Origin of the sequence: Paenibacillus sp. FSL R7-0163, assembly GCF_037969975.1 — a bacterium.
Lineage (GTDB): Bacteria > Bacillota > Bacilli > Paenibacillales > Paenibacillaceae > Paenibacillus_AQ > Paenibacillus_AQ odorifer.
The window spans coordinates 6,228,514-6,459,199 of record NZ_CP150224.1; the positions used below are offsets into that span (position 1 = coordinate 6,228,514).

The following is a 230,686-nucleotide window of genomic DNA, read 5'->3' on the forward strand; positions in this document are numbered from 1 at the left end:
GGTTTGTTCCTGATTGGAACGAGCCGGATGACAGTTGAGCAAGCTCCCACTTTGGGAGAACCTAATTCGAATCACTTCCCAGAGATTACCTGGTTAGTTGAGAGATGGCGTACCAATTCGGAGGAAATAGTGGCCCTCCTGCCACTGACATACGAAGAGGTGAGCCAATATGTCTCCGATGCCTTGCATGAAAATTCTGCTCGTATTCGTCTTCTGGCCAGATCTGTCTATAATCAAAGCGGTGGTAACCCTCGGGCGATACGTCTGATACTAGAAGGCTGGCTGCAAGAGAAAAAACTCAGCTTTGACGATAATAGGCATCAGTGGTCATGGGATCCGGAAGTCATCCGGCAAATGGGCGATCCAGAAGCTCACCTCCGTCTGATGGAGGTGAGCTTCACTAAGCTATCGAACGATACAAAGCAGCTTCTAGCCATGGCTGCCGCGATTGGCTCTGCTTTCCGATTGTCGATTCTTGCCAAAGCATGCGACATGGTGCCGGATGCCGCTTTCCATGGGCTACAAGAGGTAGAGGCAGAAGGAATCATCTATCGTGAGGATGAGGATGAGCAGGGAGACAGACAGGATCGAATCTATTTGTTCGTCCATGAGTGCATTCACCGAATGGCATATGATTTCGATTCAGGACGCAACGCGGACAGGCACCGTAGGATCGGGCAGCTGCTGCAACGCAGCTTTCCCAAGTGGAGTGATAATACGACGCTGACGGCAATCGATCACTTGAACCTAGCCGCATCGGTTCTGTCAGGGCAAGAGGTTCGGCAACTGGTTGAGCATAATCTTCAAGCGGGAAAGAAGGCATTAGCTGATGGGCGCTATGTAAAAGGGAAAGAATATGCGGAGAATGGGATTCGCCTATTAACGGAATACAAAGAGCTCGAATCGGGCGAGCTCAATGTTCAACTGCAGTTGGTGTTAGCATGGACGGAGTATATGGGCGGGCAACCCGACCGGGCGAGAGTACTATTGTCGGATTTAAATAAGAACACCAAGGGGATGAGCCGATCGAAGCGTTCGTGCATATGGGTGCCCTTGATTCAATTTCACGCGTTTGTGGACAATGAGGCGGCAATTGCAATTGGAAAAGAAGCGTTGGAGGCTTATGGATGGAAGCTTCAGGAGAATAGCTCCTTGTTGTCCATCGCCAAGGAAGTGACTCGGACAGGGCTTATGTTGTATCGAAAACGCAATAAGTCTTATCTGTTGTCCGACGCTCTTGATGAAGAGTATACGGAGTTATGCCTGTTATTGGAGCAGCTATTTTTTCCTCTCTTTATGCATGACGCCAGAGCGTTGCTAGAATTCTATGCTCGGTTTATCCGTTACGGGCTTCAGAAAGGGTTAAACGAATCACTTGCCGTCATGATCGTAGGATACGAGTTGATCATACAGAGGGTGCTTCCAAACTATGTTCAAGCGCCTTCAATCGCCAAACGGGTATTTTCGGAAATGGTTAATTTGTCCAATTTTAATCAACATTCATTTAATTTTGCGAGTGGAATGTTTAAGCAAATGGATAAGCCCTCGGAGGCTTTCATCATGATGTATAAGTCGATGCGCCAAGGGTTAGAAAGTGGAGAAAGAGATTTCGCCAATCTGGCCCTGATTACCTGTCTCGTGACGTACAGCGGTGACCTGGATGCTTTAAAGGAGCTACTCCAGTATTATGAGGAGAATATGCGACAGTTCGCCAGCGACAAGACACAGGAAATAGTACGGATCGCAGAGAGTTACATGTTAGCACTACAGGACGAATCTAAGAGGGAAGACTTCATTTCCATTCCGCAGGTTCCGTCAAGCGGCGCTTCGAAGCAACAGGAAGAGGATAACTATGGTTGTGTCTGCAGGCTAGAAGTGGCTTACTTGTCGGGTAATTATGAGGAAGCCTTGTACTGGGCGAAGCAGGGAAGGCAGAACGAGCTGTCACTGGATTGGACAAGAATTCGCAAGCAACGCTTTTATGAGAGTTTGAGCTTAGCCGCTATATTTTTGGAGAAAAACGAGGAAGAACGCAAGCAGATACGGCAAGCTATACGTCGTCAATTGCGAAAAATGAAAAGCTGGCGAGGATTTCTAGGCAACAGGTCCTCCGCATATTTGCTAATGAAAGCGGAGGACGAACGAATGGCTGGAAATCCGATGGCTGCGGTACACGGATATATGGCTGCGATTGGGCAGGCGAGAGCTGAAAAATACGCTCTAATTGAAGGGATTGCCTGCGAACGGCTTGCAATCTGCTATAAAGATGACTTAATTAGCGGATCCGGTGCGATGATTAACATGATGGATGCCTGCGCCGCGTTCGCCGAATGGGGCATCACCTCCAAGGTGGCCCAAATCAAAGGCAGATATGCCGATCTGTTGGTTTACCCAGCTGCCAAGCAGCAGGAGGAGCAGATCTTGGAGCAGGAAGTGGAAAGCGACCGTAAGCGCATGGACATGCCACAGCTGAATACTTCAGTGGAAGGCAGGGAAGAGGCGAGGGAAGGCGAGTATGAGCTTGTGCGACAACTCATTGAGGGGGTTAGCAAGCTGAAGCAGGCTAGCTGGATGACAAGTCTGCTGGAAGCAGCGCTTCGCCAGTCTGGCGCCGATTGGGGTCTCTTGTTGAGCCGCCAAGGTGACGGGTTTGCTATCGAAGCAGGCGGATCAGATCGGTCGGATAAGCAAACGGCATCCGGATTGTATGCAGAGAGCGTCTTGAGTCATACTGCGTTGACAGGTAAGCCGCTACTTCTCCATGATGCGATTCGGAGTTTTTGGGTGAAGGATCATTATATTGAAGCACAGCAGCCCAGATCAATATTGTGCATACCGATCGCGGTTCCGGGAGATCGAGCTTCCTATTTACTCTACTTGGAAAATCGGAAATTACCAGGTGTGTTTACGGATCGGGACGTAAAGGTGTTAGAGCTTGTCGCGACGCGGATGATTTATGTCGAGCTGCTGGAAGGCGATGTTGGGGGTGCCGTAGAAAATATCTCGTTGCCGTTGCCTGTCCCAAGCCCCGATCAAACGGAGCTGAGTGAGCCACTGACCGACCGGGAGTACGAAATCTTAATGAATATTGCTGAAGGGCTATCGAACCGAGAGATTGCCGAGCGGCTCGGTATTGCCGAAACGACGGTCAAGACGCATGTATCGAGAGTCATCGGCAAGCTTGGCGTGAAGCGGCGGGGGCAAGCCGTTGTCCGTGCCAGGGAGCTGCAATTGATAGATTGACGAACGAGGAAGCGAGCCTTTAAGGGGCTCTTTTTTTCGTTTTTTTGAGGTGTACATCTTTAGGAGGGTAAGAAATTCTGCCTTATCCGAGGATATATCTCCACACTCTAGAAAAAGGACTTTCAGTTCTATCGGGGTCCGTCTATCTATAATTAGACAGTATATTGACTAATTAAAATAATCTGCTATGATGAATAAAGACAACATATTGTCTAACTGAGAAAAGGAGGACTCATGGATAATTACAGAGAGTTATTTTTGATGCAACAAATATATGCGACTTCATTCTCTCTTACCAATAAGATTCAGGGTAAAGGTGATAACTACATGGATCATTTTACATCCAGACAGTTTATGGTAATGATGGCCGTTGCTCATATATCCGAAGATGAATCGACGTTGAACAACATTGCAAGAAAGTTAGGTTCCACAAAACAGAGTGTGAAACAGATGATCATGATTTTGGAGAATAAGGGCTACATTAAGATTTCGCCTAGTAGTAAGGATAAACGGGCTGTCAATGTGACGATTACTGACTCTGGAAAACAAGCCCTATTGGAAGACGGCGAAAAAGCAACATTCTTCTTAGAAGAACTTTTTACGGAGTTTTCTACGGAGGAATTGGAAACAATGTGGGGTCTATTAAAGAAACTATACCGCTTTGACGGTGAGCAACAAGATGGATTTGAAGAAGATGGTAGTTTGGAATTCACGGAGAATCAAAACGACACCCAGATGAAGGTACTGAAGGAATTTGAAAAACGAAGAACCCATCGAGGAGTGGAGAATAGCCATGAAGAATAAGTCTGCAAGGCTAATTAATATTGAAGAATACGCACCAATCAATGGAATCAATCAATACTTGTATCACTTGGGAACTAACTATGATAACCCTGTGATGCTATTTTTGCATGGAGGACCCGGCTCAGCTGAATCTTTGTTTACGAGGGCGTTCCAAGAAAAATGGGAAGACATCTATACGGTGGTTCATTGGGACCAGCGCGGGACTGGGAAGACTTTAACCAGAAATCCAGATAAGCTTCCAACGATTGATCTGGTGCTGCAGGATTTGTTTGAAGTCATCCAATTCTTGAAGAAGAAATATAACAAGCAGAAGATCGTCCTGATCGGTCATTCTTGGGGAAGTGTATTGGGTTCTGTGTTTATTAAGAAGTATCCAGAAGAGGTAGCTTATTATATAGGCGCCTCACAGGTTATTGATATGTTGGAAAATGAGAGAGTCGGTTATAACAAAGTTAAAGAACTAATTGCGCAAGCCGGTGATACTAAATCAATGAGAAGGCTGGAGTCCGTTGGTGAATATCCGGGCAACCGAATTGTATTTAACAAACCATTTTTGAAGAAGGTTGATGTGGTAAGAAAGCTCCAAGGAAAATATGAAACAGGAATAAAGCTAGACCTTTCGACTTGGATAACGGTGTTCAAGAGCCCTATTTTCAAGTTTTCAGATATTATTGCGTTCATGAAGATTTTTCGGGTAAATGCTAAGCTGCATGAATTTCTAGGTGATTTCAATCTCCGTACTGAAACGGCAAAATATAAGGTTCCTATTTATTATATTTTGGGTGGGAATGATTGGCAGGCTCCTTATGTCATTGCCCAAAAGTATTTTGAAGAGATCGAAGCTCCGAATAAAGGAATATATATCATTCCTAATGCGGGACATATGACAATGATGGAACAGCCAGTTCTGTTCTTTGATGCTCTGTTGGAAATAAACAAGATTGAAGAAATGAATAAAACCAGTGAAACTACCTACAGCGAGAGCACGCCATTGCTGGCGTAGTAACTACATATAAATGAGATATACCCCTAAAGTAATGTTTACTGAAGGGGGTACCTGCAAGGGTGCCCCCTTCAATTCGCCGTTAGAGTGATACGGTGAACCTTATCATAAGTAGGGGGAAAAGTTTGACGTGAAGTCCTTGCTGGCAGTGGAACGAGAGGGCGTTCAGCTAACGAGAAAGTTCAAATAAAAATCTATATAAAAAGATGTGTCTGATACATCAGAAGCTTGCTTAATTTAGTTTGATCGGGATACCGAATTCCATTTCGCACTGTCCATCCGGATGGTGAAGGGAGTTGGGGAAGTAAATCTCCAGGGCCGGACGTGAAACATCCCATATATATGGGCTTAGGGGAAGCCACTCGATGGAGACCAGGTGCAGCAGATCTTTCACCATATCCAGTCTGTCTGTTATCCGCACAATGGCGTACTTGCCTCCAGGAATCGTCCGGATGCCCAGATCGCCAGTCGGCGTCATCTGTTGCTCCGTTGTAATGCAAGCATCATACCTGTGTCTGCCATCCGGCGTGATGAAAGGGTCGTCGAGGATGAGTCCGACCGTCAGACATCCTTTTTTCAGTGCTTCTCTCGCGTCCAACCACGAGGCTACCCGCTCAAAGAGCCCTGTAATGTCCGAATTGATTGTTCCTTCATTGATGGTTCCCCTATACCGCGCGTAGATAGCATTCATTGGAGCAAGGTTCCGAATCTCAATCGGGAGTTCCGCCAGCTTGCGGGACAGTTCGGTGGACTTTTCAAAGGTGAATCGGGCCCTGAACCGTTCCGCAATCGTCTGGAGAGGAAACCTGTCCCGGCATTCGGAAGCGCTCAGCCCGGTATGCTCACGGAACACTCTGCAAAAGTGGGCCGGGGTTTGCAGACCACAATCCAAGGCGATATCAGTTATGCTCCGGTTTGGGTGGAACAACAGTAGCTTGATTGCCTTCTCGATGCGGATCCGCCGGGTAAACCCGTGCACGTTCTCGCCCATCACCACTTTGAACACCCGATGGAAGTGAAAGGGGGAGAAGGCGGCCATGTCCGAGACTTCTTTAAGGGTTAATGGATTCGTAAGATGCTCCTCCATATAGTTGACGACATGGTTGACCCGGTATCGGTATTCCAATTCCAACGCTTTTGCTGCCACCATTCGTTTCACCGTCCCCCCTTATTTTCATTATTGATTCAATCCTATCTCTATTATAGCAAGAATTGTTAATCAGTTAGCAAGAAATTGGAAGATGATACGCGCCCATTACACTACCATAAGGGAAGAAAGAAGATAACCTTAAAGGATGTGTTCATGTATGACCGAAATATTCCGTTATGCCAAGCTGGCCATGTTGGCAGGGGCAGCTAGCCTGATCCTTACCATGTCCGCTTGCTCTTCCGAAAAGTCCTTAGCCCCTGTGGTGTCCCCCAGCAACTCTAAGGTGATCAACTTGCCCAACGGGGAGTGGCCGATCGGCACTCCAGAGCAGGTTAAGATGGATCCCAAGGAAGTCGAAGCAGTGATGCAATATGCCAAGGAATCGCCGGTTCTCTCCATGCTCGTTGTTAAGGACGGTACAATTGTCTCCGAGTATTACAAGGACGGCATGTCGGATTCCAAGCTGGCTATAAACTCGGTCACCAAGAGCGTGACATCGCTCTTGATCGGGATAGCTATCGACAAAGGTTATCTGAAAGGAATAAATGAGCCGATAGAGCCATTTTTCCCCGAATATAAGGAGTTGTTCAATTCAACCGATAAGAGATCCATTACATTAGAGCACTTGAGAGCACTTGCTCAGCATGACAAGTGGCTTGCATTTCCCGGAATGGACTGATTGGAATTATATGATCCAGCCTATGACGGAGACCAAGGACTGGAACCAATTTGTACTCAGCCAACCGATGGATTCTAGGCCAGGTGAAATATGGAACTACAATACAGGCGGTTCCCAACTAATGGCGGCAATTCTTAGGAAAACGACTGGGCAATCCGAACTCGATTTTGCCAAGGAGCATCTGTTGGGTCCTCTCGGAATTGATAGCATGAAGTGGCCCCGTTCACCGGACGATTCGAATTCAGGGGGCTTCGGCCTGAAGATGAAGCCAAGGGATCTGGCCAAGATTGGCCAATTGGTGCTTAACCGTGGCGTATGGGATGGCAAGCGCATCGTCTCGGAAGCATGGATCCGGGAATCGACCTCTCGGCATTCGGAGGGAAATGTGTTTTTCGGCGAATATGGCCACCATTGGTGGATGAATCAGTACGGCGGGCACAAGGCAGTTTTCGGTTTGGGTTATGCCGGCCAATATCTGACCATTGTTCCCGACCTGAATCTAGTGATCGTCGTGAACTCGGCTGCCACCGGGAATCCCCAGGATACCACCCTTCCTATCCAGTTTATCGAGAGCTTGGTTAAAGCGGTGAAGAACAAATAGAGGATATAGTCCTAGCCTACCGCTGTTTTATTGAACTCCAACCAACGTTGAAATTCGAATGTATACACAATTAAAGGGCACCCACACGAATGCCCTTTAAGGGGGAAACCTATGACAAGGATGCCTGGGGAGAATCCTCCCTCTGCCCGGTAAGAAAGAAAATGCCGCTTCAGCTATCGCGGTGAACCTTATCATAAGTATGGCGAAATAAATCCGTGGCAGGCGTTGTCCCCAGGTATCGTCATCCCAATCGAACCTAAAGAAGAAAATAGCGGCGTAGGGATCATCTCCCTTACGCCGCTACTATTCTAGTTTAATTCATTTTATTCCAACAAATCGTTAACGACAGCTTGGAGCTGATTGCTGTTAGTTAAAGAAAACGGCGGGTTATATTCGTATCTGTGATCATGGGCATACCCAATAGCTTCTATGACTTGGTCTAAGTTGTTAGTGGTTACTCCCGTTATCCCTGCAACGGCAAATGTCGTTGCGTCAGGCTTAGGGGCATATCCAGGATCCCAAAAGTAATTACTGATCTCTGTCAACGCTAGTCCAGCACGAACTTCATTAACTATCGCTTGGATTTCAGTTACGGTCCATGGAGATTTCGCGTCCGCGCTCAATGCATAATCAATATAGATTAAGTTCGACTGAGTGACACCTGTTACTCCAGCAATGTCAAATATGGATTCGTCAGGCGCATCGACATTTGGCTCTGGCTGGCCATAGTAAGCATTAATCGCTTCCAACGCGGCTTGTGCAGTCATTGGTGTTGGTGTTGGTGTTGGTGTTGGTGTTGGTGTTGGTGTTGGTGTTGGTGTTGGTGTTGGTGTTGGTGTTGGTGTTGGTGTTGGTGTTGGTGTTGGTGTTGGTGTTGGTGTTGGTGTTGGTGTTGGTGTTGGTGTTGGTGTTGGTGTTGGTGTTGCTGTTGGTGTTGGTGTTGGTGTTGGTACTGGTGTTGGTACTGGTGTTGGTACTGGTGTTGGTACCGGTGTTGGTACCGGTGTTGGTACCGGTGTTGGTACTGATGTTGGTACCGGTGTTGGTACCGGTGTTGGTACTGGTGTTGGTACTGGTATTGGTGCTGGTGTTGCTGCTGGTACTGGTGTTGGCGTCGCTGTTGGTACTGGTGTTGGCGTTGCTGTTGTTCCTGATGCTTCAGCTTTAGCTTTAGCTTTGTCTATAGCTTCTGTTACTGAATAAGATCCGACTACAAGATCGGCGCGAGTAGCAAGCTTGGCTCCATTGTTGCCTACATCAAACCCGCTCGCCTTGGCAACATCTAAGTAACCCTGGTACCATGGAGTCGTCGTTTGCACCTCGGATTTTTTACCAAACCCCTTAACTAGCATTGTAGCAAGCTGCCCAGTAGTTACGTTATCCTTTGGTGCAAATGTGTTGTCCGTCATGCCATCAATGATTCCAGCTTTTTTTGCCGCTTCAATAAACGGAATTGACCAACTCGAAGAAGCATCCGAACCATCTACATCTTTAAAGGACGAAGTGGCTTCTGTCCCGACGGTTAAGTTGAAAATTTTAGCTACAAGTTTAGCAGATTCCGCACGCGTCATGTTTCCAGTAATATCAAATTTATCGGTGCCATTACCTTCCATGTATCCCTTGGCTAGCAATGCATCAATTTTGGCAAGAAGAGCCGCATCCAGACCTGCTAAATCTGGGAAATCTTTAGAAGTCTTTGTAGGTGGTGAAGTAACTTCTGCTGCAGAAACCACACTTGGAATGAGTAAGCAAGCTACTAACGATAGAAGAATCCATTTTGAAACTTTCCTTTTCATAGAATACGCTCCTTAATTTATTTTTTTAGATGTAAATCTGACGTAAGGTTTATATCGGCATTTATTTCAATTTTAAATAGATTTTGAGGAAAATAATCTACACCCGGATATCAAGGCTGGCTTGGTCAGCAGATTTTTTGCAAAGCTCGGATTCAGCATAATCAACCATGCCGGGTTTCAAAAAATGATAATTGTCCTTGATTAAGAAGTAGCTTTCACCGATATTCATCTCATGGCATGCTACTCCTACGATATCGCCGTTTTCCTCCCAGCTGCCGATCCGGTGCGTTCACGAGTGATTGGAGTAAGGATGCGTGTGCCTTAATCATAAACGGTCGTCCATAGCCGTATCATAAATAGCGGCAAATTTTTTGGAAAATCGCGCTGCGGGCTTTTTGGAATTACAAAATAATGGAGGGGTATAAATGAAGTATTTTTACGGAGTATTATCTTTTTTGGGACTCGTCTTGCCCTATTCGCAATTCATCCCTTGGGTCGTGCGCAACGGCCTCGATTTGGGTCTCCTATTTGAAGCCATAATCAGTACGCGTATCGGAGCTTTTGCATGGATGGATGTTTTAGTTACCGCGATCGTGCTTATCGGATTCATTCTGTTAGAAGGTACCAGAAAGAGAATGAAATATTTATGGCTGCCGATTGCAGGTACGCTACTGGTAGGTCCTTCACTGGGTCTTCCCTTGTTTTTGTTTCTTCGACAATTACACATGGAGAAAAACATTTTAAAATAACATCATTCTGTTTTAGTATGAAGACTTGCCGTTCGTGACGCTAATGATGAGAAGATACGCGTGGCGAAAAATGTACTTAAAGAATTATTATGTGATACGTCCCTCATAGCAAATGAGGTCATTTAAAACAAGCGCACAAGCCATTGGCTTGTGCGTTTTGCTGCAGCTTAAGTATAGTTCTTATTTTATGATTAATGGTAATAGTCTGAAATTTGAGGCGTAACAAAAAATATCTTTAATAAAGAATTTCGCTTTAACTAGCGTACAATTTATGGGTCATAAGGAGGAAGAAATGACTGAATTACTAGCTCCAGCAGGAAATATGGAAGCTTTAAAAGCTGCAATTTCTAATGGTTGTGATGCAATATACTTAGGAATGCAAAAATTTGGTGCACGTGCATACTCGTCTAATTTTGATTTAGAAACGTTAAAAGAGGCGGTTACGTATGCGCACCTGAGGAACGTTAAAATCTATGTTGCTATGAATACCATCGTTTTCGAAAACGAAGTTGAAGAGATGAAAGTGCAGATACAGGAATTAAATGAAATCGGTGTTGATGGTATTATCGTCCAGGACCTGATTGCTTTTGATTATATCGTTAAAAACTTTGTTGATATGGAAGCACATTGTTCAACTCAAATGGGAATAGATGATCTAGACGGAACTTTATTATTTAAAGAACTTGGTGCGAAAAGAGTTGTTCTGTCCCGTGAGGTCAAGATTGAAAAAGTAAAAGAGATCAAAAGAATAGCTGAAATCCCTTTAGAAATTTTCGTTCACGGTGCTTTATGTGTATCTTATTCGGGAAATTGTCTAATGTCAGGATTGCTCGGCAATCGATGCGCAAATCGCGGAAGATGTGTGGGTTCATGCCGTAAGGAGTATGAACTAATCGATAAGACAACAGATACATCTTTAGGTAAAAGCTATATTCTATCTACTAAGGACTTAAACACCATCGATTATATCCATGATTTAAAAGAAATCGATTCTTTAAAAATAGAAGGCCGAATGAAGGCGCCTACGTATGTTGCTAATGTTGTATCCAAATATCGTAAGGCCTTAGATCATAAAATAACCGAAGAAGACAAAGAAAATCTGAAAAAAACATTCAATAGAACATTTACTAAAGGGTATTTGTTTCACGAAGACAGGAGAAATATTACAAATATCTTAAAACCTAATAACTTTGGTTATGAAATTGGAACAATCAGCAAGATTGTTAAAGATAGGTATGAAATAACACTTACACGTCCTTTAAATCAGAACGATACCATTCGAATAAGTCACAACAATGAAGATGTTAATTTAACGGTTGCAAAACTGTACGATAAAGAGGGCGAATTAATCAACAAAGCAGAGGATGTCTGCTATATCAAAATCAAAGAAAAGATGTCTACGGGAGATTTAGTATATAAAACGAAGGATTATTTCTATAACAAAGAATTAGAAGCATCACTGGAAAAAGAATTTAAGCGGTTTAACCTCGATATTAGAGTGTATGCACGTCCAGATTCAAAGCTTGTCATAGATGCGGAGGGCTTAGGCTGTCATTATTCATATGAAAGCGAGGAAATACTAGGCGAAGCCATTAATAATCCAACAACAAAAGACCAGGTAATCAAGCAATTTTCAAGATTAAATGATACGATATTCGAACTTAATCATGTGGATTTTGAGGAATGCAATGCTTTTATTCCAGCTAAACTGTTAAATGCAGCAAGAAGAGATATTGTACTGGGCTTATATGACTTAAGGCTTAACAGCCAGAAGAAAAGAACCAAGGCTTTGGAAGCAAAAGAAAAAATAAGCTTTGCCCCTGAAAAACCATACTTTACGGCCTCTGTAACGACTAAGGAGCAGTATGATGCTTGCGTGAGCTGTGGAATTAAGGAAATCTATTATAAAAACGTTGTTAGAAGAAATCAGGATGATTACAAGGAAAAAGAAGGGCAGCTACTAATCGGAGGATATGGCGGAATTTATCACTACAGAGAAACTAATCCGTTTGTTACGGACTATTCTCTAAATGTTGTTAATACTATTAGTTGCTATGAATTATATAAATTAGGTGCAAAACGAGTCACTTTATCTTATGAACTGAATAAGAGCCAAATTGAAGATTTAATGAATGCCTATGTTAAAGAAAATGACGGCTATCCTGCACTGGAAATGATTGTATATGGCAGGGCTCCTTTGATGTTTACGAAATATTGTCCGATGAAAAAAATGAATCAATGCAGAATTTGCAAAACGAAGAGCTATGAGTTAAAAGATGAGCACGGAACGTTCCCTATCATTTCCCATAATGATTGTACAACGACTATTCTTAATGGGAAGACGCTTAATCTTTTAGATGAGCTACACAACATCAAAGGAATCGAGGCGCTCAGATTAAACTTCACAGTTGAATCAAAAGGGCAGGTTGTGGAAGTCATTAATATGGCGTCAGGCAAATTAAATGGCTCTATGAATAATGCTGTCTTTAATCAGGAAACAGACACAAGAGGACATTTTAATAAAGAGATTGTGTAGGTAGCCAAAGGGATGACGCTGTCTTCCTTGCTAATCGTTCAGCTTAACATAAAAGAATCGAGTAGGAGGGGGCGGCGAGCCCCCGGCCTCTCACACCACCGTACGTACCGTTCGGTATACGGCGGTTCATGAAATATTCCGTAAGGAGTTGTATCTGTCCAATACACTCTTTAATCCATTGGATTCCCAATATTGGTTATTCAATGCACGTTGTAGAATTGGACTCCCCGCAATTCGCTACTAAGTTGCTGGCAGAGTTGGGTCTGGGCTCGAAGTTAAAAAGTCTTCCAGGGGAGCTGTCAGGTGGGGAGAAGCAGCGGACAGCGATCGCTCGTGCTTTAATTAATAACCCCAATGTCATCTTGGCGGATGAGCCGACAGCAAGTTTGGATACCAAGCGCGCCCATGAAGTAGTCAGTCTAATTGCGCAAGAGGTGAAGTCACGCCAGAAAGCGGCGATTATGGTTACCCACGATGAGCGTATGCTTGAATATTGCGACAAGGTATACCGGATGGAAGATGGGAAATTGTCGTTAGCTGAATCGTTAAGATCAGGGGTGTAACCAAGTTTCGTTCATAGATGTTGCGGTAACCTTATCATAAGTAACGACGAAAAAAGGGAGTATGCGCACACTCCCTTTGGAGCTAACATTGAATATTATCAAATGTCTACTTTAGATTAATCCAATAAGGCGAACCACTCAGACCACTTAATTTGCCGTCTTATTGATAAAATCAATCTCATTTCTGATCCCTTTATGGGCGTCATTCCACAGGCCCTTTGTCAGGCGAATGCGCAGCAGGCATGTGTTAGGATCTTCGTCGTTATTGGCTTCGTTATACCAATCGGCGAATATAGTGCGCAACTTAGTCATCATCTCGGCGTTATTCTCGTCACATACCCAGCCCAGGTTCTCACCGATACCATCGGCCGTAAAGTTTTCGACGATGATACAAACGGCGACTTCGGGGTTCTGGGCGATCTGCCGCATTTTGCCTGAGGTCGCATAAGTGACGGTGTAGAACGCGCCGTCCTCATAATAGGCGTCCACTATGCGGGCGGCGGGACGGCTTATACCATTGGTCCCGGGTTCCAGCGCGATGGTAGACAGAGTAATCAGGCCGTCCTTGTTACCCACTTGTTCTTCCAGCAGCTTCATGGCTTCGTCGTACTTGCTCATTATACTACCTCCTAAAATGTCATAAGGTATACATTGTTAAGCTTATCATTGTAAAATCTTAGTGCATGTGAAGAATAATACGATAAAAGATTAAATCGCCATCAATCCAAGCTTATACTCGATGGTCTTTTTTTTATGCCATTTAATCTCCAGTCTACAAATATATCTATTTTTTTTATGTAATAGACATTGTAAATTACCCTGGTCCTATTGTAGAATCAAGAAGTTGTCGAATAATGGTGTAAAATGCCATCCTTGGAACTCACTAGGACGACAGACTCATTGATATTTTTAGAGTAAGAAGGGGGAAGAAACAATGTTATTCCAAGCAGCACGCCGTAAACTCAGTCTGATGATTGTGTTTGCCCTATTAGTAAGCACTCTTACGCCACATATGGTGTTTGGTGAGGCCTCACAGTTCAAAGACATCACAGGCTCTTATGCGCAAAAGGAGATTCATTCATTAACTGAAGCAGGAATAATCTCAGGGTATGAAGATAACTCTTTTAAACCGAAAAAGGCTATGTCACGTGCCGAACTGGCGAAAATCATAGTCCTGTCGTTGGGTCTAGAAGCAAATGCTGATCAAGCCGCACCGTTTAAAGACGTTGCCGCGAACAGTTGGTATCGCGGTTATGTAGGTGCATTGGTAAAGGCAGGCATTACGGAGGGGACATCGGCGACCACCTTCAGTCCTAATGCAAATGTCACCCGTGAAGAGCTGGTCGTATTTTTCATCCGAGCTTTCGAATTGGATGAAACAGCGAAGAAGCTTCCGGTTGATAGCAAGCTGTCAGATATCTCAGAGGTGTCCGAATGGGCAAAAGCACAAGTATCCCTTGCCTTTAAAAATGGTTTCATCAACGGGGTCCAAGGCAGTGACGGCACCCTGAAATTCAAACCCAAAGAGCATGCGGAGCGCCAAGCTCTGGCTCGTCTGGCTTATGAGTTCAAAACCAATAAGTCAGTATATGTCGAGAAATCCAAACAGCTTCTGGCTGAAGAGGTTAATAAGGGCAAGAGTCCTGAGGTAACACCGACTGCCACCCCGGCAACAACTGACTACGGGACATCTGTGACAGCACCAGCGCCGGGAGCTTCAGGTCCGGGAACGCCAGCATCGGCAACCCCAGCACCGGCAACCCCAGCACCAGTGACACCAACACCAGTGACACCAACACCGACATCGACACCGACACCGGCAACCCCGGCACCGGCAAATGCTCTCCAGGTTGTGGTGAAGGGGGAGAGTTCAGATGCCATTTATGTGGAAGAGCCAACAGAAGTTATATTCCGCTCATCGATTAATGCGGCAGGAACGGTAATCGCTAGTGTCTATCAAGTAGATGACAGCGGCAAAGTGATTTCCCAAATCATTTCGTTGTACGATGACGGTTTGGAAGCCCATGGAGACAGTCTTGAGGCAGACGGGCTGTACAGTGGCAAAGCAGTATTGACTGAAAGTACGGAGGGTTACATAAATCTGCAGGCGTTTGTGGGAGATGTGCCAAGCAGCACAGTTTTTAAATTATCTGTAATGAAGCATCTTACGGATGAACAGCTTGCACAAACGGAAATCATTGAAAATAATACACAGAGTAAGCTTGATCAACTGGCTACTTCATATGGTAATTTGCAAAAAGCAAAGGAAGAAACTGTGGCTTGGCTCCAAACCCAAGCAGAAGTAGAGCATGCTGGAATTTCGGGTGAAGGAGGAAGCATCTGGTATTTGCTGGACAACGGGATTCTAGGGGGGATATCCGCAGCTCCTGAGAATACAAAAGGGTTAAGCAGCACCGTAGAAGAGGCTGCGTCCAGTACTGCATTGGCGGCTGAGGCGCTAACGCAAAATGTGGAACAAACTGTAGCCACCATAGGAAGCCAGCGGGTTGCTGTAATTTCTCCGTTCTCCGGCACACTTCCATCTTCGACTGTTTATGACGCTGTATATCACAGCTTTGACCAGTCGAGTTACCCTTTCCTTGTGGAAAGAGTAAAGGACACCGCAGCGGGCGTGAATTTCTTTAAAGGACTGAATCAGTATGGCGTCGTGGTCTTGGATACCCACGGAGATACTTATTATGATGAAATAGTGCTACAGAAGCTCCATAATAAATACGGCATTGATTTCAAATACGCTGGACCGCAAGTCATGTTCCTGACAGGAGAAAAGGCAACGACAGAGAGCAAAAAGACCTATGAGTTGGACTTGAAAAAGGGAAGATTGGCTATTATATCCGGTTATTATGCTATTACACCGTCTTTTATTACACGGTACAACGATATGCTTCCTGATACCATCGTATATAATGGCAGCTGCCGCAGCGCGTACAACGATTCCATGGCAGATGCCTTCATCAACAATGGTGCTGGCACTTATTATGGATATACCGATTATGTAAAGCTTGCATATGATCAAGCTATTGCTAAATCCGTATTTACCGCTTTAAACGATGAGAACATGACAACCGAAAAAGCCTTTCAAGCAGCAGTGGCTGCCCATGGAGCAAACGATGGGTTGGCGGCATTCTTCATGAAAGGAAGCAGCATTGGCACTAAGACCGAAGGGGTCATCAACGGAACCTTTGAAAACGGAACTTGGACCGGCTGGAATGGAAACGGCGATGTTCGGGTGATCTCCAAGCTGGGACCGCTTAAACCGACAGAGGGGAACTACATGGCTATTATCAGCACTGGCCTTGGGTATGAAAACAATGATCAAGGAGGATATGACTACAATTCAGATAGTTATATCGAGCAAAGTTTCATTGTTCCAGCGGGTGCAACAACCCTATCGTTTGATTACAATTTCATTTCTGAGGAGCCTAAGGAATTCGTTGGAAGCAAATTCAATGACACCTTCAGAGCAACGGTAACTTCCAGTGTATACATTAATACGGCTTCCCTCATTACTTCTCACATGAATGGCGGCAATACAGTGACGTCCAGTGTCTATGGCAATGATTCTGTTATTATCGGGGCTGAATCGATTAATGAATCCACGGCCTATTGGATTGAAGAGAACAAAGTAGCGATTGATTTCTACGGCGGGGATCATACAACATACATGACGAATTGGAAGCATGTACAATTTGATGTAAGCCAATTTGCCGGCAAGGGCTCCATTGTCCTTCGGTTCCATGTTTGGGATCAAGGAGATAGTATCTACGATACGGCAGTACTAATCGATAATGTAATATTAAAGTAATCAAAAAACGGCTGGATCAGGGGAACCTGACCAGCCGTTTCTTTTGGAAATAAGCTAATGGACTTGCGTTCGGATATGGATTCCAAATAAAATGTGCATATTGCACATAATTTGTGTTATGCTTTATTATGTGCAATATGCACATAATATGGGGTGGAAGAAGGGTGTAAATATGAAGGCAGCAATCGTAAAGGATAAGGGGACGATTCCCGTAATGGGTCATTGTGATTCCCCTGTTGGGACAGAGGGGCTAGTTATAATTAACGTTACGGCCACAGCCTTGAGTCGAGTTAGCAAGTTCCGTTCAATGGGTATGCACTACTCTTCTGAAGTTAACTTTCCAATTGTAGCCGGTATCGACGGTGTAGGAACTTTGAAAGATGGGTCTCGTGTTTACTTTGCGCTGCCTACTGCACCATATGGCAGTTTGGCTGAGCAAACAATCGTCAACGAAAAGCTGACTGTCCGTTTACCAGATGGTATTGATGATCTCACTGCTGCCGCTATCGCCAACCCTGCTATGTCGTCATGGGCTGCATTGGTATTTCGAGCTGGTTTTAAATCCGGTCAAACTGTATTGATTAATGGCGCTACTGGTGCATCCGGTAGTTTAGCAGTTCAGATTGCTAAGGGTCTGGGGGCCAAGAAGGTCATTGTAACAGGACGCAACGAATCGAAGTTGCAAGCACTTGAAGCTGATGAGGCTATTGCATTTGATATGACAGCCGACAACGGTCAAAAAATGTTTGAAAACGCCCTAATGCCAGTTATTGCTGAAGGTGTTGATGTTATATTGGATTATCTTTGGGGCGACAGCGCACTCGCTATCATGTCAGCTCTTGTTAAGGCGAAAACGGATCGTTCAACTCGTTTTGTAAGCATTGGAACTTCATCTGGCCAAGAAAGCATTCATTTACCTTCATCTCTTTTACGCTCATCAACAATCGAACTCGTAGGTAGCGGAGATAAGAGTGTTTCTAAAGCTGATATGCTATCTGCTGTTAGAGGTGTCTTTGAAATGGCTGCCGAGGGGAAGATAAAAATTACCACAAAAGAGTTCGCTCTAGAAGATATTGAAGAGGCTTGGAATGCCCCGCTAATGCCTCGTCCTGTTGTAAGGGTGAAATAAAATGGAAAACGATATTTTTAAAGCACTGATCGATTTAGTTTCCATTATCAATAGGCCAGACCGTGATAAGAAGATGATTGCTAATGCTGGCGTAAATTTGGAAGCAGCAACCTTTCGTGTCTTTGTGGGCATCGTGCATCTCCAACCGACTAGTGTTGGTGATTTGGCCGCCATGATGGGAAAAAACTATTCGAGTGTTAGCCGGCAAATTGATAAGTTAGAAAACGCGGGGTTGGTTCATACGTATCCATCAAGTGCAGATTCCCGCATTCGTGTGTCTGAATTGACGAAAAGCGGGGAGGAAATCAATGCAATGATTAGCCTCACCCGTGAACGCATTTTGCATGAAGCTTTGGATGACTGGACTCTAGAGGAAAAGAACAGCTTATTGAATAACTTAAGGCGTTTATTTGAATCGTTGCAAAGATTCGACTAGTTGCAGATTATGACTGTTCACACACAGCTCAATGTTTATTGCGATGGTGGATATTCGGGTAAAAGGAATTACGGATTCAATGGGGAACCATTCTGAAATCGGATTTACGAGGAAGCCGCAAAAATGCTAAAACGCTACTGACACAACGTTGTCAGTAGCGTTTTTGTATATTAGGGGTATAGCGAGTAGCGCAGTGTTTTGGAGATAGGGTGACCTTGCTCATAATCTTATTATAGAGGTGGAATTTATTCATGAGTAATATCAAATGGGAAGTGGATCCGGACCACAGCTCCGTCGAGTTTTCGGTGACGCATTTAATGATTAATAAAATCAAAGGAGTATTTGAGCGTTTCCAGGCTATCTTAAGTTTTGATCCCAACGAGTTAACAACTATGGGTATTCAGGCTTCCATAGACGCAAATAGTATCACAACTCGCCAAGCGCAGCGAGATGAACATTTGAGGGGCGACGACTTCCTTCATGCTGCCAAGTATCCAACCATTGCGTTTCAAAGCACCAACTGCGTCTTTGCTGGTGAGCGGCAATATGAACTTCCAGGCAATCTAACTCTGCATGGAGTAACCCAATCTGTTACTTTTCATACTGTATTTGAAGGACTAAACAAGGACCCACGCGGACGGGAACGTGTAGGATTTCATTCAACAGCCAGTATTGATCGTAATGAATTTGGTTTGAAATTCAACTCGCCTCTGGAAACGGGTGGAATTATAGTCGGAAATGAAGTGAGGATCGAGCTTTGTATTGAGGCAATTAAAATACTGTGAACCGTATCACAAATTAATGTATTTTTACACCAAACGTAGTTATGACAAGGTATAAAAAAATCCCTCTCTGCGTAATAGAGAGGGACAGTAACTATTTAAGTACCAATTCATTAGAGCCTTATTAGATCATAACTGGTTGGTCTGTAAGAGCTGCGTAGGTTTAGTAAGCAGAGCAGGCCTCGCCGCTATCCAAGCCACTGAGAGTGTGGTTATAACACATAGGCCAATCCCATAAATCACCCATTTAACATCAACCAGGACAGGTAACTTGAACATAAGTTTTAGAGCTACAGTCGTTAACAACAAAGCTATCCCTGTACCAGCAGTTCCTGAGACTAAAGATAAAACAAAGTTCTCTAACAAGATTGACCGTAATGTCTTACCATTGGATACTCCCACTGCTTTGATGATTGCAATTTCTCTGCGTTTTCTTAAAAGGCTTATCACAATTTGATTCCCGATGGTAAGTATCGCTGTAATGAAGGCAAATAAAGTCACTATAGAGAAGAATACACTTATCATACGTATCATTGAATTTAAGCTTTCGGAGGCTGTACTTGATACTGAATACGCCATAGCGGATGCTGGAAGTACACCGTTTAATTCAGAGAGTAAACCCGTAGTCAGGGTCCCTCCGTCAATAGAAAACATTACCCGGTTAGGCGCCCCATATTTAGACAATATATCTTTAGTTGTTCTCATACCTACTGTTTTTACGAACCCTGATTCAAAAAAGCCAACAATTTTGAAAGGAATCTTCTTTTCTCCCATTGTAACTTCAACTGTATCGCCTGTCTTAATTCCCAACTGTTGATAATCTTCCAATAATAATGCGGTCTTGTGCGATGAATCATCTTCTATAAGGTCACGTCCACCAATAATGGAATAGGACCTTGATGCAAGTGAAGGGTCAACACCTTCAATGCTCAATTTATTGGAAGCGAAGAACTTATTCCCGTCTGACTTTTGCTGAAAAAGAGAAGTTGCTTCACTTCCGTTAATTGAACTTAAAAGACCGTTCATCTGGACACCCTCTGTCCACTTTTTAATATCGAGAGATTGAAAAGCTTCCTTGACTGCTTCAGACTCTACTAAGGAGCTTGTGATGAGTAGATTTCCTTTGGCCTCGGTCTCTAACTGTTGACTGACAGACTGAGTTAAGTTATCAGCGAAAAGTTCGCTTGATACTGCTGATGCAACACCAACACTCAAGATAAGAGCCAATAGTCCGTATCGTTTTCTTCCAGATGATAAATTATGAAAAGGGATAAACCAACGAGGAGAGATGAGTTTCCTCATGCTTCCAACCACTCTGAAAATGAAAGAGAAAGCAGAAGAACATACCTTCACAAATATACTTACCAATATAATAATCAGTAGAATCCCTAAAAAAGATAGAACGACTCTAGAACTAATGGATTCGGTTGAACCCAGAAAAAGTGTTTTTTGTAAGTAGAATGCTACAACTAGCGAAATCAGTAATAATAAGAGTCCTCTTTTCCAAAAGCGTACCCGATAAGAAGGGATCTGATGGTTTCCTTCAAGCAATAGCTGCATAGGAGAGACGATGAGCATTCCTTTTAGAGGAATCCATGTTGATATCAGTGCCATTAGCATTCCTACTGCGAAGGTAACAATTGTGACTTTCCATGAAAACTCCCAAGACAACGGTATAGCTAACATTTTGCCTACGTAAGAAGTTAACCAAGTACTCACTAGAAGACCTGTTACTATTCCAGTAATAGTTCCTATCGTCCCGATAAGAATACCTTCTGTTAAAAAGGTACCGGCAACTGAGCGAGAGCGTACACCTATTGCCTTCATAACTGCAATATCGCGCATTCTAGTGCTCATTGCCTGCTTCATTGTATTTGAAACTGTCAAAGCGCTGATTCCCAGTGCAAGCAGACTGAACAATTGTAAAAGTAAAAGAAGGGTCTTGGCTTGAGCCAAGCTTTCGTCTGTCCGCTCTTTCGTGTCCGTTAGTGTAGCACTTGGCAGATGCTTCTCAAGTTCTGCTTGCCAAGAAGTCTTTGGTGTGCCCGCTTTCCAATGGATAAGAATTTCATTTGTGCTTCCGGCTGGAGCGTTTAGCAGATTAGCTGCTTCATTCAACGGAAGATAAGCAGCTCCAAAAATATCCGCATCTCCGTAAGACTCTTGAACATTAAGTACTAATCCTTTTACCTTGTACTCATGCAGACTTCCATCAGACGCGCTCGGCAACCAAATTTTTTCTCCAACCTTTACCTGTAGGCGATCTGCTGCATTATCAGCAAGAAGGACCTCATTTGCTTGAAGTGAACGGATGCCAGGATATTGATTTTCCCCATAATAAGGGTAAGTCTTCGTATCAATTCCCTTCAAGATCACGCTTGTTGTTTTATTTTTGGATTGCACCATGCTCTGTCCGACATATGAAGATGAATGGCTGTCGATTTCTCCCATGTCTTGGAATATATCATTCACTATATTGCTCTGTAGTGGCTTAAGGTAGGACTGGACTAATACATCCCCACCTAATAGCAGTTTGGCAGAATTCTCAATAGAACGTGGCGCCAATTCAGATAATAGGAACATACTAAAGAAACTTGCACTTCCAATAATGAGAGACAATATAGTGAAAATTGTTCTTAATTTGTTACGTAATAAACTTCTCCCGGCAGAGCTCAGCCATATCATCAGATATTCACCTTCCTTTACTCAGACAAGGATCCTCAGTTTCAACCCTTCCATCTCTAATGTAAATCACTCGGTCGGATTTTGAAGCAACCTCTGGATCATGGGTAGCAATAATGAAGGTCATTCTCATTTGCTGTTTTAAGCGGAAGATAAGGTCAAGAACTTTCTGTCCGGAATCACGATCTAAATTGCCGGTTGGCTCGTCAGCAATGACTAGAGAGGGCTTATTAATCAGAGCTCTTGCAATAGCGACACGTTGCTGTTGTCCGCCGGATAGTTGATTAGGCAGGTGCTTCATCCGATCGCCCATCCCCACAAGCTTCAACATTTCTTCTGCCTTTTTACGTATTTCACTATGTCGGGTGCCTTTGATGCAGAACATGGGAAGCATTACATTTTCAAGAGCGGTCATTGTAGAGATTAGATTGAAGGATTGAAAAACAAACCCAATTTTTTGTGCGCGATAATCAGAAAGTTTTTCTTCAGATAAAGATTCGATTGACTTACCTTCAAGTGCGATTTTCCCTGTACTAGGCTTATCTAGGGATCCCATAATCCCAAGCAGGGTTGATTTTCCGCTGCCGCTGGGTCCCATAATGCTTACAATCTCACTTTTGTAAAACTTCAGATTTATTCCCTTAAGAACAGATATTATGCCGGCTTCGGATTCGTACTCTTTGTTAAGATTTTGGATGGCCAGAATCGGTTGTTCTACAATCAACTGAATTTTCCTTCTTTCTGTTAATTTTTTTAATAAGTAATATGGTGAAATGAAGAATTAATATCACAATCACTATCAAAAGGCCTTTGAAGTTTGTCCAGTTCCAAGAATGAAAGAGGGAAGTAAATGAAAAAATAAAACGTAACATATACATTAAAGCAATGCTGAAAACAATTAAGTATAAAGAGGAATACGCTAAAAACACTTTCTTGTAAGTACTGCTCATATTGATAATATTTAATCTAAATTTCTCGCGGAAAAGTCGTTTCCTACATACATATCCCAATAATCCTTGTTTTACCAATGTAAAAGTTCTAGTATGCAGGTTGGGAATTCCGAGGATATCTGTAAGTACCCAGAAACCATCAAGACGTAATAATGGATTTAGATTGCTAATAATGGAAAGCAAAATAAAATGGTTGGCAGTAAATAGTATATTGCTCCCTGTTATTATAGATGATAATTCATATATAATAAATATCCATAATTGAAAATATATACCTCCAAGGTCGATCACTACTCGCTCTTTTCTACTTGCTTTCCAAGCATCACTCAAATCCACGAAAAGAACAGGGGCTAAAAAAAACAATCCGATCCCCATATCTCTTGGTTTAACATTATATTTAAAAGCCGCCACTGTATGCCCAAATTCATGGAATATAGCCGAAAACAAAATCATGAAAAAAGTAATAATCCAAAAAAGATAAGAACCTAAATCTGCTTTATTTGCAGAAAGACTTAAATTTATTATGTAGTTGTAGAGGGCAATACTCATAAGAACTCCAAAAATACAAATACCTTTTAAAGAAAAAAGATGCTGAAAGGGTTGGGAACAGCCTTCCAGTCGGCTTGCATTTAATAGTGGAGTACGAAAACGGATGGCCGAGGAATGTTCTGCTATTTTTTCGCTCCCTACAACGATACCCTTCTCAGTTAGAAGATGTTCTAATAAATATTGTAGCTCTTCTAAGCGTGGGGCAACTTCATATTTCTCTAATAATTGCTCAGAAATCTCTAAAAGCGACTTTTTTCCGTCCATACAGTTAAAAATGGTTAAAATCTTTTCTGTTACTTTCATTTGTAGACCATTGTCAAAGTGAACTAAATAGCGAGCCCCCTCTTCCCAAACATCCATTTCATGGATAATATAGGGTATCAATTGGGGATATTTTGTTGCTGCTATCGCATTCATAATTATCCCCCTCTTTCTTTAGACGGTACCCAATTCTTCGAAAAGGTGTTTATTATGTTTGATATAAACATCTATTGTTTCATTGGCATAATTACAATAGGGCTTTGTAATATCTCCATTCCTCATTAAATTGGCATAAGCACAACCACCACCACAAAAGAGAGAGATAGAGCATTCCGTGCATTCCTTGGAATCTGTAATTCCCCGGTCCCATTGCTGATGAGCTTCAGAATTCAGCTCATATTTTGGGAAAAATGATCCAACGGCGGTCTCTGCACGGCCTACAGAGTCGGGACAGGCATAGATAAGTCCTTCTGTCCCAAATGAATAGAAACGTTGTTCGCGCGCGCTGCATTCTTTAAAATGTGGAACACTAGTGACCCCCGAGGAAGTACAAGCATCCATATCGTCCATCCTGCTCCAATCAAAAGATCGGATCGTGTTTCTAATTCGTGAGGTGCGCATGTTTATCACTGATCCCAGTCTTGCGTTGTATTTATCAATAAAAGAATCCAAGTCGCCGAACATTTCATATAGGGCTATCAACAGTTCATGTTCAGGTAAGTGGTCGGGCATTGGTTCACTGAAGTGATTAGTAACAGGCGTGACTTGCCAACCAAAGTGGGGGAACTTATTCCAGCCCTTTTGTTCAATGAAATTAGCCAGTTCGACCAGATGACCCAGATTTTCTTTGTTAACATTTGTCCTAGTAGCAACGGCAAAGCCTCGTTCCAGGGCCATATCAATATTTTGGACTATACGATCAAATGTTCCTTGTCCACCAGCCATGATACGCCGTTTATCGTGAACAGCTTTGGGGCCGTCAAGTGAAATTTGAAAGAAATCCCATTGGTCACGGTAAGGTTGAAAAATATCTAAAAATTGATGCAAGAATGTCCCGTTAGTAATAGCGCACATACGGAAACCATATTCATTAACAGCACGTTCTACCACTTCTTTAACTGTATTTTTAGTCTGCGGAAGAAGTGGTTCTCCTCCATATAAAACCATACGATGTTGTGCTCCTATGAAGCGGCCACGATTTTCTTCCATTTTAATAATTTGAGTAATAGCTTCGAACATTTTGGTTATTTCATCTGAGTCTAATGCATGATTATGGTCATGAATTTGATGGCCTTGATAGCAATAGGGGCACCTTAGATTACAAGCATATGTTGTACAAACATTGAAGGTCATACCCCATTTACTCTTTGCCGTCATTTTTTCCATTGCATCTTTAACTTTAAAAAGTATTTGTTGTTCTTCTGCAAGGCTATGAAAGATATACCCTCTTTTTTTGAAAAAAGTAAGTAGTTCAACCTCATCTTGATTATCTCGTTGCAGATTAGTCTGTTCAATCCGATCTAGCCGTTCCTTTACTAGACCATCCACTACATCTACTGCTCCACTAAGAGAATTAATCAAGATATAATTCCCATTGTTAATAGGATGAATAGAATTATATGTGCTTTTGATCATGATTTAACCTCCTCGTATTGTGCAGCTTCCTCCTGCAATTCGTGTAGATATTGACCAAGCATGTTCTTTGCATCCGGACAACAAGGAAGGTCCAGATCTCCGTATGTTGATAAAGCTTGTGCAGCGCAGCCGCCGCCGCAAATCATTGCTGCAGAGCAGTCTTTGCATTTGGGTATTTGTAGAACATTAAAATTTCTCCATTGGTCAAAAACGGGTTCCTTCGTAAAAACAGGGGAGAACTGGCCGATGCGATATTCTGATTTTCCCACTAAATCCGGACATGCATACATATTATTATCAGGTCCAAAAGCATAGGTTTTTCCTTCAGTAGCCTCACAGTAGACAAGTTGTGGCGAAATAATCCCAACTCTATCTTGTAATTCAGGATCAAGTAACATGCCTGTCCGGAAGAAACGGAACATTTCAGGACTAAGGCCGATCTTCTTTTGTTTTTCAAGTTCTGTAAAGTTAGGGACGTGTCGGATTAAAGACTTTGCAATCTCATAACCTTTCATCAAAGTAGAACTCAGACCTAGACAAGTATGATCTGTTACAGGAGCAAAGGTTATTGAGAAGGAAGGATGCCCGAAGAAGCCGCATTGATGATAGTACTTTATTAACTCAGGTACAGTTTTAATATTAGTTTGATCTATATTAATCCGGATCATAACAGGGATGTTACGGTTTAATAATTCATTAACGCCTTGGTGTATCCGTTGAAATGTACCCTGTCCTCCAGATAAAAAGCGCCGACTATCATGTATTTCCTCAGGGCCATCGACAGAAACCATAACACTTAAACAATCGCGAAAGCGTTCTAAAATGTCGGCGTAAGCTTTCAAGTGATAACCATTTGTATTACAACCGATTATAAAATTTCGTTTTTCCGCTTCTTCGCAGATTTTTTCTACCATGTTCTTGGCGGGAGGTAAGAGGGGCTCACCTCCGAATAGGTTAATTAATCCTTTGTCCATTCCGCTTTCTTTATGCAGAATATCAATTGCGGAAAACGCATGCTCTATTTGTTCTTCGGTAATGAAGCGTGTACTCTCATGAAGCAAATGATCTTCAAAGCAATATGTACAACGAAAATTGCAGGCATAAGTCGGACAAATAATATAATGCATGAATTGATCATAATTCATGATTTGTGATGCTTGGTTTAATCGTCGCTCCTTATCTTCATTATTCTCAAAAATGTAGCCTCTCCTCAATAAGAACTCGATATCGTCTTCTTTAAGCTCAGGCGGGTAATTAGATAGTTCCCAACTCTCTGCTGAATCCAGTAAATCAAGCATTTCTGCAGTGAAAAAATCTACAGCGCCTGTCAAAGTATTGATAACAAGGTTTTTTTCATCAAACTCATATCTTAAATGGTATTTATTTACTATCATGATATTTTCACCTCTATACAATTTTGGAATTATTAAAAAATATTGTTTAATTGTATAATTTATTGTGAATCACTTATATTGGGTATTAAAGAATTATTCGTAAAAAAAAGCCGCAGAGAACGGCTTTTTTCATCGACTCAAATTTGGAAACAACAATTCCAGCAACAAAGATTAATGCAGGCCATTTCGTCACGATTTTCCAATGTTTCTACCTGATCAAATAATTCTGTCCATAGATCCTTGTCGTCGTTCACGGAGCGAGTTTTGAATTGATTTTCACTCGACATATGTAAACCTCCTTTATATTATTTTTATCTAGAAGAAAGATGCTTTTAGATAAAATTGTTAACCCAAACCTAATGACATCCATTGATTCTTTAGATACCCTAATAACCCATTTATTTACAATGTTATTCTATAATTTTAAATCTACTTATTATGTGAATTTAGTCACAAAATCAAAACTCTTCCAAAATTTTCGAAATAAATGTATTAAATCTCAGTGAGGAATTTAAGTTGAGGGAATTCCTGCTCACTAGAGATGCGGTAAACTAGATGCCTTGACTACTAATATTTGCATTAAATATTACCTAAATCGTATTTATCGAGGAGGAAATAACAGGAACAAAATTGAAAAAGTATACCCTATAGCAGCACTGACCGGGAGGATGGCATGCAATTTCAACCAATTTATTATAATGGGGAATTATTTCTACCGAAGATCGAATTAAATATGACACCGAACCAATCGGTTGGCATCATAACGGACTTGAAGCGAAAGCAGCTTTTAATGAATCAATTAGGGGATCATTCCCAATATTATTTATTTCGGGCTGGGCAAAACGAGTATATGCGTTTAACGGTGGAGGAACTAATCACTTTTCTAATCAGAGTAACAGAGAGGAATGAGCGTACCGCTTCGTTGATAGATTATTTTGCTTTAAAAGAAGAACGGAAGGTAAAGATCAAGGATCTAAGCTCATCGAAAAGGATGTATGTGACATTGCTGCGTGTCTTTTTTGCGCATCAGCCTACACTTGTACTGGAGGAACCCTATTTTTACTTGGAAGAGCAAGATTGTCGTCAACTCAAACGGATTCTGGATGATCTTTCTCAAGAAAAGCAGATTTTAATTTTAACTTCGAATTTAGAGGATGCCCTTATTTCCTGTGATGCCATTTATCGGTTGAACGAATCGGGATTTCATCCATTGGATATTCGGGACTTCGACGAGGATAAGCAGGAAGTACAGAAACAAGACGAGGCCAATATAACCTTGCAGAAGATCTCTACCAAAAGAAATGATAAAGTGATTTTATTTAATCCGCCTGAAATTGATTTTATAGAAAGTGTAGAGGGGTCAATCCTTGTTCATGTGGGCGGTGAAAATTATGACTGTGCGTTGACGCTGACCGAGCTCGAGCAGCGATTATTAAATTTCGGTTTTTTTAGGTGTCACCGATCTTACATTGTTAATCTGCAAAAAGTAAGAGAGATTATTACATGGACGAAAAATAGCTACAGCTTGCGATTAAATACAGGTCAAGATGCCGTGGTTCCGTTATCCCGTTCAAAATTGCCTGAATTAAAAGCACTTCTTAACATTTAAATGGTACCATTCAGGCGCTTACAGCTACATTTCGGCGCGTTTTGATGGCAGGAAGCATGTAATCTGTATATGTTTAAGCCATCAACACTAAGGATGTGGAGTTAATGAATGTTATCCGGGTAGAACGTATCCATAAGAGATTTGGAGAAAAGGATGCGTTAGCAGATGTTTCTTTTTCAATTCCTAAGGGTGAAATTTTTGGTTTCCTTGGCCCGAGTGGCTCAGGCAAAACAACATTAATTAAGATTCTAACGGCACAGTTAAATCCGACAAGTGGACAGGCAAGTGTATTTGACCAGCCGGCGGAGATGATGCAGCAGTCTGCTCAGAAGATGCGTTTTGGCATTTTGACGGATAACAGTGGTCTATATGAGAGGTTAAGTATTGAGGAAAATCTGGAGTTGTATCGTAAGTTATATGATCTTCCCAAATCTGCGGTCGACAAGGTGCTGCAGTTTGTAAACTTAAGCGGGGAGCGCAAAAAGAAAGCTAACCTCTTATCCAAAGGGATGCGTCAGCGTGTCATGCTGGCATGCGCGATTATCCATGAGCCGGAATTATTATTCCTGGATGAACCAACTTCGGCTCTAGATCCGGTAAACACAGCACATATCTATAAAGGCTTACGCTACTTAAATGAGAAAGGAACTACGATTTTTCTGACTACGCATGATATGTCTGAAGCAGAATTGATATGCAACCGTGTAGCGATTCTGTATCAGGGTCAAATCCAAACCATCGGTTCACCGAAGGAACTTAAACGGCAGCACCGGGAGAACGTAATTAGTGTGGACTTAATCAATGGGGAAACCTACGAGCTCCCGATCGATGAGGGGGCGGCTGACCAAATCGCGGATTGGATGAGGCGGGGGCTAATTGACCGGTTAGAAACGAAAGAGCCAAGTCTAGGTGATATTTTTATTAAAATGACAGGAAGTGAGCTACTATGAGTATCTCATACAAACGTGCCCGGGCGATATTTGTGAAGGATTACAAAGAGTTTTCACGTAACTACGCGCTGTCCATTATGCTGATTTTTCCTATTATTATCGCTCTGATTTTCAAGAGGGCAGGTGCGTCTTTACCTGGAGCCAGCGGTTTTCTTTTTAATAGTTCGTTTGTATTGCTAACATGTTTCGCACAAGCCTGCTTGATTGCGGAAGAGAAGGAACGTAACACTTTACGGTCATTAATGATGACACCGGCTACGACCATGGATGTACTAATCGGTAAAAGCAGTCTGGTCTTTGTCATGTCTGCTGTTGTTCTCGCTATTTCTACATTATTATTTGGCTATGAGCCAGCTAATATATGGGCATTTGTGGCAGTAATCATTCTTTCGATTATTCTGTACACTGCAGCCGGGACGATCTGCGGTTTATTCTCCAAGACGTTGCTTGAATCCTCATTATCTATACTCCCTGTGGCGTTCATATTTATGGGGGCACCGTGGGGAGAAGTACTAGTGAAGGATTATCCGGTCTTCAAAGTGCTGGATTACATGCCAAGCAGTCAGCTTGTGCATCTGCTGGGTCTAAGCAATACAGGTTATACGACGGGCGATGTAGTGAAACCACTCCTCATTAATTTGGCATGGACGGTTGTGCTAACAGTAGTGTCTGTCATTTTATATCAGCGGCGGTTGAAGGACGAGTAAGGGAGCTCTGAAGGGACTTTAGCCAGCCTTCGGTGGGTCTTTGGTAGGGTTGAAACAAGCGGCCGACTGAGACTATACGACGATTATTTTCCAATTGAGGCTGTGATGTTGTCATGACGGGGCCTGCCGGGTAATAAAGATGATTAGAACTTTCAAATTTGGCTGATTTTGGATTGGGAGCCAAGGAAACGGGGGAAAGATCATGGCGGCACAGACAGTATCAGGCATCAGCTCCGTACAGACCATTGCGGCCTACGGCGGTACACAGAGTGATGTCAGTTCTCTGGAGAAACAGCGAAACCGGCTGATGATGGAACTGGATAAAGTGAATGCGGCACAAGGAAGTGAGATGCAAACTCCTTATCGCAGGGAGCAGCTGCAGCGGCAAATCCGGCTGCTGGAGTCCCAACTGGTACAGAAAAGCGGGAGCAGTACCTCCGTAAATTTTGTGCCTGCTTCTCCGCTTCAAGATCACCTCCCCCTTTGGGGAAATGAAGGAAAGGGAGGCCTCAAGGGCATCGGCCTGACTGATCCCCGGACGGCGACGGTGGACGCGGAGGGTCATTTCGACGCGTTAATTTAGGCAAGCGAGCGAAGGTGCGGAAAGCGTCAGGTGATAAACTGACACTCCATAATCATGAGGCTAGCTAGCCGAGCTTCCCCCGAGAAGACCCGCAGCACGGTAAAAACAACAAAATAGGCGAGAGGGAAGCTTCAACACTTCCTCCTCGCCTATTTGTGTTCATGCAGTTGCTTAGGGTTCAACTATTTTATTCTGGTGTTCCTTGGGTTACCCCATGGATATACGAGAGCGTCGGGGAATCGACGGCCCCTTGTCCCGGATTATAGGTGAAGGAGTACTCGATGGTATCCCCGTGTTGCAGGTGATTTACAGGGTAGGTATAGCTACCGTTCCCTGCCGGGGTCATGGCTACGTTTAGCTGCCCACCGTTATTCAACTTATAGTGTAAGTCGGCAAAGGTTGCGCCGTTCACATAGAACAGCAGGTCGTCACCTATTTTCTTCAGGCCCCGCACCTCATCGCCGACAATGATAACACCGGATGATGCTGCCGGTACAACAGTGATGGTGGAGAGGGCTGTTTTATTACCGTCGGCTGTTGTAGCCGTTACGGTTGTTGTGCCTGGAGTGAGTCCCGTCACGAGACCGTTCGGATTCACGGAAGCGACGTTGGTACCTGATACGGTCCAAGTGACCTGCTTATTGGTTGCATTAGACGGGGCAACATTGGCGTTCAACTGCACAGTCTGTCCGACCTCCACCTGCGCAGTGGTTTGATTCAGAGAAATACCGGTAACCGGCACGTTTACCGGATTCTCGCTGTTGCCTTCTTTATAGACACGAACATAATCCACTTGCATTGTTGCAGGAATATCCGACGGATCTGGGGTATGACCGCTGTCGAAGTGACCGCCGATCGCCAGATTCATAATGATGTAGAAGGGTTGATCGAATGGGGCGTTCGGATTGTTAGGTGCAGCTACGGAATACCATTGATCTCTACTGACTTTAAAGAAGAACTTGCCGTCCACATACCATTTCATATTATCTTCTTCCCAGATCATGGAGTACACATGATAATCATTGGCGAAGGTCTGACCTTCAGGGAAGTGATATTCACCAGCAATATATCTGTTTACAGGCCATTGTCCGCCAAAGTGTATGGCCCCGCTGGTCGTGCCGGGCAAGCGTCCTTTGGCTTCCATAATATCAATTTCCCCGGATGCGGCCCACGCTCCATAAGCGGCATCTTCCGGAAGCATCCAAAGTGCTGGCCAAACGCCGTTACCTGTAGGCAGCTTAGCACGAATATCTACTCTGCCGTACTGGAAGGACAGCTGATCTTTGGTGTTAATCTTGCCGGATGAGTACTGGGCATACCGGCTTGGGTCCTGTGGAAAGGATTTTGAATCGTTCAAAGCTCTGATATTCAGCTTTCCGTCCTGTACAAATACATTTTGTGTACTGTCTGTATAGTGCTGCAGTTCCGCGTTGCCCCAGCCCCAGCTATTCGGATCGTCAGTAATATAATAACCTTGTTCGTAGCTCCATTTGCTCGTATCGAGTGCTGTTCCGTTAAATTCATCCTGCCAAATGAGATTCATGCCCTCTATCGCCGGGTCGTTTGGTGTTCCGATGGCAATGTCATCATGATCGGATACATCCGGACGTGGGGCATCTGGATTACCAATAAAGGTATAGTTGACGTAATTGTTGCCGACACTTCCGCCCGCCTGTCCATTTAATGGATAGCCAATACGGATTTGCACATCCTCTTGGACAGGCTGGAACCAAAGCCCATAGATGTAGTCAGCCCAATATCCCCACTGGTTGGCATCGGACATGTTGTTATAGCCATTGCCGGCGTATACAAATCCGCTCTGGCTGGAATCACTCATAGCAACCCATTGTCCGTTGATGTTAATTTGGTATACGTAATTTCCTAGTTCAGTGCCTATTGGAGCGCCCCCATCAATCTTAGGTAGCGGTACACCTATTACACCTTTTGCATCTGCGGTAAAGGTCGTTCCCTCATAAGGAGTTAAGACATATGAATTTCTTACAGGTTTATTAAAGGTGAGGGTATAAACGACGTTAGCCGTTGAGGTTTTCGATTCTAACTTGACGTTGATAGACTCTGTTACGGTGAACCAGTAGCCACCGCCGCCTTCGGTGAATTGTCCGAAGTTGTTATCATAGATCCAGCCGCTGGCTGCATTATTGTCAATATCAATCCATGTACTGCTGCTTACAGGTTTTACATATACCTTCAGATCTTCAGCTACGGCTTCATAGGTAACGGCCGGATCATTGTTGAAGGTAGGATAAGTAAAGCCTGCACTTCCTGTAAATCCTGCTGAAATCTGCGGCCCTTGTGTAGGGGCCATAGCAGTAATGGTCGTTTTGTTTATGTTTTGAAATACCAGGGTGTAATCAAGTGTAACTCCATTAGCCTTGGAGAACAGCTGAATCTCCGTTGTTGCGGAGAGAGTGAACCAATAGCCATTCAAGCCACCGTCGCTCCAGTGTCCCCAGTTTTGGTTGTAGGTATAGCCGCCTGCATGGTCAATATCCACCCAGTTTCCAGCAACTTTTACTTTTACACCGACGTCATCGGAAACATCATTCCAGGTGGCAGAGCCCCCATTGAATGTGGGCATGACGAAACCATAGCTAGCTTGCCCAACCCCTGATTTTGAGATGACAGGACCGTCTGCCGCTGAAAAGTAAGACATAGAGGTAACTGTGGTTCCTGCTGCCTGCACCTTAGAAGTCGGCAATAGACCAACCCCAGCCAACAGTACTACTGCTAAGAACAAACTAAATACCTTCTGCTTAAAACCACTTTCCGTATTGTAAAGTCGTTTCATACTTGCCCTCCTTTAATAAAATAATGAAGAAACGAAACCGCTTACATTTAGGGTCATCTCTATTCTATCGAATATAATAATCAGCTAAAAGGTACAATTATTTTTGTTATAACCCAATTTTTTGGCTTTTGATTATTTATAGCGCTGTGTCACGGAACTTTTCCTCGCTGTCGTGCTTCCGGCGCATCATTTGCCGGTATTCTGTGGGCTGCATGTCCATGACATCCCGAAATGATCGTGTAAAACTTTTGTAGCTTTCATACCCTACCATGGTGGCTACCTCTACAATTTTATGATCGGTTTCGGCCAGCAGCCGCCGGGCTTTATCCAGGCGCACATCGCGCAAGTATTCTGCAAAGCCTTTGCCGATATTTTTTTTGAACAGGTTAGAAAAATAGGCATAATTAAGCGACACGTGGTTCGATACCATCGCGAGATCCAGGGGTTTATGATAGCTTTCGTGTATAAAGCGTATGGCTTCATTCAAATCTTGCGAGTTGCGATAGCTGCACTTATATTCATAATAAAATTGGTTCAGCCGAAGCAGCTGTTGTTGCAGCGCCTGAATATAATCGCGAATACCCGGATAATCGAATAGATTACGTAAACATTCGCTGTCCAGCGCTTCTTCCCCCATGTACGGGCGGATTACACGCACAGATTCCTCCAGCATCTGTACAATGGCACGGCATAGCTGCTGTGTGTATTGGATGTGATAACGTTGCAATGTATCTTTGTGAAATATCATAGAAATGCCTTGGGTGATTGTACCGCTGTTTTTGGTGCCGATTAACTGGAACAGGGCATATAACTCCTCATAGGGAAGCTCCCACTGCTGCTCCAGTCGCTCAATATGTGTTGGCAAGATGCAGCTCTTCTCTGGAAACAGGTAACTGTGGCGATAGAGCTCTAGCGCTTGTGTATAGCTGCGGGGCAACTCCTTCAATCCTTGCTGCGGGCTGGTCATGGCAGTAATGGCATCTATCTGTCCTGCTTTGAGGGCGGCCGGGAAGGCTCCCGTATCTACGGCTGCATCAACCGCGAGAATCAGGTACGGGCGGTGTTGCAGGCATATACACCCTCGTCTGCCATACACACGGTAGGCAAGGGATTCCATACTGTGGCTACTGTCGGCCCCAGGTTGGTTAATCCATAATTCCTCCCGCAGCAGACACAGGCGGTAATTACTCCACAACTCTGGATTCTGTTGCTGGGTTTGGAGAACCCACGCTTCATCAATCATTGCACCCTGCATGAACATACTCAGTTCTTTGCGGTCTGTCTCCCGGGCGCGGCGGGAGATATGCTCCATATTACGCGAGAGCGCCTGCCGTGTTTTTATCTCATTTGCTACATGTTCTACTGCGGTTTGCAGATCTTCACGTTTCACAGGTTTGAGCAGGTAGCCTTTTGCTCCAAGTTCGATGGCTTTTTGAGCATAGGCAAAATCACTATAGCCGCTAATAATCAGGTAATCTACCTCAATATGCTCCTGTTTGCTCTTCGCCATCAGCGTCAGTCCATCCATATCGGGCATCCTGATATCAGTAATCACCAGTTGGATGTTGTGTTGACTCAATATATCTAAGGCCTCAATTCCGTTTACTGCACAGTAAATATTGTCCAGCTGCAGCGGAAATTGACGCAGCATCGCCTGCAGCCCATCACGAATGTGCTTTTGATCGTCCACAATTAGAATATTGATCATGCCCTACCATCCTCCAAGATTCACATTTTCCCAAGGCAAACGTATGGTTACACAAGTATAGGCACCCTGCACACTGTCAATCCAAAGACCGCAGTTCTTACCATAATGAAGCTGTATGCGCTTATGCACGTTCTCCAAGCCCAGTCCGTTTTTGCTGGTAACAATCGGTGAATCTGAGTCGCCCCGCAGCACAGCCTGCAGACTGGACAGCATTTCCGGGTCAACACCTGCGCCATCATCTCGTATCTCAATTAGCAGAAGGCTTTCATTTTCTACCGATACGGTAATATGGATACGTACGCTGCCGCCCGAGGGTGCTGCATGATGAACGGCATTTTCGACGATGGGCTGCATGCACATTTTAGGAATTGTATAACGCAGTACCTCCTGCGGGAGATCCGCCGTCAACTCAATGCTGCCACCCTCCATAAAGTTTATGAATCGGACATAGCTGTGTATGTTGGCAAGTTCTTCGCTAAGCGCAACCGTATCGCTGCGCCATTGCATGCTGTATCGCAGTTGTGAGCCTAAAGACACCAACGCTTCGGCGATAGCGGGCTGTCGCTGAACCTCCGCGAGCATACGGATGGATTCCAGCGCGTTATATAAAAAGTGTGAATTGATCTGCGAATGCAGCGAGTGCAGCTGTGCATTTTTGGCAATCAGCTGCTTATCTACCACTTGGGTCATCAAATGTTTGATTTCGTCCAACATATTATTGTAGCTGACGGCCACCTCGTCGATTTCGTCACCGGTTTCGTTTTTATCCAGGCCGGTATCAATTTTCGCATCCAGTTGGCCTTGCCGCACCTTGCGCATAGAAGCCAGCACCCTGTCGAGCCGGCGGAAAATGCGCCGAGTGGTATGTGAAACGAGCAGTAACATTAGCAGCAATACACACAATGTGATCGCTACTACGAGCAAATACCAGCTTCGTGGGCCTTTCATCAGCGCTTGATGAGAGGCAATATCCACTACATAGGCGTTCAGTGGGGCGATGTAGCGATACAACGCGTAGTAAGTATGGTCGCCTACCTTGACCTTAATGGGGCTACTCTGCTGCAGCACATCCAGCCGCTGGTGAATGCTACCTAGAATGTTATCCAATTCCTCACCGGCATTTTGTGAAAAGATATGCTCAGGATTGTATACAGATCGGGAAGAGTCGGCTCCATCCATCACTACAGAAAAGAAATCCCCCCCGCTATCCTCAAGCAGGTCACTGAAAAAGACGCTATGCTGGGCGCGGATTTCCATAATGGTAGGGAGTTTCTGCTGTTGCCCCTGAAGGCGTACCAGCCGGTAATAGGATAGCGTATGCTCTCCATCTTTAAAAGCAAATAAGCGGTATGCCGCACCGCCTTCCTCCCGAAGTGTCACCCAGTAGTCCTTCGGCCAGAACTTGTCATAATGGTAGATTTCAGGCCAAATCTCAAATAGGTTTGGATTATCGACATAGAAACTTAGCTCGCTGATCATCTCGTAGCTTTGAATGATATTATGCATTTGCTCAAATTGATTTTGTCTAAATTTTACGAGACGCAGGCCATCCCCGCGCATATTGGAGTGAATAAAATCTACAAATGCCTTTTGATTCAGCGCAGTAGAGGAAGCGTTCTCAATAATGCCCATTTTGCTGCGCAGTTGTTCGTTAATTCGTGAGACATGGCTGCTGCCGGTAGCCATAGCGTCCTTGTATAGCTGACTTTCCTGTGTGCGGATAAATAAAAAGGATACCACAATCGCAGGGATGGCAATCATCATGCTAAAAGCCAGAAACAACTTTTGGGAGATTCGGGAATTACGGTACAGCTTCCTCATTTTAGTCAGCAGATACTTCATTTAAGTAGCCTCCTACCCTTGTAATATACCATATATTACAAACTGCCCGGTAGGTAACTAGGCTGTTTTGTTAAATGGTTAAAGAAGCGAAAAAGGGAATACCGGCCACCCTTTCGGTGGCCGGCAGCAATCTTAATACGGGCATTATTACTCTGCCATTTTGGATTTTCGCACATCCAGTTCAGCCTGGCGGTATTCCATCACCTTGCCAAAGTTGTAATTCTCGCGGCGGTCAAGGAAATTGTCGAAGATTTTATCAAATTCAGCCTCATTTTTGGCCGTAATTAGCTCAGGGAGTACTTCCTCCCAATTTTGCGAAATACGGGACCAGGCTACCGACACATCAGAATCGCCCTGTGGATCTAAGCCCTTATAGATACCGCTATCAATATCGGCCTGCTTATTGGCGAAGTCTTCCATTTGCTTAATGACAGGAGATTTCTCCGGTCTCCACTGGTTGACGATTACAGGGTTTCGCATCATCCAATAGGTATCCATGATGCCGTATTCTTTCTCCAGCTTCTCAATATCAGTGTCGAGTAATTTTACCATTTCAGGCTTCAGTTGCGGCTTGCCATCTACCATCTCCCATGTTTCGCCTTCCTTGCCAAGGAATAAATCTCGCTGGCCTTCTTCGCTGGCCAGATAGGTCAAAAAGCGGATGGCTCGTTCAGGGTTTTCGGTTGATTTGCTAATCATCGTCACCATCCAGCCGTCCATGTTGCCAGGGAATAACTTAGGGTTATCGCCCTTGCTGTTCTTTGGCCCATCGACTGCGATGTAGTAAGAATCCGGGTTGCCGCTAGCAGCCAGCATAGGATTGACAGCCGACATACCGGTCCACTCGCGGACCATCATGAAATAGCGGGCGTTGTTTGTTTTTTCCTCTACCTGAGTATCGGAATCCACCAGGAAATCCACATTAATCAACCCGCGCTCGTAAGCCGTACGGAAGGTTTTTAGCCAGGCAATATAATCGGGATCGGTAATGCGGTCGTATACTTTTCCGTCTTTCTCATGCGGAACGGCCAGTAGGTTCTGCAGATATTCGGTCATCCCGTAAGGGACGTTCCCTTGTGCAAAAAAGGGACTGATGGGCTGGCCTTTATATTGGGAGTACTTATCCTTTACCAGTTGCAGTGCGTTCAGAAAGCCCTCTGGAGTGCTAAGGTCCGGGCTGCCCATCTCCTCATACAGATCTTTCCGCACCAGGAAAGTCTGGTTAGCCGCCGTCATGCCAGTTTCATGCATCAGGTTGGGGCTATATGAATCATTCGGAACGCCATAGGTATTGCCATTTTCTTGACGATACCACTTCAGTGTACCGTCCCCGGCCACCTTGAAGAAGTAAGGGTCATACTTGTCAGCTAATTCATTTAAGGCGTAGACATGATCGCCTTCCCACAGCTTTTTGACAGCGGTTTCCCACGAACCCATTGATATCAAGTCTGGCAGCTTGCCCGAGGTCATCATCAGGGTAATATGTTCATTGGCTTCACCGGAAGGTACTTCAAGCTTGATGTTTACGCCTGTTTTTTCCGTTACGTACTTGGAGGTCAAGCTGTCTCCCCAAGTGTGGGCATACCAGTTAGCACCTACGAACCAGGTTAAATCAACAGGGCTGGTATCCAGCTTCCATGCCGGATCATCGGGATTGAGCTTTGCTTCACTCGGCAGCGGCTGTGTACTATCTGTAGGCTGCGGTGTCGGCTTATTTTCACTATTCGCTGAATTAGAACACGCGGCTATGCCTAGCATCAGGCTTGCGGCCAGAATGAGGGTTAACCCCGGCTTAATGAGATTACGTTTCATGACATAATCATCCTTTCTTTGCTGCTTCTGAATTTTTGTATACCAGTTTCTAGACACTCACACTCTTATCCCTTAATGGCGCCAATCATCACGCCTTTGACCAGATAGCGTTGAATGAAAGGATAGACTATCAGAATAGGCAGTGTGGCCACCATCATGGATGCAAATTTAATAGAGTTGCCGGGAAGTCTTGCGCCGAATTGCGCCATAGCTTGCTGCTGCATGAAGGACATAGAGTTCTCCGCAATGATTTTGTACAGCATGGTCTGCAGTGGCAGTAATTCCTGCGAACGGATGTAGATGACACCTTGGTAATAATCATTCCAATGATAGACGGCTGAAAAAAGCGATATAGTCGCAATGACAGCCATGCTATTGGGCAATACGATTCTGAACAGGACACCATAGTCTGAAGCACCGTCTACCTTCGCAGATTCCTCCAGGCTATCGGGTATGGTGCGGAAGAAGCTCATAAAAATGACCATATTAAAAAAAGTGTACATAGAGGGAATGATGAATATCCAAAAATTATCATATAAGCCCAGCTTCGTCATCAGAATAAATGTAGGGATCAGCCCGCCTGAGAACAGCATCGTAACCAATGCGATTTTAAGATACAGCTTGCGTCCGATCAGATTAGACTTGCTCATTCCGTAAGCAATAATGGCGGTAAACAACACATGCGTTGCTGTCCCGATCACTGTGCGCAGAGTGGTAATGTAAAAACCGTTCATCATAGTCTTATCATTGAACACAACGCTATAGCTGGCCAGCGATAATTCTTTGGGAAACCAGTTGACGGTGCCCAGGGATGCCTGCTGCGGAGCATTAAGCGAGTTAATGAATACAAACCACATCGGGTACAGTGTTAAAAAGCAAACCGCCAGCATCAGCAGGGTGTTGCAGACCTCAAATACTCCAATTTGCCGAAATCTTTTGCGTCTTTCCATACCTCTGTCCTCTCCCTTCTAAAAAATGCTGTCGCCGGTTAGTTTTTTGGATGTGTGATTGGCCAAAAACAACAAACCTAGCGCCACAATAGAGCGGGCGAACAGGACGGCTGTTGAGAAGGAATGGCGCCCGGAGACCAACCCCATGTTGTAGATATACAAGTCTAGGCTTTCCGCCATCCTCATGTTCATATTGTTCTTCAACATAAAGATCTGCTCAAAGTTACTGCCGAGTATCCCGCTGACAGCGAGGATGAACAAAATAGCGATGGTGGGGCGTATGCTCTGAATGGTGATATGCCACATCCGCTGCCGCCGATTTGCGCCATCCAGCTCAGCCGCTTCGTACAGCCCCGGATCAATGCCGGATATTGCCGCTATGTAGATAATGGCGCTCCAGCCGGTTTCTTTTAACGTATCGGTGAAAAAGGTGATCCACCAAAAGTACTTAGGGTCGCTGTTAAACAGGATTTCGCGTTCCTGGAACCCGAACGCCATCATCAACTGATTGATCACACCGCCCTCGCCCAGCCAATTGAGCGCAATGCCGCCAAAAATCGTCCAGGCAATAAAGTGCGGCAGGTACGAAATGGTTTGTACCGTTCGCTTAAATCGAAGACTCCGTATTTCATTCAGCAGCAAGGCGAACAAGATAGGAATGGGAAAACCCAAGACCAGCTTGATGCTGCTCATTCCCAGAGTATTGCGAATCGAACGCCAAAAACGCTCATCCGTCAAAAAATCCTGAAAATGCTTCAGCCCGACAAACGGTGATTCTAGTAAGGGTTTGGCGATGCTGTAGTCCATAAATGCAATAATGAGCCAGAACATAGGGATATAACAAAAGATAAACATCCAGATGATTCCCGGGATAACCATGCTTTGCAATTGCCACTGCTTAAAAAGCGCTTTCATTTGTTCCGTTCTGTATTGGAACATTTTCCGTGCCCCCTTTCTATTTCATCGTATGAAAAAGCGTATAGGAAAAAAAGCCCATGATTATCGACCCTATCCCATTTTTTTAGATTTGTTTGACCAGCCGCAAAAATTAAGTATGCTGTGATTAAATGAAGGGAGTGTGCAAAGGATGAATAAACCTATATGGGAACAGAATTTCTTAGATAGAAATGCCGATTTAAAGCTATGGAATGTCCGCCTTGGCAACGACTTGTTAGATAATGAGGGTAATCCCATAGACCCAGGTTGGGGCAACGGAGAGCAGCAGTATTACACGGATCATTCCAGCAATCTGTATATCGATGAATTTGGCTTAAACCTGTGCGCGCGCAGCGAATCCATTGAAAAGGATGGGCGCAATTTTGCATATACCTCGGCTCGTTTGGATACAAAGGACCATTTTTCCTTTTGTTATGGCAAGTTGGTTGTGCGTGCAAAACTGCCGGTAGGGCAAGGGGTATGGCCTGCCATCTGGTTGCTTCCGCAGGAACAGGCTTACGGGCCTTGGCCAGCTTCCGGCGAGATTGATATCATGGAAGCCAAAGGCCGCTTGCCTCAGCAAATATCCGGAACACTGCACTACGGAAAGAATTGGGAACATCAAATCGTTGAGGAGTTCTCGCACCATTTTGAAAGCGGAACCATTAATGAATTCCATGATTATGCACTGGAATGGAATGCCAGTTCGATTCGATGGCTGGTAGACGGACATTGCTTTGCCGAGCGTTGCTTGGAGCCAGGCATTATGCCCTTTAACGAGTCATTTTATCTGGTGCTGAACCTTGCAGTGGGCGGCTGGTATGACAATGTAGCGGTTGACGAGACTGCACTGCCAGCGGTGATGACGGTTTCAGGGATATGGCTGTATCCATAATTAAAAATTTTGGAGATGCCCTCTTTTTCGATTTTCAATACCTACATCCCATCTGGTAGAATAGGGAAAACCATATTTCTCTATATTCTAGTAACTTAATTATAAGCTTGGGGAGGTAGACTATGGACAAAGAACTAGTGGCACAGCTGACACAGTGGCATGAAGATGATGAACACCAGAAGATTGTAGACACTCTGATGGAGATTCCTCCAGCGGACAGAGATTACGAGGTAGTCAGCAGTCTGGCAAGAGCGTATAACAATGTGGGATGTTATGAAGAAGCCCTTGAACACTTCGCGATGATTGCGGAACAAGGGCAGAATGATTATCTGTGGCATTTTCGTGTGGGATATTCCTACTATTATTTGAATCGATATGAGGAAGCGGTGAGAGTGCTGAGTATTGCCCATGACCTCGATCCGGATGATGAGAACACGGCCATGTTTTTGAAATTCAGCCAGCGCAAGCTTCGCAAAGAACAAGACGCCGCAGCCAGACGGGCAATCAGAGAACAGCATAATGATTCGGGGACGACTGCAGCTCCTTTTGACGGGATGGATCTCTCCGGCTTTTGGGACGATAGCGATTATGCGCTAAAAGAATATGTTTCTTCTCCGCCTACGGATGAGCTGATTGCTTCTGTAGAAGAAGAACTGGGTTACAAGCTTCCTGCCTCTTATATCAGTCTGATGAAGCAGCACAATGGGGGAGTGCCTTATAATACTTGTTTTCCGACCGAGGACGCGACCTCATGGGCTGAGGATCATATTGCGATTACGGGCATTATGGGCATCGGACGCGAGAAAAGCTATTCCATCTGCGGCGATCTCGGCAGCCCGTTCATGATTGAGGAGTGGGGGTATCCCGACATCGGCGTGGTAATTTGTGATTGCCCTTCGGCAGGCCATGATGTCGTGATGCTGGATTACCGCAATTGCGGGAGGGACGGCGAACCCGAGGTAATTCATGTGGATCAGGAAGATAATTATGAGATTACGTTTCTGGCCCAAGACTTCGAGACGTTTATACGCGGCCTGGTGAGTGATGAGGAATACGACACCTCTGAAGAAGATAAAGAGGAGGATTTGCGCAAAGTAGCCGTAGGCCAATTCTCACCTTTGCTTGCGAAGCTGTGCAGCGATGTGTCTGAGGTAGATCAGCTTGAGCAGAAGATCCGTAAAGTCTGTACCCGAATCGTTGAAGAGAAGGGACACTTCTCCTTTCATGCGGATGAGCTTTCTACTCTGATGTACGATGTGCAGTTCTGGCTGTACACAAGCTCTTATCCAAATACGAGCCGTCAACAATATCTGGATGTATATGAGAAAATGATCGCTTTTGGCGGCGAGTTCGGGCAAGGAGGATACGCTCCGGGATGGATCAGCGACTGGCTGGATGGGCGAATACGGGAAGAGCTAATCGTCCAGGAAAACGGGGTGCTTCGCTTCACAGATCAAGTCCGCTCTGAGGTCATTGCACGGCTGGAAGCGGAAGCTGCAAAATAGGAGACGTTGATTCGGGGGCTACTCTCCCGCACGGAGCTCGGTTGATCACAATCGTATTCAAGGGTCATCCCACAAAGGATGGCCCTTAAACTTGCCGTTTCAGACAGTGCACTCCGCATAATAAGCGAAAGAAAATTAAAGCGCTTACTCGTGAAGTATTTATATATAAATGTAATTATTAACATTTTTCGACAACATTCACCTTACTTTTACATGGTAGTTATGATATATTCTGGGCGAATATGGATAACAAAAAAGAAAGGGGAATGAGTATGGAAGCGTTGGTGTGGACATCTAATCATAAGCTGGAGCTTTGCGAATGGGAAGAGCCGCAGATTGCAGCACCGGATGAAGTCAAGATCCGGATTGAGATGACAGGTGTATGTGGAACAGATTTAGCAGTCATAACTGGGAAAGAGGAGGGGGTTCCAGGGGTCATTCGTGGTCATGAGGCAGTAGGGACTGTAATCCAAATCGGCAGCAACGTTGACCGTGTTAAGGTAGGCGACCGCGTAGTTATCGATCCGAATCAAAGCTGTGATGAATGCTATTTTTGCTTGAAGAAACAGCCGCACCTCTGTACGGGCATCGATGGAAATGGGATGCCTATTGCGGGTTTGAATCGAAATGGGACATTCACTTTTTTTTACTCAACTGCACAAACGTTTGCACACCGTCTTCCCGATCATATGAGCTGGGAGACGGGGGTTTTGATTGAGCCGCTTGCCTGTGTACTGCACAATTTCAAAGAAGCCAATGTCACAGCAGACGACAAGGTACTCATTCTTGGATCGGGTCCAATGGGACTGTTAAGCCAAATTGTGAGCAAGTCGAAATCTGCGCTCACGGTAGCGACTGAAGTTAATCCCTATCGGCTAGCTTTTGCCAGAGAGATCTCAGATTTTGCTTTAACCCCTGCCCAATTAAATCAAGCTACCGTAGACAAAATCTGTGCGGGACATAAGTTTGATGTGATTATCGATACGGTGGGCACTCAACTCGAAATGGCGGAAAAGTGGATTGAACGTGGAGGCCGCATCGTTCCTTTTGGTATTAATGCGAAGTATCGCTACACCTTTTCCCCTACTAAATTCGTGCAGCATGCAATAAAAATTATAGCAGCAGGTGAATACCGCTACATGTTCGAGGAAGCTTTGCGGTTTGCCGCTGAAACTCCTGAAATGGAGAAACTAGTGACTAGAAAAGTTAAGCTCAGTGAGCATGAAGCAGCGATAGACGAGTTGATCGGCTATGAATTGAACTCTTTGAAGGTGGTTGGGAGTGAAACCGTAAAGACGGTTTTTGTTCCCTAAACGTAAGACTACAATCAATGAGAGGTGGCACTGTTGATGAGCAATGATAGCAAATTCAGATTAATTAAAGATTACTTGTCTACACAAAAGGCTAAAGACATAGAGCCAATTTGGATACCCGCAGTGTGGAATGAGTGCCAATATGAGCGTGTTCTCTTAGAAAAAGAGGGTGAAATTTGTGTACACCCGTATGATTTTTTGACAGATCATTTGAATTATCTGGACAGGCTTTCGTGGAGATATCTGCTTAAGGAACGCACAAATCTGGACGATAGCGCGATCTATTCTTCGCTTATTCGCTATTCTACGGCTTGGGATTACAACCATGACGGAAAAATTGAATCGGGTACTTTTTTAAGATTCTTTATTCTTCTGCCTCTGCTAAAGAAAATGGGCATCAATATTCTGTACATGCTTCCAGTTAACCAGTACAGCAAGTTGAATCTGAAGGGGGATATTGGGTCCCCTTACGCAGTGCAATCGTTATTCCATTTGGACGAGAACCTGCACGATAGCCTATTGGATGATATGGAGGAGTTTACGATCCACGATGAGCTCAGCGCTTTGGTAGAGGCTTGTCATTTACTTGATATTAAGACTGTTGTTGACTTCATTCCCCGTGTGACGGCGAAAAACAGTGCGTTCATTACCGAGCATCCTGAATGGGTGTATTGGATCAAAATGGATGAATTAGAAGGCTTTGCGCCGCCCGCAATTCCCCAGCTTGGATTTTTTGAGGAGTGTACGCCGGACAAATTGGAGACGGTCTACCGCAGCCAGGAGACAGCAGTATTTCTGCGGAAGTTCACGCCACCGCCCAATGAACTCCATCCAATCCTTTGGCAGCACTTGAAAGAGAAAGCTGCTAAAACAGGAGAGGAGCTATTAACTTTGGTGGAGCAAGAGATGGGGATAACGACTGCTCCAGCGCATTCGGATTGGATAAATGATGTGCAGCCGATTTGGACAGACATTACGTTCTTACGCCTCTACCAGGATTTCTCTCCGCAAGTGAGACATCTTATAAGTCCGGATCAGGCGCCATATGTCCTTTTTGATACGATTAAATGCAATGACTACCCGGGAGAGGAGCCGAATCTGGAGCTGTGGGATGTTCTGGAGGAGGCAGTACGGGTTAATCTCGAAAAATATGGGATTGACGGCTTCCGCATCGACATCGGACACGTGCTTCCTATTCCGTTGTTGACTCGTATTTTTGACACGATTAAAGAGATGAATCCAAATGCGATCTTAATCAGCGAAGATTTGTTCAATCGCAACCACAAGAAGGCAGCAAACACCGGCTATAACATTATGCTTGGCAGTGGATGGAACGTCATGACACAAATTACTAAAGAGAATCTCATTTCATTCTTAGAAGAGCTGCCTGAGTTGAATATTCATATATTTGCCTGTGCAGAAACAGCAGATACTCCTCGGATCACCAGCCGTGGCGGTGTAGAGGTTGCTCGGATGATCGCGGTATTTAATCAATTTCTTCCGAACGCAATTCCATACGTGACGACGGGTTATGAAATGAATGAGGAGCAGCCGCTCAACTGTGGTCTTGGAGACAACACGAACGGAAAGGAGATTTCCCGAGCTTTTTTTAACGTTATGCAAATTAATTGGACCAATCCTACACCGATGCTGCCGCTGTTGGCGGAGCTAAGTGAACTCAAGAAAGATTGGCGCCACCTAGTGAAGCCGGAAAACTTTTTCGTGGCTCAATCCCCGGAAGGTATTGTTCTGTACGGGTATATGCAAGGGGATGAAACGCTGCTGTGCTGCTTTAACTTGAGTGCTGATGCTTTCTGCCAAGTTGATTTGAAGGTTGCCGTACCTGGCCGATGCCCAATGACGGTAACACTGGATAGTTCCTTAACGGGTAGCAGCGTAGGTCAGGCGTTCGATTGCTTGCTGCTTGCGCCTAATCAGGCTTTAGTGCTCGTAAACAATCATAGACAATTTAGGTAAGGGAGAGAGGCTGCAATGGAAAAGAACAATAAGGAAGTCGTGGTATGGCATGAGTTTGATGGTCCGGGAGATACCTCGATTGAGGTGCTGGAGGGAATTTGTAAGCTGTATACAGAGCGCTTCGGCGTACAAATTACACCACAAGTGATGAATATTACGGAGCTGACTGCGCGCCTGAACCAAATTAAGGACACCCAGCAAGGTCCGCATCTGGCGATGGTTCCTGCTGACATGTCCTCCTATGTGGAGAACGGTCTTTACTCCGAAGTACCGGGCGGGCTATTTGACGATACGCTGACTGAGGGAGCCCTTTCAACGATGCAAATGAATGGTGTTCAGTATGGTATCCCTGTATTGCGGGGTAATCATCTGGTTGTGTATTACAACCCGTTGATTTACTCTAGTGCGCCGACGACATGGGACGTGTTCGAAGAGGCAGCAGAAAAGTTATCCGCCCAAGGTATCATACCGATTGGAGCAGACTTACAGCAAGGCTATTGGTTTATTCCGTTCCTTACAGCTTTCGGCGGTTGGCCTGTACAGAATGGAAAGCCGAATATCGTCACCTCTGAAATGAAGCAGGCGCTTCAGTTTATTCGCGACAAGATGGATCAAGGCGTGCTCGTCAGTCTCGACGGCTCCACAGGACTGCTTGAGCAGTTCATTGACGGTAAGATCGGCGCCATTATTTGTGGCGAGTGGATTTATAACCATCTAGATAAACATATGAACAATAGGCTTGCGGTTTGCCAGCTTCCGAGCATCGAAGGGTGGCAATCATTATCCATGTCTTCTTCTATTGGCCTGATCTACCCTAATCATTCATTAACGTCCGAGGAGCGGGAAGATATTTTATCATTCACGCGCTTTATGCTGAGTGACGAATGCCAAACTATGTGGACGCTGGGTGTACAGCGGATTCCGGCTCAGGAAGAGGTGCTGAACCATCTAGCTGCCTCTGCTGCGCCTAACAAAAAGATGATTTTATCGCTTTTGGATCACTCACGGCCGATGCCGACTTATCCCTTCATGATCCATGTATGGGAGGCGTTAAATGCGGGTCTTATCGAGCTGCCCTTGAGCAATCCTGAACAAGCATTGAACAAAATAGAACAGACTATTCAAGCCTCTTGGGGCGCATTTAAAAGCTAATTAGAGATGGGGAGAGCCAAATGAAAACAACGATATTCAGCCAAATTTCTATTGATGGAAAGCTCACTATGGGCGCTGGTAATTCGAGTAAAGAGCTTTTTTCTTTATTTTCCAGTGAGGATATGGAATTTATTCATCTATTCCGGGGGAAGGTGCAGGGAATTATGGTCGGCAAAAATACAATTTTGACGGACAATCCCTTCCTTACTAATCGGTATGAGGAAAATAAAAATCCAATTCGTATCATTCCGACAACTACCTTGGATATTCCGCTAGATTGCAATGTACTCTCGGACCAAGGGAAGACGATTATTGTCACGACCGAGAAAGGACGGGATGAAGAAAAAATCAAACAGATCCGGCAAAGAGGAAAGGAGTGCCTTATCTGCGGCGAGGATAAAGTAGATTTTGTGGAGCTTGAACGTCAGTTGGAGGAGAACTATGGGATTACCAGTCTGATGGTCGAAGGCGGCGGATTCTTAAACTGGCATATTTTCAATCAGGATATCGTCGATGAGATTATTCTAATGCAGCTTCCAATCATCGTAGGCGGCTCCACAAACATTACTTTAGTGGATGGAGACGGGTATCAGCAATTGAACTTTGCGAAAAAGTTCAAGGTTGTAGAAATTCAACCAAAAGATAACTACACGCTCATGCGCTACAAAAAGGTGATCTAACCTCAAACTAAGTCATAGACTGCGAATGGCTATAAGTTCTGGAAAAATCGAGAATATGGGGGTTGTGAACGATACATGTCAGAGAAAGAAGATTTCTACAAAAGTGTGTATAAAATCGCTGTGCCCGTTACGCTTCAAAGCTTGCTGATGGCATTGCTTAATTTGACGGATCAATTGATGGTTGGGCAGCTGGGAGATGTGGCAATTGCCTCGGTGGGGATGTCGACCAAAATATACGGGATCATCGCGGTTGTCTTGGCCGGTTTATCGACGGGTGTATCCATATATGCAGCCCAGTTTTGGGGAAATAAAGATTCCAAAAGCGTCTCTCAAGTACTGGGTCTCGGACTGATCACTGGCTTTGCGTTCTCGTTCCTGTTCTCTGCGGCTGTCTTTATCGATTCGCCGCTCTTTCTGAGCCTATTCACTACAGACATGAATGTAATAGAAGAGGGTTATATCTTTCTCCAGATAATGTCGATCGGTTTTGTGCCTGTCATGCTCACGATGATGTATTCCGCGATTTTACGCAGTACTGGCCATGCCAAATGGCCGATGTATGTAAGTCTAATTGCAGTTGGCTTGAATATTATACTGAATTACGTACTTATTTACGGTCATTTCGGTGCTCCTGCGCTTGGTCTGAAGGGCGCTGCCATTGCTACTCTTATCTCTAGGGTCTTCGAATGCTTGTTGATCATTGGTGCCGTGTACCGGTATCGTTTACCGGGAGCTGTCGGGTTAAAGAACTTATTCATTGTTCCTAAACCGCTCATTCGCAAGTTTTTTGGAACGACCTATCCGCTGCTACTGACTGAATTAATCTGGGTATTGGGCGAAACAGCATATGCGATTATTTATAGCCGTATGGGGACGATGGAAATGACTGCGATGACCATTACCTTCCCACTTCAGGGTCTTTGCATTGGCCTATTATCGGGTCTGGCTAGTGCAGCAGGGGTAATGGTTGGCAACCGTTTGGGTGCGAATGAATCTGATATCGCACTCGATCATGCGAAAAGGTTCATTCGTCTAGGCATCATTATCTCTCTGATCGTCGGGGTTATCATTGCGGCAGGCTCGAAGCTGTATGTCTCTGCGTTCAATATCTCCGAGGACGCTAAACAAATGAGCATGTATATCGTTATCGTGTTTGCTGGATTTCTTTGGGTCAAAGTATCCAATATGATTATAGCCGGCGGTATACTAAACAGCGGAGGAGACAGCAAGTTCGTATTCGGCATGGAGTCTACCGCAACGTGGCTGATAGGAGTCCCATCCGGGCTGTTGCTGTCATACATTTGGAAGCAACCTGTCTACCTTGTGTATCTCGTCATCTCGCTGGAGGAGGTTGTCCGCTTTGGCTTCGGCTACGCCCGGATTTACTCCCGTAAGTGGATGAGAAATTTAGTTAGCGATCTGGCTGAAAAAGCTATGTAACATACGACCTGATTGAATTGATGCGGAGGATTAATCTCCCCCTAAATTGGATATCTCTTCACTTAACAATGCAAGAGGTACTGCCTCAAGGTAGTGCCTTTTGCATTGTTTTTTAAATATCCAGTTGTTAACTGCCAAATATCTTAACCACTACGTTTTAAAGCACTAGTTACTTTTTTTACTGGTCAACGGCAATATGAAGTTACGGGTAAACTGAAAATTTAGTAAATCTTTAAACGATCTTTAAAGGAACTTAGAAACTTACGTCTTCTGAGATATGCCCATATCAAAAATACCGCTACTAGAGCAATAATGGCGCTAATGGTGATAGACCTTGTTAGGTGATTATTATCGTCCGCATAATAAGCGGAAGCAAGGGTTCCCGACCCATCCTGCTCGTCATCGGAAGAGTCGTTCTGCATCGTCTGCAATACCTCTATTAAATGTTCTGGTGTATGAGGCTCCAAATTACTGGGTAACCCTTTTGATTCTGCAGCTGAGGCTTGTTGTGGAGCAATGATTAGTTCCTGATTGTCTTTCTTGAAGGCAGCTATATATTCATCCCGCTCACGGATAAGTGTAGGCTCACTCACTGCACCCTCAGCATGTAGAGATTGAATAACATAGGCCAGAGTATCAGGATTTCCTCCAAACTCAGTAACTTGATAGGGCCCGGTTGAATCCTTTTGAATGATCATTTTCGATTTGGGTACTCCGCTCGATAAAACAAGAAACTCCCAGATCTCTTGGGGGATGACCGTTTCAATCAGACTATTGGAAGCCTGCTTAAGCTTAGCGCCATCAATAAAATAAATTTGCATTCCTTCGCCTATAGTAATTTCACTAATCTCCGCATCATTGGCGTATCCGTATCCTTCAGGATCCTTGGACAACCCTTCTTTAATCAATGTTAATCCTTCTGTACTCGCAAAAGAAACAACATCTTCAGCTACGGCCTGAGCCCATGCAGGTGAGGAAATACTCAGAAATAATAAGAATGAAGCTACGGTTAACAGCAGCATTTTCTTAATGGGAAGCCCCCCTAAAAAATATTTCTAGTAGCTGAAAAATACCATATATTCACTTATATGTGAAGTTTCAATGTTTTCATAATCTACAAGTGTATAAACACAACCCCTACCTAAATCTCATTCCTTAGACCGAGAGAGTATCCATCTGAAGCCAGTTATCTAAAACTAGATACTTAAATAAAATGAATTTAACAATGGAATCACCCTTTATATCGTACAGGAGAGGATGGTTATAAGGTGGAAAAAATTATTGAAGTACGGGGTATTAGCAAAGTGTACGTGAAAAGAAAAACGAAGGAGAAGATCCATGCCGTTCGTGATGTTTCTTTTCATGTGAATCGTGGAGAGGTGCTCGGTTTATTAGGGCCTAATGGGGCTGGCAAAACTTCAACCATAAAAATGCTCTGTGGTTTGTTAGAATCGGATGCGGGTTCTATATCTATTAATGGCTTAGATATTTGCAAGAAGAGACTCAAAGCTTTAGAGCATATTAGTGCTGTATTAGAGGGGAATCGAAATTTATATTGGCGTCTTACCGTTCGGGAGAATCTAGAATATTTCGCGGGCAACCGGGGGTATTCTCGGAAGCATGTTTCCAATCAAACCGATAAATTATTAGAGCAATTCAACCTTAAAGAGAAGGAGCATGAGCTTGTCAATGGATTGTCCCGGGGCATGCAACAAAAGCTAGCCATCGCTGTAGCCCTTTTAGCTAATACGGATGTCATCTTGCTGGATGAGCCAACACTTGGTTTGGATGTTGAGGTAAGTTATGAACTGCGTAACATTCTAAAAACGATCGTTAGGGAAGAAAAACGCACGATCATTATTAGTTCACATGATATGCCCGTCGTTCAGGAGTTGTGTGACCGGGCCATTATTATTAATAAAGGTGAAGTTGTGATTGATGACAAGGTGGAGAATTTGCTTAAGTTATTTGAAACAAGGGCCTATTCCATTAAATTGGGTGAGAGATTAAGCCTAAAGCAGGAGAATAAACTGTTGAGTAGATTCCCTTTAAGCACTTATAAAGTAAGCTCCCATGAAAACATCGTAGAAGTGAATTTAGAGCAGGGTCAAGATATCTACGAGTTGTTCGATCTTTTGAAAGAGGAAGGAACCATGGTGGAGAGTATTGATCGTATAACTATTGATTTTGAACAAGTGTTTATTCAGATTGTAAAAGGGGGGGAAGACTCATGAAATGGCTCCATTTATTTAATGCTAACTTTCGTAAGGAATATATTGAAATGAAACGATATCTACCAAACACTATTGCGTTAGTAGCCACTTTTTATATTATATTTCTGGGGGCATTTTTTGGAATTATGTTCATAGGTGATCCGGCCAGTTTTGATATGAATGTTCAATATTCAATCGTAAGTGTGGTCTTTTGGAGCTTAACTATGATGACGATGAACTTTATTGGTTATTCGGTAATCACTGAAGCTACGCGTGGAACATTAGAACAGTTATATATGTCTCCCATGGGGGTTTGGAAAATCATGCTCACACGGATCATCAGTCAATTGGGCTTACAGTCTGTTGTTATGATCCTCTTACTCTTTGGTGCGATGTTAACCTCCGGACAGTGGTTGAGTCTTAACCCCATGACAACGATCCCGATTATTGTAGTTACTATGATAAGTATGGTAGGCGTTAGTTTTATGATTGCTGGTTTAGCTATTATCGTGAAACAAATACAAGCGTTTTTACAGATTTTTCAGTTTGTTTTGATGGGACTAGTGTTTGTTCCGTTAACTGTAGCACCGTTTCTAGCTTTTGCTCCTTTCGTCAAAGGAGTGAATATGGTAAGAACAGTGATGCTAGAGAATCTGACGTTAACACAATTGCCTTTATCAGATTATGGCGTACTATTTTTAAATTCGCTGGTATATTTGATTTTAGGGCTCGTTGTGTTTGATCGCTGCGAGAAAATAGCCATCAAAAAAGGTCTTTTAGGGCAATACTAGCGATACAAAGGCTTGCGGAGATGATTTTATAGGATCAGCTCCGCAAGACGATGAATGCCCTGCTCGATCGCTGCCTCATTTACTTTTGCAAACCCTAATACCCATCCTTTTCTTTTGCTATCCAAACAATAGGGCCCAAGAGGGTACACACGTATTCCATGTTGTAGGGCTAACTTTGTCACAGCTTCTTCGTCGAATGTTTCCTCAGCTTCTAATAACATATGTAATCCAGTTTCTACTCCACTGAGCGTGAAGCGCTCCCCTAAACCGCTAGCCATAATAGCTTTTGCCATGACCTCGTGTCTTCGACGGTACACATTTCTGACTCTTCGCATATGGCGCATAAAATGACCATTTTTAATGAAGTGGGTTAGTGTTAGCTGATCCATAATCGGAAGATGACGGTAAGTCAGCTCCTGCACCTTCGCTAGCTGAGCAATCGCCTCGACTGATCCAACAATAGCCGAAATACGAATGCCTGGTGCAATCATTTTAGAGAAACTCATGAGGTACAAAGTATTATTAGATGCCTGACTAAACAGCGTTGGCAGCGGCTCCCCGCGATATCGAAATTCACTATCATAATCGTCTTCAATGATCCAAAACCGTTCTTGAACGGCCTTATGCAGCAATTGTTGCCGGCGGGGCTCCGACATAACGACCCCTACTGCGCACTGGTGGGAAGGGGTGGCAAAGACCAGCTTGGATTGCGGGTGAATATGCTCAACCACTAGACCATACTCATCAACGGGAATGGGTACCACATTCATACGGCGGTATCTCATTGCCATCCAAGCAGCTGGGAAACCTGGATCTTCTACTGAGACAGTGTTCCCATCAGCTAAAAGTGACTGTGCGATTAAGTCAATACTATGCTGAGCTCCTGAGGTCAACAGAATCTGATTTGTTTGGACATGTATGCCCCGTTCAAGTGATAAATAACGCTGTATTTGCTCGCGTAATGGTGTGTACCCGTAGCAGTTACCGTAAGCCCAGCTTGATAAATCCATTTCAGCGGATGCCTGGAGCAGCGATTGCCGCCAGTTTTTTTGAAATTGTTCATCCAAATAGGGTTCATGGGGACTGAAATCAATATCCACTTCTAGCTGTTCTTTACCTCTGAACCAGTCATGTAATTGATCAACAGCTGAGTCTAGCAAGGAGAGTGACGGAGGTGTGGGGCCCTCTGTTTCTATTTCCTTCGTGGACATAGTGACTTGCTTCCACGTACTAACTCGCGTCCCTCCCCGGCGGGAGGTAACTGTATAACCTCGACTTAACAATTCCTCATAGACGATCTGTATAGTTGAGCGGGAGACACCTACGATGTGCGCAAGTTCGCGGGTAGGAATCAGTAATTCTCCTGGTGCCCAGACTCCGCTAGTAATATTATGAATCGCTTGATCAAGCAATTGCTGCCAGATCGGTCTCTTATCATTGCGAATTACTTTCATCATCGTACATACCTCCAAATAGAAACTCCAATCATAAAAAACGAATTATGGATTGCTCTAAACAGCGAATTTTGGATATTTTAATGCAATCCATTCATTGATATACTACCGTAACAACGCTGGTATCCGCAATTTAAATAAAAGGAGAGATTCGATATGAATTCGGTTCGTTACAAGACCAGGGAATGCTTAGATCAAGAGAAGATTGAAAGGTTCCTTCACCAAACGAGATTAGGTTATCTGGGGTTGGTTGATGGGAACCTCCCTTATGTTGTGCCACTTAATTATGTATGGACTGAAGGGAAACTGTATATTCATGGGGCTGGAGATGGAAGACGTAATCAGGTCATGCGTGATAATCCGGAGGTATGTTTTACGGTATGTGAGGAATACGGAACTATTACAGACCCGGTACCAGCCAAAACGGATACAGCTTATATGAGCGTAATGATTTTTGGACAAGCAGAACCGATTTCAGATTTGGATGAAGCCACACACGTACTTCAGGAATTGATCAATAAATACGTACCGGGTTATTATAATCGCCCCTTGTCCAAGCAGCATGTGGAAAAGTATAGATCGGCTGTATTTGGCGGTCCGGTTCAAGTTTATCGGGTAATTCCGTATCATATCACGGCAAAAGAAAGTCCTATTGAAGCAGAAAAAATGTATAAAAGGGGCATGGGTACTGGACGAGATGTTTAGCCGCAAGATACCATTACAAATGGTGTTATGCTAACGAGGTCTTTGACAGCCTTTATGTCCTAATCATATGGGGAGAGGGAGGCTTTTTAGAGGTACTATCTATCAAAGTAGGCCGCAATCCAATGAAGGAGGGCGGCCTACTTATTTTTACATTTATTTAGGTTGTTTACGTCTTCTGAGATAGGCCCAGAACACAAATACCGCTACTAGAGCAATAATGGCGCTAATGGTGATAGACCTTGTTAGATGATTATTATCGTCCGCATAATATGCGGAAGCAATGGTTCCCGACCCATCCTGCTCGTCATCGGAAGAATCGTTCTGCATCGTTTGTAACACATCAATTAAATGCCCGGGTGCTTGAGGCTCCGAAATATTGCTTAGTCCTTTTGTTTCTGCTGATGAGGCTTGTTGTGGGGCGATGATTAGTTCCTGATTGTCTTTCTTGAAGGCAGCTATATATTCGTCCCGCTCACGGATAAGTGTAGGCTCACTCACTTCACCCTCAGCTTCTAGTGAATGAATAGCATAGGCCAAAGTATTAGGATTTCCTCCAAACTCAGTAACTTGATAGGACCCGTTTGAATCCTTTTGAATGATCATTTTAGATTTGGGTATTCCGCCCGATAAAATAAGAAACTCCCAGTTGTCTTGGGGTGTGACCGTTTCAATCAGACTATCGGAAGCCGCCCTAAGCTTAGCACCATCAATAAAATGAATCTGCATTCCTTGACCTACGGTAATTTCACTAATCTCTGCTTCATTGTTGTAACCATACCCTTCAGGATCTTTAGATAGTCCTTCTTTAATCAATGTTAATCCTTCTGTATTTGCAAAAGAAACAACATCTTCAGTTACGGTCTGAGCCCATACAGGTGAGAAAAAAGTCAGAAATAAAACGAATGAAGTTACAGTTAACAGCAGCGTTTTCTTAATGGGAAGCCCTCCTTAAATATATTTGTTGAAGCCATGAAGTCCCCATCTCCAGGTTCTATCGTAGCTGGAGCCACCTTTAATGTTGGTGTATAACATGGAGGTTTTTGTGCCCCCACTCGGGTTCATGTGTTGAATCCAATCATTTCCACTATATGTGTCGTACCCATAGATAACTACTGCGTGCCCGCCACCGGTAGCACTATTCCATTTCCAGCTTACATATATAGGACTGCCAACATTATCAATCTGGTTTTTTACATCGCTGTAAGATAGTGCTCCTGTATGATTCCAACTGGAGACACCATAATCATGAATGCCTTCTTGAACAGTTCCATAAGATTCACTCTCGTCTGTTGTACAGCCGGAGGTTCCCTTCACATGATCATAAAAAGAACATTGGCTTACAGAGATTCCGTAATATTGAAGTATGGTAACGCTAGTCGCAGCCCAGCACCAATTATTCTTAGCTTGTGTAGCTGTAGGGTAGCCAATTAAATTAGTCGCATATGCTTGGGAAACAAAAGAAAAAAGAAAGACTGAAACAAAGGTTCCAACAAGCATCAATCTCTTTTTTAAAGATAGTTTCATGAATGGAATCAGCTCCTTATTATGGATTAATATTCCTTTTAATAACACTATTAAAATACCATATATTAACTTATGTGTAAAGTTTAAATATTTTTTCGTTTTTATAATAGATTCTACACATTTGATATGGAGAGGGGGATACTGATATGGATAAGGAAATATTGATGCTCGTAGGAATACGTGCTCCAATGATCCAAAGCAAGCCATTCATAACAAAAGCCACTCCGCTAAGGAATGGCTTTTCTTCATATACACTGCAATTACTAGTTACAACGGAGGTTCTTCTTTGCTAACTAGGTTTGCTTTCCTTTCAATCATGAGCTTGTTTTTCGTGGGCATAAATAATGTTATAACAAATGCGGCAATGGATAAAATCATCATGAAGTAGTAGGCGTCACTTGCCCCAAGAATCGATGTAAGGGATTTAAGGATCTCAGGAGTAGCGGAGGGATTATTCTGCATCAGTGTAGTTACATGACTGGTTGCCTGCACTGTATAAATTGTAATTACGACAGCAGTACCAATGGCCCCGGCAATTTGGCGAACGGTATTATTCACAGCTGTACCATGAGTGCCAAGTTGTTTGGGCAACGCATTTAGTCCGGCTGTATTGAGTGGCATAGTAATGAAGCTTAATCCAATTCGCAGGCCTATGGTACGAATCATTAGATAAGTATACGTGGTCGATTCAGATAAATCTGTTACCGCCCACATAGATGGAATAATAAACAATAGGCCAATGATGAACAGCGGTTTCGCACCGAAACGGTCGTATAATTTACCGGTGACGGGTGACATGAACGCATTTACGAGTGCGCCCGGCAACAATAGTAGTCCTGCATCAAATGCTGTAAACCCGCGACCATTCTGCAGATAAATAGGCAATAAGATCATATCTGCGTACATCATCATTGTGATTAATACGTTAATAAGAGATGTCATCGTAAACACTTTATTTTTGAAGACCGACAGGTTTAGCAGTGGATCATCCGATTTGATTTGTCGAAGACAGAATACGGCTGTTACCACGACCCCAATCCCTAAGGTTAGGATCACGATTACATCATCCCAGCCTTTACTTCCTGCACTACTGAAGCCGTATAAAATTAAGCCGAATCCGACGGTTGATAAAAGAACACTTACCACATCAAGCTTCGACTTAGACGTCTCAGATACATTCACTAAATACTTGAACGCCAACGCTATAACAATGAGGACAAGTGGAATAAGCCCGATAAATAACCAGCGCCAAGAGTGGTATTCGACAACAAAACCCGCGAGCGTTGGCCCAATAGCAGGAGCGAATATCATCGCCAGCCCAAGCAGTCCCATAGCGCTGCCACGTTTTTCAACGGGGAAGATCGCGAGCACAACACTCATCATGAGCGGCATTATAATCCCTGCACCGGCAGCTTGGATCATCCGTCCGATTAAGAGTAGACTAAAGCTCGGCGCTGCTACACAAATTATAGAACCGATTAATAAAAATGACATGGCACTTATAAATAATTGCCGTGTTGTAAAACGTTTCATTAAATAGGCCGTAATCGGAATCAAAATCCCGTTGATCAGCATAAATCCTGTTGAAATCCATTGTACGGTTGTTGCTGTGACATCAAAAACATCCATCAAACTACTTAAGGCGACATTTAAAAGCGTCTGATTGAGTGTGGATAAGAAACAACCAAAGATTAAGATGGTTAATAAGATCCCTTTATTTATGTTCTTAGTGTCTTCTTGCATGTTGCAGTCCTCTCTTCATTGCTTTTTCGACATAGTGTCAATAAAATAAATCATATCAGGATTTAAAAAGTATTCCTATTTGCAATTTTATTGAAAATGTCGACTAATCGACAGAATAGGCAAATTAGTTGATGAAAGGCCATTTAAACGATAATAGAGGGATGAAATGACTGAACATAAAAGAGTTGACCCACGAGCCATTCGCTCAAAAAAGATGTTGAAAAACGCTGTTTTTTCATTATTGTCCGACAATGTGGAGATTTCGCAATTGACCGTCCAAAAAATCGCCAACCGCGCGGAACTAAATCGCGCAACGTTTTATTTGCATTATGAGGATATTAACGATTTATTGCGCCAGATCGTACATGAAATCTTCGATGACCTATCCATGAAGGTTGAACCGCTATTACAAATGAAGAGCAACAACGAACAGGAGCAGCTGATCACCTTTTTAAATTATTTTTTTGAATACCGGAAAGTTTTTGCTGTATTGATTGAGCATAAAGGCTTCAAAAACCACTTGACCAACCTGTTAAAAAATACTGTCGAAAAACGAAGAAACGCGAGGAACATTGACTCTACTAAGGAGGTAGTCTCCGTTGATATTATTGCAGCCTCACTACTGGGGATTATTATGTGGTGGATTAAGGATGGCAACCAATATAGCGCTGAATACATAGCGGGGCAAATTACCTTGATGTATAAAAGAAGATATTTATAAGGGCTTTTATGATATATTCAAGTAAAGTTTGAGTCCCTAGCCAATATTCATAAAAAAGGAAGTGCGAACAATGGATTTAGAAACGGTCATGCAAGAGCTTGAAGCTCTCGGCAAGGAACGCACCAAGAAAATATATCTATCCAATGGCGCGCACGAACCGCTTTTTGGTGTGGCCACAGGCCAGATGAAGCCTATCTTCAGAAAAATAAAACATAATCAACCCTTGGCCGAGCAGCTTTATGCTACGGGAAATTACGACGCTATGTATTTTGCCGGGGTGATCGCGGAGCCTAAAGCAATGTCAGAGTCGGATTTTGAGCGGTGGATTGCTGGGGCTTATTTCTATATGCTATCGGACTTTGTGGTGGCAGTAACGTTGGCGGAGACGGATATTGCGCAAGAGGTTTCTGATAAATGGATTGCAAGTGATATAGAGTTGAAAATGTCGGCGGGCTGGAACTGTTACTGCTGGCTGCTCGGAAACCGCCCGGACAGTGAATTTTCCGCAGAAAAATTGGCCGCTATGTTGGAGCTTGCTAAAAATACGATTCATGATGCCCCTGAACGAACGAAATACGCAATGAACAATTTCATCTACACTGTGGGCGTATCCTATCTGCCGCTTCATGATAAAGCGGTTGAGATTGCAAAGGAAGTTGGCCCGGTGGAAGTCCATACCGGTAGTGCAAAAAGCAAGATTTTGAATGCTTCAATTAATATTCAAAAGGCAGTTGATAAATCGCAGCTGGGCTTCAAACGAAAACATGTAAGGTGTTAGTCAGTCATGGAGTGCTAAGGAGAGCGTATTGAAGGTTGTGCCTGCAGACAGAAGAATTGGCGGCTTGGCTGACAAGCCCTTAATTGTGTGCAATAAAAGTTAATGGAACAATAATAAAGCGGTAATTAATGTTATTGACAAAATATTTGACAATGATTAGTATTGAAAAATATTAAAAATGAAGTTAGCGACATAAAAATTAAATAATTCGCAAGCTATGATTGCTATGGATCACACTATAGCAGGAGCAGCTTCTGGAGAGACCGTGGGGGAATCCCCCGGCGCCGAAGGGTTCACAATCTCAGGCAAAAGGACAGAAGAGTACTAGATAATTCATTTGTTATTCTGATCATCGTCAGAATAAATAAATGTATTTTATTTATTATTCTTATACCTAAGAGATTGGAGCGTATCCAATCTCTTTTTTGTTATCATTTTTACTTGTTATTTTTTTCACATAAGGGGGAGTTCGAAATGGCAGCACAAGAATTAAAGAGAGATTTAGAGAATCGACATGTTCAGCTCATTGCGATTGGTGGAACCATCGGTACCGGATTATTTCTAGGATCTGGAAAAGCTATACAGCTGGCAGGACCATCGATCATTTTTGCTTATTTAATCGTGGGTATCGCTATTTTCTTTGTGATGAGGGCATTGGGAGAACTTCTGTTGTCAAAAGCAGGTTATCAATCTTTTACAGACATTGCCGAAGATTATCTTGGACCGCGGGCGGCGTTTGTAACTGGATGGACCTATTGGTTTTGCTGGATCATGACGGCTATGGCCGATATTATAGCTGTTGGGGTCTATGTACAATATTGGTTTGATATCCCGCAATGGATACCCGCAGTCATTTGTTTAATTATTTTATTAGGACTCAATTTATTAACTGTAAAAAGCTTTGGCGAATTGGAATTTTGGTTTGCTTTAATTAAGGTAATCACTATTCTCGCGTTAATTGCCATAGGGGTAGTTTTACTGGTGATTGGATTCAAAACAACTACCGGAACGGTTGCGCTCAGTAATATTTGGGCACATGGGGGAGTATTTCCAAACGGGATTTCCGGGTTCTTACTTTCATTTCAAATGGTTGTGTTTGCTTTTGTGGGTGTGGAATTGGTGGGGGTATCAGCAGCGGAAACATCCAATCCAGAAAAAACTATCCCATCGGCGATTAATAAAATACCTTTACGAATTCTATTTTTCTACGTGGGTGCTATTATTGCCTTATTATGCATCAACGCTTGGACAGAACTAAACCCGGCAGAAAGTCCTTTTGTTAAAACATTTAGTTTAGTGGGGATTCCGATTGCCGCGGGGGTTATTAATTTCGTTGTATTAACTTCAGCTGCTTCCGCTTGTAACAGCGGGATGTTCTCAACAAGCCGGATTCTATACAATCTAAGCAGAAATGACCAGGCTCCAGCCAACTTTGCAAAGCTTAATAAAAATCATGTACCAAGTAATGCTTTATTCATATCCACGCTTGTCTTATCTGTAGGGGCTTTGTTGAGTAAGCTGATTCCGGAGACGGCCTTTGGCATCGTGACAACGATTAGTGCCATTTGTTTCATCTGGGTTTGGGGCGTCGTTCTAATTTGCCATTTGCGATATAAAAAGACGAAGCCGGAATTGCAGGCCAAATCAAAATTCAAGGCACCGTTCACACCTTTTGTGAATTATGTTGTTCTAGCCTTGTTTGCAATCATACTCATAATTATGCTGTTTGCTGATGAAACTCGTCCGGCATTATTGTTGACGCCTTTATGGTTTATTTTATTATTTGTTTTGTATTCGATAAATAGAAGAAAGAGGGAAAGAGATAATAAAATAATCAGGACCGAAACACCTCTCTAGTTTATGAGGAAAGCTTTAACCGGCGCAGAAGCCGTGGTTATATTCAACCGCGACTGGGCAGGGAGCCCTTGCCGGTTTCAAGCGTTCCTACATGGACGTTTGCTTAAAGAATATGCAAAGTTAAACAGAAAACCGGAAGATACTGTTAAAATGGTATCTCCCGGTTTTTTAGTTTTTTACAAACTATAATATCATCGAGTTTACAGTTTTTTTCAGTTATTGTTTATTACTATTTCAACTGATATAATTCTTATTTCGACAATAAGTTTACAAGTAAGATAACTATCGTAATGGTAAAATCAATTTAAAAGTGGTGAATTCATGAGAGAGTTCTACAGTCGGGTGAATCGAAAAACCTATTACATATTAATGTTAATGATCATCGTTCTTATGATGTTTGGATTGATACTATCTACCCTAGAGTTAGATGGGATTGATTTTGGTTATATCATTCATTTTTTATGTGTGGCGTTTCTAACGGTTTGTTTATGGATTTACCCTAAGCATGAGACACATACTTTTAGAAAGATTATCATTCTATTTGGATTTGCGTATTTTTATACGCTATTCTTTTTATATCCTCAAACATGGACTACCTATATCCTCATTTGTCTTATTCCTGCACTGTCTATTCTATTTTTTGATTTAAAATTGTTCTATTTTTCCTTCATTATAAATGGGGTACTAATGGTAGTTACATTTGGCTATATCCTCTTGATTGATAGAGGGGATTTATATACATATTTACATTATGATATGCTAGGCAATTTCATTAATATAATAGCGGTTCAAGTGTTATTATTTTTCATTTTTCAAATATCATTTAAACGGATGAAAAAACAGCAGCTTTATTATGAACAATTACAGCAATCTGAGCGTTTAAAGATGGTTGGACAATTAACAGCTGCCGTTGCGCACGAAATTAGAAATCCAGTGACAGTGGTTAGAGGTTTTTTGCAGTTTTTTGATGAGGATCCTTCATTTGATGATCCTATGAAAAGAAAATTTAAATTAATGATTGATGAATTAAACACAGTAGAACAGATTATCTCGCAATTTCTAACCCTTTCAAAGCCAAATGGAGAGCAAAAATTAGAAAAAGTAGATGTGAAGGATGTACTTGAAAGTGTTACAGGATTGCTCCATTCCTACGCAATGTTATCTGATAATCAAATCGTTACCTACGTAGAAGAAGATTGCATGATTTCTATTAATAAAATTGAATTTAAGCAGCTGCTTATTAATATAATAAAAAATGCTTTAGAGGCTTCGGAAGTTGGTAAATCTGTCTCTATTATGGCGAATAGGAACAATAATTTTATTGAGATAACAATCATCGATGAAGGAAGCGGGATGTCGGAAGCTGAGGTTAAGTCGCTAGGCACTCCTTTTTATTCATTAAAAAGTAATGGAACAGGTTTAGGATTAATGATTTGCTTTAATATCGTAGAAAAATACGGCGGGGAAATTTATTATAGTAGCTCTGAAGGTAAGGGGACAACAGCTACTATCCGCTTTTTAGCTATAAATGATCAGTAATAATGAGCCTTCTTTCAATTGAACAAAGGGGATTACCTCAAGCCTTCGGCTGGAGAGGTAATCCCCTTTTCCTAGCTGCGTTAACGATTATTTTAGAGGGATTTTGATCTCCAGTTGCTTGTTATAATTTTTAACTACATTGCCTTTGGCATCTAATTTATAGGCCCCGGTGTTGCCTTTTTCAAATACGGCTTGATAAGGTCTGATAACTAGATATTCAGCGGCTGAGCGAGGCGCTTCGAACAATAAATCTTCAGAAACCGTATTTTGAGTTGCTGCAATAGAATCTCTTGCAATAGATTCTAATTTATTGCCCAGATTATCATAAATGTCATATCCTAAAGCCTGGCCTTGGGTGGCAACCCCTTTAACCGCTAAAGCGATACGCACAGAAGTCTCTCCCGCAGCAACACGGGTGGTTTTGATTTCAAATTGGTTGTCTTTCTTTATAGCAGGTAGCTGAATATTACGCACTAATCCTGCTTGCTTGAGGGAAAATTTAAGTACATACGGGTTTTCGATTCCGTTAAGCTTCACATAGATACTCAATTCAGAGGAAGCCAGGCTTGCCTTTTGTTGCTCGGTTAGCCATCCGGTCTGCAATACAACAACCGCCTTGTTGGCATCTCCGTCACTGATCCAGCGTGGTGTTTTTAAATCGATGCCTCCTGGTTGAGCGAGCTTGGCGTCTATTCCCACAATAGTACCTTCTGCAAGATAGGGTTCGCCTTTATCATTTAAGGTTACTCCTGCGAGCATTCCTGAAAATAGCGATCCCTCACGGCTCAGGTCGATCTTAATATAATTACCGTCAAACTGTGCACTGCCCTTTAAAGTAAGCTGATCGTGTGAATCGGCCACTTTTGTTGTATTCAGGGAAGCTTCAACAGCGGGTTGAGCACTGGATGCTTGGGTTAAAGCTGGCATTCCCAACGCTCCTAGGCATACAGCAGCACTTAAAATTACAGACATCTTCTTAGTCGTTTTTTTCATGATATTATCAAGCTCCTTAATTTTTATTTAACTAGCACGTTTATCTCTAGACCGTCAATATAATGCTTCACTGGGTTTCCAGAACTGTCTGTTTTAAATGCTCCATTCTTACTTTGTGGGTTCTCAAACTCATAAAGATAGCCACGGATTGTGAGCATATTAGGGTGTTTCTCAAATGGCTCAGTAAGCAAATCGACATTAAGTGACCTATTGGAAGTCGAGAGGACTTTCTGCGAAATATCTTTCAGCACCTGTCCTTGTTGATCCTTTACTTCAAAGCCCACTAAACTCAATGCTGTATGATCTTCGTCTGTATCCTGTTCCAGCATGAGCGACAGGCGTGTCGTTAATGGACTATATTCCAGCTTTTTCAGGATCAAACTCCATCCTCCAACTTGTGCGCGTATATCAGGTGTGGAAATTTTATTAATCGTAGCCTTCCGCGCAGGAATTTGGAGAACAAACGGTTCATCAATACCGTTTAAGTCAAGGGTTACGGTCAATACAAATCGATCAGGAAAAGGTTTGTTGGAGATCCCCGAATTCGAGGAATCCACTAGTCTAAAAATAGCTGTGTTGCTTTCAGCACCTTCTATCCAGCTTAGAAACGGCATAGCTTTCCAGAGACCTTCTGAAAATTTCTCCAGGGAAGCCCCGTCGATCAATACTTCTGCAGAGGTTATCGCACCTTCCGCTAGAAAAGGCTTCCCATCCGCTCCAATCGTTACTCCGGCTAGCTTACCTTCCAGTTCTTCTCCCTCACGCTTCACCGAGAATGCCAACCGGCTGCCATCAAATACAGCCTCTTCGGCAGACAAGGTGATCCCTTCATGCGTATCACTGCTGTTTAGACGGGAAGTCAGTCCCAGACGCTGGGCCGCTTGTAATCCTATATCATCTGCCCGTTCAAAAATACCACCTATCAAGGGAAGCTGCTTGAGCGCATTGGCCAACGTAGGCGGATAGATAGCCGTTAGCATAACACTTAACAATATCGCCGCAGTCACAGCAGCTGTGATTTTTGGATAAATCCGCTTTTTCTTTTCCTTTTCCACAGGATCCTGGACAATGGTGGCCAGCGATGCATAAATCGAATCCTGCCGTGATCGTAGTAAAGGAGGAAGCTCCTGTATATTAGCTTTCCCTAGCTCCCTGATCTGCTTTTCTAAATTGTTATTATTCATTAGCAAGACCCTCCTCCGGCACAGGATGTATCTGTTTGGACAACAATCTCCGTGCGCGATGGAGTCGTGCCCTGACCGCTCCCTCGGAGATGTCGAGCACATCTGCAATCTGCTTAATGGATAAATCGTCATAATAAAAAAGCACGATAGCAAGCCGCAGGGATTCGTCCAACTGATTAATGAAGCTTTGCAGGTCTACGTTGCCTGAATCTTCAAAATGCACATAGGAAACGACCGGTTCCTCGGGAATTTCCGCCACAGCTATAGTTCGTTCTCGCATACGAAGTAACTGATTGCATTCATTAATCAGGATGCGTATAACCCAGGTTTTAAAAAACTTAGGCTGCTTAAGGTTGGCCAACCCTTTATACACCTTCAGTGTTGTTTCCTGAAGAGCATCCGCGCAATCTTCATCTTTTAGCAGAATGGTTTTGGCTAATCTGTACAACTGGGATTCCAGTTGCCTGAAAAGACGGGTAAACGCCTCGTGGTCGCCTTTCTGCGCTTTTTTGATATCCAGTTCGTTTTCCAGCAAATGATTTTTCCTCCTTGAGGGCCCTCTGTATAATTAGATGGAGAAGACATACAAAAAGTTATATTTAGGATAAAATTCATTCTCCTGGACAAATCACTTACCTCGGTAGTGGTATAAAGTCCGTGCAATTCATTGTTTTGGCAAGGGGAGTTTCAAGTGGATAAACTGAAAAAAATCCAGAATTACCACCTTAACTGAAAAGAAGTAGTGGGGTAATCCTGAATTAAAAAGTGTATACATATACCTTGGTACGCAGTGTGTCCGTGCATGTTATGGTACGGACAGGCTGCATGCCTGGAAGGGCAAAACAAATGCTAATAACCACCGCACCCGGCAGTAGCTCACGCTTGAACTTTTCCGCCAGCCGTTTCATCGCTCCGGGAAATAAGTAACAAAGAACAATATCCGCATGCTCGTAAGAACTGCTATAAATATCCCCACGTACATAACGGAGCCTTCCGTGGAGTAGATTCTGGCCTTTGGCTGCTCGCAGCATACGTGTGCCGAACCTAGTAAGCAGCTGGGATGTCCATAAGGGAATACTGGAATTTTCAATGCCTGTCAGCCTTTTGCCTGGACATTGGCGAATAACATCCATACCAAGTGTTCCCCAACCCGATCCCGCCTCCACAATGCTGCTATATCCCGGAATCCGATTCACCTCAACGGCAACAGCCGAGCGTACAGATTTTGACGTAGGCATCGGCGATATCCCGTTCCTCCAGCTCACCAGCACAATCGACACCATGGATAACAAGGCTGCGAAGGCGATGAGCCAAGCGATGGCTTGAATCACAATCAATACGATCATTCCTTCTTCATCTGCTAGAAGTTGGCTTCAAATTCTCTTACTTTCTCCCAGCATTTCGTTTATCAACTTGATATTTATAAAGATCCTGAATTTCCTTGCTTTCAATATCTTGACCTACATAAAAAATCAGAGTGGGATCATTTACTGGATGGGCATAAGAAAGGTAAGTGCGATGTATAAAATCAAAATCCATCTTACCCAGCTGGAAATCGATTTGATATTTATCTTCTAAATAGATTTCAAATTGCTTTTTTAAAGCCAGAGACTTCCACGGAAGTCCAAAGAATAAAAAGTAGACTCCTATAAGAAATATCAAAAAAATTAAGAGGAAAAGCGACTTTTTACTGAGAATGGTATGTTTTATAATTCATAACCCTCCCTAGCGTTTATTCTACATGAACTTTGCTGGAAATATCAAAATCAACCTCTTCAAGAAATTCAATAACTTCTCCATTGGGACTGTGAATGATCGCGTTTTTTATTAGAAGAGGCGGTTCGCCCAGAGACAGAGAGTCCGGTGCTATAAAAGCTTTTGCCCCATGTGCCAGGGCTTTTTGATACATCTCCTCTACATTATCTACATAGAAGGCAAGATGTAATAACGCTCCGTGCGCTATATCTTCATCAGACAAAGCTTTTTTTCCTTGAGCGGCGATGACTGCATCATTATCAAAAACCTCAATACAGGTTCTTTGGTCAGGTGAAATCAGCATGGAGGCTTCTTTGATCTGAAAGGATGGCAGACTCCAATGATGACCTAGCTTAAATCCTAAAACGTCAATATAGAATGAAATAGTTGCTTTATAGTCTTTGGCTTGAATTGCTACATGTGCAAGGCCTTTTACACTCATTTATAATCGCTCCCAACTTTAATATATATTTATTATAGTTGTATTAAAATATGAGATATATATATAAGATAAGTGTTTTGTAGTAATATGGTTATTAAATTTATGGTATTTTAGTGGAATCAGTTTATTTTATAAAATGGGTCTAGGAGGCGCTTGCTATGGAACAACTTATAGATGACATTGATAAAAAGATTATGCAATTACTTCAGTACAATGCCCGAATGTCCATTTCACAAATCAGCAAAGAGGTTTCGATGTCACAACCCTCTGTTAAAGAACGAATGATCAAGCTGGAGGAAAGGAATATCATTTCTGGGTATCATACAGCTTTTAATCTACGAGATCTGGATCGGGGCACAACTACGTTTATTCTATTAAAAACAGAACATTGCCAAGAGATTACGGATTTTTGCAAACATGCTATGGAAGTTACCGATTTATATCGGATTAGCGGTGAATATAATTATCTCATAAAGGTGCAAACCGCGTCGATTGAGGAGTTAGCTGAATTCCAAGACAACCTTATAAAGTTTGGACCTTCAAAATCTCATATCAGTCTGAAAAATATATTGGAAAACAGGGTGTTGCTCTAAAGCCCATTTTCCAAACACAATATCTAGTAACCGCTTTCATTCCATTGTAGAATGGATGAAAACAACGTTAGCATTGACTCGGATACAAGGGAGCATGGGTATGGAGAGATTTTTATTTAGTAAAAAGTATATTCCGTTCACCTATAAGATGATGATACCGTACCTCATTCTAGTATTGCTGACAGATGTATTGGTGGGTTATATAGCTTATACGATGCTCGTAGAGTCCAGAACGGAAATGGCGGAAACGAATGTCCGGACAGCTTTGAAGCAGACGAGGAACAATATCGAATATCAGACAGATGAAATCAAACGAATGACTAACTCGCTGTTTCTCAATACGAATTTTCAGAATGCTCTGCAGTTTAGGGGAGATGCATTGGAAAACATGCTCAAAATGAGGGATGACATCGTTCCTTATATGAAAGCCCCTCTGCAATTGTATGGGAACAATCTGAGACTTGTGCTTTATACCGCGAATGAGACGATGCTTGAAATCCCCGGTGATGATATGTCTGTACCTATCGGTAGAAGCGATTATTATATTCTTTCTGATCAGGTTATTGAAAATAAGGAATGGTTCAAGTCGATCGTTGCCAATAACAAAGACAGCTTGTGGCTTCAGGCGGACAGCGACAGTGAACTAAGCAATATTTCGTATTTCCGCAAGCTGGTTTCTTCCAAGGGAGGCCCGTCGATTATTGGTTATATTCGTGTCACGGCGAGAATTGACGAGCTTTTTGGCAATTTCGATACCTTTCCAATTGAACAGGGCATAGACCTTCGCCTAGTGGATAGGGTTAGTGGATTAACGCTTTATGAACAAGGTATTGTCGATGAACATGCGAAGCAAGATGCTTATCTGATCATTAGTGAAGATATTCCGTTGTCTGACTATGCTATCGAGGTACGGGTGCCGCGTGCATACTTAAATAAAGATGCTAGCCGAATGCAGAAGGTGATCACCACTGTTTGTTTGATCAGCTTTTTAGTCATGGCGGTGATCGGCTTCCTCGTTGCCCGCATATCAGGCAAAAAAATTAAGCGAATCGTATATTTGGTCCGGTCGTTTCAGGAAGGGAATTTTTATAAAAGAATTGGGTTTGCCGGGAACGATGAATTTGTCTACATTGCTAATAGTTTTAATCAGATGGCGACTAGCATCCAGGACTTGATCCAGAACGTCTATGAGCAAGGTATTCAGAAAAAGCAAGCAGAACTGGATGTGCTTCAAGCTCAGATCAGTCCGCACTTTTTGTACAATACATTGTCGACCATTGGCAGCTTGGCCAATTTGGGCGAAGTTGAGAAGGTTACACAGATGGTACAAGGTCTTTCTAAATTCTATCGCCTCACCTTGAATGAAGGACATGTCTATATCTCTCTTGAAAAAGAGCTGGAGCAGGTAAGGATGTACCTTGAAATTCAGAGGGTAAAGTATGCCGATGCTTTTGAGGTTTATTATGATATTGATCCTGATATTTTACAGGTTCCCATCATCAAGCTGATTTTGCAGCCATTTGTAGAAAATATATTCAAGCATGCTTGGTTTGGGGAGACGATTGCGATCCGGATTACCGGAAAACGGCTGGGTGAACGCATCGAGCTTAAGGTCATCGATAACGGAATTGGTATGCGGGCGGACACACTGCGAAATATGCGTTCGAGCTCATTCCATTCGAGCAGCTATGGACTGAGAAACGTGGAGGAACGAATCAAGCTGAGATACGGCAATGATTTCGGCATTCATATCGGCAGTTACTTTGGGGCAGGAACGACCGTTCAAATTATCTTACCGGTGGATAATGCGGAAATCCGGGAAGTTATGGGGGAGTAAATAGTATGGCGATGGAGATCAACGTTCTGCTGGTGGATGATGAAGTGATCGATTTGGAATGGCTGAGACGGCGGGTGGCGGGCAGTGATCATTTGCCTTTGCATAGCGTGAGAACGGCAACGAGCGGTTTTTCCGCTTTAAAAATGATGGAGCAGCACCGCGTTGATATCATTCTCTCCGATATCCGCATGCCGATTATGTCAGGTGTGGAATTTGCCCGGAAAGCGAAGGAGATTAACCCTGAGGTCCATCTGCTTTTTATTAGCGGACATCAGGATTTCAACTATGCCAAAGAGGCGATTCAATTAAATGCCTCCGGTTATTTGCTTAAACCCGTCGATGATGACGAGTTGAATAAGACGCTGACTGAACTCTGCGCCAAGATTGAGAAGGAGAGGAAGCAGCATATTTCCTTGTCGGAAACACTGACGCTTGTGAATCAGGAGCTGCTGCTGCGCTGGTTTAACGAGACTGCCCCGGGGCAGGTCGAGACGCACATTCACAACGTTCTCACGTTATACTTACAAGGCGCGTCGGCGGTCGCCATCGTCGAGATCGACGATATGGCACGGAAAATCCAAACTTGGACGGAAGAAGAGCGGAGTTTATGGAGCAGCACCGCCAATCAGTTTATCCGGAAGTTCGCGCAAGATCAAAATTTAGGCATGGTCATCACAACCTATGACTATCATTTTGTGATCCTAGCTGCGGTTCAGGAACAATATTTTACCGCTTTGATGGAAGAGCTCATTCGGTCATTCTATCAGGAGTTCTCCTGTTCAATTACGATTGGAAGAGGGATGTACACAACAGAACTGGGTAAGCTGCATGATTCCTATCGGCAAGCTCAGGCTGCTTTAAGTATTAAATGGATTGTTGGGAAAAACAGAATCATCCAAGATGCTTCGGAATGGAGCCCGAAGGAAAAAATCGCCTCAGATTTAGAGGTTATTGTGGACCGGATGCTTAAAGCGATGCTCGACTACGACCTTACCACCATTGATGATTGTTTGCTGAAGCTGTTTGCCGGGGACAGTCCGCTCTCCCAGAAAAACGACATCTACGATATCATTATTCGAATTACCTCCAAGCTTCATGCCGATCTGCAGCAAATGAACGAGCATCTATACGAGATTTTAAATTGGGATTCGCATCATCCCTTTGTGCTGTTTCAGTTCGAAACGGTGCATGATATTCTCTCGTGGCTGAGAAGAAGGTTCTTTGAGTTGTCGGAGCTGCTTTATTTGAAACGGCAAAGACAAAAGCGGAAGTTAATTGATGAAATCACGGAATATGTGAAAGAAAGATTAGATCAAAAAATAACGCTGAACGAAGTGGCCGCCCACTTCGATTTTACGCCTAACTATCTGGGTCATTTGTTCAAGCTTGAAACCAACAGTTTATTCAGCGATTTTTTAAGTGAATTACGGATGAAACGGGTATGCGAGCTGCTCGAAGATCCGACTAAGAAAGTGTATGAGATTGCGGAACAAGCCGGATATAAAAATATTATTTATTTTAACAGACAGTTCAAGCACTACATGGGCATGTCGCCCGGCGAGTACCGGAAGAAAAATAAAATCTAACAAAACAGCGGTGAAATGAAAACCCGGCGATGATTTTTCTGTTATTGGAGAATCGCTGCCGGGTGTTTTTGGTTTATCCGCTAACCTTTTTTTGTCGAATCGTTGAATTAGTATTATGTTTAGTTGTTTCGCTGAATTATCTAAGCGTCTCCGCCCTTTTATAATGAGAGATATAGAGAAGAGAGGGGTGCAAAGATGAAAGGGCATACATTTTGGAGCGATTTGAAAAATTACAGGGTTCTCTTGCTGATGCTGGCTCCGGCGGTTGCTTTTTTCCTTCTGTTTGCCTACGTCCCGATGGCGGGTATTATTATTGCCTTCAAGCATTACGATTACGCGGGCGGTATTTTTGGAAGTGCCTGGAACGGACTCGACAACTTCCGCTTTTTCTTTGAATCAGGCGATGCTTGGCGGGTAACACGAAATACAGCACTATATAACATTGCGTTTATCGTCGTCAATAACAGTTTGCAAATTTTTGCAGCGATTATGTTGTTTGAGGTCGGTGGTAAATGGTTCCGCAAAATCACACAATCGGCGTTGTTCCTGCCTTACTTTATCTCATGGGTCGTTGTCGGAGCGATTGCTTATAACCTGCTCAATTATGATATTGGCACCGTGAATGCTTTGCTCAGAGGTATCGGACTCCAGCCTGTCGATATTTATAATACACCTTCCTATTGGCCGTATATCCTGGTTATAGTTTCTGCATGGAAAAGTCTCGGATACGGAACGGTAATGTACTTGGCTGCGATTACGGGGATAGATACAGAAATGTATGAAGCGGCCGAAATTGATGGGGCTAATATTTTTCAGCGAATTATGAAAGTAACCATTCCAAATTTGTATCCGACGATTATTATTCTGGTGCTGCTGGCGGTCGGAAATATTTTCCGTGGTGATTTCGGGATGTTCTATAATATGATCGGCAACAACGGCTTGCTGTTCTCCTCGACAGACGTTATCGACACTTTCGTATTTAGGTCACTGATTACTTCGAATGATATCGGCATGTCAGCTGCAGCTGGTGTTTTCCAGTCCGTTCTTGGCTTTGCGACGATCATGTCAGTGAACTATGCTGTCCGTAAATACGACAAAGACCGCGCTCTGTTCTAATCGTATCAGGAGTTAAGTCTTTCATAATGGAGGTAACGATATGAAGCAGCTCGATCGTAAAATATTTTCAGGTATTGGTTATGTGTCCCTGATTTTTCTCTCAGTTTTATGTATTTTCCCTTTTATACTTGTCGTATCTTCATCCTTTACGGAAGAAACCAAAATCCTAACGGATGGTTATCAATTTATACCGACGGCCTTCTCAACCGAGGCCTACAGCATTTTGTTTAAGTATCCCGAACAGATGATTCAAGCCTATATAGTGACAATAGGGGTTACTATACTCGGCACGGTGCTTGGCTTGTTTCTGACTTCGATGACTGCTTATGCGCTATCCCGAAAAGATTTTAAGTGGCGCAATAAATTTTCATTTTTCTTTTTCTTTACGACTTTGTTCAGCGGCGGTTTAGTTCCGTGGTATCTGCTTATGGTCAACTACCTGCATATGAAGGATACGCTGATGGCCTTAGTGGTTCCGATGATGCTCAATGTCTTTTATATCATTGTTATGAAGTCTTTTATGGGCAGCATTCCGGAAGCGATTGTAGAATCAGCAAAAATTGACGGCGCAGGCGACTTTAAGATCTATGCTCGTCTAATCCTGCCGCTGTCCAAGCCGGCGTTAGCTACCATTGGATTGTTTCTAGCGCTAGCCTACTGGAATGACTGGTACAATGCATTGCTGTTTGTATCGAATGAAAACTTGATGCCGCTTCAATATTATTTGTATAAAATGCTAGGCAATATGGATGGCATGCGCAAAGCGATGATGGGTGCAGGGGCAGTCGTAACGACATCGATCCCAACCGAGAGTTTGAAAATGGCGATGACAGTTGTGGCCACTGGCCCGATTTTGCTGGCTTATCCATTCGTGCAGAGGTATTTTGTCCAAGGTTTGACGATTGGTGCTGTGAAAGGATGAACCCGGGGACACTCGGTTTATCAATATAATTAAACACAAGGGGGAAGGCTTGAGATGCTGAAGAGAAATAGATTGATAATGCTAGCGCTCGTTTTAACCTTCGTAATGATTCTAAGTGCATGTGGTGGTGGAAACAACAATGCTAATACTTCTGCACAGGCTACAAATAATGCGTCAGAGGGGGGAAGCGACACTACGAACACCTCAGAACCTGCAACTACCTCAGACACCCTTGATACCTCAAAAGAAGTGAAGCTGAAAATGATTTTTGTTGGCCCTAAACCGATAGACTATGATAGCGTTTTTGCTGAGATTAATAAAAAGCTGAAAGAAAAAATTAATGCTACTGTAGAGGGCGAGTTCCTGGATTGGTCGGACTGGGCGCAAAAATATCCGTTGAAGCTGGCAGCAAATGAAGATTTTGACCTCATCTATTCGGCAAACTGGGCTGGCTACAATGACCAGGCGTTGAAAGGCGGATTCCTGGAATTGACTGATGAGCTGCTTACCAAATATATGCCGCAGACTTTAGCAGCCATGTCTGATGTGAGCTGGGATCAGGCTAAAGTAAACGGCAAACTGTACATGGTTCCACAAAACAGAGGGGAATCCGTTGAAAAACTGATTTTGTACCGTGAGGATTTGCGTAAGAAATACAATCTTCCTGAGATCAACAGCCCAGAAGCGTATGCCACTTACTTGAAAACCATAGCGCAAAACGAAAAAGGAATTACACCGTTCACTCCGGAAACAGGAGACTGGAAATTTCATAATTTGGACCGTGTATTGCTGAAGCAGCAAAACGAATGGAATATGTTTGATCTCGACCTTCCGTTTGCTTTCAAATTGACGGATGAAAAAGGGCAAGTATTTAACGTATATGAAACCCAAGAGTTTAAAGATCTACTCGTATATTACAAAGATCTTGCTGATAACAATGCATGGTCGAAAAACGTCCTTAACAGTAAAAATGATCATCAGGCCGATTTTAAAGCAGGCAAAACAGCATCGATTACACACAACAACGGAACACTTGGAGCACTTATGGCTTTGATGCGCCAAGAGAATTCCCCTTATGAAGTAGCTTTGGCTGACATCAACCAAGGCAAGAAGAAATCAGTGGCAATTTCAACACAAAACGGTACTTCGATCCACGCTACTTCCAGAAATGTGGAACGCTCCTTGATGTTCCTCGATCTGATGCAAAATGATAAAGAACTGCACGACCTGATGATGTACGGCCTTAGCGGTGTACATTACGAAGCGGTTGGCGATGACAAATATAAAGCACTTGAAAAGAATCCGAACTTTATGGGCTTCTCTAACTGGAACTTCAACTCGCCACTTAACCGTGACAATGAAGCATTCCCGCAAGAAGCAAACGATCTGGCTAAAGGCTGGGAAGCAAATGTCTATCACTACGCGCTTGAAACCTTTGTATTCGATAACAGCAAAGTGAAAACGGAAATTGCCAACATTGGTAACGTAATGCTCCGTTATGCGATTCCGCTCGAATACGGCGTAATTAAAGATATCGATAAAGGCCTTGAAGATCTGAACAAGCAACTGAAGTCCGCTGGCATTGATAAAATCCAAACCGAACTGCAAACTCAAATTGATGCTTTTTTGGCAAACAAATAAGATAAGGAATAAGGGAGACCTAACAGTCATCAAATGGCTGTTAGGTCTCCCTGTTTAATTGAACTCATCCGCGGGTGAAGTCGCTATCGGACACAGCGGACCCCACAGTCGCTATCAGCCTAAAACATGCCTAGAATGAAGCTCAGGATAAAGAATAGCTGCACTGGAGTCCGAAAGTCTGCTTTAAAGGCTGAAAATCAGTAAACTCAGGAGAACGGATACTCTTTGTGAAAAGGAATAAAAAAGAAGAACCAGCATGAGCTGCCGGTTCTTCTTAATATATAATTTGCGCACAACGAAATAACGTGATAATATGAGAAGATCACTGTTAATACGTGTATTTTAGACAGATTTACTACATCTTATTTATACATTAATAATACCATGCGGATTAGCAGTTTGTCAAATTTGTATTTTTGCTTCTTGATAACAACCTTGAAAAGGAGCGTGTTAGTAAAAATGTTAAACGAAAAAGATTGGCAGGGAGAACAGAAACGGCTAGATTTGGTCACGGAAGAATTGCAATCAAAGATTGGCGAGCTGGAACCGGAAGTGACAGGATTACGTGAACAGGTGACGGACATCCGCAAGCAGTTTTGGGAGGAAGTTACGGTCAATACGAGCACACATGAGGATTTCGAGGAGACCTTTTACAGTATAAAACAGCAGGAAGCATTGTTGTCTGAGCGGGAGCGTAGCCACCGCCAACGGATGCAGCGTTATAAGAACATGAAACGGCTGCTGCCGTCACCCTATTTTGGACGAATGGACTTTCAAGAAGATGGATTGAACTCTAATGAGCAAATCTATATCGGGGTGGCGTCTTTCATCGATGCAGAAGGTGTCAACTTTCTGGTATATGACTGGCGGACACCTATTGCAAGTATGTATTATGACCATTCGCCAGGCGCCGCCTCTTACGATACACCCGGAGGACAAATTTCGGGGACAATGATGCTGAAGCGGCAATACCAGATCCGTCAGGGTCAGCTTCAGAACGTGTTCGATACGAGCTTAACGATCGGTGATGAATTACTTCAGCAGGTGCTTGGTAAGGGTGCGGATTCACAAATGAAGAGCATCGTGGCGACTATTCAGAAGGAACAGAACGCTATTATCCGCAACGACAGTAGCCATATGCTAATTGTGCAGGGGGCGGCGGGCAGCGGAAAAACATCCGCAGCGCTGCAACGGGTAGCCTATTTACTATATAAACACCGTGATAGGCTCAAGGCAGATCAGATTGTTCTTTTTTCGCCTAATCCGATGTTTAACAGTTATGTATCTACGGTGCTTCCCGAGCTTGGCGAGGAGAATATGCAGCAAACAACCTTTCAGGAGTATGTTGATTATTGGCTCGGATCTACGGTTCGTTTAGAGGACCCGTTCGAGCAGATTGAATTTGTACTGACGTCCAAAGCTTCTCCAGAGTATGAAGCGCGCCTAACTGGAATGCAGTATAAAGCTTCAGAAGCTTTTCTGCATGCTCTGCAAAACTATGCGTTGTGGTTAGGGAAGGAAGGGATGTTGTTTCATAGTATCCGTTTTCGGGATCGCGAGTTGATTACTGCGGAGCAGATGAAATCACAATTTTACAGCTATGATAGCTCCATTCGTTTGGCTAATCGCATCGTTTTATTGCGTGAATGGCTACTGCGTCAGTTGGCTTCGCTGGAGCGTCAGGAACAGGAGGCATTCTGGGTTCAAGATGAACTCGATTACCTCGATACCGATCAGTATGCCGAAGCTTACAGTGAGATACTTAAGAAATATCGGCGGGAAGAAGCCGTCTTTGATTTTACGACTCAGTATCTTGAGAACTATGGGGATTTTCCTAATCAGGATCAAGGGGAAGAGAATGTTTTTGACTTTGGTCTGCAGGAAGAAGAACTGCTGCGCCGCATGATTGTGAAGGAGCACTTTAAACCGCTGAGACGGGATACCAAACGGCTTAAGTTCATAGATACGATTGGGTTATACAATCAGTTATATAGCGACGATGTCATTTATCGAAGAATGACGAACGAGACTGAGGTACCTGCTCAGTGGCTGGAAATTTGTAAGCAAACGAAGGAAAAGCTGAGCCGCGATGAACTCTTTTGCGAGGATGCGACTCCATTCCTGTATTTAAAAGAACTTGTCGAGGGGACTCGTATGAACACAGAGGTGCGGCATCTGTTTATCGATGAAGGCCAGGATTATTCGCCGTTCCAATACGCGTTTCTCAAACAGCTGTTTCCCCGCGCGCGCATGACTGTGCTCGGCGATTTCGGCCAAGCGATTTTCCCGCAAGCAACGAATTTGCACGAGGTGGATTCGCCTTTGATCCGGCTTTATGGGGAAGATGAAACGAGCCTGATCCGTCTAATTCGAAGTTATCGATCAACTCGTCAGATTGTGGAGTTTACGAAGGCGTTGCTGCCTAAGGAGGAGATCGTACCTTTTGAAAGAGAGGGTGAGAAGCCGTTCCTAGTGAAGGCGAGTAGCGACGTAGAGCGGGCGATAAGAATTAAAGAGGATCTCGCGGCGCTGATGGCTGAAGGGCTCGACTCTATTGCCGTTATTACCAAGACTGCAGCTGAAAGCCGTGCGGCCTATGAAGAATTAAAGAAACAAGGATGCGAAGCTCTGCGGCTTATTACGAAGGAGACGCTCACTTTTGAGAAGGGCATTTTAGTAATTCCCGCTTATCTCGCAAAAGGGGTTGAATTCGACGCCGTACTGATTTATGATGCTTCCACACAGACGTATGATCGGGAAAGCGAACGCAAGCTTTTTTATACAGCCTGTACGCGTGCGATGCATCGGCTTCTGCTGTACACAACGGGTGATTGGTCACACTTTATTCAGCGGTTAGAGGTATCTTTATATGAGGTCGTGCAATGAGATTGGAGAGATAAATGAAAAGCATATTGTATAAGTATATGAGTAAATTTACATCTCTTAACGAAATGGAACAGCAGGATATTGTTGAAGGTATTCCTATTGAGGAATACAAGAAGGGAACGGTACTCCTTAGACAAGGAGACGTTCCCTCAAAATGTTTTTTTGTGTTAAAGGGATGTGTGAGGCAGTCCTCGGTAGATGAATCGGGCAAAGAAGTCACATCTAATTTTTATACGGAAGAGCAAGCGGTTTCGATTTTTAATCGGCATCAAGAGAGTAGACCCTCAGCGTACACCTTAACCTGCCTAGAAGACAGCATATTGGTGGTTGGTGATCTTAATGCGGAACAGGATATGCTCCATAAACACGCTCAGCTGGAAACCATGATACGCAAAATGGTAGAGGAAAACCTGGGTGAGGTTCAGGATGAGTTGACTTCCTTTATTGCTTCCAATCCTGAAGAACGTTACAAAGCCTTGTTACAAAAAAGACCTCATTTACTTACCCGTGTCCCCCAACATCAACTAGCCAGTTATTTGGGGATTACGCCAGAGTCATTAAGTAGAATTAAGAAGCGGGTTCATTCCGGTGATGAATAGCAAAATCGTTATACACTTTTGGGGATTTTTCCACCTCTAAGCAGTAGCCATATCCCAAAGCCTAGTTCTCCTACAATCATAGGAATAGTAAAAATAAAATTAAGTGTTGTAATGACTGCCTCATATTGTGTGAGAAACATTTTGCTTAGATGAATGATAATATAGCCTATTGAAGCAAGCAGCAGCAGGATGCTGATTACTTTAGGAATGACATCGGATTTTAAAGCCACATAGCCCACTATTAACAAATGCCCGCCAAAAACGACTAACCCCATAGACCAAATGAATTGAAATGCATCCAGAAATAACATCATAAATGCTTGAGTTTGTTCGATTGTTAATGTGGAAAAGCCATTTGTGTTTCCCGTGAACAGCAGCACAAATATCAAGGTTAAGATAGAGATTGCCAATATAGCGGAATAGGTTAAACGGAGCCATGCGCCGAGTAATGAAAGATTTTGGTTGACGGGTTCTAGAAACATATAAAACGCCCAGGCGACCAGAATGTCAGCAATCATAATGATGATCCAGCCCAAGATTTCCCCTTTGAAAAGGTTGTTGGAAGATACGATGTTAATAAATGTGGCACTGGCATCGCCTTGCACAACAAGAGTCCCATGGACAAAGCCATATGAAAAAAATGAAGCAATGGTCATGATGATCAGTGATATTCCAGCTGTTAAAGCGGACTTGCGCTGATTCGACAGGTCTTTTTCTGAGATAGCCATAAGATAGCCTCCTAAAGGACTTTTATTTCATTGTAATTAGGAGTACTATGTCGGGCATTGACTTAAATCAAGACTCTGAATTTAATCAAGCGAAGTAAGTATCATTGTTATCGCGTTATCAACAAAGGATCGCTCTGGGCGAGATTTCAAGAGTACAGTAAGCCCTATTAGCGATACGATTAGTGCCTGTGCCAAGGCCTTCGCATTTACACCACCCTTAAGCTCACCTGATTGTATACCGCGTTCAATAGTTTCTTGAAATATGACCGATAGATACATTTGATGTTCTCTTGTAAGGATCTCGAATTTCTCATCATGAGGTGCCAGCTCGACCATTGTATTGATGCAAAAACATCCTCGGTTCACACTGCCTGAATACTCCTCCGCCACCACATCTTCAAAAAAACTACGAAAGGCTTTTTTCACGGATGGATTGCTTTGAAGTTGGGCTCGGACACGAGAAGCATGGGACATCGTATATTTACGTAGCGCAGCTTCGAACAATTCTTTTTTGTCTCCAAAAGCTGAGTATATACTGGGGCGTTGAATGCCCATTCTGGAAGTTAAATCACTTAATGAGGTAGCCTCATATCCCTTTTCCCAAAATAGCTCCATAGCTGATTCTAATACTTTTTCCTCGTCAAATTCACGGGTTCGAGCCATTATAACACCCCTCTTTATATTTGATTTCAATAATTGATTACCGAACAGTATTTTATAATACTAGAACTAGTCGTATAAATTGTCAAATGAAAGTCGGTGGCGTCAAATATTTATGTTGACATCATTTGTTTTGTGAGATAAATTTACTGAGCACAATAACATACTGATCGGTATGGAAAGTGTTTGCGATTTAAATTTAACAGAGAAAGGGTGTGTCCAAAATGCAAGGGACTAAAGAGAAGCTTTCGTCACAAGAGACGCATACGCCATCTGATTCTATTCATGCTTCCTCGATGCCTCGTTATATGACACTTTTGTTTGCCGTTGTCTGCGGGATGTCGGTTGCAAACATCTACTTTGCACAACCATTGCTTGATCATTTGTCGAGAGAATTTGGTATTGATTATTCAACCATTGGTATTCTTATTACTATCACGCAGATCTTTTATGCAGTGGGGCTGTTACTGCTCGTGCCACTAGGAGATTTACTGAATCAGCGCCGCCTGATTATCGGCCAGATGTTATTATCTGTGGTGGCTTTGATTATCGTGGGTACTGCCTCTTCCAGCACGGTACTATTCGTAGGTATGGCCTCAGTGGGACTACTCGCTGTTGTAACACAGACGCTTGTTGCGTTCGCGGCGACAATGGCTGCCCCTGCCGAACGCGGGCGAGTCGTAGGCATGGTCACAAGTGGAATTGTGATTGGAATACTTCTTGCGCGATCCATTTCAGGAATACTTACAGATCTTGCAGGTTGGCGTTCCGTATACCTTTTTTCTGCTGCTTTAATGCTTTGTATGGTGTGTACATTATTTAGGGTGTTGCCAAATGTGGAACGTGAGGTAAAAACACTGTCATACGCTCAGCTGCTTAGTTCAGTGTTTATGTTGTTTGTGCAAGAGAGAGTATTGCGTATCCGCGCTATTCTGGCTTTGCTGATTTTTACTGCTTTCAGTATTCTGTGGACTTCTGTGGTCTTGCCTCTCAGTGCTCCGCCGTTATCACTTTCACATACTGCAATTGGGGCATTTGGTCTGGCGGGAATTGTGGGAGCATTAGCTGCTGCGCGGGCGGGAAAGCTAGCTGATCAGGGTCATGGACAGAGAACGACAGGCATAGCATTACTTCTATTGTTGATATCATGGTGGTTTATCAGTTTTACGGAGCAGTCGCTGTTGGCATTGGTCATTGGTATTGTTCTGCTTGATTTGGCTGTGCAGGCGGTGCATGTCACCAATCAAAGTATCATACTTACCTTGCGCATGGAGGCACGTAGTCGGCTCACCGCAGGGTATATGGTTTTTTACTCCATTGGAAGTGCTACCGGATCGATTGCTTCCACTCAAATATATTCTCACTATGGCTGGAACGGGGTATGTTGGCTTGGAGCTTCTGTTAGTGCTGTGGCTTTTTTATTTTGGGCTGTAACCTTGCGTGCTACGAATGCCGCGTTGCAACGGCGCCCTGCTTGGAAATAATCGGGGCAAGTCAATAAGGGTGGAGGTTCCGTTTTCCGGGCATGTTATTTAAAACAGGTTTGGGAGGGGATAAGGATGTCTAGAAGAAACAGGAAATATGCAGTGCCGGGAGCCAGCCGCGGAATGCAAATTTTTAAAGCGGAAGTGATGCGGCGCGAGGGGTATGATGTAGATCCGGAGCGGCCTGATGATGTGAAATACGAAGTCGCAAAAGAACTGGGTGTCCCTTTGGAGCACGGTCAAAATGGTCATTTGAGCACAGAATCGGTGGGCCAGATCGGCGGTAAAATTGGTGGATCGATGGTCCGCGAAATGATTCGTCTCGCACAGCAGCAATTGGTGGATCAGGAAAGGCAGTAGCATTTTTCTAATATATGTTGCAGAGATCGCGGGAGGCGGTTTTCGTCCTATATTGTACGGGACTGAGGCCGTCCTTTCGGTGTTTGCGTTATTTTATAATTGTATAGTAAAAAAATTCCTGAAATTCCCTAAAACAACCTGATTCATGGTAGAATTTTACCGATGTTCCACGGTATAGTGGAGAAGGATATATCATCATTCAAGTCTGTAGTGGGAGAGGAATTATCAGATGAATCAGAGATATCGCAAACGCAACACGGCTGCTTTTACGGGGGCATCGTATTTTGCATTGGGGGCAGGACTTTTTCTATTCTGTTTGGGAGTGTACAACGACACTTGGGAGCTAAACGTAAAAGGGTATTATTTGCTTTGTATGGTGTTAATTACGATTTCCTGTATCGTTGTGCAAAAGGTGGTCAGGGACAATACAGAGGATAAAGAATTTCGTTTGGATAACCCTAAACACAGGATGAGAAACACAGGGGCCTTCACAATTATGGCTTTTGTGGGTTTGATTATCGGGTATGCGATGTTTTTTATTGGTCTTTACAATGCTCCATTTGAATTAAATGTAAAGGGGTATTACATAGCTGTTATTCTCTTGATTTCTTATAGCGCTATTGGCGTTCAGAAAGTGACGCGGGATAACGCGGAAGATAACGAGATTCTTGCCGAGCAAGAGGCGAGACGGGACATCCAAGGATAAAGAGGGATATAGCCAGCTTTCTCGCTGCCAACAGCAAGCTGCTTCAACTTTACTTACCATCATAAATTGTAAACAGGAGCTTCGTGTATTAACGGAGCTTCTGTTTATTTTTTTGAAATAGCAGCAATAATCTTGCCGATCTAAATATTATGAGGACTATTTGTTAGAACAACATCCTTAGTTTGGATTGTTTTTTACTATACGGTTCTCTATACTCTTCATAATACTTGAAGTAGGAGTGGATAATGGATGATCCGTCTGAAGGATATAGGGAAGTTCCAGGAACTGCCGCAAATGGCCATGCATATTTACAATGGAAACATTCCGGAATTAGAGGCTGCCATTAGAGCAGGCTGGGATATTGAAGAGGGCATCGTCCTTAGCCAATATACTACGTTAACCCCGTTAGATTTGGCGCTTATATCAGAGAGAATGGATGTCATAAAGCTGCTGGTACAGCACAGTGTAAATCTGAATGTGAAGAATAATCCGGCTTTTTTGCTCGCGGTTCGCTATTGCAAAGAAGATATCGTCCGCTATATTGCAGCACAAGGGGCTAAACTGGACAAGCTTAATCAGGTCAAGTCAGGTGCATATTCGCAGGCCTACTATGGCAACAAAAACAATATCCCGCTCATACATGAGCTAGGATTAGATATTAAGCAGCATGGTGGGGGTGTATTACGCAAAGCGGTGTCAGATCATGACCTTAAGACCGTTACTTATTTACTGGATCATGGGGTGGACATTAATTACAACAAATCCGATATGGTCTATCCTTATCAAGCGACTCCGTTAACAGTTGCCACGAGAATTGGTAATCAAGCGATGGTACAATTTTTGATTGAACGTGGCGCAGACGTTACCTTGGCAGAAAAAGATGGCGATCGCCCGTACACCATTGCAGTGAGTAATAAGAATACAGCTTTGGCTGACTATTTGAAATCGTTAGAGCCGGCTGAATTTCATGATATCGAGAACAAGAAGTTTGAGCTGAGAAAATATAAATTGTCTGATGAATTGGTTAGCTTTCTTACTGGAAAAAATCTGCGTCTTGAGCTAACACAAAATGAATATGAAATTAGATATATCGACTTTTTCACATTAACTGATACCATTGAAATGAAAATCGGCCGGCAAAAGCTGCTCCGTCTGTCAGCCGATATAGATAATTACTCTGATCTGCTGCTTATGTGGAATCCGAAGAAAAAAGGCCTGATCGGCTGTTACGACGTGGAACATCAGACGTACGCGGATTTATGTAGTTTTGCAGAATTTCTCACGCAGCCGGAGATATACCTTATTAATTTTCTTGAAGGAACATAGTTGTTAATATCTCTTGATCTGCCTATTTCTTTTGCAGGAATCATTCTATTCGTCGTTGAATATATCCCGGTAACCGTATTACGTATTCAAAATACGTAGCCACAGGAGGAGAACAACATTGAAATCGATTACCGTTCAAAGCCTTACGGAAACGTTTAAGCTGGAAGTGCTTGCGGGTGCTAGCTGCATGGACCGTGAGATTACTCGCTCAAAGACACATAGACCTGGCCTGGAGTTCGTGGGTTACTTCGATTTTTTCCCCATGAAGCGAGTACAAGTATTGGGCCGCAAAGAAATCAATTATCTGCTAAAGCTAAGCGTTGAGCAACGCAAGTTACATATTGGCAATATTGTTAAGTATCATCCCCCATGCTTTATTGTGACGACGGGTCAGCAGGAGATTCCTTATTTGACTTTATTCTGCGACCAAGAAGGTATACCACTACTTCGAACGGAAGAGACGACGTCAGAGTTCATCGCAAAGATTGATACTTATCTGGTGAAGGCGCTGGCGCCTGAACTTTCAATTCATGGAGTGTGTGTGAACGTGTCCGGCATAGGGGTCCTATTGAGGGGCAAGTCCGGGATCGGAAAAAGCGAAACCGCTCACACGCTCATTAGAAGAGGTCATCGGTTTGTGGCCGATGATGTAGTTGTGCTTAAGAAGCTGGGACCGGCGACGCTTCTCGGCACGCATAATGAAACGACCCGTGAATTCCTAGCGCTGCGCAGTATTGGTCTGATCAACGTTGTACGGCAGTACGGGCGTAGAGCTTTTCAGGAAGAGACACGAATTGTACTCGACATCGAGTTGTCACCATGGCGGGAGAATTCCTTGAATAATGAGCTCGAAATCGAACCCCAGTTCACAGACTATCTTGGCGTGCAAATTCCGCATATTGAAATTCAGCTTCAGCCTGGCCGTGACGTGGCTGGCCTGATCGAGGCGGCTGCGAACAATTGGTACCTTAAGCAGCTTGGCTATAGTGCCGCTGAAGAGTTCCTGCAGAGGATCGAAAACGGGATGCAGTCGTAAAGGCAGGATAGAAGGCAGCAATTATAGTTACCCATAAATAAATGGTTTTCTGTATACTCAAAACAGACCGCAGATAAACGCTGCGGTCTGTTTTTCACAGCAAAAAGGGAAGTTGTCTTTTGATTGATATGGCTAGGACATGCGTTATTGGCTGGGCATAGGTTAGAAATGGTATAATTTCTAATAGGTATTTTGAGTGATCGTTAATAGGAGGTATTAATGATGAGTGATGAGTTATTGGCAAAATTGGATGAATGGCATGAGGAAGATGAATTTCAAGAAATCGTGGATGCAATCACGGAAATTCCTGAAGAGGAAAGAGATTATGTTCTGACTAGTCATTTGGGCAGGGCGCTTAATAATCTCGGGCAATATGAAGAGGCTTTAGAGCAGTATTTGAGCATTGAAGAAGAGGGTGAAGGTGACCCGCTCTGGCATTACCGTATCGGGGTTTCTTATTATTATCTGAAAAGATATGACGAAGCTTTAAAAGCGTTTACGATTGCCGATCAGCTGGAGCCTGATGATGAAGACACACTGGAGTTTCTGGGCTGGATCAAACGTAAATTGGCTAAAAAAGCTGCGAAAAAGCCTGTAAGCAAACCTGCAAAGAAGCCTGTAATAGCGTTGGATACCACTAATTTCTGGGATGACAGCGAGTATGCGTTCTCAGAATATATCTCTGATCCGCCTTCAGATGCGTTGATTACTTCAGTACAAGAAGAGCTGGTCTTCAAGCTGCCTGCTTCCTATGTGGATATGATGAAGTTACATAATGGGGGAATTCCTCATAACAATCGTTATCCGATTCCGGGAACAGGAGAATTTATTACGATTTCTGGTATCCTCGGAATTGGACGAGATAAGAATAAGTCGCTGTGTGGAGCTTCAGGCAGCCGGACTGTGATTGAAAATGGACGTTATCCTGAAGTTGGCGTGGTGATTTGTGATTGTCCTTCTGAGAATGAAGTGGTGATGCTGGATTACCGCGAATTCGGGAATGATGGCGAACCTGAGGTTATTCATGTAGATCGGGATAACAAATACAAAATCACGCGTTTGGCTGATAATTTTGAGACCTTTATCAGCGGACTGGTGAAATAGTCTATTTCGCTGGCTAAGAATACTTATAATCAAATCAAGGCATTCCTTAAGAGGAGTGCCTATTTCTATTAGGTGATTATAAGGGGAGCGTCTTTCGGACTCAGCTGACCTTAAATGCAGCTTTTTCGCATATTTGAAATGCCAACGGACCGCATAGCAGCTATTGGCATAAAAAACACCCAATATGAACCCGATTCATAGGAATAGCGTCGCTGGAGTCCGAAACTACGCACAAAAGGCTAAAAATATGCCAATAACGTCATCTGGGTCCGAAAGCCTCAGTGGACGAATACGATTCGGCGATTTAGCTGAAGGTGGGGCTGATTCGAAGTCGTTGGGTTTTACTAGCCAATAATCGGTCTTGAGTCAGCTAACCAACGACCCAAAACACAGAGCAGCGGTGCCCCCATTAATGGGGAACCGCTGCTCTGCTGTCTTTTTCTCGGATCATTGCTGGGTGCTAAACACCTTAGATTGCAGGATATCGAGGGCATGGTTAATCTCGGCTAATTCCTCTGGGGGAACCTCTTTAATCCGGTTCAGAAAACGTTCACCGATCCGTTCAAAAGCCTCGTTCATCATCGCTTGTCCAGCATCAGACAACCGAATCATTTGCTTACGCCGGTCCTCGGCGACATCAAGCTTCTCACACAGGTTTTTTTCTGTTAATTTCTTGAGCTCACGGCTGGTATTCGGCATAGAGATATTCTTACAATCGCTGATTTGGCTGAGGGTAACAGGCTGGCTAACCGCAATATATTCCAGAATACTATATTGAACGGGCGTAATGCCTTCCGGTCTAACATCTTTGGTAAAGTCAAATGTTACTTCATGGACTGCTGTCGTAAAGGTAACAATTTTCTGAAAAAACGCTTGTTTGTCCATAAGGATCACCTCTTATTGTAAACCTTAACAAAATAATTATCATAATACAATTATCATTTGACAACTAAATAACGGTTGTGATACCATTTTGTTATCAAATGATAATTAAAGAGGTGGAGCAATGAACGTTTTAGTCATCTATACACATCCGAATCATAAAAGTTTAAGTTATGCTTTTTTCAATAAAGTCATTCAGGGAAGTAATGAGAATCAAAAGATCACGAAGATAGAGGTCCTTGATCTTTACGAAGAGCAATTTGATCCTGTGCTGGTCTTTAATGAAAATAAACGTAGAAGAGACATGCATATTGATCCCAAGCTCGAGAAGTATCGGGAGCAGATTCGTCAGGCCGATAAAATTGTGTTTGTGTATCCAATCTGGTGGGGACGTCCTCCCGCGATGTTGCTCGGTTATATTGACCAAATGTTTGCTTCTAATTTCGCTTACAGAGAAAAGGGTGGCCTCATCCCCGAAGGGCTGCTGAAAGGAAAGTCAGTGGTTTGCATTTCCAGCATGAAGGGGCCGACCCTCTATCCTTTATATTGGTTGAATAATTCCCATAAAGTGCTGATGAGAAAAGCATTATTTCAATATTGTGGCATCAAGAAAGTGAAGTTTTTCGAATTTGGGAATATGGAGAGTCCGAAAGGGAAACATGATAAGAAGTTAAATCAGGTGTACCAATATTTTAAAGCTGTGGCTAATTAATACCTCGAAAATATCTGCTCTATGATTATTCGAGATAACACTGGAAGTGGATGTCTCAAGCGATCCCATAGTTGGATGGTTCAAAACAACGGTGGGATCAAACCAAATGTTCTCCACGATATAAATACGCGCATACATTGTAGTCATACATTTCTTCCACCGGCTGCTTTTTTTATTCAGCCTCCTTATTTACTATTAATTGTGAAAGCCTTAATTATATACAACTCGTATGTGATTAAATATAATTAATGTAAAAAAAGCCTATATTATTCTAAAGCAGCTTGTGGCTCAGATGAAGATGGAGAAATAGCTCTCACACCGGTGTAAGGTATGGTGTTGCTGGCTAATTTTTTTTGTTGGCTTTTGAAATAAGGGCTGTTATATTTGAAAATACTATGTAACTTAAGGTTCAGCAACTGGGTATCGACACAATGGAGAGGCGGATTCACATGCAACAAATGTTAGACAGTATGATTAGCGCAACAAATGACTTTCTTTGGTCGAAAATTTTGGTGGTTCTGCTTATTGTTTGTGGAATTTATTTCACCATTCGATCGAAGTTTGTTCAGTTTGGCATGTTTAAAGAAATGTTTAGGGTCCTTAAAGAGTCCAATGAAAGGTCAAAAGATTCCATTTCGTCGTTTCAGGCTTTCTGTATCAGTATGGCAGCAAGGGTTGGGACAGGGAATATTACAGGGATCGCAATTGCTATCGCAATAGGTGGACCAGGAGCTGTTTTTTGGATGTGGGTCATAGCTATTATTGGATCAGCGTCCGGATTTATTGAAAGTACTCTGGCACAGGTGTATAAAGTGAAGGACAAGACTGGATTTCGTGGTGGTCCCGCCTATTATATGGAGCAAGGCCTGAAAAAACGCTGGATGGGCGCGGTATTTGCGGTTTTGATCACGTTATCCTTTGGTCTTGTATTTAATGCAGTTCAATCCAATACGATTACAGTGGCCTTTGAGAATTCATTTGGCACTAATCGGGTGATTCTTGGACTTGTAGTCGCTGCTGCTTTTGCGGCTGTTATCTTTGGTGGGGTTAAACGTATTGCTAGAATGTCCGAATATATTGTAGTGGTAATGGCAGGGATCTATATTGGGGCCGCTGTTATTATTATGTTAATTAATATTACGGAAATACCGGCGATTCTGGCGCTTATTGTGAAAAGTGCTTTTGGATTTGAACAAATCGCGGGGGGATCTTTTGGGGCAGTCATTCTGCAAGGGGTGAAAAGAGGACTATTCTCCAACGAAGCGGGGATGGGTAGTGCTCCAAATGCTGCGGCAACTGCAACAACTAGTCATCCGGTGAAACAAGGGCTGATGCAAGCGCTGGGTGTACTTACAGACACGTTACTTATTTGTTCGAGTACTGCTTTTATTATCTTGTTATCTGATGCGTATAAACAGCCAGGGCTGGATGGAATTAAGCTGACACAAGCGGCATTAAGCGAACATATTGGTTCGTGGGCCTCTGGATCCCTAGCGATCATGATTTTGTTGTTTGCTTTCAGTACGTTAATCGGAAATTATTATTATGGTGAGACCAATATAGAATTCTTGAACTCCAATAAAAAAGTATTACTATTCTATAGATACAGCGTCTTGGCGATGATTATTTTTGGCTCCGTAGCTAAGGTTCAATTGGTATGGGATTTGGCTGATTTATTTATGGGCTTCATGGTCATCGTGAATTTGATCGCTATTCTTCTATTATCTAAGGTGGTCTTTGCCGCCCTGCAGGATTATAAGCGCCAGAAGCGTGCAGGCAAGGACCCTGTCTTTTATAAAGATAGCATAGAGGGTTTGGAGAACGTGGAATGTTGGGACAATTCTTCAGATATAAAAACATAGTAGGGTAAGTATTTGAGGGCTCAGGAAACTGAGCCCTTTTTGGTATAAAGGGGTAGTTAGAAAAACGAGCCTTTAGAATCGCTTCTAAGGCTCGTTTGGTGTACAGAAAATTAAATTACTCCCTCTTGATTTAGGGTTTAACCAGCAGCCCATACATCTAACTCAATTTTTAATTCAGGTAACCCTAATCCTTTAATATAAGCAATTGTCATTGAAGGAGGTGTCATGCCGAATACTTTATTCCAAATTTCATAGAAATGGTTCCAATCGATTTCTTCCGTAGCCCAAATGTTGATTTTGATTACATTATCAGGTGTTAGCCTTTGAGAAGAAAGGACTTCAACAATATTACTCATCGTATTTGTTACCTGTTGGTTAAAATCTGTAGGGATATGATTGTTTTGATCGATTCCAATTTGGCCAGAAAATACATACATTTCAGCATTTCTACTTATTTTTGTTACATGACTATAGTTACCAACCGGTTTAGCAATATTCTCTGGATTATATCTTGTAATAACATTATTATTTAAGTTCATTTTGTGAATTCTCCTTTAAATAGAAGATACATACCGATATCTAAGTTATATATCTCCGCTGTTTTTTAGTTTCTTTTAATTTTTGACAGACCTATCCTATCAATAATTAATTCTAGAAAAAAACAGCAGTAGAATACCCAATACCAAAAGATAGATATTTTAGCGATCTCTTTTTCACCGGGTATTCCTCCTTCATATTTAAAGTAAGATAAGTTTCCTCAGAATGATATCATTAATCCAAGTGATACTGCAACAATTCCACTTTCGACACAATTTTCTAAGCTTTTTTTGCTGTTATAAATGAAAATAATGAAATATTTTTTGAAAAAAAAGCAAAAAAGACTTACATTATTCTTTTTTATATTGTTATAATAACAAACAGACCGGTTGGTATGTTAGGGGGAGTACGTTATTGTGGATACAAAATCGCTAATGATTGAGACGGCGACACTTCTTTTTCAGCAAAAAGGATATAAAAATGTAGGCGTGAGTGAAATTTTAAAAGCCTGTAATGTGACCAAAGGAGCGCTTTATCATCATTTTCCAAATGGAAAAGAAGAACTATTAATTGCTTGTTTAAAGGGCTTAAATGAAGCAATTACGATAGATATTGAGGATATTTTTAAAAAGCATCCATCGACGTTAGAAGCTACACAATCCATGATTGACAAGTTAGTTCACAACTTAGAAACTGAGGGCACGATTACCGGATATACCTTTAGCAGTATTGTCAGTGAAATGGCTACGGTGAGTGAACCTGTTCGCCAGGCATGTAGCTTGCTCTATGAGAACATGGAACGAATTTACTGCGATAAGCTTGTAACTGAAGGTTATTCGCAGGAATCAGCCTCCGATATGGCTTTGTGGATGACGGCTTCGATTGAAGGGGCGATGATGTTGTGCCTAACGCAAAAATCTACAACTCCCTTAAAAACTATCGCCAAACTATTACCGACAATATTGAAAGGAAGAACATCATGAATCAAGAAGCAAGATTACCAAGAAACGGTAAGGAGGGGGCATTATATGGTGCAATCATTTGTACACTGACGGTACTGTTTATGTCTTCAATAAATATCATTTTAGGGGTTGGAGAATTTAATGGTGAGGTTGCCTTAACGATTCTTAAGGTGTTTCCGATCATTTGGGTAATTGTCATGATTATTGAGCCTGTTGTTATTGGCCGTATTGCCGAAAAGCTGACAGCTACATTCACACAACCCACAGATAGCTTCAACGCCAAAATCCTATTCCTTATCTTGTTCACCGTACTAGGGATGTCATTTTGTATGACGTTTATTGGAGACATTATCGGAAACGGGTTGAGTTCTCAAACGTTTAATCACTTCTTAGCCAATTGGCCAAGAAATTTCCTGATTGCACTGTTCGCTGAAAGTATATTAATACAGCCGTTTGCAAGATTTGTGATGGTAAAGCTACATGCTTCTCAGGACAAAAAGAAATCCAGCGCTGTTGGCGTAACTATACATGGATTATCAGAACAAAATTCCTAACATAAATAAGCTCTCAGGCGAAGCGATTCGTTTGAGAGCTTTTCTATTACCGTGTATAATGATGTTTTGGTTGAATAATTGAAACTCAAATCTTTGCCCGATATCTTTCGGGTAAGCCCTCCTATATAACAATGAAAGCATAACAATGAAAGGTGATTTTCTGACATGATGATCTATAGTCGTCTTGCCATAATGATGCCCCCATTTCCCTAGCTAGGCTCATATTCTTGTAGTTGTTCGAGGATATAAGCTTGTAGGAGGGCGAAAATAAGATGAAAAAATATGCAGCACCATCGTTACTTTTAATGATTGTTCTTGTGGCTTTTCCGCAAATTAGTGAGACGATTTACACCCCATCGTTACCGGATATCGCAGTAGCACTTGGGGCCACCAATAGTTCTGTACAGTTAACGTTAAGTATATATTTTATTGGATTTGCTTTAGGTGTTTTTAGCTGGGGTTGGTTGTCTGACTTCATCGGGCGGAGATCTTCCATGCTGGCTGGACTTCTTGTATACGGTATGGGAAGCCTGATGTGTTTTTACTCAGAATCCATTCATCTGCTGTTAGTCAGCCGGTTTATACAAGCGTTTGGAGCAGCAACAGGTTCGATTATTACCCAAACCATTCTTCGTGAGAGTGTCTCCGGGAATAAACGGCATGTTATGTTTGCCCAAATCTCGGCGGTCATTGCTTTTACTCCCGCAGTAGGTCCGTTAATTGGCGGATGGGTGGATCAAGCTTTTGGTTTTCGAGCGGTTTTCTTTACATTAGTGATGATGAGTGTGTTGTTATTTATGTATGCTTTTTGGAAGCTGCCAGAAACCACTGATGTTTCCATGAGAAAAAAGGTGGCTATTCTGCCTATAGTCAAAAAAATGCTCGCATTGCCACGTGTATTGGTGTTTGGATTACTAATTGGAGGCATTAACGGAATCTTATTCAGCTATTATGCTGAAGCTCCTTTTATATTTATTGAACACTTTCAGATTTCGCCAGGAGTCTATGGTTTTCTCGGCATTATTGTGGCTTTGGCGTCGATTGTAGGAGCAATGATCTCCAAAAGGTTATTAACCCTCTATGCCCCAGAAAAAATAATCCATATCGGCTGTCTAGTAATGGCGGGCGGAGCCTTGCTATTAACAATCGCAAGCAGTCTTGACTCGCTGCCGGACATGATAGTGATCGTATGTATTCTAATAGCGCTGTTTGTCCTATTAATGGGTGCAGGGATTGCTTTACCTAATTGTCTAAGTCTTGCTCTTGTTCAATTTCAGGATGTTGTAGGAACAGCAGGCGCAATATTTAGCTTGGGCTATTATTTGCTTGTTAGCTTGGCGACGTGGGGAATGAGCGCTCTTCATAATGGTTCATTACTGACGATGCCTATTTATTTCTTAGGGATTAGCGGCGGAATGTGGTTATTAGGCAAAAAATTTATTGTAGTGGAATAGAAATAACTTCTTAGTCATTTGATTAGTAGGAAGATATGGATCGGGGCGTCCATAAATTAAGGGCAGCAGTCTGGAACTTTTTGAGTTCCGGACTGCTTTTTGTTTGTTAGTCCACTTCTGGCACAATGACTTGGATATGACGAGGGAGAACACTTAGTGTAATAGGCAAAGTTGGACCTTCTTCGCCATCTACATTGGTTCTTACGGTTTCTAGAGAGCTTACACTTACATTGTGGGCTGTGAAATAGACAACGTCTTTATGATCTTTGAGGGTACCCAGCAGTAAAGATATACTGGCTGTAATGGTATTGAATATACTGAGGTCCAAAATAATAAAACAATGAAGCAGACCGTCGTCAACCGCAGCATCCGGTATTAGATTCTCGAACCCGCCGACTGAGTTGGTTAATACGGCGAGAAAGAGTAAGGAGTCTCCTTGCCATATTTGTTCATCATGGTGAATGACAAGGGGGTGGGCTGTAGGGCTTGTAAGTTGTTTAAGACCTTCTTTCAAGTATGCCAATGAGCCGAGTTTGGTTTTATCTTCGGAGGATACAGAGGATAATGATCCGGCAATTGAACCTACAGCAACAACGTTGCCGAATAGGCGGTCATTTAAGCGACCGATATCTACGTTTTTTAGGTTAGAGGAGGCAAGGGTTTGAATGGCTATTTCGGGATTCAGTGGAATTTGTAATGCACGGGCGAAATCATTAGCCGTTCCTAAAGGAACCACACCTAATATTGGGTGGTGTTCCTGATCGATAAGACCATTAATGGTCTCGTGAAGCGTGCCATCCCCGCCGATAGAGACAACCAGGTCATAACCTTCCTCACAAGCAGTGATGGAATAACGAGTGGCGTCTAGTTCTTTTGCCGTCTCGTTGATCGTAACGGAGTAGTCTTTGTCACTTAGGACTCTTGTTGCGTATCTGACATATTGGCTGGCTTCCTCTTTACCGGATGAGGGGTTAATAATAATCATAGCTTGCCGCATAAGGATAATCCTCTCTATTGTGATCTAATAGAAGTTTATTCTTACCATTACCCCAAAGTAGGCCAGCGGAACTCGTTCTCATAAAAAAAGGTGAGCAAGATTGACCTAAGTCATCCTGCCCACCTGTGTATTCAATTAATAGACTTTATCTCCATTAAAAATGGAGTTCTTAACGATAACGTAATCCACATTACGGATAGCCTCTAATTTATTGCCACCTGCATAAGAGATGGAGGATTGAAGATCCTGCTCCATTTCTCTTAGGGTTTCTGCTAAAGCCCCCTTATGCTCAACCGCAATTTTCTTACCTTCGACGTTCTTCTTTTCACCTTTTTGGTATTCTGAAGCGGAGCCAAAGTATTCTTTATAGAGCTTCCCAGCGATTTCGATGGTTTCACCCGGAGATTCTTCATGACCAGCAAATAGTGAACCAATCATGACCATAGAAGCGCCAAATCGTACGGATTTAGCAATATCACCGTGTGTGCGAATGCCTCCATCGGCAATAATAGGCTTGCTTGCAGCCTTGGCACACAAGCGTAGCGCAGCTAACTGCCAGCCGCCTGTACCGAATCCAGTTTTGATCTTAGTGATACATACCTTCCCTGGTCCAATCCCAACTTTAGTAGCATCAGCCCCAGCGTTTTCTAATTCTCTAACGCCTTCAGGTGTTCCTACATTTCCTGCAATAACAAAACTAGCAGGCAGGTATTGTTTAATATGTTTGATCATCCGAATGACTGCTTCGGAATGGCCATGTGCAATGTCAATTGTAATGAATTCCGGAACCAGCTGTTCTTTGGATAATTGTTCGACGAAATCATACTCTTCTTCTTTAACTCCGACGCTGATGGATGCGATTAATTCACGGGAGTGCATGTCTTTGATGAAAGACGTACGTTTCTCCGGTTCAAAACGATGCATAATGTAGAAATAGCCATTTTGCGCCAAGGAGATAGCGATCTTCTCATCAATGATGGTTTGCATGTTGGCAGGTACCACCGGCAATCTAAATTTATGCCCACCGAGGGTGACTGATGTATCACACTCCGAACGGCTGTTTACGATACATTTTGCAGGAATTAATTGAATATCTTCATAATCGAATACTTCTTTCATAATTTACACCTCTAAATGCGAACATTATAGTATTTTGGTTTGTTAATTGTTCGTCCAAATTGTAATGTACCTCATTCTGCGCCGTAAGTCAAAATTCTAGTACATTATGGTGTAAATTGGACATAATTATACGGCAAATTCGTGTACGGCATTCTTTTTCCTCCATTTAAAAAAGCTTGAAGGCAATATAAGCAGCAACGGTCCAGATAATGATCGCGGAGATCTTATTAATGATCCGCATGATTTTGCCACTTGAGTCGATTTGTCCTACGGTTTTTCCGGCTACAGCCAGCCCAAAGAACCAAATCCATGACACTAGGATAGTCGCGCCAGCAAATACAACTTTGTCTACACCTGTGTAACTAAGCGAGCTAGTGCCGATAACGCCAATAGTATCCAAAATCGCATGTGGATTTAATAAAGAAACGGACAGCGCGAACAGGATTTGTTTTTTGGAGGATAAAGGGGTTGCGTCTTGCGCTGACGATGCCGGTGTACTTTTCCAGATAGACCATCCCATATACAAAAGAAATAAAAGTCCTACAGCAAATAAAGCGGTCTGCAGAACGGGGATGGCAAACACAAGGACTGAAACACCTAATACGGCTAATAAAATAAGCAGGGTATCGCATAAAGCGGCTGTAACAATAACGGGAATGGCTTTTTTAAAATGTGGCTGCGAGGCCCCTTGGTTAAATACAAAGACATTTTGTGCGCCAAGTGAAAGAATTAATCCAAAGGCTAGTGCAATGCCATGAAGTAGTGCGGCTAACATAGTTATTATTCCCCCGATACTGGTCATACGTTATAAAATTTACGGACCTATTGGTTTGATTGGTCTACTACAATTTTATGGACAAATAATATGTACTATCATACAGTCTGGGCTTTGCTTTAAAAAGCTGCTTATTCAGAGGGACATTGAATGATCAATTACACTAATTACACCATTAGTAAAAATGTCATCTCAACTCATGACTTTTTGTAACTAGTGAGTCCTTAAGGGGTTACACTATAATAAAGATTAAGTCAGCAGAGTATATAGGGGGAAATGTCTTGTTTAATCTGGTCAAACAGTGGTTCTGGTACGATTGGCTCGTCCTCCTGTTTCGGATTTGTTTTTCTACTTCTTTTTTGGTCACCATGTGTTATCTTTCGGAGGATTTTACGATTCCGTTCTGGATCGCGTTTGTTTGGGGCGTGGTCTCTTTTTCTGTGCCTTGGTTTTGTTTGCAGCTGCACTACAAGTATTATCTGATGGCGGAGATCCTCTTTTCGGGTGGACTTTGCTTATATTTGGCTGCTTTGTTTCCTGAATCGTACGTAACTTTTCTGCCTATCGCTTTTATGATTGCCAGCAATAGTGCAGAGAAGTCCTATCGTTGGACAGCTCCGATCACGGTCATTTTGATTCCAATTATGTTATCTAGATTGTCACAACAAATGGATGCTGTATCAATGATTTTTAACATGGGTTTAGTGTATACGCTTGGGTTCGCTTTTCATTTACTAGTGGTGAATCACAAGCAGGGTAGAATTATTAAGGAGCAAAATGCTGTTTTAGAGCAGTATATCTCGCAAGTTGAACGTATGACACTTCTGGAAGAACGAGATCGTTTATCCAAAGATCTGCATGATACGGTGGGGCATTCTTATACTTCAATTATTATGGGGCTAGAGACTTTACGTTCGGAGGTGAACACCTCTGAAGGAGAGCACAAAATAGATGCCTTGTTAAAGCTAACCCGCAATGGCTTGGATGATGTTCGGCGATATTTGCACCATGTGGGCGCTTCGGAGGATGCATTGACGCTTATGCAGTCCCTACAGAAATTAGTGGATGACTTCCAGACCTTCTCCAAGGTTAAGATTCGCTTAAGAACATTCGGAGAGCCGTATACAGTATCTAAGCAGGCCCAAATGGCACTATACAGATGTTTGCAGGAGTCGATAACCAACGCTGCACGTCATGGTCACGCCACTGAAATTGTTATCAGCTTACATTATGAAGAGAAGTTGATTCGGCTGGATGTGCAGGATAATGGATTAGGCACTGAAGATTTAAAAGCAGGATTTGGTGTCAATGCGATGAAGGAGCGTGCCTCCAACTTGCAAGGACAGGTGTATTTCTACTCTAAGCCAGGGGAAGGAACCTTAGTGACCTGCAGTTTACCAAGGCTTGAAGAGATACAGGAGGAAACGGTTCGTTTATTGCTGGTGGATGATCAACCCTATATCCGCGATAGTCTGCGAATTATTCTAGAGCAGGAGCCGGATTTTGCGATTATTGGGTTAGCTGAGAATGGTGAACAAGCAATAAGCCTCTGCGAGCAGGAACAACCTCACGTGGTGCTGATGGACTTAAATATGCCAGGCATGGACGGTGCAGAAGCGACTAAGCTTATTAAGCAAAAGTGGCCAGGGGTACGAGTGTTGATCCTGACTACTTTTCAAGAAGCAGATATGGCAGTCGAGGCACTGCAAAATGGGGCAGATGGTTACTTGTTAAAGTCTACCGAGCCGCAGGAGCTGTTCGAAGGAATACGTCTCGTACATCGGGGCGTAAAGATGATTACACCCGATATTACGAATGTATTAATTGATCACTATGAGATGCATCCAGCTTCAGAGGCGCCGCCGACGGAGAAGAATAATGAATATGGGCTGACCTCGCGTGAGCTGGAGATTCTAGAATGCCTCTCGAAGGGAATGCGTTATAAATCTATTGCCGCTAAACTATATCTGTCCGATGGAACGGTGAGAAATTACGCGTCCACCATCTATGCTAAGCTCGGGGTACGAAACCGTGAGGAGGCAGTCGAGAAGGCTTTTGGCATTTCGGATTAATGCTAACTAAATCTAAATCAGTTAAAATTGAGAAACACCTTATTGTTTGCTTTCCCTTGTGGGAGTAGGCAGTAGGGTGTTTTTTTTGTCATATGACATTATGGCACTGGTCGATTTTACACCAAAAGCACTAGCATAAGAGTTGCTTAGATATGAACAATTTTTTATTGCAGAGAGGGAGAGAAAAGCATGAATCAAATGATCCGGAAACATGTGAGAAATTTCTGTTTCTTATTAATTACTTTTGCCACAGGGCTATTTTACTTTTGTTTTTATTTGGTGGGTATTACCTTTGGAGTTGCGATGTCCTTCACCTTAGTGGGGATTCCGATCCTCTATTATGTTTTGCGTTCTACCGAGACTTTTTTACAGTATGAGCGAATTCGAACTAAAGTCTATACCGATATCTCCGTTCGCACGCTACCAACCCGATCTCACGAAGAAGGCAGCTTGTGGGAAAAGGTGAAGATGGAGTTGCAGGATAATCATAACTGGAGAGCGATTATAGGGTTGATGTTGCAACTTGGCATCGGCATGGTCAGTCTCATTTGTGCCACTCTTTTTTACTTGACCCCTATTATTCTCCTGTTGTCACCTATCCTGTATTTATTAGATGTATCCTCTATAACGCTATTTGGGATTGAAAATAAAACATTCAACATCTCACTTTTCTTCATGTTGTTAGGTGCAGTGTCTCTATGGATAGGTGCTTATCTCGGAAACAGTCTGGTAAAGATGATCGGCAGGTATACGCGGCGTTTAGTGAAGGATTTTGCTAGAAGATAAACTCAAACAGGAAAGAAGGAAAAATGATGATAACCTCAGTTCCATTTATAAAATTATTCTCACAATCCCTTTGGATGATGTGGGAGAACATATTTGCTGTCATCACCAAATTTCGTAGTCAGTCCGTGCGTAGATACGGGATATGTAAATTGGTAGTGTTGAAATATCACGGAGAAATTTTGGTCTGCCAAGATGGGCAACGGATACTTCCTGGAGATTGGGTGGGTGAGCTTCATTTGGACAATCGCCAGATCGTGCAGCTGACACGGACGCTTGGTGCAGATCGGGCCGGAATTCGTACGGCACGCATGCTTCGCGAGGCTATGAAGGAGATCAGTCGTGATCTAGACAGCAATCCGGAACTAAGCAAAGTAAATGCGCTAACCGGGATTACGCTGCTTCACCGGGGGATTATTCATGGAATAGGTTTTGAGCAGCGCCCCATCAAGTCCAAATGGCAGCGGCACTGGTTCGGGATATACCTTCGTTTCTTACTGCGCATGCTGCATCCGGAAGGGAAACATCGTGTAGAGGACAGCACAGAGAAGTTATCTCCCATGATGCTTGTGCTTAGTAAGCAGTCCTTGAAAGCGCGGTTTGCCCCGCGTAAGACAGAGGCGGCTTCCTAATGTGGGCCTTCATAATTTTAGCAGTGGATGTGATTGTTCTTTATATGATCGTTCCTTTTGCACTTACCCGAATATTGGGATGGGGGGTTCACTCGGACGTAGGTGCAGAGAAGGAAATTGCCTTTACGTTCGATGACGGTCCGGATCCTTGTTATACACCTGAACTTCTAGATCTATTAAAAGAGCATGGCATAAAGGCGACCTTCTTCGTATTAGGCAAAAAGGCAAAGCAATATCCGGAATTGATCGAGCGTATGCACAGAGAAGGACACCAAATCGGCATTCATAATTATACTCATACACCCAACTGGATCCACTTCCCCTGGACCAATAGACGGAAGCAAGTAGATCGCACAGCAGACATTGTTGAGCGAATTACAGGAGAGCGGCCTATCTTTTACCGCCCACCTTGGGGGCTTCTTAATTTAGGGGATTTCTTTTTGCTAAGAGAATCTTATCGAATCGTATTGTGGTCTGTCATGGTCGGAGATTGGAAAGCTTCACTGAGTGCAGAACAATTAAAGGATGCCTTAATAAAAAAAATAAAACCAGGCTCAATCATTGTTCTACACGACAGCGGAGATACACCGTGGGCAGATGAAGAAGCGCCCTTGAATATGATCACTGGATTAGAAGAAGTCTTAAAAGAAATGGATAAAAAGGGTCTGAAGTGTCTTCGGATGGATGAACTGCTGAACAAGGAAGTTAGTCATAGTAGAGAAGCTAGATCCAGAGTCAAACATCGGGGGCAGATTGATCTGTAGCTATTGAAATTTCTCAATCATTTTTTATATGGCAAGGGCTATGGTAACATTTAGAGTAAAGCGGTCCGTACCTATATAAATTGTTGAGAAAAGGATGGGGTAGCATGTTGAATGCTTCTTACTGGTTAACCAATATAAGATTAGAACAAGGTTATGTTATTGAGGATGGGCAAGTAGCGGGTACGAATACGAAGATTTGTCATCTCCGCATTGACGGGGATAAGATATCAGAAGTTGTTGGAGCAGACATAGAGCTTCAGAGCCAGCTCCCGAAATATGACTGTAAAGAGTTGTTGATGTTGCCTTCTTTCGAAGAAGCACATATCCATTTAGATAAAACGTATTACGGTGGACCATGGAGAGCGGTAAAGCCTGCGTCCAGTGTTTTCGAACGGATTGAGGAAGAGAAGGTATTATTGCCTAAGCTGCTGCCCATGGCGAGACAACAAGCAGAGAGCATCCTGACGCTTATTCAGGGGTTTGGTGCCACACATGTGCGTAGCCATTGCAATATTGAGCCTGTCAGCGGTTTGCAGCGATTAGAGGCAACTGTACAAGCATTAAATACATTCGCGGGCACAATTTCAGCTGAAATTGTGGCGTTTCCCCAGCATGGCCTGCTGCGCTCGGATTCTGTGCAACTGGTAAAACAATCTCTGGCAGAGGGGGCAACCTTTGTAGGCGGAGTAGATCCTTATACGGTGGATGGAGATATCGAGAAGTCACTTCAGACGATGGTGGAACTAGCAGTGATGAGTAATGCCGGCATTGATATTCATTTACATGATGGAAAAGAAGCGGGAAAGAAAACACTGACGCGGTTAGCTGATCTGACGGAAGAAGCTGGCTTGCAAGGAAAGGTCACGGTCAGTCATGCGTTCTGGTTCGCAGGAGCTCAGCAGCAAGAGGCAGAAGAGGTAGCTAAACGGATGGCATCACTGGGTATGACTATTGCATCCACAGTGCCTATTGGAAGAATGATGATGCCACTTCCGATGCTGCATAGCCAAGGGGTAAAAGTGAAGCTGGCAACAGATAGCCTTACCGATCACTGGTCCCCTTTTGGTAATGGAGATCAATTGGAAAAGGCAGGACGTTACGCGGAGTTGTACGGCTGCAACGATGAATTGGCATTATCTCAATCCCTCGGATTTATAACAGGAGGATTAACACCCCTTGATCCAAAAGGCGAGCAGGTATGGCCAAAGGTTGGCGACACTGCTAGCTTTGTGCTGTTGCATGCCAGCTGTTCGGCAGAAGCAGTAGCCCGAAGAGCGCAGCGCCAAGCTGTCTGGTACGAAGGCCGTCTGGTGAGTGGTTCGATAACAAATAGAGACCTGTGAGGCAGATGATATGCTCCTCTCTAACTATCTGCATCAGTATAAATCGGCGATCCTCTCACTCCCGAAGGGTACAGTGCTAACTAAAGAGGATCTGCAGGTGGATAAGCTTCTAATGGAGCGTAATGGCAAGGTGGAAATGTATTATGCCCCCCATAATGAATACATTAATCCTTCTGCTAAGATGATCATTATAGGGTTAACGCCCGGGTTCACACAAATGGGCATAGCGATACAAGAAGCGATCATAGGTCTGGAAGCTGGTTTATCAGATGAAGAGGTATGTAGGACAGCGAAGGAAGCGGCGAGATTCGCAGGCTCCATGCGGAACACGTTAATTCATATGTTAGATACACTTAAACTGCATCAACACTTGAACCTAACCTCTTGTGAAGAACTATTTCAGCAGCAGCAGACGATCCTGCACACCAGCTCTTTATTGCGTTTTCCTGTGTTCGTGGATAAGAAAAATTATAGTGGGACCCAGCCCAAGCTACTTTCAAATTCATTCCTCAGGGCGCAGGCATTATCTTCCTTGCGTGAGGAGCTGAACATACTGAGCCGGGCCTTAATTATTCCCTTAGGAAAAACAGTGGAAAGTATACTTCAACTCCTTGTGTCCGCAGGTGAGCTAGATAAACAACGCTGCTTATGGGGATTTCCCCACCCCTCGGGCGCCAACGGACATCGATATAAGCAGTTCGCCAGCCATCAAGAACAGATGATGAAGATACTGCATAATCATTCATGGAAGGGCTGATTCAAGCTCACAATCAGATAATTTACATGAAGTCGAAAAAATAACGAATGACATGAAAAAAGACCGGTGAAGTGTAGGTCAAGCTATCGATCCGGCTTAAATGGCTTTGCTTCAAAGCCACGAATTTATCGCCATCGCCGATTAGCAGATCCCGCTTTAACACGGAAACCGTTAAACTGCCAAAGAAGCCGCTCAAGCTGACCAACATGCCTGACAGTAACCCGAAGATTGGGTTGAGCGGCGTCAGGTAGGGATAGATTAGATAGGAAACTCCTGTCGTGATGACAAATGCGAAAGCGAAACCCTCCCAAGTCAAATACGGATTGGCGGTGGGAACTATTTTACGCTTCCCTACATAAAGTGATGCCAGATAGTGGACCACATCATTGAGCTGCGTTAGCACTACTAGAAAAAGTACAAGCCCGGCTCCATACTCCGGTGTAGCAAATTGAAAGTAGGCCAAGTGACTAAGCCCGAATACCATCAGCATTAGCCCCCATTGCGTGGAGCTGACACTACGCATAAAACCAACCGTGCCTTTATTAATCATTCTGGGCAGTGGTAGGAGCAAGAATACATAAACTGGGATGAAGACAATAAACATTCCGTACCACTCGATATAAATCCAGTAGAACTGTAACGGAATGGATAAGTACGCCCACAGAAATAGCCTGCGGTCGGATTTTCGTGATTTCATCATGGAGAAATACTCCTTCAGTGCAAAGAAGCAGAGCACCATGAGAGAAAGAAGAGAGACGACGGGATTAAATAGGGTAGCTAGGCAAAAGATAAAAAGCATTCCCCACCACGTCTTGATGCGAAAGCCAATGCCCGTATAATCTTTATTTGGCTGTAGCTTCCCTATAACTACATACATCAAGTGAATGGCCGATAGGGCCGCAAAGATAAGAATTATAGTTAATAAAGAGCGGTCGATAACTGATCACCAACTTGTCCTAGAGTAGATTCCATTAATGGGTTCATATGTTATTATGAAGGAAACGTTCAAACTTGATAAGGGGAAAATTGTAAATGGCAGCAGATCCATCGGTCTTTATATTACTGACGAATACCGGGACGCTTTTTACGAAGCTCATTCAAGGCTATACAAAAGCACCCTATAATCATGCCTCGATCTCCTTTAATCGAGAGCTTTCCGAGCTGTATAGCTTTGGCAGGAAGCATCCGAGCAACCCCCTGAATGGAGGGTTTGTGAAGGAGGATATTAAGACAGGTACGTTCAGCAAATATCCAAATACAACATGTGTCCTATATGAACTTCAAGTTACAGCCCGCGAAGTGGAGAAAATGGAGCGGGTCTTGCAAGTCTTTATCCGAAGCCGTCAAAAGTATCTCTATAATATTCTCGGCGTAATTGGCATTGCCCTGAAGGAGCCTGTCGAATTCAGCAACTCTTATTTTTGTTCGCAATTTGTAGCGGAAATTCTAGAGCGGTCGGGTATTAAGTTATGGAATAAGCTGCCTGCACTCGTTACTCCGGATGATTTTCGCCAAAGTGATCGGCTGAGATTGGTTTACCAAGGTAAATTAAGTGAATATGAACCTGAGCGCCTAGGAGGAGACGAAGGATGAATAGCAAAGAAATATTTTCTAATCGGGTAGATTCGTATGTGAAATATCGGCCGAGCTATCCTGGAGAAGCCATTAATTATTTGTACAATACTATTGGGCTCCAACCCAATTGTGATATTGCTGATATTGGTGCAGGAACAGGAATATTCTCAGCATTACTTCTGGAGCGCGGGAGTTGTGTGACTGCCGTTGAACCCAATCCGGAAATGCGTAGAGCTGCGGAAGAGAAGTTCGCAAAGGATAACCATTTCTCTGTATCGCCGGGGTCTGCTGAACATACAGAATTATCTGACCAGTCGATGGACTTTATCGTATGCGCCCAAGCGTTTCACTGGTTTGACAGGGACGCAACGCAATTGGAATTCAAGCGGATTCTAAAACCTGGCGGAAAAGTGGTTCTGATATGGAATTCCCGACTCACTTACGGTACCCCATTTCTGGAGGAATATGAGCAGCTGCTGCAGACCTTCGGGACGAACTACACTCAAGTTAATCATAAGAACATTACCCCTGAGATCCTTAGTTCCTTTTTCAAAAAAGGACAGATGCAAGTAGCGCATTTTAGCAATCAGCAGGTGTTTGATTTGGAGGGCTTAAGCGGGCGGCTTCGATCGTCTTCCTACACTCCGGTCCCCGGAGATCCAAGCTATGAGAATATGATGACTGAGCTGCGGAATATATTTGAACGAAATAACCAGAGTGGGCAAGTGTTTTTTGATTATAAGACCGAAATTTATTGGGGCGAAGTGTAAAATAAATAAAAAGACTCAAACCTTAGTGATAACAGGGTTTGAGTCTTTTTTATTTGTAGTTATGAAAGATGTACGTAAAACGTGGTGGACTCGCCGACGAAACTTTTGGCATAAATTTTTCCTTTATGCTGTTCAACAATGGATTTGGCAATCGCCAGTCCTAGGCCATATCCCCCTTGTTTACGCGCCCGGGAGGCATTTGTACGGTAGAATCGGTCAAAGATGCTCGCTAAGTGCTCCGGTGCAATGCCCTCCCCCGTATTAGTGACTGCTAACACCATGTCATTATGCTGTTTTTTAAGGGATAAGGTGACTGAGCCTTTAGGGTTCGAATATTTTACAGCATTGTCCAAGAGGATCATAATCACTTGTTTGATCTGTTCACTATTGCCTAGCACTGTCAGATCAGGCTCGATGTCATATTCAAGGGAGATATGCTTCTCAAAGATTACAGCTTCCATCGTTAAAATGATATTTTCAACCACGTCGCTCAGATTGAATTTCGAATAAATCATTCTCGATCTGGAATCGTCCATCTCGGTCAGGTACAGCAGATCATTGGTCAGGCTGGTCATTCTCTCTGTTTCCGATTTGATATAGTGCAGCCACTTGGACTGATTGTGAATGGTGTCATCACTGTTGGACAGGAGAACATCCGCATTGGTGTTAATAATGGTCAACGGCGTCTTTAACTCATGGGAAGCATCCGCAATAAATTGTTTCTGTTTCTCAAAAGCCTCCTTTACCGGCGCAATTGAACGATTAGCAAAAAAGCGGCTAGCGAAGTACAAGATAATCAGCATCACCGAACCAACTACAGAGAAGGTATAGATTAAATTGGTGAGGATTTTTTGCTCTGCAGTGATGTCCAGAAATACAAGCATCGCCCCATCACTCGTATGCTGGATGTTGAAGATCCATTTGCTGCTATCCAAGGTGAACCTTCCGGTATCTTTACCGGCACTTAGCGCTTCTTGCAGAGCCGTATTATAAAATTCATCGTCCATAGTAAATTTGGAATCTTTCCCTATGAGGTTCGACGCTGTATCTATCTTCAGCATAAATGAGACTGACCGTTCAGGAGGTGGAGTCCCGTTATCCATACGTTTATTATCAGCATGGGGTAACTGGGAACTTCCCTTAGTTGAGCCCATTCGTCCTGTATCACCACCGGGAGACTTGTAGTTTTCCATGATTCTGTGAAGATCCATCTGAATATTGTTTTGGACATCTTGGTACGTAATTACATAAATCGAGATGAAGGCCACCAGCATGATCACCGAGATAGTGACTAAGTTAACAATAAGAAACCGATTTCTGAGCTTCGTGAACATTAGGTCGTCACCTCTAATACATACCCTACGTTTCTGATCGTACTAATACGTACGGTCGAATTTAAGAAGGTCAGTTTTTTTCTCAAAAAAGAAATATACACCTCTACATTATTGTGCTCAGCATCAGAATCGAAGCCCCACAGCTTCTCAATAATTTGTTCTTTGGAGGTTACGGCTTGTTTCCTCAAGATAAGAAGCTCCAATAGTTCACATTCCTTTAGATTGAGCTTGATCTCTTTGCCACCCACGGTAAGCTTCAGATTGGATGTATTCAGTTCAATATCCCCGAACTTTAAAGCATCATCCGGTATCACCTCGCCTTTACGTCTTAGTACAGCCCTTATTCTTGCCAATAAGATCTCTGAGGAAAAAGGTTTGGCGATATAATCGTCAGCCCCATAGTCCAGCCCAGTGACCATATCTGTAATCTCACCCTTTGCAGTAAGCAGGATAACGGGAGTGGGTATCCCCTTTTTTCGCAGCATCTTGAGGACGCTAACCCCATCCATCTCAGGCAGCATAATGTCGAGCAGCAGCAAATCATAGATTCCACTCAGTGCATAATCCAGACCCGACCTGCCGTCATGGACTGCATCCACCGAATAATTATGTTTTTTTAATATTTGAGTTAAGGCTTCAGCGAGATGAAGCTCGTCTTCTACTATTAATATTCTCATGGTTTTGCCATCCCCTACATAGAACCAGTATTTGTTATTGAGGTCATTATATCAGTATTACCTTTATTGAACCTTAATGAAGAGAGACAACAGCGGCCGGAAGTCCAACATACACCGCAGTTACGATGTACACCTGTGTTAAGGGAATGTAAAAGATAATCAATAATTTGTAAAACCATTTAAGATTCATTAAAGGTTTGGGATCTAAGATACATTCATAAGCACACGAGACAACGATAAACAGAAAGGATTGATCACATATGGCGATTGAGGTATTCAACCGTTATGAGAACAAATATTTGTTGGACAACGAAGCCTACTATAAATTTTATAACCAATTGCTTGAATACATGGAACTGGACGATTTCAACAAGCAACATGAGTTTTACTCCATAACCAACTTATATTATGACACGGAGCACAACACCCTGATTCGTAACAGTCTTGCGAAGCCCAAGTACAAAGAGAAGCTTCGTTTAAGAGCTTACGGTGTTCCAAATCAAGATACGAAGGTGTATCTGGAAATCAAGAAGAAGGTATTTGGTCTTGTTAATAAAAGAAGAACGTCGCTTAAATTAAACGAGGCTTATGATTTTGTCGCCACCGGTATGGAACCGGAATTCAAGGATTACATGAATAAACAGGTGATTGAAGAGATCAAATATTTTCTGACACGCTATGATTTGCAGCCCAAGGTGTATCTGTCTTATGACCGAAAAGCGTTGTTCTGTAAAAACAATCGCGATCTAAGAATTACATTCGATACAAATATTCGCAGCCGCCGGTACGATCTGAAGATGGAGCAGGGTGTTCATGGCGAACCCTTGCTGGAGCCGGGGCAGTGGCTTATGGAAGTAAAGGCTGAGAACACGATTCCGGTCTGGCTGGCCAGAATGCTCTCAGAGCATCAAATGTACCGTACAAGCTTCTCTAAGTACGGCAACGAATATAAAAAAATGCTGAAGAACAGTAAAACAGAACGGGAGAGTGCCCTCTATGCTTGATTCATTATTTACCGTAGCAACTAGTACAGAGTTAACGTTTACCAACGCACTGCTAACTATTTTTATAGCTATTGTTCTTGGCGGAATCATTAGCTACACCTATATGAAGACGAATGCCAGCGGCTATTCGCAAAGCTTCACACTGACGATGGTACTGCTGCCCGTAATTGTGGCAATCATCATTTTGCTTATCGGCAGTAATGTTGCCAGAGCTTTCAGTCTTGCCGGGGCGTTCTCCATCATTCGCTTTAGAAGTGCGCCGGGCGATCCGAAGGATATCACATTTGTTTTGTTCACCATGGCTTCTGGACTTGCCTGCGGAGTGGGTTCCTTTGGATATGCAGTTTTGTTCACCCTTATCCTATGTGCCCTTATGTTTATCCTTAACCGGACTAACTTTGGCGTAAGAACAACGTCGCAAAAAACATTAAAGGTAACCATCCCGGAGAGTCTGGGATATGAGGAAGCCTTCGCTGAAGTATTCAATAAATATAATGTTGGGTACGAGCTTAAAAAGATTAGAACAACTGAGCTTGGCAGTTTATATGAGCTGGTCTACGCTGTAACGCTGGGTGAGGCTGTGAACCAGAAGGAATTTTTGGATGCGATTCGTACCCGGAACGGTAATTTAGACCTCTCGCTGACCATGACTCCAACTGTTAATGACTATTAAGATAACGAAAGGATGGATGAAAAATGGATAAATATATAACCGGAAGTAAAGTAGGAATCTTGCTATTGTGTGCATTACTTATGTCGGCTTGCAGCACCAATTCCACAACAACACAGTCTGAAGCGGCGGGTACAGCAGCAGCCTCGGGAACAACGATAACTCAGAACGGGGCTGCCACGGGAGTACAACTGGCAAGCGCCAAATTGTCCGATCTGGTGACGTTCGATGAAGAGGATTCTAATACAACTTGGACGGCTGACCAATCGACGGAAATTGCTTTGGCTGGAACAAGTGCGCTTGTTGACGGCACCGGGGCCGAGTCTAAGGATGGCTCAGTGACAATTACTGCAGCAGGAACTTATGTGCTGTCTGGTAAGCTGAGTGATGGACAGATTGTAGTTAATAATCAGGATGAAGGTAGTGTGCACTTGGTACTGAACGGTGTGAACATCACGAACAGCGATAGTGCTGCAATTGATATTAAAGAAGCGGGCAAAGTAATCATTACCTTGGAAGACGGGACGGAGAACTCCGTATCTGATGGAGCAACTTACGTGTATGCCGATGAAACTACAGATGAACCAAGTGCGGCTATCTTCAGTAAAGCGGATTTAACGATTAATGGTACCGGGAAGCTGTCTGTTTCCGCTAACTATAATGACGGAATTACGAGCAAGGACGATCTGAAAATTATGGGTGGCACTATTGAAATTAAGGCTGCCGATGACGGGATTGTAGGTAAAGATCTTGTCGCTGTACAAGACGGAAATATCAGCATAACGGCAGAAGGCGATGGTATGAAATCAACCAACGATACTGAGACGGACAAAGGCTTCATAGCAATAGCAGCAGGAACATTTGATATTACGGCTGGTAATGATGGAATTCAAGCTGAGACTTCACTTGTAATAGATGGCGGAACATACACCTTAGTTACGGGTGGGGGCAACGAGAAGGGTGAAGTGAAAACAGGTGATCAAGGGCAAGGTATGGGCATGAGAGGTGGCCGAGGTCAGGGAACAGGGGATCAAGCACCAGGAACAACAGGAACCTCAATACCTGAAACAAAACCAGAGACGATGCCAGAAACAAAACCGGAGGTACCAACAACGGAAGCACCAACAACGACAACAACGGCAACAACTACAGAATCGGAAACACCAAGTACTAAAGGATTGAAGGCTGGAGGAGATATTAGCTTAAACAACGGAACCTTTACCATCGATTCTGCTGATGATGCAGTGCACAGCAACAGTAACATTGCTATAGCTGATGGAGAATTCAACATCAAAACTGGCGACGATGGAATCCATGCGGATGCCTTGGTGGCGATATCTGGTGGCAAAATTGATATTACGAAGAGCTACGAAGGGATTGAAGGAGCAAACATCGAGATTTCCGGTGGCGAGGCTCATGTGGTTGCTTCTGATGATGGAGTGAATGTAGCAGGAGGTAACGATGAGGCGACTGTAGGCGGCGGCCCTCAGGAGCAGGATCAATTCAGCGATTCTGCTAGCAATATGCTAACGATTAGTGGAGGAACACTAACGGTGGATGCTTCAGGTGACGGGCTGGATTCGAACGGCTCCATCACAATGTCGGGTGGCACGGTTATTGTCAATGGACCTACCAATAGCGGTAACGGTGCACTTGATTTCGACGGTAGCTTTGAACAGAGTGGAGGAATTTTGGTGGCTGCGGGAAGTTCGGGCATGGCACAAGCACCGTCTGACACCTCTAGCCAACATGCAGTGAGCATGACTTTCCCTCAGACCCAGGAGGCTGGAACCTTGGTTCATCTAGAGGACAGCGAAGGCAACACAATCCTGACCTTTGCTCCTTCGAAGAGCTATCAAACGGTGGTGATTAGTTCACCGGATCTGAAGGACGGAGGTTCTTACACCCTCTACTCGGGAGGTACCTCGACTGGTAGTGAAGCGAACGGACTGTATACGGATGGTGAATACACAGGAGGAACAAAAGTAGTAGCGTTCGAAATTACCAGCAGCGTAACTTGGCTAAATGAATCAGGAGTAACAACCGCAAACACTAATCAAGGTCCAGGTGGCGGTGGTGGAAACAGAAGACCTTAGTTTATAAATTGCATATCAAAAGCCACTCCAGCATTATTTTGGAGTGGCTTTTGATAGTTTGAGGTAAATCAGTCGCCGTTAACAGGGATGGAATTCTGTTTAATCGGTTGATTTGAAGTATTGATGATCACATTATGTGAATTAAAAGACAGAATCTCAATCAGCTGCTCTGCCATATGGTTAGCTGTATATTTAAATCCGCCTTTTACCCATTCTATGATTAATCCAAATAGAGCATAGGCGGTATAACTGGAAAACAATTCGATATTAACATTGGTATTAGTGTTATTAACTGCGACTAAGTCCCGCTTGGTGAGCTCCTTTAAGAGGTCGCAAATCCTATTTTGGAACCCTGGCAGAACATTGGAATTTATAATGATGGTATAAAAATTAGAGTAAGAGACCACATGTTCAAAAATCTTGATGCTCGAGGTGGTCAGCTCACTAACTATAAATTTATCGGTATGAAGATAGGGTTCTTTATAAGCCTTAATTAAATCCTCCAACACATCATCAATTAGCTCATTCAGAAGTTCTTCTTTGGTTTGATAATGTTTATAGAAGGTTCCGCGGTTTAAATCGGCAAGGGTAACGATATCGGTTATCGTAATGGTGCGGAAATTCTTTTTTTCCATGATTAATATCAATGCGTTTTTAAGCTCTTTACGCGATTTGCTAGTTCTCCGATTATTTTTAAGCAACAGAAGACCACCTAACTGTCTATTTTCTAATCCTATTTGAACAGAATCCTGCATTATATATATTTATGAACATTTGGTGTCCCATTTGTATATTGATAGTTAAATTTTAGAGGATTAAACTTGAGTAGTATAAATTTTAAGCGTTAAAGAGATTTTATATATTGATATTTACATTATAGATAAACGTAAAGGAGACTTCCAACATGAAACTTCAAGACAGAGTTGCAGTGGTTACCGGGGCGGCATCAGGTATGGGGAAATCTATCGCAGAGTTGTACGCTAAAGAAGGGGCGAAAGTGATTGTAGCCGATCTTAATCTCGAAGGTGCAGAACAAGTAGCTGCAGGGATCAACAGTAATGGTGGAGTAGCTAAGGCACTGAAAGTAAATGTTGCCCTAGTTGAAGATATCGATAGCATGATTGATACCGCAGTAAAAGAATACGGAACACTAGATATTCTTGTTAATAACGCCGGTATTATGGATGGGTTTGAGCCAGTTGGCGACATTAGCGACGAGAAATGGGATCTTATCTTTGATATCAATACCAAAAGTGTAATGCGGTCCACTCGTAAAGCAATGCCTATTTTTCTGGAAAAAGGAAAAGGGGTTATCGTTAATACCGCTTCTACAGGTGGCGTAAGTGGTGCCCATGCGGGAGCAACTTATACTGCCTCTAAACATGCTGTAGTAGGCTTGACGAAAAATACAGCTTTTATGTATGCCAACAAAGGGATTCGTTGTAATGCTATCGCACCGGGAGCTACTGCCACAAACATCAGTGCTTCAATGAAAAATATAAATGAATTCGGCGTGAGCCGTACACAATTAACACAGGCTGTGATCCCTCGTGTAGGTACACCTGAAGAAATCGCACAAGTTGCGTTATTCCTGGCTTCGGATGATTCCAGTTTTGTGAACGGAGCTATCATCGCTGCTGATGCGGGTTGGACTTCTGCATTCTAAATGTTGGTTGTCTACCTCTGCCTCAACAATTTATCCACGGAGTCTTAGGGACCCAGATGACGTTATTCGCAAATTTTCAGTCTTTTGAGAAGGGATTCGGACTCCAGAGACGCTATTTCATATAAATCGGCCCATATTTGGTGTTTTCGCGCCAATAGCTGCAGTGGAGTCCGATAGCAATTCAAATATGGAATAATGGCGCATTTAAGGTCTGCTGGGTCCGCCAACCAATTTTTTCGGGCAAAATGTTATCGGATTAAACGAAGGAGTGCCCCAGCACGCTACCATTATGCCAAATGATGACCCAAACGGGATGTTACATAAAACTCCGCTAGAGATTAATCTAGCGGAGTTTTTTATACGCTTGATATTTCCAGGGGAACCCTGCAAAATAGAGAGAATGCTAACTATAGAGGAGTTATATGAAATGAACGATGTTATGGTGCGGAATCATGTAAAAGTCATTGGAGCAGGAGAAAAAACTATCCTTTTTGCGCATGGATTTGGGTGTGATCAAAGCATGTGGCAGTTTATTACGCCATCATTTGAGAAAAAGTATCGAATCGTTCTATTTGATTATGTAGGCTCAGGCCATTCAGATTTAAGCGCATATACATCGGATAAATATCATACTCTCCATGGTTATGTACAGGATGTACTAGATGTCATCGAAACATTTGAACTCAAGGATATTATTTTTATAGGCCATTCTATTAGCTCTATGATCGGTTTGCTTGCTTCAATCGAGCGGCCGGATTATTTTGATAAAATGATTATGATCGGACCTTCCCCACGTTATTTAAATGAGGGAGATGCTTATTTCGGGGGCTTTGAAAAAAGTGATATTACTGAGCTTCTGGATATGATGGAGATGAATTTCGCGGGCTGGGCTAGCTTTATGGCTCCACTTGCGATGAATAACCCTGACCCAATGTTGACTAAACAGCTGGAACGAAGTTTTATTTCGGCCGACCCTATTATCGCTAGAGAATTTGCGGAAGTTACATTTTTTTCGGATCATAGAGAAGATCTGCCTAAAGCGACAGTGCCTACACTCATATTGCAATGCTCGGATGATAGTATCGTTCCTATAGAAGTAGGAGAATATTTACATAGACACTTGAATAATAGTACGTTCCGGTTAATGGAGGCCAAGGGCCATTATCCGCATATTAGCCATCCACAGGAGACCATTACTTTGATTAATGAGTATCTTAGGTGAGATGGAGAAGATTATGGTGTTGAAAGGATATTTAGACAATGGATGACCGGTTAAAATATGCGCCGTGCGGATATGTTTCCATTACCCATGAAGGAATGATCCTCAATGTGAATCAAACCTTTTTGGATGGGATGGGATATCAGCAGGTTGATTTGGTAAATAAACATTTTGAATCTATCATGTCTACGGCGAACAAGCTTATTTTTCATTCATACTTCTATCCTTTTATCAATCTGAATGGACATGTAGAAGAGCTATTTATCAATTTGAAGGACAGCAAGGGACAAGCCGTCCCTTACTTGTTAAATGGTAGACGCCTCGAGTGTGAAGGTGTAGAGGTCATTGATTGTATTCTCGTACAGATGGGCAAACGTATTGATTATGAGCTAGAGTTACGATCTGCGAAGAAGCAAATAGAAGAGGCCTATTGGGAAAAAGATCAGGCACTGGCAAAGCTCAAACAAATCCACCTTGAAATCGAGCAAAAGCAAGCTGAATTGCTGGAGATGAATGCCGTTTTAGTAGAGCTATCTACTACAGACAAGCTTACTGGATTAAAGAATAGAAGGTTCCTGCAAGAAAAGCTGGAAGAGCAGATTGCAGCGTATCACCGTGATCAGGCGCCTTTTTCATTATGTATTTTAGATATTGATCACTTTAAAAATGTGAATGATACCTACGGTCATCAGATGGGTGATTATGTCCTGGAGAAATTGGCGAGTATCCTGAAATCCCAATCTCGTAAAGAAGATATCGTAGCTAGGTATGGTGGTGAGGAGTTTATCCTTCTGCTGCCTAATATAGATTCATCGGATGCCAAGGCTATAGCGGACAATTTGCGGCAATTCATTGCCAGCTCCACTTGGGAGATTGGCAGGGTTACGGTAAGCGTCGGCATAGCTACTTTTGAAGCAACCGATACAGACATCACTCTTCTGGAAAAAGCTGACCATGCGCTTTACGCTTCGAAAGAACAGGGGAGAAATCGCGTTACGCATATTATGGATTTGAGTGAAAAGCTTCTTTAATCGGAGGCTTTTTTGTTATTTATAAACGATACATCCTCTTTGCTCTAATTGCTCTAATAATTCTGTTCTTCTTAAGCTGTGATTCCATCTTAAATCCAGTTTCTCTAATCGTCCAAGTTGTAGAATCGAATCCGGGATTTCTTGCAGATTATTATCTCTTAAATCAAGCTCAACAAGGCTGCTTAATTGACCTATTTCCTCAGGAAGCTGATTAAGTTTATTTTTTCTAAGGTTCAGTCTTCTTAACTTGCTTAAATTACCGATAGATGAAGGCAGCTTAGTGATTCGATTATCACTTAAATCAAGTATCCGAAGTTCTTCTATAGCACCCAAATGTTCTGGTAACATGACCAGTTGATTACCATAGAGATGGATCTCTCTTAGCCCTTTTATTTGTGTGATCGAATCAGGTAAACATTCTAGCTGATTATAATAAAGCCGCAATTCAATCAGACTGCTCATTTCGCCTATACGGGCAGGCAATTGCTTGAGATGATTATCTGTTACGTTCAGATACTTAAGTTTCTGGAGAATACAGAGCTGCTCCGGCAGCTGTTCGAACTGATTATTGCTTAGGTATAGAAAAGAATCCAACCCCTGCAATCCGCCAATGCTCTCCGGCAACACCTTCAGCCGATTATGGCCTAAATCCAGCATTCTTAGGTGAACTAAGCGACCGATGTTCTCGGATAACTGTTCGATTTCATTGCCCGCATAATTAAGTACCTCTAATTCGTCATGAAGGAAGAGCTGATCGGGAATCTCTTTAATATGATTGTTGTACATGCTCAGTTCTAGTAGCGGATTGCTCTCAAACACGACATCTGGCGTTTCAATAAGTCCTTTTCCGTCAAAATTATATTTCATGAATGGATCTCCTTTGTAATTTGTATTGGCATCAAGCCTATGTGACAACGTTACGATAGAATATAACAGGATGATGATTTATTATCAGTATGTTGGCATACAAAACTATGGAATGTGTTAGAAAGGAATAATGAGATGGAAGCTTCTTTTTGGACTGGCACTCGCTTTTTTCAAGGTTTACCCTCGGAGAAGATCGAGGCGGTCTCAGGATTATTCACTTATAAGGCATATTCTAAGGGGACCCTGGTGTTTGCAGAATCAGATCCGGGGGATTATGCCTACATTATCTATTCGGGGATTATAAGGGTGTACGCTACCACGAAAGGGAAAGAGCATACCGTAGATCTTTTTGGAAAAGGCGATTTCTTTGGCGACCTGGAAGTGATCCATCCCTCCAATATAAGAGTGCTGTCTGCGGTGGCTATGAATGATACTGTATTATTTGAGATTAAACATGAGCTTTTTAAGCAGATGCTTGCCGATTACCCGTTGATTAAGGAGCAATTGATGCTGCTGCAAATGGACCGTTTATTTTTATCGAATCGGTTATTACATGAAATGAAATTTCATGATGCGAGAGCGCGTGCGATATTTACGCTGAGAAGACTATACCAAAGATTTGGAGTAGAGGAGCAAGGCAAACAGAGGATTGATCTTCGATTGACCCATCAGCAGTTCGCGGATATGATCGGAACGTTAAGGGAGACGGCTACCCTTGTGCTTAAAGATCTGCAAGAGCAAAAGATTATTGAGATTCAACATCAGCAGATCACCGTGTTAGACGCGACATATTTACTGGAGTATACGGATTTCGATTGAGAAGAGCCGTTCCGGGATCTTTTTCAGAGAATCGATTATTAAAGGGGTTATGAATATGGCTTGTAATCATTGTGTAGTAAGAGAGCTGAATTTTCAAATCAAGGCTCATGGTGAGCTTAATCTTAGGGTTTTACCTGAGGTTATTCATCACTTGAGTAGAAGTAATACGATACATAAGGTAGAAGAAAATGTGATTACGATTAAGGAAGCTGAAGCGCGAGATCTTCTAGATTTCTGTAACGATCATATGGAGTCCGGGAAAATTGAATTTCGTATAGATGACCAAGCATGGAGACCTCTATCCGAGATGTCTACTGTAATGGATATGAAGTGGATTGATGAGGTTATCACTAAGGGTCTTGTTACTTGTTACTTCCAACCGATTGTGAACGTAAGGGAAGAGATTTTTGCATACGAGCTCCTATCCAGATTTAAAAAAGAAGACGGATCCCTTATCTATCCTAATGAGATTTTTGCGGCGGCACGGAATCGTGGGCGTTTATATGCTTTAGACAGGTTATGTAGAATGACCGCTGTAAAATATGCTGCACCCTTAAATAAAAAAACGTTTATTAATTTTATCCCTACATCAATTTACGCTCCAGAGTTCTGCTTAAGATCAACGGTTGAATTGGCTAATCAATTAGGTGTCGATCCCTCTCTTTTTGTCTTTGAAGTTGTTGAAACGGAGAAAGTGGATGATCTCGCTCATTTGAAAGCTATTTTGACATATTACAAGGATCGGGGATTTGAATACGCTTTAGATGATGTTGGGGAAGGCTTCAGCACAATCGAGATGTTATTGGAGCTTAAACCTCATTACATGAAGTTAGATATGAAATATGTTCAAGGCGTGTCCAGTGATCCGAACAAACAGAAAATAGCTAAACAATTTTTAGAAAAGGCTTTAGAAATCCAATCTGTTCCTTTAGCAGAAGGTGTGGAGTTTAGAGAGGACTTTGAATGGCTTAAGCAGAGTGGTTATCAGTTGTTTCAGGGATATTTATTTGGAAAGCCTGATCCTATTCCCAAACAGTAATCCTAATGAGTATATATCGGTCCAGAGGATGAGAAGAATTTCAGGTCAGAGTCTGAGTACAGCCAACCCCCGGGGTTGTATAATTTAGGTAATTTGAAAAGGGGGACGGGATGGATATGAAATGGCATCAATTTGTAACGCGCTGGGCGGATTCTAGGGGCTTTGATGGACGAGAAATTGATTATCAATGGCCTTCTCCCTCATTTCCGGTCATCAGTATTCGTAGTAATTTAGGGCGATACTCAGGTCAAAAGTATGGTCATGGAAGTAAACCCCGTGTAAAGACAGCCGTTGGTTTAATCGCTATTGGAGATGTAGCTGTCGGATTGATTTCCATAGGTGCGATAAGCGTGGGCGTACTTTCCTTAGGAGCAATATCACTGGGAATGTGGTTAGCGATTGGAGCAATAGCACTTAGCTGGCTTGGCTTCGCAGTGGGAGCGATTGCGATTGCAGGAGTGGCTGTAGGAGCGATCGCAATCGCGGAAAAAGCGTTGGGGGCCATCGCCATAGGGGATACGGCGTTTGGTGCGATAGCGATAGGCAGGATCGCTGGGGGTGCCATAGCTATCGGACAATGGGCATATGGTGTAATCGCAGTTGGCGAACATGGTTTCGGATTAATTCCCATCACGGGCGATGTGTGGAATTGGTTCCGGCGTTTGTTCGGATCGGGGAGTTAATTAGACCTCCAGTCCTAAAGGATCCCATTCTCTTCCGGGATAGTCGATAAATAATATCTATCACATGAGAAAAACTAATTGCAATTACCTATACTCATTTCATACCAATTAATCATGCGATCAGATCTAGGCTTATGTTACTCTTTGAATGTATTCGAAACTTCATAGGCAAACCTATGGAAATGTAGGGACGCAAAGCTATAGGGACTAAGGTTATCATAACTATTGTCAGCCAGCTGCCAAAGAGTGTGTAACGCTTTTTGTTAAAATATAAGAAAGTATAAGTTATACACCTATACTTAATATCTTATATTTCTCGCTTAAACGCTTACCGTCCTTATAAGGACGCCGAAGGCGTTTATGCTTGTTAAGGTTTAATAAAAATTAAGTCTTAATTTTTAGGCGACTTTATACGCAATCAAGCTACTCTTTTGGGGTAGTTTTTTTTGTGCCCATTTTTGGGCACTGGAGAGATTCATATGACATCTGGGGGTAAGAAGAGATGAAGAAAATGATTGCGATCGCTACATCGGCGGCCATGTTGGCCAGTTTTTCGAGTGAGGCAGGTTATGCTTTAGCAAGTGAGGCAAGCAAGGTAAAGGTAACAAAAACAGTCGCGCAAAGTAAGGTCAACTTATTAAGCAACGCTTCGGTTATTCCGTTTGAGCTGTACGGCAAGGATGTTCTAAATGCCTATAATGAGGTTTTTAGAATGAATCCAGCAAATATTAAAACCATCACAAATAACGGTGGCAACTACTCAGGCTCACCTATAGCTAAGGCTATGGATGGGGATATGAGCACGCATTGGGAGACTGGCAAACCGAATAGTTCAACGTTTACGAATGAGGTTGTGTTTGTTTTCAATGAGTCCGCTGAATTAAATAGAATGGTATATGCCGCTAGGCAATCCGGTGCTAAGGGTAAAGGCTTTGCTCAAGAATTTGATATCTATGGCTCCACTACAGATGCGGGCGATTTCACACTCGTGTCTTCTGGGGAATATACAGGCTCAACCGGTGATGTAGTGGAGATTCAGTTCGCACCTACGGCCTTTAAGAGACTTAAATTTGTCTACAAAAAAGCAAACCAGGATTGGGCGAGTGCAGCTGAGTTTTCTTTTTATAAAGAGGATAGTGTCTCTGCTAAAATGAAAAATTTATTTACAGATGATACCTTGAGCCAAGTTAGTGCTGCCTTTAATACGACAGAGAAATTAACAGCTTTAGAGAATGAAGTGCAGGCACATCCACTGTATACGCAGTTTAAAGAAGAGATAGAGAATGCAAAGATCCTTTTGGAGAACCATCAGGTAGACGCAACGGCAGCCAAGGTTTCGAAGCTAAAAGGGTATGGTACAGCCTATGAAAATGCCTATAGCCAAGCTTATAGAATGCCAAATGCAAACGTATCAAAAGTAACGGTGAACGGTGGAAGCTACCCAGGTACGAAGCCTGAATATATGCTGGATGACCAGCCCACTACGCATTGGGAAACGAACAAAAACAATGATGCAAGCTTCACGAATGAAGTCGTGTTTGAACTAGCGCAAGCGGAAGTGCTGGACAGAGTGGCTTTTTTGGCTAGAGATAACCGCAAAGGATTCCCAGAGGCTTTTGAAATCTATGCATCAGAGACGAGTAAAGGAGAGACCTTCCAACTTGTATCTAGCGGAACCGCGATTAGTACCAATGATTTTCTGGAATTTAAATTCGAACCGACGAAGTTTAAAAGATTAAAATTTAAGTTCACAAAAGCTAATATTAACAGACCTTTTGCGGCTGAATTTAGATTTTATACAGAAGATAAAGTAAGCGAAGCTGTAAATGGTATTTTCACAGATGGAACGATGAGTGCGGTTGTGTCTGCTTATAATAACGTTGCAAAAATCAATGAATTGGAGGAAGCGGCAAAAGTACATCCGCTCTATCCAATCCTGAAAGATTCTTTGGATTTAGCTAAGAGGCTAGTGAATGGTGAAGTTCAAACCGAAGGCACCATCATTGAGGCGGAACAACGTGGAGATATGAAAAAGCATGCGCAGGAAAACCTGAGAATTGGTTTTGGTACGAACAACCAGCCTACAGGTCTCGTTGCAATGCCTGGAGATACGATCAACGTTTATGTGGATGCAGCTTCTAACGATAAGCTACCTTCTTTAGTCTTTTCTCAACAAGAGGCCGCTTGGAATGTTTGGGCTAGAGGTGTGCAATTGCGTCCAGGTAAGAACATTATAACCGTTCCTGAATTTGCTATGAATAGTTATTATGCACATGAAGTGACTAAGGGCGGCACCGTTTATATCGTAAATCCCTATACAGCAGAGGAACAAGGGAAAGCGCCATTGATCCGCTTCGAAGGTTTAGAAAAGATTCCTTTTATGACCAAGACCACGGATCCAGAACAATTCAAAACCTTCTTAATCACATACAAACAAAGACTAGACGAAGATAAAGCGGCTCATCCAAATGTTCAAGATCGTAAACTCATAGATGTGGTAGAACTGGCCAGCGATCATGTTATTTTCACAGGAACGGCGACGGAGGCGTACAACAAATATATTACGCAAGGAAATAACCCGCTGGACACCGTAACTGGGTATGACACCTGGATGAAGAGTATTTTTGCCTTCTATGGCCTGGATGGCAGTAGCGAGATTCATGATGCCAAGCTAATTCGTGAGAATATTCGCTTGATGCAGCCTTATGGTGCGATGTATGCAGCGGGAGATCATACAGGGATCCAACTTGGAACAGTAGGAACCATGTTAGGTGATTTTAACAAAGCTTATCCGGGCTGGGGACTGAATCACGAAATCGGGCATCGCTTGGCTATGGGTGAACGGGAATATGGCGAAGTAACTAATAATATGGTGTCTATGTTTATGTCTGTCGCGGCGAATTCGATAGATAATCGTATACCGTATGAATCAGATATCTATAAATATGTCCTCGAAGAAAACAAAGTGGTTATGAATCAGCAGGGCTTATTTGCACAACTCGGAGCCTATTGGCAGCTGGAGCTGGCACATCCGGGATACTGGACAGAGCTGACCAAGCTATATCGGGAGCGGAAGGTCATCCTTACCAACGGTGACAATTCTAAGCAGCAGTATTTGGTGGAGTTCTCCTCCGAAGTACTGGGATTAGATTTAAGCAGCTATTTTGCCAGACATGGCTTCACTGTGAATCCTGAGACAAAAGCGAAAGTAGCCAAGTATCCGGCACCGCAAAAGTTATGGTATTTAAATAACTCGGTGATTAATTATGAGGGAACTGGAATAGCGGATAAAAATCTGGCCATTAAGGTTAATATCACACCTAACACCACGGCTAGAACGAACACGTTAAGTTTCAGTATAGATAAAGAGCTTAAGCAAGACTTTTTAGGATATGAAGTGTATAGAAATGATGTGTTAGTTGGTTTTACAGGAACTGAGCAATTTGTGGATCAGAATGTAGATGCGAGTATCAACTATACGTACAAGATCGTCGGTTATGACAAAAAGCTGAACCCACTGAAGCCCGTACAGGTTAAAGCCTTTAAGCCAGCCTTGTCTGTTGAAGATCAGCTCACTTTAAAGCTTAATCAAACCTTTGATCCGATGAGCTATGTAAAAGCGGCTAACTATCTAGGAAACGATATTACTGCAGATGTCTCTCTGAAAGCCAATAACGTTGATGTAACGCAAAAAGGCAACTACGAAATTGTATATGAAGTGAAAAGCGAAGGGGTTACGGAAACGAAAACCACACAGGTTACGGTAACGAGCGACTACGCCTATATTTCCGATCTCAATGCCAAGTCAGTCGTTGTAGGCTGGGGTGAATTAAAGAAAGATAAAGCCGTTTCCGGGGGAATCATAACCCTTGTTCGCCAAGGGTTGGCTGCGACGTACGCGAAAGGGATTGGTGTTCATGCCAACTCTGAGGTAGTTTACGATATTGAAGGTAAGGGTTACGACTTCTTTGAAAGCTACATTGGGATTGATCAAGCCATGAAAGGGAAACCTTCCTCGGCTACTTTTGCAGTGTATGTGGATGGAGAACAGAAATTTGAGAGTGATGTTTTCCGGGCAGGAACAGAACATCAATTTGTGAAAATCCCTGTGACTGGCGCAAGAGAGGTGAAGCTGGTTACAACAGATGCTAAGGATGGCAATGCTTCAGACCATACGGTATGGGCCGATGCGAAGTTCTCGAATAATTCAAGCAAACCTATCATTACAGTGCCGGAAGAGACAACCTTCGTTAAGCTGAACAGCGAATTTGATGTGTTGAGCGATGTTACGGCTTTTGATACGGAAGATGGTAACTTAATTGGAGCCGTTGATGTAAACCCAAATGGGTTCACATCAAGCAAAACAGGGACTTACAACGTCGAGTTTTCAGTCACAGACTCAGATGGGAACTCCGCTGTGCAGGCCAGAAAGATTGTTGTATACAGCGCTAGTAAATACCTGAGTGATATAGATTGGCAATCAGCAAAAACGGATTATAATGTGGTTCGAAAAGATAAGGCTAGCTCTAACAATCCGATTAAGCTGCTGGTAAATGGTGAGGTCAAAGAGTTCGCTAAGGGCTTAGGAACCCATGCCAGCTCTGAAATCGTGTATAATCTGGCGGGTGCAAACTATGAATATTTTGAAACGTATGTAGGGGTTGATAGAAATATCCCTGAGCAGAGCAACTCCAGTGTAATTTTCAAAATCTTTGCCGATGGGGCAGAGGTTTATAACAGCGGACTGATGAAATTTGTTACAGAAGCCAAGCTTGCGCGGATACCTGTTAAGGGTGTAAGTGAATTGAAGCTGGTGTTAGATAATGCAGGTAACGGAAATGCTTCAGATCATGGTGATTTTGCTGATGCTAAGTTTATGATCTTGAACAACACACCAGAGTTTACCATACCTAAATCTGTCTCAACCAAAGTGGGCCAAGCAATTGATATCAATGAAAGCTATTCGGCAATGGATTCGGAAGACGGTGACTTGACGGCTCAAGTGAAGGTCACAGGCCTAGAGCAGGTTAATTTCAACCGGGCTGGAAAGTATCCAATCACTTACACAGTAACAGATAGTGATGGAAATACGACCACGAAGATTAGAACGATAGCCGTAGTAGACATGACGGACTTTACGTACCTGACGGATTACGACTGGAATTCTACTCAGAACAGCTATACTGCACCTTTGAAGGATAAATCTATTAGTGCCAATACGCTGAGATTAACAGATGAGAACAATCAGGTAGTGTCCTATGAAAGAGGAATTGGAGCGCACTCTAACTCGACGATTGTATACGATCTAAGCGACAAAAACGTGGACTATTTCACTTCCTATGTAGGTGTAGATAGACAAATGTACGGTTCTGTTGGTTCGGTGAGCTTTGAGGTGTTTGTCGATGGAGAGAAGAAATTCGATAGTGGGGTCATGGGTTCGAGAGATCCGCAGAAATTCATCGAATTGGATATTAATGAAGCAAAAGAACTGAAATTAGTCGTCACAGACGGGGGAAATGGCAACGGATCTGACCATGCTACATGGGGTGGAGCCAAACTACATTTCGCGAATGGAGATCACTTATTCACTAGAGATCTTGAACAGGCGATTGCAGCGGCTAAAGCAATTTCTCTAGAAGGCTTCACACCTGAGAGCATCGCGGCATTTACGTCCAGCCTCTCGATAGCAGAGACAGTGTTGGTTAACTCTTCTGTTACGCAAAGTGAAGTAGACGAAGCTGTAGCAGCGTTGCAACAAGCAACCGAAGGTTTGGTCCAAATAGATCTTACGCAAGTGATTACTGTGGCGGACCCGTATTTAAGTGCTTCGATCAAGACTACATTGGGCGTAACTGGAGAACTAACGCTAGGGGATATGTATAGCCTTACAACGTTAACCAGCGAAACCAGAAGAGTCAGATCCTTGGAAGGTTTGCAGTACGCAAAGAGCCTAGAGACACTTGATATTACTGGAAATGAAATTACAGATTTCTCCCCATTACAAGGGTTAACTAAACTAACGAGCTTATTGGCCGACCCACAAGTGGTAGAGGTAGGAGAATTTAAGGGACCTGTGGTTGAAGTAGCTAATCTGGTGAAAGGGCTCGATGGCAGCAAAGTGATCCCTAATTCCGCTGGGGTAAGAAACACTAGAACATCTAAAGAAATTGTGTTTGATATGAAGGAATGGGCTGCTAATCCGGATGTGTTCACTATTGACCTATCGAACGAGGAGAAAGGAACTTACATGCTGGGGTTAACTTACCAAGTCGCAGGTAATCTCGTGCAAATCATTTCTTTTATTGATAATAATTAAATTCCCAAGAAAGCAGGCGGATTGTGGTCTCTATAACCATGGTTCGCCAGTTTTTAAATGAGGGGTTTTTATGTAAAAATATCCATTTTGTCATATGACAAAAGAAATGACAACGCTCACTATAAGCGGTGTAGTCTTTTAACTATACTTAATCAGAAATGCGTCAAATTTAAATGAATACTCTAATTGAAGCTTTTTATACAAAGAAGTAAATAATGTATGCGGTTTAGAGAGAGGTGTTTCTGTGAAAATCATCATTGTAGATGATCATCCTTTAGTTAGAAGAGGGCTGGCATCTGTCATTGCAATGCAATCGGATATGCAATTTGCAGGTGAAGCTACGACTGGCCCGGAAGCACTTGATGTGATTGAAGAGACAAAGCCAGACATTGTCCTCATTGATCTTAAGCTTGCTGATGAATCAGGACTGGATGTCATTAAGATAGCACGTACCCGCGGCATGGTTAGTAAATTCATACTGTTGACTTCCTCTGCGAGCAGAGAGGATTTTTTGAGGGCTGAAGAAGTACTGGTAGACGGATATGTACTGAAAGAGGCACTGCCGGAGGAATTACTCTTTGCTATCCAGTTGGTGTACAAAGGGAGAAAATATTACGATCCTGGCCTAATGGAAGAAAAGATGCGAATGAGCGCCAGCAGTCCAACAGATGAATTGACACCAAAAGAGAAGGAAGTCCTGATTCAGCTTGGACAAGGTGCTTGCAATAGAGTGATTGCCACACGTCTTTTTATCAGTGAATTTACGGTGAAGAAGCATGTCAGTCAGATTTTAGCGAAGCTGCAGGTTACTGACCGGACACAGGCGGCACTGTGCGCCAACGCGATAGGATTAACGAAATATGAAATGTCTTACGAGTAGAACGGCAAGATCAGATGTTATAATGGCTTTAACTACTTTGCAAGATTGAGTATTCTGTCTAATTGTAATTAGGGAGTGCTGTTGATGTTTGAATTGCCAGGATACCAAACCTTAGATCTGATAGATAATACCGCGGATATCAGATTATACAGACTCCTACGTCAAGAGGACGGCCTAAGGGTTATCGCTAAGACAACAATAGGAGAATACCCGGGAGCTGCCATGGTCGATGCTTTTCGTCATGAGTATGACATGCTTAAGCGACTTTGCGGACGTGGTGCAATAGAGGCGTACAGTTTGGAAATTATGGCGGACCGACCAGTCCTTCTCTTAAAAGATATAGAGGGGAGTACTCTTGGGCAGATCCTGCGTATGCCTGTTAATTCACTGGGTCTTCCAGCGCTGCTTCGGATCGCTACAGCTATTGCTGATTGTCTTATGCAAATTCATCGTGAAAAAATAACACTAAATGAACTAACCCCCGCTCATCTAATCGTCAATCCCATTACTTTTGAAGTGAAATTTATTGATATAAGAATGTGCTCTACCGAAAACATCACGAGTCCTTTGTCACCGTTAAGCGGTCGGCCCGATGTTCTGCTTCCTTATATAGCTCCAGAACAAACGGGACGAACCGGAGTCAAACCGGATTACCGTTCTGACTTTTATTCGCTTGGGATCATCCTGTATGAATGTCTCTCAGGCAGCCGCCCCTTTGAGCTGCATGATGTTGTTGATATTGTATATCGTCATCTTGCAGATACACCTGAGCCTCTGCACCGCAAGTTCCCCACTATCCCTCTATCGGTCTCTGATATTGTTGGTAAATGCATGGAGAAGATGCCTGAAGCGAGATACGCCAGCGCATTAGGCATTAAATCGGATCTTGAGGAATGTCTATCCCGTCTAGAAGAATCCGGGCATATTGAGCCTTTTCCACTAGGAAGCTGGGATATCCCAGAGCGGTGGATGGTATCAGGACGCTTCTATGGAAGACATCTTGAGCAACAAAGCTTAAGGGAAGCGCTGCAAAGAGCATCACAAGGTGCCGTAGAGACGGTCTGGATTAGCGGGGAGAGTGGTATCGGCAAAACAACCTTTCTAAAGGAGACCCTTAGAAATACAGTCTCTTTGGATGGTTTCTTCGCCAGAGGCAAATTCGAATCCCGACATACCTCACTCCCTTATGGCATCTGGCATCAAGTCATAGAAGAGTTGGTTAGTCAGCTGCTGATGGAAACAAAGCTGCAAGTGGAGGTTTGGAAGCTGCGTATTCTACAAGCAGTGGACAACTACGGTCAGTTGCTGATCGATTTTGTTCCTAAGCTTGAACTCTTGATTGGCCCACAACCCTCCGTGCCTTCACTGCCACCGCTGGAAGCTCAGCATCGCTTTCAATTAATCATGAGCCGATTTATTCAACTCTTTCCTCATGAGGATCATCCATTGATCTTGGTATTGGATAATTTGCAATGGGCTGATGATACGTCGCTGCAATATCTCACTTCGCTTATAGAGGATACGGCAACGACTCATCTGCTAATCGTGCTTTCCTATCGCAATCGGGAGATTACAAGGCTGCACCCACTCAGTAGGCTGGAAAAGCATCTGATTGACCGCAACGTAGCGATGAGCAGAATTTCTTTACAAGCGCTTGAACTCACCGATTTAAAACAACTGCTACTTGATGTTATGCGTTACGAGGCAGCTGACTTGGACGAGCTGGCGCGTGTGCTGCTTCATAAGACAGATGGAAACCCGTTATTTATTAAGCAATTCCTTCAAGATTTGATAGATGATCAGCGAGTGGAATTTGATGAGAATATTCGAAGCTGGAAATGGGATCTCCAGCGTATTACTGAATTAAATGTTCCCGATAACGTAGCTTCATACCTTTCAAGTAAATTGAAACAATTTCCTGAACAGACGGTATATGCACTTAGCAGAGCCGCATTCATAGGCAGCCTATTTGATTTACGTACACTTGCTGATATTACGGAGACCCCGATAGAGGCATTGAGCGAAGCGTTGGCGGTTGCTGTACATGGGCGCTTGTTGCAGCCCGTTAACGGGGAGGAATATCCGCATTATAAGTTTCAGCATAACCGCATTCATCAGGCAGCATATGCCTTTATTTCCGAAGAGGAGCGTTCCGAGCTGCATTGGAAGATTGGTCTGTTATTGCTAGGCCGCAGCCCGCTAAGTGAAGGAACGACCCTATTTGAAGCTGTCCAGCATTTGAATCAGGCACTTACATGGTTAGACCGCCCTGAACAGAGGCTTCAACTGGTAGAGCTGAACTTACAGGCAGGGGTAAAAGCGAAGCAAACAACCGCACATGAGACAGCCTTGCAATATATGCTTCAGGCAACGTCATTATTAGCGGAGCAGAGCTGGGAGGCGCAATATGGGCTAACCTTCCGGGTATTTCGTGAGAGGGCGGAGCTCGAATATTTATGTTCCCATTTTGATACGGCTAATGAATTATTCCATCTGTTAATTGATAAAGCTACGACAAATATGGATAAGGCTTACGTCTACGCAATGAAGGTGCAGTTGGAAGCAAGTAATGATAACCACGAAGAGGTGATCTCCTTAGGCCAGCATACCTTATCGTTACTGAAAGTGAAGCATCAATTTGATCCTGGTTATGTTCAATTGACGCTTCAATGGTTACGATTGCGGCGTAGACTCAAGAAGGTCTCACTCGAATCGCTTACTCTTTTACCTCCAATGACTGATGAAGCACGTAGAATCGCAATGTCTACTTTAGATCATTCGAGCAATGCTTGTTTCTACGTCAATCGAGAAGGGTGGCTTGCTTCTTCCTTCACCATGATTGAATTAACGCTTGATTATGGGATGACTCCGGAGGCTTCCATTGGATTCATAGGTTATGCAATGTTTCAATACTATTACTTCCGTAATGATGAAGAGACATTTAAATGGGCCATGCTGGCGTTCAGCTTATCCGAACCCTATCCGAAACAGCATATGACAACCTTAGCCGCGTTCGCCATGTGCTACGATAGCTGGCGGCATTATGATCCTGCTATGCTCCATACATTTACCGAGAAGGCTGGTAAAGTGGGACTGGAATCAGGTGACTTATGGAAGGGCAACCAGAATGTGCTGATCAACTGTGCCTCCCTTTTGCAATTTGGTCATCCTCTCGGCGATATCTATGAGCGATTAATTACTCATTCCGGAGATTTGCTGCGCCATAACAACAGTCTTCATTGTAAGCAGGCTATTGTAGCGGCGGCCATTCTTGTTCGACTGACAGGTTATCGCTCTATAGATGATCCCTTTCCTATCGCGGAGATTAGCGAGCCTGATTTTGCACAGTCGGTTCATGGGGACACCTTTGATTTTATACAAGAAATGGTCTGGATCTATCAGTATTTGACGGGCTATGTATTTGGAGAATACCGAGAAGCCAGTGAGGCATTAGCCAAATCAGCGGCCATTATAAAATCACGCGAAGATGGCTTAGACAGTCCCATGCAGATCATGTATGAATGTTTAGTCTGGGCTCAGTTGTATGAGGAATATAACGCTGAAGAGCAACGTACATATCGGGCAAAAATGCGTAAATGCTTGAAGAAAATGAAAAATCTTGCCAGGCGTTGTCCGGGGAATTATCAGCATAAATATCTGTTGATGAAGGCTGAGTTAACTCGTCTATCGCGAGATCCCCGCCAAGCTGAAGCGTTGTATGAGCAATCCATTGAGACCGCCCGGGTCCACGGTCATATTCACGATTTAGCGATGGCGGCGGAATGTTATGGCAAATATGGGCTTCGTCATGGCAAAATGCATCTGGCAAGAATCTATATGACTGAGGCCTATGAGGCTTATCTGCAATGGGGCGCAAAGGCTAAAGCGGCTGACCTGGAGCAGCAGCATCGCCATTTGCTGCATATTAAACGAGAGCCCGGGCTCGATCGTGTGGATTCCCTTTCTGTGGTAATGTCTGCCCAAGCATTATCGGGCGAGATGGAGATGAGCCGATTATTGGCCACGCTGATGCGAATCATGCTCCACAATGCTGGGGCAGAATATGGGGCTGTTATTTTTGATCATGACGGCAAATGGATGGTGGAAGCTTATGGGACCTCAGAAGCCCAGCATATCGAATCTGTTCCACTTGGGGAAGAATCGGGGTTGGTCCCGGCAGCGATTATAGCTTACGCGGCAAGAACACAAGAACAGGTTGTATTACATGATGCGCTCAGTGAAGGGATATTTACACGTAATACTTACGTTAGGAATAATAGACTGAAATCCGTTCTATGTCTCCCCATCATGAATCAGAATAAATTGGTTTGCCTGCTCTATTTGGAGAATAATCTATCGCCGGGTGTATTTACTCCAAGCAGACTCGATGTGCTCAAGCTGCTTGGTTCACAATGCGCAATCTCAATCGCTAATGCCAAGCTATATTCGGGAATCCAATATCTCAAAAAAAATCTGGAGGATCAAGTGGTAGAAAGAACTCGCAGCCTGGAGCGTTCGATGCGGGAAACATCTGCGGCTTTGGCCGAAGCTACTGTTTTTGAGGAACGCAATCGTATTGCCCAAGAGATTCATGATATTGTCGGGCATACCCTTACATCGACGATTCTGCAGATTGAAGCTGGCAAGCGGCTGCTTCAGAAGAAGGAGATAGACAGCGGCTTTCAGCGTCTGGCAGAAGCCCAGGATCTTGTGCGGCATAGCTTGAATGAAATCCGCGGCTCTGTCCATATGCTGAAAGAGGACAGGTATTCTGACCTAACCGTGATGCTGAGGCAGTTGATTAAAGATACAGAACGCAATGCAGGCGTTGTTGTTCATGCAGTTATTTATGATCTGCCGGAAGCCATGTCAACAGCCTATAAAAAGGCAATCTATCATGCTTTGCAGGAGGGCTTAACTAATGGGATCAGACATGGAAAGAGTGCCGAGTTCCATTTCAGTCTGGAGTCTGTTGGAGCGAACTTGCAGTTTAGACTCAAGGATTGTGGGCTAGGGATGAGTCCAATCGTGATGGGATTTGGACTTAGGACGATGAAGGAACGGGTTGAGCAACTGGGAGGCAGCTTATCCATCGATTCAGAAATGGATGAAGGCTGTTTACTGGAGATTGATCTGCCCATGCGAAGGGTTGTGGATAGAACATGAGTAAAATAAAAATTGTAATTGCCGATGATCAATTGTTGACGCGGGAAGGACTTCGCACCATTTTGGATCTGGAAGATGATATGGAAGTGGTCGGTGCTGCCAAGAATGGAGAAGAGGCTTGCGAGATGGTGGAGGCACTCCAGCCTGATCTGGTGCTGCTTGATATTCAAATGCCAGTTATGGATGGCCTTAGCGCCTTGAAACGAATAAAGCAGATTCGGCCGAACATCTTCATTCTGATTCTGACTACTTTTATAGAGACTGATTATATTGTAGAGGGAATGGCCTACGGAGCAAGCGGTTATATGCTGAAGGACATGGACGCAGATAAAATGATCGCTTCGATTCATGATACGTTATCCGGGCAATTTATTCTGCCAGCTCCGGTAGCAGCCAAACTGGCGTCGAGGATGAACAGGTTAACAGAGGACTATGAACATTGGCAAAGATCGGGTCTGGATCGTATCAGTCTGACAGAACGGGAAGAAGAGCTGGCACAGCTCATTATCCGGGGACTGAATAACCGTGAAATCGCCGATACATTACATATTGCAGAAGGTACGGCGCGCAATTATATTAGCAATCTTTATAGCAAATTAGAAGTGGTTGATCGGGCCCAAGCGATTGTGCGACTGCAAGCTATTTTGTAATAGTTGTTGCTGTTAACGAATTACTGTCGGGGCCAAATATTCAAACAGCGGGAGATTCCTCAGTATTCCAAATGTAACGGTCAGAATCAACATTATAGTCATAATTGCCTGGCTAAGAGGCCGGATTTGCTTCTTATTAGTAATCCAATACAACATATACAGAGGTGCTAAAATAAACAGCAACGGGTTAAATCTAAACGCTTGAATAACGTCGAACTTCAGCAAGGAAAGAATAACTCTTGTGACTCCACATCCGGGACAATACAATCCAGTCCATTCATGAAATGGACAAGGGATACTAATCTTGGTTAAGGGTATCCATGCTTTGAGATAAACTACGCCGACGAGACTTAAGGACACACCCCAAAATAGTTTAGGATGTGTCCTTTTATAAGTCGTAAACTTATACCAGTTTATTAACATCGGATTGTACCAAGGCATACGTGACAATACCCAGACCAAAGAGTGTCAGGATCACATAAAGCACTGAATTATCTGACGGGTATTGGCCGCGCTGTCTTTGAGCTTCAGCAATATGTTTACCTACCTGATAGGCCCAAATGAAGCTCCAGATCCCACACGTAACCAACGTTAAAAGAAAATGTTTTCCTCCTGTAAATGTATAGTCCCCACTCAGTTCGCCTACCTCATTGGTTAGAACAATAAACCAATATATTGTATAGAGCCCACATGTAATTAATGACAAAATAATGGCGAATGCAACACTTCTGCGACTAATCATTACTCACTCTCCTATGTATTTACATAAAAATTCGACATTTCCATCTTATTGAATTAGGAAAAAATATACAAGACAATATTTGAGAATTACTGTCCGCTGTCGAAATCTAGACAAACTTACTGCTGATATCTAGTGGAAACCTTACCAAATATGAAATATACTTTTGAGGCTATGCACTGGAACCACAACTAGATTTACATTAACGAATGGAGGACACTTTGATGTCTACTTTGCCAAATTGCCCGAAATGTAATTCAGAATACACTTATGAAGATGGTAGTTTGCTCGTCTGCCCGGAATGTGCGCATGAGTGGAGCCTCGACACAGAGGCTGAAAGCAGTGAAGAGAACAAGGTTGTCAGAGATGCCAACGGAAATATTTTAAATGATGGAGATGCTATAACTATTATTAAAGACCTTAAAGTAAAAGGAAGCTCATCCGTTCTGAAGATAGGAACAAAGGTGAAAAACATCCGTTTAGTGGACGGAGATCATGATATTGATTGCAAAATCGATGGTTTTGGAGCTATGAAATTAAAGTCCGAGTTTGTTAAAAAGATCTAAAAAATAAGAATCAGCTTAACTTCAACAGAAGTAGGCTGATTCTTTATTTTAAACGTTATCTATTAATCTCAACAATCTGATTTCGTCCGGCATTTTTTGCTTGATATAAGGCTTTGTCCACAGATTCGAATAAATCATTTAGTTGATTGGTCAGGCTTTCTGTATATTGAGCTGCAAAATTACTAATGGACAGCAGTCCCATACTAACAGTAATTGATAGGGCATGAGCAACATCCTCTACATGTACTTTATTAGCTTCTATTATAGATTTGATATGCTTTGCCAAGTGGTTTGCTTGTGTTTGATCTGTATTTGGCAAATAAATGATAAATTCTTCTCCGCCATAACGCGCCAGAATATCTGTCTCCCTCAGCGTTTTTTTAATTACCTCTACCGTGCTGCAAATAACTACATCGCCAATCAAATGGCCGTAATTGTCATTCACTGTTTTGAAAAAGTCGATATCCAGAAGAATGATAGCAAAAGGCTGCTTGAGTTTCATATTTTCTATGATTTCATGCTCTAAGTGTAACGTTAAGTAATGACGATTATAACAACCGGTTAAGCTGTCCGTTATGGCCATCTGCTTAAGTTTTTGGTTGGTCTGAGATAGTTCATTCTGGATTTCAGTTAATGCAGCATTACGCTCTTGCAGGGTCTCGTTCTGGTGATTGGTCTCGGCTATGAGGCGATGCAGCTCGCTTCTGTCCTGAAAAGTAAGAATGCGTCCAACCCTGATTCCACCTACCACAATCGGCGCGGCAGTAATGTTAATGTATGCATTGAGTGAGGTGTAGAATAGTTCAACCTCGGTTCTCTCCATGGGCTGGTTCAAGTATGTATGAAGGAATAAATCGAAAGCTCCGGAAGTTTGCTCCATGGGTGCGATGGTCGACACGTCAAAGCGAGCACCGGTTTGTAGATTGATTCTTGGGAAAAGCGAGCGATTGATTTCTACTACAGTCTCACTATCATCCAGTACAAGAATTCCTTCTGTAATGGTGTCAATGATATCCTGATGGGCGATGGTTACGAGATCAAATATTTTATCCCGATGAATAGCAATTACGAAAAAAATTGCCGAGATTAAGATCCCCAGAGAGGTCAGCCCCGGAATAACTGGATCAGATTTAAGCAACACCACATTAAGAAAAACATCCAATAATATAAATACCGTTAGCACCAGCACCCCTTTGAGCACATGAGCAACCTGTTTTTTGATCCGCTGTGTAGTGTTTGAGACTAGGGCTGAATAGATGATATACAGAGAAATCATTACGCTGGTGGTTAAGAAGATAATAAGCAGCCAAAAAATCGGACCATAATATCTTTCGATATATCCGCCGTTCATAGGGAGAACAAAATTTCCGTTTGGATTAGCGATCACTACTACTATGATCAATGCTGCGAGAATGTATAGGATCAGCGTGTTCTTTTTTCGAAGGAGATGTGAATTTCCAGTGAGAAGTATCGTAAAAAGAAGCCAGCCAATCGTTAACAGAACCGAGTCGATAAATGCGAGCTTCACATAAAACAATTGAAACCTGGGATTGTCGGTTGTTTTGATAGCAAATTGACAGAAGGGCCATAACATCATAGTAAAATGAAATACTAAGTATGCTTTATGTAGGTTAGTGATGGTTACAGACGCAAATATGTAGATGAACAAAGCGAACAAAACAAAAAATAATAATAAATCAATCCATGTCATGATATTCATTTCAGTGACACCTTCTCCCACCCGGTTAACAGTTCTTTCACGTTACCTTGAATTTTAATGGTTTGCCATATGATCATTTGTTCTACGAGAACGGCTATTTGTTTAAGAGTGTTTCAACATATTCCTTCAAAATCCTCTATTTGTAAGCGTGGTTTTGCAAATTTTAAGGATGAGTTTCTCGACAAACTGGGGTTGGACAGAATGATTAGCTTTTTTAACCTTAACTTGTGTTATAATCAAACAAACAATTTAAAGAGGAAATTATAGTTAAGGGGGATTTGTAAGTGGAAATAGGAATAAGCACGTTCGTAGAAACAACACCGGATGTCCAGACAGGTGAAGTGATAAGTCATGCGCAGCGTTTGCGCGAGGTCGTAGAGGAGATTGTGCTTGCAGATCAGGTGGGTTTAGATATATTTGGCGTGGGCGAACATCATCGTAAAGATTATGCGGCTTCTTCTCCAGCAGTTTTGCTTGCTGCGGCGGCCTCACAGACGACACGGATTCGGCTGACCAGTGCGGTTACAGTACTTTCCTCTGATGACCCCGTACGTGTGTTTCAGGATTTCGCTACTCTTGATGGAATCTCAAATGGACGCGCAGAGATCATGGCAGGCCGGGGTTCTTTTATCGAGTCGTTCCCGCTGTTTGGGTATGATTTGAATCATTATGATGAGCTGTTCGATGAGAAGCTGGACTTGCTGCTCAAAATACGGGAATCCGAAAAAATAACATGGAGCGGTGCGCACCGTCCTGCCATTAATAATCTGGGGATTTATCCGCGTCCCGTGCAGAATCCTTTGCCAGTATGGATTGGCAGCGGGGGAAATACAGAATCTGTAATTCGTGCGGGGTTACTAGGATTACCGCTTGTGTTGGCTATCATTGGTGGCAGTCCGCTACAGTTTGCTCCGCTAGTGAAGCTCTATAAGAAGGCTGCAGCACAAGCGGGACATGATGTGTCGAAGCTGCCCGTTGCTTCACACTCACACGGCTTTATTGCAGAGGACAATCAGCAGGCTGCCGATATGTTCTTTCCTTCTACGCAAGCTAGTATGAATGTAATTGGCCGGGAACGCGGATGGGGTCAATACACTCGTGCAAGCTATGATGCGGCACGTAGATTTGAAGGCGCTTTGTATGTAGGTGACCCGGAGACCGTTGCTGAGAAAATCATTCACCTGCGCAAGCAAGTAGGCATCACACGTTTTATGCTGCATGTGCCGCTTGGCACGATGCCTCATAAGGATGTAATGAGAGCCATTGAGCTATTGGGTACCCAAGTAGCACCAATTGTTCGCGCTGAAATATCGAGATGGGAAGCAGAGGTTGAAGCTAAGTAGTAACTATGATCTTACTAAATTATTGATGCTGTTGATAATGGAGGGGGAGATGGATATGACAGAGCACACTATAGCGAGCAGACTTGAAGCATTAGGAATTGTCCTGCCTGAGGCTAGTGAACCCGCGGCAAAATACGCTAACTACGTAATTGTTAATGGCTTATGTTTTGTATCGGGAAAAGGACCGGCGGGCCATCCCAAAGGAAAGCTGGGACAAGACTACACTACCGAAGAAGGCTACCATTTTGCACGTTTAACGGGTATAGAGATCCTTGCCGTCCTTAAGACAGCTTTAGGTTCTTTGGATAAAGTGAAAAGAGTAGTCAAAATTCAAGGCTTCGTTAATGCAGATCCCCTCTTTGAAGAACATCATAAAGTGCTTAACGGTTGTTCAGATTTAATGCTGGAGGTGTTCGGAGACAAGGGTCTTCATGCTCGTTCTGTATTGGGTGCTGTTTCTGTAAGGGACAATCTTCCGCTCATTATTGATTCCATTTTTGAGGTAGAGGAACCTGTCTAGCGGGCTCCATGAGGGCATACTTAAAAAGAGGACTGTGGTACCGAAAGGTGATCGCAGTCCTCTTTTTTTAGGTGCTTATGCTGTAGCTAGATGCTCACCCCAATATTTGTAACAAAACTAATTACCCTTTTTTTAGTAACAATAGGTGCACATATCAATCAACGAGGTGATGACATCATGAAGTTTCAAAAGAAAGCTATGTTACTTTTACTACTTACATCTATGCTCTATACTGCTCCGGCCTATGCGGCGACAACGCCTCAGACTCCGGTTACAGCCGTCTATCTGGATGATCAACAGCTACAATTAGAGGCTCAGCCCTTGCTCGTAAACGATACAGTACTAGTCCCTATGCGCAAGTTATTTGAAGCTCAAGGGGCAAAGATTACTTGGAATAATGATACCAAGACCGTTAAGGCAACCAAGGGAGACCTGGTGCTGACCTACCATATTGGCGATCAAGCAGCGAATAAAAATGGCCATTCCTTAAGCGTAGCCGTTCCCGGCCAGATTGCCGGCGGTTATACGATGATGCCACTGCGTTTTGTCAGCGAAGCTTTGGGCAGCACTGTAAAGTGGGATACTGCTACTCGTGCTGTTCGTATCTACTCGGCAGTGGATTACGATACGACAATTCTATATGGAGTTAATCTGCGAAGTTTGCCAGATTCGTCAGCCCAATCAACGGTTCAGCAAATGTTGTCGGCAGGAGATAAGGTACATGTGGTTAGAGAAGTAGATGCTTTATGGTTAGAAGTGCGAACGCAGGATAACAAGAGTGGATATATCTCTGCTAAACCCAAATATAGCAATTATACGAGTGCTGCTCTTGTAGAGCGGCAGGGAAACGAGCTGCTTGCTTACGGAGAAAAATATCTGGGAACGCCTTATGAATTTGGCGCTGCTACTGACCAGACGTCAACCTTTGACTGTTCTTCTTTTGTAGGACATGTATTTAAGGATATGTTGGCAATTGACCTGCCACGTGTCTCTTACAATCAGGCCAAAGAGGGCAAAGAGGTTGGAATTAACGAGCTGCGCAAGGGGGATCTGTTATTCTTCAGTGCACGTGGACTTGATATTGGACATGTGGCGATTTACGCGGGAAATAATCAGATCTTACATACGTACTCCAAGGAGCTTGGCGTTCATTATGAAGCCTTAAGTGACAAGTGGAAGAAACGTTTGGTGACGGCTCGCAGATTGTTTTAGCTAGGTAATAATTAGGCTATAATTATCACGGTGAAGAAGCATCCGAATACATTTGGGGGATGAAGCAGATTGGCTAAGACCATAGTAGAAAAGTTGAAATCCCCTCTCCATTAAAATTTATCAGGAAAGAACTCCAGCAAGATGTGTGGAAAGCCTTAAACACCCTATCAGAAGCTAACCGTATAGTCACAATTCTCTACTATATCGACAATTACAAGGTTAGGGAAATCGCCGATTTCCTTGATTTATCCAGCGAAGCTGTTGAGAGTAGACTCCGTAGATCAAGAGCGATCTTAAAAAGGGAGATGTTGAGTACAGTGAATAATAATCTTAGTGAAAACAAATTACAGGACGAATTTAAGAAGAGAGTCTTTCAGGATGAAAGAATGACTGAAACGAATTTTCGCCGTGTGGCTATGGGCCAGAGTGAATTTGATGATATTGATATGCATAAGACAAACTTCTCCAATGTAAATATGGAGGGGACCGGATTCGATAATATTAATATGAGCAGTACCACCTTTAATGACATCAATATGCATTCTGTTAAGTTTAATGAAGTGGGGCTGTGGGAAATAGAGGTTAGTAACAGTGAACTAGGAGAGGCTTATTTCCACGATATTCATTTGTACGGCAAAGGCAATAAGTTTGAGCGATGCCAGCTGAACGGGACATCCTTTGTAGATTGTGATCTTTCGAACGTGGATATAAGAGACTGCAATCTTTCAGGCGTCACAGTAAATGGGATTTCATTAGAGCTATTGTTAGACAGCTATAATAAAAGGAAATAGACTATATAAATCATAGATTTAATCCGAAACCACTTCTTTCTAGGAGTGGTTTTTGAGTTTAGGGTATAATGGATGAAGAGTGTACAGCACAACCTATAGGAGTGAAAAATAGATGAAGCGCATCACCATTTTAATTGCGGATGATGAGGCGGAAATTGCCGACTTGGTGGCCTTGCATTTGCAAAAAGAGGGGTATCATATCCTCAAAGTGTCCGATGGAAGGGCAGCGGTACAAGCCATTGAGTCGCAAACGATAGATTTGGCGATTCTGGATATCATGATGCCGGGGCTGGATGGTTACGAGGTCACCCGCCATATTCGGGAGCATCATCATCTGCCGATTATTTTTCTGAGTGCTAAAACTTCCGATCTTGATAAAATCACCGGACTGGTTATGGGCGCAGATGATTATATGACCAAACCATTTAATCCAATGGAGCTGGTCGCCCGGGTCAATTCCCAGTTGCGGCGCTCCATACAATTCAGTCAGCCCGCAGCCATACCTAAATCGGTGCTAGAGGTTCGGGGATTGATGATTTCACCGGATGAGCATACGGTTACTCTTTATGGTGAGGTTATTGAGCTAACTCCAAAAGAGTTTGATATTTTGCACTTATTGGTCAGCCATCCTAAGCAGGTGTTTAGTGCGGAGAACATTTTTCAACAGGTGTGGGGCGATGCTTATTATGAGAGTGGGAACACGGTCATGGTGCATATCCGTACCTTGCGCAAAAAGCTCGGTGAAGACATCAATAAGAATAAATTCATTAAGACGATCTGGGGCGTTGGATATACTTTTAATGGGTAAAGCCCGTGAAATTTATTTATTTTAAGAAAAACTTTATATTTGTCCCGCCTTTTCTTTAAAGTGTCTTCGTTATTCTATTCCTATCAAGGAAATGGGAGGACATTGCTGATGAAGAAGTGGGGCTTTTTGGCGTTGGTTGTGTTGTTGCTTGGGTATGCAGCGGCTCGTTATTTACCGAATACGGGTAATTTAGGATACGATGATAAGATTCGCAAAGAATCTATTAGAAATAACAATAGTTTAGAGGTAGTAACACAAGATCAAGTGTATCAAGGGGATTTGTTGCTGGTGAACAAACAATACCCGGTACATGAGGATAGTGTGAAGTCTGATATCGTGACCTTATATGAGCAGGCGGATCTGGTGCAGGGTTATGGGCTGCTGGATACCTCGATTCGTTTGTCTGAAAGTGTAGCGCATAAATTCAATAAGATGGTCAAAGCTGCCGAAAAAGAGGGTGTGAATCATTTTTTAATTAGCAGCGGGTACAGGGACTTTGAAGAGCAAGAGAAATTATATCAGGAAAAAGGTTCGGACTATGCTTTACCGGCGCAATATAGTGAACATAATTTAGGATTATCTCTGGATATCGGGTCGTCCCAATCAGAAATGAGTAAAGCGCCTGAAGGAAAATGGCTGCAAAAAAATTCCTGGAAATACGGCTTTATTCTCCGCTATCCGAAAGACAAAACCGAGATTACGGGGATAAAATATGAACCCTGGCATTTCCGTTATGTAGGGTTGCCGCACAGCGCCATTATTCATGAGAAGGGGCTTGTGCTAGAACAATATTTGGATTTCTTGAAAGAGAACAAAGAGATTTCAACAACAGTAGACGGCAAAGCTTATACAGTAAGTTATTTTCCGGTATCCAAATACACTACGATCAAAATTCCACAGGAAGGGCAATATATGACGTCAGGCGATAACATGGATGGCATAATTGTTACTACATATTAATGACTAAAGAGCCGAAAAAAAAGTCTGCTATAAACCTTTTGCTGGCAGCGATATTTATCGTCTATATGTATTTTTTAATCCGAATTATTTTATTTAAAGGTGCACCGGTGAACTTATTATCGCTTTTGGATCAAGCGGGACGTATGTTTGAACATCCAGACAGGATTTTTAATCGGCGTGGCAACTATATCCCTTTTAAGGAGATCTCACGGGGGATGGACAATCTGTCACTTTCAGATCCTTTTTCATCTATTAATTTAGTAGGGAATCTGTTGGCTTTTATTCCATTTGGGATCTTGGTGCCTATGCTGTTATCGCAAAAAGTAAGGCTGTTTCAAAGAGTCTTCTTTCTCTCACTGGCGCTGAGCTTCTGTTTTGAATTCACGCAATTAGTATTGTATATCGGTACCTTTGATGTGGATGATCTTATTTTGAACACTAGCGGTGGGGTGGTTGGTTACTTTATCTATAGACTGTTGACTTCTTTCGGATGGATTGCATCTATATCAAAGCGGTGTTAGTATTTGTGGATATAGATCTAGGGTAGAAGGGGCATCGTATGAAAAAGCGTATTTCGGATATTGTTTCCATCATTGTAGGAGCTTTGTTATTCTCCTTGGCCGTTAATTTGTTTGTAATTCCAAACGAGTTCGGTGAAGGCGGGGTCACGGGACTGACTATGATTACTTACTATTTGTATCAGTGGTCACCCGGTATTGTTAGTTTGATTCTTAACGCTTTATTATTAATTGTGGGGTACAAATTTCTAGACAAAACTACGACGGTATACACGATTATTGCGGTGTTTTTCAATTCGTTATTCCTGATTCTTACGAAAAATTGGAATATTGGCAGTGATGAGTTGATAATTAATGCAATATTCGGGGGTATCTTCTCAGGTGTGGGGATCGGGCTGATTATACGAGTGGGTGGAACGACTGCAGGGTCAACCATCATCGCCAGAATCCTACATAAATATTTGGACTGGAACGTTAGTTACGCGCTACTGCTCGTCGATTTAATTGTGGTGTTCGCTTCGTATTTCATCATTGGAGTACAAAGTCTGATGTTTACGATCGTGATGCTCTATGTAGCCACTAAGATAATGGACTTCATTATTGAGGGAGTGAACCCTAAGAAGGCTGTTACGATTGTATCCCAAGAGCAGGACAAAATTGCTGAACAGGTTAATGGAATTATGGATAGAGGCGTCACAGTAATATATGGCCGTGGGTACTATACCAAGACACCTAAAGAGCTGCTGTATATTGTGATTAGCAAGCAGGAAGTGACTATGCTTAAGAAAATCGTCAAATCCATTGATAAAGAGGCATTTATTACCATACACGATGTAAGAGATGTATTCGGAGAAGGGTTTGTGGAGCTGTCAAAATAATAAGATAAAAAGCTATCCCGGAAGCTATAATGGCTGCTTGGATAGCTTTTTTTGATTTTGGGTACGTTATTGTGATGGATATCATTGCAATTATTGGTTCGTTCACATTTTTTCAATTTCCCGTGTGATTGAACGCACACTATGGCATGCGAAGCTTCTATATGCTTTTTATAGAGGAATTAATTTATTGCAGGAAAGAGGGTATTTAGATGTTAGATCAACAAACAATTGAAATCATAAAATCAACGGTGCCTGTCTTGCAGGTTCATGGGAAGACCATCACAACTACTTTCTATCGCATGTTATTTGAAAATCATCCGGAGTTACTAAATATATTTAATCACGCCAACCAACGGGAAGGTAAACAGCAGACTGCACTTGCTAACGCCGTACTCGCGGCGGCAATGAATATTGATCAGCTAGGAAATATCTTGCCTGTGGTAAAACAGATTGCGGAGAAACATCGGGCATTGGGAGTATTACCTGAACATTATCCCATCGTAGGTGAGACTTTGTTAGCTGCCATTGGGCAAGTACTTGGCGATGCGGCGACGCCAGAAATTATTGATGCTTGGGCAAAGGCGTATGGCGTGATCGCAGATGCCTTTATTGGTGTCGAAGCAGAGAAGTATCGTGAGGCTGCCGAAATTCCCGGGGGTTGGAGTGGATTTAGAAACTTTGTGGTTACTAAGAAGGTTAAAGAAAGTGAACTTATTACTTCCTTCTACCTTTCTCCTGAGGATGGAGGGGCTATAGCTTTTTACTTGCCGGGTCAATACATCACGGTTCGTGTTCAGCCTGAGGACGAGGAATACACCCATGTTCGCCACTATAGTTTGTCCAGTGCGCCGGGACAGTCGTATTACCGCATCACAGTTAAACGGGAAGGTGAGGGGCCCGATAAACCGGCTGGTGTCGTATCTACTTTCCTTCATGATGTTGTTCAAGTGGGATCTATATTGGAAGTGAGCTCGCCAGCGGGTGATTTCGTACTAAATAAAGATAGTGATCGTCCAGTGGTTCTTATTAGCGGTGGGGTTGGACTAACCCCTATGGTAAGTATGCTGGAGACGTTAATTGCTACGCAGCCAGAACGAGAGGTAACGTACATTCATGCAGCCATCAATGGAAGCTTGCATGCTATGAAAGAAATGGTGGCGGATTTGGAGCAGTCCCATCCTACCCTACGATCCTATGTATGTTATGAAACCCCAAGTGAAGGAGATACGTTCCATAAAACAGGTTATATTGATCTAGCTTGGTTGCAAGAAGTAACAGACGTAAACTCTGAATTCTATTTCTGCGGACCGACTCCTTTTATGAAGGCGATATATAAGGCTCTTAAGGAATGGAAGGTGGCTGAAGACAGAATTCATTATGAATTCTTCGGCCCGGCTGGAAGTTTGGAAGCATAAGCTGTAAAACCAAAAGAGCGTCACAGTCCTAATGACTGTGACGCTCTTTTTTTACAATAGAAGTTTATTTGAAGGCAGCGAATGGGTTAGTTCCCTTTGGTAATATTGAACTGAAATTAAAGGTGTACGTAGGAATTCCAGCCGCATAAGGGGCAATTTCATACTGTTGGTAGAAGATTGCAAGGCCACTCTCGGAAACGTAGAAGTTTGGTTTTTCTGTTAGTCCGCCAGGTGTATCTGGAAAAGCTAGCTCCTTGGTGCTTTCCTTCAACATTTTATCTAATTTTTGTTTGTAGTTTGGCTCTGCCTTCAGCAGGTCCTTAAGTTCTATTGGTTTGCCGTCTTTCAGCGAGAAGGTAAATCCTTCACGAAGGGCTCCACCATGAGCTCCACCTGTATAACCATACTGATCCGTCACTAAGCTTAGTACACCTTCACGGTTAAAGGAGACAACAAAAGTTTGAGAGAAGTCATATTTATTCTCTATAGTGCCATCTCTATGACTAGCCTGTTCTTCGCTCTCTGCGACGAATTGTTCAGCTTGCTTTTTGAAGATTGCATTAATCTTAGTTTGTACTTCATCTGTTAAGCCGCTGATTTTTGGATATTGCACTTTGATACTAGCATTTTTATTACTCTTATCTAAGGTTTCAGAGGTAATTTTGATGTCATTCATTACTTTTTTACTTAGATCAAGTGATTTCAATGAAGGATTATAAACGCCTTGCACTCCTAAATAGTCAGACAAGAGTTTGAATGGAACATAAATCCGGTCGTTGATGACCTTCACATCATGACTGCCGGTCATGCTATAAATGTAATAGCCATTCAGGGTTGTACTAACACCGTAATCTGAGACCTCCATGTCCAGCTTCATGGAATCGCTGCCCACACTATAAGTTTTAGTGCTTGCATTATAGTTAATGGAAAGGCCAAAAGCATCCCGTAGTACAGTTAAAGGGATCATGGTATTGCCGTTTACTATTTTCGCTTGCTGCGATAAGGTCTGGCCTTTATATTTAAGCACTACAGAGGGTTGCTGTGCGGCTTGTTTTACCGTATTTCCTCCGGTAGTTGCGGCTTGAACTGAAGTTCCTCCTACTAGTCCCGACCCTCCAAGCAATACTCCAGCAGCCAAGATGGCTGAGGTCCATTTCATACTTTTATTCATAACTTAATCTCTCCTTCCCAAGGATGGGCTTATGTAGTTGCAATATGATATTTTTTCCTCTATCACTCCTACAATTATACCTAGGTCCTAAATAGATTTGATTACAAAGGCGGTTACAGTGTTGTTGCATAGATATGCAAAAGGTATATACTTTTTAACCATTTTGTACGATTAAGACACTAGCATTAAGAATGTAAAGTAATTACGGTGAGCTCGGGGCGACAATTAAAACGAACAGGCATACGAGTTACTCCTATCCCGCGAGTGGTATAGACCTGAAGTTGGCTGTTGGGCAGTTGATATAATCCGCTTGAATATTTACTTCCGTGAGGCGGGGTATATAAAGCTCCTACAAATGGGAGTCGCACTTGTCCTCCGTGGCTATGGCCAGACAATTGCAGATCTATAGGCAGCTTACAAAAGTCATCGGCGAAATCAGGTTCATGGGCAAGGAGAATTGTGCAAGCCTCTTCCGGGATATGAAGCAGCGCTTGGGCAATGTCTGCTTTTCCGACCCAAGGATCATCTATTCCGGCAATATAGAGCTTGTCCGTACCTTGGGTTAAGACGATATGTTCATTATGGAGCACGTGGAAGCCCGATTGTGTTAGCCCTTTCGTTACAACCTTTCTGGTCCCAAAAGCATCATGATTGCCTAATACTGCATATTGTCCAAAAGGAGCCCGCAACTGAGAGCACAAGGCTACGGCTTCTGAAATATAATCGGCTGAATGATCTAATAAATCGCCGGTGAAACAGAGCAGATCTGGATTTACATGTTGAATTTGCTGCGCTAACTCCGTTAAAGCTTGCGGCTTGGAATATACCCCCTGATGTAAATCACTAAAATGAACGATACGAAATCTATCGAAGGCTGGAGGAAGTCTAGGAAGTGTAATGTCTACATATTTGATTTCCAGCCAGTAGGGTTCGATCCAATGTGAATAGATGCCGGATGCACCGGCTGTCCCAAGAAGCCCTAGAGTTACTTGAGCGCTTTTCTGTAGAAATTGTCGTCTGCTAATAGTATTCATAAACAAATCATACGTGGGGATTGTTACTCTACTATGACAATATTCATTTAATAACCCATTGTGACGATAAAACTACATATACATTTTTTTTATATGGGAGATGAAGAGATGAGTATTATCGATGCCTTAGTCCTCGCAGCACCTTATTTCAAAAAGATTCACTCGCAGGATATTATGATTGGAATCACGGACAGGGAGATCTTCCATTATTACGCACCAAGTAAAGTTATTGATCTCGGATTGGTTAAGGGTAACCCTATCCCTCCTGAAGATCTGTCGCTTTCAAATGGACTGAAAGGTATAGCAAGCTCTAACCGAATCCCAGCAGAAATTTATGGAGCTCCTGTAATCTCAACATGTGTACCTATCTACGGAACGGATGATGATGTAATCGGGGTTTTTGCCATTGCCTATACACTAGAGAACGAGAATAAGCTTGAAGGATTCACAGATGAGATTAATGAGATAAGCAGTCATCTAATGGAGATGGTGCAGAGCGTAGCTGCCCAATCTCAGGAATTATCAGCTACTTCGCAGCAAATATTAGACAATACGCGTAGAGCCGTAACGGAATCACAAGAAGTGAATAAGGTTGCCGGCTTCATTCGTGAGATTTCTGAGCAGACGAACCTGCTTGGGCTGAATGCGGCAATCGAAGCCGCGCGTGTAGGAGAGCAAGGGGCAGGTTTTGGGGTGGTTGCTACGGAAGTACGCAAACTATCCGTTAACACTAAAGAAGCAACCCATAATATTGAAAAATCACTGAGTGATGTTCAAAAGTCCATTAAGCAAATGGAGCAAGAAATTGAAGCGATCTCTGCTTCTTCACACTCACAAGCAGAATTGGTCACTGAATTCAGCGGTGTCATTGAGCGCCTGAATAAAGCGAGTAATGAAATGACGTCCTTTATGCAATCCATTATCCAGTAGATAGTGAATGCATAAGATTACTTCACCCAAACCATGCTAGAAGAGAACAGGCGCATTTCAGAAGGGAGCGTATTTCATTTATGAAACAACCCGATTCCAGTCTGCAAGCGAATGACAATGTAACTCAAGCCAAAAATTCTTTGGGCAAGCTTCATTTCTCTGTCTCTCAGGCACTTAGTCATCCAACAGAACAGACTTTGGCACAGGCTGAGAACCGCCTGGCACATACTGAGCAGGCGATTCAGCAAGCTCAGGACTGGCTAGGTCCTCAAGGTGTGGAGTTGGCTGAAGAACTGTTGGCCGAGGATAAGAGCAGACTTGCCTCATTGAATAAGCAAGGGAAACGTTCAGAGCGCTAAATGGTCCTGCCGCGACCTGTGAAGCTCCAAGCTTCACGGGTTGTTCTTATGCGCTGTTCCCTGAAAGATGTGGCATAGGAAGAGGGATGTTATACTGGATTGAGAGTTTAAGCAAGGGTTTAGATGGGGGATAAGGGATATGGATGGCAAGCACATCGAAGAATTAACCCGGCAGGCGGAAGTTTTCATTCGACAATGTTACGCTGAACTAGACAAGTCTGAAGCCGAGACGGATCATCGCATCCTAGCCGTACATGAGGAAATTAACCAATCAGGCAGTTACACACATACAAAGGAAGAATTAGCGCATGGTGCAAGAATGGCCTGGCGCCACAATAGCCGCTGCATTGGGCGTCTTTTTTGGCAATCCATTGAGCTGATCGATGGACGCCAAGCAGAGACTGAGGAACAAGTTGCTGAAGCGTTGCTGCGACATCTGGAAAAGGCGAACAACGGAGGACGTATTCGTTCACTCATCACGGTCTTCCGCAGCGGGGAAGATCCGAATCGGCAGATTCGGATCTGGAACCACCAATTGATTCGTTATGCCGGGTACCCTGGCGATGGAGAACACGAACGCGCTGGCGATCCGGCATCGGATGAATTCACAAAAATATGCCAGCAACTAGGTTGGCAAGGAACGGGTGGCGATTATGATGTGTTGCCGTTAGTGATCAGTATTGGCAACGGGCATCCCTACGTTTTCCCCATTCCTGATCACTTAATTCAGGAGGTACCGTTAACACATCCTGAAATTGAACGTTTTGCTGAGCTTCAGCTTCGTTGGTATTCTGTACCCATTATCGCGGACATGCAGTTGGAAATTGGCGGTATTCTGTACACGGCTGCTCCTTTTAACGGTTGGTACATGGAGACTGAAATCGGCTCGCGTAACTTGGGGGATACCGGACGATACAACACTTTGCCAGCTATAGCTGATGTGATGGGGCTGGATCGCTCCAGCAATACAACGCTTTGGAAGGATAGGGCGCTTCTTGAGCTGAATCGCGCAGTGCTGCATTCCTTCAAGCAAGCAGGTGTCAGCATCGTGGATCACCATACAGCAGCTGATCAATTTGTTCGATTCCAGCAACAGGAGAACGAGCAGGGGCGCAAAGTCTCAGGGCGCTGGTCCTGGCTGATTCCGCCTATGTCACCTTCGTCTACACCGATTTGGCATGATCGTACGTTAAAAGAATATGATTTCAGCCCTCGTTTTCTTTATCAACAATCACCCGTGGCAACCTGCCCATTTCACTAGCAGACGAAGGCAGTATAGGTCGCAACTTGAATCTGGATAGAGGCATTTTCCTTGGAGATGTCTCTTTTTGTTTGACTATAGAAAAAGCGCCAAGTTCCCCTCCTAAGGAAACTGGCGCTTTTTAGGCTTTTAAATGATCCAGAAAAATTTGTTTAAGCAGCTCAAGCTGATCGTCGGAGTCTAGATCCGATTCCAGCAGGAGAATATTTTTTTTCATCGTTAGTTTTCTGGAAAAGAGGGCAAAGCTATTCATGAGCGTAATTAAGGTCTCTTTTACGGGGAGACCCGCACGAATAGAACCGTCTTCTACCCCATTTTGAATGATTCTGGAATATTCATGCCAAATTTTGCGGTTGAGTGCATTGAAACTCAGAACATCCTCAACAGGCTCACTTGAGTGTGAGGCGTAGCTTTCGAAATTGACCATAAAAATAATACTTAGATGATTTTGATCCTGAATAAAGAAATCAAATAATTTCTCGATTTGTTCAAGACAAGTAAGGGGCAAGTCCGCTACGTATTTAAAATGATCGAGCATAGGCTCCAGCATTCGGGTGGCTACAGCCACTATGAGCTTTTCTTTTCTAGGAAAATAGCGAAATAACGTCGCAATCCCGATATTGGCTTCGCTTGCGACATCTTGCATCGTCGACTTTTCGATTCCTTTTTGTGAAAATACTCGTTCTGCGGATTCGAGGATCGTAATTAATCGTTGCTGCTTACCTTCGGATCGTTCTTTTTCATATCGTGTTTTAGGATTCATGAGGGCTAGACCCTTCCATTTTTTGATTGGGATTTTCAATTATTAGTATTATATCCACCGTTTATTGGATTAAGCAAGGAGTAGTTGTAGTTCTTTTACAAAAATGATATGATGTATATCACAGTGATAGTATGACTATCATCACTCAAATATTATATCACAATACGATTATAGAGGAGACCTAATTATGAATCGTCTAACTAATAAAGTAGCAATTATTACAGGTGCAGGCAGTGGCATGGGCCGTGAAGAAGCCCTTTTATTGTCCAAAGAGGGCGCTACAGTTGTGGCAACTGATATTAACGAGGCTGCCGTACAAGCAGTTGTGAAGGAAATTGAAGCAAATGGTGGACAAGCAGCAGCTTATGCACATAATGTGGCTTCCGAAGAAGACTGGATCAAGGTTGTAGAAGATGTGATTAGCAAGTTCGGGAAAATCGACATTTTGGTAAACAATGCAGGGATCTCATTCCCGGTTCAATTGCTCGAATCCACTGTTGATCAATGGAACAAAGTAATGAACATCAACGTGAGCAGCGTATTCCTTGGCATGAAGCATGTTGTTCCTCAAATGAAGAATAATAAAGGTGGTTCTATCGTTAATATTTCATCCATCGCAGGTTTGACTGGCAGCAGCGGTGCTGGTGCTTATACAGCTTCTAAAGGTGCAGTTCGTATGCTAAGTAAAGCAGCAGCTGTAGACTTTGGTAAAGATAACATTCGTGTGAACTCTGTTCACCCAGGATTTATCGAAACCCCAATGAGTGCTGAATTTGTAAATAACGAAAAAATGCATAGCTTCTTTATGTCTCAGACTGCGCTGCCACGTGTTGGTCGTGCTTCTGAAGTAGCTGAAGCTGTATTGTTCTTGGCTTCTGATGAAGCTTCTTACATTACAGGTGTTGAGCTGCCGGTTGATGGCGGAGTCGTAGCTAAATAATAATCTTTAATTAAGAAACACTAAGAAGCCGTCCCATACGTAGATTTTCTCTACGCGCGGGACGGCTTCTTTTGCTGTTTTAGGCCCATTTCTACCGAACATTAGCCTACACCCCTGCATACCATATAGCACTCGGATAGTAGGAGAAGGGTGTGGTGCAGAGATGGGCATCCAGTTAACAGCGCTCCATTATGTATATCTGGCATTTATCATATTTATAATGGCACTTCTGATCAAGAGACGGGACACAACGATGATCTGTATTGCGGGCATCTTTGTACTTGGGTGGTTAGCCACGGAAACCGTCAGTGGTTCAGTCACAGGTGTATTCAACTCTTTTGTATATGCAACCAAGGAGCTAATGGGTACGATCATGATTATTTCGATCATAGTAGCCATGAGCCGGGTATTAACACGCACGGGGATTAACGAGATCATGGTTGCTCCACTTACCCGCTTTTTGCGCACACCGTTCATAGCCTTTTGGGGGATCGGTCTGATTATGATGGTCACCTCATGGTTCTTCTGGCCTTCACCCGCAGTGGCCTTGATCGGGGTTGTGCTGCTGCCGGTTGCCATTCGAGTGGGACTGCCTGCTCTTGGAGCGGCGATGGCAATGAATTTATTTGGCCACGGGATTGCACTCTCAGGTGATTATATTATTCAAGGTGCGCCTAAATTAACAGCAGATGCGGCAGGACTTCCAGTGACCAGTGTCATGGAGGCGAGTGTTCCGCTTGTAATTGTTATGGGCGTGGTGACTACGATAACGGCGTATTGGATGATGCGCAGAGATCAGAAGAAGGGAACTTGGCGAGACGGGCTTATTGCCGGGAAAAGTGCCGGGAGTGCGTTATCTGCAGAGAATGATACGGCAGAGGATCCAGCGGTGATTCATCCAGCATTGAAACAATGGCTGGCCATCGCCATTCCCATCCTGTTTTTAGCCGATGTAGCAGGCATGTTCCTGCTCGATTTGCAGGGTGGAGACGCAACTGCCTTAGTTGGTGGTACTGCGGTATTCATTCTGGTTGTAGTCACCTTGTTGGCACATCGTAATAAAGGATTGGAGCAAGTAACCTCTTATCTGATTGATGGACTTACGTTTGGCTTCAAAGTATTTGGTCCTGTGATACCGATTGCCGCTTTTTTCTATCTGGGGGATTCGGCGTTTGCTGAATTATTCGGCAAAGTGCTGCCCGCCGCATCTCAGGGGATTGTAAATGATCTAGGGGTCGCTCTAGCTCATAACGTTCCTCTGAACGGCGCTGTGGGTGCAGTAACCGCGACCATAACCGGAGCCATTACAGGCCTAGATGGTTCAGGGTTCTCGGGCATTTCACTTGCCGGGTCCATTGGGAAATTGTTTGCTGTGGCCACACATTCCGATGCGGCGACTTTAACTGCGCTAGGTCAGGTAGCTGCAATTTGGGTAGGTGGAGGCACGCTGATTCCGTGGGCATTGATTCCGGCCGCCGCTATTTGCGGAGTAAGCCCCTTTGAGCTGGCGAGACGGAATGTTAAGCCTGTATTGATTGGGCTGGTAGTCACGACGATTGTCGCCATGTTTCTGGTGTAGAGGTTGGATAACTATAGGAAACCAAAAAAAGGCTGCCGAGAGAATCTCGGGCAGCCTTTGGGTGTGTTTAATGTATCCCTTTCATGAAAGTCTGAATTTTGGAAGAGAATAGGAAGAGGATAAGCGCAAGGATAAGGGCCACTCCACCAATTACTCCAAAATACATCATTTCGGTATCCGGGGTATAGAACTTCACAATCTGAGCATTAATTGCTTGGGCAGCGGCATTCGATAAGAACCACATACTCATCATTTGAGCGGTAAAAGCCGCCGGTGCCAGTTTGGTCGTTGCTGATAAACCCACAGGGGACAAGCATAACTCCCCGATTACGATGATAAAATAGCTGAGTACCAGCCATAATGGATTCACAAGTGAATTAGCTCCACCGAAATAAGCAGGTACTAGAATCACCAGGAAGGATAAACCTGCAAACAATAAACCAAGCGAAAACTTTTGCGGAATCGAGGGTTGACGGTTACCGAGCTTTAACCACAACCAGGCAAATATAGGTGCAAGAGTGATAATAAACAGCGGGTTAAGCGATTGGAACCAAGCAGGAGAAATGTGTAAGCCTGCAAAATCCAATTGGGTCCGTTTATCGGCAAAACTAGCTAGAACTGTGGAAGTCTGCTCTTGAATCGCCCAGAACATAATCGATGCGATAAATAAAGGAATGTATGCGAGAATTCTTGACCGTTCAACGGCTGTTGTTTTGGGACTGCGGTACATCATAATGAAATACATCGTAGGAATAAGTAAGCCTAATACCCCTACTATTTTTATTAATGTTTCAAAGGTAAGCACTCCGGTAAGAATGCCGATCGTAATCAAAATCGCAAGTACAACTAATCCTACACCAATCCAAGTAAAGATTTTTTTCTTCTGATCTGCAGGAATAGGGTTGTGTACAATCGTACCGGCCAGACCCAGATTTTTTGTGCGAGTCATAATATAAACGACTAGTCCAATAAACATTCCGACTGCGGCAATCGAGAAACCTAGATGGAAATTATTCATGCCTACTGCACCAACAATTAGTGGGGAGAGAAATCCTCCCAGGTTGATGCCCATATAAAAAATGCTGAAGGCAGCGTCACGGCGGTTATCCTGCTCGCTATAAATTTCGCCGACAATACTTGAAACATTGGGTTTCAGTAGACCCGTTCCGAGTACGATTAAAACCATCGAAGCAAAAAACAATGTGGTATTGCCTGGAATAGCCAGTAGTATATGCCCGAACATGATTAAAACGCCGCCGTAGAAAACAGCCCTCGAAGTCCCGAGAAGCCGATCTGCAAGCCAGCCTCCGATGATCCCTGACATATATACAAGCGATCCATAGATAGACATAATAGAAAGTGCCATATCTTCAGGTAATCCGAGACCGCCTTGGCTCACTTCATAATACATGTAGTAGACAAGGATAGCTCGCATGCCATAATAAGAGAAACGCTCCCAAAATTCTGTGAAGAAAAGGGTGAAAAGTCCCTTAGGATGTCCGAAGAAACCCTTTTGCGGGACACTATCTACTATTTTTTGCCGGTCTGTTACTGCCATGAATCAAATCCTCCTAGATGACAAATATCTATATATCATGATGCAAACGCCTCTATTTTATTTATAATTCTCTCCTGTCTAAGACCGCAACCCTTGGGCAGGAAGGTTTTGAATAATGCCATATTTTTTAGTAATATTTCCATTAGATCAATCGAACTTGCTTTTATTGTATTTATTTGACTGCGCCAGATTGAATGGTCTTACTTAGCGATTTATGATACTATTTACTCCTATATAGAAAGAGGACGTGAGCTAATGATCAACATAACGATTCCCAAAGCGGATGTTAGTATTACTAAACAAATTAACCCGCAGTTAAGCAATATTTACGGATTTACTGATTTTCACCTGATTCCGAGAGATTACGGCGGTATCTTTATGTTCTACAATGATCAGGATGAGTTGTTGTTTGTAGGTAAAGCGAGAAAGTTAAGACCAAGAATTAAAAAACATTTTGAAGACACCGTATCTGACATCAAGCAACATCGGGACGAGGTCACCAGAATTGATGTATGTTTAATCGAAAGTCCAGTTCATAGAGAGATCTACGAAACCTATATCATTAATGAACTGAAATCTAAATACAATGTAGACAAAGTGATGTTTAGATAATAGTTAGACTCAGGCGCCGTCCACGTGATGGTGCTTTTTTTGTGTTCTGAGATCAGCTGTGTGAATGAAATGGAAGTAAAGGTGCACAATATACAAGATATTCAAATCCATTACTGTTCACAAGGAGATAGGTCATATTGAAAAATAAGAATTTGATGTTGAAGCTAACCTTATTGTGTATGTTTCTGGTTGTAAGTGTTACACCTACAATTGCTGATGCTGCAGCAGCTAAAGAGAAAAAGAGCTCCCACAAGCAATGCTTAACCCCTTCCGTAATTGAGCTTAAGGATAATCTTAGGAAGTTATGGATCGATCATGTGGTATGGACAAAAAACTACATTGTTAGCGCCTTTGCAGATTCCGAGGATAAGGAGAAGGTACTGGCAAGGCTGTTACAGAATCAGCAGGACATAGGGGATGCCTTTAAACCGTATTACGGTGAGGCAGTTGGAGATAAGGTAGCTCAATTATTGCGGGAGCATATTCTTATTGCCGGAAAAGTCCTAGATGCTGCGAAGGCTGGAAATCAGGCCGATGTGGAAAAATACAATAAAGAGTGGTATACCAACGCCGATGACATTGCCAAGTTCCTTAGTAGTCAGAATCCCAAATATTCTTATGAACAATTAAAGGAAATGCTTCATGAACATCTGGAATTGATTACTGATGACGTGACGGCTAGAGTTAAAAAGGATTGGGATGCCGAAATTGTCGCATTTGATAAAGGGCTGGAGCATATGATCATGTTCGCAGATATTTTAACCGAGGGATTGATCAAACAATTTCCCGATAAATTCAATTGAAATCAAAGCACCCGAAGGGGTGCTTTTTTTATTTTGCAGAAGAAAATAGGTCTTTAGGTGCATTTCAGAAAGTTAGATATAAAGGCTCACTTACATACAAGATAAGTAAACTATAATAGACTCGTGGGCACTCGACATTTTTTGACATTTTTTTATAATTGAGGTGATAAAATCGATGATTTCCCCCTTTTTTAAAAAGAAAGATTCAGTGGATAAGCAATCCAAGTCGGATATGGTTCAAAAGGTACAGTTATTAGATGATCAGGTCGAAGAAATAGAAGAAAAGACCTCGGACGAGACTTTAGCTGGATTGGTTACGACAGGCAAAGCTCAGCTTGATAAAAAATCACTCGATTTGATCTTCTCCGTGGAGCAGATTATTCAGGCCAGACAACATGCGGAGACCAATATTAATGAGCTTCAGGATCGGTTGACCCATTCCAGCAGTCATGTGGAGCGATTAAACCGGGATATGAAAAACCTTAATAAGGTCATTGAGGAAAGAGAAAAGAATGTCCGCGAGCTTGAGCATAAGTTGATTGAGAGAAATTTGAAGGTCGATCAAGTGCTGGAGGATTACCGCGAGCTTCAAACTGCGCTCACAGCTGAGATCGAGGAATTAAAGAGTACCATTGAGCTGGAGCAGCAAAAATATGTAAATCTGATTCAAAAACATAACGAAGCCCATGCAGAGAAACTTAAAAAGATGAATGATCTGGAAGAGAAAATCGGACGGGTTGAGATTGAGAATGCACATTTAAAACAGAAGTACGATACGATTCGCCAAGAAAAGGCGTATCTCTCGGGTATGATCAGCGATTTCACCAATCGGATGACGGTTCCTTTTGGGAGTGGCAGTAGTCTGACGGATCGAAATGATGGAAACGGAGATACATAGGATTCATGGCATCTAAGGAACCGGACACCATTCTAATGATTGAGTTACTGTCGCTTGAGCATGAACAGGCCGGTTATCAGATTGAGGTAGGTCTAACCCGTAATGTTGGGTACGCAAGAAGCAAGCTCACCATAGATGAATTTACATACGAACAATTGAAGGCGCTAGGTCCCTTTTCCGGAGGGAGAATGAGATTGTCGCTGTATCCGAAGTGGGATCCTTTTCGGAATAGTTACTACAGCACACTGATTATAATGAACAGAGCATACAGCGAAACATTGTATTTTGCCTGTTCTGAATATTATGTAACCCAACTTCTTCAATTAAAGCAGCAGGACTATCCTCAAGCAGAAGAGGAGAGGGTAGTTCAGACCATGCTTCCCTCTACAGAACCAGGGCATAGGATAAGCAGAAAGAAGACCAAACGAATTGGACTGGTTGCACTGCTGTGTCTCATGTTCGCTTGTTTGATATTTGTGTTACCTCTGCGAATGGATGGACAACTCGTAGATAGTGCTGAAGCGCTGGAGGAACCCGTATTAGGGGCCGACTCTGAGCCATTACTTTCGGTGCCGTTCGTTACCCTTGCGCAGACGATATCGGTTCATAACCAGCAAGCCGAGCCTACACCAGAACCTTCGGCCCCTCCTCAGGAACAGACATTGCCGTACGAAAAGTATGAATTACCCGAGAATGAATTTTTGTATAGCTTGCCAAAGGGTTACGTTGCCTTGTCATTTGATGATGGACCGTCAAAGTATACGAAAGAGATCGTAGATATTCTAGTAGAACATAAGGTGGCTGCCACCTTTTTATTCATTGGGAATAAAGTAGCTCATAATGCGGAAGCCGTTAGGTATGCTGATGAGCATAAGATGTCGGTTGGGAGTCATTCGTGGGATCATAGCAAAATGACTGCTAATAGCGTTGAGGAGAACCGGAATAACTTGGCGAAGACTAATCAGGCGCTGGAGCAAATTACACAATCGCCGATTACTATTTTTCGGCCGCCATATGGGGCGATCAATGACAAGTTAACCGCCAAGGTGACGGAACAGCAGATGAAGGTATTATTGTGGAATCGTGATCCCGAGGATTGGAACGTCAAGAACCCAGAGGATATTCTTCAATATGTTCATCATGCCGATCCGTCCGGCGGAGTCTATCTATTTCACGAAAAGAAGATTACTGTAGAAGCTTTGCCTGCTATCATTAAGTATTTTCAAGAGAAAAACCTGAAATTTGTTGTGTTTAAATAGAATCAGAGAATCCATGTTATTGCAGAATAAAAGTGGCTGTTACAGGGTTGTGATCACTGTGTTCGAAGGATAACTCATGACCCTGTACGCCGCTTATGCTGACGTTTGGTGAGACTAGAAAGCCATCAATCACTGCGCGGAAATTCACACCTTCTGTATAGGCAACATCGAGCGTCCGGACGGAGGGTACCTTGGCATCTACAGCCCACTGAAAGTCCTGTTGAAAATGTTCAGGGAATTCTTGCAGCCATTGCGGCCAATCCTGCGTTGTCTCGAAAGCATCAGGAGCTGTACCCGGAAGGGAATGGTTCCAATCTCCCCCTAAGATGAGGTAATTCCCTTTGTCATTCTCCTTCTTGATATAAGCCGATAAATACTCCAATTGCTGTTTGCGAATCGTTCCGCCTTGGTCAAAAGCTGATAAATGAAGATTGACTAGAATCAGTTCTTTTCCATTATCAACGGGGAATCTGCTCTCCACAAAAGCACGGTCGAGATCAAATTGTTGGCGAGGCCAGGTTTCTTTGCCCGGGAGATCATATCTAATATTACTTGTGCTGTTAAAACGGGATAAAGTTAATAAACCGCTGTTCACCGAGCCCATCGGATCAAGAACTGGAAGCGGTACCCAAGGTACCTTGTAGTTGGTCGCGAAAACATTGCTGTAATCAGCGAACTTATTCGACAAGAAAGAGACTTCATCTATACCGTTGCTACGGGAAGAATCGACGTCGACCTCCTGCAACATGAACAGGTCCGAGTCTGTAGTTGTCATAAGGGACGCTACGGCCTCAAGGTTTGTCTTCGTTTGTTCCCTACTGCTTGAGCGTGACTTTGTTCCGCCATCCATAAAGAAATCTTGGCCTTTATCCAACCCGGCGTAGCCAATATTAAAGGTGGTTACCGAGAAGGACTCTCCCTGCTTCAGTACTTGCTGCGGATTATTGTTTACAGTAAGGGTAGTAATCTCCTGTGGTTTATAGTCAGTGAGAGTAATATACACTAAAAAACCGCCAAGGATTAGAACGGCAGCTAGAAGGGTGAGGCTGATTGCTTTTATTCTTGTTGAACCCATATGATTCCATCGCTCCTTAGATACATGTTCATAGAACAGACTTTAATGGTGTAAACTTCGACACAACCCAATAACTCCCCTTGTTTTAATAAAAAAAATTTGAGACAATGAGTAGTGATGGTCTGAACTTTAACGTTTTGAAAAGAGGATAACGAATGAACATAGAATCCATTTATGGATTAACTTTTGATCAACTGGCGGCATGGCTGTTAGAACGTGGACATAAAAAGTTTCGGGCTACGCAGGTCTGGGATTGGCTTTATCGGAAGCGGATTACAGACTTTTCGGAAATGCTCGATGTAAATAAAGATTGTGTAGAATTATTAGAGCAGAATTTTGTCATTCATACCTTGGAAGAACATGTGAAGCAGGAATCTGCGGATGGAACGATTAAGTTCCTGTTCCGCCTAAAGGATGGCAACCTGATCGAGACAGTGCTTATGAGACAGAAATACGGCTTGTCTGTATGTGTAACCACGCAAGTGGGCTGCAATATCGGCTGCAGCTTCTGTGCAAGTGGGCTATTGGCGAAGAGCCGGGATCTCTCCAGCGGAGAGATTGTGGAGCAGATTATGAAGGTCCAGCAGCATCTGGATGCGGCGAACCTGGATCAAAAGGTCAGTCACGTCGTAGTGATGGGCATTGGCGAGCCATTCGATAACTTCAAGAACCTTCTCGATTTCCTGGCGATTGTCAAAGATCACAAGGGACTAGCAATTGCGGGTAGAGGGATTACCGTATCAACGAGCGGATTGGCTAACAAAATCGTTGAATTTGCGGATGCGAATACGCAGGTGAACCTGGCGGTTTCTTTGCATGCCCCTAATAATGAACTGCGGACGCAGATCATGAAGATTAACAAGGCCATTCCAATAGAGAAGCTAATGGAGTCTATAGATTATTATTTGGAGAAAACCAAGCGGAGAATTACGCTGGAATACATTCTGATGAAGGATGTAAACGACGGCAGAGAGCATGCGCTTGAACTGGCTGAGCTGATTGGTGATCGACGTCCGCTCGTCAATGTGAACTTGATTCCATATAACCCGGTGGATGAACACAGCCAATATCAAAGAAGCGAGCGGGAGACGGTGCGGGCCTTTTTTGATACCTTGAAGAAGCAGGGTGTCAGCGTAAGCACTCGTCTGGAGCATGGTGTGGATATTGATGCTGCCTGCGGACAGCTGCGAAGCAAACAAATCAAGAAATCCAAAGCCATGGCTTGATGGACTACCTCGACAACAATATGTTACTTTTTGTGATACAATGACGTGGCAGGTATTAGGAAAAGAGGTTGATTGAGTTATGTTGACATTTACGGGCTACAATGTGGAGAATGTAAAAGATCCTTTCGGTATACTAACCGGTAAACGGTATGAATTTGTCGTTCAACTGGACGTTCCAGAGGATGATGAGCTGTATGTAGAGAACGGAGTATCCGCTAGAGCGATTATTAAGGTGGATGAAGATCAAGTCAGCATCGTAAGTTATGATCTACAGGAGACAACTTCAGGTCAACTGCTCGATTTCGATATGGAAGAGGACGAGGAAGAAGCGTTACTCCTTTTTTGTAAAGAGCATTTGCCAGAATAATTAAGCAGCATTGACCTCCTTGCCCAATGTTCAATTGTGGCAGGGATTTTTTTAAAATATAAGCATTTATATGTTCAAGCTGTAAATTATCTAAATAGGAGTTGTATACATGTCTAATGAAGAAGTGTTCTTGACCAAAGAAGGGTTGGCTCAATTAGAGGAAGAGCTGAAGGAATTGAAAGGCGCAGGGCGTAAGGAATTGGCCGCACGGCTTAAATTGGCGATCAGCTATGGAGACTTGAAGGAAAATAGTGAGTACCATTCGGCTAAGGACGATCAATCGTTCATGGAGACTCGTATTATGATTCTGGAGAAAATGTTGACCAAAGCCAAGATCGTGGATGAGAGCCAAATGGATCTGTCAAAGGTTAGTATGGGTTGTATTGTTATTCTGAATGACATCGAATATTCGGAGAAGATCGAATATAGAATTGTTGGAGCTGCTGAGGCAGATGTTCTTAATAACAAGATTTCCTATGAAAGCCCGCTAGGCAAGGAATTGCTGGGTAAAAAGGTCGGCGATATTGTTAGTGTAAATGCACCGATGGGCATCATTAAATATGAGTTGCTTGAGATCAAAATGATGTAACAATATACCGAAAAGCTCTCAACCCTTTGTAAGGGTTGAGAGCTTTTTTGTTGGCATGATAGGTTTTGGCTATGAGGTATATTGATTTCATATCTTAGACGTTCTGCGCTGTTACGCTTATAGTTTGAAGTAACCTACAGCAGAGGAGTTCTATTCATGATCCAAAGTGTGTTATCGACGTTATACCAAGTCATCGTGCCTTTGTCCATTCCTGTGATCGTGGGTGCGCTACTTGGGCGGTTTAAGAATCTGGATACGAAGCCGTTATTGACACTTTATCTATACTTTTTAACGCCGGCAATTATTTTAAATACATTGGCTACTGCCGAGATTTCCATGGATGATATTTATAAGACGCTCGCCTTTTCGCTTCTGAATCTAATCTTCTTATGGGCGATTGCGAATATAGTGGGCAAATTATTGAAGCTAGATCCATCCGAAGTATCCGGTCTGACCTTGATTTCAACGTTTACGAATAGTGTGAATTATGGACTTCCGCTGGTGCTGCTAGCTTTCGGACAGCTTGGTCTCGATAAGGCCTCTGTATATGTGATCGGACAGATGATTATCGTGAATACGATAGGCGTTTATTTTGCAGCAAGATCTCAGTTCTCGGTAAAAAATGCAGTGAAATCGGTCTTTTCGCTTCCTGCCATTTACGCAGCTCTGTTGGCCCTTCTTCTCCGCATCTTTGGCCTGCATTTGCCTACAGAGGTGGCTACAGGGGTTGCCTTGGTAGCTGGAGGATATTCGCCGGTGGTACTGGCGATCCTTGGCGCACAGATGGTTAAAGTGAGAACCATGCCATCCGCACGCAAGGGCCAGTCTACTTTTTGGACAGGGATGTCGATTCGATTAATCTTAGCGCCGCTAGTGGCTTACCTCGGATTATCGATCCTGCAAATTACCGGGACCTTGTTCTCTGTGCTGCTGATTTTGGCTTCTATGCCAGTTGCCGTCAACGCCGTAGTGTTAGCCGAGCGCTTTAATGCCTCACCGGAGCTGGTATCCAAATGTATTTTGTGGACGACGCTTGCTTCGTTTCTCGTGTTGCCGGTGCTTATAGTGTTAGTGCAAGGTGCGTAAGCCCTTAGAAATCAAAATGATCTGGGTCTGGACCTACCCGTTGATCTTGGTTGAGAGAGTTAATTAGAGTCATATCCTCGTCAGATAAATTGAAATCAAACACGTCTACATTTTCGATGATCCGGTGTTCTTTAGTAGACTTAGGAATAGTGATAATCCCACGTTGCAGGTCCCAACGGACAATAACTTGAGCGACGGATTTGTCATGTTTGGCGGCAATTTGTTTCAGTACAGGCTGATCGAACAATTGACCTTGCATTAATGGAGACCAAGCTTCTAATTGGATTCCTTGCTCTTTGCAGAAGTCTAGCAGCTCTTGCTGATTCAAATAAGGATGTAATTCAACTTGATTGACCATAGGCTTAATCTCAGCATCCTTCAGTACATCTTCAAGATGGTGAATCTGGAAGTTGCTGACCCCAATGGCTTTTACCCGGCCCTCTTTATACAACGTTTCAAGCGCTCTCCAAGACTCTTTATATTTTCCTTTTACAGGCCAGTGGATAAGGTACAAATCCAGGTATTCAAGTCCGAGTTTAGCTAAGCTAGTCTCGTAGGCGGCGATGGTCTCTTCGTAGCCCATATCTGCGGTCCAGACCTTTGAGGTTACGAAAAGCTCTTCTCTGGACAAGTTGTTCTCTTGTAGAGCCTCTTGGATGGCTTGTCCCACGCCTGTTTCATTCTCATAAATTGCGGCAGTGTCAATGCTGCGGTAACCGTGTTTAATAGCGGACTTGATCGCTTGTATCAGTTCTGCGCCTTCTTCTACTTTAAATACGCCAAGCCCTAGCCAAGGCATATTTACACCGTTGTGTAATGTAGTTGTATCCTGTAGATGTTGAGCCATAATAAAGTAACCTCCTAAGATATTTAAAAGTTTGTTTGGGTTGTTAATGGACTGCTGTTTAAGCAGCTTTAGTCTGGAGAGGAGCCTCATCTTTCTTCTCCAGAGCACGGCTCCATGCGGTCAGTAATACTGCGGACAGAACCATGATTGCACCTACCCAAGTGGTATGAATCAGTCCCATATGATCTGTGACGATGCCGCCAAGGTACGCACCAATGGCAATACCAGCGTTAAAAGCAGCAATATTTAATGCAGAAGCTACATCTCGTGCACTTGGCGCATATCGATCTGCAAGCGTAACAACATGTACTTGCAAGCCGGGCACGTTCATGAAAGCTAACAGTCCCATAAAGAAGATCGTAATCAGTGCGGCAACCTTATAAGGTGCGGTAAAAGCTAAGACAAATAAGACGACAGCTTGGACTGCAAACATATAGAATAGAGCATTCATCGGTTTGCGGTTGGCGGCTTTACCTCCAATCACGTTCCCGATGGCAATCGCAATGCCGTATACAAGCAAGATTACGGCGACTGTATTCTCTTTGAAGCCGCTGATCTCATGCAGAAGGGGCGATAAATAAGTAAAGACTACAAATGTGCCCCCATAGCCCAAAGCTGTAATCGCGAAGGCAAGCAGTAAACGCCCATTGGTGACCAGCTTAACTTGCTCACGAAGGGGTGTGTGGGTACCTTTGCGCAGCCCGGATGAAGGAACAAGGATCAGATTGCCGATGAGTGCTATAAGCCCGATAGCAATAATAGCAACAAATGCAGCACGCCAGCCGAGTTGTTGGCCAAGGAACGTACCTAGCGGAACGCCAGTAACAGTAGCTACTGTAAGTCCTGTGAACATGATGGCAATGGCACTGGCCTTACGATCCTCAGGCACGAGGTCGGCGGCAATGGTCGAAGCAATCGACATGAACAAGCCATGGGCCAGTGCGGAAATTACTCTCGCGATTAACAGCAATGTAATCCCGTCCGCAGCCGCCGCAAGACTATTGCCGATAATAAAGACGATCATAATGCTTAGCAGTAAGGTTTTGCGCGATATCGACGTGGTTAGCGACGTTAAGATGGGTGCGCCAAAAGTTACTCCTAAAGCGTATAAAGTAACGGTCAACCCGGCTGTGGTTACCGGTATATGCAGATCCGTGGCGATTAGAGGCAGCAGCCCCACACTGATAAACTCAGTGGTACCAATGGCAAAGGCACTAATGGCTAGAGCTAAGAGCGCCAAGGTGCTTCTTTTTTTATCTAAGGACATTTCTTTCACTCCTACGCTGTGTTAATCACCGGCCGGTAAGTGCTATTATGAAGAGATCTGTCCATTTAGTATAGTACGTACTTTAAAGTGCTATAGGTACTAAAAAGTACCTATAGCGCAACTCGCCAAACCGCAAAAAGCATGGGCACCCTGATCTCGTCAGGTTTGCCCATGCTTTTTTGCTATGCTTGTTATATAGTCCCAATAGGATTAACTAGACCGTTGTTTGAGGTGGCGCCGTTTAGTTGTGCCTTTGTTAGTGGCGTGCCCACCCGATCCTCCACCAACCGCCTGCTGCTGTCTTGTTCCTGGGCTTTCTATAGCGGAGTTTGTTCCACCGGTGCTGAACGTTCCGCCTCCGCTTGCTACCTGAGTTGCGGAGGCATTCTGGCTCCGTTTAGGCAGTTTAACCGTCTGGGTATTGATAACGACCACAACTTCTTTGCGATACGGATATAATAAAAGGGGCTTAGCTTTGCCGCGTTTGTTGCCCCCACTGCCTAGGTTAGTCGCATCACCGCCTGCGCCGACACTTTGTTGTTGGCGTGTATAGGGAGAAGCAATGGCGGCATTATTGCCGCTTGCGCTGCTGCGTCCTGCACCGCTTGCAATTTGTGTAGTGTTGGGGGCGTTCGTATATTGATTGTTGATGACAAAGACTAATCTGTCCACTCCGTGGAGTGGGGTCCTTGTAATTATGCGCCGTTTTCCTTTTTGAATAATGACAACGATCCGGTCTCTTTTATAGGCCACCCATATTCACTCTCCCATACTTTGACTTCATTAACATTAATGCAGATGGGGGGATTAAGTGATGAATACGGGCGGACCACCTCGAAAAACAATCATTTGCCTAAGTTGCTGCCTAATAATCGGTTTATTTATTCAAAGCTATATTTGATCCCCCATTGCTCCCGGACATTGCTCATAATGTCCATGACATCCAAGGAGAGGTCGAGGGTCTCTTTATGGCTTTTATCTGCAATATACCGCCGCATATCTTCAATCTCGTATTGTAAAGCCTTGGCTGTATCTCCAGCCTCAATCGTCTCTACTGTGCCATCCAAATACTGAATGGTGGCTTTGCTGGCCCGCGGGAAATTGTCTACGGTAATAAAGCCTAGTTCTCCTGCAACCACGCCCCGTTTAGGCATTTTAGAGCGCATTGTAAGGGAGATTACCGCCATTTCATCTGCAGCATTGTTAAGAATAATGCCGGATTGCTCGTCCACTCCTGTCTCGAATCGTTTTACCGTAGTAAGAATCTCATGGGGCTGTTTGGACAGGAAGAATCTTGTGAAGGACAACGCATACGTCCCAATATCCAGCAGGGCTCCGCCCGCCAGATCTTTGCTGAAGAAACGGTTGTTCACATCATATTCTTTATGGCTGCCAAAGGAGACCTGCACCATTTTGAGGCGCCCGATGATGCCATCCTCAATGAGCTGCCGCAGTTTTTTATACAGTGGCATATGGTAGATGGTCATAGCTTCGGCCACAACCAGATCCTTTTCAGCAGCAAGTAGGGTGACCTCTTGAAGTTGTTTGCTGTTCACTGTGATTGCTTTTTCGCAGAGAACATGTTTGTTATTCTGTAAGCTTTCAATGATGTATTCATAATGATTGCTATGTGGCGTAGAGATGTACACTACATCAATTGCGGGATCCTGCAGCATTTCACTGTAACTGCCATAAGCTTTCGTGGCTCCATATTGATTAGCGAATTGTTGTGCTTTCTCTAAGCTCCGCGATCCAACCGCATACAATGTTTCCCCCGTTTCATTCAGCGCAGCCGCAAATTCGGCAGCTATACTTCCCGGACCTACAATTGCCCACTTTAAGGGATTAATTTCCAGCACCTCACCTGTTTGGATTGTTTGTTTTTATTTAGAGATAACCTTGATTCCATCTGAACCATTCATCTCCATAAAAGTTTTGATATTAAGCACATTTGTGCAATATAATGATAAATGTGCAAAACAATCGTCTACAGTATAGCGGGGGGTTCTAAATCCGTCAAACTGTTGAATATAGCGGGGGCGTTGTAACATGGATCGAAAAGAAGATAAGAAGCTGCTCATTAAAATAGCACAAATGTATTATGAACAGAATTTAACGCAGAGTGAAATCTCTAGCAAACTTGGTATATATCGTACCACCATCAGCAGGATGCTAAAGAGGGTACGTGAAGAAGGTATCGTTACAATAACTATTAATTACGATACTGGCGATCATTTTACATTGGAGCAGGAGCTGAAGGAGCGGTTCGGGCTACGGGAAGCCATTGTTGTGGAGGTAGACCCTGCACAGTCCAGTACGATTAAACGCAAAGCTATAGGACAAGCCTGTGCGAGATGGCTCGAGCAAGTGCTTCAGCCGAAAGATACGATTGGGTTTTCTTGGGGAAGCAGCTTAGCTAGCGTTGTAGAAAGCCTAACACAAGCCCAGAGACCTTTTGTAACCTGTGTACCTACGGTTGGCGGCCCATCAGGAAAGATGGAGAGCGGGTACCATGTAAATAACATCTGCTATCAAGCTGCCCTAAAATGGGGTGCGCGCTCGTTAATGATTGATGTTCCAGCGATCACGGAGCAAAAGGAAACTAGAGATCAACTGATGAATTCACAGTATTATCAGACCATTGCCAAGGCGTGGGACCATCTGGATATCGCTGTGTTCGGCATCGGATCACCGGAAATGAAAGGGGAAGAGGCGTGGCGCGGATTTTATGGTGATGCAGTGATTGCTGAGCTGGAGAATGGAAAGGTTGCTGGTGATATCTGTTCACGATTCTATGATGGGAACGGGATTCCCGTGCATACCGGAATATCGGATCGAACGCTGACTATTGAGCTGGAGCAGATCAAGCAAGCTCGGTATTCGATTGGTGTAGCGGAGTCACTTGAGAAGGTTACAGGGATCCGTGGTGCGCTAAATGGCGGTTATATGAATGTACTTGTAACGACCCAAGAAACAGCGCAGAAGATATTGGAGTAACAACTACTAAATGTAAACAATTGAATTTCGTGAAAATAACCTGAAAATAACCTGAAAATGGCATGCAAATTGCTTAAAATTTTGCTTGTAAGCACCAGACAGAGCGTGTAAGATATACAAGGTATTCATATCGAATATTTATAAAAATATAAGTTTCACATTATACATTATCTTTATATTTGCTTATCAACTCATATAATCTTGGGAATATGGCCCATAAGTTTCTACCGGATAACCACTGTAATTATCCGACTATGAGTGAAATAGCGCATCTAGGGTTCCGCTTCCTGACTATGGAAGGACTGGACCGAGCGATGCGGACACTATGCAGTGTTACACCACTAAGGGACAAAAACCCAGAAGGACAAATTCACTTGAGAGAAACGACTCAAGGGATTTGTCCTTTTTTTGTTTTTAATTCAGAAGGAGAGATCAAGTTTACTATGAAGGTACTTCAAGAGCGCATCAGACAAGAGGGTCTTATTTTATCAGATACGGTACTAAAGGTAGATTCATTTCTGAATCATCAGGTGGATACGGAGCTTGCCTTACAAATTGGACAGGAGTTCAAGCGGTTGTTTGGACATTTGCCTATCACTAAGATCATCACTATTGAAGCAAGTGGCATTCAATTCGCCATGGCTACGGCCATCGCCTTAGGCGTACCGTTTGTATATGCGAAGAAAAAGAAAGCAGTGACCTTATCTGAAGCGGTCTATTCCGCGCCGGTACATTCTTTTACACGCAAAGAGGATTATATGGTTAGTGTCTCGCAAAAATATATCGGACCAAGCGATAAGGTGCTTATTGTAGATGACTTTTTGGCTACTGGTGCTGCTCTTGTTGGACTGGTTGATATCGTGCAAGAGGCTGGCGCTGAGCTCCTTGGCGTTGGTTGTGTGATTGAAAAATGCTTCCAAGAAGGCCGGAGTCTACTCGAGGATAGAGGGATAGAAGTCCATGCTTTAGCCCGGATCACATCTATGTCACCAGGTGAAATTCACTTCATTGATAATGAAAGTTCAAAAGAGCCAATCAAGGAGAGTGCGAGATGTTAAGCAAGAAAAAAGTATTTGCGTTAGGATTTCAGCATGTACTGGCGATGTATGCCGGAGCAGTTGTTGTTCCGCTGATCGTAGGGAACGCGCTGAACCTGAATGCCACCCAAATGGCCTATCTTATCGCAGCTGATTTGTTTACTTGCGGGTTAGCTACTTTGCTGCAGATTATGGGCACTAAGTATTTTGGCAGCAGGCTGCCGGTTATTCTTGGATGTACCTTTACGGCAGTAGGGCCGATTATCGCTATCGGCAGTGCCAACAATTTGGCAACGGTGTACGGAGCAATTATTTTATCTGGTCTATTCGTGGTACTGGCGGCCCCGCTTTACGGGAAGCTGCTGAGGTTCTTCCCAACGATAGTAACGGGCTCAGTCGTGACCATTATTGGGTTATCTCTTATTCCTGTAGCTATGAATAGCGTAGCTGGCGGAGAAGGCAGCGCTGATTTTGGGAATCCCCGCAATTTGTTGCTTGCACTGATCACGCTGCTGGTCATTTTAGCGGTTAGCCGTTTTACTACAGGATTTCTTCGCTCGGTCTCTGTCTTGATAGGTCTTTTAGTGGGTACAATTATTGCTTATGGAATGGGCATTGTTAGTTTCTCTACAGTAGGTGAAGCCTCTTGGGTAAGTGTTGCACAGCCTTTCTACTTCGGATGGCCTCAGTTCAATCTTACGGCTATTTTCACTATGATCATTGTTAATATTGTTAGTATGGTGGAGTCCACAGGTGTTTACTTTGCGATTGGTAAAGTAACGGATCAGAAAGTGGAACAAAAGCAGATCGTAAACGGGCTGCGTTCGGAAGGTTTGGCGATTATGCTGGGCGGGATCTTTAATGCATTTCCGTACACAGCATTTTCGCAAAATGTAGGATTGGTCTCGCTAACTCGGGTCAAAACTCGTAATGTTATTTTTGCAGCCGGCGGGATTATGGTTGTGCTTGGATTACTGCCTAAATTGGCGGCTCTGACAACGGTTATTCCCAATGCCGTACTGGGTGGAGCGATGATCGTGATGTTCGGATCGGTTGCTGTTTCCGGGATGTCGATTCTGTCAGAGGTAGATCTGCGTAAGGATGGTAATCTGCTGATTGCCGCTTGTAGTATCGCTGTTGGTTTGGGTTCGGCAACTGTACCTGCGATGTTCGATCAATTGCCTGAATTCGCCCGGATGCTGCTGCAAAACGGTATCGTATCCGGTTCCCTTACAGCGATTGTGCTGAATATCTTCCTCTCGAAGACAAAGGATAATGTTCTGGCAGAAGATCCTGCTGCCCCTGTTCTAACGAAAGAAACACAAGTCTCATAATACGTTTAATTCATGTTAAAAGACCAAGCTCTGGTGTGCTGAAACCTAAGCTTGGTCTTTTTCTCATGCTCAGTGCTTGTGCATATGCACAAAAAAATAGGTTGTCCCGTCAATATTATTGGGTTTGTAAGCGCAGTATACTCAGTTTAGAAAGCGTTATCAAATTACACACTGTATAGTGTCAAATTCTTATACTAGGGGGCAACTAGAGATGGAAGGCACAGTAATTAACTGGATGGGCGCAATTGCGGGATTGATTCTGGCCGTCGTATTGATTTTCAAAAAGGTTAACCCGGTCTACGCACTCTTTTTAGGCGCGATTGCTGGAGGAATATTAGGCGGGGCATCCATTGCAGAGACAGTACAATATATCATCGACGGAACGAATAGCGTTATGGGTGCAGTTGTACGTGTACTCGCGGCAGGTGTGCTGGCGGGGGTATTGATTGAATCTGGGGCAGCCGAACGAATGGCCGAGACCATAGTAGATAAGCTTGGTGAAAAGAAAGCCTTATTATCTATAGCGCTGGCTACTATGATAATTACAGCAGTGGGCGTATTCATCACAGTCGCTATCATTATTGTCGCTCCAATCGCTTTGTCCGTAGGTAAGAAGATCGGCATTTCCAAAACCGCTTTGCTGCTCGCACTGGTCGGTGGCGGTAAAGCCGGTAACATTATTTCACCGAACCCGAACACCATTGCCGTAGCTAAAGGCTTTGATGTAGATTTGGCTCAGGTCATGATTCATGGATTCATCCCAGCCGTTGCGGGTCTGATTGTCACTGTTATTATTGCTAATCTGTTAGTCAACAAAGGTGTAAAAATTGCAGAGGGCGACGTTGTAACTAAAGAGGAAGACAGCACTAAGGTTAAACCTAGCTTTGGCCGTGCTATCGTCGCTCCAGTTGTCGCTATTTTGCTTCTAGCCATTAACCCAATCGGAAATATTCTAAATATCGAATTGCTGAAATCATTTAAAGTCGATTCTATGATCATCTTGCCTCTTGCCGGCATTATTGGATTGATTGCTATGAAACAAACGAAGAACATCATTTCTTTTACAACCTCAGGGTTAAATAAAATGACAGGTACAGCCATTATCCTGATTGGTGCTGGTGCTATCGCTGGTATTATCTCGAAATCGGATCTGAGCGCTACTGTTGTAGATGCAATAACGGCTATGGGGATTTCCGGAACGTTCCTTGCTCCAATTGCAGGGATCCTGATGGCGGCTGCTACAGCATCAACCTCTACGGCTTCTATCGTGGCTGCCGGATCATTTGGTCCCGCTATTCTTTCGATGGGCACAGCGCCGCTAAATGCAGCAATTATGGTGCACACCGGGGCTACAGTTATTGACCATCTGCCACACGGTAACTTCTTCCACGTGACCGCAGATTCCGTTAAGATGAACATCAAGGACCGGATGTCACTGATTCCTTATGAAAGTCTCGTGGGTCTGACGATGGCTATCGTCGCCACTATATTATACGGCTTCATCCTATAATTTATATTTGCAACTAGAAGGGACGGATATTCTATGAATAAAGACTTTGTCATCGTATTGGCACCGGATTCTTTCAAGGAAAGCATGACAGCCAAAGAAGCTTGTGAAGCCATGGAAAAAGGCATTCATAAAGTAAATTCTAATATTACTTGTATTCATGTACCCATGGCAGATGGCGGCGAAGGAACGATGCAGTCCTTGGTCGATGCAACGGAAGGTACAGTATATATAACAAAAGTTAAAGGGCCACTGGGCAATGAAGTTAGCGCATCCTACGGAATCACAGGAGACGGGCTGACAGGGGTGCTGGAAATGGCTAGTGCGAGTGGCATTCAGCTGGTATCCCCTGAGACACGTAACCCATTGATTACGACCACCTACGGGACAGGACAGTTAATCAAAGCATGTCTGGATCGTGGGGTCAGCAAGCTGCTGATCGGTATCGGTGGCAGTGCCACCAATGACGGAGGCGCCGGGATGGTGCAGGCATTAGGCGGCAGGCTGCTGGATGCCGAAGGCAATGAGTTGTTATTTGGTGGTGGTGAGCTTGGCAGATTAGCCCGTGTTGATCTGAGTGGATTTGACCCTCGCCTGAAGGATGTACAGGTTGAAGTGGCCTGCGACGTTACGAATCCATTATGTGGTCCGACCGGGGCTTCCAATGTATTTGGTCCGCAAAAAGGGGCTACTTCAGATATGATCAAACAGCTGGACAGTAATCTGCATCATTATGCGAGTGTCATCAAAGAGCAATTGGGTTTCGATATTATAGATATGCCTGGAGCTGGTGCAGCGGGTGGACTTGGGGCAGGACTGGTAGTGTTCTTAAACGGAATATTAAAAAAGGGCATTGAGCTTGTGATCGACTATACTGGACTTGAAGAAAAGGTGCAGCAGGCGGACATGGTGTGGACCGGGGAAGGAAGCATCGATTTCCAGACCCAATATGGCAAGACCCCGCTTGGCGTTGCTGAGGTAGCTAAGAAATATAATAAACCCGTACTGGCCTTCGCGGGACGGATCGGCGATCAGACGGAAGTGCTGTATGATAAAGGGATCGATGCTATTTTTGGCATTATGCCAGGCGCAGCTTCATTGGAGGATGCTTTGAATAAAGGGCAAGAGAACCTGGAAAGAACGGCTGAGAATGTAGCTAGGTTAGCCATGCTGAACCAAGGAGGCTGATTGAATTATAGAAGGTGATAGAGGGGCTGACTGAACGGAGTCAGCCCCTTTTTTCTTTTTTAAGGTAGAAGCTTTCTGAGTAGAATATAAAGGAACAGGAGGTACAGTCATGAAGATATCGAAATCACTCGCAGGACAAATAGCACAAGAAATGATGAGCGTAGTTCCTTATAACATTAATGTTATGGATGAGAGCGGCTTTATTGTAGGGAGCGGAGATCTGAAACGGGTCGGAACTTTACATGAGGGAGCGAGAATAGCCATTCAAAGTGGGCAGGTCTTTGAAGTGTACGAGGATGGCAGCGGCATGAAGCCGGGGGTGAATGAACCCATTATTATAGATCATAAAGTTTTGGGTGTGGTAGGTATTACGGGACATCCAGATGAGGTTAGGCCGTTTAGTAAGCTGGTCAGAGTCACTACTATATTACTTATTGAGCAGGAAGCAAGGAACAAGCTGGAACAGGATGAGCGAGTAAAACGTGTGAAATTTTATCATGAATTGTCTTATCGTAAAGAAGCATATGATCTTGAGTTTCTGGAACGGGCGGGCAGCTATGGGCTTGACCTTAAGAAAAAATGCTGGGCGATCCTTGTGGAAGGCGATGTGAACGGAAAAGAATTCAAAAATGTATTTAGGTCTTATCCACATTATTGGAATTTGGAGAATGATAAGGCGGTTTTTTTCATAACGGATGCTTTTCTTTATAAAGAGCTTATAGGAAAACTAAATTCATGTACGAATGTGGGGCGAATAGGTTCTGGCGAAGCGGCGGAGTTAGCTGCTTATTCACTTGAACAGGCCCAGGCGGCGATTAGTGTTGGCAGCAGAGTCGACCCGCTCAAGAAACTGTACACTTATGAGGAACTAAAATTCTTGATTCATCTCTCTTATGACGGTGCTGAACGGCCCGGAACGATTTATGCTCTGCTGGATCAGTCGGGCGATAAGACAGGCCTGATTGAAACGCTGCAAGTATTTATTGCTGAGAATGGGGACCATAATCGTACTGTACAGAAGCTGAATATTCACCGAAATACACTGAACTACCGGCTTAATCGCATTCATACATTGACGGGCAAAAATCCACGCAACTACATGGAGTTGTTTGAATTGTTGTGCGGATTGATGTGGCGGAAGTAATTTAAATCCCCCTATTCCAATTGCCATCCTGATTTTATAGGCATAAACTTAGATAAGCTTGTATAGATAAATTAGGACAGGGATGGATAGGAATGAATGAGAAAGTAGTAATGAATGATAAAGTAGTCATGCCATTATGGACCATGTGCCTTTTTATCGTAGTGATGAACACAACGATGTTTAATGTATCACTTCCAACCATTATTCAGGATCTCCAAATTTCTGCTGATCTAGGTTCATGGGTAATTTCGAGCTATTCGATTGGATATGCTTTATCGACGGTTATTTATAGCCGCTTATCAGACGTATTGCCGATTCGGAGACTTTTGACCGTTGGCTTAATTACTCTTGGGTTAGCCTCAGTGTTTGGATTATTTGCGCATGACTTTAATACATTATTGATAACGAGAATAGTACAATCTGCCGGCGCGGGTGCGATGGCTGGATTGGGTCTCGTACTGGCCAGCCGTTATGTGCCTATTGAAAGACGTGGTGCGGCTATCGCCATGATCTCCGCAGGGAGTGCAATGGCCTTTGGGTTGGGCCCTATTTTCGGTGGCGTCATCAGTCAGTATTTTGGCTGGAATGGGTTATTCGGAATTACTTGCCTTGTGCTTGTTGTATTGCCAGTGCTGCTGCGGTTATTACCTAAGGAACAGCCTCAGCCTGCAGGCTTTGATGTTATTGGGGCGGCGTTGACCGTTGTAAATGCGGCAAGTCTGCTGGTAGCCGTAACTACCCAATCTCTGGTATGGTTAGCAGTGGGCATAGTATCTATTATCGTGCACGCTTGGTATTTGAAGAAGGCGAAGGAATCCTTTATTAACCCGCAGTTGCTAAAAATGCCGGGATACTTGAAGCTAGTTACCATAGGCTTTTGTATTCTGGTGCTGAACTTGGGGAATTTGTTCCTGATGCCGCTTGTGCTCGCTAATCTATTTGGTAAATCGGCGTTGATGATTGGTTTGTTTATCGCACCTGGTGCGTTATTATCCGCATTTCTTACCCGTTTTGTTGGACGTTTTATTGACCGGTATGGCAACTTGCGCTTCTTAATCATAGGACATTGTATCCTTGCCGCTGTTATGGCTGCATTTGCGCTGAACCTTTCTGTATCTCCTGTAGTTCTTCTGCTTGGTTATCTTTGCTTCTCTCCTGCCTTCTCGGCGACAATGGCATCCTTAAATAATGAAGCTTCTCGGGTTCTTCCGCGAACTTGGATTGGTTCAGGTATGGGGCTTTTACAACTGATTCAGTTCTTTGGAGGTTCTGTATCTGTTGCGGTCTGTGGGCTGTTGCTGCATGCTCAGCGTGATCTTGCGCCGGCAAAAGCATATGAGCATGTATACGGACTGTTGCTCCTTGTCAGCTTGTGTTCGTTAGGAGTTCTCCTTTTATATAGACGTTCTCATTCCAAAAGTAATACTGGGCAATCTATACAAGCTTAGAACTGAAACGAAAAGGTGATAAAAACGTATCAGATGCTATAGCAGATATAAGGAAGGAATGGTAATAATGGATAACGGGATGAGTGTAGTTTTAATCGAAAAAATGCCAGAAGGTGATCTACGAGTGATTGAAGAGCGTACGTGGAGCATGAATATGATAACTGCACTTGAACATGTCAATTATATAGTGGTGGGCAGTAAGGAATATGAAGCGGTTGAAGGACGGCTGAATGTGGATGAAGGCAAGCTGGAGCTTTTGCTTGTTCCGATGCACACTGAGGGATAGAAGATCATCAGGGAAGGAGAACCTTACGATGGCTAAAGAAGAAAGGGATAAGGAATTGCCTGCATCAAAATTATTTACCGCTGATGGCAAACCCATCCGTGTATTATCAACATCGCTAGGCATAGCCTTATTAGCGAATGCTATGTTTATTCCTGGCGGAGCGGGGGCTAGCGCGAATACTTCTGCGGGCGAACCACAGCTAGTCTCTTGGTCTAATGAAGAGGTTAAAGCTTATTTTGATAAAAATGTGGATTGGAATATTCCCTACCCCGAAGAAGGTACGAAAGAGGTAGAGGAGCAAGGCCAAGGCGTAGTAACTTCAAACGGAACAACGGTAGTGAATAACTATGGCGGTTATCATTCAGGTTTTGGCTGGACGGATTTGCTTCTGTATCACATGTTGTTTAACAGTGGTGCCAATTACTCTTCCAGAGGATGGGCTAAGGACCGTCCTACCTATTATGGAGGCACGAGAACCACTTATAAACCACCTACTTATAGCAGCGAAAAGTTTCAGAATAAAAAGGTGCCCGGTTCTGTAGTGAAACCTAAAACCTCAACCTCATCCACGGGTTCCATCACGAGAAGGGGTTCCTCTTCGAAGACCGGAATCGGGGGCACTTCCAGTGGCTTAAACTCTTCGAAGAACTCTAAATCAAGCTCAGGCTCGAAATCTTCATCGAGATCAGGTTCAAGCAAGAGTGGTTTCGGCGGATGAGTGATCAGCAGAGCGTGTTTGAGATCCTGGATTTGTCTGATCTGGAGCGGGGCCCACGGGTACAAGCGCTGTATGAGCTTGGGTTCACTTGGGCAGATCTAGAGGAAGAAGAGTATTGGATGGATGCAATAGCTGTGATGCGCAGCGACATTTACAAGGAGCTTGAGGAAGCCTCCGCAAAGCTTTGGGATATCCTCGATAAGGCGGTTCGGTATATACATCTAAAACGCGATTTGTATGAGCTACTGGGCATTCCCCCTGTTCTTTGGGAGATGCTTGATGGGTCTCCTATTCCGGAAGAAGGCTTAATCAGCCGGTATGCAAGGTTCGATTTTGCGATAGCTCATGATGGAACCATCAAGCTTCTGGAACTGAATGCCGATACACCTACAGGTTATGTGGAGGCTTCCATAGCAACACCTTGGATCTGTGAACAGGCGGGTGTGGCTAGTCCAAATCATGCGATGAAGGAACAACTTGCCGCAGCATGGCAGATAGAACGTCCAGATACCGCAGCTTGTGTTGCTTATGGTTCCCATCTTGAAGATTCAGGTACGATTGAAGCCTTGGTCAGACATAGCGGACTTACTATTCAGTGTGTGGATTGCCTCGACCTGTGGGTCGATGAGGGCATTTTGAAGGATGGGGAGGACCGGGTGATACAGCGGATGTTTGCTCTATATCCTAAAGAGTGGATGGCCGTCGATGAAGGTGGAGATGCACTTGCCTATGCCGTTGAGCAGGGAAATCTTCAGCTTTTTAATGGACCTCACAGTATCCTGTTGCAGTCTAAGGGATTGATTGCAGCTGTGTGGGGAATGTATGAGCTTGGCTTATTATTTGACAATGAAGAGCGTGAGGCGATCTCACGTTATATTTTGCCGACTTATAATAAGCCTGTGTTCTCTGGCAGCTTTGTGTCCAAATCTGTATTTGGCCGCGAAGGCGGTTCTGTACGTCTCTTTGACGATAGTGGAACTCTGGAAATTGAGGACGAAGAGGGTTATGATAGCAGTCAGCTTTTTCCCTCTGTATATCAAAAAAGAGCTGAACTAGCCCGAATACACACCGCCGAAGGTGAATTCCACCTACTGACAGGCATGTTCGTCATTAATGGGAAACCGTGTGGGCTGCTCGGCCGGGCTGGCGGACTGATTACGGGCAATGCCAGTCATTTTATCGCGTTGGGAGTGAGATAGTTGGATAAAAGTAAGGCTATAAACAAGTCGTCTACTAGATTAGTAAAGGCCCGGATCGGCGCTTTATGTATGATGCTTCTAACGGTGCTGCTGCTTAGTGCATGTTCCAGTAATCAGGGGAGTGTGTTTGATTCAGGCACTGCCGAAACTTCTGATAGTGTTGCACGGGTACCTTGGGATTACCGGGTTGTGGAGAGTACTGTAGGTGATCTAATTGGCAGCGATATGACGGTGTTGCCGGATAATGAGCTGCTGCCGAATGATGAGAATTATGCTACTGGCGATAAAATATGGACATTGCAGTTCATGGACGCTGAGCTGATCACAGATGCTGACCAGCGCAATGAAGTCCGCCTATCTTCCTGGACGACCATTAAATCGTATCCCGATGAAAAAACAGCAGTAGAGGACCTTACCAACCTTAAGGTATCGGTAACTACGGATGTTGATCTTGTAGGAGTATACAAGACAAAATATAATGAGAAGACAAGAAACTTTGCCGTCCTTGAGCTGCCTTCCGGCAACCGGATCAAGCAGCCGATAGACGATGAGCGTTATGCAGCATTAGAGAAAGAAAAGACCGCTTCCGTAGTCCTTGAGGAAGTACATGATTTCGCCGATTATGACTCGGCATATGCGAAATTTCGGGGGTGGGCAAAGTGACGATTGTTGTTAATTTGATAGTCAGTATATTTGTGATTATTCTTCTGCAATTGTTGGGTATGGTTATCTTTGGCTTGATGACCCCGTTCAAGGATATGGAAGAGCTGAAAAAAGGGAATGTGGCTGTAGCTCTAGCGCTTGGCGGCAAATTTCTCGCCACAGCAATTATCATTGGAGTAGCGGCGTATACGAATACCTCTATTCTGCATATGATCATTTGGTTTGCTGTCGGTTATGTGTGCCTCATCGCTGCTTACTGGATTTTTGAATTGGCGACCCCAAGCTTTAAAATTTCAGAACATCTGGAAAAAGGCAATGTGGCAGTAGGCACTATGCTCTGCTTGGTGTTTATCGGCACAGCGTTTGCAGTCAGCAGTTTGATTGTTTAGATCAAAAATCGCAGATGAACATGGATAAGGCTGCCCTCAGTAATAACCTCGAGAGGCAGCTTTATTAATGTGAGGAAGGGATGGCAGATGCATTTTTTTCTGAGAATATCCACCAGGATGATGCGTTTACGCAAACGGTCGATCGGTTTGATTATTTTGATCTTTATAATTCTTAGCGCATCGATAGCTTACCTGCTTGAACCGAGTACATTCCACAACTGGTTTAATGCCTTCTATTGGGTCATGACAACGATGGCCACCGTTGGGTATGGGGATTATTTTGCCGAGACTGTAGTTGGTAAGCTATTCACCATGTTTCTGTATATTTTTGGGATTGGTCTTCTCAGCTTGGTTATTGGCAAGGTCATTGACTCTATTGCAGAAGTGCAGAGAAGGAGAGGAGCAGGAACATTGAGCTTCCGGGGAAAGGATCATGTGATATTAATCAATTGGAGTAAGAAAGCACAAGCTGCGGTAGATGAGGTGTTATGCTATTCACCTAAATGTCATATCGTCATCATTGATGAGATAGGACGGCATCCGCTGGAGCATATGGAACAGGTCCACTTTGTGAGCGGTGATGCTTCCAGCGATGAGATTCTCCTTAAAGCTAACATACACGAAGCCCGGGCAGCCATTGTGTTCGGAGACACACGGATTGATGAAGCATCGCTAATTGACGGGAAGTCTCTGCTTATCGCCTCCAGCATTGAGCGCATAGCGCCACAAGTACATACTACCGTAGAAATTATGCAGGAGAAGAATATACAGAATTTCAGGCATGTTCAGGTCAATGAATTCGTTCTGTCGCATGATGCCATTTCTAGATTGGCTGTCCGATCCGCTCTACAAGAGGGGAATTCAGAGGTGATTACGCAGCTGCTGAGCCGCCAGTATGGGGATGATATTTATGAGATTCCAGTGAATAGTGCATGGAAGACCTATGGGCAGGCGTTTCAGGAATTGCTCCTTCAAGGTGCAACTTTACTCTCGGATCGTAGTGACCTTAGCATCAATCGCAAGCTGGGCCAGCCTATTCCTAAAGAGGCTAGATTATATATTGTTTCGGATGAAGAGACGTACCGGAGAATTAAAGGTTAGGTCAGAGATAAGCGAGTAAGCGGATTTTCGGGAGAAGGGCTTCTCGGAATTCCGCTTCTTTTTGTTTGCCGTTCCTTCCTTAAGGGTAAGAGATGAATATTATCGTTACTCTACCTTTCGGAAGGAGCCATTGTTAATGAGTGAACAGCAAAAAGTGAACGGAAATAGCAAAAATGAGCATCTGGAACAGTTTCGCAGTAAGGACGAAGGTCACGCTTTAACAACCAATCAGGGATTGAAAGTGTCCGAGGATGAGTTCTCCCTAAAAGCCGGTGACCGGGGGCCAACCTTGCTGGAGGATTTTCATTTTCGGGAAAAAATGACCCATTTCGATCACGAGCGGATTCCTGAGCGGATCGTGCATGCACGCGGATTTGCCGCCCACGGGGAGTTTGAAGTATATAAATCGTTGAAAGAATATACGAAGGCGAAATTCCTTCAAGATCCGTCCGTAAAGACCCCGGTGTTTGTCCGATTCTCAACGGTAGCAGGATCACGGGGTTCAGCCGAAACTGTGCGGGATGCCCGGGGCTTCTCGACCAAATTTTATACCGAAGAAGGCAATTATGATTTGGTAGGCAATAATATGCCGGTCTTTTTTATACAGGATGCGATTAAGTTCCCTGATCTAGTGCATGCGCTTAAGCCGGAGCCGCATAATGAAATGCCTCAGGCGGCATCAGCCCATGATACCTTCTGGGATTTCATCGCCAATAACCAGGAATCGGCCCATATGGCGATGTGGCTGATGTCTGACCGCGCCATTCCGCGAAGCTTCCGGATGATGGAAGGGTTTGGAGTTCACACCTTCCGTTTGATCAATGAGCAGGGGAAAGCACATTTTGTTAAATTCCATTGGAAACCAGTGCTTGGTGTACACTCTTTGGTGTGGGACGAAGCACAGAAAATATCAGGAGCGGACCCTGACTTTCACCGACGTGATTTATGGGAATCGATTGAAGCTGGCAACTTTCCGGAATACGAGCTGGGCATTCAGCTTCTTAGTGAAGAAGATGAATTCAAGTTTGATTTCGACGTGTTGGACCCTACAAAGCTATGGCCAGAGGAAGACGTGCCCGTGCAGATCGTTGGGAAAATGACCTTGAACCGCAACGTGGATAATGTTTTTGCCGAAACGGAGCAGGTGGCTTTCCACCCTGGACATGTAGTGCCTGGTATTGATTTCACCAATGACCCCCTACTTCAGGGCAGACTATTCTCTTATACGGATACACAGCTGATTCGGCTTGGGGGTCCTAACTTTCATGAATTGCCGATTAATAGACCGGTGTGTCCTTTCCACAACAACCAGCGTGACGGATATGGGCGGCAGACGATTAATCAGGGCACTGTGAGTTATCATAATAATTCTCTGGCCCAAAATACACCGAGACCTGTCCCAGAGGCTGAAGGCGGTTATGTGCATTATCAAGAAAAGGTTGAGGGCCGTAAGGTACGGAGCCGGAGTAAAAGCTTTGAGGATCATTTTTCACAAGCCAAGTTATTCTGGAATAGTATGAGCCCTCCGGAACAATTGCATATTATCGAAGCTTATTCTTTTGAGCTTGGAAAGGTTAAGAGTAAGTCGGTCCGACAGCAGGTCGTAAATATGCTTGCTAACATTACCTCCGAGCTTGCTGTACCTGTGGCAGAAGCCATTGGAATAGTGGCTCCAGAAGTTGGCGGTTCTGAGGTCACTCAAGCTTCCCCAGCCTTAAGTCAAGCTAATACGAAAAAACATCCTAACACGCGGAAAGTAGGCGTGATTATCGGGGATGGTTTTGATGAAGCTGCGGTAATGCCTGTATTGGACACGCTTATGGGAGCTGGGATTCAACCGGAGCTAATCAGTGATAAGCTTGGATTTATTAAAGGCTCAAACGGCACAGAGCTTGAAGTCATCCACACCTTATCCACTACAGATTCGGTGCTCTTCGATGCGATTTATGCGGCTGGTGGAAATGCAGAGCGCAAGAAATTCCATAAAGATGCAGCGCTATTCCTCAACCAAGCATATGCACATTTTAAACCCATCGCGATGACCACAACACTTGCTGAGCTGCTTGCAACAGATGAACACAGAAGCAGTCCGGGCGTCGTAATAGGCGATGGTGGGGAAGTTTTTGCGGCTAGCTTCGTTGCGGCCATTTCTGCCCATCGTTTTTGGGAACGTATGGAATAAAGTAAATAGATGATAGAAAAAGAGGGGTCTGCTCGTCAGAAGGCGTGTGGATGCCTCTTTTTTCCATCTAATAGTTTCATAAATTTAACATTTGGATTAAGTATGTGATGTATATTACCGTTATAGATAATACTAGGCAATATAAGCAGATGCTTAGGGAGGTGATTTTTTGAGGAAAGAGATAGCTGTTGCTGTAGTGGTACTTATAGGTTTTACAGCATTAACAGCATGCGAGCAAACAGCAACGCCGGCATCAACACCCTCGCCCTCCGCGAATGTTCATACAACAGAGCCACCGAATCCTACGGGTTCGGCTAATAATGATGTGGGGGACCATTCACAGGAATTGGATGCTTTAGAGCAATTTATTGTTACGAAGCTTACCGGCTCGTCCGGTGTTTATACGAATTTAATTGAAACAGAGCAATCCGGGGAAGCGGCAAGCGGCCATGAGATTCTAAGTGAGTCTGCCTCTCTGAGGATGCTGGCAGCCGTACGGAGTGGTGAGAAAGAGCGATTTGCAGAAGAATGGGCGCTGGCTAAGCAAACCTTTGATATGAAGGGCGGTTTTAGCTACCGATATAGCCCTAAACAGCAGAAATTATATCCTGTGAATGCTGCCGTTGATGACTTACGTATCATTCGTGCGCTTTATGAAGCGGGGGATACGTTTAGGGATAAACACTATACAGAGGAAGCGGATAAGTATGGTGAAAGATTTTATAACTATAATGTAAAAAATGGATATATGTATGACTTCTATGATGAAAATTACAAAAAAACCAACACATTCGTTACTTTATGTTATATTGATTTAGGTACAATGCGAAAATTGTCGGTTTCTGGAGAATCTCGTGAATTTTTGTTGAATAATATGAGCGTTATACTGAAAGATGGATATTTATCAGATGAGTTTCCCTTCTATGAAACAAGGTTTAATTATGAGAGTGGAACCTATACTTCGGAGAATATCAATACAGTAGAATCGCTACTGTCTATTCTGGCTTTGGCAGAGGTAGACCAGCAGAAATCCTCCAGCATTGATTATATCAAGCAGCAGGTCGAAGCTGGCACATTATATGGACAATATTCGCGTGAGGGAAAGCCGCTTAACGATATTCGCTCAACAGCCATTTACGCTATTACGGCTATGATTGGTGCCGAGATCGGAGACGATGCACTCTATCGCAAAAGCATTGAAAGAATGAACGAGTTCAGAATAACCGATGCCGGCAGCTCACTGTATGGAGGCTTCGGCGATGTAGCTAGTGGCCAAGCCTATTCCTTTGATAATCTGATGGCATCATTGGCCTATGTCTATTAATTTAAACCTATAGTAACGAAGGTGAATCTGCATGATAAACAACACGGTGAAATCACCTCTGAGGCAGGGGATGACACTCGCTAACCTACCGTTGCCATTGTCCCCGGCTTTTATCACTGCTGTTGGAGTGTTGCTTATAACCATCATAGCCTTATTTACCGCCCCGTATGTCGGAATGGCGGATAATGGTGATTTTTTTCGCAGCATCTATAGTAACGGAATTTATTTCAATCTGCCGGATTATGACGAGCAATACTTTGGTTATTTTGTAAAGCAATATGGAATCTTTCAATATTTTAATGAGAATGGCGCGACATTATTTTCTTCGCAGTCCCTATTTATCAAGCTGGCCATTGGACTTAATAAGCTGTTTTTTAGCAGCGAGGTTTTCGATATCCGGTTTCAAGCAGTCATTTATACGATTTTATATGTTGCGGCGATCTACTTATTAATAGAGGCTGTTACATGGGGGATGACCCGCAAGCAGGGATGGGTCACTGCAGGTATTGCTATTTTTATATTTGGAGATACCGGGTATACCGCTTATTTCAACTCCTTTTACGGCGAGAGCGTCGTGATGATCACGATGATTACTATGTTCGCAGCTTGGTTGTTGTTATATCAAAAAAGATACAATGACTATGTGCTGCTGGCCCTGTTCTTGATCAGTACGATCATCCTGACTACTTCCAAGCAGCAAAATGCGCCAGTGGGTATAATCATTGCGGTTCTGGGGTGTTCGCTCCTTTGGATTCGCAGGGATAAAATATTTCGCATTCTGACAATGGTTTCCCTTGCTTTGATCCTGTTCGCGGGTGTGTTCACCTATTTGAATATCTCGGATGAGTTCGTGAATATTAACCAGTTCCATGCCATGACCCGCGGGGTGCTGAAGGATTCCTCCGATCCGGAGAAGGCACTGAAGTCATTCGATATTAATGAACAATATGCCATCTTGAAGAATAGCATTTACTACGAGAAATACGGAACTATTGATGTGAATTCACCGATCCTCCAAGAGAACTTTTACAGTCGTTACGGATTTGTTTCGATCCTTAAATACTATATATCGAATCCGGATCAGCTTAACTCGATTCTTAATGTAGCTGCTCAAAGTGCATTCTCGATCAAACCAGCGGCGATGGGCAATTACGAGCAATCCGTTGGGAAGGAATTTCGAGCACAGAGTCACTTTTTTACTGGATACAGTCAGCTGAAAAAGGCTTTGGCACCACGAACGATAGGTTTTATCTTCCTTTGGACAGTGCTTGTCATCGGTCTGTATATGCCTTCCTTCGTAACAGCCATTAAGGCACGTAATTTTAGAGGATTGCAGCGGATGGTATTGATTGTCGCTACGATAGGCATTGGTCTTTCAGGCATTTTTGTATCGATTATCGGTGCTGGTGATGCCGACATTTCCAAGCATGAATTCTTGTTCACTTTATCTTTTGATTTGGTGACCTTTCTGACAGTATCTAGTGTGATCGGACGCAGATTCTCCAAAAATCGTAAAAAGCCGGTTAACGAGAGTTCCACCACTTCTAGTCCATATACAAAGTCTCAAAAGGATGTGAGTGTTTGAAGCGCAGAGGGATCTTATACTGTATATTGCTGCTGACGCTGAGCTTAACCATCCTATTGCTTCCCGCCACTCCTGTTCAATCTGCTGCATCGCCACAACAAGTCTTACTGCTCTATGACAGCCTTGCCAAGGGGACCGCTAAGGATGGAAATGTGACTGAACTTCAACGTCTGCTGGCAGCTTACTCGACAAAGGTTACACTTCGAAGCCTAGATCAATACGAGCAGGGGATGCTGAAAAATTACTCCAGAGTGATCATGGTCCGTAACGAAGCGGATATTTCGATCACGAATAAATCCTATATAGAGGATTGGGAGCATTATCAGGGGCAGTATTTGCATATTGGGTACAACCCACCTGCTAGTCTAATGAAGGCGTTACAGCTAACCACTGATGTGATCTATGACGGGAGTGCTGAGCTCGAAATTGGACAGTTCTCCGGAATTCAAGCTAAGGTGCAGGATATGCCTTATATTGCAGCGAGTCAGGCGTTCAAATCCTTTGGGAAACTCTCTTTTGCGGAGGAGGGTCTGCAAGCACCGTACGCTGTGAGTAAGGGGAATGATACATATGCCCCATATTTTGAACAAGGGAATGTCAGTACGCTGGGGATGGCATATGTTCTGAAGGATTGGCTCCATATCACTGCTGCTCCTAAAATGTACCTTGCGATCAAAGAAATCTATCCTTTCTCCGATCTGCGACTGCTGGCAGAAACGGGTGAGCGGCTGTATCAACTGGGGATTCCGTTTCTTGCAAGTGTGCGGCCTGTGTTCAGCAATACCGATTATCCCGCCATGCAGCGTTATTTAGTGGCCATGAAAAGTGTGCAATCCAGCAATGGAAGCATTCTGGTCAATGCCCCAGTGGTGATGCCAACGATAAGCTCCAGTGACCATACGCTTAAAGGAAAGATGAATGATTTCATCAATCTGTTGGCCGAAAACGGGCTTGGGCCGCTTGGAGTCGGGGCGGAAATGCATTGGTCGTATGACAAGGAGTATTCAGAAGCGGGGATGAGCTTTTTTGATTCCGTGGTGTTATATCCGGATGAACAGATTGATTATATGGAGCAGAGCGACACCTCAAGATCCTTTCCATCCTCTTTATATAGCGTTCCGTTGGAATTTCTTCAGGCTTTGCCTACATCCAATAAAGTGATACCGCAATTGCCGATGGATACTGTAATCACCGTCGACATGCCCGAGGATGAGCGTCAGCTTGAAGAAATGCTGCAAAGTCTGGAACGGAATTGGGTTTCTTTTGCCGATTATAAGCAAGAAGAGCACCAGGTCGTTACTGATCAGAACACAATCTCCTCACTAGATGGAATGATTTCTATTAATGGACAACCTCTAAGCCTGGACTATACACCGGAAACAGTAGATAGCGATTATCGCTACACAGAGGAGCAGCAAAAGAGCTTCACCCGACTTTTTAATATTCAGAATCAATTTTTTATTGTTGTGATCATGATTTCTCTGCTGCTGTTTGGCGGATTGTTGATGATCGGATACCGGTTATATCGCAGAAAGTTTTTGAAATGAGACAACTAATCGTGATTTGGAGGACCCTATGACGATTTCAGACGTGCTGATGGTGATTGCGGTGATCTGTATTTGGTCTCTGCTGCTGGTGAATGTGACCCTCATTATCGCGGGCTATCTATATTACATTAAATCCGAAAATGAGGACATACCAGAGATAGAGGGTGAATATCCTTTTGTTTCAATTATGGTTCCCGCTCACAATGAGGGGGTAGTGATTTGTAAGACGGTTGAATCTCTGCTGGCGCTGGATTATCCGCAAGATCGGTATGAGATTATTGTGATTAATGATAATTCCTCTGATAACAGTGCTGAGCTGCTTGCGGGCATACAATCCCGAAATCCGGGGCGTCAGCTGGTAGTCATTAATACGGATGCAGTTACAGGAGGCAAAGGCAAATCCAATGCCTTGAATATAGGCTTTACCAGCTGTAAAGGGGAGCTAATCGCCATTTATGATGCCGACAATACTCCGGAGAAAACAGCTTTGCGTTATCTGGTTGCTGAGATCATGCATGATTCCAGCCTCGGTGCGGTGATTGGGAAGTTCCGGACCCGTAATCGTGATGCAAGTTTACTGACCCGGTTCATTAATATTGAGACCTTATCCTTTCAATGGATGGCTCAAGCGGGGCGCTGGAAGCTGTTCAAGCTTTGCACTATTCCGGGAACAAATTTCATTATGCGCAGGTCTATTGTGGAAAGCATCGGTGGCTGGGATGTCAAAGCGATAGCCGAGGATACAGAAATCAGCTTCCGGATTTATATGATGGGTTACCAAATCAAGTTCCAGCCCAAATCCGTCACGTGGGAGCAGGAACCACAGACCCTGAAGGTCTGGTTCAAGCAGCGAACCCGCTGGGCGAAGGGCAATATTTATGTCATTGTCAAAAATATCCCGCTGCTGTTCAATAAATCGGCCGCAAAGGTGCGGTTCGATATTCTTTATTTTCTATCCATTTACTTCTTGTTGCTGCTGTCGTTAATCACCTCGGATGTGCTGCTGATCCTGCATGCTTTGGGTTATGTGCATACTACTATTGCAGGTCTTAGTAATTTCTTATGGCTGCTCGCTATTATTTTATTCGTTGTGGGGACCTTCATTACGCTAACAACAGAAAAGGGCGAGATGAGCTTGTCCAATCTAGGGATTGTAATGTTGATGTATGTGTCTTATTGCCAGCTGTGGATGGTTGTCGCGGCTAACGGATTATATCTATACCTGAAAGACCTCATCTTCAAAAGAGAAGCCAAATGGTATAAGACGGAGCGCTACTAACGAGGCACCAAAAAGTCATATGAGAAAAATGTAATCACAGGAGAAACAGAACATGAAGATAAAAAAACAGCTGGTTATACTGTTAACCTGCCTCTCCCTTTTGTTAATTCCAATCCATCCTGCTGCCGCAGAGACGTTGCCGCAGGATCATAAGTCTACTTATACAACCTCATTTACGGGAACAGACTCGTCCTTAACAGGTTCGAGTGCCCAGCAGCAATATTTTGAGGTTCTGGATTATTGGAATGTGGATCAAGTAAAGATCAAACTGCATTTTCAAATTTCACAAATTACCGAAGAGCAGATTTCTAGTGTTACCTTAACGCTAAACGGCAGCCCGTTCTATACGTTTCGTCCGTCACTACAAGACAACGGCGAACAGCTGTTGACCCTTGCGGCGCCCAAGGGGTTTCTGAAAAAAGGGACGAATACGCTGGGCATTCAGGGCTATTTAAAGACAGATCGTCAAGATGACCTCTTTTGTTCGGTCGATGAAACGTCGGATAATTGGCTGCATCTGTTCAATACGTCCAGTGTTAACGTGATTTATACCGCAAAGCCCTTGAGTGGAGGGATCAGTGACTTCAGCGAGCGATTCGCCGGGATAGATACCTTAACGAAGAATCAGAGTATTCTGACTGTACCGGACAAAAGCACGGCGGCAGAAATGGAAGCAGCCACTTATGCGCTCTCCGGGTTTGTTAAGGGGATTACGTTAAATGATAAGACTATTCCCTTGCTTCCCTACCGGGCAGACACTGTGCAGAATAAGGCCGCAGTTGTACTGGTAGCTATGTATGACAGAGTACCAAGCGGGCTGAAAGCTCAGCTAAGCTCCACTGAAGATTTGGGTACGCACGCGTTGCTCCAGCTAGTGAATAAGGATACCCAGCCCACCTTGGTTGTAACCTCGAAGGATGAGAACTTGCTGATTAAAGCGGGTCGTTTGATTGCTAATCCAGAGCTGATCGGGCAGATCACTAGTGATCTGAAAACAGTAACGGATGCTACAGAAGTGTCAGCACCTGCGCTTTCGATTAGCTCTAACATCACGTTCACTGAAACAGGTGATAAACTGACCGGGGCACATCATCAGGAGCAGACGTATTTTATTTCATTGCCAGCGAACCGCTCGATTGCCGATTCCGGTAAAATCAGCCTGGATTTCCGTTATGCACAGAATTTGGATTTTACTCGTTCATTGGTTACCGTGAGCATCAATAATACTCCGATTGGCAGTAAGAAGCTGACCAAGGAACTGGCGAATGGCGATATTCTTAATCTCTCGGTGCCTCAGAACTTGAATATATCCGGAAATTTCTCGGTGACAGTGGCTTTTGATTTGGAGATCGAAGGAGCCAGATGTATTATCGATCGGGATCAAATGCCGTGGGCTTATATCAGTAAAGATTCTGTAATGCAGCTGAATACGAAGGATCGCACAGATCTCTTATTTAATAACTATCCATATCCGTTCATCCGCGATGGGATCTATAATCATGTGGCGGTTGTACTGCCCGAACAAATGGATGATTACGCCTATTTAAGTGTATCGAATATCTTTAATCTGCTTGGTAAATATGCCAGCGGAAATATAGGGAACATCCAGTTCTATACCGATACCGTCAGTGCCGATCATTTGAAAAATAATAATATCATCGTTATTGGTGCTTATAAGAATAATAAGGTGATCCGTGATCAGAATGCTAAGCTTTATTTTCAATATAACGGAGATGGAACCACAATTCGCTCCAATGAGAAAATGAGTATTGAAGAGCAATACGGCGCACGAATCGGAACACTGCAGCTGATTGATTCGCCATTTGAGGCGGGACGTGCATTGCTCGCGGTTACGGGAGTCAGCTCGGAAGAGTATTACTTAGGATCGAAGCTGCTCGCTACAGAACGGGACAAGTGGAAGGTGTTTGGCGATGGTGCAATCGTTGATAAAGACGGTAATGTCAGCGCACACCGTTTCAAAACGATCACTGGAGCAGCCGAGGACTCTGTGGCCCAGAAAATAATGGAACGGTCGGATGTACTCAGTTTTATCATCGTGATTTTACTGGTGCTGACGCTGGTAGTTCTATCGCTGATCCTACTGCTTCGCAAACACATGAAGAAACGTGGTGATAAGCGTGAGACGTAATCGCAGCTTAGTGTCGGACATCGCTCTCTTATCATTCCTGGTGTTATCGTTCCTCTGTATCGTCTTCATTGCCGGGGCACCGGATGATTACCTCCAGAATATTATCATTTTAACGGTGGCTTTTATTCTGGCCATTGTTACGTATTTTACAACGGTCACTGCGGGTCTGGTCTTGAATCTGGTGTTTATCTTTGCTTACGGATTCTACACGATGTACCAGACGATAACGCTAGGGGAAACGATTAGCCTGAATACTTATTTCTGGTTAATTATGACTCCGCTATTAACGGTCGTTCTATGGGTATTCACTTTAAGCAGCCGTGATTTGCAGGTGGAGAATGAGCAGCTACGCAAAAAGACTGCCAATATGGCTATCGTCGATGAAAACACAAATTTGCGGAACAGTATTTCTTTTCAGACGGATGCTACATTATTTACAAGCATTTCGACCCGCTATCAGATTCCGCTCACCCTGCTAGTGGTGAAGGTGAAGTATTGGAAAGAGATCAGACGGATCATTCCTGAAGATCAGCTGGCAGAAGCTATCTATGATGTGTCTCAGCTTAGTCAGGCGAGTATTCGTACCAATGATGCACTCTATCTGCTAGATAAGGATGAAGCAACATGGGGCCTGCTGCTGTTCACGGACAGCGATGGGGCGAAGATTGTGATCGAGCGGATTAAGCTCAAGCTTCAGGAGTTGAATGACAATAATTTCTCCAGAAAATATAAGGTCAGCCTGGGTCTTAAGATTGGGGCGGTCGAATACCAAGCCGGCACGATTGAGAATCCGCTGGATTTCATTGTTCAGGCCAAAAAACAGCTGGAGTACGACGTGTAGGCCAGCTTAAAAATCAACAGTTTCACTATCAGCCTCTGTATGGATGGCGATGAGCACGCTTGCCGGCTCATCGCCTTTATTTATGACCAGATGTGGCACACAGGCATTCCAGCTAAAGGAATCCCCCGCTTGGAACATCCCGAAATCTTCACCTTGCTCCGCATAAACCTCACCTTTTATCACTAAATGGACCTCTTTGCCTTCGTGCGCCTGCGGAGTTTCACCCGTAGAAGTACCCGGAGGGAAATGGACAAGCACCATTCGTACACCACCTGCCGAGCTTAAATGTTCAACTTGCAGTCGATCACTTCCACTGCTGGTGATTTGCCGCTCCTTGGATCGTACCACCTGCATCCGCTCTTCCTTTTTTAACAGCAAATAAGCCAACGGAACGTTCAGTGCATCAGCAATCAGGCTAAGGGTAGCGATCGAAGGAGAGGTCTTATTAGTCTCAACCTGGCTCATAAAACCTTGTGACAGGCCAGTAGTTTCACAGATTTGGGCAATCGTTATATGTTTTCTTTTACGGATTGTACGAATGTTTGAACCTATATTCATAAGTAAAGCCCCTTTTAATATTAGTAATAGCAAATATATTTTTATATTAACAAATTATTAATTGACATACTAGCCAGAGGTTTATAATATTATCCTTACAAATATTATTTTTGTATTACAAATATTTTGAAGGAGTGTTTAGTATGAAGGCACCTTATATATATGATGTCAGTCTACCTTCCGGCTACGATGTGAATCGGGTTTATCCGGTTATCTTCACCTTGCATGGCAAAGGTTCCAATGAGAAGAATATGTTCGGACTTGTCGAGCCCTTGTCTGAAGAGTTTATTATTATCGGGATTCGGGGAAATATGATTTTAGGGGCTGGATTTCAATATTATGATCTCAAAAGTCTAGGTCATCCCATCCGTGAGCAGTTTGATCAGGCTGTATCGCAATTGCAGCAGTTTATCGAATACGCCACCGACAAATATCCTATAGATGCTAAACACCGTTATCTGCTTGGCTTCAGTCAAGGAGCCATTTTGTCCATGACACTCGCTCTTACAATGGGGAATTCGCTTCGGGGAATTGTGGCGCTGAACGGTTATGTTCCGGGGTTTGTGAAGACAGATTATGAGCTGAAGAGTGTGCAGGAGGTATCGGTATTCATCTCGCATGGTGAATATGATTCTGTATTTCCAATTTCAGTGGGGACAGAAACAGCCGCTTATTTCGAAGGTCTAACCCCATTATTAACCTTTAAAACTTATCCTTCGGATCATGGTGTATTACCGCAGAATCAGCAGGACCTGATCGCTTGGTTACTGCAGAACTTAGGGAGTGATAAACTATGATACCTTCTTACTTTATTGCCCACGGTGCTCCTTCTCTGGTACTTGATAACAATGCATATACGAAATTTCTTGGGGATCTCGCTGAGAGGAATGTCAAACCTAAAGCGATTGTTCTATTTTCTGCACATTTTGAAGAACACACACAGTCGGTTGGAGTTATGGAGACTTTCGACACCATCTATGATTTCTATGGCTTCCCAGATGAGATGTATCGAATGACTTATCCTGCCAAAGGAGACAATGAGGTTGCACAGCAAATTATGTCTCTGTTCCACAAGAATGGGATTGTCAGCAAATTAAATACAGAGCGTGGACTAGATCACGGAGCTTGGGCTATTCTTAAATTAATCTATCCGAATGCAGATATTCCTGTCGTGTCTTTGTCAGTTAATCGAGAGCTGTCCAATGAACAGCAATATTTAATGGGTAAGGCTTTATCTGAGCTGCGTGAGCAGGATATTATGATTATTGGCAGTGGTGGAACCGTCCATAATTTGCGTAGCGTGAAGTGGGGAATGGAGAACGTCGAGAAATGGGCGGAGACATTCGATGACTGGCTGCAGCACAGGGTGGAAGCTTGGGATACAGAGTCACTATTTAGCTATCAGGAGCTTGCTCCCTATGGTATTGATGCTGTGCCGACTAATGAGCACTTTATCCCTCTGATAATAGCTATGGGAGCTGGCGATAAAGGGAAAGAAGCGAAGCTGCTGCACCGAAGTTATCAGTATGGCAATTTAAGTCTTAGCTGTTGGGAGTTTAATTAAGAAGGAGGCATTAATGATGGACTTGGGACTTCGTGGGAAATCAGTTTTTGTAGCCGCAGCAAGTAAAGGGTTAGGACTCGCAACTGCGCTGGAGTACACCCGTGAGGGGGCGAAGGTAATGATCGCCAGCAGGAGTATGGAGCAGCTTGTAGACGCACAGAAAGAGATTCAGGCAGCCACAGGACAGCAGGTCAACATTGTTCAGATGGATGTGACTGTCCCAGAGGATATCGTACATGCTATTCAAACGGTTGTAGCCCAAAACGGTGGGCTTGATGTTGTAGTGACCAATGCGGGGGGGGCCTCATGGCGGAGGTTTCGCTGATATGGAAGACGCGGATTGGAACCAAGGATTTGAGCTCACACTGATGAGCACCATTCGTTTGATCCGTGAATCACTGCCGCATCTGCGCTCTTCTGGGGCAGGGCGAATCGTTAATATAAGCTCGATTTCTATCAAGCAGCCTATTGAGGGACTAATTCTTTCCAATGTTTTTCGCGCTGGCGTGTATGCCTTGACCAAGAGCTTGGCTACTGAGCTGGCTGCGGATCGCATTTTAATTAATACGATCGCTCCAGGGCGTATTGCAACCGACAGGATTCTTCAACTAGACGGCAAACGTGCACAAGCCGAGGGGATCCCTATGGAGCAGATTCAAGAGGAAGCGCTGCTGCAAATCCCGTTAGGAAGATTGGGCACGCCCGAAGAATTCGGCAAGGCTGCTGTTTTTCTAGGCTCTTTTGCGAATACTTATGTTACGGGACAATCTCTTTTAGTCGATGGAGGAATGGTGAAATCGCTCTAACCTCCGGCGTTATGGGTAGGCTTTGAAAGGTTATGGAAATATTAGTAATTTCAATATTAGTTGCTTTGTGCTCTAAATAAGCGTATGATGGAGCGGTGGTCTAAATCGTAAGATTTACGAATTTTCCTACGTTTATTAGGTTATACTATATATAAACCTACAGATCATTTGGATAATTTACCATAAAGGCTCCACGAATTTATTCAGAAGGAGGACGATTAGAATGAGAGAAGGCATACATCCTAAGTACAACCAAGTGATTTTCTTGGATGCAAGCGTAGGCTTCAAATTCTTGAGTGCATCTACTAAATCATCCAATGAAACTATGGAATGGGAAGACGGCAACACTTACCCAGTGCTCCGTGTGGACGCAAGTTCCGCATCCCACCCATTTTACACTGGTAAACAAAGAGATACAGAACAAGGCGGCCGTGTTGACAAGTTCAAACAACGTCTTGCACAAAAGAAATAAGAATCCTTACGGATTGAAGAGGGACAACCCATGTAGAAGCAATCGCTTCGGGGATGTCCCTTTTTTGTGTTCAGGCATGTTAAAATGAGATGAATTTAAAAATATACATGGCGTCGAGGGAGCGATCAGTGATGGAAAATGTAATAAAAGTAGATACAGTCCTAAAGAGTGAAGACGTTCAGGAGTTTAACTTATGGTTTAGCTTGAATAGCCGGATTATACTCAACTCTTTTAGCGTAGTCGCTTACTTTATGATTTTGTTATTAATTACTAAGGATTACAGTACTCAAAGCATCTCAATCCTGGCTGTGACTGCTATAATTCTTGCCGCTGTCTTATGGTATATGACCAAGGCAAGCTTGATCAAAAAATCCAAGAAGGCGTTCAAAACAGATAGCCTAATTCAGCAACCGCAAAATTATACGATTTCAGATGAAGGCATATCTTATCTTTCCGAAGCGGGCACTGGACAAGTGAAGTGGGAAGAGATACATAAGATAGGTGAAACTACGAACTTGTTTGTGTTTTTTGTGTCCACACAGAGAGCGCTGATTATCCCTAAACGTTTCTTTGAATCGGCACAAGATAAAATAACATTTAAGGATTTAGCCAGAAAATATATGTTCTCCAATCGGGTGAAATTTAAGGCATAAGATGTGCTGTTATTGTTGATTCATTTGTACCAAGGATTAGGCTATAATGATAGGAGTGACTTGAAAAATAGGAGAAATATGGCATGCCATGGATTCAGGGATATCCGTATTACTTATTAATGGGCAGTGTTCTAAGTCTGTACATGGGCGTCAGCTCCTATCGGCACCGTAAGTTAGCAGGCAGACGCTATTTGTGGATCTTAATGCTGTTAGTCAGCCTTATATTTGTTGCAACGGCCGGAGAGATTATGTCACCCTCTTTTCAGTCTAAGCTGTGGTGGAAGAATGTGCAGCAGGCTCCGCTTTTTTTTAGTGCGCTCTTTACTTATGCTGTGGTAAAAGAATACGTATCTCCCTCCACAGGGCGCCTGCCCGTGAAGCTTGCCATCTTCTCTATCCCTATTGTTATGGATGTACTTCTTATTTTTACGGATAGCTATCATCATCTGATGCGCAGTGAAGTGGCCGTCCTGACGGTCGCGGGTGTTAGTGGAATTGCTGTAAAGCCTACGCTCCTTAGTATGGCTTTTATTGCGTATGATCAGCTTTTTGGGCTATATGCAGTCTGCTTGCTGGCAGTTTCCCTACTGAATACCCCGAGAGTTTATTTGCGGACTAATTTGCTGCTGTTGGCGGGTTTGCTAGTTCCGGTTATTTCCGTCTTTTTACTTCCCCTCTTGAAGATTACCATTACAGGTTTTACGGCGTTTACTTATTTGCCTGCGATTATAGCGGCTTATTTCGCACTTTTTGTTAGCTCCAAATTAACCATCTTCCCTCTAACCAAAAACAAAATTCTAGAGCACATGAAAGACGGCGTAGTTCTGACTGACCGTTATGATAATATCATTGGCATAAATGATGCGGCGACTGCTATTTTATACGACATTACCGGAATAGCGAACGATAACTGGATGGGAAAAAACTTTGATCTTTTTATGAAGTCTCACAAAGACATTGCAGCTCATTACAGTCAGAGGACGGAGGGACAGTTTGAGGTAGTTTGTTCTGGCGCAGGGGAGCTCTGTTATGGGGTTTCTTTAATTGCTACGGAACATGCGACAACAGAGAATAAGGGTATGCTTATTGTGTTTAGTGATCATAGTGAGAAGAAGCGGTATGAGCGTGAGCTGGTCTATCAGGCAACGGTTGACGATCTGACAGGGCTTTATAATCGCAGGCATTTCATGCAAAGGGTCCAGAATCAAACGATCCCGGATGGATTAGGGTTGGCTCTGCTGTTATTTGACATCGATGATTTTAAATTAATTAATGATACTTATGGTCATTTAGCGGGCGATCAGGCGTTAGTTGATTTCTCGAATAAAATACTTCAGGTATACCAGAATAAAGGTATTGCTGGAAGAGTAGGTGGCGAGGAATTTGCCGTATGCTTTTTCGCTGAAGATAAATGTGCAGCCTTAAAAGAAGCAGAGAATTTTCGTACAATGATGAGTGATTACACGATAATCTTGAATGAACAGGATAGCATTCATCTTACCGCAAGTATCGGAATCTCTTTTACGGAGCGTAGAGAGGTGACTTTCGAAGATTTATATCGGGAAGCGGATGAAGCGTTATATCACTCTAAGAATACAGGGAAGAACAGAGTTACGTTAGGTCGTGAACCGATCATAAGAGAAACAGTAAAGGGATAAGAACATCGAAGATAAGGGAGTGGCCTAATGAATCTGACTGTTGATGAAGTGATGAGCAAGCTTGAGGAGATGGGTACAGAGCAGACGAAACGTACCTTCTTACGACATGGCGCAGTGGAACCTTTATTTGGAGTAAAGGTAGGGGATATGAAGAAGCTGGTTAAGGATGTGAAAAAAGATCAGAGTCTGGCAAGGGCTTTGTATCAGACAGGCAATTACGATGCAATGTATTTGGCTGGGCTAACCGTCAATCCCAAGACTATGACGAAGCAAGAGCTTCAAAGCTGGGCTTCGGCGGCCAGTTGGCATGCGGTAGTGGAATATATAGTATCCCCTCTCGCCGCAGAGAGTCCATATGGATTGGAACTTGCGAGAGAGTGGATTCGTTCCTCGGATGAACTAATAGCCGTTTGCGGCTGGAGCACTTATGCAAATTACATTTCAATTACACCGGATGATAAGCTGGACATCGCTGAGATTAGGGAGTTGTTACAACAAGTAGGCGCTACTATTCATCAGGAGCGGAATCGTGTCCGTTATACGATGAATACTTTTGTAATTATGGTGGGCAGCAGTATCACAGAACTGCATGAGGAGGCAGCAAAGATCGCAGCAGGTATAGGTAAGGTCCAGGTGAACATGGGACAAACCGCTTGTAAAGTTCCCATGGCTGTTGATTATATTGCTAAGGTTGAACAGGCTGGGAAGCTAGGTGTGAAAAAGAAAACTTGTATTTGCTGAGTTAGATATTTAGGTAACCCTTCAAGGAGAAAGGCACTTGTGGGGTTTTTTTTTATTCCGGGAAAAACAAGTGTTTCAACCCTGCGGAAATTGTTTAAATTAGCAGCAGTCAAAATTTACATAGAAGAATTAATGAAGCCTTATTCAAGTAATCTTTTGCAATGATGTAGAATAGAAAGGGGTTTATAGTTAGAAGACAGGACGGAGGCTAGTTGTGAACAAACGTCGATTCACTTTGCAGTATAAAATACTGTCAATTACAGTTTTAATCGTGATCTGTCTATTAGGATTTGTTTTTGTCATGCATGGAAGAATCAATGCTCTACAGCGGGAAACCAGCTTCATCTCTCATCAGGATCGAGAGATTACTAATTTGGCTAATCTAATTGAGAAGAATATTTTAGATATGGAAACCGGACAACGTGGATATGTCATCACCGGCGATAACAAGTATCTGGAGCCCTACAATTTGGGTAAGGCTGAATGGGAAGCTAATTATGATAAGCTTTACGTGCTGACTGCTAATGATTCTTTACAGCTACAGCGTCTGTTGGGTATTGAAAGTAAAATTAAGCAATGGATCGAACAGTCCGGAAATTATGTGATCCAGTTGAAAAAAGAGGGACAGGACGCTGAGCTCCTAAGATACTTCAATTCCGACGACGGCAAAGATCAAATGGACCGGATTCGTAATCAGATCAGCACTTACCGCGAGACGATGAAAGAGAACACCAACAGTCTGATTGCTAGACAAGCAGACAAGAATAAATTATTGCTAGAGCTTCTTTATATTGCTTGGGCAATTATAGCGGTTACCGCGATGGTCGCTTCGTGGATCAATTCACGCGCCATCGTTAGTACGGTTCGTAAAGTTACCCATACGATTGCAGAATTGGAATCTGACGAAGATATGAAGACAAGGATAGAGATCACCACGAATGATGAGATCAGGGATCTGAGCGTAGCTACGAATCATCTGATAGACACGCAACAAGAGCGGATATGGATTCAGGCTAACGCAAACGAATTGTTGGCGAGGTATCAGGGCATCACACATATCTCGCAACTGGGCGACATTTTTCTTGGCAAAACCGCAGAAGTCCTCGATTACCCATATGGTTCCTTATATGTTCGAACACAGGACCATGATCGAGATTTCTTTAAGAGAGTCTCTACTTTTGGCGGAAGCAGTAACATTCCAGATCAGCAGGCATTCCAGATCGGAGAAGGTCTAGTTGGACAATGTGCTAAAGAGGCGCGCTTGATGCAAATACAGGATCTGCCGGAGGATTATATTAGCATACAATCTGGGTTGGGTATTTCTGCGCCGAAGGCGCTTCTACTAATGCCGATTTCTTTTTCGGGTGAGGTAGTTGCTGTGGTGGAAATCGCCGCCTTTGCTCCACTTACGGAATTGCAGGTTAAGTTCCTAGGGTCTATTTCGAATGCCTTTGGCTCCGCAATTAACAGTACGATTAGCATTATGAAGATTGACCAACTTCTGGCACAATCTCAGCGTCTAAACGAAGAGCTACAGGTATATACCGAGGAACTACAGACTCAGTCTGAGGAGCTGCAAATCCAGACGGAGTCACTGCATGCAACGAATAGAAAGCTGGAGGATAAGAAACTGCTGGCGGAACAAAAGTCACTAGAGGCGGAAAGAGCTCAAACGGAACTCAGTGAATACACAGAGTTATTGCAGCAAAGCTCACAATATAAATCAGAGTTTCTGGCTAACATGTCTCACGAACTGCGAACTCCGCTTAACGGCATTCTGCTGCTCTCCGAATTTCTTATGGAGAATCAGTCGGGAGCTTTAAGCGAAGAGGATATTGAATTCTCAAAAGCCATTCATTCTTCGGGACAAGATCTGCTGGCGCTGATTAATGACATTCTGGATTTGTCCAAGGTTGAGGCAGGAAAGCTGAATATTGAAATTGAAGCGATAAATATATCGGAGATTCCGGAGGCAATGATCCAGAACTTCAGTCAGCTTTCCCGTAAAAAAGAGATTCCTTTGCAAATACAGCTGGGAGAGAACTTACCCCCGCTGTTTTATTCGGATGCTCAAAGAGTGCGGCAAATTATTATAAATTTGCTGTCCAATGCGTTTAAGTTTACAGCGGAAGGCGCAGTCACTCTGGAAATCCGTTCAGCAACTAAGGACGAGCTGCTGGATTTGGCAGATTCGTATACAGGGGAATTTATTGCCTTCGCCATCAAGGATACTGGAATTGGGATTTCAAAAGAAAAGCAGTCGATTATCTTCGAGGCTTTTCAACAGGCAAATGGAAATACAGAACGTCAATATGGTGGAACAGGGCTTGGGTTATCCATATCTAGAGAGCTGGCAACCCTGCTCGGTGGTAGAATTATAGTGGAGAGTCAAGAAGGAGTGGGTAGCGTCTTTACAGTGTATTTGCCCTTGAAGCTTGAGGCCCCAAGCCTTGAGGAAGTGGCTGATCAAGCGACTGTTATTCAAGAGATTGGGAATGGAGTGGTACTTGCCGCTACAACGGCTGAGGATACACGTAATGACTTCACTTCTCTGAATCAAAAGCATGTACTTATCGTGGATGATGATGAACGGAATTTGTTTGCTTTATCAAATACCCTAAGAAAGCGCGGGCTGCATGTAACTACAGCTACTAACGGAGAGAGCGGCCTGTTTGAACTGGAGCAAGCGGCTTCTATAGACATCGTTCTTATGGATATTATGATGCCAGTGATGAACGGATATGAGGCAATCAATCGGATCAGACAAATGCCCGCAAAGAAGGATATTCCCATCATTGCACTGACTGCAAAAGCGATGAAGGAAGATAAGGCTAAAATCCTTCAGGCAGGGGCAACAGATTATCTTAGCAAGCCGATTAACCTGGAACGTTTATTAGCGTTGATGCAATTGATTCTAGCTAGCGATTCATGAAATAGATAATGGACGGAAACAATCATGGGGTGTCCTAGTAGTCATGACAATGGCTGCTGGGGCACCCCTGTTTTGTTGACGTTGAACTAGACCTCTAACTTCGGATAATTCAAACGAAGTTGCACGAACGAAGTAACTATAATCTGCTATCGGACACAGCTGACCGTTAACGCAGCTTTTTACCACATTTGTAATTCTAACGGACCCCACTGACGCTATTGGTATAAAAAACATCGAATATGCCCTCTTTTTAATGAATAGTGGTGCTGGAGTCCGAAACGCTGCTCTGAAGGCGGAAAAATCGCAAATAACGTCAGCTGGGCCGTAAGGCTCGCGATTATGATCATCCAAAACTTTGCAGCAAGGCGAGCAAAAGTGCACCTAGACGTTCAGCCGGCTTTCGTTTGCCTCAAATGCTCTGAAGTGAGTCACCCACCCTATTGCCCAAAACGCAAAACAGCGATCCTCCGATAACGGAAGGATCGCTGTTTTAATGTCTCTTTGGAATCTTTTTAATAAGATTTCAGTCTCTCACTTATTGTTGCGCAGAATCTACTACAACTTTGACAGCTGTGCCGATTGGTGGCAGGCTTCTGGTCAGCACTGGGCTGTAGAATCCGATAACTTTTGTACCTTTAACAAGCTCGCTGCTTTTAACAGCTTCGCCGTCTTTATTAATGAGTACTGTGTCTTCGTTAATGCGCAGTACTACTTCTTTTTGTGACAATTCGCTCAGGCCACTGCCTTTAACAGTGATACTGATATTTCCTTCATCGTCTTTTTGAACTTCTTCAATAGTGCCAGCAGTACCTAGAAGATCATCTTGTTTCTGCTTATCCAGAACGGTGATTTTGTAAGTTGGTGTTTGTGGCGGAAGACTCATAGTCATGACCATGGAGTGTTCTGCTTTTACAGTCATACCGATATGGAGATCTTTGAGTGCAATTTTAGTACCGTCTGCCATCTCAATAGCCGTATCTTCCCCTACATTTAATACGATTCCATCCGTACCTACACCTTGGATTTGAACGGGTTGGTATTTACCACCATCATAGACTGCTGTAATCACACCAGTCTTAGTCATGTGCTGCTCGGCGGCATTTGTGTTGATCACAATGGAATCTCCCTTCACAGTCATGTTTTGATGAATTACTTCGCTTAAAAAGGAAGCTGGGACATACAAAGTGGAGTCAACCAATTGTGGTGCAGTTCCAAGTGTTGTATACATTTTGTTGATACTATAACGATCTTCTCCAGCTTTCACTGTAGTGAATACAGCGCCATTGATAAGTTCAACGGATTTATTCTGTGCATTCCAGGTTAATTCAAATCCAAGGGCTTCAGTAATCGAACGTAGTGGCACCATCGGCTCTTTGCCATTTGTGCTTTGGAAGCCTGTTTCTTTAATAGTCGATCCGTTGATTTCAATCGCAAACGTCTTTTGATTAACGCTAGCGGAGGTTTGTGTAGCCTCATTTTTAGCAGAAGTTGTGGTGGGTGCAGCATAAGCTGCTCCTGTAGAAAGTGCTAGTGACAAAGTTAAAAGAACTGTACTTGTTTTTAAAATGTTGTTCATGGTTGTGAGCTCCTTTTAAAATCTTTTGTTAGTGTTGTTATTATTCTGACGGGACACCCCTCCAAAATGTTGCAGTTTTTTTGCATCCCGATCGTAATCTTCATTCACTGCAAATATAAAAAAAGCATAAGACCCCACAGCTATATGTAGTAATATGTAAGTATTAACAATCGCTCACATAAGGAGGCGCTATGGAGTCATTCAAAGATCGACTGAGATTCATGAAGGTACAGCAGGACGGGCTTATTAAGGAATATGAGGCTCTGATTGCGGAATATGAAAGTCACGATCTGGTCAACGAGAATGAATACTTGAAGAAGCAATATGAGAAGCATAAGCTTGCTTTGGTCGAGCTAAAGACTCAGGTAGGTAAGCTTCAAGAAGAGAATACTGAGCTAAGAGTTGCGCTAACGGAACAGATTTTAGATGAAAAGCTGGGCATTCTTAAAGTGTCGAGGCAGAAGCTGCAGACTTATTTTGCCTCTAGAAGCCATGCTCATACAGATCGTCTGACGGCTTTTGAAGTGGAGACGAAACGTCATATTCAGCAGCTGTACCATACAGCCTCCAGGCAGCTGGGTGAGGAACAAGCAGAGATATCCAGTCGACTTGGGGCGTTGGCGGCAGAATTAAATGAGCGTGTGCTGGCACAGCGGCAGAGAATGAGGGAAGCGGAACTTCGCCTCAACTCGGGCATGGATAATGGATTACATGATTTTGCCTCGGAAGAGATCAGTGAAGAGGTGCTGAAGCGCCGAAGAAAACAAAATCAGATCGAAATGAAGATTGGACTAAGCTGGATTAACAAGCTGGGTATTCTGCTGTTGATTTTGGCGGTGGGGGCAGGCTTCCGGTATACCTATTCCAACTGGTTCACAGGTTATATGAAGGGAAGCGCCTTTTTTCTACTGGGATTATTGATGCTGGGAGGCGGGGAGTGGTTATACCGCAAAGGAAAAGGCACCTTCGCTTTAGGGCTGCTTGGCGGCGGGATTTCGGTGCTGTATGGCTCTATTTTTTATAGCTATTTTCTGCTTGATATTATTAGTATATATGTAGGGTTATCCTTGTCTGTACTCGTTACTTTAACTGCGGTACTCCTGTCTTTAAGGTATGAATCACGGAGTATTTGTGCGCTGGGCTTAATCGGAGGATATCTGCCCTTATACTCTTATCTGGGGGCGTTTGGCCTTTCGGGCAACGCGGTTTATGTAGCTATGGGTTACTTGTTTCTATTGAATTTATTCATCTTATTGATTTCTTTCCGCAAACGCTGGAACGTTGTCAATTATATCAGCTACTTATTTAATACACCCTCCATGCTCATATTAATAGCTTTGTCGGATAGCAACGGAATTAATATGTGTTATGCTGTTTTGACTTTTGCGATGTATCTGGGAATTACCTTGTGGTACCCGTTCAAATATCGTTCCAAGCTGTCCTGGTGGGATTTCTCTCTCTTAGGATGTAATACGTTTATTAGCTGTCTCACCTTGTATATTTTATTTATGGATGCAGGACTGAAGGATTACAATGGTGCACTGGCATTGCTTTTCTGCCTGCTGTATCTCGGTCTGGGTCGAGGGCTTGAGAAGCTGATGCCACAGGAAAAAGAAAGCATGCTGCTGTTCTACGCCACTTCACTGACCTTCGGCATATTGATGATTCCATTTCAATTTGGAGCGGCTTGGTGGTCCATCGGTTGGCTGATTGAGGGCGTCGTTCTTACGTTGTATGGCAATCTGAACCGCTTTAAGGGGATGGAAAGGGCAGGCTGGGGCATTATGATGCTCTGCCTTGTAGTATTCTTCTGTCTAAATGTACCGACGCAGTGGGTCGCAGACTATCAATGGACGAATTTTAGAGATGTCTACTTCCCGCTAAAATATGTCTTTATCACAGCAGGCATGCTGATTGTCGCGGTGTTGTATGCAGTTCAGCATAACCGCAAGGATGCTCTTCAGCGCAGCGAACCTTATGAAATCACCTTAGCGTTGTGGTTTAAATATGCGGCGTTATTAAATTTTTGGATTTACGGCTTGTATGAATCGAGAAGATTGTATCATCTGGTTGTACCGGAGGACTTTGCGCATAGAACCTTCTATAATTTACTGCTGTCCGCTGTATGGACCTTGGTTCTGGCGTACGTGCTGCCAAAGGTGAAGGTGCTGTATGACACGATTGTTAAATATTTTGTGAGATTTCTGTTTGGGGTTGGCTACGTCATTTGTATAGTAATTACAGTAGGCCTGCCAAGTCTGCAAAATAATCTCGCGCAAAATACAGCAGCTGATTATATCGCACTAGCCGTACTGATTATCTTTAATATCTTTGTTTGGTTTAGCGGACGTGATCTGCTGATTGCAGCGCTGAATCGCCAGTTTAAGAGTATGGAGATCTATCCTGTTTTCATGGCGATTTATCTACTCGGCATTATCACCGCTTTCCTAGGAGTGCAATTGCAATTGAGTGATGCAGGGTTAATTTTTAGTCTCATTTATCTACTATTAGCCGTTCTGTTTATCATGTATGGCTTCCGCAAAAGGTATGTGTACATCCGGCGCTTCGGCCTTGGATTAACACTGCTGGCTACGGGCAAGCTGCTGCTCTATGATTTGGGTCTGCTGAACACTGGCAGCAAAATCATAGCTTATGCCAGCTTTGGCATCTGCTTGCTCGGTATCTCTTATCTCTATCAAAAGGTGTCAAACCGGATGGAGGAGGGCCAGACAACCGCCGATAATGGTACTAAAGGATAAAACACAGAGAGAATAATAGGAAGGAAGACGGTGGATGTACGAGACTTATATTTTCGACCTGTATGGCACATTAATCGATATTCAGACAGATGAGGAGAAGCCGGAGGTATGGGATCGATTATCGCTCCATTTCGGATATCAGGGGATGTCCATAACAGGGAGTGAGCTACACGCACAATTTCTGCGGGAGAGAGATTTACAGCTCACCGAAGCCGCACGGAATTGTCAGTACCCGGATTTCGTAATGGAGGACGTGTTTCGTTCTGTTGCCCGTCAATTGGGCGGAGAACCGGATCAAGCGTGGTTACATGAAACGGTTAGATGGCTGCGGACATTATCGATGATCCATATCTCACTTTATGAGGGTGTGGTTGAAATTCTGCAAACATTAAGAGAACGTGGCAAAAAGGTGTTTTTGCTCTCCAATGGCCAAAAAACCTTTATAGAAGCAGAATTAACGATGCTGAATATTCTTCCTTTATTCGATGGCATTGCCATTTCCTCCGAAGCAGGAGTGAGTAAGCCGGATCCGCTATTTTTTCGTTATTTAGTTGAGCATTATGGAGCGGATTTGCGTTCGGCCATCATGATCGGGAATGATCCCCGTACGGATATTGCAGGGGCACTAACGATAGGAATAGATTCCTGTTACATTCGTACGGCTTCTTCACCCCCCAATACGACTGCGGAGAGTACTCAATCGATAGGGGACGGGGATTTGCGGAAGATCCCCGGATGGAACGCTTAGACATACAAAAAGTCCCCGTTACCGGATTCTTACTGACCGGTTACGGGGACTTTTGTATGTCGGCGTTCGTGACTAGAGCGCCGGTAATTTATTTAGATTACACCTTCAGCCAGCATAGCGTCGGCCACTTTTTTGAATCCAGCGATGTTCGCTCCTGCAACAAGGTTGCCGGACTGTCCATATTGCTCGGATGCATTTACAGATTGTTCGTAGATGGAAACCATGATTTCATGCAGCTTCGTATCTACTTCTTCAAAGCTCCAGGACAACCGCATGCTGTTTTGTGCCATTTCAAGCGCAGATACAGCTACGCCGCCAGCATTAGCAGCTTTGGCAGGTGCGAATAGCACGCCAGCTTGTTGGAACTGATGAATAGCTTCAAGGGTGGATGGCATATTGGCACCTTCGCCTACTGCTTTTACACCATTCTCAATCAGTTTCAATGCCATGGCTTCATCAATCTCATTCTGAGTAGCACTCGGAAGGGCGATATCACAAGGAATGGTCCAAATTTGCGTGGAATCTTCAGTATACACAGCGTTAGGATGTTCATTCACATATTCACTAATCCGTTTTCTTTCGACTTCTTTTAGGCGGCGGACAGTTTCGAGGTTAATCCCATTTTCGTCATAGATATATCCGGCCGAATCACTACAAGCTACGACTTTAGCGCCTAGCTGTACAGCTTTTTCGATCGCATAGATCGCTACATTACCAGAACCGGAAACAACAACGCGGCTTCCTTCAAAAGAAAGGCCTTTTGCCTTCAGCATCTCGTTTACGAAATAAACCGTACCGTAACCAGTAGCCTCTGTCCGAGCCTGACTTCCGCCGTAACCAATACCTTTACCAGTCAATACGCCAGCCGGATATCCTCCGCGGATCCGCTTGTATTGTCCGTACATGTAGCCGATCTCACGACCACCTACACCGATATCTCCTGCAGGAACGTCTTGGTCAGGACCGATGTAATTTTGCAATTCAGTCATGAAGCTTTGTGCAAAACGCATGATTTCGCCTTCGGATTTACCTTTAGGATCAAAGTCGGATCCGCCTTTACCTCCGCCGATGTGTTGGCCGGTAAGAGCATTTTTGAAGATTTGCTCGAAACCAAGGAATTTGATAATACTAGCATTAACGGATGGGTGAAAACGAAGTCCACCTTTGTAAGGTCCAATTGCACTGCTGAACTGTACACGATATCCACGGTTAACTCTGACCTTACCTTGATCGTCTGTCCAAGGAACACGGAACATAATCAAACGTTCTGGCTCAACCAATCTTTCCAGAATGGCATTTTCCTGATACTTAGGTTCAGCAGCAAGGATTGGAAGCAAAGATTCAAGGATTTCCTTTACGGCCTGATGAAATTCGGGCTCAAAAGGATTACGCGCAACAACCTGTGCGTATACGTCTTCGATATAACGATGTGCCTTGTTGCTGTTTGTGTCTAATTGCTGGGTAGATACAGAGCTCATGAATTCAACCGCCTTTTCTAGTATTCATTTGGTCCAACACTTTTTTTATATTTTGGCACAAGTCAATGTTCCTCACAACTGTTTTTATTAAATAACTTACTTCAAGTGGAACGTTATAGACGCTGGGATGATAAGAAAAGTGTGAATAAACCGCGGTATACTTCGCGTAATGACGCGTTAAAGCGCGAAATATGCTACAATGATTGTGTAATAATTGTAAGGAGATGAAATTTAAAAAATGAGTGACAAAGTAAATGAGCAGGAGCTAGTAAATGTATTATCTGCCAAAACCAAAGTGGATCCGCAAATCATCCGCTTAGTATTGAAGCATGAACAGACCTTTATCAATAAGGCCAAGGCGAACGCCAAGGGTGAGGTAGACATCGACAGCGATGATCTGGTCGACTATGTCACTACCCAACGTGATGTGAAGCTGGATGAAATCACAGTAGAGACCATTCTTGATGCAGAAATGGATTACCTGATGGATAAAGGATTGGCAGGTTATATCGACTAACATGGGTATTCGTCCGGCTCGGCTGCTGCTGTTTACAGGCAATAAGAGCCGGAGTGAAAATTAAATAGGCATACGCATTGCTTTTAGTGATTTAGTGTGGTACAATGAAATCAATCATAAATTTAACCCTTAATTCACATATTGTAAAAGGTTATCATTTGTGCGTATGAGTCCTTTTCCAATGTGTGAATTTTTATTTGTTCGTACACTACGTAGGAATAAAAGGACATGTGTTAAATAAAATATTGGAGGTAATATCATGCAAACAGGTACAGTGAAATGGTTTAACGCAGACAAAGGATTCGGTTTTATCGAGGTTGAAGGTGGAAGCGACGTATTCGTACACTTCTCCGCAATCACAGGCGACGGATTTAAATCTTTGGACGAAGGCCAACGCGTTGAGTTCAACGTAACTCAAGGCGCTCGTGGACCACAAGCCGAAAACGTTGTAAAACTGTAGTTTAAAAATCAGGCTGCCCTTAACACAAGTTGAGGGCAGCTTTTTTATTTTCATAGTATGAATCTGCCCCTAATAGGGTAGCGATATCGTCTCGATTCGATCCAAGGAGGGGTACTTATGTATTTTCGTAAAAAAGCACTGGAGGAACTTCCGCAAGAAGACACAGCAATTTGGTCCTGTACCAAGGAAGGTTGCACAGGTTGGATGCGCGATAATTTCGCCTTTCAATATGTACCTACCTGCTGGCAATGCAACTCTCCCATGACTAGAAGTATGAAGATACTGCCAACGCTTGTGAATACGAATGCAGACATGAAGGCCATGAAGAAGGGCATTTCGATTAAGTAATCGAAGAAGCTAATATACTCAAACAGCTGGACCCTTGGACGGGAGCAGCTGTTTTTTTGTTTGAGTATTTTATTTACTGTACAGTAATTTCTCCCATTCCGTTAAGGTTATGTTCTCTGAAATAGGCTTCAGATGTTCAGGGACCTCTACGTGGCACATAAATTCCAAGCTGTTGCCGTCAGGGTCGTTGAAGTAGACAGAAGCATTTCCTTGATAAGCCCGGATAAAAGGCTCAACAGAAGTCCGGTTGCGGAACGGAACAGCCTCTACCCCAATCGATTCCAGCCATTGCAGTGATTGCTTCAAGTCCTCGTAAGTGACACGGAAGGCAATATGCCGCAAGGACGGGTGGTATGGGGTTTGAACCTCCTGGCCTTCCCAAAGACCAATCCAGCTCCGACCTTCCTCGATCCAGAAGAATACAGTTTCTTCATCCCGCCAAGCCATTTTCAGACCTAATTTCTCATAAAATTCGATGGATACCTCAAGATTGCTTACTGGTAAATGTGCTTCATATAGCCCTTTGATCATTGGATAGCACCTGCCGATCTGTCGATTTTGCGGGCTAAATTCAGGAATGCTTCTAATACTAGGTGGATGCGATCTTCGATTTCTTGCCCACCCTCGTATCCGTCATACCCGACCTCGAACCGCTTGCGTTGCAGTCCGCCGATGGAGATCCAGTCTGGTGTATTAATGCCGTGCAGGTTACGTACGATGGCTTGCAATTGAAGTAATGAGCTTATCCCTACCGCTCCCCCGGCTGAACTGGCGGATAACACAACTTTACCGTTGAAATGCGCCTGGCCTAGATGATCAATCGCATTTTTTAATACGCCACTTACCGAGCCGTGATATTCCGGAGTAACCAAGATTACTGCATCCGCTGCTAACATCTCTTGTTTAAGCTCGTTTAAATGTTCATGCTCTGTGTAAATCTCGTCTGGTGAATAAAAGGGAAGTGGGCGTTTGTAGAGGTCAAACACGGTAACCTTTTCCCCATGCTGACTAATGAAATGGGCAGCATGTTCTGCCAGCTTCGTGCTAGTTGCTTCTTTTCGATTACTGCCTGTCAGGATCATCACTTTCATCTGTATCCACTCCTATGTGAGGTCAATTGCTATAAACCAATGATAGTTGAATCGGCCTCTGTTAACATCAGCACATGGAATGAACATACATAATAAAAACGCTCAGCCATTGTGCTGAGCGTCTAAGACTAAAGTTGTAGAGGAGTTTTGATTCTAGGCGTTATAGCCGCCTTTCAATGCGAAAATGGCAGCCTGAGTCCGATCCGCTAAGTTTAGCTTTCCGAGAACGTGGCTGACATGGGTCTTAACGGTTTTTTCGGTGATGACCAGCTTGCTGGCAATCTCTTTGTTACTCATACCGAGCGCAATCAGGTCTAATACTTCTTGCTCGCGTGGAGTAAGAAGCTCTAATCCGGTGATCGCAGCAGGTGTTGCGTTTGGGCCGTTCGGATCGGAAGCATTAAGTTCCAATTGCTCTAGTGTAGAGGTCGCCATTAGATTCATCAGTTGGCTGGCAGCCTCGGAATGTAGCTCCACTTGCCCGTTATGTACCTTGCGGATCGCAACTACCAGCGCTTCTGGTTCTATATCTTTAAGCAAATAGCCTTTGATTCCTACGCGGATAGCCGGGAGTACATGATCCTGATCCGAAAAGGAGGTCAATACAATGACCTTGACCTGCGGGTGGGAGATCCTCAGTGCTTGAGCGGTCTCAATGCCGTCCATAATGGGCATATGCAAATCCATTAATATGACATCCGGGTTCAATTCAGCTGTTTTTTCCAGTGCCTCGCGGCCGTTGGAGGCCTCCCCAATAACCTTGATATCGGGTTGTGTGGAGAGAAATACTTGCAGCCCACGGCGTACCATTGCATGGTCGTCTACTAATAATAAGTTTATCGTCATTTATGATCACCCGACTTCATGTAGATTGGATGGGCAGAGGTATGATTGCCTCAACCGTTGTGCCTTGATTTTCCACACTGTGGATATGAATACGACCGGAGAGAGCTTCTGCTCTTTCCTTCATAATATGCAGACCAAGAGATTCATTAGTGTCTGTGTTAGAACGCCGTTTGGCCCCGCCTTTACCTTGGTCGGCAACGCTCATTACCACCTCGGCTGCATTCAGATGCAGAGATACCTCCGCTTTAGAGGTTCCAGAATGCTTTCGTACATTATTGAGCGCTTCTTGGCCAATGCGCCACAGCCCTTCCTCCACGTTGCGGGGAAGTTCGTGAACACCGCTCCGTTGCGTCTGTATCAGCAGTCCTAGCTGCTGGCCATGAGCCTGCAGCGCAGTCAATAAACCGGCTTCCAGTCCGGCAGGCCGAAGCTGCATAATTAATGCACGCATTTCTTTGAGTGCTGACTGGGATAAAGCTTGAATATCGCGGACAGCTTCAGTAGCAGGATGGGAGATATGCTCCTGCTTCAGCATGCTTTCCACGCCTTTGGCGGTCATTGAGAGGGAGAAGAGGATCTGGTTCACGGAGTCGTGCAGGTCACGGGCCAGACGATTCCGCTCGTCAAGACGCGCAATTTCGCGGCGTTTCTCTCCAAGCTGAGCACTTTCCAATGTAGCGGAAATATGTTCAGCGACAGCCTCAAGCACCTCTCCATCCGCAGTTGCGGAGGCTAGTGCTTTAGGTGAGGTGATCAGTAGAATTCCTGCACCTTGTGCGGCAATCTGCCGAAAGGGCACAGCGAGCATCACAACACGCTCCGCAACAGGTTGTTCAGAACAGCAGGACTTCGTAATTTCCTGCTCTTCATCAGGGGTTAATGTCGCAAAGCGTTGTCCTTTTGCGATATCTCCTAGACGTACTTTAAAAGAATCCGAGAGCTGGAAGGGAGCTGTTTCCGGCGTTATATTAGCCGCATAGGCAGCATGGACTTCGAATTGTCCCTCATGCTGCCCGATAATCGCTGCAAAGGGCCAATCGAAATAGTCGCCAATCAGGGCGGCGCTTTTCTCGATTAGAATACTGGGCGAGATACATTGGTTGGCGGTTAGATTTAAAGCTGCGCTGAATTCGCCTAATTTGGCGTACAGATTCGCGCGGCGCTGCTCGGTGCTATATAACTGCATCCGTTCAATAGCACTGCCAATTTGCAAAGCCACGGATTGCAGCAGAGCCAGCTCGCTGTCGGCGTAATGAGCTTTGCCTGGTGCGGCCACATTCATAAGTCCCAAGTAACGCTCACCTGAATGCAGCGGGACGGTAGCGTGGTGGGTGATCCCCAGCGTGTCGCCCCAGTTATACTGCCTGGCGTTACTGAGCCGCTTGCAGCTTAGAATGTTGACGGCATGCTCGAGCCGATCATCCCATAGGCGGCTTAGGCACCAGCAGCTTCCGCACTGCATTGGTTGTTTATTGTCGCGTTGTAGTGCAGGTGGCAGACCTCGATCAGCGGCACACTCATATTCCATGTATTCTTCGCTCAGGAAGATCCAGCCTGCAGTGTTTCCGGTTAACTCAAGTAGCTTGCCCATGACTGTATCGAGCATGGGTCTCAGCTCATTGGAACTGTTCAAAGTCTCCGCAATCGTTTTGAGCGTCAGTAACTCATGAATTCCGGTTTCCTCCGGCATGAAGCTCTCTCCTTTAGCTTTGTTAATTATGTTCTATCTATTGTAACGTAGAATGGTTCATTCATTCTCAAATTTTATGTAATTATGGCGTAAATAAAAAAGAAGGTTCCTTAAGATCTGATATGACCTTAAAGAACCTCTGAGTATACATGTTAATTTACAGCTGCGGGAGTAGCGGGAGGCGTACAGTGTTCTGGAGCTTCGTGTTCAATAAGTCCATGTTTCTCCCAAGCTCGGCTTTTCCAACGGAAATACATAATGACGGCTCTCACCCACTCGTCCACCGCAGTGGCAATCCACACGCCGGCTAACCCGAGATCAAGTTGGAACACCAGGAAATAACCAAGAGGTAAGCTCATGCAGACCATAGAGATCAGTCCCATATATACAGGGAATTTGGCATCGCCCGAGGCGCGTAAAGAGTTAATGATAACCAGATTGGCTGTGCGCCCGGTTTCCAGGAAGAAGCTAAGCAATATGACCTGCGCCCCCATCCTAATGATGTTCTCATTGTCTGTGAAAAGCCCGAATAGCGGTACCCGGAAGAAAATCACCACAGCATCTATTATTACGGTAACCAGCAGCGCCCACTTTACACTGGTGAATACACGCTTATAGGCTTCATCAGGGCGTCTAGCTCCCACGAGATGTCCTACAACGATGGAAGTTCCCATAGAGACAGCTACACTGAATAAATAAATATAATTGGAAATATTAAGCGCGTACTGGCGAGTAGCCATAGCTTCAGCGCCTAAATAAGTAATATACAGTGTGAATACAAGCTGGCACGATTGATAAGTGATGGATTCAAAAGCGGACGGGATGCCGATTTTGAGAATTTGCAGCACGTATTTTTTAGAAAGATGAATGTAATAGGTTACTTTCACCCGTACCTCCATCACTCTGTAGAGCAGCAGGAAGAAAAGGATCAGGCAGATAAATCGACTCATCACTGTTGAGATAGCCGCACCCTCCACACCTAACGCCGGAAGTCCGAAATGACCATAAATGAGCAGGTAGTTGCCCACCACGTGAATAATGTTCATCAGCAAGGATACGACCATCGTCTGTTTGGTGAAACCGTGAGTACGGATAGTAGTCGCCAGAGCATTGATTAATGCTTGCAGGAAAATACCGCCCCCAACAATATTCATATAGGCTTTGGCGTAAATGAGGATATCCCCTTTTACATTTAGCGCAGTCAGTAGCGTCCCTCCGAATATCAGCAAAAACGTACTTAGAAGAATGCCGACTAACAGGTTTAGGGTAATGGCATTGCCGGTCACTTGAGCGGCTTCCAGAGGTTTTTTGGAACCGAGATATTGGGAGACCACAATAGCTGCACCGTTACCAATTACACTGAGGACTAAAATTGCTATCGCAATGATCTGATTCGCTGCGCCGACACCAGACACGGCATCGTCGGACACTGAACTGATCATAAAAGTATCCACACTACCCATGAGCATAAAGAGGAATAGCTCGAGGAAAATCGGCCAGGTCAGTTTGACCAGGTTGAATTCCTGGTGATTATTTTGCTTCATTGTGCACCTTCTTATATTATGATGTACTTCCTAAAATTTCATAAACAAACTGTAATATTAGCACAGCTTTCATGGAAATGCAGTATTTTTACAGAAAAATGACAAAACGTTTTTAATTTAGGTCGAAAAGAGCCCTTTAACCGCGCATTAGTATCCTCCAGGTAACTACATCACAATAAAGTGCCTACTTCCCTAGAGGGATGTAAGGAACTACAATTTGTACATGACTTACTAAAATATATTAATGAGGAGTGCAAATAAATATGAAATTACAATTAGCGTTGGATTTAGTGGACATTGCGGGAGCGAAAGAGGTTGTCTCAAAAGTTGCCGAATTTATAGATATCGTTGAAATTGGAACACCTATCGTTATAAATGAAGGTTTGCATGCAGTGAAGGCAATCAAAGAGGCTTTTCCTGCTTTGACTGTGTTGGCAGATTTGAAAATCATGGACGCAGGTGGATATGAAGTGATGAAGGCCGTGGAAGCGGGCGCGGATATCGTTACTGTACTTGGTGTTTCTGATGATTCTACCATTAGAGGTGCAGTGGAGGAAGCGAAGAAAACCAATAAAGAGATTCTAGTTGATCTGATCAATGTGAAGGATATCCAAACAAGAGCGGCTGAAGTAGACGCACTTGGCGTAGACTATATCTGTGTGCACTCTGGATATGACCATCAAGCGGAAGGTAAAAATTCTTTTGCAGATTTAAATGCGATTAAGAGTGTGGTTAAGCAGGCAAAAACAGCTATCGCTGGAGGGATCAAGCTAAGCACACTTCCAGAAGTGATCGCCGCGAACCCTGATCTTGTCATCGTTGGCGGAGGCATCACAGGTGAAGCGGATCAAAAGGCTGCCGCAGCAGAAATGAAACGTCTAGTTAGTCAGGCTTAAGATTACAATGGATACAATGAAATACGCGCAGCAAATTATAGAGGAGCTCCAGCGCTCCATATCTCAGCTTGATGAAGAAGAGACTGAGCGAATGGCTGAGCTGCTGCTTCAGTCCAACAAGATCTTCGTGGCTGGAGCGGGCAGATCTGGATTGATGGGACGGGCCTTTGCTATGCGGTTAATGCATGTTGGTAAAGAGGCTTATGTTGTAGGCGAAACGGTGACTCCGGGGATTGAACAGGGGGATGTGTTAGTCCTCGGTTCCGGTTCCGGTGAGACGAAAGGGTTGATCTCTATGGCTGAGAAAGCCAAAGGGGTGGGTGCAGAAGTTGTTGCCGTTACCATTGCGCCGGATTCGACGGTTGGACGTTTAGCGGGCTACACAGTGAAGCTGCCGGGATCTCCAAAAGATCCGGCCAGTGGAAGCTACAGCACGATCCAGCCGATGGCTTCTTTATTCGAACAGACGATGTTGGTCTTTTATGATGCTATTATTCTGCGAATGATGGAGAAGACGGGGCAGACGAATCAGCAAATGTTCGGCAAGCATGCTAATTTAGAGTGAACGTACAGAAACGAATGCCTTCCTATAAGGAGGTTATTCGTTTTTGTGTTAGTATGATAACAGGAGAGAGGAGGCACTTTAGGAATGGCAACCGAGATTAAAGATCGCATAAACTTGAAGGAAATTAACTGTGAGAAGGAATTAACGCTTGCGGTGATCGGAGGGAAATGGAAGCTGATTATCCTCTGGCATCTTGGGCTTGAAGGGACAAAGCGGTTCAGCGAGCTGAAAAAGCTAATTCCTCATATCACGCAAAAAATGTTGACCAATCAGCTTCGCGAGCTTGAAGAGGACCAGTTGGTTCTAAGAAAAGTGTACGCTGAGGTTCCACCAAAAGTAGAGTATTCCCTGACTTCATACGGCCAAAGTCTGCTTCCCGTCCTTCGATTGATGTACGATTGGGGTAAAAATTACGGAGAAAACGTGATCTGGAAGGACACGCCGCCGGAAGAAAGATGCTAATCGAATAGTCTAAGAACATTAATAATCCCTGAGAGGTCTGGATCGGCCTCTACAGGGATTTTTGGTGTTTTAAAGGAGTGATGCGGATAATGCTTTAGGCTTTCTGTTCGAATAGCTTAGCAATCTCCACGATAACATTTACCGCTTTTACCATATTGTCCGCAGACGCATATTCGAATTTGCCATGGAAATTCTCGCCTCCGGTGAAAATATTAGGTGTCGGCAAGCCCATGTAGGAAAGCTGCGAGCCATCTGTACCTCCGCGAATCGGGCGGATGATCGGTGTGATGTTAAGGTTCTCCATCGCCTCATGGGCAATATCGACGATATGACGCACAGGCTCGATTTTTTCGCGCATATTGTAATATTGGTCCTTCATTTCAAGCACGATGTTCTCTTCGCCATGGATGCTTTTGAATTCTTCTACGACAGCTGAGAGATAAGCTTTACGTGCCTCGAATTTCTCACGGTCGAAGTCGCGGATGATATATTGCAGCTTGCTGAATTCAGGTGTGCCTTCTATAGAGCTTAGGTGATAAAAGCCATCATAACCGTCTGTATATTCGGGCGCTTCCTCAGCAGGGAGTCTGAGATGAAGTGCCATGGCGATTTTGGCGGAATGAATCATCTTTCCTTTTGCAGTACCAGGGTGAACATTAACGCCGTAGACTGAGATTTTAGCAGACGCAGCATTAAAGCTTTCATACTCTAATTCTCCGAGTGGACCTCCGTCTACAGTGTAAGCATAGGAAGCATTAAAAGCGGCTACGTCAAATTTATGAGGCCCGCGGCCGATTTCTTCGTCTGGTGTGAAGGCAACTCTAATCTTGCCGTGTTTGATTTCTGAATGTTGAATGAGGTAATGCATGGCGGTCATAATCTCAGCAATACCGGCTTTATTATCTGCGCCAAGCAGGGTCGTGCCATCAGTTGTAATTAAGGTGTGGCCTTTGTATTCCGCCAGCTCCGGAAAGCTCGCTGTGGACAATACAACATTCAGCTCTTTATTCAAAAGAATATCTTGACCATCATAGTTCTCGATAATCTGTGGCTTCACATTCGTTCCGGTAAAATCAGTCGCCGTATCCAAATGGGCTAAAAAACCAATGGTCGGAACATCCTTGTCCGTATTCGCAGGGAGTGTCGCCATAACATAGCCATGCTCGTCCACCTGGACTTCCTCCATACCGATTTCCTTAAGCTCTTCAACCAGCTTGTGGGCCAGAACCATCTGTCCCGGAGTGGATGGGCAAGTCTCATTATCTTCATTCGATTGGGTATCCATTTGTGCATACGAAATAAACCGTTCTACAACCTCTTTCTTCACCTTGGGTCATCTCCTCTTTACTATTGTATATATATAGTATCACTTTCCATATAAGGTCTCATCCCCGAGGAAGAAGATTGAGGTAATATTTAGGTTTAATGCGGTAATATTTCTTGTTTCACTAACTTCGCTGAAAGTAAATAACGGTCCGGTGCAGATCCCACATATGAAAAGGGATAACAGGTAATCAACGTGAGGATGGCCTTATCACTTGGCTTTATAGCACCACGTTCGTCCCCGTCAACAATTGTGCTGCCTGTTACTTCATAGGTAAAAGTCCCGTCCGTACTTTCCAGCTCGATAAGATCTCCAGCCACGAGTTCTCCCAGATTACGGAACACTGTATCGCGGTGGCCTGCGAGCACACTCTTGCCGGTGGCACCGATAGCTGCGCTGCCTTTATAATGTCCGGCTCCCTTTTTTAGCTCGGGGCTTTCCGTGCCTTCTAGCACTGCGATCTTTTTGTTTAATTTGGGGAAACGAATCTCTCCTATGATTTCACCTTCTGTATAGGAATGAGCGGGGGGCGGCTGTTCCTTGGCTGAACTGACCATTCCCAAGGGAAGAGGGGTTTCTTCGGCAGAACGGGAGTGGGCGACTGTTTCCTCCCTCTTTTTTGCCCAATCATTTAAAGCCTGTTTAGCTTCGATCGGTGCTTTGACCACCTGTACAACCGAGTAAATCAACACAACTAAAGAGAGTATGAAGATTAGCTTCACGGCTAGCAAGACACCATTACGCTCCTTCATACTCTCTCACCTCCAGACTTATGCTGCAAAATGTGGTTATTTCTTCGATTTCAATCTGCGCATGATAATCACGCTGAGTACCGCAATGGCTAAGCTGGCAAGAATCAAGTTATACCAAGGCTCAGCGGTATTCGGAAGCTTGTTGCCAACCTCTGGTGCCCCCAGTGGAAGCTCATCATCAGGCAAGGCGATTTCATTGCTTGGCTGCGGTGTTGCGCTGGTAGTTTGGCTGCCAGCACTTGGTGATGCTGTTGGCTCATTATCGCCTCCACCCAGTGGGATCGGTGCTTCAGTAACACTAATTTCATCTACTACTGTTGAAGCTGTAGGTGTTGGCGATGGTGTTGGTGTCGTTGATTGCCCTGGTGTGGCGACTGCTGTTGCAGTTGGTGAAGCGGTAGTTGTCGGTGAATCTGTCGGTGTCGTGGTTGGTGATGCTGTTGCTGTCGGCGAAGCTTCAGGTGTAGCTGTAGCCGTGGCAGTAGGTATCGAAGTTGGCTCTATTGTAGGCGTAGTAGTCGCTGTCGGTGTTGGCTCAGGTGTAGGCTGAGCTGTGGCCGTTGCTGTCGGTGAAGGACTAGGTTCAGCGGATGGCTCCGGTCCTCCAGAAGCGGAGAACTCAAAGGCTACAGTTGTGGTTTTACCTTGATATTCGTTCCCTGCTTCCCACGGGAAAATTACATCCATTTGGATTACACTTTGTTCTCCCCCGGCAAGTGAACCGATGGTAACTCTTCCGGCAGCCTCGCTCATCACCCCTGAATAGATGATTACTCCCTCTTTTTCGAGTGTCATTTGGAGAATATCGTATAATTCTGCGTCTCCAGAGATGAATTTGAAGTCCACATAGTAATTAAAGCCCTCACTACCTGCATTAATAATTGTGTATTCTGAGTTCGTTTCATCACCAGGCTGCATATTGTTCATGGTGGCTGTGCTCGTCGTATGCGAATTCACCGTAAGCTTAATGGTATCTTGCGCACTAACTCCGCCAGCATGCCAGATGACTCCTGCTAGAATAGTCAGGATATAAGCAGCTATGAAAGCCGAGCGATATTTCTTCTTCACTTTACTCGCTCCTTTCTCCTGAACCCCATATTAAATTTTGTAGACATCATTTGCGGGTTTCCGGCAAATTCTTCTTTTCTAATCGTATTTTCCATCAAACATTGTCGAAATAAGTAGTATCTCACAGAACCACTTTTTTTGTGCGCATGCAGGAATCTCCGTGAAAGCGGAAGGAGAGGGTAGAGATCTACCGTCAATTCGTTCGTTATAGCGAATAACTAAAGTATAATCAAAATAATATCTAAACAAAAATGGGATATTAGAAGAAAATTCATCATATTTGATCAAATATCAGTTATATTAATGGATTTACACCAGTTTTCTCTATTTAACTCTTTATTTTTATATAATTCATTGTTTTAATTGTGTTTTATTGAGAACGATTATGAATGCAAAATAAAAAGGCAAGACATACATCTGGAATAGGGCTCAAACCCCGATACCAGACCTATCGTCTTGCCTTAATTATGATGATAAATTAGATTTCCTTCATAGCTTCGGCTACAATCTCATAAGAGCGTAGACGAGCGTTAGGATCATAAATTCCACCAGAAACAATCAATTCATCGGCCTGTGTCTCTTGCAGAATTTCTTGAAGCCGTTCTTTAATTGCTGCTTTATCACCAGCGAAAGAGTAACGCTGCTTCTCAAGCATGGCTGCTTTTTCTTGCATCGTCCATAGCCCCTCCATACTATCAACCGGTGGTTGTAACTTCCCCGTACGTCCGCGGATGATATTAAGGAATTGCTGCTGCTGCGAGGTAGCCAGTCGTCTTGCCTCATTCACAGTATCGGCCGCTGTAATGCCAACTCCGACCATCACATAAGGCTTGTCTAGTGCTGCTGAAGGACGGAAATTGCTATGATAGATGTGTAAGGCCTGTAGTAAATACTCTGGTGCGAAATGGCTGGCGAAAGCAAAAGGTAAACCTAGTTTTCCTGCCAGCTGAGCACTAAAACCGCTGGAGCCCAGCAGCCAGATGGGGATATTCAAGCCTTCACCGGGAACCGCACGAACTCCGGCCGGTCGTGATCCTGCACCTGCAGGATCGAAGTAGGCTCTGAGCTCACTTAACTGCTCGGGGAAGTCACTGCCGTCGCTTCCGAGACCACGGCGTAGCGCACGGGAAGCCGGTTGATCCGATCCCGGGGCTCTGCCCAGTCCTAAATCAATCCGTCCTGGATATAGGGATTCGAGGGTCCCGAATTGTTCAGCAATGACAAGTGGTGCGTGGTTGGACAACATGATGCCTCCAGAGCCTACGCGTATGCTTTTTGTGCCGCCAGCAATGTGGCCAATTAAGAGTGAGGTAGCAGAACTGGCAACACCAATCATGTTGTGATGCTCAGCAAACCAATACCGGTGATAGCCCCATTCCTCAGCATGTTGAGCTAAAGCTAAAGAGTTATGAAAAGAGTCTGCCGCTGTGCCACCCTCCACAATAGAGGCTAAGTCCAGTACGGAGAATCGAATATCGCGCTGTTGCTTCAATGTAATCCCTCCTATAATAAACGCTCAGATAGTCTAGAGCAGTATTTGTAGCTGCGAATAATGCTACTCGCCTAGTATACCATGTAATAAAACCATATACACACTTTAAGTAAGTTATACGCACTTTGTAATGTTTAGATAAGGAATAAGTATGTCTTTTAAATAAAATGTAAGCGCTTTAAAAAATCTGTTGTTATTTCTTAACGGGCTTGCTATAATCACATCGAAAAGTTACCTGAAAAAAAGGAAGTTATCGTTATGAAGCCAACCATAAGAGATGTTGCCAGAATGGCGGAGGTGTCGATCAGCACCGTATCGCGTGTTATGAATGCACCGAATACGGTCGTAGAGAGCAAACGGAATCGAGTGATGGAGGCTGTAGAACGTTTGCAATATCAACCAAATGCGTTTGCACGGGGCCTGATCTACAAGAAGTCTTTTACACTGGGCCTGCTGATTCCGGATATTGAGAACCTGTATTTCGCAGGGGTTATTCGGGGAATGCAGGATGCATGCATCAAGCTTGGATACAGTTTAATGATCTGCAATACGGACCGCGACAAAGAACGGATGTTGTCTTACATTGATAACTTCCATGAGAAGCAGGTGGATGGGATCGTGTTCGCCAGTGATGTCCTTTATCCTGAGACACATGACAAATTAGTCGGTTGTAGAATTCCTTTTGTGTTGGTATCCTCGCATTCTGATGAGTACGACATTCCATCTGTGGAGGTAGATGATGAACAGGCGGCTTACGATGCGGTAAAGTTTCTGATTGATTTAGGGCATAAGGACATTGGCATGATTGGTTTTAACCATGATAACTCCGTATCCGGCCCGCCTCGTTATGAGGGTTTTGTAAGAGCGTTAACAGAGTTTGGACTACAACAGAATATTGTGAAGAGCAAGTATGCCAATCACCGGTTCGAACACGCTTATCAAGCGGCGCATGAGTTGTTTACTGATTATCCCGAGCTGACTGCCGTTTTCTGTGTTGCTGACGAATTTGCAATGGGGACGATTTCTTATCTGAAGGATCGTAATATTCTAGTTCCGGGGCAGGTATCTGTGATTGGATTTGATAATTTGCGAATGTCGAGTATGTTCATTCCAAAGCTGACCACAATTGCACAGCCGATTTATGAGTTAGGTTATCGGGCGGCGGAGATGCTGCATGAATTGCTCACAACAGGTGGTGTCCAGGTATTGAATGAAAAGATGGAGCATAAGCTGATTGTGCGGGAATCCACGCGGGAAAAATAAAGGCCCTTTATTTTTGTGACCTTCTTCTGAAAAGCTTTTCAGAGCTATGTATCGGTCTTAATTAAAATTTAAATGTTAGGATAGAAAATAGTATGAATTCTTATGAAAAACATCTCATTTTCCGATTGGAAACGGTTACTAATTATGATAATATAAAAAATGTAAGCGCTATTATTAAATTACATTTGTGATGGAGTTTGATTTTAGGATATTTACCTGTCTTCTGAAAAGCTTTGCAAGGAGGTGATCTGCTACAAGCTGCTAATACATGCCAGGGTGCCCGGATGATTGAATAAGATGTTATCTCTATAACCATTAAAGGGGATGTACAAAAGATGAAGAAGATCTCAGGACGTAAAAAGTCGTTGGCTTTAGTACTGTGTTTATCCTTCACAATGACGCTGAGCGCATGCGGCGGAGGCAACAATAATGCGGCGCCTACAGATCCACCGGCGGCAACAGTCAGCCCAACAGCAGATAACACCGAGAAAGCGACAAACACACCTAGTGCAGAACCTTCGGGTTCCCCGTTAGATTTAGCGATGAAAGGTGAATATAAAGGGACTAAAGTAACAATGTTTGGCCCCTTCGTAGATGCTGACCAAGTGAAATTTGAGAGCAGCATTAAAGAATTTGAAGAGAAGACAGGGATCGATATTCAATACGAGGGCTCCAAGGAGTTCGAAGCTACAATAAATATTCGTGTGGACGGCGGTAATGCTCCTGATATCGCTGACTTCCCGCAGCCGGGACTGCTGGCGTCGATTGCTAAGACGGGCAAGGTTATCGATTTGACCAGCGTGCTGGATCAAGATAAATTGACGGCTAATTACAACAAGAGCTGGCTCGATATGTCTACGATGGACGGAAAAGACGGGAAGATCATGGCGGGGATTTGGAACCGCAGTAATGTAAAAAGCTTGGTATGGTATCCAAAGAAACAATTTGATGATGCAGGCTACAAGGTTCCTGAAACTTGGGATGAGCTGATGGCGCTGACGGAACAAATTGCTAAGGATGGCGATCCTGCCTGGGCTATTGGCATTGAGAGCGGTGCTGCAACGGGTTGGCCAGCAACAGACTGGGTCGAAAATATAATGCTTCGTACGACTACGCCTGAGAACTACGATAAATGGGTAAAAGGTGAACTGCCATTTACTTCACCAGAAGTAAAAAATGCTGTTGAAATCATGTCTAAAATTTGGCTCAACAAGGATTATGTTTACGGTGGCGCTAAGTCCATCGTGACGACATCCTTCGGGGATGCCCCAGCGCCAATGTTCACTGATCCGCCTAAAGCCTGGTTTAATATGCTTGGTAACTTTATTACAAGCTTCTTCCCTGAAACGGCAAAGGTTGATCAGGATTATGATTGGTTCTACTTGCCACCAATTGATGCGCAATATGGTAAACCAGTGCTGGTCGCAGGTGATATTTACGCTATGTTCAACGATCGTCCAGAGGTTCGTGCAGTCATGGAATTCTTCACAACTGGAGAGTCGATTAAGAGCTGGGTACAATCTGGCGGCGTAATTGCTCCTATGAATGATGCTTCCCTTGATTGGTATACCTCTGAATCCGATCGCCGGATGGCGAAGTTGGTTCAAGATGCTTCCACACTGCGTTTTGATGGCTCTGATTTGATGCCAGGTAAAGTGGGTGCAGGAACCTTCTGGAAAGGGATGACCGACTATGTGAGCGGTACAGCGACACTGGATCAAGCCTTGGAACAAATCCAGTCCGGCTGGAACAACTAACCTAATATTTAAAGCGCACAGTAAAAAGAGGGGCAGTGGGAAAAGAGGATTGTCTGCCCCTCTTTTTGTTTTCTAACTAGTGAGTTCGATGCTTATGATAAGAGTTTTGCTCCGCAAAACTTATAGGAGGAGCTGGAGCTAATATGGGTGCACAATCACAGCCACAGCCACAAATGCCAACACAACCACAAGCTAGGCCAACCGTCAGCCTGAAGGCGGTAATGCTGTCCCTAGTAGTGTTGTTAGCGAATATTGTTGTTAACGGCGCAATCTTTTTATTCTTCCGGGATTCCACATTAAATCCGCTGCTAACAGCGGTTCTGGCTGTCCTCTGGGGAGTTCTAGGTGTTTATCTGATTTACTATACACTGACTTGGGCGGTTGAGCAGTACCCTGATCATATCCGGCGAAAGGTGCTGCCTTATATCTTTATTGGTCCGGCAGTGATTATTCTGGGCTGGTTACTGGTCCTGCCTGCACTGCGAACATTATATTTGAGCTTTTTTAATGCTTCTTCAGAAAAATTTGTGGGCCTGAGCAATTATGCAGCGATCTTTAGCGATCATCTGATGGCAACGGCATTGCGTAACAATTTACTTTGGGTATTCGTCGGTACGCTGGCCTGTGTAGCATTCGGGCTCTTAATTGCTATTCTTGCCGATCGCAGCAGCTATGAGAAAATTGCCAAATCGATCATCTTTATGCCGATGGCTATTTCCTTTGTAGCGGCAGGGGTCATTTGGAAATTCGTATATTACTATCAACCGGGTGACGAACAAATCGGGCTGTTGAACGCAATCGTTACTTATTTTGGGGGAGAACCCCAAGCCTGGACGAGTATGCTTCAGCCGTGGAATAACTTTTTCCTCATTATTATTTTGATCTGGATGCAGACTGGATTTGCAATGGTGATTTTCTCGGCGGCAATCAAAGGGGTTCCTGACGACATTTTGGAAGCTGCACGAGTGGATGGAGCAAATGAGGTGAAGATTTTCTTTGGAATCATGATTCCATATATTTCATCAACCATTCTGACAGTGACAACGACCATTATCGTCTTTACGTTGAAAATATTTGACGTCGTCATGGTGATGACAGGAGGTCAATACGATACAGAGGTTGTTGCTACACAGTTCTACCGGCAATTCTTTATGTACCGTAATTTCGGCTACGGCTCCACGCTGGCTATTGTTCTACTGATCGCGGTGCTGCCTGTAATCATAATCAATCTACGTCAGTTCCGTAAGCAGGGGGGATTCTAATGGCTGGCAAAAAGAAGAGAAAAGGCAGCAAAACGGTTGTAAATATCGTGCTGGGTGTGATTTGTTTTATTTGGCTGCTTCCGACTCTTGGGCTATTTATTTCCTCCTTCCGTCCGGCTGCTGACATTCTGCAGACTGGATGGTGGAAAGCTTTCCCCCATCAGGAGTGGAAGGCTGGAGAGACGATTCAGCTATCCAAGGATGTGGATCTTCGGGAGCCAATTGAGGTGAACGGTAAAACTTATACAGATGATGAGCTGAAGGCTGGCGTGAAGGCTGATGGCAGCCGGCTTATGTGGGAGAATCGTAGAGCACGTACCGTAAATGAACAGATACAAGGTTGGAAGATGACACCGGATCTCACGCTGGATAACTATAATAATGTGCTTTCCGGTAAGGAATACAAGCTGAAACAGGCTGATGGCAGTGAAACGGTGCAAAAAGGCTCCGGATTGTCACAGGCCTTCTGGAATACGCTAACGATCGCTGTTCCAGCAACGGTTATTCCGGTGTTGATCGCTTCTTTTGCTGCATATGCTTTTGCCTGGCTGCGGTTTCCTGGGCGCAAAATTCTTTTTGTCATCATTATTGCAATGCTCGTCATTCCAATACAGGTTGCGCTTATTCCAGTGCTTAAGGATTATACCGCACTTGGGCTAAACGGAAGTTATCTGGGAATTTGGCTGGCGCATACGGCTTTTGGATTACCGCTGGTTACGTACTTTATGTACAACTTTATCAGTCAATTGCCGAAGGATTTGTTCGAATCGGCTTTCATGGATGGGGCAAGTCATTTCACTATATTCAGCAGGCTAATTCTGCCTCTATCAGTGCCAGCACTGGCTTCTATCGGGATCTTCCAATTCCTATGGGTGTGGAATGACTATTTAGTCTCATTGATTTTTATCGGCAATCAACCGTCTGTGCAAGTTATGTCGATGAAAATTGCCGATTTAGTAGGCTCACGAGGCAACGATTGGCATTTACTTACTTCGGCTGCATTTATCTCCATGCTGATGCCGCTCGCTATTTTTTTCCTGCTGCAAAAGTATTTCGTCAGAGGGCTTATGGGTGGGTCGGTGAAAGGTTAATGATTTAGAACCCGAATGAAACTGTGATCAGGGGGAGCTTAGAGAGATGAAGATGAAACCATACGTACATCCGGCGGCGGTATATCCTTACCGGGAGTGGAGTCTTGATGAGGAAGCTTATAGTGAAGAGAACAATCAAAGAAGCGAGAGTATTTTTGCTCTTGGCAATGGATATATTGGCATGCGCGGTAATTTCGAAGAAGGTTACCACGGCAGCTCAGGCTCGTCTGTAACAGGCAATTATTTGAATGGTTTTTTTGATTCGGAGCCCATTGTATATCCAGAGGGAGCCTACGGATATCCATCCCGCAATCAAGCGATGCTGAACGTAACAGATGCCAAGATTATTGAACTGAGTATTGAAGGGCAGACCTTTCAGTTAAACAGTGGGCAAGTGCACCATTATGAACGAAAGCTGGATATGCGAAGCGGGGTTCTGCATCGGCAGGTAGATTGGGAATCTCCAGCTGGTCACCGGGTACAGCTTCATATCCGGCGGATGGTGACTTTGCAGCACAAACATCTGGCGGCGATAGATTATGAGGTTAAAGCGCTAAATTTCAGCGGAGTGCTTACCTTCACTTCATCCATCGACGGCAAGATCCAAAAACCTAAGGTAACGGATGATCCCAGATTGGGCTCGGGAGGCAAGGAGCCCAGTCTGCTCCTGGAGGATACCGGTCATGAACCGGTACAGTCCTTCTTATGGATGAAGCAGCGGACGCGGCATACCCAGTTTGCCTTATTAACAGGGGTAAGTCATAAGCTCGATTCAAGATCTGAGGATAAAAGGACCGTGCAGCATGAGGGGCAGAAATTATCCATGCAGTTTGTCGTCCCGGTGGAGCGTGGGGAAAGCGTCTCACTAACCAAATATATCTCTTACCATACCTCTAAAGATTATCCGGAAGACGAACTACTCAGTAGAAGTACTGAAATATTACACTTAGCAGACCATAGCGGGTTTGAAGCACTTGCCCAGGAACAGCAGGCTTATCTGGCTCGATACTGGGCACATACGGATGTGGAGATTCATGGTGATCTTGCGCTTCAGCAGGGGATTCGCTTTAATGCTTTTCAACTGCTTCAATCCGTAGGCCGTGACGGGGTTACGAATATTGGGGCCAAGGGATTAACGGGTGAAGGATACGAAGGGCACTATTTCTGGGATACCGAGATGTATATGCTGCCCTTCTTTACGTTCACACAGCCGGAGATTAGCCGAAAGCTGCTCGAATTTCGTTATGCCACGTTAGACAAAGCACGGGAGCGTGCAGCGGTAATGTCGCAGAAGGGTGCCTTGTTCCCTTGGCGGACTATAGACGGGGCAGAGAACTCTGCGTATTTCCCGGCAGGCACGGCGCAAATGCATATTAATGCGGATATTGCGTATGCCATCAAGCAGTATGTACTGGCTACCGGAGATTATGATTTTTTGGTTACGAAGGGAGCGGAAATTTTATTCGAAACTTCCCGCTTTTGGTTGGACTTGGGGTACTTTAATCCGGCTAGGGGCGGTGCCTTTTGTATTGATGCAGTAACCGGTCCTGATGAATATACAGCTATTGTCAACAATAATGCATACACCAACTTTATGGTCCAGGATCAGCTTTATTATGCACACGAGATGGCAGGGATATTGTCTAAACAGTATCCGGAGCATTTTGAACGCCTGAAGCAAAAAATCGGTCTGACTGGGCATGAGACATTAGTGTGGCTGGAAGCGGCGGACAAAATGTTTATCCCCTTTGATGAGGGGCTTGGCATTTATGCTCAAGACGACACGTTTCTCTCCAAGAAAAAATGGGATTTCGAGCATACACCAGCCGATAAATATCCGCTGCTGCTCAACTACCATCCGTTGGTAATTTACCGGCATCAGGTGTTGAAACAGGCGGACTTGGTAATGGCGATGTTTCTGCTGGGTGACCAATTCAGCTTGGCGGATAAGATCCGGAATTATAATTATTATGAGCCGCTGACGACGCATGATTCTTCATTGTCACCGTGCATTCACAGTATAATATCTGCTGAGATTGGTGATTTGACGGGAGCCTATTCCTATTTTGACCGCACGGTACGGATGGACTTGGATGACATCAACCGCAACGTCAAGGATGGGCTGCATACTGCTGCTATGGCAGGCTCCTGGCTGTCGATTGTGAATGGTTTTGGCGGCATGCGCTTATGCGGCGGGATGTTATCATTTAATCCTAGTGTGCCAGCGCAGTGGGAGAGCTATCGGTTTAAAATAACAAGTGCTGGACAGCTATTGGATATTTTTGTGAGTGATACAGAAGTGATCTATACGCTGCTGGAGGGCGAAGAGCTTGAGATTATGCATAAGGGAAACCTTATACAGTTGTCTGCGCAGAAGCCGCTGAGGCTTTCGAATGTGAAGCAGCTTGAAGCTGTTATTTTCGAGCTGGACGGGATAATTACTGATACTGGAGAGTATCATTATGAGGCTTGGAAGGATCTGGCGGATGAGCTTGCACTTTCTTTTGATCGAGAGAAGCATAAGAGTCTCAAGGGCCTAAGTCGAATGGAATCTTTAGAAGTCATTCTGGAGAGTAGTGGACTGAATTTGCCGCAACCGGTAAAGGGAATGCTCTGCAACAAAAAGAACGAGAAGTACAGACAGCTTGTTCAGCAAATGACGCCTGCTGAGCTGTATCCGGGTATCCACAGCGTGTTGTCCGATTTACAGCAAAGAGGGATCGCTATCGGACTGGCCTCAGTTAATGAGAATGCGCTGCTGATTCTCGAACGCTTGCAGATCGGGCATTGGTTTCAGGCGGTGGCTGACCCTGGCAACTTGCGTAGAAGCAAGCCAGATCCAGAGATTCACTTGCAGGTTGCAGAGATGCTGGGCATATCCCCAGACTGCTGCGTGGCGATTGAGGATACCGAGGAGGGAATAGCCGCAATTAATGCTGCTGGTATGAAGTCAGTGGGAGCTGGAGTGGCGCTCGTGACCGAGACAGCGGATCTATGTCTGGCTTCCACCGCTGAGATAAGTGTTGAGAAATTGTTAGAGCTGTTTGCGTAGTTACCCTGATAAGCAGCAAACCTCCCGATCATGGGAGGTTTGCTGCTTTGTTTATTTCATTACTTTTCGAACCAGCTTCACTTTATTGCCATAAGGAGGATACACGATTCCGAGGTCGATCCGTGTTCCTCGCTTGACGATGCTTTTACGATGGGAGAAGACCTCAAAGCTATACTTCCCGTGATAACCCCCGATTCCGGAGTTTCCTACTCCACCAAACGGAAGATAAGTGCTCGCCACATGTGAGATCGTATCATTGATACAGCCTCCCCCGAATGAGACCCGGGACAGCACCTCTTGTTCTACACTCTTATCCTCCGTGAATAGGTATAGTGCCAGTGGCTTTGGGTGTTCATTAATGCTCTGAATGGCCTCATCCAATTGATGATATTCTAATATAGGTAGAATCGGACCGAAGATCTCATCTTCCATAGCAGCATCCGTCCAAGTAGCAGGATAGATTAGAGTTGGCTCAATATAACGTTCTTCTGGTACGATGGTGCCGCCCATAATCAACTTGTTTTGATCACGCGCAATGAGGTCGGCAAGTCTTTGCAGCTGGCGATCATTCACGATCCGGCCGTAATCTGTATTAGGCTGTGCATCCTGACCGTAGAACTCAGTGATGTGATGTTTGATTTTGGTGATCAATTCTTTGGCAATATCCTTGTGGACCAATAGATAATCCGGTGCGATACAGGTTTGACCCGCGTTCAGCAGCTTGCCCCAGACAATCCGTTTCGCTGCAACATCGAGATTAGCGGTCTTATCAACAATAACCGGGCTTTTCCCGCCAAGCTCCAAGGTTACAGGTACTAAATTTTTCGCTGCCGCTTCCATTACGATTTTGCCGACAGGCACACTGCCCGTAAAGAAAATATAATCAAACTTGGCGTGGATCAGCAAATTAGTGGTCTCTTTTTCCCCCTGAATTACGCGGATATACTGCGGCTCGAAGGTCTCCTGAATAAGCTGCTCAACCACGGACGAGATGGCAGGTGTGCTCTCAGATGGCTTGAGGACAGCGCAGTTACCAGCGGCAATGGCGCCGATCAGGGGCTCAATTAGCAACTGAAATGGATAATTAAACGGGCCAATAATGAGCGTTGTGCCGTAAGGCTCACTTAAAATATAACTTTTTGCAGGAAATAAGTGCAGCGGGGATCGAACCTTTTTAGGCTTCGCCCAACGCTTAAGATGTTTCATCATGTAGCCGATACTGTCCAGCGTAAAGCCGATTTCTGTGGCATAGGCTTCGAACTCACCTTTTCCTAAATCCTGTTGTAGTGCGGTGATGATTCGTCCTTCGTATTGTTTAATAATATTCTTAAGCTTGAGCAGCTGCTGGAGACGAAAAGAAACCTCCTTAGTTACGCCGCTATTAAAAAAATCCTTATGCTCTTCAAGCATTCCTTGAATGCTGTCAGCAGTATAGGTTGTCATTAATCTTTCCTCCATCCTTGTAAGAAGTTAGAGCACGAGACTCTATGGGAGTCGGTAAAAGGCGAACGGCTCGCCATAACGGAAGGAATCGCTGGCTTCCTCCAGCTTGGCCGAAGTTTCTTCATTAAGTACAAGCGAGGTACTAAGCAAATTTTGTTCCAGCTGTTCCACACGTGTAGCCCCGACAATAACCGTCGAGACGGCAGGCCGATTCATAAGCCAAGCTAAGGAGAGCGCAGTAGATGAGGTTTCCATTTTCTCAGCAATTTGGCTCACTTGGCTTCCGAGCTTGATCCGGTCATCATCAAGGAATCTTTTGAAATTAGGATCGGTATCTGCTCTGGACCCTGATGGGGCTGAATCGCTTGTATTATATTTGCCTGTGAGAATTCCGCCAGCTAGTGGAAAGTAAGGAATGATCCCTACCCCTTGATCCAGGCAGAGCGAAAGAAGCTCATTCTCCGGTGTCCGGTCTGCTAAGGAGTAGCTGCACTGAATTGAAATGTACTTGGTGAAGTTGCGTGCTTCACTAATCCCAATCGCCTTCATTAATTGCCATGCTGTATAGTTGGAGGCCCCGATATAACGGATTTTGCCCGAGGATACCATATCGTCCAAGGTTCGTAAGGTTTCTTCAAGCGGCGTGTAGGGATCAAAGGTATGAATCTGGTACAGATCGATATAGTCCGTCTTTAGGCGGCGAAGGCTATCTTCAAGCTCCTGCAGCAAATGGCGACGGGAGGAGCCGCTGCCGTTGGGACCCTCATTTTTAACTAAACCTGCTTTAGTTGCGAGAACAGCCTCCTGTCTCCTACCTTCCAAGGCCAGACCAATGATTCGCTCGGATTCTGAGCCAGCGTAAATATTAGCAGTGTCTATGAAATTAATTCCATGATCAAGCGCAGCATGTACAATCTGAATGGAGGTCTCTTGATCCGCACGTTTGCCGAAAGCGTTCGTTCCCAGTCCTAATGCGGATACCTGTAATCCGCTATTTCCTAGTCTTTTAAAGTTCATCCTCAGCACTCCTTATCATCTATTCATTAATCCATTTATTTTTGAGTGAAAAGATCCAGCGCTGTCTCAATGAAGAGCTTTACAGCAATTGAAGTGTCGGCAAGCGAGCTGACCGCAATTTGGATATCTCTATAAGCATCCGGCTGCAGCTCACGGGTAACCACATTTGGAGGCAGAGATAACAAGGACAGTTCAGACATCACGCCGATTGCCAGCCCCTCCTGAACCATATTAAGAGCTGTTGCAAAGTTATTAACCACATATTTTACATTCAGATGGCTATTACTTCTGCGGAATAGCTCTACAACAGGCGGTTCATATCCTGCTTTGCAAATCAACATGGGCTCGTTCGCTAATTCCTGCACACATACAATGGATCGCTTTTGCAGGGGATGGTCATCTCTAAAAACGGCAAACAATTTCTCTCTATATAATGGAATGGTTTCGAATTCTGCACTGGGAGCGAGCAATAAGCCAACATCAATTTCTTTTGAATCCAGCCATTCTCTGACTTCAGCGATAGAGCCCTCCTGTAGGCTAATCGTAATGTTTGGATATCTTCTAGTGATAGAGCTAATAATCTTCGGTAGAAAATGAGCAGATGCCACAGGAAAAGCCCCAATGCGGATACTCCCTTTTTCAAGACCTCTCTCTGCATAAATCTCCTGATTGACCTTATCAAAGCCCATTAGAATTTCACGGAAAATAACAAGAATACGTTTGCCGATATCCGTAAGCATCAGGCCATTACGCCGGTCTCGAAGCAAGAGCTTCACGTCTAATTCGGCTTCGAGGGACGAGATCGCCCGGCTGACCGCAGGCTGGGTCATATTCAGTTCTACACCAGCTTTAGTAAAGCTGCCGCTTTCGGCGATTTTGACGAATAAACGAATTTGAGTATTGTTCATAACAAATATGATATGCCCCTTATGATTATTATTCATTTCATTTATGCTCTTGTTTATTGTATCATTTGTGATGAATCTACACCAAGGAAGTGAACAAATGAATCAGCAGAAGAAAAGTATGATCCTTCTTATTTTTTTGGTGATTGTATGGGGCATTAATTGGCCTATATCCAAAATCGCCTTAGACTACGCTCCACCTCTATTATTTGCAGGTATTCGAACCGTCGTAGGCGGTATTATTCTGATTCTAATTGCACTGCCCAAGGTGAAGGAGCTTCGCTTCAAGCAGCTCTGGCCGATCTATCTGATCTCGGCGGTCCTTAGTATTGTGTTTTATTATGGATTTCAGACGATTGGCTTGCAGTATGTTCCGGCGGGATTGTTCTCATCGATTGTATTTTTGCAGCCTGTATTGCTAGGGATTTTTTCTTGGCTGTGGTTAGGTGAGAGCATGTACGGGCTTAAAATGGCTGGTTTGCTGCTTGGTTTTCTCGGGGTAGCCTCTCTTAGTATCGGTGGAATTAATGGGAGTATCTCCATATGGGGAATTGTGCTGGCTCTAGCCAGTGCCTTAAGCTGGGCATTAGGAACAATATATATGAAACGGAATGCTGTACGTGTGGATATGCTGTGGATGACGGCTATGCAAATCACGATTGGTGGCATCATTCTGCTACTTTCGGGATCAGCTACGGAGAAATGGTCGGATATCACCTGGAGTGGAACCTTTATTGTGGATACCTTGTTTATCGCAATTTTTGTCATTGCTCTGGGCTGGCTAATCTATTTCAAGCTGATTAACGAAGGAGAAGCAGGAAAAGTAGGTTCATTCACCTTCTTAATCCCCCTGATCTCGATAGCTACCAGCGTAGTTTTTTTGAAAGAACAGATTACCATAAACCTTGTGATTGGATTATTACTGATTGTTAGCAGTATTGTTCTGGTAAATGTGAAGATAGGGCGTGCCGCCAAACAATCAGTCTAGTTAAATTTGTTGGATGGTTGTAGTAACCAATCGAGCAAAAGGGCATTATGTCTAATAGGGATTGAACATAAAAAAAAGGACACTCCCAAGCTTAGAGCTTCTGGGAGAGTCCTTTTTTAATTAAGCGTATAGCGCGTGTGATTTCAGCTGTTGAAGGCCGAGCTGCAACTACGTAAGTAGCAGAACTAGCACGTTCCACTTCTTCGAGTACCCGGTTTAAGTGACTGAAGAGCGCACCTAGATCACGAACGGAAGTCAGTGAGCACCGTCCTTGCAGTTCAGAGAAGCTGGCCGCCTGCAAGTCGCGGGCACGATGCAGACAATCTGTAAGTGAACGTTGGCATTCAACCTTGGATAAGGTCTTCGTACCATAAACAGCTATACAATCGGCTGTTGCCTCCAGCACTTCCAGCATCCAGTCAGAATTGGCATGATGTGCTGGCAGCAAGCAAATATCGTCGGAAATTTCTTTAACATAGGAATGAATGGTCTTTAGATGTGCTGTGGCTTGTATAAGTCCCTTTAGATCACCACGACACTGATAATGAGCAATGGTGTAGAACATTTCCTTCTGTTGTTGATTGCTGGCAGACAGCAGTTTACCTGCTTGCTCCAGCATATTATTATCCTTTGAAGAGTCTCGTCTTATGCCTACGAGGCCTTTTAATGCTTCCGAAAGTAGAAGGCTTCCATCGAGTGCCAATGCTTTTACCTTGACGAACCTGTTTGGTGGAACGATAATCATATTGATGATCAAGGCAATGAGCACACCAATAAAGGTTTCGGCGACTCTCCAAAGCACGTAATCATTGTGATAAAAGGTAAGGGCCAGAACCGAGGTCACCCCGACCTGCGAAACCGCTTGGATATTCATCCGACAGGCAGTGGCAATCCCAATCCCGATGAGCAGAATTAGCAGAATGGAAAATGCACCTACATCGAAGAATTGGCCTACAATCAGGCTGACGATTCCGCCGATAATAATGCCGATCAGGCGGTAGATTCCTTTTTCAAGTGAAGCCTTCACACTGGCTTGAGTAATAAGAATGGCTGCAAGCGGTGCAAAGTATAAATATTGGTCACCATATAAACTGTGTACGGCTACCCAGGATAGTGATGCGGCAAGCGTAATTCGTATCATGTAAAGTGAGAATCCATATTTTTCAAGGCGGTCTAGTAACCCCTCGTTCATTATCATTCATCTTCTTTCGCAAAAATAAGAAAACCACACTGGCTTTTCAGTTCGTTTTCATTATAGCACCTCAAAAAGGGCATGGAAGACTGGACTTTTTACAAACTTGTTAAGTTTA

At 43.8% G+C, this 230,686-nt stretch carries 198 protein-coding genes, 5 pseudogenes and 3 riboswitches (1 of these 206 cut by a window edge); of the genes and pseudogenes, 138 read left to right on the plus strand and 65 right to left on the minus strand.

What is annotated here, in order from left to right; all coding sequences use genetic code 11:
• The 4 genes and pseudogenes from NST45_RS27380 to NST45_RS27395 all read left to right on the plus strand — a co-directional run.
• Positions 1-2,937 (plus strand): annotated as a pseudogene (locus NST45_RS27380) (AAA family ATPase) (its annotated part extends 630 nt beyond the left edge of the window); the annotation flags it as partial.
• Between the two features lie 105 nt (positions 2,938-3,042).
• Positions 3,043-3,243, plus strand: a pseudogene (locus NST45_RS27385) (LuxR C-terminal-related transcriptional regulator); the annotation flags it as partial.
• Positions 3,244-3,477: 234 nt separating this feature from the next.
• Positions 3,478-4,047 carry a MarR family transcriptional regulator gene (locus NST45_RS27390; protein ID WP_076140579.1) on the plus strand — a complete coding sequence of 190 codons (570 nt, stop codon included), beginning with the start codon at positions 3,478-3,480 and terminating at the stop codon, positions 4,045-4,047.
• Entirely contained in the window at positions 4,037-5,050 is a 1,014-nt protein-coding gene (locus NST45_RS27395) for an alpha/beta hydrolase (protein ID WP_076140580.1), read from the plus strand. The genes NST45_RS27390 and NST45_RS27395 overlap by 11 nt, the downstream gene beginning before the upstream one ends.
• Before the next feature lie 232 nt (positions 5,051-5,282).
• On the opposite strand, the gene NST45_RS27400 is transcribed toward NST45_RS27395, so the two are convergent.
• Entirely contained in the window at positions 5,283-6,200 is a 918-nt protein-coding gene (locus NST45_RS27400; protein WP_036681034.1) for an AraC family transcriptional regulator, read from the minus strand.
• 157 nt (positions 6,201-6,357) lie between these two features.
• Between NST45_RS27400 and NST45_RS27405 the strand changes: the two genes are divergently transcribed.
• Both NST45_RS27405 and NST45_RS27410 read left to right on the plus strand, forming a co-directional pair.
• On the plus strand, positions 6,358-6,879 hold the full coding sequence (locus NST45_RS27405) for a hypothetical protein (RefSeq protein WP_339824267.1): 522 nt from the start codon (positions 6,358-6,360) through the stop codon (positions 6,877-6,879).
• Positions 6,845-7,480 carry a serine hydrolase gene (locus tag NST45_RS27410; RefSeq protein WP_339824269.1) on the plus strand — a complete coding sequence of 212 codons (636 nt, stop codon included), beginning with the start codon at positions 6,845-6,847 and terminating at the stop codon, positions 7,478-7,480. Before NST45_RS27405 ends, NST45_RS27410 begins: the two co-directional genes overlap by 35 nt.
• A 323-nt stretch (positions 7,481-7,803) precedes the next feature.
• Here the strand turns inward: NST45_RS27410 and NST45_RS27415 are convergent, their stop codons facing one another.
• Together NST45_RS27415 and NST45_RS27420 are read right to left on the minus strand one after the other, a co-directional pair.
• On the minus strand, positions 7,804-9,276 hold the full coding sequence (locus NST45_RS27415) for an S-layer homology domain-containing protein (protein WP_339824271.1): 1,473 nt from the start codon (positions 9,274-9,276) through the stop codon (positions 7,804-7,806).
• Between the two features lie 97 nt (positions 9,277-9,373).
• Positions 9,374-9,505, minus strand: a complete 132-nt coding sequence (locus tag NST45_RS27420; RefSeq protein ID WP_256715920.1) for a hypothetical protein — start codon at positions 9,503-9,505, stop codon at positions 9,374-9,376.
• A gap of 196 nt (positions 9,506-9,701) precedes the next feature.
• Here NST45_RS27420 and NST45_RS27425 point away from each other — a divergent pair, with 196 nt between their 5' ends.
• The 3 genes and pseudogenes from NST45_RS27425 to NST45_RS27435 all read left to right on the plus strand — a co-directional run.
• A complete protein-coding gene (locus NST45_RS27425) occupies positions 9,702-10,025 on the plus strand; it encodes a DUF2834 domain-containing protein (protein ID WP_036682419.1) in 324 nt (107 codons plus the stop codon).
• A 292-nt stretch (positions 10,026-10,317) separates the two neighbouring features.
• A complete protein-coding gene (locus NST45_RS27430) occupies positions 10,318-12,561 on the plus strand; it encodes a U32 family peptidase (protein ID WP_076140582.1) in 2,244 nt (747 codons plus the stop codon).
• 230 nt (positions 12,562-12,791) lie between these two features.
• A pseudogene (locus tag NST45_RS27435) lies at positions 12,792-13,124 on the plus strand (ATP-binding cassette domain-containing protein); the annotation flags it as partial.
• Positions 13,125-13,271: 147 nt separating this feature from the next.
• Here the strand turns inward: NST45_RS27435 and NST45_RS27440 are convergent.
• Positions 13,272-13,742 carry a pyridoxamine 5'-phosphate oxidase family protein gene (locus tag NST45_RS27440; RefSeq protein ID WP_036682406.1) on the minus strand — a complete coding sequence of 157 codons (471 nt, stop codon included), beginning with the start codon at positions 13,740-13,742 and terminating at the stop codon, positions 13,272-13,274.
• Between the two features lie 316 nt (positions 13,743-14,058).
• Here NST45_RS27440 and NST45_RS27445 point away from each other — a divergent pair, with 316 nt between their 5' ends.
• From NST45_RS27445 to NST45_RS27460, 4 genes are all read left to right on the plus strand, one after another.
• A complete protein-coding gene (locus NST45_RS27445) occupies positions 14,059-16,950 on the plus strand; it encodes an S-layer homology domain-containing protein (protein ID WP_339824274.1) in 2,892 nt (963 codons plus the stop codon).
• A 172-nt stretch (positions 16,951-17,122) separates the two neighbouring features.
• The gene (locus NST45_RS27450) at positions 17,123-18,079 is read left to right on the plus strand and encodes a zinc-binding alcohol dehydrogenase family protein (protein WP_036682403.1); all 957 of its coding nucleotides are present in this window, start codon (positions 17,123-17,125) and stop codon (positions 18,077-18,079) included.
• 1 nt (position 18,080) lies between these two features.
• On the plus strand, positions 18,081-18,515 hold the full coding sequence (locus NST45_RS27455; protein ID WP_036682401.1) for a MarR family winged helix-turn-helix transcriptional regulator: 435 nt from the start codon (positions 18,081-18,083) through the stop codon (positions 18,513-18,515).
• A gap of 251 nt (positions 18,516-18,766) precedes the next feature.
• Positions 18,767-19,300 carry a YceI family protein gene (locus NST45_RS27460; RefSeq protein WP_339824276.1) on the plus strand — a complete coding sequence of 178 codons (534 nt, stop codon included), beginning with the start codon at positions 18,767-18,769 and terminating at the stop codon, positions 19,298-19,300.
• A gap of 126 nt (positions 19,301-19,426) precedes the next feature.
• Here the strand turns inward: NST45_RS27460 and NST45_RS27465 are convergent, their stop codons facing one another.
• Genes NST45_RS27465 through NST45_RS27485 form a run of 5 tightly spaced genes read right to left on the minus strand, consistent with a single transcriptional unit; the run spans position 19,427 to position 26,768 of the window.
• Complete coding sequence (locus tag NST45_RS27465; RefSeq protein ID WP_051491238.1) at positions 19,427-21,982, minus strand: FtsX-like permease family protein; 2,556 nt, start codon at positions 21,980-21,982, stop codon at positions 19,427-19,429.
• Between the two features lie 7 nt (positions 21,983-21,989).
• Complete coding sequence (locus NST45_RS27470; protein WP_036682398.1) at positions 21,990-22,703, minus strand: ABC transporter ATP-binding protein; 714 nt, start codon at positions 22,701-22,703, stop codon at positions 21,990-21,992.
• Complete coding sequence (locus NST45_RS27475) at positions 22,663-23,895, minus strand: hypothetical protein (protein ID WP_052097394.1); 1,233 nt, start codon at positions 23,893-23,895, stop codon at positions 22,663-22,665. The genes NST45_RS27470 and NST45_RS27475 overlap by 41 nt, the downstream gene beginning before the upstream one ends.
• 18 nt (positions 23,896-23,913) lie before the next feature.
• Complete coding sequence (locus NST45_RS27480) at positions 23,914-25,374, minus strand: radical SAM protein (protein WP_036682397.1); 1,461 nt, start codon at positions 25,372-25,374, stop codon at positions 23,914-23,916.
• Entirely contained in the window at positions 25,371-26,768 is a 1,398-nt protein-coding gene (locus tag NST45_RS27485) for a radical SAM protein (RefSeq protein WP_339824278.1), read from the minus strand. Before NST45_RS27485 ends, NST45_RS27480 begins: the two co-directional genes overlap by 4 nt.
• Before the next feature lie 673 nt (positions 26,769-27,441).
• On the opposite strand from NST45_RS27485, the gene NST45_RS27490 reads away from it, so the two are divergent.
• From NST45_RS27490 to NST45_RS27505, 4 genes are all read left to right on the plus strand, one after another.
• Positions 27,442-28,377: a LytTR family transcriptional regulator DNA-binding domain-containing protein gene (locus tag NST45_RS27490; protein WP_038573913.1), complete on the plus strand. Its 936-nt coding sequence runs from the start codon at positions 27,442-27,444 to the stop codon at positions 28,375-28,377.
• Between the two features lie 104 nt (positions 28,378-28,481).
• Positions 28,482-29,327 (plus strand): ABC transporter ATP-binding protein, encoded by an 846-nt coding sequence (locus NST45_RS27495; RefSeq protein ID WP_339824280.1) that lies wholly within the window; start codon positions 28,482-28,484, stop codon positions 29,325-29,327.
• Complete coding sequence (locus NST45_RS27500) at positions 29,324-30,034, plus strand: ABC transporter permease (protein WP_038573909.1); 711 nt, start codon at positions 29,324-29,326, stop codon at positions 30,032-30,034. The genes NST45_RS27495 and NST45_RS27500 overlap by 4 nt, the downstream gene beginning before the upstream one ends.
• A gap of 202 nt (positions 30,035-30,236) precedes the next feature.
• Entirely contained in the window at positions 30,237-30,617 is a 381-nt protein-coding gene (locus tag NST45_RS27505) for a FlxA-like family protein (protein WP_038573907.1), read from the plus strand.
• 187 nt (positions 30,618-30,804) lie between these two features.
• Here NST45_RS27505 and NST45_RS27510 read toward each other — a convergent pair whose 3' ends face one another.
• The 6 genes from NST45_RS27510 to NST45_RS27535 all read right to left on the minus strand — a co-directional run bounded on the left by NST45_RS27510 (position 30,805) and on the right by NST45_RS27535 (position 40,677).
• The gene (locus NST45_RS27510; protein ID WP_076099765.1) at positions 30,805-33,426 is read right to left on the minus strand and encodes a family 16 glycosylhydrolase; all 2,622 of its coding nucleotides are present in this window, start codon (positions 33,424-33,426) and stop codon (positions 30,805-30,807) included.
• 136 nt (positions 33,427-33,562) lie between these two features.
• Positions 33,563-35,134 carry a response regulator gene (locus tag NST45_RS27515; RefSeq protein WP_038573904.1) on the minus strand — a complete coding sequence of 524 codons (1,572 nt, stop codon included), beginning with the start codon at positions 35,132-35,134 and terminating at the stop codon, positions 33,563-33,565.
• 3 nt (positions 35,135-35,137) lie between these two features.
• Positions 35,138-36,976 carry a histidine kinase gene (locus NST45_RS27520; protein ID WP_038573903.1) on the minus strand — a complete coding sequence of 613 codons (1,839 nt, stop codon included), beginning with the start codon at positions 36,974-36,976 and terminating at the stop codon, positions 35,138-35,140.
• Between the two features lie 147 nt (positions 36,977-37,123).
• Positions 37,124-38,845, minus strand: a complete 1,722-nt coding sequence (locus tag NST45_RS27525; protein ID WP_339824283.1) for an extracellular solute-binding protein — start codon at positions 38,843-38,845, stop codon at positions 37,124-37,126.
• Between the two features lie 8 nt (positions 38,846-38,853).
• Positions 38,854-39,738: a carbohydrate ABC transporter permease gene (locus NST45_RS27530; protein ID WP_038573901.1), complete on the minus strand. Its 885-nt coding sequence runs from the start codon at positions 39,736-39,738 to the stop codon at positions 38,854-38,856.
• An 18-nt stretch (positions 39,739-39,756) separates the two neighbouring features.
• Positions 39,757-40,677 (minus strand): ABC transporter permease subunit, encoded by a 921-nt coding sequence (locus NST45_RS27535; RefSeq protein WP_036682380.1) that lies wholly within the window; start codon positions 40,675-40,677, stop codon positions 39,757-39,759.
• Positions 40,678-40,825: 148 nt separating this feature from the next.
• Between NST45_RS27535 and NST45_RS27540 the strand changes: the two genes are divergently transcribed.
• The 7 genes from NST45_RS27540 (at position 40,826) to NST45_RS27570 (ending at position 49,636) form a co-directional block, all read left to right on the plus strand.
• Positions 40,826-41,569 carry a glycoside hydrolase family 16 protein gene (locus NST45_RS27540; protein WP_051491236.1) on the plus strand — a complete coding sequence of 248 codons (744 nt, stop codon included), beginning with the start codon at positions 40,826-40,828 and terminating at the stop codon, positions 41,567-41,569.
• 122 nt (positions 41,570-41,691) lie between these two features.
• On the plus strand, positions 41,692-43,074 hold the full coding sequence (locus tag NST45_RS27545; RefSeq protein WP_339824285.1) for an SMI1/KNR4 family protein: 1,383 nt from the start codon (positions 41,692-41,694) through the stop codon (positions 43,072-43,074).
• A 272-nt stretch (positions 43,075-43,346) separates the two neighbouring features.
• The gene (locus tag NST45_RS27550) at positions 43,347-44,387 is read left to right on the plus strand and encodes an alcohol dehydrogenase catalytic domain-containing protein (RefSeq protein ID WP_076099764.1); all 1,041 of its coding nucleotides are present in this window, start codon (positions 43,347-43,349) and stop codon (positions 44,385-44,387) included.
• 36 nt (positions 44,388-44,423) lie between these two features.
• Positions 44,424-46,364, plus strand: coding sequence for an alpha-amylase (locus NST45_RS27555; protein WP_081382521.1), 1,941 nt, complete (start codon positions 44,424-44,426; stop codon positions 46,362-46,364).
• A 15-nt stretch (positions 46,365-46,379) separates the two neighbouring features.
• Positions 46,380-47,516: an extracellular solute-binding protein gene (locus tag NST45_RS27560; RefSeq protein ID WP_339824288.1), complete on the plus strand. Its 1,137-nt coding sequence runs from the start codon at positions 46,380-46,382 to the stop codon at positions 47,514-47,516.
• 20 nt (positions 47,517-47,536) lie between these two features.
• Positions 47,537-48,196 (plus strand): dihydrofolate reductase family protein, encoded by a 660-nt coding sequence (locus NST45_RS27565; protein WP_076222409.1) that lies wholly within the window; start codon positions 47,537-47,539, stop codon positions 48,194-48,196.
• 75 nt (positions 48,197-48,271) lie between these two features.
• A complete protein-coding gene (locus NST45_RS27570; RefSeq protein ID WP_339812837.1) occupies positions 48,272-49,636 on the plus strand; it encodes an MATE family efflux transporter in 1,365 nt (454 codons plus the stop codon).
• Between the two features lie 221 nt (positions 49,637-49,857).
• Here NST45_RS27570 and NST45_RS27575 read toward each other — a convergent pair whose 3' ends face one another.
• Positions 49,858-50,658, minus strand: a complete 801-nt coding sequence (locus tag NST45_RS27575) for a hypothetical protein (RefSeq protein WP_036682370.1) — start codon at positions 50,656-50,658, stop codon at positions 49,858-49,860.
• A 246-nt stretch (positions 50,659-50,904) separates the two neighbouring features.
• Here NST45_RS27575 and NST45_RS27580 point away from each other — a divergent pair, with 246 nt between their 5' ends.
• Entirely contained in the window at positions 50,905-51,870 is a 966-nt protein-coding gene (locus NST45_RS27580) for an ABC transporter ATP-binding protein (protein ID WP_339812839.1), read from the plus strand.
• Positions 51,867-52,640 carry an ABC transporter permease gene (locus tag NST45_RS27585; RefSeq protein ID WP_036682367.1) on the plus strand — a complete coding sequence of 258 codons (774 nt, stop codon included), beginning with the start codon at positions 51,867-51,869 and terminating at the stop codon, positions 52,638-52,640. Before NST45_RS27580 ends, NST45_RS27585 begins: the two co-directional genes overlap by 4 nt.
• 26 nt (positions 52,641-52,666) lie before the next feature.
• Here NST45_RS27585 and NST45_RS27590 read toward each other — a convergent pair whose 3' ends face one another.
• A complete protein-coding gene (locus tag NST45_RS27590; protein ID WP_339824292.1) occupies positions 52,667-54,097 on the minus strand; it encodes a PLP-dependent aminotransferase family protein in 1,431 nt (476 codons plus the stop codon).
• A gap of 153 nt (positions 54,098-54,250) precedes the next feature.
• On the opposite strand from NST45_RS27590, the gene NST45_RS27595 reads away from it, so the two are divergent.
• Positions 54,251-54,799: a pyridoxamine 5'-phosphate oxidase family protein gene (locus tag NST45_RS27595; RefSeq protein ID WP_036682364.1), complete on the plus strand. Its 549-nt coding sequence runs from the start codon at positions 54,251-54,253 to the stop codon at positions 54,797-54,799.
• 153 nt (positions 54,800-54,952) lie between these two features.
• Here the strand turns inward: NST45_RS27595 and NST45_RS27600 are convergent, their stop codons facing one another.
• From NST45_RS27600 to NST45_RS27610, 3 genes are all read right to left on the minus strand, one after another.
• Positions 54,953-55,612: a hypothetical protein gene (locus tag NST45_RS27600; RefSeq protein ID WP_076124251.1), complete on the minus strand. Its 660-nt coding sequence runs from the start codon at positions 55,610-55,612 to the stop codon at positions 54,953-54,955.
• A gap of 135 nt (positions 55,613-55,747) precedes the next feature.
• Positions 55,748-56,323, minus strand: coding sequence for a C39 family peptidase (locus tag NST45_RS27605; RefSeq protein WP_076105127.1), 576 nt, complete (start codon positions 56,321-56,323; stop codon positions 55,748-55,750).
• A 267-nt stretch (positions 56,324-56,590) separates the two neighbouring features.
• Entirely contained in the window at positions 56,591-58,066 is a 1,476-nt protein-coding gene (locus NST45_RS27610; RefSeq protein WP_076099763.1) for a DHA2 family efflux MFS transporter permease subunit, read from the minus strand.
• A 166-nt stretch (positions 58,067-58,232) separates the two neighbouring features.
• On the opposite strand from NST45_RS27610, the gene NST45_RS27615 reads away from it, so the two are divergent.
• The 4 genes from NST45_RS27615 to NST45_RS27630 all read left to right on the plus strand — a co-directional run bounded on the left by NST45_RS27615 (position 58,233) and on the right by NST45_RS27630 (position 62,961).
• Complete coding sequence (locus tag NST45_RS27615) at positions 58,233-58,787, plus strand: TetR-like C-terminal domain-containing protein (protein WP_036682356.1); 555 nt, start codon at positions 58,233-58,235, stop codon at positions 58,785-58,787.
• A gap of 70 nt (positions 58,788-58,857) precedes the next feature.
• Positions 58,858-59,565, plus strand: a complete 708-nt coding sequence (locus NST45_RS27620; RefSeq protein WP_036682354.1) for a DNA alkylation repair protein — start codon at positions 58,858-58,860, stop codon at positions 59,563-59,565.
• Between the two features lie 244 nt (positions 59,566-59,809).
• Positions 59,810-59,892, plus strand: a riboswitch (glycine riboswitch).
• A gap of 147 nt (positions 59,893-60,039) precedes the next feature.
• Positions 60,040-61,422 (plus strand): amino acid permease, encoded by a 1,383-nt coding sequence (locus NST45_RS27625; RefSeq protein ID WP_036682353.1) that lies wholly within the window; start codon positions 60,040-60,042, stop codon positions 61,420-61,422.
• A gap of 321 nt (positions 61,423-61,743) precedes the next feature.
• Positions 61,744-62,961, plus strand: coding sequence for a HAMP domain-containing sensor histidine kinase (locus NST45_RS27630; RefSeq protein WP_036682351.1), 1,218 nt, complete (start codon positions 61,744-61,746; stop codon positions 62,959-62,961).
• 87 nt (positions 62,962-63,048) lie between these two features.
• Here the strand turns inward: NST45_RS27630 and NST45_RS27635 are convergent, their stop codons facing one another.
• The 5 genes from NST45_RS27635 to NST45_RS27655 form a co-directional block, all read right to left on the minus strand.
• Positions 63,049-63,954, minus strand: a complete 906-nt coding sequence (locus NST45_RS27635; protein ID WP_038573876.1) for a DUF5643 domain-containing protein — start codon at positions 63,952-63,954, stop codon at positions 63,049-63,051.
• Positions 63,955-63,977: 23 nt separating this feature from the next.
• Positions 63,978-65,138, minus strand: a complete 1,161-nt coding sequence (locus NST45_RS27640) for a DUF4179 domain-containing protein (RefSeq protein ID WP_038573874.1) — start codon at positions 65,136-65,138, stop codon at positions 63,978-63,980.
• Positions 65,131-65,673, minus strand: coding sequence for a sigma-70 family RNA polymerase sigma factor (locus NST45_RS27645; protein WP_235219471.1), 543 nt, complete (start codon positions 65,671-65,673; stop codon positions 65,131-65,133). The genes NST45_RS27640 and NST45_RS27645 overlap by 8 nt, the downstream gene beginning before the upstream one ends.
• A 223-nt stretch (positions 65,674-65,896) precedes the next feature.
• The gene (locus tag NST45_RS27650) at positions 65,897-66,484 is read right to left on the minus strand and encodes a class I SAM-dependent methyltransferase (RefSeq protein ID WP_038573872.1); all 588 of its coding nucleotides are present in this window, start codon (positions 66,482-66,484) and stop codon (positions 65,897-65,899) included.
• Positions 66,485-66,870: 386 nt separating this feature from the next.
• Positions 66,871-67,335 carry a VOC family protein gene (locus tag NST45_RS27655; RefSeq protein ID WP_076099761.1) on the minus strand — a complete coding sequence of 155 codons (465 nt, stop codon included), beginning with the start codon at positions 67,333-67,335 and terminating at the stop codon, positions 66,871-66,873.
• A 158-nt stretch (positions 67,336-67,493) separates the two neighbouring features.
• Between NST45_RS27655 and NST45_RS27660 the strand changes: the two genes are divergently transcribed.
• The 8 genes from NST45_RS27660 (at position 67,494) to NST45_RS27695 (ending at position 78,515) form a co-directional block, all read left to right on the plus strand.
• Positions 67,494-67,928: an Lrp/AsnC family transcriptional regulator gene (locus tag NST45_RS27660; protein ID WP_036682342.1), complete on the plus strand. Its 435-nt coding sequence runs from the start codon at positions 67,494-67,496 to the stop codon at positions 67,926-67,928.
• A gap of 100 nt (positions 67,929-68,028) precedes the next feature.
• Positions 68,029-69,765, plus strand: coding sequence for a sensor histidine kinase (locus NST45_RS27665; RefSeq protein WP_038573863.1), 1,737 nt, complete (start codon positions 68,029-68,031; stop codon positions 69,763-69,765).
• 5 nt (positions 69,766-69,770) lie between these two features.
• Positions 69,771-71,351 carry a response regulator gene (locus tag NST45_RS27670; protein WP_306018805.1) on the plus strand — a complete coding sequence of 527 codons (1,581 nt, stop codon included), beginning with the start codon at positions 69,771-69,773 and terminating at the stop codon, positions 71,349-71,351.
• 195 nt (positions 71,352-71,546) lie between these two features.
• Positions 71,547-72,467, plus strand: a complete 921-nt coding sequence (locus NST45_RS27675) for an ABC transporter permease subunit (protein ID WP_036682339.1) — start codon at positions 71,547-71,549, stop codon at positions 72,465-72,467.
• Between the two features lie 40 nt (positions 72,468-72,507).
• Entirely contained in the window at positions 72,508-73,389 is an 882-nt protein-coding gene (locus tag NST45_RS27680; protein ID WP_036682338.1) for a carbohydrate ABC transporter permease, read from the plus strand.
• Between the two features lie 54 nt (positions 73,390-73,443).
• Positions 73,444-75,030 carry an ABC transporter substrate-binding protein gene (locus NST45_RS27685; protein ID WP_036682336.1) on the plus strand — a complete coding sequence of 529 codons (1,587 nt, stop codon included), beginning with the start codon at positions 73,444-73,446 and terminating at the stop codon, positions 75,028-75,030.
• A gap of 459 nt (positions 75,031-75,489) precedes the next feature.
• Entirely contained in the window at positions 75,490-77,916 is a 2,427-nt protein-coding gene (helD, locus tag NST45_RS27690; RefSeq protein ID WP_076140596.1) for an RNA polymerase recycling motor HelD, read from the plus strand.
• 14 nt (positions 77,917-77,930) lie between these two features.
• Positions 77,931-78,515, plus strand: a complete 585-nt coding sequence (locus NST45_RS27695) for a Crp/Fnr family transcriptional regulator (RefSeq protein WP_036682333.1) — start codon at positions 77,931-77,933, stop codon at positions 78,513-78,515.
• Positions 78,516-78,523: 8 nt separating this feature from the next.
• Here NST45_RS27695 and NST45_RS27700 read toward each other — a convergent pair whose 3' ends face one another.
• Complete coding sequence (locus NST45_RS27700; RefSeq protein ID WP_076099759.1) at positions 78,524-79,243, minus strand: DUF4386 domain-containing protein; 720 nt, start codon at positions 79,241-79,243, stop codon at positions 78,524-78,526.
• Positions 79,244-79,324: 81 nt separating this feature from the next.
• Positions 79,325-79,906: a TetR/AcrR family transcriptional regulator gene (locus tag NST45_RS27705; protein ID WP_036682330.1), complete on the minus strand. Its 582-nt coding sequence runs from the start codon at positions 79,904-79,906 to the stop codon at positions 79,325-79,327.
• 293 nt (positions 79,907-80,199) lie between these two features.
• On the opposite strand from NST45_RS27705, the gene NST45_RS27710 reads away from it, so the two are divergent.
• The 7 genes and pseudogenes from NST45_RS27710 (at position 80,200) to NST45_RS27740 (ending at position 85,919) form a co-directional block, all read left to right on the plus strand.
• The gene (locus NST45_RS27710) at positions 80,200-81,387 is read left to right on the plus strand and encodes an MFS transporter (protein WP_051491242.1); all 1,188 of its coding nucleotides are present in this window, start codon (positions 80,200-80,202) and stop codon (positions 81,385-81,387) included.
• Between the two features lie 75 nt (positions 81,388-81,462).
• Entirely contained in the window at positions 81,463-81,747 is a 285-nt protein-coding gene (locus NST45_RS27715; protein WP_036682328.1) for an alpha/beta-type small acid-soluble spore protein, read from the plus strand.
• A gap of 229 nt (positions 81,748-81,976) precedes the next feature.
• Positions 81,977-82,189: pseudogene (locus tag NST45_RS27720) on the plus strand (YiaA/YiaB family inner membrane protein); the annotation flags it as partial.
• A gap of 57 nt (positions 82,190-82,246) precedes the next feature.
• Positions 82,247-82,453 (plus strand): annotated as a pseudogene (locus NST45_RS27725) (YiaA/YiaB family inner membrane protein); the annotation flags it as partial.
• A 249-nt stretch (positions 82,454-82,702) separates the two neighbouring features.
• The gene (locus NST45_RS27730; RefSeq protein WP_076140597.1) at positions 82,703-83,779 is read left to right on the plus strand and encodes an ankyrin repeat domain-containing protein; all 1,077 of its coding nucleotides are present in this window, start codon (positions 82,703-82,705) and stop codon (positions 83,777-83,779) included.
• Positions 83,780-83,897: 118 nt separating this feature from the next.
• Positions 83,898-84,815: an HPr(Ser) kinase/phosphatase gene (hprK, locus tag NST45_RS27735; protein ID WP_076140599.1), complete on the plus strand. Its 918-nt coding sequence runs from the start codon at positions 83,898-83,900 to the stop codon at positions 84,813-84,815.
• Positions 84,816-85,037: 222 nt separating this feature from the next.
• Positions 85,038-85,919 (plus strand): SMI1/KNR4 family protein, encoded by an 882-nt coding sequence (locus NST45_RS27740; RefSeq protein ID WP_076105116.1) that lies wholly within the window; start codon positions 85,038-85,040, stop codon positions 85,917-85,919.
• Between the two features lie 447 nt (positions 85,920-86,366).
• Here the strand turns inward: NST45_RS27740 and NST45_RS27745 are convergent, their stop codons facing one another.
• The gene (locus tag NST45_RS27745) at positions 86,367-86,804 is read right to left on the minus strand and encodes a MarR family transcriptional regulator (RefSeq protein ID WP_076105115.1); all 438 of its coding nucleotides are present in this window, start codon (positions 86,802-86,804) and stop codon (positions 86,367-86,369) included.
• Positions 86,805-86,925: 121 nt separating this feature from the next.
• Here NST45_RS27745 and NST45_RS27750 point away from each other — a divergent pair, with 121 nt between their 5' ends.
• Entirely contained in the window at positions 86,926-87,513 is a 588-nt protein-coding gene (locus tag NST45_RS27750) for an NAD(P)H-dependent oxidoreductase (RefSeq protein ID WP_036682318.1), read from the plus strand.
• Positions 87,514-87,962: 449 nt separating this feature from the next.
• Positions 87,963-89,375 carry an alanine/glycine:cation symporter family protein gene (locus tag NST45_RS27755; RefSeq protein WP_339824297.1) on the plus strand — a complete coding sequence of 471 codons (1,413 nt, stop codon included), beginning with the start codon at positions 87,963-87,965 and terminating at the stop codon, positions 89,373-89,375.
• A 137-nt stretch (positions 89,376-89,512) separates the two neighbouring features.
• Here NST45_RS27755 and NST45_RS27760 read toward each other — a convergent pair whose 3' ends face one another.
• Entirely contained in the window at positions 89,513-89,914 is a 402-nt protein-coding gene (locus NST45_RS27760) for a RidA family protein (RefSeq protein WP_036682315.1), read from the minus strand.
• 414 nt (positions 89,915-90,328) lie between these two features.
• Between NST45_RS27760 and NST45_RS27765 the strand changes: the two genes are divergently transcribed.
• The 3 genes from NST45_RS27765 (at position 90,329) to NST45_RS27775 (ending at position 92,882) form a co-directional block, all read left to right on the plus strand.
• Entirely contained in the window at positions 90,329-90,895 is a 567-nt protein-coding gene (locus tag NST45_RS27765) for a TetR/AcrR family transcriptional regulator (protein ID WP_036682313.1), read from the plus strand.
• Positions 90,892-91,428 carry a DUF2798 domain-containing protein gene (locus NST45_RS27770; protein ID WP_076140601.1) on the plus strand — a complete coding sequence of 179 codons (537 nt, stop codon included), beginning with the start codon at positions 90,892-90,894 and terminating at the stop codon, positions 91,426-91,428. The genes NST45_RS27765 and NST45_RS27770 overlap by 4 nt, the downstream gene beginning before the upstream one ends.
• A gap of 272 nt (positions 91,429-91,700) precedes the next feature.
• Complete coding sequence (locus tag NST45_RS27775) at positions 91,701-92,882, plus strand: multidrug effflux MFS transporter (protein ID WP_036682310.1); 1,182 nt, start codon at positions 91,701-91,703, stop codon at positions 92,880-92,882.
• Positions 92,883-92,988: 106 nt separating this feature from the next.
• Here NST45_RS27775 and NST45_RS27780 read toward each other — a convergent pair whose 3' ends face one another.
• The 3 genes from NST45_RS27780 to NST45_RS27790 all read right to left on the minus strand — a co-directional run bounded on the left by NST45_RS27780 (position 92,989) and on the right by NST45_RS27790 (position 95,773).
• A complete protein-coding gene (locus tag NST45_RS27780) occupies positions 92,989-93,879 on the minus strand; it encodes a diacylglycerol kinase family protein (RefSeq protein ID WP_076140603.1) in 891 nt (296 codons plus the stop codon).
• A 135-nt stretch (positions 93,880-94,014) separates the two neighbouring features.
• Positions 94,015-94,998: a GMP reductase gene (guaC, locus tag NST45_RS27785; protein ID WP_036682307.1), complete on the minus strand. Its 984-nt coding sequence runs from the start codon at positions 94,996-94,998 to the stop codon at positions 94,015-94,017.
• 166 nt (positions 94,999-95,164) lie between these two features.
• Entirely contained in the window at positions 95,165-95,773 is a 609-nt protein-coding gene (locus NST45_RS27790) for a LysE/ArgO family amino acid transporter (RefSeq protein WP_076140605.1), read from the minus strand.
• Between the two features lie 281 nt (positions 95,774-96,054).
• On the opposite strand from NST45_RS27790, the gene NST45_RS27795 reads away from it, so the two are divergent.
• The 6 genes from NST45_RS27795 (at position 96,055) to NST45_RS27820 (ending at position 102,124) form a co-directional block, all read left to right on the plus strand.
• A complete protein-coding gene (locus NST45_RS27795; RefSeq protein ID WP_076140606.1) occupies positions 96,055-97,845 on the plus strand; it encodes a hybrid sensor histidine kinase/response regulator transcription factor in 1,791 nt (596 codons plus the stop codon).
• A 189-nt stretch (positions 97,846-98,034) separates the two neighbouring features.
• Positions 98,035-98,631: a sensor domain-containing protein gene (locus NST45_RS27800; protein WP_036682302.1), complete on the plus strand. Its 597-nt coding sequence runs from the start codon at positions 98,035-98,037 to the stop codon at positions 98,629-98,631.
• Between the two features lie 23 nt (positions 98,632-98,654).
• A complete protein-coding gene (locus NST45_RS27805; protein WP_038573845.1) occupies positions 98,655-99,260 on the plus strand; it encodes a hypothetical protein in 606 nt (201 codons plus the stop codon).
• Positions 99,260-100,024 carry a polysaccharide deacetylase family protein gene (locus tag NST45_RS27810; RefSeq protein ID WP_052097389.1) on the plus strand — a complete coding sequence of 255 codons (765 nt, stop codon included), beginning with the start codon at positions 99,260-99,262 and terminating at the stop codon, positions 100,022-100,024. The genes NST45_RS27805 and NST45_RS27810 overlap by 1 nt, the downstream gene beginning before the upstream one ends.
• A gap of 104 nt (positions 100,025-100,128) precedes the next feature.
• Entirely contained in the window at positions 100,129-101,367 is a 1,239-nt protein-coding gene (locus NST45_RS27815) for an amidohydrolase (RefSeq protein WP_036682298.1), read from the plus strand.
• 10 nt (positions 101,368-101,377) lie between these two features.
• On the plus strand, positions 101,378-102,124 hold the full coding sequence (locus NST45_RS27820) for a uracil-DNA glycosylase family protein (protein ID WP_036682296.1): 747 nt from the start codon (positions 101,378-101,380) through the stop codon (positions 102,122-102,124).
• 22 nt (positions 102,125-102,146) lie between these two features.
• Here the strand turns inward: NST45_RS27820 and NST45_RS27825 are convergent, their stop codons facing one another.
• The gene (locus NST45_RS27825) at positions 102,147-103,061 is read right to left on the minus strand and encodes a phosphatidate cytidylyltransferase (protein ID WP_036682294.1); all 915 of its coding nucleotides are present in this window, start codon (positions 103,059-103,061) and stop codon (positions 102,147-102,149) included.
• Between the two features lie 95 nt (positions 103,062-103,156).
• Here NST45_RS27825 and NST45_RS27830 point away from each other — a divergent pair, with 95 nt between their 5' ends.
• Both NST45_RS27830 and NST45_RS27835 read left to right on the plus strand, forming a co-directional pair.
• Positions 103,157-103,717 (plus strand): hypothetical protein, encoded by a 561-nt coding sequence (locus tag NST45_RS27830; RefSeq protein WP_036682293.1) that lies wholly within the window; start codon positions 103,157-103,159, stop codon positions 103,715-103,717.
• Entirely contained in the window at positions 103,714-104,469 is a 756-nt protein-coding gene (locus NST45_RS27835; RefSeq protein ID WP_076140608.1) for a class I SAM-dependent methyltransferase, read from the plus strand. The genes NST45_RS27830 and NST45_RS27835 overlap by 4 nt, the downstream gene beginning before the upstream one ends.
• A gap of 59 nt (positions 104,470-104,528) precedes the next feature.
• On the opposite strand, the gene NST45_RS27840 is transcribed toward NST45_RS27835, so the two are convergent.
• Positions 104,529-105,803: a HAMP domain-containing sensor histidine kinase gene (locus NST45_RS27840; RefSeq protein WP_036682290.1), complete on the minus strand. Its 1,275-nt coding sequence runs from the start codon at positions 105,801-105,803 to the stop codon at positions 104,529-104,531.
• Positions 105,803-106,480: a response regulator transcription factor gene (locus tag NST45_RS27845; protein WP_036682288.1), complete on the minus strand. Its 678-nt coding sequence runs from the start codon at positions 106,478-106,480 to the stop codon at positions 105,803-105,805. Before NST45_RS27845 ends, NST45_RS27840 begins: the two co-directional genes overlap by 1 nt.
• Positions 106,481-106,740: 260 nt before the next feature.
• Here NST45_RS27845 and NST45_RS27850 point away from each other — a divergent pair, with 260 nt between their 5' ends.
• The 3 genes from NST45_RS27850 to NST45_RS27860 are packed head-to-tail and all read left to right on the plus strand — an operon-like array spanning position 106,741 to position 110,250.
• Positions 106,741-107,484 (plus strand): polyphosphate polymerase domain-containing protein, encoded by a 744-nt coding sequence (locus tag NST45_RS27850; RefSeq protein ID WP_036682286.1) that lies wholly within the window; start codon positions 106,741-106,743, stop codon positions 107,482-107,484.
• Positions 107,477-108,157, plus strand: coding sequence for a DUF4956 domain-containing protein (locus NST45_RS27855; protein ID WP_036682284.1), 681 nt, complete (start codon positions 107,477-107,479; stop codon positions 108,155-108,157). The genes NST45_RS27850 and NST45_RS27855 overlap by 8 nt, the downstream gene beginning before the upstream one ends.
• Before the next feature lie 23 nt (positions 108,158-108,180).
• Entirely contained in the window at positions 108,181-110,250 is a 2,070-nt protein-coding gene (locus NST45_RS27860; protein WP_038573842.1) for a carbohydrate-binding domain-containing protein, read from the plus strand.
• 68 nt (positions 110,251-110,318) lie between these two features.
• Here the strand turns inward: NST45_RS27860 and NST45_RS27865 are convergent, their stop codons facing one another.
• Positions 110,319-110,951 carry a TetR/AcrR family transcriptional regulator gene (locus tag NST45_RS27865; RefSeq protein ID WP_235219469.1) on the minus strand — a complete coding sequence of 211 codons (633 nt, stop codon included), beginning with the start codon at positions 110,949-110,951 and terminating at the stop codon, positions 110,319-110,321.
• Between the two features lie 203 nt (positions 110,952-111,154).
• Between NST45_RS27865 and NST45_RS27870 the strand changes: the two genes are divergently transcribed.
• From NST45_RS27870 to NST45_RS27880, 3 genes are all read left to right on the plus strand, one after another.
• Entirely contained in the window at positions 111,155-111,916 is a 762-nt protein-coding gene (locus NST45_RS27870; RefSeq protein WP_036682280.1) for an SDR family oxidoreductase, read from the plus strand.
• A 427-nt stretch (positions 111,917-112,343) separates the two neighbouring features.
• On the plus strand, positions 112,344-113,138 hold the full coding sequence (locus tag NST45_RS27875; protein ID WP_036682278.1) for an alpha/beta hydrolase: 795 nt from the start codon (positions 112,344-112,346) through the stop codon (positions 113,136-113,138).
• A 38-nt stretch (positions 113,139-113,176) separates the two neighbouring features.
• On the plus strand, positions 113,177-114,166 hold the full coding sequence (locus NST45_RS27880) for a sensor domain-containing diguanylate cyclase (RefSeq protein WP_036682276.1): 990 nt from the start codon (positions 113,177-113,179) through the stop codon (positions 114,164-114,166).
• Positions 114,167-114,181: 15 nt separating this feature from the next.
• Here the strand turns inward: NST45_RS27880 and NST45_RS27885 are convergent, their stop codons facing one another.
• Positions 114,182-115,033: a leucine-rich repeat domain-containing protein gene (locus NST45_RS27885; RefSeq protein WP_038573837.1), complete on the minus strand. Its 852-nt coding sequence runs from the start codon at positions 115,031-115,033 to the stop codon at positions 114,182-114,184.
• A 135-nt stretch (positions 115,034-115,168) separates the two neighbouring features.
• On the opposite strand from NST45_RS27885, the gene NST45_RS27890 reads away from it, so the two are divergent.
• The 7 genes from NST45_RS27890 (at position 115,169) to NST45_RS27920 (ending at position 130,586) form a co-directional block, all read left to right on the plus strand.
• Complete coding sequence (locus NST45_RS27890) at positions 115,169-115,852, plus strand: Crp/Fnr family transcriptional regulator (RefSeq protein ID WP_076140610.1); 684 nt, start codon at positions 115,169-115,171, stop codon at positions 115,850-115,852.
• Between the two features lie 49 nt (positions 115,853-115,901).
• A complete protein-coding gene (locus NST45_RS27895) occupies positions 115,902-116,891 on the plus strand; it encodes an EAL domain-containing protein (RefSeq protein ID WP_305953800.1) in 990 nt (329 codons plus the stop codon).
• Between the two features lie 116 nt (positions 116,892-117,007).
• Positions 117,008-117,574: a hypothetical protein gene (locus tag NST45_RS27900; RefSeq protein WP_036682474.1), complete on the plus strand. Its 567-nt coding sequence runs from the start codon at positions 117,008-117,010 to the stop codon at positions 117,572-117,574.
• Positions 117,575-117,731: 157 nt separating this feature from the next.
• Positions 117,732-117,818: riboswitch (cyclic di-GMP riboswitch) on the plus strand.
• Positions 117,819-118,076: 258 nt separating this feature from the next.
• The gene (locus tag NST45_RS27905) at positions 118,077-123,890 is read left to right on the plus strand and encodes an NPCBM/NEW2 domain-containing protein (protein ID WP_339824304.1); all 5,814 of its coding nucleotides are present in this window, start codon (positions 118,077-118,079) and stop codon (positions 123,888-123,890) included.
• Positions 123,891-124,134: 244 nt separating this feature from the next.
• Positions 124,135-124,770 carry a response regulator transcription factor gene (locus tag NST45_RS27910; RefSeq protein ID WP_038573832.1) on the plus strand — a complete coding sequence of 212 codons (636 nt, stop codon included), beginning with the start codon at positions 124,135-124,137 and terminating at the stop codon, positions 124,768-124,770.
• 84 nt (positions 124,771-124,854) lie between these two features.
• A complete protein-coding gene (locus tag NST45_RS27915; RefSeq protein WP_339824306.1) occupies positions 124,855-129,936 on the plus strand; it encodes an AAA family ATPase in 5,082 nt (1,693 codons plus the stop codon).
• Positions 129,933-130,586, plus strand: a complete 654-nt coding sequence (locus NST45_RS27920) for a response regulator transcription factor (RefSeq protein WP_036682266.1) — start codon at positions 129,933-129,935, stop codon at positions 130,584-130,586. Before NST45_RS27915 ends, NST45_RS27920 begins: the two co-directional genes overlap by 4 nt.
• A gap of 12 nt (positions 130,587-130,598) precedes the next feature.
• On the opposite strand, the gene NST45_RS27925 is transcribed toward NST45_RS27920, so the two are convergent.
• Positions 130,599-131,027, minus strand: a complete 429-nt coding sequence (locus NST45_RS27925) for a DUF2752 domain-containing protein (protein ID WP_306018812.1) — start codon at positions 131,025-131,027, stop codon at positions 130,599-130,601.
• Entirely contained in the window at positions 130,990-131,328 is a 339-nt protein-coding gene (locus NST45_RS27930; protein ID WP_051491231.1) for a DUF4234 domain-containing protein, read from the minus strand. Before NST45_RS27930 ends, NST45_RS27925 begins: the two co-directional genes overlap by 38 nt.
• A gap of 221 nt (positions 131,329-131,549) precedes the next feature.
• Here NST45_RS27930 and NST45_RS27935 point away from each other — a divergent pair, with 221 nt between their 5' ends.
• On the plus strand, positions 131,550-131,891 hold the full coding sequence (locus NST45_RS27935; protein ID WP_036682263.1) for a zinc ribbon domain-containing protein YjdM: 342 nt from the start codon (positions 131,550-131,552) through the stop codon (positions 131,889-131,891).
• A 55-nt stretch (positions 131,892-131,946) separates the two neighbouring features.
• Here the strand turns inward: NST45_RS27935 and NST45_RS27940 are convergent, their stop codons facing one another.
• The gene (locus NST45_RS27940; RefSeq protein WP_076140617.1) at positions 131,947-133,611 is read right to left on the minus strand and encodes a diguanylate cyclase; all 1,665 of its coding nucleotides are present in this window, start codon (positions 133,609-133,611) and stop codon (positions 131,947-131,949) included.
• Positions 133,612-133,895: 284 nt separating this feature from the next.
• Between NST45_RS27940 and NST45_RS27945 the strand changes: the two genes are divergently transcribed.
• The 9 genes from NST45_RS27945 (at position 133,896) to hmpA (ending at position 142,056) form a co-directional block, all read left to right on the plus strand.
• Positions 133,896-134,954, plus strand: coding sequence for an LLM class flavin-dependent oxidoreductase (locus NST45_RS27945; protein WP_036682260.1), 1,059 nt, complete (start codon positions 133,896-133,898; stop codon positions 134,952-134,954).
• 55 nt (positions 134,955-135,009) lie between these two features.
• On the plus strand, positions 135,010-135,474 hold the full coding sequence (locus NST45_RS27950; RefSeq protein WP_339824308.1) for a RidA family protein: 465 nt from the start codon (positions 135,010-135,012) through the stop codon (positions 135,472-135,474).
• Between the two features lie 177 nt (positions 135,475-135,651).
• Positions 135,652-136,686 carry a stalk domain-containing protein gene (locus tag NST45_RS27955; RefSeq protein ID WP_076140620.1) on the plus strand — a complete coding sequence of 345 codons (1,035 nt, stop codon included), beginning with the start codon at positions 135,652-135,654 and terminating at the stop codon, positions 136,684-136,686.
• Between the two features lie 143 nt (positions 136,687-136,829).
• Complete coding sequence (locus NST45_RS27960) at positions 136,830-137,477, plus strand: pentapeptide repeat-containing protein (RefSeq protein ID WP_094901022.1); 648 nt, start codon at positions 136,830-136,832, stop codon at positions 137,475-137,477.
• 112 nt (positions 137,478-137,589) lie between these two features.
• Positions 137,590-138,285, plus strand: coding sequence for a response regulator transcription factor (locus NST45_RS27965; protein WP_076124136.1), 696 nt, complete (start codon positions 137,590-137,592; stop codon positions 138,283-138,285).
• A gap of 108 nt (positions 138,286-138,393) precedes the next feature.
• Entirely contained in the window at positions 138,394-139,245 is an 852-nt protein-coding gene (locus tag NST45_RS27970; protein WP_339824312.1) for a M15 family metallopeptidase, read from the plus strand.
• Positions 139,246-139,310: 65 nt separating this feature from the next.
• Entirely contained in the window at positions 139,311-139,766 is a 456-nt protein-coding gene (locus NST45_RS27975; protein ID WP_339826256.1) for a VanZ family protein, read from the plus strand.
• Positions 139,767-139,804: 38 nt separating this feature from the next.
• A complete protein-coding gene (locus NST45_RS27980) occupies positions 139,805-140,641 on the plus strand; it encodes a YitT family protein (RefSeq protein WP_036682251.1) in 837 nt (278 codons plus the stop codon).
• Positions 140,642-140,850: 209 nt separating this feature from the next.
• Positions 140,851-142,056 (plus strand): NO-inducible flavohemoprotein, encoded by a 1,206-nt coding sequence (gene hmpA / locus NST45_RS27985; protein ID WP_076179233.1) that lies wholly within the window; start codon positions 140,851-140,853, stop codon positions 142,054-142,056.
• Positions 142,057-142,120: 64 nt separating this feature from the next.
• Here hmpA and NST45_RS27990 read toward each other — a convergent pair whose 3' ends face one another.
• Together NST45_RS27990 and NST45_RS27995 are read right to left on the minus strand one after the other, a co-directional pair.
• Entirely contained in the window at positions 142,121-143,227 is a 1,107-nt protein-coding gene (locus tag NST45_RS27990) for a DUF4163 domain-containing protein (protein ID WP_076132759.1), read from the minus strand.
• Positions 143,228-143,412: 185 nt separating this feature from the next.
• The gene (locus tag NST45_RS27995; protein WP_339824315.1) at positions 143,413-144,261 is read right to left on the minus strand and encodes a metallophosphoesterase; all 849 of its coding nucleotides are present in this window, start codon (positions 144,259-144,261) and stop codon (positions 143,413-143,415) included.
• 108 nt (positions 144,262-144,369) lie between these two features.
• On the opposite strand from NST45_RS27995, the gene NST45_RS28000 reads away from it, so the two are divergent.
• From NST45_RS28000 to NST45_RS28010, 3 genes are all read left to right on the plus strand, one after another.
• Positions 144,370-145,191 (plus strand): methyl-accepting chemotaxis protein, encoded by an 822-nt coding sequence (locus NST45_RS28000; protein WP_036682244.1) that lies wholly within the window; start codon positions 144,370-144,372, stop codon positions 145,189-145,191.
• Positions 145,192-145,271: 80 nt separating this feature from the next.
• Positions 145,272-145,550, plus strand: a complete 279-nt coding sequence (locus NST45_RS28005; RefSeq protein WP_076140629.1) for a hypothetical protein — start codon at positions 145,272-145,274, stop codon at positions 145,548-145,550.
• Positions 145,551-145,689: 139 nt separating this feature from the next.
• Positions 145,690-146,811: a nitric oxide synthase oxygenase gene (locus NST45_RS28010; protein ID WP_339824317.1), complete on the plus strand. Its 1,122-nt coding sequence runs from the start codon at positions 145,690-145,692 to the stop codon at positions 146,809-146,811.
• Between the two features lie 121 nt (positions 146,812-146,932).
• On the opposite strand, the gene NST45_RS28015 is transcribed toward NST45_RS28010, so the two are convergent.
• Complete coding sequence (locus tag NST45_RS28015; RefSeq protein WP_036682238.1) at positions 146,933-147,574, minus strand: helix-turn-helix domain-containing protein; 642 nt, start codon at positions 147,572-147,574, stop codon at positions 146,933-146,935.
• A gap of 187 nt (positions 147,575-147,761) precedes the next feature.
• Between NST45_RS28015 and NST45_RS28020 the strand changes: the two genes are divergently transcribed.
• Both NST45_RS28020 and NST45_RS28025 read left to right on the plus strand, forming a co-directional pair.
• Positions 147,762-148,514, plus strand: a complete 753-nt coding sequence (locus NST45_RS28020; RefSeq protein ID WP_038573803.1) for an SDR family NAD(P)-dependent oxidoreductase — start codon at positions 147,762-147,764, stop codon at positions 148,512-148,514.
• Between the two features lie 163 nt (positions 148,515-148,677).
• A complete protein-coding gene (locus NST45_RS28025) occupies positions 148,678-150,093 on the plus strand; it encodes a hypothetical protein (protein WP_036682233.1) in 1,416 nt (471 codons plus the stop codon).
• Positions 150,094-150,160: 67 nt separating this feature from the next.
• Here NST45_RS28025 and NST45_RS28030 read toward each other — a convergent pair whose 3' ends face one another.
• Positions 150,161-151,651 carry a peptide MFS transporter gene (locus tag NST45_RS28030; RefSeq protein WP_036682231.1) on the minus strand — a complete coding sequence of 497 codons (1,491 nt, stop codon included), beginning with the start codon at positions 151,649-151,651 and terminating at the stop codon, positions 150,161-150,163.
• 255 nt (positions 151,652-151,906) lie between these two features.
• Here NST45_RS28030 and NST45_RS28035 point away from each other — a divergent pair, with 255 nt between their 5' ends.
• From NST45_RS28035 to NST45_RS28050, 4 genes are all read left to right on the plus strand, one after another.
• The gene (locus NST45_RS28035) at positions 151,907-152,263 is read left to right on the plus strand and encodes a nucleotide excision repair endonuclease (protein ID WP_036682230.1); all 357 of its coding nucleotides are present in this window, start codon (positions 151,907-151,909) and stop codon (positions 152,261-152,263) included.
• Between the two features lie 137 nt (positions 152,264-152,400).
• Complete coding sequence (locus NST45_RS28040) at positions 152,401-153,066, plus strand: glycosyltransferase (protein WP_235219468.1); 666 nt, start codon at positions 152,401-152,403, stop codon at positions 153,064-153,066.
• Positions 153,067-153,241: 175 nt separating this feature from the next.
• On the plus strand, positions 153,242-153,964 hold the full coding sequence (locus NST45_RS28045; protein WP_036682228.1) for a hypothetical protein: 723 nt from the start codon (positions 153,242-153,244) through the stop codon (positions 153,962-153,964).
• A 5-nt stretch (positions 153,965-153,969) separates the two neighbouring features.
• Positions 153,970-155,223: a polysaccharide deacetylase family protein gene (locus NST45_RS28050; protein ID WP_076099743.1), complete on the plus strand. Its 1,254-nt coding sequence runs from the start codon at positions 153,970-153,972 to the stop codon at positions 155,221-155,223.
• 16 nt (positions 155,224-155,239) lie between these two features.
• Here the strand turns inward: NST45_RS28050 and NST45_RS28055 are convergent, their stop codons facing one another.
• Positions 155,240-156,298, minus strand: a complete 1,059-nt coding sequence (locus NST45_RS28055; protein WP_339824321.1) for an endonuclease/exonuclease/phosphatase family protein — start codon at positions 156,296-156,298, stop codon at positions 155,240-155,242.
• Positions 156,299-156,453: 155 nt separating this feature from the next.
• Between NST45_RS28055 and rlmN the strand changes: the two genes are divergently transcribed.
• The 4 genes from rlmN (at position 156,454) to NST45_RS28075 (ending at position 159,566) form a co-directional block, all read left to right on the plus strand.
• Positions 156,454-157,524: a 23S rRNA (adenine(2503)-C(2))-methyltransferase RlmN gene (gene rlmN / locus NST45_RS28060; protein ID WP_036682223.1), complete on the plus strand. Its 1,071-nt coding sequence runs from the start codon at positions 156,454-156,456 to the stop codon at positions 157,522-157,524.
• Between the two features lie 79 nt (positions 157,525-157,603).
• Positions 157,604-157,891, plus strand: a complete 288-nt coding sequence (locus NST45_RS28065) for a DUF6509 family protein (protein WP_036682221.1) — start codon at positions 157,604-157,606, stop codon at positions 157,889-157,891.
• 109 nt (positions 157,892-158,000) lie between these two features.
• On the plus strand, positions 158,001-158,480 hold the full coding sequence (gene greA / locus NST45_RS28070) for a transcription elongation factor GreA (protein WP_036682220.1): 480 nt from the start codon (positions 158,001-158,003) through the stop codon (positions 158,478-158,480).
• Positions 158,481-158,636: 156 nt separating this feature from the next.
• The gene (locus tag NST45_RS28075; RefSeq protein ID WP_339824323.1) at positions 158,637-159,566 is read left to right on the plus strand and encodes an AEC family transporter; all 930 of its coding nucleotides are present in this window, start codon (positions 158,637-158,639) and stop codon (positions 159,564-159,566) included.
• 4 nt (positions 159,567-159,570) lie between these two features.
• Here NST45_RS28075 and NST45_RS28080 read toward each other — a convergent pair whose 3' ends face one another.
• From NST45_RS28080 to NST45_RS28095, 4 genes are all read right to left on the minus strand, one after another.
• Positions 159,571-160,413, minus strand: coding sequence for an aldo/keto reductase (locus tag NST45_RS28080; protein WP_339824325.1), 843 nt, complete (start codon positions 160,411-160,413; stop codon positions 159,571-159,573).
• A gap of 58 nt (positions 160,414-160,471) precedes the next feature.
• A complete protein-coding gene (locus NST45_RS28085) occupies positions 160,472-161,680 on the minus strand; it encodes an MFS transporter (RefSeq protein ID WP_076105088.1) in 1,209 nt (402 codons plus the stop codon).
• 210 nt (positions 161,681-161,890) lie between these two features.
• Entirely contained in the window at positions 161,891-162,403 is a 513-nt protein-coding gene (locus NST45_RS28090) for a hypothetical protein (protein ID WP_232061560.1), read from the minus strand.
• A 158-nt stretch (positions 162,404-162,561) separates the two neighbouring features.
• On the minus strand, positions 162,562-163,530 hold the full coding sequence (locus NST45_RS28095) for a Gfo/Idh/MocA family oxidoreductase (RefSeq protein WP_038573781.1): 969 nt from the start codon (positions 163,528-163,530) through the stop codon (positions 162,562-162,564).
• Between the two features lie 199 nt (positions 163,531-163,729).
• Between NST45_RS28095 and NST45_RS28100 the strand changes: the two genes are divergently transcribed.
• From NST45_RS28100 to NST45_RS28195, 20 genes are all read left to right on the plus strand, one after another.
• A complete protein-coding gene (locus NST45_RS28100; RefSeq protein WP_339824327.1) occupies positions 163,730-164,677 on the plus strand; it encodes a sugar-binding transcriptional regulator in 948 nt (315 codons plus the stop codon).
• Positions 164,678-164,848: 171 nt separating this feature from the next.
• Positions 164,849-164,952: riboswitch (purine riboswitch) on the plus strand.
• A 168-nt stretch (positions 164,953-165,120) separates the two neighbouring features.
• The gene (locus tag NST45_RS28105; RefSeq protein WP_036682464.1) at positions 165,121-165,735 is read left to right on the plus strand and encodes a xanthine phosphoribosyltransferase; all 615 of its coding nucleotides are present in this window, start codon (positions 165,121-165,123) and stop codon (positions 165,733-165,735) included.
• The gene (locus NST45_RS28110) at positions 165,729-167,048 is read left to right on the plus strand and encodes a nucleobase:cation symporter-2 family protein (RefSeq protein ID WP_339824329.1); all 1,320 of its coding nucleotides are present in this window, start codon (positions 165,729-165,731) and stop codon (positions 167,046-167,048) included. The genes NST45_RS28105 and NST45_RS28110 overlap by 7 nt, the downstream gene beginning before the upstream one ends.
• Before the next feature lie 211 nt (positions 167,049-167,259).
• Positions 167,260-168,558 carry an SLC13 family permease gene (locus NST45_RS28115; RefSeq protein WP_038573777.1) on the plus strand — a complete coding sequence of 433 codons (1,299 nt, stop codon included), beginning with the start codon at positions 167,260-167,262 and terminating at the stop codon, positions 168,556-168,558.
• Positions 168,559-168,591: 33 nt separating this feature from the next.
• A complete protein-coding gene (locus NST45_RS28120; RefSeq protein WP_339824331.1) occupies positions 168,592-169,743 on the plus strand; it encodes a glycerate kinase in 1,152 nt (383 codons plus the stop codon).
• A gap of 109 nt (positions 169,744-169,852) precedes the next feature.
• A complete protein-coding gene (locus NST45_RS28125) occupies positions 169,853-170,887 on the plus strand; it encodes a sugar diacid recognition domain-containing protein (protein ID WP_076105081.1) in 1,035 nt (344 codons plus the stop codon).
• A 92-nt stretch (positions 170,888-170,979) separates the two neighbouring features.
• Positions 170,980-172,335 carry an MFS transporter gene (locus NST45_RS28130; protein WP_256715491.1) on the plus strand — a complete coding sequence of 452 codons (1,356 nt, stop codon included), beginning with the start codon at positions 170,980-170,982 and terminating at the stop codon, positions 172,333-172,335.
• A gap of 67 nt (positions 172,336-172,402) precedes the next feature.
• On the plus strand, positions 172,403-172,621 hold the full coding sequence (locus tag NST45_RS28135; protein WP_036682196.1) for a hypothetical protein: 219 nt from the start codon (positions 172,403-172,405) through the stop codon (positions 172,619-172,621).
• A gap of 28 nt (positions 172,622-172,649) precedes the next feature.
• Positions 172,650-173,339, plus strand: a complete 690-nt coding sequence (locus NST45_RS28140; RefSeq protein WP_036682194.1) for a hypothetical protein — start codon at positions 172,650-172,652, stop codon at positions 173,337-173,339.
• The gene (locus NST45_RS28145; RefSeq protein ID WP_339824333.1) at positions 173,336-174,538 is read left to right on the plus strand and encodes a glutathionylspermidine synthase family protein; all 1,203 of its coding nucleotides are present in this window, start codon (positions 173,336-173,338) and stop codon (positions 174,536-174,538) included. The genes NST45_RS28140 and NST45_RS28145 overlap by 4 nt, the downstream gene beginning before the upstream one ends.
• Before the next feature lie 69 nt (positions 174,539-174,607).
• Complete coding sequence (locus NST45_RS28150) at positions 174,608-175,201, plus strand: hypothetical protein (protein WP_232061559.1); 594 nt, start codon at positions 174,608-174,610, stop codon at positions 175,199-175,201.
• On the plus strand, positions 175,198-175,590 hold the full coding sequence (locus NST45_RS28155) for a DUF350 domain-containing protein (protein WP_038573772.1): 393 nt from the start codon (positions 175,198-175,200) through the stop codon (positions 175,588-175,590). The genes NST45_RS28150 and NST45_RS28155 overlap by 4 nt, the downstream gene beginning before the upstream one ends.
• An 87-nt stretch (positions 175,591-175,677) precedes the next feature.
• Entirely contained in the window at positions 175,678-176,691 is a 1,014-nt protein-coding gene (locus NST45_RS28160) for a potassium channel family protein (RefSeq protein ID WP_076099735.1), read from the plus strand.
• A 136-nt stretch (positions 176,692-176,827) separates the two neighbouring features.
• Complete coding sequence (locus NST45_RS28165) at positions 176,828-178,873, plus strand: catalase (RefSeq protein WP_339824335.1); 2,046 nt, start codon at positions 176,828-176,830, stop codon at positions 178,871-178,873.
• Between the two features lie 169 nt (positions 178,874-179,042).
• Complete coding sequence (locus NST45_RS28170; RefSeq protein ID WP_235219466.1) at positions 179,043-180,197, plus strand: glycosyl hydrolase family 8; 1,155 nt, start codon at positions 179,043-179,045, stop codon at positions 180,195-180,197.
• A gap of 31 nt (positions 180,198-180,228) precedes the next feature.
• Positions 180,229-181,782 (plus strand): hypothetical protein, encoded by a 1,554-nt coding sequence (locus tag NST45_RS28175; RefSeq protein ID WP_076274852.1) that lies wholly within the window; start codon positions 180,229-180,231, stop codon positions 181,780-181,782.
• The gene (locus NST45_RS28180; RefSeq protein ID WP_076274851.1) at positions 181,779-183,329 is read left to right on the plus strand and encodes a hypothetical protein; all 1,551 of its coding nucleotides are present in this window, start codon (positions 181,779-181,781) and stop codon (positions 183,327-183,329) included. Before NST45_RS28175 ends, NST45_RS28180 begins: the two co-directional genes overlap by 4 nt.
• A gap of 28 nt (positions 183,330-183,357) precedes the next feature.
• Positions 183,358-184,608, plus strand: a complete 1,251-nt coding sequence (locus tag NST45_RS28185) for a glycosyltransferase family 2 protein (protein WP_036682179.1) — start codon at positions 183,358-183,360, stop codon at positions 184,606-184,608.
• 52 nt (positions 184,609-184,660) lie between these two features.
• Entirely contained in the window at positions 184,661-186,757 is a 2,097-nt protein-coding gene (locus NST45_RS28190; RefSeq protein WP_081389318.1) for a cellulose biosynthesis cyclic di-GMP-binding regulatory protein BcsB, read from the plus strand.
• Complete coding sequence (locus tag NST45_RS28195) at positions 186,747-187,598, plus strand: diguanylate cyclase (protein WP_036682174.1); 852 nt, start codon at positions 186,747-186,749, stop codon at positions 187,596-187,598. The genes NST45_RS28190 and NST45_RS28195 overlap by 11 nt, the downstream gene beginning before the upstream one ends.
• A 6-nt stretch (positions 187,599-187,604) precedes the next feature.
• On the opposite strand, the gene NST45_RS28200 is transcribed toward NST45_RS28195, so the two are convergent.
• Positions 187,605-188,156 carry a helix-turn-helix transcriptional regulator gene (locus tag NST45_RS28200; protein ID WP_036682170.1) on the minus strand — a complete coding sequence of 184 codons (552 nt, stop codon included), beginning with the start codon at positions 188,154-188,156 and terminating at the stop codon, positions 187,605-187,607.
• 143 nt (positions 188,157-188,299) lie between these two features.
• On the opposite strand from NST45_RS28200, the gene NST45_RS28205 reads away from it, so the two are divergent.
• The 9 genes from NST45_RS28205 (at position 188,300) to NST45_RS28245 (ending at position 196,982) form a co-directional block, all read left to right on the plus strand.
• The gene (locus NST45_RS28205) at positions 188,300-188,953 is read left to right on the plus strand and encodes an alpha/beta hydrolase-fold protein (RefSeq protein ID WP_036682167.1); all 654 of its coding nucleotides are present in this window, start codon (positions 188,300-188,302) and stop codon (positions 188,951-188,953) included.
• Positions 188,950-189,720: a class III extradiol ring-cleavage dioxygenase gene (locus tag NST45_RS28210; protein ID WP_076274850.1), complete on the plus strand. Its 771-nt coding sequence runs from the start codon at positions 188,950-188,952 to the stop codon at positions 189,718-189,720. The genes NST45_RS28205 and NST45_RS28210 overlap by 4 nt, the downstream gene beginning before the upstream one ends.
• A 13-nt stretch (positions 189,721-189,733) precedes the next feature.
• A complete protein-coding gene (locus NST45_RS28215) occupies positions 189,734-190,045 on the plus strand; it encodes an SDR family NAD(P)-dependent oxidoreductase (protein WP_339824339.1) in 312 nt (103 codons plus the stop codon).
• A 1-nt stretch (position 190,046) separates the two neighbouring features.
• The gene (locus tag NST45_RS28220; RefSeq protein ID WP_339824341.1) at positions 190,047-190,526 is read left to right on the plus strand and encodes an SDR family oxidoreductase; all 480 of its coding nucleotides are present in this window, start codon (positions 190,047-190,049) and stop codon (positions 190,524-190,526) included.
• Positions 190,527-190,749: 223 nt separating this feature from the next.
• Positions 190,750-190,998 carry a type B 50S ribosomal protein L31 gene (locus NST45_RS28225; protein WP_036682161.1) on the plus strand — a complete coding sequence of 83 codons (249 nt, stop codon included), beginning with the start codon at positions 190,750-190,752 and terminating at the stop codon, positions 190,996-190,998.
• A 131-nt stretch (positions 190,999-191,129) separates the two neighbouring features.
• Complete coding sequence (locus NST45_RS28230; protein WP_036682157.1) at positions 191,130-191,651, plus strand: YcxB family protein; 522 nt, start codon at positions 191,130-191,132, stop codon at positions 191,649-191,651.
• Positions 191,652-191,734: 83 nt separating this feature from the next.
• Positions 191,735-193,309, plus strand: a complete 1,575-nt coding sequence (locus NST45_RS28235) for a diguanylate cyclase (RefSeq protein ID WP_076274849.1) — start codon at positions 191,735-191,737, stop codon at positions 193,307-193,309.
• Between the two features lie 33 nt (positions 193,310-193,342).
• The gene (locus tag NST45_RS28240; protein ID WP_036682455.1) at positions 193,343-194,050 is read left to right on the plus strand and encodes a DNA alkylation repair protein; all 708 of its coding nucleotides are present in this window, start codon (positions 193,343-193,345) and stop codon (positions 194,048-194,050) included.
• Between the two features lie 214 nt (positions 194,051-194,264).
• A complete protein-coding gene (locus NST45_RS28245) occupies positions 194,265-196,982 on the plus strand; it encodes a CHASE3 domain-containing protein (protein ID WP_081389317.1) in 2,718 nt (905 codons plus the stop codon).
• A gap of 535 nt (positions 196,983-197,517) precedes the next feature.
• Here NST45_RS28245 and NST45_RS28250 read toward each other — a convergent pair.
• On the minus strand, positions 197,518-198,558 hold the full coding sequence (locus NST45_RS28250) for a stalk domain-containing protein (RefSeq protein ID WP_339824346.1): 1,041 nt from the start codon (positions 198,556-198,558) through the stop codon (positions 197,518-197,520).
• A gap of 191 nt (positions 198,559-198,749) precedes the next feature.
• Between NST45_RS28250 and NST45_RS28255 the strand changes: the two genes are divergently transcribed.
• Both NST45_RS28255 and NST45_RS28260 read left to right on the plus strand, forming a co-directional pair.
• Positions 198,750-201,317, plus strand: coding sequence for a DUF2339 domain-containing protein (locus NST45_RS28255; RefSeq protein ID WP_076105071.1), 2,568 nt, complete (start codon positions 198,750-198,752; stop codon positions 201,315-201,317).
• Between the two features lie 34 nt (positions 201,318-201,351).
• A complete protein-coding gene (locus NST45_RS28260; protein ID WP_036682147.1) occupies positions 201,352-202,065 on the plus strand; it encodes an HAD family hydrolase in 714 nt (237 codons plus the stop codon).
• 92 nt (positions 202,066-202,157) lie between these two features.
• Here NST45_RS28260 and gdhA read toward each other — a convergent pair whose 3' ends face one another.
• On the minus strand, positions 202,158-203,543 hold the full coding sequence (gene gdhA, locus NST45_RS28265; protein WP_036682144.1) for an NADP-specific glutamate dehydrogenase: 1,386 nt from the start codon (positions 203,541-203,543) through the stop codon (positions 202,158-202,160).
• Positions 203,544-203,781: 238 nt separating this feature from the next.
• Between gdhA and NST45_RS28270 the strand changes: the two genes are divergently transcribed.
• The 3 genes from NST45_RS28270 (at position 203,782) to NST45_RS28280 (ending at position 204,868) form a co-directional block, all read left to right on the plus strand.
• Entirely contained in the window at positions 203,782-204,060 is a 279-nt protein-coding gene (locus tag NST45_RS28270; RefSeq protein ID WP_339824348.1) for a hypothetical protein, read from the plus strand.
• A 259-nt stretch (positions 204,061-204,319) separates the two neighbouring features.
• Positions 204,320-204,520: a cold-shock protein gene (locus NST45_RS28275; RefSeq protein WP_019914790.1), complete on the plus strand. Its 201-nt coding sequence runs from the start codon at positions 204,320-204,322 to the stop codon at positions 204,518-204,520.
• Between the two features lie 117 nt (positions 204,521-204,637).
• On the plus strand, positions 204,638-204,868 hold the full coding sequence (locus NST45_RS28280; RefSeq protein WP_036682139.1) for a cold-shock protein: 231 nt from the start codon (positions 204,638-204,640) through the stop codon (positions 204,866-204,868).
• Positions 204,869-204,937: 69 nt separating this feature from the next.
• Here NST45_RS28280 and NST45_RS28285 read toward each other — a convergent pair whose 3' ends face one another.
• From NST45_RS28285 to NST45_RS28305, 5 genes are all read right to left on the minus strand, one after another.
• Positions 204,938-205,399, minus strand: a complete 462-nt coding sequence (locus tag NST45_RS28285; RefSeq protein ID WP_339824350.1) for a VOC family protein — start codon at positions 205,397-205,399, stop codon at positions 204,938-204,940.
• Positions 205,396-205,959 (minus strand): NADPH-dependent FMN reductase, encoded by a 564-nt coding sequence (locus tag NST45_RS28290; protein WP_036682135.1) that lies wholly within the window; start codon positions 205,957-205,959, stop codon positions 205,396-205,398. The genes NST45_RS28285 and NST45_RS28290 overlap by 4 nt, the downstream gene beginning before the upstream one ends.
• 153 nt (positions 205,960-206,112) lie before the next feature.
• A complete protein-coding gene (locus NST45_RS28295) occupies positions 206,113-206,805 on the minus strand; it encodes a response regulator transcription factor (RefSeq protein ID WP_076099723.1) in 693 nt (230 codons plus the stop codon).
• A gap of 16 nt (positions 206,806-206,821) precedes the next feature.
• Entirely contained in the window at positions 206,822-208,495 is a 1,674-nt protein-coding gene (locus NST45_RS28300) for a GAF domain-containing sensor histidine kinase (protein ID WP_076297014.1), read from the minus strand.
• A 152-nt stretch (positions 208,496-208,647) separates the two neighbouring features.
• A complete protein-coding gene (locus tag NST45_RS28305; protein ID WP_339824352.1) occupies positions 208,648-210,039 on the minus strand; it encodes an MATE family efflux transporter in 1,392 nt (463 codons plus the stop codon).
• 263 nt (positions 210,040-210,302) lie between these two features.
• On the opposite strand from NST45_RS28305, the gene hxlA reads away from it, so the two are divergent.
• The 3 genes from hxlA to NST45_RS28320 all read left to right on the plus strand — a co-directional run bounded on the left by hxlA (position 210,303) and on the right by NST45_RS28320 (position 211,962).
• Positions 210,303-210,935 carry a 3-hexulose-6-phosphate synthase gene (gene hxlA / locus NST45_RS28310; protein ID WP_036682127.1) on the plus strand — a complete coding sequence of 211 codons (633 nt, stop codon included), beginning with the start codon at positions 210,303-210,305 and terminating at the stop codon, positions 210,933-210,935.
• A gap of 7 nt (positions 210,936-210,942) precedes the next feature.
• Positions 210,943-211,500, plus strand: a complete 558-nt coding sequence (hxlB, locus tag NST45_RS28315) for a 6-phospho-3-hexuloisomerase (RefSeq protein WP_036682124.1) — start codon at positions 210,943-210,945, stop codon at positions 211,498-211,500.
• An 84-nt stretch (positions 211,501-211,584) separates the two neighbouring features.
• Entirely contained in the window at positions 211,585-211,962 is a 378-nt protein-coding gene (locus tag NST45_RS28320) for a helix-turn-helix domain-containing protein (RefSeq protein WP_036682121.1), read from the plus strand.
• Positions 211,963-212,056: 94 nt separating this feature from the next.
• Here NST45_RS28320 and pepT read toward each other — a convergent pair whose 3' ends face one another.
• The 4 genes from pepT to NST45_RS28340 form a co-directional block, all read right to left on the minus strand.
• Positions 212,057-213,289, minus strand: a complete 1,233-nt coding sequence (gene pepT, locus NST45_RS28325; protein ID WP_036682119.1) for a peptidase T — start codon at positions 213,287-213,289, stop codon at positions 212,057-212,059.
• A gap of 95 nt (positions 213,290-213,384) precedes the next feature.
• Positions 213,385-214,038 carry a sortase gene (locus NST45_RS28330; protein ID WP_339824354.1) on the minus strand — a complete coding sequence of 218 codons (654 nt, stop codon included), beginning with the start codon at positions 214,036-214,038 and terminating at the stop codon, positions 213,385-213,387.
• 36 nt (positions 214,039-214,074) lie between these two features.
• Positions 214,075-215,106: a hypothetical protein gene (locus NST45_RS28335; RefSeq protein ID WP_036682117.1), complete on the minus strand. Its 1,032-nt coding sequence runs from the start codon at positions 215,104-215,106 to the stop codon at positions 214,075-214,077.
• A 478-nt stretch (positions 215,107-215,584) separates the two neighbouring features.
• Positions 215,585-216,598, minus strand: a complete 1,014-nt coding sequence (locus NST45_RS28340) for an LLM class flavin-dependent oxidoreductase (protein ID WP_081383622.1) — start codon at positions 216,596-216,598, stop codon at positions 215,585-215,587.
• 258 nt (positions 216,599-216,856) lie between these two features.
• Between NST45_RS28340 and NST45_RS28345 the strand changes: the two genes are divergently transcribed.
• The 5 genes from NST45_RS28345 to pgmB all read left to right on the plus strand — a co-directional run bounded on the left by NST45_RS28345 (position 216,857) and on the right by pgmB (position 225,023).
• A complete protein-coding gene (locus NST45_RS28345) occupies positions 216,857-217,861 on the plus strand; it encodes a LacI family DNA-binding transcriptional regulator (RefSeq protein ID WP_036682112.1) in 1,005 nt (334 codons plus the stop codon).
• 335 nt (positions 217,862-218,196) lie between these two features.
• Positions 218,197-219,618, plus strand: a complete 1,422-nt coding sequence (locus NST45_RS28350) for an ABC transporter substrate-binding protein (RefSeq protein WP_036682109.1) — start codon at positions 218,197-218,199, stop codon at positions 219,616-219,618.
• A gap of 173 nt (positions 219,619-219,791) precedes the next feature.
• Positions 219,792-220,880 (plus strand): sugar ABC transporter permease, encoded by a 1,089-nt coding sequence (locus NST45_RS28355; RefSeq protein WP_036682450.1) that lies wholly within the window; start codon positions 219,792-219,794, stop codon positions 220,878-220,880.
• On the plus strand, positions 220,880-221,971 hold the full coding sequence (locus NST45_RS28360) for a carbohydrate ABC transporter permease (protein ID WP_036682107.1): 1,092 nt from the start codon (positions 220,880-220,882) through the stop codon (positions 221,969-221,971). Before NST45_RS28355 ends, NST45_RS28360 begins: the two co-directional genes overlap by 1 nt.
• 46 nt (positions 221,972-222,017) lie before the next feature.
• Positions 222,018-225,023 carry a beta-phosphoglucomutase gene (pgmB, locus tag NST45_RS28365; protein ID WP_036682104.1) on the plus strand — a complete coding sequence of 1,002 codons (3,006 nt, stop codon included), beginning with the start codon at positions 222,018-222,020 and terminating at the stop codon, positions 225,021-225,023.
• Between the two features lie 51 nt (positions 225,024-225,074).
• On the opposite strand, the gene NST45_RS28370 is transcribed toward pgmB, so the two are convergent.
• The 3 genes from NST45_RS28370 to NST45_RS28380 are packed head-to-tail and all read right to left on the minus strand — an operon-like array spanning position 225,075 to position 228,427.
• Entirely contained in the window at positions 225,075-226,466 is a 1,392-nt protein-coding gene (locus NST45_RS28370; protein ID WP_038573737.1) for an aldehyde dehydrogenase, read from the minus strand.
• A gap of 42 nt (positions 226,467-226,508) precedes the next feature.
• The gene (locus NST45_RS28375) at positions 226,509-227,483 is read right to left on the minus strand and encodes an aldo/keto reductase (protein ID WP_036682100.1); all 975 of its coding nucleotides are present in this window, start codon (positions 227,481-227,483) and stop codon (positions 226,509-226,511) included.
• Between the two features lie 35 nt (positions 227,484-227,518).
• Positions 227,519-228,427 carry a LysR family transcriptional regulator gene (locus NST45_RS28380; RefSeq protein ID WP_305953605.1) on the minus strand — a complete coding sequence of 303 codons (909 nt, stop codon included), beginning with the start codon at positions 228,425-228,427 and terminating at the stop codon, positions 227,519-227,521.
• Positions 228,428-228,488: 61 nt separating this feature from the next.
• Between NST45_RS28380 and NST45_RS28385 the strand changes: the two genes are divergently transcribed.
• Positions 228,489-229,376 (plus strand): DMT family transporter, encoded by an 888-nt coding sequence (locus NST45_RS28385; protein ID WP_076140666.1) that lies wholly within the window; start codon positions 228,489-228,491, stop codon positions 229,374-229,376.
• A gap of 91 nt (positions 229,377-229,467) precedes the next feature.
• Here the strand turns inward: NST45_RS28385 and NST45_RS28390 are convergent, their stop codons facing one another.
• Positions 229,468-230,568 carry an FUSC family protein gene (locus NST45_RS28390; RefSeq protein ID WP_076140668.1) on the minus strand — a complete coding sequence of 367 codons (1,101 nt, stop codon included), beginning with the start codon at positions 230,566-230,568 and terminating at the stop codon, positions 229,468-229,470.
• Positions 230,569-230,686 lie beyond the last annotated feature (118 nt).

Coding starts and splice junctions, on each gene's coding strand:
- NST45_RS27390 (WP_076140579.1), top strand. CDS start 3,478: ATGGATAATTACAGAGAGTTATTTTTGATGCAACAAATATATGCGACT.
- NST45_RS27395 (WP_076140580.1), top strand. CDS start 4,037: ATGAAGAATAAGTCTGCAAGGCTAATTAATATTGAAGAATACGCACCA.
- NST45_RS27400 (WP_036681034.1), bottom strand. CDS start 6,200: ATGGTGGCAGCAAAAGCGTTGGAATTGGAATACCGATACCGGGTCAAC.
- NST45_RS27405 (WP_339824267.1), top strand. CDS start 6,358: ATGACCGAAATATTCCGTTATGCCAAGCTGGCCATGTTGGCAGGGGCA.
- NST45_RS27410 (WP_339824269.1), top strand. CDS start 6,845: ATGACAAGTGGCTTGCATTTCCCGGAATGGACTGATTGGAATTATATG.
- NST45_RS27415 (WP_339824271.1), bottom strand. CDS start 9,276: ATGAAAAGGAAAGTTTCAAAATGGATTCTTCTATCGTTAGTAGCTTGC.
- NST45_RS27420 (WP_256715920.1), bottom strand. CDS start 9,505: ATGAATATCGGTGAAAGCTACTTCTTAATCAAGGACAATTATCATTTT.
- NST45_RS27425 (WP_036682419.1), top strand. CDS start 9,702: ATGAAGTATTTTTACGGAGTATTATCTTTTTTGGGACTCGTCTTGCCC.
- NST45_RS27430 (WP_076140582.1), top strand. CDS start 10,318: ATGACTGAATTACTAGCTCCAGCAGGAAATATGGAAGCTTTAAAAGCT.
- NST45_RS27440 (WP_036682406.1), bottom strand. CDS start 13,742: ATGAGCAAGTACGACGAAGCCATGAAGCTGCTGGAAGAACAAGTGGGT.
- NST45_RS27445 (WP_339824274.1), top strand. CDS start 14,059: ATGTTATTCCAAGCAGCACGCCGTAAACTCAGTCTGATGATTGTGTTT.
- NST45_RS27450 (WP_036682403.1), top strand. CDS start 17,123: ATGAAGGCAGCAATCGTAAAGGATAAGGGGACGATTCCCGTAATGGGT.
- NST45_RS27455 (WP_036682401.1), top strand. CDS start 18,081: ATGGAAAACGATATTTTTAAAGCACTGATCGATTTAGTTTCCATTATC.
- NST45_RS27460 (WP_339824276.1), top strand. CDS start 18,767: ATGAGTAATATCAAATGGGAAGTGGATCCGGACCACAGCTCCGTCGAG.
- NST45_RS27465 (WP_051491238.1), bottom strand. CDS start 21,982: ATGATATGGCTGAGCTCTGCCGGGAGAAGTTTATTACGTAACAAATTA.
- NST45_RS27475 (WP_052097394.1), bottom strand. CDS start 23,895: ATGAATGCGATAGCAGCAACAAAATATCCCCAATTGATACCCTATATT.
- NST45_RS27480 (WP_036682397.1), bottom strand. CDS start 25,374: ATGATCAAAAGCACATATAATTCTATTCATCCTATTAACAATGGGAAT.
- NST45_RS27485 (WP_339824278.1), bottom strand. CDS start 26,768: ATGATAGTAAATAAATACCATTTAAGATATGAGTTTGATGAAAAAAAC.
- NST45_RS27490 (WP_038573913.1), top strand. CDS start 27,442: ATGCAATTTCAACCAATTTATTATAATGGGGAATTATTTCTACCGAAG.
- NST45_RS27495 (WP_339824280.1), top strand. CDS start 28,482: ATGAATGTTATCCGGGTAGAACGTATCCATAAGAGATTTGGAGAAAAG.
- NST45_RS27500 (WP_038573909.1), top strand. CDS start 29,324: ATGAGTATCTCATACAAACGTGCCCGGGCGATATTTGTGAAGGATTAC.
- NST45_RS27505 (WP_038573907.1), top strand. CDS start 30,237: ATGGCGGCACAGACAGTATCAGGCATCAGCTCCGTACAGACCATTGCG.
- NST45_RS27510 (WP_076099765.1), bottom strand. CDS start 33,426: ATGAAACGACTTTACAATACGGAAAGTGGTTTTAAGCAGAAGGTATTT.
- NST45_RS27515 (WP_038573904.1), bottom strand. CDS start 35,134: ATGATCAATATTCTAATTGTGGACGATCAAAAGCACATTCGTGATGGG.
- NST45_RS27520 (WP_038573903.1), bottom strand. CDS start 36,976: ATGAAGTATCTGCTGACTAAAATGAGGAAGCTGTACCGTAATTCCCGA.
- NST45_RS27530 (WP_038573901.1), bottom strand. CDS start 39,738: ATGGAAAGACGCAAAAGATTTCGGCAAATTGGAGTATTTGAGGTCTGC.
- NST45_RS27535 (WP_036682380.1), bottom strand. CDS start 40,677: ATGTTCCAATACAGAACGGAACAAATGAAAGCGCTTTTTAAGCAGTGG.
- NST45_RS27540 (WP_051491236.1), top strand. CDS start 40,826: ATGAATAAACCTATATGGGAACAGAATTTCTTAGATAGAAATGCCGAT.
- NST45_RS27545 (WP_339824285.1), top strand. CDS start 41,692: ATGGACAAAGAACTAGTGGCACAGCTGACACAGTGGCATGAAGATGAT.
- NST45_RS27550 (WP_076099764.1), top strand. CDS start 43,347: ATGGAAGCGTTGGTGTGGACATCTAATCATAAGCTGGAGCTTTGCGAA.
- NST45_RS27555 (WP_081382521.1), top strand. CDS start 44,424: ATGAGCAATGATAGCAAATTCAGATTAATTAAAGATTACTTGTCTACA.
- NST45_RS27560 (WP_339824288.1), top strand. CDS start 46,380: ATGGAAAAGAACAATAAGGAAGTCGTGGTATGGCATGAGTTTGATGGT.
- NST45_RS27565 (WP_076222409.1), top strand. CDS start 47,537: ATGAAAACAACGATATTCAGCCAAATTTCTATTGATGGAAAGCTCACT.
- NST45_RS27570 (WP_339812837.1), top strand. CDS start 48,272: ATGTCAGAGAAAGAAGATTTCTACAAAAGTGTGTATAAAATCGCTGTG.
- NST45_RS27575 (WP_036682370.1), bottom strand. CDS start 50,658: ATGCTGCTGTTAACCGTAGCTTCATTCTTATTATTTCTGAGTATTTCC.
- NST45_RS27585 (WP_036682367.1), top strand. CDS start 51,867: ATGAAATGGCTCCATTTATTTAATGCTAACTTTCGTAAGGAATATATT.
- NST45_RS27590 (WP_339824292.1), bottom strand. CDS start 54,097: ATGATGAAAGTAATTCGCAATGATAAGAGACCGATCTGGCAGCAATTG.
- NST45_RS27595 (WP_036682364.1), top strand. CDS start 54,251: ATGAATTCGGTTCGTTACAAGACCAGGGAATGCTTAGATCAAGAGAAG.
- NST45_RS27605 (WP_076105127.1), bottom strand. CDS start 56,323: ATGAAACTATCTTTAAAAAAGAGATTGATGCTTGTTGGAACCTTTGTT.
- NST45_RS27610 (WP_076099763.1), bottom strand. CDS start 58,066: ATGCAAGAAGACACTAAGAACATAAATAAAGGGATCTTATTAACCATC.
- NST45_RS27615 (WP_036682356.1), top strand. CDS start 58,233: ATGACTGAACATAAAAGAGTTGACCCACGAGCCATTCGCTCAAAAAAG.
- NST45_RS27620 (WP_036682354.1), top strand. CDS start 58,858: ATGGATTTAGAAACGGTCATGCAAGAGCTTGAAGCTCTCGGCAAGGAA.
- NST45_RS27625 (WP_036682353.1), top strand. CDS start 60,040: ATGGCAGCACAAGAATTAAAGAGAGATTTAGAGAATCGACATGTTCAG.
- NST45_RS27630 (WP_036682351.1), top strand. CDS start 61,744: ATGAGAGAGTTCTACAGTCGGGTGAATCGAAAAACCTATTACATATTA.
- NST45_RS27635 (WP_038573876.1), bottom strand. CDS start 63,954: ATGAAAAAAACGACTAAGAAGATGTCTGTAATTTTAAGTGCTGCTGTA.
- NST45_RS27640 (WP_038573874.1), bottom strand. CDS start 65,138: ATGAATAATAACAATTTAGAAAAGCAGATCAGGGAGCTAGGGAAAGCT.
- NST45_RS27650 (WP_038573872.1), bottom strand. CDS start 66,484: ATGATCGTATTGATTGTGATTCAAGCCATCGCTTGGCTCATCGCCTTC.
- NST45_RS27655 (WP_076099761.1), bottom strand. CDS start 67,335: ATGAGTGTAAAAGGCCTTGCACATGTAGCAATTCAAGCCAAAGACTAT.
- NST45_RS27660 (WP_036682342.1), top strand. CDS start 67,494: ATGGAACAACTTATAGATGACATTGATAAAAAGATTATGCAATTACTT.
- NST45_RS27665 (WP_038573863.1), top strand. CDS start 68,029: ATGGAGAGATTTTTATTTAGTAAAAAGTATATTCCGTTCACCTATAAG.
- NST45_RS27670 (WP_306018805.1), top strand. CDS start 69,771: ATGGCGATGGAGATCAACGTTCTGCTGGTGGATGATGAAGTGATCGAT.
- NST45_RS27675 (WP_036682339.1), top strand. CDS start 71,547: ATGAAAGGGCATACATTTTGGAGCGATTTGAAAAATTACAGGGTTCTC.
- NST45_RS27680 (WP_036682338.1), top strand. CDS start 72,508: ATGAAGCAGCTCGATCGTAAAATATTTTCAGGTATTGGTTATGTGTCC.
- NST45_RS27685 (WP_036682336.1), top strand. CDS start 73,444: ATGCTGAAGAGAAATAGATTGATAATGCTAGCGCTCGTTTTAACCTTC.
- helD (WP_076140596.1), top strand. CDS start 75,490: ATGTTAAACGAAAAAGATTGGCAGGGAGAACAGAAACGGCTAGATTTG.
- NST45_RS27695 (WP_036682333.1), top strand. CDS start 77,931: ATGAAAAGCATATTGTATAAGTATATGAGTAAATTTACATCTCTTAAC.
- NST45_RS27700 (WP_076099759.1), bottom strand. CDS start 79,243: ATGGCTATCTCAGAAAAAGACCTGTCGAATCAGCGCAAGTCCGCTTTA.
- NST45_RS27705 (WP_036682330.1), bottom strand. CDS start 79,906: ATGGCTCGAACCCGTGAATTTGACGAGGAAAAAGTATTAGAATCAGCT.
- NST45_RS27710 (WP_051491242.1), top strand. CDS start 80,200: ATGCCTCGTTATATGACACTTTTGTTTGCCGTTGTCTGCGGGATGTCG.
- NST45_RS27715 (WP_036682328.1), top strand. CDS start 81,463: ATGTCTAGAAGAAACAGGAAATATGCAGTGCCGGGAGCCAGCCGCGGA.
- NST45_RS27730 (WP_076140597.1), top strand. CDS start 82,703: ATGATCCGTCTGAAGGATATAGGGAAGTTCCAGGAACTGCCGCAAATG.
- NST45_RS27740 (WP_076105116.1), top strand. CDS start 85,038: ATGAGTGATGAGTTATTGGCAAAATTGGATGAATGGCATGAGGAAGAT.
- NST45_RS27745 (WP_076105115.1), bottom strand. CDS start 86,804: ATGGACAAACAAGCGTTTTTTCAGAAAATTGTTACCTTTACGACAGCA.
- NST45_RS27750 (WP_036682318.1), top strand. CDS start 86,926: ATGAACGTTTTAGTCATCTATACACATCCGAATCATAAAAGTTTAAGT.
- NST45_RS27755 (WP_339824297.1), top strand. CDS start 87,963: ATGCAACAAATGTTAGACAGTATGATTAGCGCAACAAATGACTTTCTT.
- NST45_RS27760 (WP_036682315.1), bottom strand. CDS start 89,914: ATGAACTTAAATAATAATGTTATTACAAGATATAATCCAGAGAATATT.
- NST45_RS27770 (WP_076140601.1), top strand. CDS start 90,892: ATGAATCAAGAAGCAAGATTACCAAGAAACGGTAAGGAGGGGGCATTA.
- NST45_RS27775 (WP_036682310.1), top strand. CDS start 91,701: ATGAAAAAATATGCAGCACCATCGTTACTTTTAATGATTGTTCTTGTG.
- NST45_RS27780 (WP_076140603.1), bottom strand. CDS start 93,879: ATGCGGCAAGCTATGATTATTATTAACCCCTCATCCGGTAAAGAGGAA.
- guaC (WP_036682307.1), bottom strand. CDS start 94,998: ATGAAAGAAGTATTCGATTATGAAGATATTCAATTAATTCCTGCAAAA.
- NST45_RS27790 (WP_076140605.1), bottom strand. CDS start 95,773: ATGTTAGCCGCACTACTTCATGGCATTGCACTAGCCTTTGGATTAATT.
- NST45_RS27800 (WP_036682302.1), top strand. CDS start 98,035: ATGAATCAAATGATCCGGAAACATGTGAGAAATTTCTGTTTCTTATTA.
- NST45_RS27805 (WP_038573845.1), top strand. CDS start 98,655: ATGATGATAACCTCAGTTCCATTTATAAAATTATTCTCACAATCCCTT.
- NST45_RS27810 (WP_052097389.1), top strand. CDS start 99,260: ATGTGGGCCTTCATAATTTTAGCAGTGGATGTGATTGTTCTTTATATG.
- NST45_RS27815 (WP_036682298.1), top strand. CDS start 100,129: ATGTTGAATGCTTCTTACTGGTTAACCAATATAAGATTAGAACAAGGT.
- NST45_RS27820 (WP_036682296.1), top strand. CDS start 101,378: ATGCTCCTCTCTAACTATCTGCATCAGTATAAATCGGCGATCCTCTCA.
- NST45_RS27830 (WP_036682293.1), top strand. CDS start 103,157: ATGGCAGCAGATCCATCGGTCTTTATATTACTGACGAATACCGGGACG.
- NST45_RS27835 (WP_076140608.1), top strand. CDS start 103,714: ATGAATAGCAAAGAAATATTTTCTAATCGGGTAGATTCGTATGTGAAA.
- NST45_RS27840 (WP_036682290.1), bottom strand. CDS start 105,803: ATGTTCACGAAGCTCAGAAATCGGTTTCTTATTGTTAACTTAGTCACT.
- NST45_RS27845 (WP_036682288.1), bottom strand. CDS start 106,480: ATGAGAATATTAATAGTAGAAGACGAGCTTCATCTCGCTGAAGCCTTA.
- NST45_RS27850 (WP_036682286.1), top strand. CDS start 106,741: ATGGCGATTGAGGTATTCAACCGTTATGAGAACAAATATTTGTTGGAC.
- NST45_RS27855 (WP_036682284.1), top strand. CDS start 107,477: ATGCTTGATTCATTATTTACCGTAGCAACTAGTACAGAGTTAACGTTT.
- NST45_RS27860 (WP_038573842.1), top strand. CDS start 108,181: ATGGATAAATATATAACCGGAAGTAAAGTAGGAATCTTGCTATTGTGT.
- NST45_RS27870 (WP_036682280.1), top strand. CDS start 111,155: ATGAAACTTCAAGACAGAGTTGCAGTGGTTACCGGGGCGGCATCAGGT.
- NST45_RS27875 (WP_036682278.1), top strand. CDS start 112,344: ATGAACGATGTTATGGTGCGGAATCATGTAAAAGTCATTGGAGCAGGA.
- NST45_RS27880 (WP_036682276.1), top strand. CDS start 113,177: ATGGATGACCGGTTAAAATATGCGCCGTGCGGATATGTTTCCATTACC.
- NST45_RS27885 (WP_038573837.1), bottom strand. CDS start 115,033: ATGAAATATAATTTTGACGGAAAAGGACTTATTGAAACGCCAGATGTC.
- NST45_RS27890 (WP_076140610.1), top strand. CDS start 115,169: ATGGAAGCTTCTTTTTGGACTGGCACTCGCTTTTTTCAAGGTTTACCC.
- NST45_RS27895 (WP_305953800.1), top strand. CDS start 115,902: ATGAATATGGCTTGTAATCATTGTGTAGTAAGAGAGCTGAATTTTCAA.
- NST45_RS27900 (WP_036682474.1), top strand. CDS start 117,008: ATGAAATGGCATCAATTTGTAACGCGCTGGGCGGATTCTAGGGGCTTT.
- NST45_RS27905 (WP_339824304.1), top strand. CDS start 118,077: ATGAAGAAAATGATTGCGATCGCTACATCGGCGGCCATGTTGGCCAGT.
- NST45_RS27915 (WP_339824306.1), top strand. CDS start 124,855: ATGTTTGAATTGCCAGGATACCAAACCTTAGATCTGATAGATAATACC.
- NST45_RS27920 (WP_036682266.1), top strand. CDS start 129,933: ATGAGTAAAATAAAAATTGTAATTGCCGATGATCAATTGTTGACGCGG.
- NST45_RS27925 (WP_306018812.1), bottom strand. CDS start 131,027: ATGCCTTGGTACAATCCGATGTTAATAAACTGGTATAAGTTTACGACT.
- NST45_RS27930 (WP_051491231.1), bottom strand. CDS start 131,328: ATGATTAGTCGCAGAAGTGTTGCATTCGCCATTATTTTGTCATTAATT.
- NST45_RS27935 (WP_036682263.1), top strand. CDS start 131,550: ATGTCTACTTTGCCAAATTGCCCGAAATGTAATTCAGAATACACTTAT.
- NST45_RS27940 (WP_076140617.1), bottom strand. CDS start 133,611: ATGAATATCATGACATGGATTGATTTATTATTATTTTTTGTTTTGTTC.
- NST45_RS27950 (WP_339824308.1), top strand. CDS start 135,010: ATGACAGAGCACACTATAGCGAGCAGACTTGAAGCATTAGGAATTGTC.
- NST45_RS27955 (WP_076140620.1), top strand. CDS start 135,652: ATGAAGTTTCAAAAGAAAGCTATGTTACTTTTACTACTTACATCTATG.
- NST45_RS27965 (WP_076124136.1), top strand. CDS start 137,590: ATGAAGCGCATCACCATTTTAATTGCGGATGATGAGGCGGAAATTGCC.
- NST45_RS27970 (WP_339824312.1), top strand. CDS start 138,394: ATGAAGAAGTGGGGCTTTTTGGCGTTGGTTGTGTTGTTGCTTGGGTAT.
- NST45_RS27975 (WP_339826256.1), top strand. CDS start 139,311: ATGTATTTTTTAATCCGAATTATTTTATTTAAAGGTGCACCGGTGAAC.
- NST45_RS27980 (WP_036682251.1), top strand. CDS start 139,805: ATGAAAAAGCGTATTTCGGATATTGTTTCCATCATTGTAGGAGCTTTG.
- hmpA (WP_076179233.1), top strand. CDS start 140,851: ATGTTAGATCAACAAACAATTGAAATCATAAAATCAACGGTGCCTGTC.
- NST45_RS27990 (WP_076132759.1), bottom strand. CDS start 143,227: ATGAATAAAAGTATGAAATGGACCTCAGCCATCTTGGCTGCTGGAGTA.
- NST45_RS27995 (WP_339824315.1), bottom strand. CDS start 144,261: ATGAATACTATTAGCAGACGACAATTTCTACAGAAAAGCGCTCAAGTA.
- NST45_RS28000 (WP_036682244.1), top strand. CDS start 144,370: ATGAGTATTATCGATGCCTTAGTCCTCGCAGCACCTTATTTCAAAAAG.
- NST45_RS28005 (WP_076140629.1), top strand. CDS start 145,272: ATGAAACAACCCGATTCCAGTCTGCAAGCGAATGACAATGTAACTCAA.
- NST45_RS28010 (WP_339824317.1), top strand. CDS start 145,690: ATGGATGGCAAGCACATCGAAGAATTAACCCGGCAGGCGGAAGTTTTC.
- NST45_RS28015 (WP_036682238.1), bottom strand. CDS start 147,574: ATGAATCCTAAAACACGATATGAAAAAGAACGATCCGAAGGTAAGCAG.
- NST45_RS28020 (WP_038573803.1), top strand. CDS start 147,762: ATGAATCGTCTAACTAATAAAGTAGCAATTATTACAGGTGCAGGCAGT.
- NST45_RS28025 (WP_036682233.1), top strand. CDS start 148,678: ATGGGCATCCAGTTAACAGCGCTCCATTATGTATATCTGGCATTTATC.
- NST45_RS28030 (WP_036682231.1), bottom strand. CDS start 151,651: ATGGCAGTAACAGACCGGCAAAAAATAGTAGATAGTGTCCCGCAAAAG.
- NST45_RS28035 (WP_036682230.1), top strand. CDS start 151,907: ATGATCAACATAACGATTCCCAAAGCGGATGTTAGTATTACTAAACAA.
- NST45_RS28045 (WP_036682228.1), top strand. CDS start 153,242: ATGATTTCCCCCTTTTTTAAAAAGAAAGATTCAGTGGATAAGCAATCC.
- NST45_RS28050 (WP_076099743.1), top strand. CDS start 153,970: ATGGCATCTAAGGAACCGGACACCATTCTAATGATTGAGTTACTGTCG.
- NST45_RS28055 (WP_339824321.1), bottom strand. CDS start 156,298: ATGGGTTCAACAAGAATAAAAGCAATCAGCCTCACCCTTCTAGCTGCC.
- rlmN (WP_036682223.1), top strand. CDS start 156,454: ATGAACATAGAATCCATTTATGGATTAACTTTTGATCAACTGGCGGCA.
- NST45_RS28065 (WP_036682221.1), top strand. CDS start 157,604: ATGTTGACATTTACGGGCTACAATGTGGAGAATGTAAAAGATCCTTTC.
- greA (WP_036682220.1), top strand. CDS start 158,001: ATGTCTAATGAAGAAGTGTTCTTGACCAAAGAAGGGTTGGCTCAATTA.
- NST45_RS28075 (WP_339824323.1), top strand. CDS start 158,637: ATGATCCAAAGTGTGTTATCGACGTTATACCAAGTCATCGTGCCTTTG.
- NST45_RS28080 (WP_339824325.1), bottom strand. CDS start 160,413: ATGGCTCAACATCTACAGGATACAACTACATTACACAACGGTGTAAAT.
- NST45_RS28085 (WP_076105088.1), bottom strand. CDS start 161,680: ATGTCCTTAGATAAAAAAAGAAGCACCTTGGCGCTCTTAGCTCTAGCC.
- NST45_RS28100 (WP_339824327.1), top strand. CDS start 163,730: ATGGATCGAAAAGAAGATAAGAAGCTGCTCATTAAAATAGCACAAATG.
- NST45_RS28105 (WP_036682464.1), top strand. CDS start 165,121: ATGAAGGTACTTCAAGAGCGCATCAGACAAGAGGGTCTTATTTTATCA.
- NST45_RS28110 (WP_339824329.1), top strand. CDS start 165,729: ATGTTAAGCAAGAAAAAAGTATTTGCGTTAGGATTTCAGCATGTACTG.
- NST45_RS28115 (WP_038573777.1), top strand. CDS start 167,260: ATGGAAGGCACAGTAATTAACTGGATGGGCGCAATTGCGGGATTGATT.
- NST45_RS28120 (WP_339824331.1), top strand. CDS start 168,592: ATGAATAAAGACTTTGTCATCGTATTGGCACCGGATTCTTTCAAGGAA.
- NST45_RS28125 (WP_076105081.1), top strand. CDS start 169,853: ATGAAGATATCGAAATCACTCGCAGGACAAATAGCACAAGAAATGATG.
- NST45_RS28130 (WP_256715491.1), top strand. CDS start 170,980: ATGAATGAGAAAGTAGTAATGAATGATAAAGTAGTCATGCCATTATGG.
- NST45_RS28135 (WP_036682196.1), top strand. CDS start 172,403: ATGGATAACGGGATGAGTGTAGTTTTAATCGAAAAAATGCCAGAAGGT.
- NST45_RS28140 (WP_036682194.1), top strand. CDS start 172,650: ATGGCTAAAGAAGAAAGGGATAAGGAATTGCCTGCATCAAAATTATTT.
- NST45_RS28145 (WP_339824333.1), top strand. CDS start 173,336: ATGAGTGATCAGCAGAGCGTGTTTGAGATCCTGGATTTGTCTGATCTG.
- NST45_RS28150 (WP_232061559.1), top strand. CDS start 174,608: ATGATGCTTCTAACGGTGCTGCTGCTTAGTGCATGTTCCAGTAATCAG.
- NST45_RS28160 (WP_076099735.1), top strand. CDS start 175,678: ATGCATTTTTTTCTGAGAATATCCACCAGGATGATGCGTTTACGCAAA.
- NST45_RS28165 (WP_339824335.1), top strand. CDS start 176,828: ATGAGTGAACAGCAAAAAGTGAACGGAAATAGCAAAAATGAGCATCTG.
- NST45_RS28175 (WP_076274852.1), top strand. CDS start 180,229: ATGATAAACAACACGGTGAAATCACCTCTGAGGCAGGGGATGACACTC.
- NST45_RS28185 (WP_036682179.1), top strand. CDS start 183,358: ATGACGATTTCAGACGTGCTGATGGTGATTGCGGTGATCTGTATTTGG.
- NST45_RS28190 (WP_081389318.1), top strand. CDS start 184,661: ATGAAGATAAAAAAACAGCTGGTTATACTGTTAACCTGCCTCTCCCTT.
- NST45_RS28200 (WP_036682170.1), bottom strand. CDS start 188,156: ATGAATATAGGTTCAAACATTCGTACAATCCGTAAAAGAAAACATATA.
- NST45_RS28205 (WP_036682167.1), top strand. CDS start 188,300: ATGAAGGCACCTTATATATATGATGTCAGTCTACCTTCCGGCTACGAT.
- NST45_RS28210 (WP_076274850.1), top strand. CDS start 188,950: ATGATACCTTCTTACTTTATTGCCCACGGTGCTCCTTCTCTGGTACTT.
- NST45_RS28215 (WP_339824339.1), top strand. CDS start 189,734: ATGATGGACTTGGGACTTCGTGGGAAATCAGTTTTTGTAGCCGCAGCA.
- NST45_RS28220 (WP_339824341.1), top strand. CDS start 190,047: ATGGAAGACGCGGATTGGAACCAAGGATTTGAGCTCACACTGATGAGC.
- NST45_RS28225 (WP_036682161.1), top strand. CDS start 190,750: ATGAGAGAAGGCATACATCCTAAGTACAACCAAGTGATTTTCTTGGAT.
- NST45_RS28230 (WP_036682157.1), top strand. CDS start 191,130: ATGGAAAATGTAATAAAAGTAGATACAGTCCTAAAGAGTGAAGACGTT.
- NST45_RS28235 (WP_076274849.1), top strand. CDS start 191,735: ATGCCATGGATTCAGGGATATCCGTATTACTTATTAATGGGCAGTGTT.
- NST45_RS28250 (WP_339824346.1), bottom strand. CDS start 198,558: ATGAACAACATTTTAAAAACAAGTACAGTTCTTTTAACTTTGTCACTA.
- NST45_RS28255 (WP_076105071.1), top strand. CDS start 198,750: ATGGAGTCATTCAAAGATCGACTGAGATTCATGAAGGTACAGCAGGAC.
- NST45_RS28260 (WP_036682147.1), top strand. CDS start 201,352: ATGTACGAGACTTATATTTTCGACCTGTATGGCACATTAATCGATATT.
- gdhA (WP_036682144.1), bottom strand. CDS start 203,543: ATGAGCTCTGTATCTACCCAGCAATTAGACACAAACAGCAACAAGGCA.
- NST45_RS28270 (WP_339824348.1), top strand. CDS start 203,782: ATGAGTGACAAAGTAAATGAGCAGGAGCTAGTAAATGTATTATCTGCC.
- NST45_RS28275 (WP_019914790.1), top strand. CDS start 204,320: ATGCAAACAGGTACAGTGAAATGGTTTAACGCAGACAAAGGATTCGGT.
- NST45_RS28280 (WP_036682139.1), top strand. CDS start 204,638: ATGTATTTTCGTAAAAAAGCACTGGAGGAACTTCCGCAAGAAGACACA.
- NST45_RS28285 (WP_339824350.1), bottom strand. CDS start 205,399: ATGATCAAAGGGCTATATGAAGCACATTTACCAGTAAGCAATCTTGAG.
- NST45_RS28290 (WP_036682135.1), bottom strand. CDS start 205,959: ATGAAAGTGATGATCCTGACAGGCAGTAATCGAAAAGAAGCAACTAGC.
- NST45_RS28295 (WP_076099723.1), bottom strand. CDS start 206,805: ATGACGATAAACTTATTATTAGTAGACGACCATGCAATGGTACGCCGT.
- NST45_RS28300 (WP_076297014.1), bottom strand. CDS start 208,495: ATGCCGGAGGAAACCGGAATTCATGAGTTACTGACGCTCAAAACGATT.
- NST45_RS28305 (WP_339824352.1), bottom strand. CDS start 210,039: ATGAAGCAAAATAATCACCAGGAATTCAACCTGGTCAAACTGACCTGG.
- hxlA (WP_036682127.1), top strand. CDS start 210,303: ATGAAATTACAATTAGCGTTGGATTTAGTGGACATTGCGGGAGCGAAA.
- hxlB (WP_036682124.1), top strand. CDS start 210,943: ATGGATACAATGAAATACGCGCAGCAAATTATAGAGGAGCTCCAGCGC.
- NST45_RS28320 (WP_036682121.1), top strand. CDS start 211,585: ATGGCAACCGAGATTAAAGATCGCATAAACTTGAAGGAAATTAACTGT.
- NST45_RS28330 (WP_339824354.1), bottom strand. CDS start 214,038: ATGAAGGAGCGTAATGGTGTCTTGCTAGCCGTGAAGCTAATCTTCATA.
- NST45_RS28345 (WP_036682112.1), top strand. CDS start 216,857: ATGAAGCCAACCATAAGAGATGTTGCCAGAATGGCGGAGGTGTCGATC.
- NST45_RS28350 (WP_036682109.1), top strand. CDS start 218,197: ATGAAGAAGATCTCAGGACGTAAAAAGTCGTTGGCTTTAGTACTGTGT.
- NST45_RS28355 (WP_036682450.1), top strand. CDS start 219,792: ATGCCAACACAACCACAAGCTAGGCCAACCGTCAGCCTGAAGGCGGTA.
- NST45_RS28360 (WP_036682107.1), top strand. CDS start 220,880: ATGGCTGGCAAAAAGAAGAGAAAAGGCAGCAAAACGGTTGTAAATATC.
- pgmB (WP_036682104.1), top strand. CDS start 222,018: ATGAAGATGAAACCATACGTACATCCGGCGGCGGTATATCCTTACCGG.
- NST45_RS28370 (WP_038573737.1), bottom strand. CDS start 226,466: ATGACAACCTATACTGCTGACAGCATTCAAGGAATGCTTGAAGAGCAT.
- NST45_RS28375 (WP_036682100.1), bottom strand. CDS start 227,483: ATGAACTTTAAAAGACTAGGAAATAGCGGATTACAGGTATCCGCATTA.
- NST45_RS28380 (WP_305953605.1), bottom strand. CDS start 228,427: ATGAATAATAATCATAAGGGGCATATCATATTTGTTATGAACAATACT.
- NST45_RS28385 (WP_076140666.1), top strand. CDS start 228,489: ATGAATCAGCAGAAGAAAAGTATGATCCTTCTTATTTTTTTGGTGATT.
- NST45_RS28390 (WP_076140668.1), bottom strand. CDS start 230,568: ATGAACGAGGGGTTACTAGACCGCCTTGAAAAATATGGATTCTCACTT.